Below are 230686 nucleotides of genomic sequence, written 5' to 3' on the forward strand. Positions count from 1 at the left end.
CGCCCAATCTTGATAGTGCCAAAGAAAGTTGCATTAAAGAATTAGAACGGTATATTCAATCACGGGGAGCAATTCATGAGGGTAAGTTTAGCCCATCCTTTACAACAAAAATATTTAGAGACGCAGAATTAACAGGGTATAAAGTCGCAGCAACGCAAACATTGATTGAAAATATCAGAAATGCCAGTTCATTAGAAAGCATACGTGAAATAGTAGAAGACACTTATACTTCCGATCCCAAGCTATCGAAAAAAACGTTTTTTTCCAGTGGATTAGAACGCTGTATGGCGAAGTGCATCTCGATAGCTGATACCGCAATCAATGCAGAGCCTCATTCAGAATTAAATGCCCAAATGCAGTAAATGATCGAATGCGTGATGTCGATGTAATCGGTATCATGCTTTTTATCAGCCATTATCGCAGTAGTGGTGTATACATCACCAGAACCTAGTGTTCTGCCATATTAATATGGCTGCCTCCATCGATAAACAGAATATCGCCAGTAATATAGTCAGCATCTGCCAGATATAAAACGGCTTTGGCTACATCCTCTGGTGTTCCCCATCTTTTTAGTAACGTTCGTTCAGCACATTTGATTTTCCGTTCAACGGAGTAGTGTTCGGGAGGCAAAACAGGGCCTGGAGCGATGGCGTTGACTCTTATGGTTGGACTAAGCTCTACAGCTAGATAATGGGTTAGGCTAGCGAGAGCTGCTTTTGATATTCCATGAAACATCATATTTTTTCGAGGGTAAAAGGCAAATAAATCAATAATATTGATAATGACGCCACCACCTTGCTGCAGCATAATTTTTGCAGCTTCATTCGCACAGTAAATACTGCCATAAACGGCCACGCCGAATGAGTCGTGTAAAGGTTGGAAATTATCACAGGGAAAAGGCTGCTTGTTGTAAAGAGAGGCGTTGTTGACCAGCAAGTCAAGTTTGCCAAATTGCTCTTTAATGAGGATGAACATGTCTTGTACTGCTTGAGGTGATTGAATATCTGCTTTAGCAATCAAACAGCGACGACCAAATTGTTCTACAATAAGCTTAACTTCTTGGGCCTCAGCATCAGAAGAATGATGGTTAATTACGAGGTCATAGCCATTTTGAGCTAGTTTTTCGACTATACTTCGCCCTACACGTTTTGCTCCGCCAGTGACTAAGGCTATTTTGTTATCTGTTTGCATCGTTATTTCCCTATCTTGTTGATGTGGGATTTTTCTATTCGCTAATCCGTTCCGTGTTTCCGATAAAGAAAATAAACAGAACATATAGCGTACTCAATAATGCGGTAATCCCAAACATAATCATAGCTAATGGTAAAGGGGAGCTGTGTTCAAAATAAGTGACAAAATGACTGGCTGCTCCTACTATTATTAGCTGACAGCTAGTGAGTAAGGAAGATGATAAACCAAAATCATGCTTTAAATTATTCATAGCCAAACCTAAAGCATTGGGAAAAATGAGCCCTTGGCTAAAAATAATTAAAAAGGCAGGACCTACTACCGAGATGATGGTAAAAACATCCAGTGTTGCTAATAAAACCATTAATGTTACCGCGGCCAGCGAACATAGCAAGCCCGCCTGCATAATGCGTTCGGCAGAGAAATAAGTTAATAAGCGGCTGTTAGTCATGACGCTAATTAGATATCCACCGGCAACAAAAAACATCGCCCATCCAAATTGGACTTCGTTTAAACCTAGATCCTTTTGCAGTAAAAAAGGAGCTGCTGTGCAAAAAGCAATAGTCAATGAAAAGCTAAGCCCTGTGGTTAGGACATAAAACGTAAATTTTGTATTGCGAAATAGCTGTGCGAAGCGATAAACAATACTGCGGAACGTATAGTTTTCCAGACGGTGATTGGTTTCAGGAAGATAATGAAAAATAAAGTAAAAAATAGGCAAGCCCCACAATAAAATAAAATAAAAATTGCCTTGCCAGCCCAGATAGGTATGGATATAACCGCCAATTACTGGAGCCACAATAGGGATAATGGCCCATATAAGCGACATATACGAAGATAATATAAGCAATGATTTATCGCTCGTAATGTCTCGTGCCATTGCGGAGGTGGATACCTGCAAACCCCCCGCAGCTATTCCGGCTAAAGAACGGAAAATAAGCATCGAGTATATTGAACTGCTAATGGCACTACCAAAAATAGCTAAGTTATAAAGAGCCAAACTGAAGAATAAAACTTTTTTTCGACCGTATTTATCCGAACAGGGGCCCCACAAGATAGGTGAAATACCAAAACCAAGTAGATACATCGTTAAAGTATCTTGGATCATTGGTGGTGCTACAGAAAAATAATCTGCCATGCTGGGAAAAGACGGCAAATAAATATCCACGGGAATTTGTTGAAGCACAATGAGCAAGAAGATACTGATAATTACTTTTCGTTGATCCTGCATATTAAAATCGCCCGCTTTTAATTTTTTGCGACATTATTGGTTCGCTAAACGCGTTCCTTCACTCTTTCTTAGCCGCTAGATTATTGTGCTCTCTAGATACCCTCATTGTAAGTCTAGAATACGAAGAGCCAATTCGCTGCACGGAACATGTTATTTATTTTACAATTTGGTCATTTATGGCAAAGTTTCCTATACTTTATATGCTTTGCATGGGTTTAGCAAAAATTTACGTGAGGAGTTAAAACCTTATCTAATTAAGGTAACTGCAGTTATGCCGGGGGCGGTCATAACGGACTCATGGGGAGAGTACGATAATAGTCAACAACGTATCATGGAAACAAGTGATGTCGCTAAAATGATTTATGCAGCCTCCGAATTATCGCCTGCTGCCTGTGTCGAAGATATTGTTTTGCGCCCTGATTTCGGGGATTTATAACTAAAAAGGCAATTCATTTCTGCAGGGGATGTGGCCAATTTATAATATAATTTTCGCGGGATGATAATATGAATTATATGTTATTAGTGTGTGTTGATGCTGCTTGGGGGTATGCAAGAAAAAATCAATTACCCTGGCATATTCCCGAAGAGTTGGCTCATTATCATCGCACAATTAGCAAACAAGCAGGGAAAAAACGAGCGTTCATCATAGGGAAAAACTCTTGGTTGTCTGCCTCCGATGCAGACAAAAAAATCATGACCGACGCTTTTTGTTGTGTCATATCAAAAACTTACCGTCCTATTGCCGATGAAAAAGTTTTGCAATTTGCCACACTTGCTGAGGCCAAACAATTTTTAGAAGACCCGATACATTTAATTGACACGGTTTATATTTTGGGTGGTAAGGATATCTATCTTGAAAGTTTACAAAGCAATATGGTGACTTCGATCGTTATTTCCAGGTTAAAGGTACTTTTTGATTGCGATCGCTTTTTAGTAGAAATGAATAATATTCTAACGGAACGCTTTTTCTGCGCTTCGCAAACTTATTGTACCTACCCAGACTCGGTTGATTTTATTATCGAAGAATGGGTAGCCAGCCCCCCCAAATCGAGCTCCTTAAGTCATTTGGCTCAAGGCTTAGAGTTTTCTTTACTACTTCACCATGAGGTTTTTCAACAGAAACTTCCTTATGAATCATGGGCAATCGTTTTAAAATTTATCATTGGTTCTATTCACCAATACTGTAATCCCTATTTGCCTCAACATACTGTGTTTCAGATTATTGCAGCGAATATATTAAAATTATTTAAATATTTTTATACCGCAGAACACATTTATTCCGTGCAGGTTAAATTGAACGAGCACATGGTTCATGAGCATTCTTCAAACACAATTATTGAACGTCAGGAATTTAAGCCTTGGGGCTGGGTTGATGTTTTATATGAAAATAATTGGTTAAATACCGCTGTTTTATGCGTGGAGGAGCAGAAATCCATCCAGAAACATTACCATGACTCCATGTTAGAGTATAAGCTGGTTATGTCAGGAGTTGTTAATACATACTATGAACAGGGCCCATTAGTCAGTGTGTCTTCTTTAGTGGAGTTTAATCGTCCATTTAATATGGAGCACGGATATTTTAATCCGGTGCAGTACCCAGCCAAAGTTATTTCTTTGAATGATCGCATTTTTGATATGAAATATGAGGTCCTGATTCAAGATGAACATTTGCCTAAGAGCTTGGAAGCCCATAAGTTAAATTGCCTTATGGTTGGAACAACGGAGGGGATTGGTAGTGTCTTATATGAGGCGATAAAAGAAAACTATAACCTGATTTGTTTAGATAAAAACAAGGTTGATGATGGTCGTTTTTATATTCCCTTAGACTTTAATGACTTAGAAAGTGTTTTTCAAATCAGAAATGCTTTGGTGCAGTTGAAAATAGATGTAATCATTATCACCAGCAATGTTTATAGCTGCGAGGTGAGAAGGGAGCAGCAAAGCCATATATTTGAAGAAACGATGCAACTTAATTATTTAGGGCCAATCTTCCTATTATTGGAATTAATGAATCATCATTTATTGGATCGTAAGACGAAAATTATGGTTCTTTCCTCATCTCAGCATGCTTCTGATTGCCTCTGTCGTTTAACCAATTGGTCGCCTGGTGTGGATCCTGAGGACTTGTTTAAAGAACCGGAGCACTATCATCCTGACCGGCAGTATTCTTTATCCAGGTTTGCTTTAATCTCTGCCATCCATCATTTATCTCAACAAGGTTATAATATACTTAAGGTAAACCCTGGATATTTTCCATTAGTGAGTAATCAGTCAGAAATGACTGAAGTGAGGGACAGTAAGCTGAATGAGGCTGTTGAGCAAATCTTATCCCTGTTAAAACAAGAAACCTTTGCGACCTTTTATGAAGATTTTCAAGCTCATGAGCCTATATCTGAGGCAGTGTTGAAGTACGATTCAGCGAAGTTGTGGGATTATAGCCGTGCGCTTTATTTTAAGTTTGCTCATTTTCCACAGAAAATGCGCATCACTCTTTTTCGTCCCGTCACCTTTTGGACCTGGAATATTCTGGGCATCAAAACAAATAGTCATACGCTAAATATAAATAAGCGGATGAATTATTTAGTGCAAAAAATCTATTATGAGCAACCGGATATCATTTGCTTACAAGAGATAACGGAAGCGATTTGGATTAAATATTTAAAGCCATTTAGTGATAAATACGGCTACCGCTTATCAGCGATGCCTAGTGATATCGCGGATGTTCCTGACAAAGTATTTGTGGCGACTTTATCCAGGTTTTATTACAGTCATGAAGAGCTTATTGAGCTTGAGAAAGATGAGAGTGGAAAGGATTACTATTGCTTATATCAGCGGTATGAGCAGTTTGAACTTATCAACCTTCACCTCATTTCTGGGGCCAGTAAGCAGGCCCAAAGAATGGCGCAGATGCAACAAATTCTTAGGAGCATTGATACTCATGATAACTGCATCATTATGGGTGATTTTAATTCTGACTTAAATCAAACAGACCTTTCTTTATCTGAGCATGCTTTTTTGGATACCTGGAATTCTATTCACCCACAGCAGAACGGTGATACAGAGGATTTTGAACACAATTTGCTGCGTAAACAGGTAAAAATTAACGATCCGAGTACCCACTCCAGACGTGTGGATGGCATTTTTGTGCGTCAAGAGCTCATTCAAGACGTTTTAAGTGTTGAACGTTTAGGGCTTGAAGAAGTATTAAGCGAGCAATTTATATCGGATCATTACGGTTTAACCTGCACGTTTAAATTTAAGTAGCTTTAGTGCGTTTATAGTTGACCAGGTCCTTGACTTAAATAATCAAGGCATCGAGCCGTTTTATGGCTCAATGTTGGGCAATGAGCTTAAGCGATACATTATTGTAAAATTAATGGTTCTGTAGGTGTGAACGTGCTGGAAATAGGAAAAACCTCATACATAACGGTGTTTCAAGTTATGTATGAGGCATAAAACACAAGATAGCATTATTATCTTCTTATCAAAATTTGCTCATTAAATTCTTTTCTACGGGTTAAGTCTGACTCTAAAACTCCCATAAAATGTGACGTTACCATGTAAGGATTTTGTTTATTAACACCGCGTGCCACCATACATAAATGCTGCGATTCAATAATAACCCCAACACCTTTAGGATTTAGATGGTTATATATTGCTTCAGCAATTTGTACAGTTAACTGTTCTTGAATCTGCAATCGTCGAGAAAAACATTCCACTATGCGTGCTAATTTAGACAAACCTACAACTTTAGTATCAGGAATATAGCCTATATGTACTCGGCCAAAAAAAGGCAGCATATGATGTTCACACATAGAAAACATTTCTATATCACGAAGTAATACTAATTGATTGTAATTTTTTTCATTTGTAAAGCATGTACCCAATACCTTCTCAGGATCAATAGAGTACCCCTCATATAATTCTGTCCAGCTCTCAACTACTCTTCTTGGCGTATCAAGTAAACCCTCTCTTTCAGTGTTTTCACCAATTAAACCCAACACTTGCTTAATCGCTTCAATAGCTTTCTTTTTTTCGGATTCTTGCTTTTTTTTGGATAAGTCAATTAGATATTTCTCAGCTTGCATTACTAGAACTCCTTAAATGGTATTCCTTTTAAGTGTAGTTGATAAAATAGAAATGCATGGATTTTGAACACTATATTGTTAATTTATTATCTGTGCCTGCTTTTAAGTCAGAAAGATTTTCTTGGGAATATGTGTTTTGCTATGACTACCTATAATGGATAAAACAGAATATTTGCAACCTTTTATAAATATGGATTTTTTTGTTTTATTATACTGCAATAAAAATGAGCTTAGCTAAAAAGCAAAGCTCATTTTTATCCTAAATAGAAAAGTAATGACTTATTTTTTCTTCATAAAAGGCAGCATTTTTCTCAATACATCGTCTTTTACAATAAAGTGATGGTGTAATGCTGCCGCAACATGTAAACCAATTAATACAGCAAAAACAAAGCCTAAGGTGGAATGGGTTTGAAAATAAAAATCTGCCATTTGCTGGTTTGCAGAGATTAAATTGGGTAAGTCAAATAAGCCAAAAAAGCTAACTACTCGTCCATCTGCAGCAGACATTAAATAGCCCAATATAGGCATAGCTAATAGCAAGATAAACAAAGAGTAATGAACGATTTTTGCCAGTATGTGTTTCCAATAAGGCTGAGAGGGGTCGAGCGGTCGAATAGTTACCATTCGCCACAGAATAAATAATACGGAGAGAACCAAAATGGTTACCCCAAATGATTTATGTAATAGTACGTATTGCGTTTTTATTGCATCACTTATTGAAATAAAATTAGGTGACCAAACCCAATAAAATTGAGCACAAACCAATAAAGCGATAACCCAGTGGAAGAACTTAGAGATACTGCCAAATGCATTCAGTGTATTCCTTAGCATAATAATTCCCTAAACTAATTCATATTAGTACGGTTGATAAAAAATAGTTTTTCTTAGTTTAGCAAAAAAACGTGCCTTGCTAAGCGCACATTGGCTCGTGATCATTACAACAAAATCACTAGGTAGGAGACGTAGCCCGTATTAACGTGGTGTAATACGGGAGCACAGCTTGGTTTGCGCACAGCGCTCAATGTTGTTGCGCGTAATATTCTGAAGCTAAATAATTAAAACCTTAGTTCCTGGATTAGCTTTTACCCACTTAGCTACATACTCAATGTAGTTATTTTTACCAACAGCAATACAACCACGTGTTGAACCAGGCAAGTTGCTTAACCAACCCAATACATTACCTGACTGAGTAGGCCCATGAATCCCTACATCTCTACCTGTGTATCCAGCAGCTACTTGCTTTGAGGTTGGATAGAGAATTGGAATAAAGACTTTAAATTGCTTGGACTTTCTTGGATAAGCTAGTCTATATAAGCCAATCGGTGTTTTATTATCGCCGGCTTTCTTTTTACCCACACCTTTGTTTCCGAGAGCGACTCGAAATGACTTAACTACAGTACCCTGTTTACATATATTTAAAGTTCGTTTTTTAGTGTGAACATTGATTCCACTTTCTAAAGGACAGGTTCCATTAGCAAATAAAGCGATAGGAAAAAAAAGAGAAATCATTAATAAAATTGCTTTAATTTTCATATAAGTATATTAATGTTGTCTAGGTTGGGCAATAATTATCCCATAATATTCATTTTATTCATAGGTCTCTCTGGCTAAATCTTCCTTTACTAGCTATCAGAAGAAACCCGATTTAATTAACATATTGATTTTAAATGGTATTTAATTTTTTTATCCAATGATTGAGTTTGATTCTTGATGATTTTAAGTCAATTTGTGTTAAAGTTGGCTCAAAATGGTGTTTCTAGGAACTTTAGTATGCCTTTAATTAATAAAATCTCCTTAAAAATACGGTGTCTTATAATTGTATTGAGGCTTTAAATGTAAGAAGTGATGCCATTAAGTTAAGAGGCATGGGCTATAATCTTACATGTACTCTTAGTTTAAGAAGAACGGATAAGAAGTACAGGGGTAGAAGCAATGCGCATAATATGTTCTGCCACACTGCCTAAAAGAAAACGGCTAAATCCTTTTCGGCCATGAGTGCCTAAAACCAATAAATCTGCAGGCCATTCTTTTGTCGCTTCAACAATTAGATCTGCAATTCTCCCTTGAAATTGCCCTAACTCCAGAAGGGCTGTCTCTACTTTAATAGATGTCTGCTCTCCGATTAATTGTGTCGCTTTGTTTAAAATATCCTGTCCTTCTTTTCTTAGCACTTCTATATATGCCGAATAATCAAAGCCTGGACCACTGTAATAAACTAAGGACTCATCAACGACATGGACAATTTTTAATTGAACATCTTGGTTTTTTATTAATTTAATGACTTCTTCTATTGCTGAATTGGATGTGTCGCTACCATCAATGGCTAACATTATCTTTTTATAAAACATAATAGCTCCTTCTTATTAATCCAACTCTTTAATTTATTTATTATAGCACCGGGATTAGCTTAAGAAAAAACAGAAGAATTGGCTAAACTCATAGCTTCTCGGATTTCGCAGTGCTGCATTAGGCTACCTTTCGATATAAGTGTATGAGTGTGGTGCATTTCTTCTTGTGGCATGATCATTTAATTCCTGAAGGTGACCATGCTTGTTATTGCTATAAAACAATTGAGTTAATAATCCGTTGTCAGAATTTATAAATGTATTTAGAACACTTAGAACTACTACTATTTTTGCTCCATAAGCCCAAAATAGTGATTTTTTGTATTTAGTTGCGCTTTTCCATATGACTATCCAAATAAACAATAAGTAAGTTAAGCAAAAAGCGAGAAATAGATATAGAAGATACATCCCGGATGGGGTAGGGGAATGTGTAACCGATTGATAAGCATGATCAAATAAGAAACGAAGCGCACTTGAAACGATTATCCCTAAGATCCAAAAATTAAACCATAATGGATAATCACCGTTCCATAGTTTTCTTAACATACCCATCCTTATTCGAACGCTATTTTAAGTCTGTTATAAGTATAGTTCAGTAAAAAAGCTTATTTAGTGTTGCAAAAGGTGGGGAGGGAGCTTCACGGCTCCTATTTGGTGGCAGGAGTAACGAGCCATCAAAAAAAACTAATCTTTGCTATGCTTAAAGCACAGGCGCGTAAATTAAAAGATTATACTCAAAATTAAGAGGTTTATTCTTAGCGAGGGGCAGGAATGATGAAGAAAACCGTATTTTATTTATTAGTCTTAATTGGCGGTTTGTTTTTATTATTTGTCTCTTATCATTGGTTATTCAGCGTCACAGGGGCAACAATGTATGGTGGCGGGGTTACCGCCATCCCTGGCTCGGCACCAGCTCCTATAGCAACATACGCTCGATTAGATAATGCTGCGATGACCTCTGTGCCCCAAACCACCCCCGTATCACCATCAGCAGAAAATGTAATAAGGCGAATGATCATTCGTAATGCCAATATTACATTGCAGGTAACTGATATTAATCATGCTTTGGATGCCATCATGAATCTGGCTAATACTTCAGGAGGATATGTTGTAAGCTCTAATATCAGTCAGAATGCGGGTAGTACTTCGGGCGAAATCAGCATTCGAGTTCCTGCGCAAGGTTTAAATAATGTATTGAAACAATTAAAATCATTATCCACTCAAGTGACGCAAGAGACTATTAGTGGAGAGGATATTACCCAGCAATACGTCAATTTACAAAGCCAGTTAGAAAATCTACTGAAATCAAAAAGCCAACTCGAAAAAATTATGCTAGGCGCAACTAAGACCGAAGACGTGCTTAAGGTGCATCAACAATTAACTGATACTCAGGGACAAATAGATGTTCTTGAAGGGCAAATAAAATATTATAAGGAATCAGTCGCCTTATCTTTAATAAGTATCTCATTGACCATGAGTCCTGCCATACAAAATGAATATCAATCGCAATGGCGATTAGCCGAAGCATTTAAGAGTTCTTATGTGGATTTGGTTAATGGATTACGTAATTTCACTTATAGCTTGATTCAAATTAGTGTTTATTATCTACCATTAGCGTTGTTATGGGGATGTTTGTGCCTTGTTATTTACTGGATAGGAAAAAAAATCTATAACTCATTATAGTTCACTAAATTGATAAGCAGAATATGAGACAGCCCCTATTTGGGGCTATCTTCATGTTTTTAACTGCTAGGGTTGTTTTACACCTTCTTCTATCCGCGCTCCAATTTCCTGGTCAATATTTTTCCAGTATTGAATCGCTCTTTCTAGTATTGGTTTAGTAACCCCATCTTTTAGATGGCCAACAACGTTACTTACAAGCCTGCTTCGCTCTTCATCATTCATGACCTTACGCACTAATGTATTCGCCTGTCCGAAGTCATCATCATCTTTACGCAAAGTATATGCTTCACGTACCAAGTCCCCATGGGCGTTCCATGTTGCAACTTCTGGATTGAGTGAGCTATCGGCTATTGGGCCACCTTTGGTGTTCGGTGTATAAACAGGATCTGCAACATTTTCAATACGCATTGCGCCATCTTTACTGTAGCTATGGACAGGGCATTGTGGTTTATTGACAGGTATTTGTTTATAGTTAACACCTAATCGTGCTCGATGTGCATCAGCGTATGAAAAAACTCGCGCAAGAAGCATCTTATCCGGACTAATACCCGTGCCTGGGACCATATTATTTATTTCAAAGGCAACTTGTTCCATTTCTGTGTGATTATCGGTTGGATTACGATTCAGAGTAAGTTTTCCAACTTTAATAAGAGGATAATCTGCATGTGGCCAGACTTTGGTGAGATCAAATGGATTATAGCGATAAGTTTCTGCCTCATGAAATGGCATAATTTGCATGTGCAGAGTCCAACTTGGATGATCGCCACGTTTGATTGCCTCGAATAGATCACGAGTATGATAGTCCCCATCTTTTCCGGCAAGATAATCTGCCTCATCCTGGGTTAGGCATTCAATGCCTTGATCGGTTTTAAAGTGATATTTTACCCAGAATTTCTCGCCTTCGGCATTCACCCACATATAGGTATGGCTTGAAAAGCCGTCCATGTGCCGCCAAGTTTTAGGAATACCACGATCCCCCATTAACCACGTCACTTGATGTGCTGATTCGGGAGACAAAGTCCAAAAGTCCCATTGCATGTCATGATCGCGTAAATTATTATCTGCACGTCGTTTTTGAGAGCGAATGAAATGCTGGAATTTCATTGGATCGCGGAGGAAAAAAACGGGAGTATTGTTGCCTACGAGGTCGAAGTTTCCTTCTGTAGTATAAAATTTTACAGCAAATCCACGAGGATCACGCCAGGTATCTGGGCTGCCGCGCTCACCAGCAACGGTTGAAAAACGCATGACTAGATTGGTTTTCGCTCCAGGTTGAAAGACCGCCGCTTTGGTATACTTACTGACATCTTCTGTTACTTCAAAATGCCCGAATGCACCACTTCCTTTCGCATGAGGCTGACGTTCAGGTATTCTTTCACGGTTAAAATTGGCCATTTGCTCAATGAGATAGTGATCATGCAGAACAATAGGGCCATTTGGTCCAACAGTCAGTGAATGTTCCGTACTAGGAACTGGGATTCCTGAATCTGTCGTTGTAAATTTTTGAGTCTTGTCTTTATCCGTCACGTTACTACCTCCCTTAATATGTAATCCTTAAAAAGCCATAGTTGAGCTGCATTGCTTACAAGTCTATTTTATCTGTTTCATCAATACTAGATAAAATTTCTAGGTGTGTCGAAAATCATAGTATATCAAGAGCCTTATGAGCAATGAGTACAAAATGTTGTAAGTCACTTTGGTCATCTTAGGACTGATTTTTATTCTCGCAGTAGAGACAATAATTTCCTTTGATCTTCATTGCTTGCTTATTATTACTAAATATTATGTTAGCATCTCTACACATGTAACCTATTAAAAAGAAATTAATTTAAGGATAAATGATATGCGTTTAGGAGTTTCTGTTCTAGGTATCGCCAGTGCTTACTTGTACTCTTCATGTGCTCTAGCTGGTGAATCAGGTATATCCACTATTAATTGTGCGACTACGAGTTATCGTTCAGTGATTTCTTTTTTTGGTGGTTATGCCAATATTAATGCTGGGGGCAGGGTTTCTTATTTGGGGAGTGATGGTACAGTTTATTCCTACCGAAGTTCAAAAGATGGTCAAAGCGATGGTTTTCTTGGAGGATTTATAGGAATTGAACATCCTATATCTTGGTATAATCTATTGGTGCAAGCTGGCCTGGAGTATAGTTATTTTGGTCCTGTGGGTGTGGAGGGGCTGAATACTGTAAGTATGACTTCTGGGGCATCAACGTTGCATCGTTATCGCTATAATCTCCTAGCACACCAATTTCTTGCTTCAGCAAAATTTTTAACGACTACTCATGGTCGTTATCATCCTTATGTCTCCGCTGGAATAGGGGCAGCAGTTACTAATATGGAGAATTTTCGAGTAACAGCCGTTCAAGAAAGTGGTGTGAATACTACTCCATTTTTCTCAGAGCATAATGCAACCCGATTTAGCTACAGTGTTGGGCTGGGTGTGGACGTAGATGTTAATCAATATACTCGTTTGGGATTAGGCTACCGATTCAGTGGATTAGGCGATGCTGCATTGAAAAGAGGGCAGATGCTTACAAATAATGAACTTGTTCCAGTACCCTTTGCCCTTGGTGTTCATAACACCCATGCGAATCAATTAGTCGCGCAAATCACCTTTGTAGTATAAAGGGATACCACATAAACATTTTATTTTACCACGTCGTTCTTCTCTGTGCCGAAGATGACGTGGCTTAGTCAACACACTTAAATAAGTACTATTTAGCCTGAACGACTATCCACAAATTTTATTTCTTGGATTTCAATATTGATAATCCATTTCATCCTGCAATTACCATGTAACGCAGTAAAAATTCCTAACTAAATGTTCAATAAAAATGAAGTCTTAATATTACGATAATATTCATTATTTATACTCGCTGTTTTTTTCAAACCCAAAACAAGATAACGTGAATAAAAAATATACGTTTTTTTATGAATTAACTGAGTATTAATATGAAAGAAATTAGTAATCGATTATATCTACTTATTCGTGAGCAACTGCAGATATTTAAAAAAGAATTCCAGGTTCAGGAAAAAAATTCATTAGGCAATGGACCTTATTACATCTTGATCTGTCCTGTACCGGCTAAAAATAATATTACTACCGAGTTGGGTGAGCTTATTCCCATTGATACTCATATTTCTATTTATAAAGAAGATAAAAGGGAGCTGGTTCATTCTGCATTTCATTTAACTGTAAACTTAACAAATAAGTCTGGGGTGAAATATTGTGCACACCTCTTCTATGACTTGTGTGGTGATTATCTCTTTTATTCGTTCAAAGATGCAGGGAATAATTCCTACGAATTGGAATCTAAAGAAGAGCTATTAGGTTTTGGCAAAAAAAATATTCAAAGTTTTCTCGCTATTCTTTCGGAATTGCGGCAAAACTATTACAAGCAGTATAGCACCCTCGTTAATAAAGCAAATAATTTCAGTAAGTCACTGGACAATAATGAAGCTCAGGGCTTAAGCAAAAAAACATTATTGCGCTATAAACATAGTTTAAGCGAGTTGATTGCTTTCATTGAAAGCGGAACCGGGTTTAATCAAAAGCACTTAGAGGGTATCAAAATACATCAGAGTTTGCTTCAGGACACAGAACAAAAATTAGAGTTATTGCAGTCGGCTTCTCGCAGTACTGAGCCCGTTATAGTAGAAACAACGGCCTCCGAAGAGCCCAGCTTGCCAGCGGGAAACAAATCAGTGGAAAAAGAATCTCATTCTACGAAAATGGATGAGTTGAACAAAAAAATTAACGCTTTGAGCCGGAAAAAAAACAGAACCCCGAGTTTACTGCTGCAAGAGCATGAATTATATCTAAAAAAATTAGCTCTCCTCAAAAAAAAGGATAGCAATTCGTTGAAAAAAAGCCCCAAAAAAACAAATAACTACAGTACTGATGATGAGTTCATTATTGTCTTGAATAAAGAGCTGCAATTAAAGGAAGAAATTCATTCGTGGATTCTAAATATATTGAGAGATGATAGCCGATATAGCACCGAGCAAAACTCGCTGCTTCTTCTTATCCAAGAGAGCTCCCTTAACACCAACATATTACTCCAAGCTACCGTAGAATATAACCGGTTGCCTATGTTCGAATATTTGGTCGCACAACGTAAAGACCTTGATGTGAATGCTCGTATGTCTATGTCTATGTTGGAAATTGCTTATAAAAAGCGACATATTGATATGTTTAAACTTCTTTTACAACATAAGGCATCCCCAGATGTTATTTGTAGTAATAAAAAATCTCTTCTGTATTGTGCTTGTGAAGAGGGGCGCTTCCAGGAAATGGAACTACTGTTAGAAGCGGGAGCTGATCCCTTAATAAAAACTGCCGATGGACTTAATTCTTTTGGGGCTTTGCTATTACATTTGCAACCTAATTTGGAACAGGTACAGCTTTTTTTAAAATACGCTCCCAGTGTCCTACATCAAATACAAGGTAAAAAAAATCACGAATGTACTCCTCTAGTCTTTGCCTGCCAAAGACGTTGGAATAAGGGGGTCCTATTTTTGTTAGAACAGGGTGCCAATTCGAATATAAAACGTGATGGTGGGTTTACCGCATTAGGAATGTGTGTGGTTAAGAATGACTTGGATTTATTTAAAATAATTTTGAAACACTCAAAGGTTGCTCTAAAAGAAAGTCTGGAAAATGCTTTGGATATTGCTGTATTTCTCAAACAAAGGAAAAATCAGGATCCTAGTCTTTTTATTCAGGAAATCATCTGTTATAACAATAGCCGAAAACTGGAAACACATATTCCTGAATTTAAGGACGCATCTAATCGGCTCGAGAAAGCAATAAGTCTCCATAAAAAAGCGTCTGTCAATCCACAAAATTTTTTCCAAGCCGGCAAGAAATATAATAAAGAACTGGGTGATGAGCCTACACTCTCCCCATCAAAATGATAAAAAGAGTTCTGGGGGTGCAAAGCGCACCTCCACTGTTCAATCATAAAATTTATATTTGAAAGATATCCAATCTAGTTAGAGATATTAGGGAAGGCCGCTTATAATTAGTATAAGGAGTTTCAATTTATTTCAACTGGAGCTTATCATGGATACGAACAATGATTACAAGATGCTTCGGGTTGCCTTAGTTACTTTTGGTTTGATTTTTATCTTCGCAGTATATCCACTAACTCGTTTCTGGCCTTCAGGCTGGGCATGGCATCTAGTTGGCCAAAACGTCTATTTACAAATGATATTAGGACTTTATGCTACATTGGGTGTTTTCTTAATCCTGGCTGCTAAAAATCCAATTCAGCATTTAAGTTTAATTTGGTTTACTGTTTGGTCTAGCATAGTGCATGGTGGAATCATGGCTATCCAAGCACTATATTATCCTCAACATTTTGCTCATTTATATGGCGATGTTCCTGCTTTATTTATTATTGCGATTGTTTTGGCCGTTTTAACACCGCGCCAAAGCACTGTAGCAAGGTAAAGACTGCAGAATTGGTTGGGCATGGCTCAACATTGAGTTCTGATGTGGCTCGATGTCCTGTTAGACCATATACATATCGTTCTCGTATAGCAATAGCAGGGACGATTAAGGATACTGCATTTGTGTGCAAAACCCAGGGACGAGCTTCTCTGTGTCTCAGATGCTAAAAATAAAGTACACATCCCGATTATTTTATTGTATTGTCTTTGGATAAATATTTATTGCTTGGTAGTAATCAATGGCCGTTTATTTTTTGTTTGGTAAAACAGGTTCTGGGAAAAGCTATATAGGAGGGCTACTCGAAAAGTTAAACATCCTCCATATCGATGGTGATAAACATATCACCCAAAAAATGCTGGATTGTTTAATTGAAGATGAACAAATGACCCCAGAAATGATTGATGAATTTGTCAACGTATTAATCGATGTTATCAAAACACAAAAAGAAAATCCTCCGGAGCAGAGTTTTGTTATCTCACAAGCAATGTATCTCGACAAACATCGTCTTAAGTTATTAAATGCGATACCGGATCTTAAATTTGTAATGATTGAGGTTGAAGCAAAGATTCGAGAAAATTTCATCACCAGCCGTTATCAAAATAATAAAAGTAAAGTAAGTTTGCGATATGCCAATGAGATGGATAAATTCTTTGAAAGACCTTCACATGAAATAATTCTGTTTGAAAATAATCACCAAGCAGATGATATTCTTATACAACAAATCCATGAAAAAATGCCCATTCTTTTTAACATAGAAGCAAGTGAAGAGTTAACCTCATGCACCCAACAATTCACTAGATAACTTTTATTTGTTATTGATATATTAAATATTTTTTATTTAGAGGCTAGAACTCTAAACCAATATTCATTGGTATTGTTTAATTATAGTAATACTCTTTTATTTTTTGAGGCACGTAGTCATAGATAATTAATTTGTATATCGAGTGATAACTACGTCGCACTTTGATTAAAAACTTTAAGCTGGTATTTTATTTGTCACTAGATGAGGTGGAGTTGCCCCTATAAAACCGGACCACTTAGCCAGCCAAAGCCCTTTTGATAAATTGTCTTGGTGCCATCATATTTAACCCTTTATGGGGCGCATGTTCATTGTAGTCCTTGAACCAATCGGGTAACTTCCTCATGAGCGTGAGCGCATCAAATGGATCGCTAAATGCGACATAGTCTCTCTTAAACGTTTTGACGAATGCCTCAGCCATTCCATTACTTTCAGGGCTATAAGCTGGCGTGGTTCTCACATCAAAGCCAAGTTTCCTAGCAAATGCTACTGTTTCGCGAGCTGTATAACAAGGCCCATTGTCACTAAGCCACTGTATCGGCTTTGCTAATACGTCGATTTTGCCAAAACGATACTCCATACTTTCAAGTAGCAAGTCTCTAATAGTTCTACCATCTATGCCGATAGTTGATGAAACGTAACTAATAACCTCTCGGTCACAGGTATCCATAGCAAAAGCAACATGCACTCGATCTCCGTTAGCACACTGAATGGTAAAGCAATCAGAGCACCAACGCGTATTACTTTTTAAAGTAATCACCTTACCGTCGTGAGAACGTGTTGGTTTTTTCTTAGGAGCCAGAAGCAATAAATTATTGAGCTTCATAATGCGATATACACGTTTGTGGTTCACTTTTAATCTGCCTTCAGACTGCAGTCGATGGTTGAGTAAAACAGTGACTCTTCGATAGCCATAGCTACAGCGTTTGTCCGTGATTTCGCGAATATAAGGGAGCAGTTCGTTATCCTCTGTTTTAACGTAATGGTTCTTTTGTGGTTTCATTTTTTTAAGCCTTTCTGTTAGATTTGAACGGGATACTTCTAGAGCACTGGCTATCCCTCTTATTCGAAATCGCTTATTCCGAGCAAGGGTTGCCGCGAGATCAGTTTTTTTTCCCGGCCTAGCTTTACCGCTTCACGTAGTATTTCGTTCTCTAACGTTTTTTGGCCTAACACTTGTTCTAGTTGCTTAATTCGCCTTTTGAGTTCATTCGCTTCACTTTGGGGGACCACAGACTCTTCAGCCTTTACTCCAGTCAATGCACTGCTCTCCATTAATTTACGCCAATAAAATAATTGGCTGGGCGGTATTCCATGTTTTCGCGCAACGTAAGATACCGTTGTTCCTGAATGATAGGTTTCATGGACTATTTGTTGTTTCTCTAACGGCGTCCAACGACGTCGATTGCTGCTTGAGTGGATTATTTCATTACATTCTAATGATGTCGATACAGTCATATTACTAGTCCTATTCCTAGTCGTTAATTATTGGCTAGGTGGACCGGTTTAAATGGGGGGCACTACATGAGGCAAGTAAAACAAAATTATTTTTCTAATGTCCTGATAGTCACTGATATAGTTAAAAAGCACATGTAGGAGGCATTTGTGTTACAACTTGGTATTTGCCGCATAAAATAAGTTGAAATATCGATAAAAATTCTTTTTCGGTGGTTGTTTTTAGGTCGGTTAAATCGCAGGCTTGCCTAAAGGCATTACTTATTTCTTCAATGGTTATAGATACTTTATTACCTCCTATCATTGAATATAAGCGACATCGTGCAATATATTGAGGATCTTCTAAAGTCCAAAAACGGTTGTAATTGCTGTCAAAGTAAACTTCGTATAATCGAGCTGATGCAAACTCATGAATGTTAATCCATTCTTGCTCAACATTAGCATTGTGTTGTTGTAAGGTACGACGTATTTTTAGGATATGTTCGTTGAACATTATTGTTCCTTTTAATTGTGTTATAGGGTAAGTAAATAGTTCGCATGTGCTAAGGCATCCATAAAATGGATTACTACACTTCCATAGAGTTGGATGAACTTTATTAAGTGTGGATTATTTTAAGGCAATTGGTGATTTATTAAAATATCAACCTGTGCTTTTTTGAAAAAAACATTTAATTGAGTAGTGAAACTATAGAGCAATCTTTATGGTCAAATTTATTTTTTCCCATAGATTTTACCGGCGCCAAAATCGAGTACAACACAAGGTTCATTACCTATAACCCATGCATCATGGCCGGGGGGGATAACAGCAACATCTCCTTGGCTCATTTCTTTTTGCACGCCATCGTCCATTACGACTGCCATTTTCCCAGAAACTACATAATTGATATGCGCAACTTCACAGCTTTTAGTCTCCACTGTGGGTTTGACACATTCAGACCATTTCCATCCTGGTTGGAAAATAGCACGCATAATTGTAGTATCTCCAAAATTGAGGACTTCAATTTTTGTTTTGGGCAACTCTCTGGTTTCATCTGCTAAAGTAAAATTTTTTAATTCCATTGTAGTCATGATCTAATATCCTCTTTAATGCTGAATGTTCTCATGCCTTATCACAGGTTGTGCAGGAGCCTTCTGAATGTTCTCATGCCTTATCACAGGTTGTGCAGGAGCCTTCTGAATGTTCTCATGCCTTATCACAGGTTGTGCAGGAGCCTTCTGAATGTTCTCATGCCTTATCACAGGTTGTGCAGGAGCCTTCTGAATGTTCTCATGCCTTATCACAGGTTGTGCAGGAGCTTTCTGAATGTTCTCATGTTTTATCACTGGGTGTGCAGGAATTTCTTGTTGTTTCAATGGCTTTAATTTCTCCTGTTGAGGAACTGGCATAGGCGTTGGATGCTGAGCAGGACCTTGAATTTGCTGATTTTCTTTGACCGGTGTATTTAAAGGTTGTAGATTCCGCGTTGTTGGTATGGGAGTAACTGATTTTTGATTATTTAATGGTATGCCAGGGTTGTTTGTTAACTCACCTTTTACTTTGGTAAAAGAGGCTGGTGGAGTAGAAGGCTGATTTTTAATAATGGTGTGCTGAGTTATTACTTTTTCTGGAGGTTTCACCCCTTTGGTGAGCGTTCCCCCCAATATGCTTTGATTTATAGGCGCTATTGGCGCATGAGTAAGTGATGGGGCTTTAAGTAATTCTGGTTGGGTAAGTTTAATAGCAGCTTTATTAACCGGTTGCGCATTGATAAAAGCATTTTTGTTAACACTAGTAATCGCATTCTCAATGTGTTTATTTTTATAGTCAAATTGAGCGTTATTTTTTTGATACCAGTTATTAACATCTATGTTGTGAAAATAAGTATTACTGACATTTAATTGATTAAAATAAGCACCACTTACTGCATATGCAGGGGTGTATATTTCACCAGGGCCCAAAGGAAACCAGGAAATATTGTCATTGCCTGTTTCGATAAATACTACCAAAGCTGGCGCATAAAGAGCTTCAACATCTACCGGACCAGGAACCCACGCCCAGCGATCATCGATAAAAGCCCAGCGACCATAATGGAATGGTGCAAATCCCCATGGTTGATTATCTACCCACGTCCATCCCCACTGATTTAACCATATCCATTGACCATCTCTATAAGGAGCCCAATCTGAGCCAACGTTTTCTGGTATCCAGATATTTCCATAGTTATCATCAATTTGCCAGCTGCCAGACGATTCAAGATCCTGATAGCCTAAAACACTGGGAGAAACATAATTAGATGAGTTTTTCGCCTCTAAGCGGTGTTTTTCTTGCTGTAATACCAAATTATCAAATTCATCTAAAGATTTTAATTGGGTACATTCAGGGTTTTGAAGGTCTATACCGGTGTAACGACAAGTAGTTCCTTCTTTTATTTGCTGGGGAGCAGGTGTATTTTGGCCATATACTTCGGCTAAACCTATTTTTATACTGACTACAGTAGACGAGGTGTTTTCGTCGTTTGTGACATCAACTCGGTAATATCCTGGTTTATTTATAATTAATGCAATATTGGGGGTATCTACTTCGTAAGTTTTTCCAGATTTTATTTCGTTGGCAATTAAAACTAGGCTTCCTTCTGCCAGCTGAAATTGTCCTAGATCCTCTGTAAGATTTACTATTTTTAAACTGGTCGAGCTATTAAGCCAAATCGCCGTTTTGCTACTAAATTCTAGGGCTGCTTTTGCAGACGTGTCTGTCCACAGACTATCACCTACAACTAAAGGTCTATTAAGTGATGCATCAACCCATTGATCTTCTCCTGCAGGTAGTAAACTGACACTACCAGTGACTAAATTTAATCTGGCTATATCTGTTAAAGGATCTGCGAATGCCGTATTAAATAAAATAACAGAAGCAAATAAATAAAATACTATCACTATGCGGATTTTCTTAAGCATGTCCATGATAAGTTCCTTCATCTTTTACTTCCCTATACTAAATTATAGTAAAAGGTGTCTAATAATAGATCACATTTATTTGTGTGAGGCAAAAATAATCGAGTAATAAACCAGGCAGAATGAGCCACGTTTTAAGACGCGAATAGATGATTAATTTTAAAAATCAATTAGCTTAAAATGGCCTGGATTAATGAAGATTAAGGTGAGTTATTAATGACCTTGACAAAGTAACATCAGGGTGAATAACATGAGGCCATTTTGTTTAATCTGGAATACTTGATTGTCATACTGCAAAGAAACCCAATGGTTTCTTTTAAAGAACCAACGTATTTTTTGCTCTTCAGCTACAGGAATTAGTATTTTTTGGCTGCAAATCACTATTTCCAGAAAGTTTTTCTAATCCGTGGCTAATGGTTTGAACCATTTGAGCATTTTTGTTTTTAGTATCAGTTGATGGAGATAAGACTACACATGACTCATTTTGATAGGATGAAAATATATTAGTACCTCCGGCATTAATGTGTTTTTTTGCCAACTAGATGAGGTTATTTATCCAAAATTTTTATTACATCGTTAGGAGTATATCTCGATTCAAATGACATAAAAACTCCTAAAGAAATAAAAATAATTTTAACAGAAAAACATTAATGTTTTGTTAACTAGACTATTTGTTGTTAGTTTCAGCAGACTCCGTTATGTATTCGTCTAGCGTTGGGCTATCGAGATTGATAATGGGGGCTCGCCTATACGCAGCAGAACCCCCAAGTAGAAAGAAGGCGATATGCTGCAAATAATGAGCTTCCATACTTAATATTCAAAAACTTCCATTAGCATCGATGAATAAAATGAGGGGCATTTAAATTTTGAATTAAATAGTCTAAAAATGAGTTCTGGTTAAAATACAATGAGGAGCTGAGGGGGGCTTTCAGACAAGGCTATGCAGCGTGTTTTCACCAGGCATATCGGCATCCCAAGCGTATATTTTCTCTCCAGCCAGCGTTTACAGAGCATGTGCAGGCGTAATGGGGAAAGACCCTAATTATCCTAATATATATAATTTCCCCTGCGCTTTATGGTATTTTTGGAAGGATGTATACCATTGTTAATCAGAGAATCTTAATATGATATATTTTAAGAAAATATTTTTATCAATTACTTTGCTTGTTTTTGTTGGCCATGCGTTTGCTATGGTAGATAAGGAGAAACAACAAATTACTTCACGTCATTTTACCATTGCCCCTCCATTTTCAATTAAATCTGTTGAAGCATATACCAATATTCCCAACTTCTCAGTTGTAAAGACATCAGATTATACATTTGACGTGTTCTTTGACTATATTTATCCTGCACCTCGTTCATATGCTTCTGTTAAACTGTGGGTTATGAGTGAAAATGATAAAAGCTATGCTGAGTTTGTTAGTAATGAAATAGGTATTCAGTTTATTCAATGTATTCGCTGTCCCCATATTAATAAAATTGACTCTAATAATTATCAATTTATATTTGAATAAATTGATTCAGCGGAGGGCTTATGGATTTCGAAACATTGAAAATTATAGAGTGCGTATTAAGGTGCTCTGCGGCTGATTAAGGTGTCCCGGGAATTGGGAAAGACCCATTATATGGCGTGCTCGGAGGGGCTCGAACCCCCGACACCTTGGCTCGAAGCCAATTTGATCAATATTAAATATTAATAAAATCAGCTGCTTGCGATGTGGTGATTTCGTCAATTACTGCGCAGAACTGCCTACACCAGCGGTAGATATACTATACTTTGTTACAAATCTGCTACAGTAAATTCTTGTAGTTTCCTGCTCAATAAAGTTGATTAATTCTTTTTCTGTTGGTAATACAGTTTTATATTTAGAAGCAAAAATTTGCTTGTTTTCTTTTAGTACCGAATATTTAACCATAGTTTCGTCTTTGTCAGCGCAAAGGATAATGCCTATTGTTGTGTTATCGTCTTTTCCTCGCTTTAATTCATCAAACATTCGTACGTACATATCCATTTGACCAATATCTTGGTGTGTAAGTTTTCAGTTTTTAAATCAATAACAACAAAGCATTTTAAAAGATAATTGTAGAAAGCCAGGTCAACATAGAAATGAGATGTCTCTGTACTTACACGTATCCGTGCAATGAAAACCCCTTGTCAATTCTAAAAGAAATTTTTGTAAGTGCGCTATAATATTTGACTCTAAAATGCTTTATTTTCCTGTCAAATCATCAGGAACATTTAAAAACTCTAAGATATAAGGGTCTTTAATAAACTCAGATCAATTGTGTCTGTGAGCAGACACTATTTAGAGGAAGAAAGTGGATAGAGCGTGCTCTAATATAAATGAAGAGCAGTTGTATTCTGATATAAGTCAATTGATAGAAATTACTCAGCAAAGAAGTGGTTCTAATATGGGGAAAGGTCAGCATTTTCTGACGCAACTCTTCGTTACCAATATTGTCATCAGTGATTGAAATGAAAATACTTTATCAAAGCCAACTAGATAAAGGCTGCATAGTATCTTCAGAATCATCATAAACATAAGTTTTAAGGTCTTCATAGATAACATTATCAACAATACTCTTTGCTTCATGAGTACTTCTTAACTGTTCGATGCCTTGTTGTAGCTCTGTCGATGTTAAGTTATCATCTATGTTAAGTAATATATTATCCAGATTGGCCAGTATGATGGCTCGCATTGCAGGATGTTCAATTTTTATAAGTATTAAGTTCAAAGAGGTTACTATTATTCTGAAATCATTATGATCAAAATGGGTAATATGTCGATTTAAAAAAGAAAAATAAGCATGAGCCGCATCGTTCTGAACATTTTCATCTGTTGGCCATATTTGATGAGCAAGGTGTATAATTTGTTTTTGAAATCCATGATGTTCCTTACCTGAGCAAAGTAAATCCATAAAGATATTAAAACAATAAGCATTTACTTCAGGTGTCTTAATCATTTTTTTTATTTTTTGTATTAATGAATGTGCGTGTTGTTTTGAGGTTGGTGCAAGTGCTTTGTCTACGAGCATTTCCCGGCATATTTCAAGTAGGGGCAATGCTATAATAGACAGGATTTTTGTATTTGGTAGAAGGTCTAAATCTCTAATAGGCGAAGCTAAAAAATTTAACTTCCAAGGCTTTGCTAACACAGTCTGGTAGACATCTAACATTTCGGGCGGGGGAAGTATGTATAGGCATACCCTGGCTAAGGGTGGGGTACCAGAGACTGTTAAGCCCGAAAATAAATCGAAACGTTGCTGAGGTGAAAGTAGACTGTCTAAAGTATTGTAAAGGAGCGGGCTAAAATTAGAGGGGTATTCTTCAAAGCAGAATTTTTGGATGTGTTTTAGAAGCGCTTCTTCAAATACAGAAGGAAGTAATTTTTTTTCTAATGCATTACAGAATATAGATAATATAGCGAGTCTATCTAGTTTACTGGTTTTAAGAAGCAAGAGTTGTTCAAGTTGATTGCATTGTTCATGAGTCAATGGTAGTGGATGCATGACACGAATAAGCAAATCACCTGCTGTGTTAGGATCTCTGCTGTCTGTTTCTATTAAACTTATAAGTTTATTTCCTAATAAGAGTTTTTTATCCCGATTATCTGCTATTTCAGGATCGAGTAAGAGAGCAATATTGACCAAATCCAGTAAATCAGTTATTTGCTTCTGACTATAAAATAGATTTAAGGCCTCATTAAGTACGCTTTTGGGAGTAGACATTGCCTTTTTGCAAATAAGTAACACTTTTAGTATAGTCCGTATGTCTGGGTTATTGCGTATTTTCTCCAGAACAAACTCCCATGTCTCGTCTGATAGTGGTGATCGTAAGGTAATCTCTGTGCTGTATCGACCGGATACAAAAAACTCTGACACTAATACGTCACTTACTTTATCTTGCATTTCTGATGGTATATCAATTTGCTGAAGGGCCTTGAATGCCATATATTTAGCACTCTCATCCACATCCGGGGTAGACAAAATAGTCAGAATTTTTCTAATTATCGCAATCTTGGTTTCATCATTATACTTTATATTAAGTAGATATAGTGGATAGTCCAGCTCCTTCATATATAAACCCATTCCAAGCTTCATTACTTCAACTTCATTACTAAAAATGTTTATTAGGAGGGAGCCCATTTCATATTTGGTTTTGTCATGTACAATCATTCGTGAAAGCGCTCTCCAATTACGGCATGCCTTAGCTTGTGCCTCATATTGGTACTCAATTTCGCAGGTATATCTCCGTAATGTTAAGAGTACTTTTCTACTCAAATGGGTGGCTTGATGAAGAGTTTCTTTGCTTGTATTGATAAAAGTAAATTGCTGCACACCTTCAACTCGAGCTCGAGGATAACTGGTTTCAAAATAATAAAAATAGGCTACCAAGGGATATATCATGCAATTAGATCTAACCTTTGTAGTATCACAAAAAAATTGATCTAGGACGGGAATAACGTCTTCAGGTCTAAACTGAGCATTTGACATTCGTTGAATTAAATTCTTACTTTCCGCACTTAGACTTGATTTAAAGAAGCCAAGTGACTCATCATGCTCATTAATATAATTAAGAAATTTTACAAGAAGTTCAGAGGGAGTTAGAGAATGATTTTTAATAATAAGTTCTTGAATTATTTTCTTGTAAAAGTTAATTAATGTATTCATAAGTATATTCAACTAATTAGGTTATATCTCTTTGAAAGAATTTGTTATATATCCTTTAAACGATCATATTACCTAATTACCGATGGCCTCTTTGTTATTTATTTGCTCAATTAGAGCATATTATAACACAAGACAATTGAGGTTTGTTAAGAATGTGAATACTCGATGGGTAGAATTATAATTTCTGTTGATGTCATGATACATTCTTATGATTTTCATATTATTTATATTCCCTTTCTATTAGTAGTAGCTAATGAGGGCTTTTTTCCAGTTTGATCGAGTATAAATATTAATAAAATCAGTTGCTTGCGATATAAGAAATGGCGCGCTCGGAGGGACTCGAACCCCCGACACCTTGGTTCGAAGCCTGATGCTCTAGTTTTAAATTCGTTATAAATCAATATCTTGTGAAGCGTCAAATTCACAAACTACTGCCTAAAACTGCCTATTACAGCGTAGTACGGTCACAGTTGAGACACGTTTTGGTGACAGAAGAAAATTAATCACTTTGTTTTAATACCAAACACGAACAAACATATAGTAATCAATACGCAAAATCCACACGTCAATTTTTGATGATTTTGTTGGGTTCTGTATTTTGTATTATATCGATTTCTCGTTTGATCTCTTTTTTAAGTTCTTCTTCTGAAGGTAAATGTAATTGATATCTGCTCGCAAAGATTTGTTTTGCTTTTTCGCCAAGTAAATATTTAGCCATTGTTTCACTTTTTTGGGTACAGAGAACTAAACCAATAGTGGGATTGTCATCCTCCTGTTTTATCTCTGCATCAAAATAATTTACATAAAGTTGCATTTGACCGAGATCGGCATGAGTTAACTTTCTGGTTTTTAAATCAATAATGACATAACACTTTAATATGACATGATAGAACACTAAGTCGGCGTAGTAGTGATCCCCATCAAAAGTTAGTCGCTTTTGTCTTCCAATGTATGAAAAGCCAGTGCCTAATTCTAACAAAAACTTCTGCAGATTATTGATTAAAGCCTCTTCTAACTTTGACTCTACCAAACGGTGTGATTCAGGTAAACCTAAAAACTCAAGAATCAAAGGCTCTTTGATGGCATCCTCTGGTTTATTGATTTCTTGCCCATCTCGAGACAAAGCTAATAATCCTTCTTTATCTTTACTTTTAGCTAGGCGATCTATTGATTTGCCGTTCTAACTCTCGACCACTCCATGCATTTTTTTCTGCTTCTACTGTATAAAATTGCCTTGCTTCCGGGCGATCTATTCGCATTAATGAGCGGTAGTGGATCCAGCCTAAATTTGGGCTTAATGATAATTCATTAGAAGATTTACCACGCACTGCGTGGTGAATTGTAATGTCGGGATACACAAGATAGAACTGTCTGATATCTCGGAGTGTACTGACACTAAAACCTTTACCATACTTTTTTGTTAATCGATTTATTTTATAACCATGAAGATGGTCTTGAATGAATTCTTGCAGCCGTCGCCTTGCCCCTTCTTCTCCTGGTGTCCAAAACTGAGGGAATTGTGAGGCCCAATCGAGAGATGGTACCAGCCCCCAATCGTTAATTGCATCACTTTTCAAAGCTAGGGAGCCTGGATGGTGCGTTATTAATTGTTCTGATGGAGGGCTAAGCACTTGTCGACAGGTCTTCCAATAAGGGGTAAAAACTTTAAAAAAATCACCGCTTTTAGTGCTAATCGTCCAGGGTTCATTAAATAAGCTGCCATTAAAACTAAAGACATCGATTCCAGAGCCTGGAAGCGTTGCTTTGATTTTTTTATCGCGCTCGATACTTTTGGGTTCATAACACCGATTCCAATAAATCGCATCAATTTCTGTAACTTTTACTAGGTCTAAAAGTATCTCTAATGCGGCTCTTTTGCGAAGAATAAGCGTTAAGTTAAGCTTTGTGGTTAATGAGTGATTAAGTGCATTAAGGCTGTGATGAAGCCACCAGGCTTGCGCGTCACCAAGAACACTATTCTCATCCAAGATATAGATTGGAATTACGGTGTCGTGATTTATGCATGCCTCAAAAAATGCAGGATTATCAGCCAATCGCAAATCCTGTCTAAACCAAACTAATGCGCTACTCATGCCATCCTTATTTATTGTGTTGTGAAGAGCAGTTTGCTCTGTTGGTTGAGGCGAAATAACGAGCCTTAGCTTTTAATTCTTCTAGTTGAACCTGGGCATGCAAAGTGTTGAGTTGTACTTGCGTGGTCATTTGCTCGCGTTGATTCACTAGAAATAAAGTGCTGTCACCCTGATAAAATTTTTTTGTTTCCCCTTGTTGCACCTTTTGCGCCAAAGTTAATTCTTTTTTTAGAAGGCTGACTTGTTGTCTACTTCTGTTGATGCCAATGAGCATGTTGGCAAATTCATTGCTCAGTTGCTCGTACAAAAATCTCTTTTCAACGCGAACTTGGCGCAATTCGCTTTCTGCTTGGATTAGGTTGCCTTTGGCTTGCCTTTGTAATAAAGGAAACTTAAACGAAACACCAACCATGGCTGCTTGTGGAATCATTAAAGGATAGCCACCTGTTCCATTTTGTTTAAAGGTATAGGCAGTCGCATCTAACTGAGGTAATAGTTCGTTGCGGGCCTGATTGCGTTTGAGCCTCATTATCGTGGCGTAATGGTTTAGTTTTTTTATTCCTGGGTGTTCTGTTAGTGAAGCGTCTATGGGGTATGACGTGCTAGTCAAATCAGGTAGAGAGCCTATTTCAGGAACTCGCGGATTTCCCTTTGGATCACGAAAATAAAGAGATAAGTTAACCCCTGCTTGTTCAAATATCATTTGGCCTTGATTGAGTAATTGTTCTCGTTGAACAATTTGTTGTAAGTTTTCACTGATCGCAAGTTTTGGCAAATCTCCAAGGCTTGCTTGTTGTTCAATGGCGTGTTGTCGTTTTTGCGCTAAGTGCAGGAGTTGTCTAAATGTGTTTAATTGAAGGCCCGCCTCTACCCATTGCCAATAGGCTTTAATGGCTTCTTGATAAATTTTTATTTTGATTGCCTCGGCATCTTGTTCCTTCATCAGCATCAATTGAGCAGAAGACAATAGCCCGGTTCGTTCCTTATCAATGAGCCGGTCACGAAGTAGCGGTAGTGATAGTCCTGCGCGGTATTCTCCACCGGAGTTGGTTAAATAATTTTGATAGTATATAGGCCAATTACCTTCACCATTGCGATAGCCTGCAAATAGTTTTACTCCGTTATAAAGAGTCGGTATGGTCAGTTGCGTATCACCGTAATTATTTATATAGCCGCCTGCGGGTTGCGAGCGAGTACTGGCTTCCAATGAGGGGTCAAACTGCCCCTTTGCATTAACAAAAGCACCACTGGCTTTAATGACTTCAAGGCGTGCTATTTTTACTTGGGGGTAATGAGTATCGATGCTTTCTAGTACCTTCATTAAGCTTAGTTTTTGTGTTTCCTGATGGGCATAAGATTCTGAATGCACGTACAAAGCGCTCAGTCCCATAAGCATAATGACCAATTTAGGTAAGTTAGAAGTCATCATGCTGCTGCCTTTTCTGCTGAACTTTCAGGGGGAAAGCCATTAAACTGACGCCATAACTCATACCACAAAGGTACCTCGCCTAATTGCACCCAACCATGTACACGCACGCCTTGCCTCAAAAAAGCAGGCGCAGGCCAAGGCTCATCAGGCACAATCACGACGCGAAATACCCCCATACCATTATCAGTGGGGTCAATAAAAGCTACTTTCCCACCAAAAGTACCTACGGCGATTTGTGGCCAACCTCTAAATTGAATGGCTGGCCATCCCTCAAACTGAAGACGTGCTTTTTGATTTAAATGAACGAATGGAATGTCATTGCCATCAATCCAGAGCGCTACGGCTCTAGATTCGGTTTCAGGTATAATCTCTGCCACTATTTCCCCTTCTTTAACGACAACGCTTTGTTGTCCGGCCAAGCGCTTAAAGATTATTCCAGGGACATGTGCTTTGATAAGTTGGGTTTGTTGTCTTGCGATGCGAACATCAATACCGACCTTATCAATATTGGCTTGTGCTAATTCATTTTGGTATTTCGCGTATTCAATTTGAGCCAATTCGTATTGGCGTTTTGAGTTAATGCCTTGTTGGTATAAGTTCTTTTGGCGATCCACATTCGCTTTTCCGGCGCTTAATGATTGCTCTGCCGCTTTGATGCGAAGCATAATAGCTTTCTTTTCCAGCTCCAATCGTTTGAGTAGCTCGGGATCATTGTCTGTAATCTCTACTATAGGATCGCCTGCTTTGACAATCACCCCTTCATCAACATACCACTTTTTAATTCTGCCATAAATGGGCGAATTGACAGTATGCAATCGCTCAGAGGGTGAAAACGCAATCACTTTTCCACTGCCTAAGGCAAATTGTTGCCAAGGAGTAAAACTCAAAAATAAAATTAACATCAAAAGTACTAAAAAAATAATCTTAGCTATTTTGCGAGGATTGGGTAATTTGCCAATCATTTGATAGGCGTGTAGCTTCATGAGAGCACCAAGCGGTTAGACAATGGAATAAGATTTGGATATTGAGTAATTATAATCAAAAGAGTTTCGTTGAGTGTTGCTAAATAGCCGATGAGCAATTCAATGTCTTTTGTAGTCAGCCTATCAAAAAGCCCATCGATGATAATCAGCTGGGGTTTAGCAACCAAGGCACGAATCACCATGAGTTGAATGAGTTCGCGTTCAGTAAAAACAAGTTCCCAATCATAAATGATACTTTTTAAGCCCCGAGGTTGGCTCATGATTTTATCCATCAACCCAAAGGATTTTAAAAGTTCTTTTAATTGCTGTATCGAAAAAGACGGTTGATTAAGCTGTAAATTGTCATAAATGCTGCCAGCAAACCATTCTTTATCTCTAAGTAATAAGGTGTTGTCACGTAGACAGCGCCTGTATTCTTGATGACAGAGGATTTCATTTATATATACTGTGAGGTTAGTATTATTTTTAAAACCCAAAATAAAATCGGTAAATGATTCTTGTTTATGTGTTTGATTCACGCAAATAACAAGGGGATTTTCAGGAGTGCTCGAGGCTTTTTCTTGATTTTCAGTGACTAGCGTGATGATTTTTATGGGAATAACAAGTTCGCTTAACTCGTTGTTAATCGCTTCGGTTGGGAGATTTAATACCACGTCAATTTTATGCTCGGAAGCCACTAAATCGTAATAATTTTCCAAAAGAACACCAAAACGTTTAAAAGCATAGATTAATGCACCCAGCACAATCTCTGCTGCAACGAGTTGACCTAAACTTAATTGGTTGTTAATCACGAGATAACCACCTAAGCCGAGTAAAAGACTGCTGGCGATTGCCGAGAGGAGATAAAAACCAATCTGATGTTTAATGAGTTGCTTAAAATGCATATTGCGTGCTTTTAAGAAACCAACTAATCGCTTATCGGTTTGTTGGGTCGCATAGTGATGATATCGATTAAATCGAAATAAAAAGCGATTGGCCAGTAACTCCTCTAACCATGCACCTATCTGGTGTTTTTCAGCGCATTCTTTTTCGGCGCTCGCTAATCCTTTTCGATAAGGCAGATAAACAATCAAAATAATACTTAGTATAATAAATCCATCAAATACCAGAAAGAGTGGATGATAAAAAAGAAGCAAGAGTAAACCAAAAAAGAGCTGCAAACTTAAGTTCACGCCGTAGAGTAGCAGACTTGATAGCGCTTTATTGATAGTCACCACCTCAAAAAAACGATTAACGAGCTCAGGACCATGATGTGAGGAGAAATTATCGAGTGACAAATGAGTAAATTGACGAGTTAGGTTAAGACTTATTTTAACCATGAGTTTTTGTTGAATGACTTCGATGATAATAGCTTGCCAGACATTTAAAGCGCCTAGAGCAATCATAAGGACAAGCACCATCACACTTAGAGTCAGCACAGGTTGAAGCAATTTACCAAAGGCAATCAGATTGACTAAGGTTTGTGCCGCAATCGGGATACTTAATGTCAGAAGGCTTACGATAACGCTTATCATGGCTATTGATGCAATGGTCGCCTTATCTAGAGTCTCAACAATAGAGTTCATTTCTTTTTTCATCAAACGCCCCATATCCTTTGCTTAATGTTTTAATTTATCCATGATAAAAAATTCGAGCGATTCAATAGCTTTATTTTCATCTTTCTTTTTAATTAAAGATACATGAATGTCTCTTAAAGAGGGGAGAAAATAATCATCGAGTCTATCTAGATAATTAGGAATCATACTGCGCTGTATGGCGGTAATCCCAAGGCCTGCGCGAACGGCTGCCATTTTACCTGCATAACTAGGGCTGCTAAATGCCAAGCGCCATTTCAGGTGATGTTCATTGAGTGACTCGATGACGTTTCCGCGATAGACGCAAGGTGTGGGTGAAAGAATGAGTGGAATCATTGCTTTATCATGAAGTGCTGGCAGTAGTTCTTTTTTGCCTACCCATTCCACAGGCTCATTCCATACATTCACCCCTTCCGAAATTTGATTTTTTTCATTTGTTTTTATCAAAATCAAATCAAATTCATCCTGATGAAAGCGCTCGATTAAATTTAGGGTTAAATCACACTCCACATTCAGCATGACTCTGGGATGGAGTCTTGAAAATTCAACTAAGACATCCGAGAGCATCATCGCTGCAAAATCTTCGGGAAGACCAAAACGAAGTTCTCCTTGGAGCTCCGGTGTTTTAAATCGATCGAGCGATTCGCGATGCAATTCATAAATTCGCTTGGCGTAGCTTAAAAAAAGCTCTCCATCTGGCGTTAAGGCTAAATCCCGTCCACGAGTAATTAATTGTTTTTCAACTAAATTCTCCAGTTTAGCAATTTGCTGACTGATGGCAGATTGAGTTCGACCGACACGCGAGGCGGCTTTGGTGAAGCTTTGCGTTTCAGCGACTGCTAAAAAGCACTGTAAGGTTACTGTATCTAGTGACATTAGAATTCCTAATAGAAAATATAAATATTTTTAATTTCACTTATATCAGTATATCTAATATATTTTCATTGTAGCAAAACAATTTCTAATGGGGAATGATGTGAATATAATAGTTCTAATTTTTTTATGTCTCATGTTGGCCTGTCCAGTGACTGCGCTTGTCTTTAATTGTCTTTTAACTTTTCGACCAATTATTGCGGCGCGCTGGGCGGGTTACAGTGTCGGATTAGGGTTCTTGATTGGGGTGGGGTTACTTTCTTATTTGTCCTTATCACAAAATTCAACAATCTACTGGTTAATGAATCTCAATACACTGAGCCTGTTGTTATGCAGCTTGGTGTTATTGGTCAGCTTTGTCGTGCATCGCTTTTCATTAAGGTATATGCATGGAGACAGACTCTACAAGCGCTTTTTTCTTCTTTTATCAATCCTAACCCTAACAGCCATGCTTATGGTTTTTGCCGATAATTTATTTTTATTCTGGGGGGCTTGGTCTTTTTCTAATTTATTTCTCGTGTTGTTAATGGTGCATAAGAAAGAATGGTTGGCTGCAAAAAATTCGGGGCTCTTGGCCTTTTATACTCTGTCGATAGGAAGTATCTGTTTATTAATTGCTTTTATTACCTTAAGTCTCACTTATTCAACAAACTCTATTTCGACCTTGACTAACCTGTCTAACCCCGACCACTTATCATTAGTTTCAATGGGCCTTGTCTTAATTGGCGCACTAGCTCAATCTGGATTGTTTCCTTTCCATCGATGGCTTATCAGCTCATTGAACTCACCAACTCCAGTCTCTGCATTGATGCATGCGGGCCTTGTTAATGGCGGAGGAATTTTAATCGTTAAATTTGCACCAATGCTGATGCTTTATCCAGGATTGTTGACTCTGTTGTTCATAGCCGGCTCTATCTCGGCCTTACTAGGTACTGTTTGGAAGTTGATGCAGCACGATATTAAAAAAATGTTGGCTTGTTCCACCATGGCTCAAATGGGCTTCATGATGATGCAATGTGGGGTGGGCTTATTTGCTGCAGCTATAGCACATCTGTGTTGGCATGGATTATTCAAAGCCTATCTGTTTTTAAGTTCAGGCTCTGCAGTGAAACAAAAAAAATCAGAGACTACTTCTTCTAAAGTATCTTCCACCATGCTTCTCACTTCTCTTATCGGTGGTGTTGTGGCAATGACTTCCTTTGCTGTTGTAACGAATAAGTCCATCTCTATGCATGAGGCCAGTGGCTTTGTTTTGTTCTTTGCCTTCATCGCGGGCGCACAACTCATGCTCACCTGGATTCGCGCTCACCAAGTGGTGTTAAGTTTAGTTTCAGGCCTTGTTCTTGCCCTATTTTCAGGACTTATGTATGGCGCAAGCATTCAACTGATTCAGTGGCTAATCCCTAGTATAGCAACACTAGAAGCACCTCAATTATCGCTAATTCATTGGACCATAATGGCCTTATTTGGTGCTTTGTGGGTGGTATTTAATCTGGAGGTGCATAAAAAAACAGGTCAATCAAAACTCGGGTGTTGGCTTTATGTGACTTTGTTTAATTCAAGCCAGCCTTCTAGAAAAACCGTCACTGCTTTACGAAACGAGTACAACTACTAAACCTATTAAGGAGTATTTATGACTAGCGCAAAACTGTTAGCGAAACACCACACGATACAGTCAGAGGATAAAAAAGAAGGTAAGAGCTATCAGCCTGGAACAGGTAAAAACCTAGAGATACAGGTTTTAGTACACAACGCCGCAAAATGCATTACCCCTGTTTGGCCTCTTGAAACGTTTATTGCCTGTAATCCATTACAAGGCTTTGAAGGCCAAACGTTTGAAGAAGCATTAGCTCAGGGTGGGTTTAGGCGCCAAAGAGCAGAGCGCAATGTGCAACTTGAAGCAGTTAATCTGCAAATGATTAAATGGTGCGGCGCCTTTTTTGATGCAGGGCAAGGCAGTATTGATATGCCCTATCGTGAGCAGGGCTTTTATTATGGGTTCTTAAAATTAGCCTCTTTTGATAGACAAGTGCACCACAATAAAAAAGAAGCAAAGACGTTTCTACAGCAATTGCCCGAATCAGCAGAGGAGGCAATTAAAATCTGTCTGCAAAGACTTCATGTTGCCAAAGGGCAAGAAGAAGCCTTTCTTGCAAAGACAGTTTCTTACTTGCCCGGATGGGCAGGGTTCGTGAAATGGAAAACAGATTGGCAGAATTCAAATAAAGCAGAAAAAGCAAAAGTAACGCTCACTGATTTTCTGGCAGTGCGCTTGGTGCTCACCTGCATTCTCTGGCCTGAAGCGCTCAAAGAAAAAAAAAGCAGCGACGATGGTTCTTTGGTTAAAAAAGTGTTGGCGCAATTAAAAAGTAATGAGGATTCGTATCGAAAAAAACTATTAGCTTTGCTTTTGCCAGAGGTAAAAAAGGAGGCCGCTCAGGCTCCTCGAAGAAATGCTCAGTTGATTTTTTGCATTGATGTTCGTTCTGAGCCATTTCGTCGCGCGATCGAGTCTTTAGGTCATTATGAAACCTTTGGTTTTGCCGGATTTTTTGGTCTTCCGGTGCGTATCGAGGAATTTGATACCAATAAAAGTAAAGAGTGCTGTCCCGTCTTGTTAAAGCCTAAGTATGCGATTAAAGAAATATCAGCTGCAAATAAAGACGATTATGAGCGTTATCAACGAGGAAAATCATTGATTAATGGTTGTAAAAACCTTTATACGCAACTCAAACACAATGTGTCGACACCTTTTGCTCTAGTCGAATCATTAGGACTTTGGTGTGGGTTGAATATGACTTTAAAATCTTTATCGCCAGAGGTGAGTAACAATTCATTATCAGCTATCAAGGGTTGGTTGAAGCCTGCTATGCCAACCAAGGTGGCTTATGAGCTAAGTGAAAACGATGCAGAACAAGGTTTGTCCTTGCAAGAGCAGGTTAGTTATGCTGAGACGGTATTACGTCTTATGGGACTCACCTCCGGTTTTGCTAAACTCATTATTTTTTGTGGGCATGGAAGTAGTACTGAAAATAATCCTTATGCATCGGCTTTGGATTGTGGTGCTTGTGGCGGGAATCATGGGGGAATAAACGCGCGACTATTGGCATCCATTCTTAATAAACGTGAAGTTCGTCAAGGTTTAGAAGAGTGTGGCATGCACATTCCCTTAGATACGGTATTTTACGGAGCACTGCATAATACCACGACGGACTGCGTTGAGGTGTATACGCAAGGCGAAGCAAAACCTATTTATCCCGAACTTTTAAATCAACTCAAAAACGATTTAAAAGAGGCGCAGCTTATAACCAATCAAGAGCGAGGAATTAAATTACAGAGTGGCACGCCTCATAAATACATCCTACGACGAAGCCTAGATTGGTCTGAGACACGACCCGAATGGGGCTTAGCTCGAAATGCTGCCTTTATTGTTGCACCTAGGCATCTAACAAAAAATATTCCTCTTGATGGTCGTTGTTTCTTGCATTCGTATCGTTTTGAGCAAGACCATGATGGGGCACTGCTCGAGACGATTTTGACAGCACCCATGGTCGTGGCTGAATGGATCAATACCCAATATTTATTTTCTACCTTAGATAATGTGACCTTTGGCAGTGGGAGCAAAGTCACTCACAATGTGGTTGGAACGATTGGAGTGATGCAGGGCAATGGAAGCGATTTGATGCATGGACTTCCCCTACAATCAGTCATGAGCTCTGATGAGCATGCCTATCATGAACCACAGCGTTTGCTAACAGTTGTTTATGCACACAGAGATAGGGTCTCTCAAGTGATTGAAAAACACTCCATCTTAAAAACCCTATTTTTTAATCAATGGGTACACTTGGTCGTTATCGATCCCATCAATCAACTTTCTTATCAATTAAGCCAATCTGGCGAGTGGAATTTAGTAAAACAATAAATAGCGAGGAGAAAAAAATGAATGTGGTTAAAGTTCAAGAGCGAAAAGATGTTGGAATTAATTTACATCCAATGAAAAAAATTGAGGTTATTGTTGCAGGAGAACATGAGCACTTGATTACATCCATGATGGATGAAGCATCAGTGACAGGATATACACTGATACGAAACGTTTCTGGAAAAGGACATCATGGCTTTCATGAAGGGAAAATGATGTTTAATGATAAATCCTCATTAGTCTTATTTATTGCAGTGGCGCCGGAGGAGGTGATTGTAACCTTAGCCTTGGGGATGAAAACGCTGTTTCAAAATGAGTCAGGGGTCATGTTTGTTTCCGATGTTTCGGTGGCAAGGCTTGATTATTTTCACATTATGAATACTTAATCATGTACTATAAAAATCAAAATGTTTTATTAGCCTCCAAACATGAAAAGGAGCAAGTGATTGCTCCGCCTTTTATGACTAAGTTATCGTGCACCTTGCGAGTGCTCGAATTTGATACCGATCAGTTTGGTACGTTTACTGGAGAGGTTGCCCGAACGCTGAGCCCTTATGAAACCTGTCTTCTAAAGGCTAAAACAGCAGCAAAACGCTATAACTATGCCCTTGCTGTCGCCTCTGAGGGAAGCTTTGGGCCTCATCCTGCGTTTCCTTTTGTACCAAGTGCGCATGAGCTGATGGTGTTTGTTGACAGAACGCGGGATTGGATTATTGCAGAGCAATTAGTAAGCCAAAAAACAAATTACGCGATGATAACGATTAACAAAAATACAGAACTTGATGCTTTTCTTAAACGAGTTCAATTCCCATCTCATGCACTCATTCTGCAAGTGCCCTCCAATAACCAGGTGTTGGCGAAAGGTGTTAATGATTTAGAGTCGTTGACCCATCACCTAGATCTTGGTTTTAAAACCGAAAAAGAGCTTCTTTTAGCAACCGACATGCGGGCTATGATGAATCCTACTCGAATGGCGGTGATTGGTGAGTTGGCGGATAAATTAACGCAACGAATTGCTAGTCTTTGTGCTCGATGTGAACGCCCAGGCTTTGGATTCAAAGCAACTAAAGGCGCATTACCTTGCGGGCTGTGTGGTTCTCCTACCTCGATTTATGAGGAAGAAGTTTGGGGTTGTATTGGCTGTGAACACCAAGAATTCAAAAGGCGGCGAGATGGTTTACTAAAAGCCGACCCTACCTATTGTGATTATTGCAACCCTTAGGGGCTAACTTTGTTTAAGGCTCCGCTATTAAGCGTATTGATGATACGTTATGATGCCACTTTTTTAAAAGAGCCATTTATGAAAAAAGGATTGTTATTAATTAATTTAGGCACACCAAATTCTACGAATAGGCGAGATATTAAGCGATATTTGCGCGAGTTTTTGACTGATAAACGAGTCATTGATTTACCTGCGCTGGTTCGTTACTTTCTGGTCTATGGATTAATCGTGCCTTTTAGATCAAAAAATACGGCTCATGCCTATCAATCGATATGGACTTCTCGGGGCTCACCCTTAATGGTGTACAGTCAGGACTTGGCCATGTCTATCCAACAACGCTTGGAAGAACACTATCAAGTAGCATTAGGCATGCGTTACGGTGCGCCTTCCATAGAACAAGCGCTTGATGAATTAAAAACATGCGATGAGATTACCATTCTTCCTTTATATCCTCAGTACTCTTCTGCTGCAACGGGCTCATCGATTGAAGAAGTAATGCGCATTTTATCCCAAAGGGAGGTGATTCCTTCGCTCCGTGTACTTCGTGATTTCTATCATCATACAGCCTACATCGCTTCACAAAGTGAAGTCATTCAAAGCCATTTAAAAAAGGAATCTCATTTGCTATTTAGTTATCACGGAATTCCTGAGCGCCACATTATCAAGACAGGATGTGATACGGTATGCTTGAAAGACTGTCCTTTCGTAAGCTTGAAAAATCAAGCCTGCTATAGGGCGCAGTGTTTTGAAACGAGTCGTTTGCTTGCAAAAGAATTAAAATTACAGGCACATCAATATACTACGGCATTTCAATCAAGATTGGGAAAAACACCCTGGATAAAACCCTATACCGATGAAGTATTATCTGAGTTGATTGAACGGGGAACGCAACGTCTTGCAGTGGTTTGCCCCTCTTTTACTGTTGACTGTCTGGAAACATTAGAAGAGATAGGCATGCGCCTTAAAGAGCGGTGGATTGATTTAGGAGGAAAGGAATTTACTCTAATTCCTTGTTTAAATACCCGCGAATCTTGGGTAGAGGCGGTTGCTCAATTAATTAAGTCTTAACTCAGCTTTTATTGTATATGAGCAGGAAGGCCTCATAACGAGGCCTTTTCGTATTAGTCCTCAACGCTGATTTCAATTTTTTTCTCAGTCGCAGCTTCTCTTTTGGGAATCCTGATTTCCAGAACACCATGAGCATAGCGCGCTGTGATTTTTGCATCATCCGCGGTTTGAGGAAGACTAAAGCGACGATAGAATTGCCCTTGCGTGCGCTCTCTTCGTGTATAGCCTTGATGATGCTCGGTTTGTTCGAACTGTCGCTGACCTTTAAGAGTAAGAACGTGATTTTCTAGGGAAATATCAATGTCTTCCTTGTTTACCCCAGGAACATCGGCAATCACTAAAAAGCAGTCTTTTTCTTCTTTAATATCCACCAAAGGTGACCAACTACTGGTTTCAATATAGGATGAATCATCCTGTTTTTGAATGTTAAAAAAATCATTTAACAGAAGACCCATATCACGGTACATGGGCATAGTTTTAATTAAAGTGTTCATGCTGTCTCCTTAAAATATGATTTTGGTTAATTTCTTAAGTAAGGGTTATTGAAAGAAATTCAAGTGCCCCATTTTAAAAAAAATGGTAATGAATCACACTTAATACATTGCCCTAAGCCTTGCAATTCGTTCTGAAGTCAACGGGTGAGTTGCAAAAAGGTTCGCGAGCTTTTCTCCATTGATGGGGTTGACGATAAAGAGGTGAGCTGTTGCAGGGTGGGCTTCTGCCTTCGTAAAATAGTGTTGATGACTTGCCTGCTCTAATTTAATCAGAGCATTGGCAAGCCAAAGAGGATTACCGCAAATTCTTGCCCCGCCTGCATCTGCTTCAAATTCCCTAGAGCGGGAAATCGCCATTTGAATGAGTCCCGCTGCGATGGGTGCAAGAATCATCATCATTATCCCTGCAATTGGATGGGCACTGTGTTCTTCCCCATCGCTCGATTGAGAGGAGAGTGGCATCCACATTAACAGGTTTACAAGTCCACTAATTGCCCCGGCAATAGTTGCACTCACGGCGCTAATCAATGTGTCTCGATGGACAACGTGGGCAAGCTCATGAGCTAAAACGCCAGTAAGCTCTTCCTTAGTTAATCGCTCCAATAAGCCGGTGGTTACGGCAATGCTTGCATGGTGAGGATTTCGTCCTGTAGCAAAGGCGTTTGGTGTCGCGTTATTAATTAGGTATACCTTAGGTATGGGGGTACCTGCACGATGAGCAAGGTCCTCAACTATTCTATAAACAAAAAAAGTACTGGATACTAATTGAGCTTGGTACAGATTCAAGACAATAGTATCTGAGTACCAATACGCTGAAAAATTCATTATTCCTGCAAAAAGTAGCGCAATAAGTATGCCTGTGTGGCCACCTAAAGCGCCACCTATAAATACCAATAGTGCCGTTAAGGCGCCTAGAAAAAGGAGTGTTTTCAAGTTGTTTTCCATTTTATCACCTGACTATTAAATACGTTACAGCAACTAAATGGGGATAAGCGTGACAACTTCAACTAAAAGGTCATTGACCGAGTATTTTGGTCACAAACTAGAGCTAAGTGCTTGATTTTAAATGGCGCGCTCGGAGGGACTCGAACCCCCGACACCTTGGTTCGAAGCCAAGTACTCTATCCAGCTGAGCTACGAGCGCATTAGGGTGTGAATTTGAGTGTTGAATACATCTTAGTCGGTTGATTGAGCTTGTGACCAAGAATGGTGGGCCGTATAGGATTCGAACCTATGACACAGAGGTTAAAAGCCTCCTGCTCTACCAACTGAGCTAACGGCCCTAAAGGGCTAACTTTTAAAACTACTACACTGTACTACAAAATCTGGTGGGCCGTATAGGATTCGAACCTATGACACAGAGGTTAAAAGCCTCCTGCTCTACCAACTGAGCTAACGGCCCTAAAGAGGCTGAAATAATACCGTATTGGCGCAGAAATTCAAGTGTTTTTTGCAAACTTTATCATTTTTTTTGTAATTTTATCGCTCAAGGCCTCATATATTTTGGCATGAAGGATATTATTGGTACCAAAATGAATAAGTTGGGTTTTTTTTGTATATCAATGATATTGCTGAGATTTCTAAGTATTTTTTTGTTTTGGAGTTTTTAGCCAATGTAGTTGGCTGAATAATATGTAATTGCCATTAAGATTAGATTGGATTAAACATGTGACAAACTTTGTTTGGAGAACTCCTCATATTATCTTTGAGTGTAACCCGAAATCTGAGTAATAATTTAAATTCCTGTGTAGTAATGAACAGGACTATGATGACTAGAGCCTTAATCACGTTATTCTGTGATTAAGGCTGGTGATTTTATGTAGAGGGTGACGGCTTTGGCTCTGAATTTTCTGAAGGTGTTGCCGTTTCTTGTGTTGGAGCAAAGCTATTTGGCTTAAAGAAGCCTTGCGCCGAAGACCTGGTTATGGCGTGCTTTGTATTGAGTTCCAGTATGCTCGCCAATTCCTTCAACCCTAATATTTGTGCCAGTTCGATGACGCGGGTTGGGGGTATGATGTCATCCAATCGTTGCCAATCATTTTGTATTGGAGTACTTGACATGTCTCCCATGAGGGTTCTGATAAAACCTGGGGTTGCACAGGTTTCATGAGAACATTGGTGTTTGGCTAATAAGATCATCAGTAAATTAAATTGTGTGTTTAGATCTTGTGCCGCGATGAGTGTTGGATTGCTTAAGAGTTCGCTAAACTCAGGAATAAGCTCAATGCGTTGTTGGTTAAGTAATTGAGCATGGTAGTGCGGACATACTTTTGTACGTAACTCAGACAAGTAAAGCTCATTGGCCACTGGGTTGGTGTCTGCATCGATTAGGCTACCATCAGGGTGTCGTTCTGCGGTCCATTTCGAGCCCATGACTTGCATTGTTAGTTTTACTGATGGACAGCCAATCCGAATAAGAGGGTGGATATCGGCTCCTACCGGTAGTAGGAGGTCGGGAATTGGCGGAAAGAAGCTGTTGTTGACTACAAAATAAACGTGTCGGCCGCTAATGCCCACGATTACGGTTGAGCCCGAGTGCATCGGTATCGCATAGGGATATTCTTTTTGCTCTTTGGTGATGGGGTCGCGATAATAAATGGTTCCGGTTGCTGCATCCAAGGCAATTGAGGTTGTGGTGGTTCCTGGAATGGTCTGTTCACCATCTTGTTGTTTGTCCCAGCTGAGGCCGAATAATACACTTCGGTTCATCCCTGCATCAACGAGTTTTGCATGCCATGCTCCTTGCGTTCCATTTTGAGTGTCGACTACGGTGCACACGCGGTGGGTGGTACTTAGGGTTGTGGGAGTAAAACTCATATTATTTTGTTGTAGCTCCGCTACAGATAGGCTACGAATGCGAGAGGGCTCTCCTTGAGGATTGGAACTAGAAGCAAAGCAGCCATTCTCCGGTAGGCTGAACTTGAAATGATTAATATCTAAAGGTGCGCCAGCTTGCGCAGGTTTTGGCATATAGCGTGTGTCTTGGGCTTGTATGTACAAGGGATTGATTGTTGATAGTTGATTGAGACTAGGTGGCATTTTCTTTTGTTGGCGCAGACTGGATGTTTCCATCGGCTGGTTATTTAGTAGAGTAAATAGTTCATCTAGGCTATGAGTACGCACCTGTGGTTTATTCATACTATTTTGCCTGGCTTTAGTGAACAGAGTTTGTTGGGGAGCTGCAAATACTTGGGCAATAAAATGACTGCTGTAGCGGGATTGAAATGAGGCATTTCGTTCTTGTAGCTGTCCATTCCAGGCAAAGTGCCTCAGGTATTGCAATGCCGTATGTAATTGTTTTTCTTCATGAGTACTTAATTTTTCCTGTGCGGATTTTTGCATTAGTTCGGTACTAAGCTGTGCTAGTTTTTGGGTAACCCGTTCGAGGGTTGCGAATGATAATGAAGGGGGACAACAGGGAATCGCGTAATCGAGTAGGGTTTGTAGATCGATGGTGTCCCAACTGGCTTGTAATCGGGCATCGATGCTACACGCTTTTCGTCGTTGCTTAACCTAAACAATGATTTATTCGCAATTGATACGGTTTCATAATACCAAGGTTTGGGAACTTGTAGCGCTGTCAATGCGGCATCGATACTTGGCGGTGTTATAGTCTGGGGCTTGGGTTTTACCGCTCTTAACGGTTTAAAATGAAACTGGGTTCTTAATGCCAAGGGTACTAGTTGCTCACTGACCGTGCTCCTTGTTGTGTCGAAGGATCCTGGCCTTAAAAAGGATTTGTGCTTAATCCATTGGGACTGAAAATTGCCCAAGGGTTGGATTTCGTCGTCAGTAAATTTTCCGCCGGTTGGGATAAATTGCGCATGCGCTTTGCGAGGCATTGCCTCAAGACGTTCTCTGATGGATGGGAACGGAGAAATGGCATGGATGAGAAAAGAAAAACTTTCACACAGCTCATTTAAGTAATCGATGTGTCGCATTTGCTGAAAATAATCAAGCATTTGATGGCATTCTTCTTCTTCGGCCTTGATTTCTTCCTCACCGAGGTTCTCCGTCTCCCAGGTTAGACAGTCGGTGTTTTCGCGCAGGAGCAAAGCACAGCAAAGTGTGGCCCAAGGGCGGTCTGATTGCTCATCAAAAGGCGTGATTTCATCGAATTGGTCTAGGTGCTCTTCAATGGTTTTGATTAATTGTTGGCGCTGTGCCTTAGTAAATGCACTGAGGAGTTGTTTTGTTTGTAGCGGAATTGGAAATAAAGTATTTTGTTTTGCATCCTCTTTGACGGTTTTAATCAATTGCAGTACGTTCAGTAATTGATTCAGTTTATCATTTCCAGTGGTAATGCTGACATGGTAAGGGAAAACCGCAATGAATGCCGTTAACTTGTTAAAGTCTTTTAAATGGAGCGAATTTCCTTCTAAGTTAAGATGAGTGACCGTTTTGGGCATTGCTTGAAATATTTGAATGAGTTCTTCATTGGTCTTGGACGTGGAGTAATTCCAGCTTAGATTGAGGTGGCTGATGTGCTCGGGGATTGCGGCAAAAAGTAGCAGTAATTCTTCTTGCGAGAGCTGATAAAGGTCCGATTCAGTAAGATCTAATAGCTGTTCATTTGCGGTAAGGGAGGTAATACGGTCGAAGATTGGATTCATTGAGGTTCCTAAAAAAAGTTGGCCAATTTTAATTCGTGCTCATTGTTTGTGTCAAGTGATTAATATTGGAACATATTTCTGGGTGTTTTCAGTTTATAGGGGTATTTTTTTAGACAGTTAAGTCGTGCGTGAGGCAATAAAAAATCAAAGATCTATTTGTATTGCATGTTGAAAAATCCTACGGTGTTTAGGAAGATTTCTCAGCATTTCGTTCTATCAATTCTTACTTATCGCTAATAGTGGTAGGTTAAAATTTAATAAATTTTCAGTTGCTAAAAGGGAGCGATTTTCTTGTTGCAGTTTTTTATTGAATGTGGGGGCTGCACTTCTAGATGTTAAGATCAATATAATATCAGCGCCTAAAGCGCCACAGCCTTTAATTGCAAGCACTTCGGGATGATCTTTTAATTGATTAATCAATTGCAGGCTATGCTCTGCCACCAGGCCTAATTCAGCTAATTTTGCATGGTAGTGGTTGATGCATGTAACTAATTGCTGAGAATCATGTTGTTCAAACGCATTTTTAGCCATATCAACCAGGTTTGATAAATAATCAATTTGGTCGGGTAGGGCGGTATCTTGTAAATGATGATGCGTTGCCAGTTTGACTCCGGTATGAATGAGGAAAAAAGATAAATCTTGGAAAGGCCAACTATAGCACTGAACGAGGTTGTTCTGTCTATTAATATAGACACATCCCTGTTGAGATTGGGCAATAACATCGTAGCCGCTTGGTCTTAAGCCTTTGCCTGTCCATGAGGACTGATAGTAAGCTTCAAGCATACTGCTCATATCTGCCTGCTTTTTTTGAAGCATGCAGTTGGCAAGGTAGCTTGCCAGAAATTGTGCGCTGGATGCACCTAAGCCGCCACAACCTGCGTAGGGGTCATGCCAGAATAGGCCTGTTTTTAAATTGTTTTGTTGCTGCCACCATAAGCCCGCCGGCGATTGAGGATGAATTCCTACTAAAGTGGGTTCAGTACTTTGAGTTAGCTCAAAGCAGGGGGTGGTTGTTAGCACAATCGCAGAACCCTCTGCGACTGCAGCATATTCGCCTAATAAAAATGTTTTAGCAGGAATTAACCATTTCATACAGCAATCGGTGCTTGTCTGATTTCTGCGAGTAAATCATGGGCGTTATTAAGACTGATTCGCTTATGCATATGGAGCCAGTTTTGTAGACGCTCTTTTAATTCTGGCATTTCATTTTCATTGGCTCCCGCGGCTAAGAGCAGGTTATCAATGTGTAGCTTCATATGGCCTTGAATAATCCCTTCCGTACATAGAGCTTTTAGTGCACCTAAGTTTTGTACTAATCCAACCGCGGCAATTACTTGAGACAGTTCATTCGCTGAGTTGATATTCATCATGCGCAAGCACATTTTTGCCGTAGGGTGGAGAGCGGTTACCCCACCGATTGTACCTACTATAATTGGTGCTGTTAATTGTCCAGTCAACACACCATCTTGGTAACGCCAGCGTGTAATTGCTTGATATTGACCTTCTCGGGCCGCGTAGGCATGCACACCTGCTTCTACTGCACGCCAATCATTTCCTGTCGCAATTAGTACCGGGTCAATACCATTCATCACCCCTTTATTGTGGGTAGCTGCGCGGTAAGAGTCCATCTCTGCAAAAAGAGAGGCTTCTTGGAGTTTTTGTCCGAGTATTGGATCAATCGCGCTAATCGTTACTTGTGCTGTTGTCAGCTTTTGGTCGTTAAGATTGGACAAAATGCACATGGTGACTTCCTCACCAGTTAAGTCTTCAATAGGGCCTTTTAAGTATTCTAAAACCTGATTGATGATGTTAGCGCCCATGGCATCACAGCTATTCATCATTAAATGAATTACCGCCATGTCTTTGCCATCCGCTCTTTGTAAATGGCGTAAGCTTAAATCAACAACCCCACCACCACGTTTTACCATATTGGCGGCAACATCTTTATTCGCTTTCTCAATCAGGTATTGTCTGTTTTCCGCAAAAATACTAGAGAACTTTTGGAAATCGTGAACTTGAGCTAATTGGATTTGTCCAAGAATGCATTCGCCATGAACCCATGCTTTGATTTCGCCACTTTGTCTAATCCATTTAGCTGATTTAGATAAGGCTGCAATAATTGAGGTTTCTTCAACTGCCATGGGGATAACATAGTCCTGGCCATTAATATTAAAGTTGGTTGCTACGCCTAAAGGAAGCTGGAAATAGCCAATAACATTTTCGATTAATTTATCTGCTAGATTTAAATCTTTTACTCCGCCATTTTTGAGGAACGTAATATCTTCAGGAGTAACTGCACCCAAAGCAAGTAGTCTTTTAAAGCGTTCTTCACGGGAAAGTTTTGAAAAGCCAGAAAATAATTCGTCAGTATTGGGCGCTAAAGGCATGCTTTCTCCTCTGTTTAGCCGGCGTTACGCAAGTTTAATAAGGCAGCGTTCGCGTGAGTCAAATTGACTTGTGTTGCCTTGCATACCAGGTTTTCGTTTGAAAAAATGAAGTGAATTGTATCATAAAATAGCAATATAAACTACCTGAAATAGGATCCTAATAAATGATTTTTCAAAAAAAGCAAAGAATGTGTGGATAGTGGGTCCGTGTTTTCATCCCTAAAATCATAGGTTTTCTGTGCTGTTGCCAATTTTATGGAAATTAATTTGTCCATTTGACTAGCATTTTCCTTTGTTTTGGTTTATTTTATGCGCAACTTGTGAAATTAATATGAGGTGTCTAATGGGAAAAAATACTCAAAAGAAAGCAGCTGCATTTAATAATGTTGTAGAAAATAGAGAAAACCTTATTACTAAAATTAATAAGTGCAAGACTTTATCAGGCCTTGCAACTCTGGAAAAAGAATATGCGACTCAAAGTAGATATTCTCTTGCTGCGAGCTATTACAAAGGTCTGTCTATGGAAAAGCAGCAGATTCTTGCGAATTCAGATACTAGGATTAAAGAAGCACTAATGCAACAAAAAAGTAAGCTTATGGCAATACCTGAAGATGAGGCCGTTGATAGTTTAGTAAATGAATCTATTGTTCAAGAATCTATTAGCTCCCAGTTCCAAAGTCTAAGAAAATTAAACATTTCGCATATTGAAAATGAATTAGTTAACATTGATAAAAAATGTATGAGAATGTCTAAAATGGGTCCTTCTTATGAAGCGGCAACTCAGGCTACATTTCGTATTTGTAGTGCAATAAAAAAGTTAACCGAAAAATACGTTCAGGATGGTGATTTACAGCATTTCCAAGATGAAACTCGTGCGATTTTTGATGAAACTACTGAAGATATGAAAACTATCAATACGCATCGTGGTTGGGCTAAAAACTTTTTTGGTAACCTTGGATATTTCATTCTTGGTTTAGGAGTGGGCTACGCCGCTGTTTGTGCTTACAGAGGCAAGTTCTTTGAATTCAATACTGATACAGCAAATGTTGTTGGTGCTGTGAATGAAAAGATTGCTGCACTTAGCATGAGCTGATTTAAATTATTGCCTTACACATTTGTATCCCATATTAGGCAGAATCCTAATATGAGATACAACTCAAATTAAATTATTAGTTTTTGCGCTTAGGCAATATTCGTATTATTCTTGTGATAATTTTTAATTTAAATAAAGCCTTATGGTACATAATAGCCCGCAAATAACATTTGATGAGCAACTCGAACAGTTTAACTGTACAGGTGCTTGGTCTGTTATGGATGTGGGTAATGTAGTCAATCAATTTACAGCAACAACATTACCTAAATCACAAAAAGTTCAGATAAATGGTAAGGATATCAGTCATTTTGATAGTGCTGGTGCTCTAACCTTAATTCAATGTATTGATAAATTAAAACAACAGGATAACCAAGTTGAGCTCGTCAATTTTTCTGAAAGACGGCGCCAACTTATTGATTTAATTATTGAAAAACATGATGCCATAACCTATAAAATTCCTGCTCCAGAGAGGGAGAATTTTTTCTATAAATTAGGTAAAGAAGCAGAGAAAAAACTGCGCCAGGTCGATGGACTAGTTGTTTTAATTGGTGATCTGGCTACCCGTGTTTTTGAAGCTTTTGGCAATTGGCGCCGTTTCCAGTTTCCCAGTATTATGTCAAATCTTGATTCGACAGGCGTTAAAGCATTACCCATTCTCGCTTTACTCTCATTCTTAATCGGTGTCGTTTTGGCATATCAAATGGGCCTGCAGTTAACTACCTATGGTGCTAACTCGTTTATTGCTTATCTATCTGGAATGGCGATTTTCCGTGAGTTTGCTCCTTTAATCACAGCGATTATTGTGGCAGGAAGAACCAGCTCTGCGTTTACCGCGCAGTTAGGTAGTATGAAGATTAATGAAGAAATAGATGCACTGTTAACTATGGGCTTATCGCCAACGGAGCATTTGGTATTACCAAAAGTGATTGGACTATTAATAACCTTTCCTTTATTAATTTTCTGGTCAGATATTTTTAGTGTTCTAGGGTCCATGTTCATGGCCAAAAATATGTTAGGGATTAGTTTTATTGATTTTTTAGAGCGATTAAGGGATTCTGTAGGTATTTCTCAGTTTCGGCTTGGTCTTTATAAGGCCCCGGCATTTGCCTTAATCATCGCTTTAGTAGGTTGTTTTCAAGGATTTCGAGTTGAAGCGGGCAGTGAAAATAATATTGGAAGCCAGACCACCAAAAGTGTGGTGCAGTCTTTATTTTTAATTATTATTGCCGATGCAATTTACTCAATTATTTACAGTTGGATGAAGTTATAGATGAGTGACCCGGTTATTGAAATCAAAGGAATGAAGAATTTTCTTGGTGGTCAATGGGTGCATAGAGACATTAATTTGACCGTAAACCAAGGTGAAATTCTGGCTATTATTGGCGGCTCGGGTAGTGGTAAGACCACCATTTTACGTAGCTTACTGATGTTATTGAAACCAACCGCGGGCGATATTAAAATATTCGGCCAGGATATTAGTAGTCTTGATGCGCATCAGTCATTTATGTTGAGACGTCGCTGGGGCATGTTGTTTCAGCATAGTGCTTTATTTGCATCAATGAATGTTTTAGAAAATGTGATGTTCCCTATGCACGAGTTTGCGGAGCTGGATCCGGAGTTCATGCAGGAATTGGCCTTATTAAAAATTGCCTTAGTTGGCTTGCCCAAAGAGGCCGCCGGTAAACTACCTTCAGAACTTAGTGGGGGGATGCAAAGAAGGGCGGCTGCGGCACGTGCAATTGCCATGGATCCTGAGTTATTATTCCTTGATGAGCCTACTACGGGTTTAGATCCACGTAGTGCACGGCTTTTTGACGATTTAGTTGTTTTTTTACGAGACTCATTAAATCTTACAATTGTTATGGTCAGCCATGACATTGAGTCTTTAAAACGTACCACCGATCGCGTGGCCTTTGTTGGCGATGGGCAAATTTTGAGTGTAGAGCCCATTAATGAGTTAATGAAAAATAAAAACGAATTAATCGCTGATTATTTCAGTAAGGTATAGAGTCCTTAATCCAGCGATTAATGTTTCGGAGATAAATTTTTTGGAATCAAAAACCAACTACACCTTAATTGGTGTTTTTATCATAGTTCTATCCGTCGGGCTTTTGTCTGCCATGCTTTGGCTATCTGTTGGTTTTAATCAAAAATCATATAGTAACTTTACTGTGTATTTGCACGAGGCTGCTTCGGGTTTAAGTAAAGATGCTCCGGTTAAGTTTAATGGGGTGCAAGTAGGTTATGTTAATGAAATAAAGTTAAACAAGAATGATCCAAGACAAGTGGAAATCATTTTAGCAATTGAAGACGGCACCCCAATTACTAAGAGCACAGCCGCAACTTTAATTTCTCAAGGAATTACAGGGGTTACTTATATTGGTTTAAGTGCGAGTACTTCTGATTTAACCCCTATAGTGAGGCTTCCTGGAGAACCCTACCCAGTGATTCCAGCAAAACCTTCATTGTTTAACCAGCTAGATACCCTTCTAAAAGAGGTTTCTGAGAGCATTAATAACGTCAGTACGCAAGCGAAGCATATTTTTAACCAGAAAAATGCCAGACATGTGTCTCGTATTTTACATAATGTAGAAAAGCTAACGCATGTGGTTGCAGCAAACAGCGGACATATTGATGACAGCATAAAAAATGCGGATGTCTTTTTAACTAATATTGCCAAATCCAGTAAAGAGTTTCCTCAATTACTTAGAGAGTTGCAAACTGGGGTTTCTAAATTTAAAACAATGGCGGATAGTTTAAGCCAGGCGGGAACTAGCGTATCAAGTACGATGGGTTCAGGAAGAAACACGTTAGAAAAACTATCCCAAGAAACTTTGGCGCCTGCATCTACGTTATTACGTCGATTGAATGCTATTTCGATAAACCTTGAAAAGGTTAGTAATGAAATGCGTCAAAACCCTTCAGTAGTGATTCGTGGGAGTTCAGCTCCAAAACCAGGGCCTGGAGAATAAGCAATGAGAAGATTAAATAATTTAGGGCTGTGTTTGATTGGTTTGCTGCTCGCGGCTTGTTCACCAGTTAAAATCCCTGCGACGAATCAATATCAATTAACTGCTTACAGCAGTAAGCAATTAACAAGACATCCTCAACGTGTAGCGCTTTGGGTGACACAACCTGATGCTGCTGCAGGCTATCAATCAGAACAAATGCTTTATGTGAATAAGCCTTTTCAGCTTGAGTCATTTGTGAAAAACTCATGGAGCAATCCACCAGCAGATATGCTCTATCCGTTAATGGTGCAGAGTTTACAAAAAACGGGTGTTTTCCATGCGGTGCTATCAAGCTCATACAGTCAGGGTGCCGATTATCGTTTAGATACTCAATTACTTTCTTTAGAGCAAAGTTTCCTTAGGAAACCTAGCGTACTTCAGTTTTCAGCGAAGGTGGTATTAACTCGAGTTTCAGATAATAAAGTGATGGGATCTAAAATTATAAGCCTGCAAATCCCCTGTCCAGTAGATAATCCTTATGGTGGTGTAGTAGCTGCTAATCAGGCAACGCGACAATTTACATCGATGATGTCTGAGTTTGTGGTATCGCATTTATAAAGACAATGGTCCTTAATTTGCTGTAGAGAAACTGCAGTATGTCGGGGAATTTGTACATTTTAAGAATCTGCAAAGGTATATCTTTTTCGATGTTCCATGATCAATCAAAGCGCAATGAAGGCAAATAAAAGGCACGCTTTTGTTTTTTATTAACTCAAAATGATATAGTATCGCCTTCTTTTTCCAAAGATTAATTAAAATGCCAACATTTTTCCATAATAGTAAATACAGTAGTGAGCCTAATCTACGCTTAAGACAGGCTGCCGCTGTTGGCGATCTGAAGGAAGTACAAGAATTATTAAAGAGCGCTAACTTAAAAATTGATGATGCACAAACAGGAACTAATCCAAAGACAAACCAACCCTTTTCAGGCTCCACTGCCTTACATCAGGCAGTAAAAAACAATCATTTACAAATTGCTTTCAAACTCATCGCTGCAGGCTGGGAACCTCGTAAGTTAAATGTTGCGAAAGAATCTGCTTATTCGTTAGCTAAAGATGATGGTTTTAGGGCACAAATGCTTATGCTACAAAGAATAACCTATCTTTACAAGGCTTTGAATCTTCATGGCAGATTTGAAAATAATAATGAACCTTTGCGTGTGTTGAGTTTAGCTTGTGGGCTTAGTTATGAAGCCTTGGCTCTTGAAGCTATATTCAAGGATAAAGAAGTTACTTTCACGGGGATTGATGTTGATGAGTCAATGTGTACTGCATCGCACGGATTATGCCAAAATATTCCGGGTGCTGACATAATTCAACAAGATGCTACGGATTTGGAAAAACTTAAGAGCAATACAGAGAATCAACGATTTGATTTAGTAATTTTAAGACAGCCTGATATTTTTAATAGAAGGGCGGTATTTGAGAAAATTCTTGTAAACATTATACCGGAGATGATTAAGTCAGATGGTATATTGATGGTTAGTACGTACCATAAGGAAGAGTTAAGTGAAGTAAATACTCTTTTACTGAAAAATTTTGATAATGTGAAGAAAAGTTATGCATTCCTAGATTCAAAAGATGTGTTTATTGTAGAGAATGTTGCTTTAACACCTGATAAATACAGCTTATTATTCACATGCAACAAAGAGTTGAAACTTACAATCGAATCGTCGCTAAATAAGGTAGCTAGGTTTATGACATAGGCTGATTGTACATTTTGATGTGTCTCAAGCCCAGAGACATCGCCCTTAAGTTAAAAAAATTTTGCAATGACCTGTAAGGGGGGCATGGATCAACATTGAGTTCAGGTGTGGCTTGATGTTCTTGTTGGGCCATGACCCCAGCCTACAACTTATAAATATAATCCTTAACTTAACTTATAAGATACAGTTGCAAGCACCTAGCTTACATCATATTTTATGACCATGTGGTGGGAATTTAGTACAGGGGATAACTGATCTATTTCTTACCGCTCTTGTAGAAAAAAAAAAAAAAGAACTGTACAATGTCGCCCCAAGAGCCCATATTTGGGATTTCGTAAATTTTTACTAATAAGAAGAATAAAGGAGATTGAGGATGAAAGCCGGATCAATTTGTAAATTAGGTCTGCTTGCAGCGAGTGTTTTATTGGTGGCAGCTTGTTCTAAGGCACCAGGAATGGCTGGAGCTGGTGTGAGTGATGCTGGTGCTAGTGCTCAAGGTCTAGGTCAATTTACTCGTTTTGCAGGTCAAGAGCCAGGTGAGTCTTATACTACTCAAGCACCTCATAACCAATTATATTTATTCTCTTATGATGACAGTGCTTTAAATCCTAAGTACCTGCCATCTGTAAATGCTCAGGCTGAATACTTGAAGTCACATTCTGGTGCACGTGTTTTAATCGCAGGTCATACTGACGAGCGTGGTAGCCGTGAATATAACGTTGCTTTAGGTGAGCGCCGTGCAAACACTGTAGCAGACATTTTACGTATGGCTGGTGTAAGCAGACATCAAATGCGTGTAGTGAGCTATGGTAAAGAGCGTCCAATTAACTTAGGACATGATGCTGCGTCGCATGAACAAAACCGACGTGTAGAATTTACTTATGAGGCAACAAGATGATTAATTGCAAAAGACACATTATCGCTGCTGGTTTTTCGTTAATTCTTCCTTTGACCTGCTGGTCAGAGGCGCCTGTGGTTGATGATAGTGATAATTTTGCAATGATGGATGGGCGACAGGCGCGTGATGCGGCTGTTGCCGATTCTCGATATTACGATGATCCTCCAATGGAAGTGGCTCAAAATGATTATCCCTCTGATACGTATCAAGGGGATGATGGTCCAGCTCTTGCCAAAGATGATCAAATGAGTGGTCCCAGCAGTTCGAATGTCGCAGACAGTGCTTCATTAATTGAAAAAATCCAAACCTTACAAAAAGAAGTGCAAGAGCTTCGAGGACAGTTAGAAATCCAAGCTCATGATTTAAAATTATTACAGCAACAGCAAGTTGCCTTTTATAAAGATTTAGATTCTCGTTTAAGTGGTGGTGCCGCTGTTTCAGCAAAAGCAACTACAGATAAACCGGCAATGGATCTTTCTGTAGGTTCTAAAGAGCCTGCGCCAACAAATCATGTAGCAAAAACAGCGTCTACGCCAGAACCAGTAGTTACCCCAGTTTCTAGAGCCAACCCAGCTGATGAGCAAATCAGCTATTTAGCAGCTTATGAATTAATTAAGAACAAGCGTTACGATGATGCTATCGGTTCAATGAGTACATTCGTACAAAAATATCCTCGTGGTGGTTACACTTCCAATGCACAATATTGGTTAGGAGAGTTGTACTTAGTTAAAAAAGATTATGCAAAAGCAATAGAGCATTTTGATATCGTATTAAAACAGTTTCCTACTTCAAGTAAATCTGCTGCAAGCATGTTGAAAGTAGGGTATGCCTACGCTGAAATGGGCAATAAGCCTGAGGCGCAAAAATATCTGCAACAAGTAGTAAGAGCTTATCCTAATACGCCTACTGCGCAATTGGCTAATTCAAAATTACAAACAATATGAAGTCTTTTGTAAATCAAATATCAGATTTAGAGTTAGTTCCTTCATTGCTAAGACACCCCATGATTTGCTTCACAGGGTGTTTTTCTCATTTATTCTTATACAACAGCTTTAACTGGAGTTAATTCCAAGGAGATCCATTATGCATTGGCTAGCTCATGCTCCTGCTAATATTGCGTTAATTAAATATATGGGGAAGAAAGATGAGAGTTCCAATAACCCAGATAACTCCTCACTGTCTTACACCTTAAATAATCTATTAAGTACTGTAAAACTGGAAAAAATTGATTCTGCGCATGATGTATGGGAGCCTTTAGTTGTGCCAGGGCAGGCTAAATTCGCATTATCTGAATTAGGTGAAAAGAAGTTTTTAAACCATTTAGCACGGATAAAAAAGCACTTTGGTTATGATGGTAGTTTTTTAGTACAGTCGTGTAACAACTTTCCTCATAGTAGCGGAATGGCAAGTTCTGCTTCAAGTTTTGCAGCACTTACTCGATGTGCTGTATATGCTCTCGCTGAATTAACTCAACAAGAACTACTCGTAGTGGAGGAGCAGGCCTCATTAAGCCGCTTGGGATCGGGTTCATCTTGCCGTTCGTTCCATACCCCTTGGGTTTTATGGCAGAATGATAATGTGGTAAAACCAATAGAGTTGCCTTATCCTGAATTAATACATCAGGTTGTAGTTATTAGTGCTGAGCAAAAAGCGGTATCGTCGAGTGAAGCACATAAGCTGGTTAAAAGCAGTGAGCTTTATGCAACTCGTTCTGAGAGGGCAGAGGAGAATTTAAAGTTATTACTTAACGCATTTATGGCAAACGACTGGGAAAGCGCTTACCGGATTTGCTGGCGTGAGTTTCAAGATATGCATCAATTGTTTAATACCTGTGCACAACCTTTTTCTTATATATCATCAAATAGCTTGGGTGTACTGAATGATTTGCAGCAATTGTGGGATAACAAAGGCGATGGGCCTATCGTAACCATGGATGCTGGACCAAATATCCATTTATTGTATCGACCTGATCAAATGGAAATGGCACGTGAATTCAAGCGTGATTATCTGGTAGGTAATTATGAAGTTCTATGATTTTGAGACAACAACTTATGGTAAATGGATTTTAGTAGGCGAACATGCCGTTGTTCGTGGGCATGCAGCCTTGGTTTTCCCGATTAAAGCAAGAAAGTTAATTTTTACCTACTCTGCTAATGCACCATCATTAAGTGCGGATTATCTGGGCAGTAGTGGCTCTGATATGCACCTACTGTTTTGGAGTGTATTAGAACATGGATTAAAGCTGTTAGGACATTCTTTAAATGAGCTTGGTGGCCATTTCCTGTTAAATAGCACTATTCCAGTAGGTGGGGGAATGGGAGCTTCTGCTGCACTTTGTGTGGCAATGAGTCGCTGGTTTTGCGCCCAGCAAATGCTTGCTCCTGCGGAATGTAATGCCTTTGCTAAGGAGTTGGAACATTTATTTCATGGTAAAAGTAGTGGTTTAGACGTTGCAGGTGTCGCTGCAGAAGGAGGGGTTTATTTTAAAGCCGGAGAAGTGTTTCCTTTGCAGCAAACAGCCCAACCACAGTTTTTTTTATCGTCATGCAATCAAATTGGTATTACTTCTCATTGCATTCAGCAGGTGCAGCATTTGTGGACGAATGAGCCTCTATTGGCAAAACAGCTAGATTTACAAATGGCTGAATCCGTTGAGGATGCTAAAGTTGCGTTGGAGCAGGGTGGTTCGGAAGTAACTAGTAGTTTAGCTAAGGCAATTAATAAAGCAGCCGATTGTTTTATGCAGTGGGGTTTGGTTAGTGAGAGCTTGCAACAGCATATGAATTGGTTGACTTCCATGGGGGCTTTGGCAGTGAAGCCTACAGGCTCTGGTGGAGGTGGTTTTGTTTTGAGTCTGTGGGATAGACAACCTCCAGAACACTTGGAGTTATTAGCAGTGTAAATTAGGCCCATGGCCCAACATTCAGTTCCAATGTGGAACGATGCCTCGCATTGGGCTATGGGCACAAGCTACGCTGTTAAAAGGACGACGTACAACGACTAATCAACAAACTGATAATACACTTCGTTTTGTTTAATCATACCTAATTCATGACGAGCTTGTTCTTCTAAAGCTTGGTCACCACTTTTGAGTTCTTTAATATCTGCTTCCAGAGCTCGATTCCGTGCAACTAATTTATCGTTTTCCTGCTCATGATCGGCTAATTTTTTTTGCAAAGCGACCCATTGGATTAAGTTGCCATCTCCGAGCCAAAGTTTATGTTGGAGCACGACTAAGGCAATAATTAAAATGATAAATACTGGGCGCATAAAGTTAGCTTGTTAGTTAAGGTCTTCGTAAATTTTATTGTATTACTTTATTTCAATAAGGAGCAATATCTTAGGGAATAATTTTAGAAGTTAATTAAAGGTTTGGTTGCTTGCCACTAATGGCACTTACTTTAGGAATTTGCCTCGCTCATGGTTTACCTGATTTCGCTACGCTGTATCGTAGTGAAATCAGGCGAATTATGGGCATAGCGCATTCATCTTTTTTTTCTTAAGTAAGTGCCATTAGTGGCAAGCAACCAGGTTATATCTAAGATAAAGATGCTAAAAATGCCTGCGCATTATATCCAATTCGTCATTTAATTTTTCTATTTTCTCTAAAAGCTCAATAGCGAGCACCACTCCAGGTAAATTAATACCTAAATCACAATGCAAGCGAAAAGCGGATTCAATTTTATGTAATTCTTTTTGGTTGAGTTTCAGCTGCTCAAGCTCTGTAGAAGCGTTGGAGAATAATCCATGCTCCATCATTTCACTTAATAATTGCTTCGGTATGTTGTACTTATGGCATACTTCGGTATAAGTAAATGTTTTAGTTTCTTCAATAATTACACCGACTAAAATATCATTTTTGTCCATGTTTAAGCCCCCATCTTGTCACGAGGATTATAAGGCATTACTTCAGCCATTTTTTTATAAAGCTCTGTTGCTGCTTCACTAGTTGCTGGTGGAGTAATAATCTTTAATAGTACGTATTGGTTGCCTGGTGTGCTACCGGGAAGCCCACGATTTTTTAATCTTAATTTTTGCCCTCCTTGTGAACTGGGAGGAATTTTTAAGTCAATTTTTCCTGCTAAAGTCGGTACAGTTACCGTTGCACCTAAGGCTGCTTCCCAAGGCGTAATGGGAAGGGTAAGGTAAATATCATTATCCATTAGATCAAAAATAGGATGTTTGTCGATTTCAATTGTTAGGTAAATGTCTCCAGGTGGACCACCCTGAACTCCGGGCGCACCTTGTCCAGCGACTCGAATCTGTTGGCCGGATTTAACTCCTTGAGGAATTTTTACTTTCAAGGTCTGGCTTGCTTTAGTACCTTCTGGGGTGGGAACTTCGATGGTTCGTGTGGTTCCATTAAAGGCCTCCTCCAGACTAACATTAATTTTTCCTTGATAATCTCGCCCAGCCATTGGTTGTTGCTGATATCGTGAATGACCAAATAAGGACTCAAAGAAATCGTCATTAAATTGTGTACCATGACTTTGATAGGGGCCAGAGTGTTCGTTATGCCAGCCTGATTGTTGTTGGGCATGAGCGTGAAATTCGCGGTTTTTTAGGTAATTATCGTATTCGGCACGTTTCACCGGATCTTTAAGTACCTCATAAGCCTCGCCCATTTCTTTAAAGCGTTCTTCTGCATCCTTCTCTTTGCTGAGATCTGGATGATATTTACGGGCCAGTCTACGATAGGCTAGCTTAATGTCTTTTTCAGTTGCATCGTGGCTTAGTCCCATTATTTTATAATAGTCATTATCCATTTTTAGACCTCAATTGCGTTTTTATTTTTGTAATACATAGACACCCGGAGCATCCGGTAATTTTTTATCCAGGCTTGGTGCTTTGATCTTAGAACGACTTGATTGTTTAACAAGCCATTCATGCCAGGCTATCCACCAAGAGCCCGATTTTTTTTCTGCTTCTTCTCGCCACATGGTTGGGCCAATATAAGAGGCATCTTTTTTCTGTTCATGAATTAAGTAACTGCGATCTCCATGACCGGGCTCACTGACAATACCTGCATTATGTCCACCACTGGTGAGCACAAAAGTAATATCCCCATGAATCATTAAATGTGTTTTATAAACTGATTTCCAAGGGGCAACGTGATCGTTTTCCGTACTGACTATAAATGCAGGAGTGTGAATATTTTCAGCAACTATGTATTTTCCCCCAATAGTGAACCGTCCTTCAGCAAAATCGTTATTGAGGAATAATTTTTCTAAATATTCACTATGCATTTTATAAGGCATACGTGTGGCATCTGCGTTCCATGCTAACAATGCGATCATACCTCTTTGGGTGCCATGCATATAGTCTTGAACCATTTTCGACCAAATAAGATCATAGGAACGTAACATCTGGAATGTACCTGACATCTGTTTGGTATCTAAATATCCCTGATCCCACATCATACTTTTTAAGAAAGATACTTCACTACGCGTGATGAATAACAATAATTCGCCTGCTTCAGTAAAATCACCTTGTGCTGCGAGTAAGGACAATGATTTTAGACGGAAGTCATTATTTTTAGCCATCGCGGCAGCAGTAATCATGGCCAAGGTACCACCAAGACAATAACCCATTAAATGAATTTTAGTATTCGGTATAATGTTAGACACTGCATCAATGGCGGCCATTGCTCCTAGACTGTAATAATCTTCAAGGCCAATATCACGGTCTTTAGAATCTGGATTTTTCCAAGAAACAATAAAAACAGTATGCCCTTGCTGGGTAAGCCATTTAACTAAAGAGTTCTTGGGCAATAAATCCAGAATATAGTATTTCATAATCCATGCGGGAAGCATCAATACAGGTTCTTTATAAACATGGCTAGTTGACGCTTCATACTGGATTAACTCAATTAAGTGGTTTTGGAATACTACTTTGCCTTTGGTAATCGCTACTTGCTTGCCTGGAATAAAATTTTCCACACCAGCAGGAGGAGAGCCGGTCAATTTTTCTATGAGATCTTGTACTGCTAATTCAGTTCCACGAATTAGGTTTTTGCCATTTGAGCGTAGAGTTTCTTGAAATAAGTCTGGATTACTTAATACAAAATTTGAGGGAGATACCGCGTCAAGGATTTGTCGAGTAATGAAGGAAATAGTCCTTTTTACTGGCACAGGGAGCCCAGGGATTTCTGTAGCTGCCTTTAACCCCCATTCCTCAATTTGCAAAAATTGCTCAGCCCACAGACGCCAGGGATAGTAACTCCAATTATCTGTATGAAAACGTACGTCATGACCATCAGCAGGTTTCTCTTTATTTAATAGATTGTTTATATGATCGGAAAAATTTATTGCTGGATAGAACCCTAGTTTTATCATGGTGCCTGGTGATTGCATGAGTTGCGAAATCCAGGAGAAATAGGAAACACCAATAGATGCGGGACTAATTCCTGCAGTAATTTTGGCTAAATTAGCTTGGTAGGTTTTATTGATAAAATCAAAAATATCATCTGTTTCTGGTGGATCACAGTCTTTACACTCTTCGGCACTTAGTGTAGCTTGTTGCTCTTCAGTTGCAGGTGGCTGTTGTTTTTTTTTAGCAGGAACAGCCTTTGCCTTTTTTTTCATGGTGTCTGTCTCAATGCAATTAGTTTTAATAAAAAAAGTATAGCAGTTTCTTATGCTTATACCTAAGAGACAATACATGCTGGTTTTTAGCAGTGCACTTAATTTTATTGGAGATTTTTTATGCGAAACTGTATGTTTAAAGTTTTAGTTGCTGGAGTTTTTGGGTTGCTGGTAGGTTGTCAGTCTAATCCAGGTAAACCAGCATCTTTATTTGGTGCACCATTTGCTAATCCTTCATTTGCTCCTTCTTCCCAAGGGAATTTGACTCAATCAGTACAAGAGGCATTAATGCGTAATGATGAACTAGCTGTAGCGCCTATTCGCGTTGAAACGCGACAAAATGTGGTGATTTTATCAGGATATGTTAAAAAGATTCGTCAAAGTGATACGGCAGAATTAATTGCACGTCAAGTCCCTGGCGTTCAATCTGTGGAAAACCGTATTATCGTTCGTCCATAAACTTAAGACATTTGATTCAGCCTGGCCTAACCAGGATTTTCCTACCTAAGGAAAACCTTGGTTAGGCCTTCCCATACCAAAATGACGAATAAAAATCAGCTATAGTAAAGATCTCAAAAAGACTTCATTGTACTATATTTATACAATAGAGATGTTTTATATCTTATGGAGAAAAAAATGGCTGACTTAATTCACAGTGTCTTGCCTATGCCTCGTCGCGCAATTACTTACATCCGTCCTGATGAATCAATAAGGAAATGTGTTGATTTGATGAATGCACTGGATATTGGTGCTTTAGTGGTGGTGGATGATGAGAAAAAGCTAATTGGCATAGTAAGTGAACGTGATATTGTTCGCTCCTGTTTACATAAATGCGTTAATATGGATACCGGGAAGGTTGCAGATGTTGTTTATAAAAATGTGACTATTCTGAGTTCTAATGATGAAGTGGAAAAGGCAATGCAAGCCATGACCACTACAAAACGAAGGCACATTCTAATTCGTGATGATGAGCAACAGGACTTTATAGCTATTGTATCGATTGGTGACTTGCTTTATCACATACTGGAAGATAAATCGCGAATTATAGAGCACTTAGAAAATTACATTCATACCTATTAACGAGATAACGATGAGTGCTATAGTATTGTTTTCAATATAAGTTTGTATCTTATGAAAACAGCATTCAGATTATTTTTGGTATTCTTTTTATTGAGCTTTAATTTATGGGCAGGGGATGGCGCGGCATCCTGGTACACCCAAGATGCGAATAAGAAGGTAACTCTTAATGTAGAGCTATTTCTTTCTTCCACCTGCCCGCATTGCCATAAGGCGGATGAGTTTTTTAGCTCGCTCACCAAAACCACTCCTTACGTGCATGTTCAACGTAATATAATTAATGAAGATAAAAATGCGTTAATTCGCTTTAATCAATTATTAAGTGAGCAGCATATGGATGATTTTGCTGTTCCTTCGATCTATTTTTGTAGTTCCCGTTGGCTAGGTTTTGCTTCAGCTGAAACAACAGGCAAAGATCTGTTGCATGCTCTTAATTATTGTAAGCAGCAAATTGAAAAGAACGGAGCTTTAACTCCTGCGACAATAGATACTTTGCGGCATTGGGCTAATGCCAATAAATTTGATTCAGGAATGGTTGAACATCCTTCAACATTTAGTTACATCGTAACTATTGCGATTACCGATGCTTTTTCACCGTGTGCTTTTTTCTGTTTTGCTGGTTTTTTAGCGTTTTTGTTTTTAGGCGAGAATCATAAAACACGCATTACTGCCAGTTTATTATTTATTTTTGCAGTGGGGATTACACATTACTGGCAACAAGCGCATACCAGTACTTTTTATGAGTTACTTCCATGGTTACGAGGTCCCGCAATTCTCTTAGGTGCTGTAGCGGTGTACTTTGTAGTTCAGTTTTATAAAAAACAATCGAGTCGTTGTTGGTTGTTCTCCTTGGCATTTTTATTCGGATTTATGGTTACTGCCTATCAACAAACCTGTGTGATGAATTGGTCTTACATCTTTGAACAATGGTTAAATAATCAACATGTATCGCCTATACAAGCAGGATTTTATCAATTGTTGTATCAGACCTTATACATATTGCCTTTAGTGATTATACTGATTTTTTATTTAACACTATTTAAAGTGAAGCGATTTGCCGCAATTCAGCCACGCTTGGTTCCTATAGGGTTGCTATTTATTTTAGCTATTGCTGCGTGCTTGATCGCATATCCTCTTCTTTTAGCTAATTTAACTGTGTCGATATTTACAGTGCTTGTACTGGCTGTTTGTGGGCGTTTTATAAATTTGACTTGATCTTGAACTAATGATTTGGGATCATCATTATTCTTTGTTTTTCAGGTGGTAGCATGAGTAAGCTCATTGATATTCCCGTAGTTGTTGAAAGCGGACATAAATACAAAACCTCTAATGGCATTACAGCAATTAAAGATGGTGTAAAATCAACAGGGCATGTTCATGAGCGCATGCCTAAGCCCAAATGGTTGCGTATCGTTAATCAGACCACTCCTGCATATAATCAGGTAAAAGAACAGGTACAAAAGCATCGTTTGGCCACGGTTTGTGAAGAGGCTAAATGCCCTAATATTTCTGAATGCTGGTCGCATGGTACGGCAACCATTATGTTAATGGGCGCTGTATGCACACGTGCTTGCCGTTTTTGCTCGGTTGATACTGGGAACCCTCATGGTTGGCTTGATGCTGACGAGCCAGAAAATACAGCCGATACCGTCGTGTTAATGGACTTGGATTATGTAGTTTTAACCTCAGTAAACCGAGATGATTTAGCAGATGGTGGCGCAAATCATTATGCAAAAACAATACAAGCGATTAAGCGTCGTTCTCCCAAAACGAAAGTAGAGGCTTTAACTCCTGATTTTCAAGGTGTTGAGCGTGACGTTGCCGTATTGTTGGATAGTGGGGTTGATGTATTTGCGCAAAACGTAGAAACGGTAGAGCGTTTAACTCATCCCGTGCGTGACAATCGTGCAGGCTATCTGCAAACATTAAATGTGCTGTCTTTTGCAAAACGCTATCGCCCTGATGTTTTAACTAAAACCAGTTTGATGTTGGGATTAGGTGAGACTGATGAAGAGATTATCCAAACGATGGATGATTTACGGGCTCATAATGTAGATATTTTGACATTAGGACAATATTTACAGCCAACGAAAAATCACCTGCCAATCGAACGTTATGTAACACCAGAAACTTTTGCTGAGTTAAGACTAATTGGCTTGCAAAAGGGGTTTTTTGAGGTCGCTTCAGGCCCATTAGTTCGCTCCAGCTATCGCGCGGATAGAGTGTTTAAACGAGATAATTTAGGGTTGGAATTATAAGAGTTGCGCACAGCGCTCGTGTTTTACTGCTAATAAAGAATAAGACATAATTTAATAACTTAGTTAGTGGATATTGCAGTCAAGCCGCAGTAACTCCAAGGATTATGCCACCACCGCTTTTAGCCTTTTCCTGGAAATAGCGATGGTGGGGTTTTATTATTACTTCAGGGGACCATTGGCCCGAGTTCCTATCACTAAAGGTGATTAGGCAAAAACCAGGGCTGGTGGTTCATCAATCTCTACATTCTCGACTGCGTATTCCTTTAAATTACTTGCCGTTGAGGTTTTTAATTTAATACCAAAAAAGGAATAACGTGTTTGAGTTGTATGGGGGTTAAACTCCTCTTTATCTGATCGGTGCATTTCTGCAACGTCCATAAAACTCTTTTGGCAGGTATTGAGATTAGTAGTCAAAGTATATTGGCGATTGAGTGCCATTTCGAACGTTAGCGTTCCTTGGGATTTTTCAACATCTTGTTGAATTTTTTTCCATAAAGACTCTAGTACAGAAGCTTTTAAATTAGCACTCACCGAATCACTTTCTAACAAACGTGAAATACTATTTTCTACTTTAATTTTTAATAAGTCCTCTCCAATAGCTGGGCTCTCCGTATTAAAACAGCTAGCCAGGGTACGAGTAACCCAAGGTATAGTCATTGCAAAAAAGTGTCTTGGCCATTCTACCATTAAGTTCAAAAAATAACCCACTGTTTGAATAGAAGATATGATGAGATAGAGACTTGCAAACAACCAATGGTTTAATGCAGTCGAAGTCAGTGTATTAATTTCAGCAAATGACCATTGTGTACCAAAGATAGAGCTGGAAGCGGCGATCGCAAGAGCCAATAAGTAACAACCGATATAAACCATCTCCAGTGTAAGCATCCAAGTGGTAAAAAGAGTGGGTATCGCAAGTGCTGTAATAAATAATACAATGTTGACAAACGCATTGATCGAATTATCTAACCAATTGTTAATCATCACTGATCCGACGTAAAGCTGCAACATCGAAAGCAAGAACAGCCCTCCCGTATATGCAGCCGCACAGTTGATTATTAATGCTATGTAAGGAGCGAAATAGAAATCAATTAACGGAGGTAAGAGAGTAACCGCATAGTTTAGTCCCAGTGTACCTAAAACAATTAGTGTTTCACCAATAGATTTCAAAAATGAGAAAGCAATACGTCTGGTTAATTTTAATTGCTCCCACACCTCTTCTAGTCCTGAAAATGGCTTATAATATACAGGGATCTGTTTTTGAAATGCAAAAAATGCACTCAGCCATTGATTGGAGTCTGCAACACATCTCTTTGCTAGAGCTTTCTTGTATGTTTGGTTGAAGGAAAAGTCCTGATTTAAATGCTGGCTATGTTGAGGAGTTCTACGTTTAAAACCCAGGTAATTAGGTTCCCACCCGTTTTCTGTTAGTTCCAGGGCTTCAATAAATTGATTTAACCCCTCTTCAGTCAATTCAGGTAAGTTGGCGAACCCTTTTTGTCGACGTGCTTCCATTATCCATAACAATTCTCTGGGGGATAGAGGTTGGGCAAGTTGCGTGAGTGTTGATAGGGACAAAAATTCTGTGTCAAGTAAGCTTAAAACACTTTCGGATTTATCCATTCTCTCAAGCAGACTATTATTCTCCCAATTTTGGTAAAATGGTACCTCAAAATTTATTAATTTATTTGTATCACTATTTAATTGTAATTGTCTGTTGTCTGGAAAATACTTACTCACTCCTGGATTTTGTAGTAATGCGTAATCCATTATCTCCTGACTTTCTTGAAGGTCTGGGCTTAAATATTTATAAAAAAGTCCATTTTTAGTCACTAGTCTTAGTGCTATTTCCCTGTTATTTAAAAAGGAGGAAGAAGAATATCCGCTTAATAAATCCCCCGTCGGTTTACTCATCATTAGCAATAATTCAATCAGAGAGTCCACTTGCTCAATAGTGCCTTTTTGAATCATTTCTTCAATAGCAAAGTTAATTTTGCCTATTAGGGAATCTAAAAAGTCACTATTATTCCTTAATGTTCTGGGTAAATAACGCCATAACTTAGGGTTCGCTAATACGGCGATCGCAATTAAACATGGATATTTTTCAATTAGCTTTTTGTTGTCTGTTAAGATCTCTCGTATCTTTTGGGGATTATTTTGGGCGTTTTGTAGCATTTCGTTTAAAGTGCAAAGTACTTCTACACTAATACCTGTAGGTAGACGTAATCCATAACCCTCGGCATTCTCTTTATTTAAGTCGTTAAAATTAACAAGGAAGTTCTCCCGTTTTAATTTTTCTTCAACAAGGCTTTTTAACTGAGCTAAAACATCACTCTTTTTAAATATGGAAAGTGTTTCGTCATACTCTACAATAGATTGCCGGTCATCTTCGGCAAAATAAAGACCAAAAAACTCACCAAGTTTTGGGTAAAGACTAAGCGTCTCTGACTCCGTTAATACCAGCGCGTTGTTGTTGTCCCATTCAGTAAGATCGAGTTCGGCTAAAGGGTCCATTCGCATGCTTAATAAGGCATATTCAGCCAGATTGTTTATAACGTTGGCCTCATACTGCGAAAAATATTCTTCGTATACTGATTCAAAGTATGCAGTCATTGATTGAGTTTTACTTAAATAAGTGTATGCATCTTGGATCTCTTTTTCATTACCGACGCCAAGTGACTTATTTTTGGCCAAATTAAACATATGCATGACCGTATGTATGGAAAGAGACTCACCTACGTTATTTATGGTATTGTATTCATCTGCGATGCGTTGAATAATGTTACAGCGTTGCTCATGAAGCTCAACTAAAATCCAATTGGTATCTGAGCGGTATTTTCTCAAGTGCGTATTCAATTCTGTGGCAATACCTGGTTCGCATACACCGGGACTCATTGCCCTTTTTAATTCCTCAAGAAATTTAGCTTGGGTTGATTTGGAAATACAAAAATCAGGCTTATCGCCGTTATACAAAAAATAAAAATTTTCAAAAAGCGCCAAGGCATCTTTAAGCGATAAATTAAATCGGTTGTTATTTGCAACCTGCTTGCGTCTTTGTTGGAACGATTCAAACAATTGCTTATATTCTGCTGGAACCTGTGTTTTAAACGCTTCCATTAATTTGTCCCATTTTTCCGTAATGGGCGTCTGCTCATTCAAATATTCTTCACCGAATTGTGATTGAAGATAAGTCTTCATGGCTTCATCATGTTTCGTAAAATCAGGCTTTTGATAAAGCATTTCCGTGGACAAATAAAAAACCGGGTTATTCATAATGAGGACTCTCAGTCGGTTTGGTGGGCATAGTGTATCATAAATAGTCTTTAATATTCATCATTGATCTTTAGTTAGATAGTACGGAGAAGTGGTTATTTTGTAATTTTTCTGCTTCATGGCCTGATATCGGTGAACAAGCTTTAGCATACTTCATTTTTGCAAAAATGTATGTTTATTAGGGCAAGTAAAAGGCTCCAGTAATAGAAAGAGTCATTCGCTCGAATGCCTAGAGCAGACAATGCCAGGTTATACTATAACAATACCTCGTTTGTTCATTAGCTTTTGCAAATAATAAGCTGCGAGATACATAAAGCCACCTAATACGATAGCACTTAGCCCTAAAGCCAAATAATAATCCTTATAGTAGGGCAAGCTTTCTACCGGTGAATTAATCGTTACCGGGATGGCTACCCAGCCTGCAAGTCGACCAGAGATGGCATGAGCAAGAGAGCTTGCCAAATACCAAACTCCCATAGCAAATGCTATGGATTTTTGATCGCAATATAAACCAATCATGCTTAAACCAATGGCACTTACCCATAATTCGGCAATGGTAATTAAAATGTAAGTTAGGGCGATATAATTGCCATTTATTATTCCATCTATGGCTCTATGCGCCGCAAATGTCATGACCAGTAAGGCAAGCCCTGAAAGAAAAACCCCCGCTGCAAATTGATAGGGAATCGTAAATCGTGGAACCATCTTATAAAAACGGGGAAGCTGGCTACCGATTGCCAAAATTAAAAGAGGATTTAATATTTGATAATGAGCGGGTGAAACCGTGATACCCCATAAATTATGATCCGAGTTATTTTGAGCAAAAAGAATGAGAGTACTATTCATTTGATTATAAATAACAAAAAAAACAATAGCCTCAACAACCAGTAAAATAGCAATCATCTGTTTGTCTCGAGTAGGCCCATTAAGACTGATGGTTTTTTTCAAAAACCACAATATACCCATGCTACTGCCCACCGCAATGAAAGTGCTTGCAATATAGACATGGGAAAACGCATAAAGCGTGAGTAAGTAGATAACTACAATGTAGGCGATGAGACGAAATACTCCTGAGCGCGAGAATTTACATAAATCTTTCCCCCAAATCACATTGTCATAAATAAAATAGCGGTTGGCGAAGTTTAATGCCGCAATGGATTTTCCTATAAAGGCGATAGTCAGAATGGAAAGGGGGCCAAAACGACTTTCTAGTAAAGCAGGAGCGATTAATGTAGCCAGGAGAGCTCCTACGTTAATGGCAATGTAATAGTAGGTCATTGCTGATTTTGCTTTGATGGCATCAGCAGCATAAATATGGGAAACCATGCTGGAAGAAGTACCCATTAATAATGAGTTTGTTGCAGGAATAAAAGCATAAGCAGCAATAAATAATTGATCACCCAATGTGTTTACCGTATAGCCACTGAGCATCATGAGCAAGTAAGCACAGGCCAGCATAACGCTACCCAGAAGTATCGAGCGCCTTACCCCAACGATCGTATCTGCCATATATCCGCCTAACATGGGCATTAAATAACCTGCGGCATGTGCTACACCAATAAAGGCATAGGCTTTGGCTTGGCTATAACCTAGTCCTTTAGCCAGTAGAGGGCGTGTTAAAAAGAGAATTAAGATGGTATTCAATGCATAAACAGAGAATTGGCTCCAAAAGGTGATGAATACGATATTATTAGTTTGCTTTTGTCGAAGATCTAATTCAGGTAAGCAGTCTTTAACTTCTTGAGAAATCATTTTCCCACCTCATCATTTGATATTTAATCATGAACAGCAAAATAAGGTTACGTCATCCTTTACTATTTTCGTAGGTACACTCGAGTGCCGTCATTGCAAACGCAGTGAAACAATCCAGAACGGAGCTCTAACGAACATCCATTAGGGAGCGTCACCAAGGTTTGCAATGACGTACATCCCGGCGAACACATACTTAATCCAGATTATCACTTCTTTGCGAGAACTACATCTATTATGTGGGTATCATGATAGGGAAAGGTGAATATTTTACTAAAAAGACGCTTAAGTCGCTGAAGTAGGAAGTTTTTAGGCAACATACGAATGGATAAACTATTTAAAAACCAGGTCCCTTCAATACCGAAAAGAGCCAGTTCATCAATGTTATTCAGCGTAATAGGAATTTCCAGGCGTCGATGGTCAATGACTTCAAATTGATGTTCTTTAAAGGCTTGCATTAATTCATCATTGTTGGCTGCAACCGTGGTATTTTTTACGATCGATTTATAATAGTGACCAACGACACTACTTAAAATTGAATCTTGTGAGATAAACTCTGCTAATTGTTGCTGTGCTACAGGAAACGAATCGTAGGTTGTGGTGATCATTGAAAAGTGGCCATTAGCTCGAGTGAGCATTTTAGCTTCATTAAACAAAATATTAATGGGAATATAAGCATTAATAAAATGAGCTAAAATTAAGTCCTGGCTGTGCGCGGGCAAGAATTTACTTGCATGCGCAGCACTGCATTCAATGGTAACTAAAGGCAGTATTTCTTTTGCACGTCGCAACATCTCTGAAGAAACGTCAATGCCAGTAAACTCAGCCAAGGGCATTGCGTGTTGTAGTTTTTTTAAAAATGCACCATCACCAACCCCTAGATCAAGAACTTTATAATGAGGCTTCATCCCCAGATAAAACTTCTGCATCTGCTCTATGGCTACTTGATGACTCTGACTAATTGCTCCGAAGCGATTAGCAGTGGCATAATTCTCAGCGATTTCGTTATACATGGCCTTCAAGGACATGCAAAATTCCAAATTTAAAAATGATTTCGGTAAGTATATCCCTAAATTAGGGAGTTTTGCGACTGCTGTGTGATGAAAAAATTATTGTTATTTTTCTTGTAATTATTTATGAGAGTGGTATAGAGTGTGCGGTTGCTATTGAGTCCATTAATTCATGGTTAGGGTAAATTATGTCCAAGATATTAGTTACTGGTGCCACAGGCTTTGTGGGCAAACGTTTAGTACCAGCGCTTATTTCTGCTGGCCATGAGGTGCGTTGTGCCGTATCCAAAAAAGTGGATTGGTTGAATGCCGAACAGGTTGTTGTTAATAAATTAGAAGATGATCCCGATTGGAGTGATGCACTTGTCGATGTCGACGTAGTAATTCATCTTGCGGCTCGAGTGCATGTAATGAATGAAACCTCTGCATCAGCAATGGATGACTATTGTAAAATTAACAGCATTGCGACAAGAAACCTTGCAAATCAGGCTGCTCAACATAATGTGAAACGTTTTGTTTTTTTGAGCTCCATTAAAGTAAATGGTGAATTCACTTTAAAAAATACTCCATTCACTGAGGAGAGTATTGCTCAACCTGAAGACCCATATGGCCAAAGCAAACTGTATGCAGAACAATATTTACAAGCCATTAGCCAAAATACAGGCTTGGAAGTTGTTATTATTAGACCGCCACTAATTTATGGTCCTGAAGTAAAGGCCAATTTTTTAAAAATGTTACACTTGATACGCAAAGGGCTGCCATTGCCTTTTGGTCGGGTGAAAAACAGTCGCAGTTTGGTTTATATAGAAAATTTGATTTCTGCATTATGTACTGTAGCCACCCATCCTAATGCTGTGAACCAAACTTATTTAGTAGCAGATGATGATTCGTTATCTTTAACCCAAATGATGGGCACTATCGGTAAAGCAATGGGCAAGAGGTCAAGATTAATACCTGTTCCTGTGAGTTTAATGTCGTTTTCATTTGCATTGCTTGGTAAGAAAAATATTAACACGCGTTTATTTGGCTGCTTAGAAGTAAATAACAATAAAATAAAATCGCAATTGAATTGGGTTCCTCCAGTGACTGCTACTGAGGGGTTAAAAGAAACTGTAAAATGGTATCAATGTGAATTCGGCTCTTAGTCTCTTTTTTTTAGCGTGTTCAATAATTTTAACGCGAGTATTTTGTCATGTAGCTCAGGGTACTCGTCTAATGGACAAGCCTAATAATCGCTCCATGCATTCTAAACCTACAGTTAGAGGAGGGGGGATAATCTTTATTGGGTTGTCACTCATATCAATCCCTGTTCTTTGTTATTTGACCCAAACCCCATTTCATGAAGAATTGATTTTTATGCTGAGCATTCTAATGGTTGCTGCGGTGAGTTTTGGCGATGATTTATTTAATTTGTCAGTAAAGCCGCGCTTTTTGGTTCAATGCATTGCTGCATGCCTTGTGGCATGGTTTATGAAACCGGAACAATTGGATTTTGGCTTTTTTACAATTTCCTATTCGTTCCTTATAATTCCCTTGATTTTCGTACTAGTCCTTTGGTCAATTAATCATTTTAATTTTATGGACGGTCTTGATGGCTTTTGTGCCTCTCAAGCTTTATTTTTATGTGTTTCTTATGCCGTTTTGTTTGCACTGCATGGAGCCTCATTTTATCAGGGATTCTGCTTAATTCTAGCTGCAGGATTGGTTGGCTTTTTGATGTTTAACTTCCCACCAGCTAAGTTATTTATGGGCGATGTTGGTAGCGCTACTTTAGGGTTAATCAGTTTCTGTATTGCACTTATTGGACAGCAAAAATTTCAAATTCCAATTTTGTTTTGGTTTATGCTAAATAGCATCTTTCTTTTTGATGCCACATTGACGCTGATCCGTCGCATGATTCGCAAAGAAAAATGGTCAATGCCGCATAGAAAACATGCCTATCAACGATTACGGCAATCAGGTATTACTGTCCCCGTTATCTTATTAGGGCAGTTAGTTTTAAATAGTTCTTTTTTTATTTTAGTTATTCTACTTACTATGGACATCTTTATACCCTTTTATGTTATATTACTCCAGATAGGCCTTGTTGTACTTGTTTATTGTTTAATTGAAAAAATTTTTCCTATGTTTTGTTCTGAGTTTAGCTCTTGAATTTATTGAAAAATTCCAATTTTCTATTTATAAAGTAAGATGGATTAAAGCTTTCCTTAATACTTTGTTAATAATAAAGGTGTACAATAATACCCGTGAATTAAATATTGCTTTGTTTTTAGTTATCTTGTAGTTGCAAAGAACAACCATGGATGTACTATGGAGAAGCGAGCGACTACTTTGTTAGGGAGATTTTGTTATGTTAATTTTGACTCGTCGCATTGGCGAAACACTTATTATCGGTGATGACGTTAATATTACTGTTTTAGGCGTAAAAGGTAACCAAGTTCGTTTGGGTATCAATGCGCCAAAAGATGTATCTGTACACCGCGAAGAAATTTATTTACGTATACAACAAGAAAAACAATCAGACGATTCTGAAACAACAGTATAAATCGATTTCCTCGCAGTCATCCAGTTCCGAGCGCCTAAAAACGCTCGGGACGAACCTTAATTTGTTTCTTCATTCCTTTCTTTGTAGCGTAGTATCTCCTGATGAAAGCAGATGCCTTACACCAAATTCGTCCTCTAATATGAGTTGTCCCATAGAATTAATTCCACAAGCTTTACCGCTCAAAACCCCCTGTGCTTGGGTAATATGAATGTATTTATCAGCCAGGTAATCGAATCGGTTCCATTCATCCATAAAGGCATTTAAGTCGGTTTGGATAAATTTGTTTAGATAGTGCTCTAGATTCTTAATGAGTCCGGCAATTAATAGGTTGCGGTCAAAATAACGCTGGGTCATTTCATAGAGAGAACACCAGGGTTTATCAGGAAGAGGGTGTTTTTCTGTATCGGTATTAACGTTCAAGCCAATGCCAATAATAACTTGGGCATTTCCATTCGATTCAGCCAAAATTTCAATTAAACTACCACATAGTTTTTTATCAGCCCAATAAATATCATTCGGCCATTTAATTTTTACATCGTTTGCTAAGTTAAACTCATTTAAAGTGTTTAGTACCGCAAGGCTGGTGACTAGGCTTAAACCTGAGAGTTTGCTTAGGTCATAGTTCAGATTCCAACGACTAGAGCAATAAATATTTTCGCCAAAAGGAGAGTGCCATTGTCTTCCAAAACGGCCTCTACCTTGGCTTTGAATTTCTGCACAACATAGTTCAAGTTGATCGCTTGGCGCTAAGTCTTTTAAAAAGCGATTCGTGGAGTCAATGGATGTAAATAAATGCATCTTAAACGGATTAGCAAGTTGTTGTGCTTGTAGATGCTCACTAATGAGTTGTTCGTTTAGCAAAATAAGTCGATTCGGAAGCTGATAGCCTTGTTGCGGTATACTCTTGATGGGAATACCGAAGTCAATAAGTTGATTAATTTGCTTCCAAATAGCTGAGCGGGTAACACCTAAGGCTTGCCCTAGGGCTGAACCACTGTGACACGCGCCGTCGCCTAAAATAGACAACAAGGTGTTTTGTGTCGAATTAAACTGCATCATACAACTAAAATCTCAGGGTGGTAGTATCGGGTTGTATCTGAATTATTCCGTGCCTGATTTCTCTAACTGTGGGGTGATAGCATAGGGCAGCACTATAACCTATCTCAGGCATGAATGAACGTAATTGCCAAGTCATATTATTTAAGGGGTCATCTACCAGTTGCTGAGTGGGGATGGAAGTGGGCACGTTAAAATCTTTGGTTGGGTATGCAAGCCCTAATCCACAGGCTTTAATAAATGCTTCCTTTTGCGACCAGATATGAAAGAATACAGCCGGTTTTAGTGAGCGGGGCACTTTACTAAATTCGGCTAGTTCTTGAGCAGAAAATGCATTTTTCGCAATTCCCTCATAGGGGCGAGCAGAATATTTTTCAACATCAATGCCCATGGGGAAGCCTTTTCCCACTGCAAGTAGTGCTAAATCTGCAGTATGACTAAGATTAAATTGCAAGCGCGCAGAGTTGACCACCTTGGGTTTACCATGAAAGTTATATGAGAACTCTAAGCGCTCAGGGCTCGTGTTCAAGTAACGGGCTAAAATAATTCTTAATGTTACTCGGCCAGTAGAGAAACGTCTTTGGTGCTTGCTGAAATAAAAGCGCGCAGCTCGTGCTTGCTCTTCTTCATTTAATATTTGTGCTGCATTAGGTAAGTCCTCGGCTAATGAAAACTGCCAAAGGTCAATTCGGTTTTCATGTAAAATGCAATTATCCGTATCTAAGTCAGCAAACCCTGTAGTAATCATATTTTTGTCGAATCTGGCATCAATTAGTAATTATAGGTTATCATATACCATGACATTTTAATTTACCAAAGAGTATTGAATGAGCCGACAATTTTTGGACTTTGAACAACCAATTGAAGAGTTGAATCAGAAAATTGAAGCACTACGGATGGTAGGTAACGACAATGAGGTTAACTTAAGCGAAGAAATAGCTCGTCTTGAAGTTAAATGTTCTGAATTAACCGCACAAGTTTTTTCTAACTTAGAGCCTTGGCAAATTGCTCAAATGGCTCGCCATCCTTTGCGTCCTCAAACAACAGATTACATTGAGCGTATATTTACTGATTTCCAAGAGTTGCATGGTGATCGTAGCCACTCTGCAGCCCCCGCGATTATTGGTGGTTTAGCGCGTTTAAATGGTGAGCCTGTGATGGTACTCGGACATCAAAAAGGAAAGCGTACTAAAGAAAAAGTATATCGTAACTTTGGTATGGCACGTCCTGAAGAGTACAGAAAAGCATTGCGTTTGATGTATATGGCGGAAAAATTTCAATTACCGGTGATTACTTTCATCGATACCGCAGGTGCTTATCCTGGAATTGGGGCGGAAGAGCGTAATCAGTCTGAAGCAATCGCGCGCAATTTATTTGTAATGTCACGATTAAAGACACCAATTATCTGTATCGTTACTGGTGAAGCAGGTTCGGGCGGTGCTTTAGCTATTGGAGTCGGTGATAAGGTCCTTATGCTGCAATTTGGTATCTACTCGGTTATTTCTCCAGAAGGCTGTGCATCCATTCTTTGGAAAGATGCGGCAAAAGCCCCTGATGCTGCTCGGGCAATGCGCATTACTGCAGATAAAATCAATGAAAATCTATTGGTTGATGGAGTTGTTCCTGAGCCATTAGGTGGCGCTCATCGCAATGTAGATGAAATGTCCGCAAGCCTAAAAGAAATCTTGGTAACTGAGTTACAAGCATTAAAGAAAATGCCTATAGATAAACTTATTGAAAAAAGGTATCAAAAATTTATGGCTATGGGAGCTGTGAGTTAAAAGAATATTGACCTTTAAAGCTCTTCTTGTCATTGCGAGCGCAGCAATTCATAATTGATGCCTCGTTAGTACTTAGTACTGGATTGCTGCGCTCGCAATGGCAAACATACGAACCTCATACGCTATAGACCAATCTAATATTATTTAACGGTAGTTCAATGAATCGTCCCCTAACTCAATTATTAAATGCTGATTGGCTTGTTCGTCTTGAGCAATTTGACAAATTAGTTATAGGCTTCAGTGGCGGGCTTGATTCAACTGTACTGTTACACGCACTTGCTACACATTCTTTTCTACACGCGAAATTACTTGCGGTACACATTAATCATGGAATAAGCCCTAATGCCATATCTTGGCAACAGCACTGTGAACAATTCTGTCGCTATTTAGGTATTAATTTTGTTACTGAGGCAGTTCAATTTGATCGTAGCGCAAATATTGAGGAAGGAGCACGAGTAGCTCGATATGCGGTATTTTCTGCGTTATTAACAGAAAAGGATTGCTTGGTTTTAGGCCATCATCAAGATGATCAAGCGGAAACAGTGCTTTTGCAATTACTCCGTGGTGCAGGAGTTGACGGTTTGGCTGCAATGACTGAATTAGGCACTTTGGGACGTGGAGCAATAGCCAGACCCTGCTTAAATACTTCCCGAGCTCAATTGGAGCAGTATGCCAGGTCGCAACAATTGTCTTGGATTGACGATGAAAGCAATCAGGACATTAGTTATTCGCGTAATTATTTACGCCAACAAATTCTGCCCGTACTCGCAGAAAAATGGCCGGGAGCTGTGGGCACTATTGCACGCACCGCTTTGCATTGTCAGCAGGCTAAAAGTAACTTAGATGCATTGGCCTTACAGGATTGCCCTGAACTTTCTGTTGCAAGTAACTCCTTATGCATCACACCACTTATCCAATTAGATTTTGCACGTATTGCTAATGTTCTCAGAACATGGCTAAAGAAAAGACAAATACAAGCACCCTCGACTGTTTTATTGCATCGAATGATTGATGAGCTTATTTTTGCGCGAATTGATGCGGTACCGCAAGTTACTTGGGATGAGGTGGTGGTGCGCCGTTATCAGCAGCATCTCTATCTTGATAAAAAAAATACAAGAATTTTGCCAAATTACAGCGAGTGGGTGGGGTTTCCCTCTCCATTAATGTTAGGAGTAGGGGGGCTTTGTGTGAGCGCAGAGCCAGCCAAACAAGGCTTAGTGGTACCTCCGAAAGCTAAAATAGCAATTCGTTTTCGACAAGGAGGGGAAACATTCTTTTTACATGGCCAAACCAAGCAATTAAAAAAACTATTTCAGGAGTGGCAAATACCGCCGTGGCAACGTGGGCGTATTCCTTTACTTTATATCAATGATGAGCTCGCCGCTATAGTTAATTATGCCATCAGTGATGTCTTTTTTAATCATAATGCCTCTCTTGCTTGGTCTTTAAAAATACAGCAGACTGAAGATGACCATTATGATTGACCCTTATACATCTGAGTGATATATTTTTTATTACGCTTAGAGTAGGTGAGGCCGTAGCGCTGTAACGGGCCGAGCCAATCCGCAGTTTACTCAAGAGCTCGAATGTCAATGGACCTGGTATTTATAATCTCTGAGGCTTAATAAAATGAATGATTCATTGATTACAGCAATTTTGTTACAAGCAGAAAATCCCTGGGCAAAACCTGAAGACTTTCCAGACCTCAACGCCAGTTTAAAAAGTAATTGTTATAACAGGTATTTTGCTTACATCATTTATTTCAGTGGGACATTAAATGGGGGCTTGGAAGACGATTATAAAAATATTAGCCGCTTTATTACCTTAAACGCTCAAGAAGTAATTACCCATTTTGATACCGATGCCTTATTGAAACATGCTCAGGTCTTACTGGCTGAAGCGAATAGTAACGTAGATAAAAAGTTAGCCTATAAAGTGGGCATTTGCTTGGCCTTAGTCGCTGTATACGCTGATGATGTATCAATAAAAAAAGCAGCTTATGAGCAATTAACACTGTTATTTAATGAAAAGGGTTTATTAGCTGATCCTCTGTCATTTGAACATTGTAATAGATTTTTAACCCCTCCTGCAGTAGATAAAAAATTTAACTCAACCCGAGTAATTATTTGGGCTTGGGAAGTTAGTGGGAAAAATATGGCTGCTACTTTCGAGTCGGAGCGGCAACAGTTAATACAGACAGAATTTGCGAACCAGCCGATAAAGAAAGCCTTATTTTTGCTTGGATTGTCTGATTTTGACTTATTGAATAAAGATAAAATACAGGCCGCATACGATGGATGTAATAAAAGATTACAAGAACTTTGTGATGTATCTTTTGAAGAGGTAGCGACTCACCCTTTATTAAAGTCCTTTAATGATGCGCAAAATCTGCTTCTCTATTATCAGCGTTTTATTGGTTTTAATTATAAGAATAGATTGAAGTCATTAGAAAACTTATTACATCAGGTTAGCAATTCAGAGATAACACAGGAGGGCATTTTTACAAGTTTATATGAAGCAATCAATGAGTTTGACACTGAGCTCAACGAAATGCTGCCTATCGTGAAGATAGAACCACCATATATTACAGAAGAAACGATCGCAGTGCATCTGGGTGGATATGTGGGAGACAGCAAACAATATAAAGCCCAAGAAAAATTACATACAGTGATTGGAAAATTTTGGGAAGATATTTGTGTAAAAGTGGTCCCTTTGCTTATTGCGGCAAATGAGTTGTTAGCGAACCATGAAAATATATCGGTACGCATCGGTCCGCTAATCGAATTCGCTACGAAGGCAGAAAAGATTAATGGGCTCATTACCCAAATTAAAGAGCTACAACTTAAGCGATTTAAAGGCATCTCTATAGCGAATAATGCAGCTCAACAGTGGGAAGAGCTTGGCAGTGCTATGAGACAAGTCAAGGAGCAAATTGATTATTATAAAGCATGGGTACGAATAAATATTCGTGACCTTATTCATCTTAATGAATGCTTAGTTCTAAATGAGATGGCGCGGACTAAGGATACAGATGCACTTCATCTAATCAGTGAGCAGAGCTCATTAAATAAGCATATTGGCGGTAAATTAGAGTGGTTGCGGCAATTAAATGGTATTGCCAAAATCATTGTGGAGAGTGAATTAAAAAATCAAACATTTGGAGCTACTAACTACGAGTCTATAGAGAGTATGCGACGAAATCTTGAAGCCCACCGAACCAAATTAGTGCTTTTTAAACAACAAGGATCTGGAAAATTAAATGAGCTGCTTCAACAGGAGATCTGTATTCTTTTACAGCAATACAAGGAGGCTGGCAAACGATTAGAGCAGTGTTCTCAAGAGAGAAATAGCACGAGTTTTTCTTGGGAAAAAAAATGGAGTGATTTTTTAAAGCAGCAGAAAACACTGGATAATGTTTTTACTATACTGAATAAAAAAATTCCTCCAGACTATGATACAGCGGAGTACATTACTCAAAGTACAGCCAAGTGTATTTTAAAGTTAAGACAACAAAAAACAGGTTTTGAGCAAAAAATCGCTGAAGTTAAAAAGAAAATTGAGGAAAGTGCTATTGATACGTTCCATTATTTGCTATTAAAAGAACGCATTGAGCAAGAAGCCAAATCATTTGTAACAAGAGATAATGAGGCTTTAACTCAATTTTTGCAAAAAATAGACCAAATTAGCAGTGATGATAGTGGGCAGCGCTATGCTTCATTAGTGCAGCTTATTAAAACAGAGCAGAATTATTTAGGACAGTCGCGTGAGTTTAACTGTCTTGGATTGTATTGTTCTTCACGTTCACATGCTCCATTTACACCCATTTTGCATGAGTTTGAAAAGTTGGTATCAGTTATTGGCAAAAAGGATTGGACTGATAGCTCATTAAGCTTAGATGCCATGAAATACACGCTTTTAAAAAATCAGATTGAAAAAGAAAGTGCTAGCTATTTAGAGCAGGGAACACATCATCAGGATCGCAAAGAGTCAATTACACGTCTCCAACAGCAGATTGCACAATTAAATCAGCAAGAAGGATCTAAAGGAGAACGTTTCCAGGCTTTATACGAGTGTTTAAAAAGTGAAATGGTGGCAACGACGAACTCTCATTTACGAATAGGATTTTTCCCTAGCTGGCATTTGTGTCGTTTGCAAAAGGTGTATGGTGCTATTTTACAAAATGCAGAAAACATCAGGCACTTAGGTTCTGACGCAGTGGAGGCACCCATATTCATTGCTCAAATGCAGGGGATAGATGCACTGTAGCTCGAGTGTTCGCAACTACTGTAGTGAGGCTTTACACGTTGATATTTCGTCCACTTGTATGTTGGGCCATGAGGGCCAACATACAACCTATAAATATAATTCTTGACGGTGGAGTGTCCGCAGAAATATGTATAAGATACTGCTAGCAATCAGGTCGGTAAAAATCAAGTAGCGCCGCAGTCGGCTTTGACCTCAACATTCCGGTAAATTAACAGCCAAACCACCCATAGATGTTTCTTTATAGATGCTTTGCATATCCATTCCAGTTTGCTTCATCGTTTTTATTACTTTATCTAGAGAGATATGATGTTGCCCATCTCCAATCAAAGCCATACGTGTGGCATTAACCGCTTTTACTGAACCCATAGCATTACGCTCAATACAAGGTATTTGCACTAGTCCTAAAACTGGATCACAGGTCATGCCCAAATGATGTTCCATGGCAATTTCCGCCGCATTTTCAACTTGAGCTACGGTTCCACCTAGCACAGCAGTAAGTCCTGCAGCTGCCATCGAAGAGGCAACTCCTACTTCACCCTGGCAACCAACTTCTGCACCCGAAATTGAAGCGCCTTTCTTATACAATATGCCAATGGCTGCTGCGGTAAGGAAATAAGTATAGACATCTTCATTACTCATGCGATCATGTGCTTGTTGGCAATACTTTAATACAGCAGGAATAATGCCGGCCGCACCATTAGTTGGGGCGGTAACAATACGTCCACCGGCGGCATTTTCTTCATTAACTGCCATTGCATATAAATTAAGCTGGTTCATGATATCCGAATTTTCGAATACACTCTTAACTCCTTGTTGCTCCATTAATTTTTTATAAAGCCCTGGAGCGCGTCTTTTTAAGTTGAGGCCACCGGGTAGAATGCCATCATGCTGACACCCATTTGCAATACACTCATCCATTACCTTGGCAATAGCTAAAATTCCTCGGTGAATTTCGTCAGTACTACGCCAAGTTAGTTCATTTTGGAGCATGAGTTCAGCAATGCTTAACTTATTGTCATTACATAAGTTTAATAATTCAGTGGCCGTAGAAAAAGGGTAGGGAGGTGGATTTGCATCTTCTGTTGCTTTATGAAAATCTTCCTCAGTAGTAATAAACCCGCCACCAATTGAATAATAAACTTGAGCAATTGATAAATTATTTTGAGCATCAAAAGCAGAAAAACGTAAACCATTGGTATGCAGGGGTAAAAGTTCTTTTTGCAGAAATAGAAAATCAGTTTGCTCATTAAATGGAATTTTTTTCTTGTCTGCCAGATTCAGTGTATGAGTGCTAAGAATTTCATGCATACGTGGCACCATGGACTCAGGTACTACGGTTTCTGGAGCTTTATTTTCTAAACCATTTAAAATGGCTTTATCGGTGCCATGTCCTTTTCCAGTTAAGGCAAGCGAGCCATAGAGCTCGATTTTAACTCTTTGAATAGTATTGATTAATTCCTTTTCTTCCAGTAAAGCTAAAAACGCATTCGCAGCAAGCATAGGACCTACCGTATGCGAACTTGAGGGGCCAATGCCAATAGAAAATAAATCAAATACACTAATGTTCATGAGTTTTCTACTCTTGTTTTAATTAGAGGCAAGTGTAGAAGGATCTTATCTCTTTGTCTATTTCTAATTAAATTATATATTACTGGTAATTTAATGTGTTTTTAGGCAGAATAAACGAGGATTTTTTCAAGGTTTTATATCTTTTCAATTAGTGGAAAAGATATGTACTATAAGCAAAAGACTACAAGGGGATTCTTTATGAAGATGAGATTGGTCACTGCAGCCGTTTTAGGGCTTGCAATGTCTACTGCAATGGCTGCTGATGCATTAGTTACAGACAAAGACAAATTGTCTTACAGTATTGGTGCAGATTTAGGGAAAAATTTTAAAGGTCAAGGCATCGATATCAATACTGAAGCATTAGCCAAAGGAATGCAAGATGGAATGTCTGGCGCTCAATTGATTTTAACTGAACAACAAATGAAAGATGTTTTAAACAAATTTCAAAAAGATTTAATGGCTAAGCGTAGCGCAGAATTTAATAAAAAAGCTGAAGAAAACAAATCTAAAGGCGAAGCGTTTTTAAGTTCTAATAAAGCAAAAACTGGTGTAGTAGTATTACCAAGCGGCTTGCAATATAAAATTCTTGAAGCCGGTACTGGTGCTAAGCCAGGAAAAGCAGATACTGTAACTGTTGATTACACTGGTACTTTGATCGACGGTACTGTATTTGATAGCACTCAAAAGACTGGTAAACCAGCTACATTCCAAGTATCACAAGTTATTCCAGGCTGGACTGAAGCATTACAATTAATGCCTGCTGGTTCTACTTGGGAAGTTTTTGTTCCTGCTGATCTAGCTTACGGTCCACGTAGTGTTGGTGGTCCTATTGGTCCTAATGAGACTTTGATTTTCAAAATTCATTTGATCTCTGTTAAAAAAGCAGAAGCTTAATATCCTTGTCTACCCTGGACTTTCTGCCCAGGGTGAGCCCTCTCTTCTTATTTATGCTTCAAGTGATTTGAATAATGAACATGCGCCTGTTGATCATTTTCATTCTAGGTTTTTCTTCTGGTTTGCCCATGGCATTAATCAGCAGTACTTTGCAAGCCTGGTATGCATCCGATGGGATGTCGGTGTTTGTCACTGGAACATTAAGCTTAATTAGTTTGCCCTACGCATATCGCATTTTTTGGGGCCCGATTTTAGATCGGTATTCTCTATTTTCCATAGGAAAAAGAAGAAGCTGGATCCTAACCATGCAATGTTTCTTGCTGGTGGGATTTAATCTAATGGCTTGGTTTACTCCAGAGCAGTACCCAAAGCTTTTAGCTGTTTTAGCGTTTATTCTCGCGTGTTTTTCGGCAACACAAGACGTTGCAATTGATGCCCATAGAGCTGAATATTTGCCCGTGTCCGAACATGCCTTAGGGGCATCTTTAGCGGTGTTTGGTTATCGGCTAGCCTTATTAATTTCTGGTGGTTTGGCCTTGGTTATGGCGCAAAAATTAGGGTGGGCTTTCACGTACCGCTTTATGGGATTATTGATGAGCATTGGTATGTTGGCTGTATTATTCAGTAAGGAGCCCAGTACTACACCGAAAGAGAAAATTCCTTTTACACAATCGTTTATTGCCCCCGTTAAAGAATTACTAACTCGTCCCGGCATCATTTATCTTTTATGTTTCGTTTTTTGTTACAAGTTGGGTGAAGCGTTTACCACAACGACTAGTGGTATTGTTATGCCGTTTTTGATTCAGGGCTTAGGGTTTTCTTTAGATACTATTGGTTATATTAATAAGATGTTAGGGGTTGGTTCCATTTTATTAGGTGGCTTACTTGCAGGCCTTATATTAACCCGCTGCTCTTTGTATCGTTCTTTATTTGTTTTTGGTTTATTACAAGCTTTGACCAATGTTTTGTTTGTAGTTTTAGCGATGGTTGGTAAAAACGTAGTGCTATTATCAGTAGCGGTCTTTTTTGATAATTTTGCTGCAGGCATGGGATCTACTGCATTAGTTGCTTTATTTATGCGATTAGTGAATAAGCAATATACGGGAACACAATTTTCTATATTGGTAGCTTTATCAACAATTCCCCGTATTATTTCAGGCCCAGTGGCTGCATCGATTCAAATGGCCATTGGCTGGATAGGGCTTTATCAGCTTTCTATTGCTTTCGCTTTAGCATTCATTCCATTTCTCGTGTTGATTAAAGGTCAAACCGAAGAACAACAAAAGCAAGAGGATGGCCTCTTCGAATTAAATCCAACGCGTTAGTTCGAGACGTAGTCTGGTTGCAAGCAACCAGGTTACTTCTAAAGTAGGTTGGCGCTGAGCATCGCGAAGACCAACATGGGTGAGATTCCAACCCCTATCATCGAGCTTTGCGATGCTCAGTACCATCTACAATCATATAAAAGTCCTTGCGATTAAACGGTCTTAAACCATCCATCATATGAAACCGAGTTTTTTAATTCATTAATACGAATTTTAGTTTTTTCAAGAACGCATGCTTTAAAAACCAGACGTGCGCGCACTGCATCTTGTGCAGCGCGAGACATATAACGGCAATCAGTTTCTTTAAATTTAATCCATAGTAATTCTGATTGCTCAAGGCCCTTATTATCACCAAAACTTAATACAAGCCATTTAGCTTTCCGTCATAAAAAGCCAACTGTTTATCAAGACATTGTTCAAAAAGACCTAGATGATGGAAACTCGGCAATTACTTTTATACATGTACTCACCGTCATGTAGCTGAACGTTAAATGCAATGAAACCAATTAAGAGACTGTGTTTGAAGAATTTCATATATGTTCCTTTTTTCCATTAAGTGTTAGTTTGCTCCACCAGCAAATAAAATGCTGATAGTTCCATGATTCCCAATTCCATAGTTGGGAAGGGGCATAGGCTATCAATACGTTTAAAAAAATCAATAGACCTTCAGTGTATTTTGAAAGGAAAGGAATCAATGTAGTAAATATTTAACATTGTGTTCTTATTTTGCATATAACATCTTAATAATACAGCACTTTATAAAAAAAATATCCGCCTAGTTCCTTGCATACTCATAATTCGTAAACCATATTAAATCCAAGTGTTATTCATTTTAGATCATTTTATAAAACCTGGGTTCGCCGCAAATCTGGATGCAGTTGGTCACTATAAGCGTTTTGCACCTTATTCAGTGAGCTCGTATTCCCTATAATTAAGGACGACAATTATGAAGCAGAAAAAGATTTCGCATATCGTAATGATGGGAGACAGTTTAAGCGACCGGGGAACAGCAGACAAAGCGGAGATATTAGGTTGTATTCCTATGGCATGGTTTGCTGGTTTGAGAGGAACATCTCCCAAGGGACGGTTTACCAATGGTTACGTTTGGGCAGATGTAATTAGTGCATTTTTTGCTAATGATTTTTTAATTAAAGATCTTAAAGAAAAGTATGGTTATAGCAATGATGATCTTTCTGATGCAATTATTGCCAAAGAAAAGGGTGTAATCGATAGCCTTCGTTATGATTACAATCTGGATAATGATCTTTATGTAACATTTGAAGGGCGTGATTTTATTCGTTCATATGATGAGGGAGGTCTAAGCGCCTATAACTATGCTTGGCAACCAAGCAGCAGTATTACCCGTTTTTTCAGCCGTATCATTTTATCCACTTTAGAGAAAAAGCGTGAAAAGCTTTTAGCCTATGATGAAGAACATCAGGTAACTGAACAGCAAAAAGAACAAACTTTAATTATTGAGTGGTCTGGAGCGAATGACTTAATCACCGTGAATGCGGAGCCTTCAATTGCGGAAGTAGATAGGGCAATTAAAGAGCGCGTCAAAAATGTTGAAGTCCTTTTGCAAAAGGGATATCGCAACTTTGTATTATTTAACTTACCGGATCTCTCATTAACACCCCGTTTTCAAAATAAGACAGGTAGCTCAGGCGAAAAGGCCCGTGATAATGCACATCAATGTGTTGATTATTTCAATCAGGAACTTGTTAAAGCCTGTGAAAAACTTAAGACCATGTTCCCTCATTGTTATTTTGATGTTTTTGATATCAATAGCGTTTTTGTTAAGGCCTATAATAATCCGGAAGAATATGGCATAGACCCTACCAAGTTAAAACAGCCCTTTACAACTTCGCCAGATTTTAGGATTTTACCTAATAAAACAGCCCCAGCTAAAGGGTATGCATTTTGGGATGACATTCACCCAACCGCGGATGTGCATGCATTATTAGGCAATGAATTTTATAAAAAATATAATCCACAATTTGCCTTTAGCGAACCAGAGAGTAAGAGAGTTAACGAGCCCATGGATATTTCTTCTTCTCAATTACAAAAAGCCTTTTGTACCCGTTATGCAGATAAATTAGCAAAATCGCACTCAGGTTTTTTTGGGCATAAAAAAGCAAGCTTCTCATATCAAAGTGCAACACTTGATGAGATTTTGCAGCAAGCCTTTACTAAGGGAGGAAGCGATGTTCGCGAAGTGCTTTCTGAATTGCGGTGGATTAATAAGGAAGGGAACTTGAGTTTAAAGATTCCAGCCCTGGAAAAAGCGATGGCCAAACTGCAGGATCCAGAATTTGATGCAATTTTGGTAAACATCTAAGAAAAGCGTGGCCCGTATTAAGACTTTGTCTAATACGGGCTACAAGTCTGGGACTCCACTTCAACTTACATTCAGTGTATAATGGCGCCAATTTATTTTCAGGTTGCACCATGAATAAGCAGGACTTCTACTTTGATTTACCACCAGAGCTTATTGCTCAATATCCCTTAGCTAATCGCAGTGATTCTCGGCTATTAACATATAGCCGTCAAAGTGGTGAGTACGGTCATCACCAATTTAAAGCGATTGCTGATTTTCTTAAGCCTGGTGATCTTTTAGTAATGAATAACTCCAAAGTTATTCCGGCACGTCTTTATGGGCAGAAAGCGACGGGCGGTAAAGTTGAGTTACTGGTCGAACGGATTACTGGTGAATTTACCTTTCTTGCTCATATTAAAGCCAGTAAAGCCCTAAAGCCTGGCGCTGTAATTTATTTGGACCAAGAACGTCAGCTTGAAGTAATCGATCGAAATGATGATTTATTTGTTTGTAAAGCCAATATGGATGTATTGGCGTTATTACACGGAGTAGGACATATTCCTCTACCCCCGTACATTACGCGCAGCGATGAGGTCTTAGACGAGGATCGCTATCAAACTATATACGCCCAGTTTGAGGGGTCCGTTGCAGCACCTACAGCAGGATTGCATTTTGATGAGGCAGTCATAAGTAGTTTGCAGGCTCGTGGTGTGCAGGTCGCTTATGTTACCTTGCATGTTGGGGCGGGCACTTTTAGGCCTGTGCGTTGTGATGATATTAAAGAACATAAAATGCATAGCGAGCATTTTACAATTACTCCCGAACTTTGTGCGGCAGTGGAGGCGACTAAAGCTGCAGGCAATCGTGTGATTGCAGTTGGCACCACGGCATTGCGTAGTTTAGAAAGTGCGGCACAACATGGGACACTTGCTCCGTGCAGTAGAGATACCGATATTTTCATTTATCCAGGATATGAGTTTAAGGTGTGCGATGGTTTAATGACCAATTTTCACTTACCTGAATCTACTTTATTAATGTTAGTTTCTGCATTTATCGGTCATAAAGAAGCAATGGCCCTTTATCAAGAGGCAATTGCAAATGGTTATCGATTTTTTAGTTATGGTGATACCAGTTTATTGCTCTAAAGGGAGATAGTGAATGTTGGCAGCAACACAAAATTACATACCAGTTGGCACTTCAGAGGCAGGTTTATGTTTAACTGCTGAGAATTGGCAGGAAACAAAAGTAAATACTTTATCGTTCTCTTTAGAGTTTTTACTCTATAAACCAGGTATTGCATTGCTAAAAAATATCCCCTCTTTGTCCAAATATTTAGGTTGGTCTGGTGCGATTATCTTAAATGCCAGTTCACTAAAAGCAAATCGGGAAGGAGCTTATCTTCTTAAATCACCTTTTGATGGTTCTAAAACCAAAGTAACGGCAGTGGAGTTAGTGGAGCTCATTCAGCATTTAAATCCCAACGCCGTAATTCTTCCTAAAAAAATTCTTCAAGATTGCCCGCAAATTTGGACGATTTTGAATGAATCTATTATGCCCTTTTTCAATGAGGAGGAGTTGAATCAATACCAGCCAACTCAAGAACATGGTATCTATTTCAATGAGGCTAATGAGTCTTTATTAACAAAATGGGCACATTTGCCGCGTTACGTAATGGGTAATTTTAATGCGGAATCAATACACCATCTGCGCGCCCAAGGTGTTGAGTTCATTGAAACGGATGAGCCAGTAAACGCAGCCTTTCATGGCAGGGTTTACAGCCAAGAGGGTGAGATTGATTTAACTAGCAAAGCTACAGAGATGCAATTTGAGATAATTGACTCGGCCTGTACTTGCCCTGTTTGTAATCAACAATTTACCAAGGCTTATTTTCATCATTTGATAGAGCACACTCCTTTACTCTGTCAGCGATTTTTAATCCAGCATAATGTATTTTGGATGGCGAATTAGCAAAAACCAATTAAGCTTATAGATGTGTAAACAATAAAGGATTATTCATGATAAACGTGAACATCTTAGGCTTTAAGGATTTAACGCTTACTGACGTTATCTTTGATTATAACGGGACCTTGGCTATTGATGGTATTTTAATCAAAGGTGTCGCAGAGCAGCTTATAGCATTATCTGAAAAAATTAATATTCATGTTGTGACGGGTGACAGTTTAGGCACAGCGAAAAATGAGTTAAAAGGAATACCTTGTTCGGTGTTCATCACACCACAATTAGAGCAGGGTTTGGCGAAGCAGGATTACTTACAAAAGTTAAACCTGAAAACCACTATTTCTATAGGCAATGGCAGAAATGATCAGCAAATAGTGGAAGAATCGGCGATAGGGATCATTATATTGGGACCAGAAGGAGCTGCAAAAGAGGCTATGGTAGCTGCTGATATTGTGGTAACGAATATTTTCGATGCGATTGACTTACTACTTCATCCCGGACGTTTGTTGTCCACATTAAGATCTTGAAGAGGCTCAGCGTAGAAAAAATTTCCACGCTGAGAAATTGAGGAATTACTATTTTAATCCAGGAGATTCTGGTTGTTGCTCCAGTTCTTGCACTGTCGCATCGTGTTGAGACTGACGTAAAGGATTAGTACCTACCACTGGCATACTATCAAGACGCGAATCATCTCGAGGTTCAGATGGTTTTACATCGAGCCCTAATGACATTTTGCTGTAAGATGGGAGGATCTCTTGGCTTTTGCTTAGTGGCAAACGGAAGTCCGTAGTTGGTACTACTGATTCTCCTGAATGTGTCTTGTGAGCGTCTTTCTTCGTTTCTTCATCAGAATGGGGTAGAGGAGATTGAGGAGATTCAAAAGTTTCCTCTTCATCTGAACTATGCTCATGCTGACTAGAGTGAGTTGAAGCTAATAAATCACTTTCTTCATCTGACTCTTCATCATCTAAAGAAGCTGTATCCGAACTAGAATCGGTACCTTTGGTAGAAGGTTTAGAACTAAATGTATTAGCTACGGCCTTAGCTGTTGCTCCAGCAACTCCACCAACAAATAAGAATGGTGACCAAAGAATTGCACCAATAGTACTAACTAAGCCATTGTTAGTAATACGTGATTTTAAAAGATCTAATGGACCCTGATCGCTGTTGTAACATTCTCTTGCTCCAGAGAACATATAGGCAACACCAATGGAACCATAAACGATTAGACCACTAAGGCTTAAAGTTGATAGCCCTAAGAATGTTGTAGTGCTTGCAGCGACAAGCATTGGAGCCGTCATATATTCAAAATACCCAAGTATGAAAAGAAATGGTGAGCCAAGCAAAAGACCCGCAAACATTAGAAAGGCACCTGTGTCTGCTTGACGACTACGATAATGGCCTTGCTAGCCATGATGATGATGGTGGTGATGCTCACGTCGGCTGAACATGTTTTCTCCTTATATATTTATGAATTATTTTTAATCGGGTGCCATTATATTCATTACCTAATCATTTTTCATTATAATTGTAAATTTTTTTTTCAGATTGATAGTATTGTATGGTTTTTAGACTTAGGAGGCATAATGAAAACCGTTGGGGTTACTACAGGATGCATTGCTGATGCGCAAACAATAGAAGGGTTAGGCCTTGCTCTTACTGAGATTAATACACAACCTGATGCGATTAAAATAGGGGGGGCAACATCGGCCGATGAAGCTGCTTTGCTCACTCGTTTTTTACAGCAATATTCTGGTTTTTTAGTTGTAGATTGTCCTTTACCCATACATAGTATTCAAGAGATTGCCCCTAAGATTGATCTTTGGATTCTCAATGTTCACGAAGCAGAGCTCATTTTAAATGATACAATAAATTCACAGAGTGCGTGTGAAAAGGCAGCTGCGCAATTAATTGCACTGGGAGTGAACAGCGTGCTTATTAAAGCGGAGCAACAACATGAACCATTATGGATTCATGATTATTGGAGTAACGGTGCTCGTTCATTTTGGCTTACTCAACGTCGCTATACAGAGGCTAATTATTCTGATGCTGGCAGTACTTTTTCCGCAGCGATTACCTCAGCATTAGTGCTTGGTTATGCTATAGAGGATGCCTTGATTATTGCTAAGATGTACGTCAATCAGGCGATACGTTTGGCTAAGGCTGGGCTTTACTATGGAGGTTTTCCTGAAGCAGAACTAGATCTTCCGTATGTCACCTCAGCACCAATATATTCTAACCCAAAGCCATTTAAACCATCTCCTTATTTAGGACTTTATCCTGTTGTTGACAGTGCTGATTGGGTAGAGACTTTATTAAAAACGGGAGTAAAAACCATCCAGTTACGTATTAAAGAGCGAACTAATCGTCTTGAAGAGGAGATGAAACGTAGCATTGCTTTAGCTAGGGAATATCAGGCAATATTATTTATCAATGATCATTGGGATCTGGCATTAAAGCTGGATGCACAGGCAATTCATTTAGGCCAAGATGATTTGGAGAGTGCAGATTTAGAGGCCATTCAAGCCAAGGGACTTTTATTAGGTGTAAGCACTTATTGCTATTATGAGGTTGCCCGCGCACATGCAATTAATCCTTCTTACATTGCAATTGGCCCCGTTTATCCAACTCAAAGTAAGGCTTTGGATTATGCTGCCCAAGGTATTGAAAACTTACATCGTTGGAGGCGCACATTAAACTATCCTTTAGTCGCAATTGGCGGGATAAACCATGAACGAATAGTTGATGTTGCGGCTACTGGGATGAGTGGAATTGCTCTTATTTCCGCCATTACGCAAGCTGCGGATCCACAAATTGCAACAAAACGGCTTTTAGAACTCATTGCGCTGAGATAAAACTAAAAATCTGCAAAATTAGCAGGGGAATTCCGCATCGATTCATTTACCTTCTAATCAATTCCCTATATGATGTCACGCGATTAAATTAATAGCAGTTTTAAGGAGATATTATGAGTTTTTTTATTAGCGATGCTATGGCCGCTGCAGGCACAACTCCATCTGCTCAAGCTGATGGAACCTTTTCACTCATTATGATCGCCGCTATCTTTGTGTTGTTCTATTTCATGTTGATTAGACCACAGAATAAAAGAGCCAAAGAACATCGTGATTTGATAAGTCGCCTAAAGAAAGGGGATGAGATTGTTACTTCCGGCGGTATGTTGGCCCGCGTAGTAAACCTGGATGAGCAATACATTAAAGTGAGTCTTGCTGAAGGGTTAGAAATCAATTTACAAAAAGGTGCTGTTGTAGCTGTATTGCCAAAGGGCACTATTAAATCGCTTTAAGCCAGTCATAGGGACACGGAAATATGCAAAATAAATATCCTCTATGGAAAAACCTGATGCTGATAATTATTGCAGTCGTCGGGTTTATCTACGCGTTGCCTAATTTGTATTCAGAACATCCTGTAGTACAAATTTCAGCTGAAACACCTGTAGATTATGATGTACTAAAAGGTCAGATTGAAGGAGTTCTTCAAAAAGATAAGCTAGCATTTAGTTCGATTAATGCGACTGATGATGGCATACAAGTTGTCTTTTCATCTACTGACTCTCAGCTATTAGCGCGTGATGCCATTAAGAATGCTTTAGGCAATCAATACACGGTTGCTTTAAATTTAGCGTCATCAACTCCAGCTTGGCTGCATGCTATTCGTGCTGAACCCATGAAACAAGGTTTGGACTTACGTGGTGGAGTGCACTTTCTATTAGAAGTTGATGTTGATAGTGTGATTAGCCGTCGTTATGAAGGCATCATGAAAAATATTGGTCAAGCCTTACGTGAAATTGGCGTACGTTACTCTGGTATTCGTTATGTAGCTGATAAAGGAGTTAACTTACGTTTCCGTGATCAAGAATCCATGGAAAAAGCCCTTACTGCGCTAAGAGACAAAATGCCTGATGTGCTTTTTGTAAAAAGTAAGGCAGAAGGTGAATTGGTTGCTTCTATTCCTCCAGCTGAACTCAACACCATGCGTCAAAATACGATTGAACAAACTATGAGTATTTTGCGTAATCGTGTGAATGAACTCGGGGTGGGAGAGGCGGTTGTTCAGCAGCAAGGTGCTACTCGCGTTGCGGTTGACTTACCTGGAATTCAGGATGCTGCTCGTGCGAAGCAAATCCTTGGTGGTACTGCGACCTTGCAATTCTATTTGGTTGATCAGGAAAATGATCCGCAAATTGCCAAGCAAACGGGTTCTGTGCCTGTAAGCGATAAGTTGTACATGATGGATGGACATCCTATTCTTTTAAAAAGACAGGTTGTTTTAAGTGGGGATTCTATTACTTCCGCGGTATCCAGCTTTGATCAACAAACAGCTACTCCAGCAGTACAGATTCAATTAGGCGGTGGCGGTGAAAGCTTATTCACTAAAGTAACTCGTGAAAACATTGGTAAACGTATGGCAATTGTCTACGTAGAAACCAAGAATGACATGCAAACAATTAATGGTACTGAGACCCGCGTAACTCATAAAGAAGAGCGTGTAATCAGCGCACCAGTAATTCAAAATGCTTTAGGTAATAATTTCCAGATCACTGGATTAACCGATTCGAAAGAAGCAAGTAACCTGGCGTTATTATTAAGAGCAGGGGCACTTCCAGCAGCAATTTATCCTATTGAAGAACGTACTGTAGGTCCTACTTTAGGGAAAGAAAATATTCATCGTGGTATGGTTTCTTTAGCAGTAGGTATGGGATTAATTTTAGTCCTGATGTTAGTCTACTATCGATTCTTTGGATTGATCGCGAACATAGCGTTAGTACTTAACCTGATTTTATTAGGCGCCTTGCTATCAATAATTGATGCAACCTTAACCCTCCCTGGGATCGCAGGGATAGTACTTACCGTAGGTATGGCGGTTGATGCTAACGTATTGATTTACGAACGTATTCGCGAAGAGTTGCGTCATGGATTATCACCTCAAGCAGCAATTTATGCAGGTTATGAGCGTGCTTTTTCAACCATTCTCGATGCGAACGTGACTACCTTAATTGTAGCCATCATTCTGTTTGCAGTAGGTACCGGCCCTGTACGTGGATTTGCAGTAACCCTTTCGTTAGGGCTATTAACCTCCATGCTAACAGGTATTACATTCACTCGTGCTATTGTCAACTGGTATTATGGTGGTCGTACAGTGAAAAAATTATCCATAGGTATTTAAGGCGAGGCTCAGATGGAATTTTTTAATCCAAATTCAAAAGTGGACTTTATGGGCGCTCGTCGTTGGACAGCGCTGTTCTCTATATTAATTTTTGTTGTTTCAATAGGTGCTTTGTTAATTCATGGCTTAAAATGGGGGCTTGATTTTACTGGTGGAACCCAGATTGAAATATCATATCCTCAGGCAGCAGATTTAACTCAAATTAGAGAAAGCTTAAGCCATGCCGGCTTTAAAGAAGCTCAGGTAGTGAGTTACGGTACTTCTAGAGATGTTCTAATTAGTATTGCTCCGCGAGAAGATATTGATCAAACTCATATGGTTAATCAGGTAATGAGTGCTTTGCCTGGGGCTGTGAAACAACGAGTTGATTTTGTTGGACCTCAAGTAGGTCAGGAATTAGCAACCAAAGGTGCTTTGGCGGTTATCGTTTCTTTATTGGCAACCATGATTTATATTGCCATGCGTTTCGAATATCGTCTGGCAGTAAGTTCTGCCGTTGCTCTGGTTCATGACCCTGTATTAATTTTAGGAATCTTTGCCTTTTTTGGTATCGAGTTCGATTTGAAAGCATTAGCCGGTTTATTAGCGGTTATTGGTTATTCGTTAAATGATACCATCGTAGTATTTGACCGGGTTCGTGAGAATTTTGTTAAAATTCGCCGTGGTACTCCGATAGAAATCATGAACATATCGATTAACCAAACTTTGTCTAGAACAATTATGACCTCATTATTGACTCTTTTTGTGGTAGTTGCTCTATTTGTTTATGGTGGGGAAGCAATTCATGGATTCTCGTTGGCATTAATTATTGGTATTCTCATTGGAACATATTCATCTATTTATGTAGCTGGAGCATTAGCTGTAGCAATGGGATTAGATAGAAAAGATTTCATGCCAAGCCAGCGTAAAGAACTAGATGACCGTCCTTAAAAAAACGAAACCTGGTTGCTTGCAGCCAGGTTTTCCTCCTGCAAATATTCCAGTCACTTTAAGTCAGTAAAAAACTCCATCATCGCAAACGAAATGAAATAATTCAGGTTTTTTGCTTCGAATCCCTAACGTGTTTTGTCACTCCGTTCCTTGCAATGATCAAGAATACAATAAAGAAAGAAACCTGATTGCAAGCAACCAGGATAGAGCGATTTTAAAGTGTGAGCAAAGACGAGCCTTCTGGAGCTATTTCATCAACTTCTTCTATTGTGAGGCTATTCGTCTTGGGTTTTAGTTTCTCGTTGAGCTCTTTGATAACCAACGACATTTGGTCATCAAGGCTTGGATCATCAACTGGTTTACCATCAACAGTGATTTCACCCTTTTCAGTTATTTGCAATCTCGGATTAGGCACAAACTCTTGAGGAACGACATTAAATTGCATTGGATGACCATGAACAGCAAGGACCCCCTTAGCAATACAAATGCCGTCTAACGGAGCAAGACTTGGTGGTTGAGACGAATAGCTAACTAATAATGAGCCCGTGGCTTTAAGCAGATTATAAGCAATATCAAAAGGTAAGCCGGCCACTTGGCCTGTGTATTGACCAACAAATCGCCCAACTTTTCCGGACACACTTGAAAAGCTAAAATTACAAAATGTAGAGATGAGCCTGGACGCAATTGTAGGTGCTAACAAAGCAACACCGGCAATGTTAGTTGGACCTATGAATAATAGGGCACTACTAACCCAAGAGGTAACCTCAAGACGGGGCGTTATCGCGGCAGATGAACTGCTCACCGCCCCTGCAACTACCCAGCCAATAGTCATACCAACATAATAGAATGTTTCTCCAAAAACTGGCGCAAATGTGTTGCCGATGGGAAGATAACTTGGTGGTGGTATGGGCGTTGTTCTCTTTTTTTCTTGTCCAGCCAGGAAGTCAGAAAATAATTTCCATTCTGATTCAGTAAACTCTGTCTGTTTTAACTGTTTCAGCTCTTGATTCAGATGGGTTAGGGCATCTTGTGTCTTAATTAATTTGTAAGCGGTTTCATAGCAACTTTGTTTATCTTCCTCATCTAGGAAGTTTTCTGTGGTAACACCTAAATATTCATTAATTAATTGATAAAGAGCAGATTTTTCCTCGCATTTGCCAATTTGATGCTGTATGTACGTGTTTCTAATTTCTTCTTGTACACAGAGGCAGGCGGCAATAATAATTCGTGAGGCCATTAAATTTGCCTGAAATTCATGCTGGGTTGTAAATTGCTCTTCTTTATGAAGAAAATGCTCTAAAACCGAGAAGGTTTTTTCCAGAAATGAAATTTGTCTATTTCTGGTTTGAACATCTGTTGCACCAAAAAAGGTGAACCATGATGAGGGGGCTTTATCTAAATTAATTTGCCGTCTTTCTTCATAATCTTTACGCAAATACTTAAATTTTTCTATGCTTCCAGCTACTAGAATGAATTGCATGATTTCTCCCGTCCTTAGGTTTTTCGACTTAAGTTTGCAAAATGCAAACAGCGCTTATCCTGTTGTATATTTTATCTTACTTTGTGATTGTCTAAATGCAATGTTATTTGATTATTTTTTATTGAAATAGTGTAGACTACTTTTTATTTAGTAATTAACTTCTTGAAATGATGATTTTTTTCTAGATTATGATACTTTTAGTATCATTTGTATTACTGACCCATTGTGGTAGTACTAGTTTTATTGAGTTTGGCCTAAAGAAAGGTGATTGAATTGATGAATGACACGATAAAGGTAAGTTTCACAGAACGACTTAAACATTTCTTCTTGCTGCTTCGTGTATCCCATTGGTCTAAAGCAGTTTTTGTAATGCTAGGGTTTTGTTATACACCCATCCCTGGATATTTTGTGCCTGCGCTCTTAGCTTCTTTGGCTTTTTGTTTAATTTCCAGTGCAGTTTATATTTATAATGACATTGAAGATCGTACCGAAGACAGCTTACATCCTCATAAGCGTCATCGGCCCTTAGCCAGTGAAAAAGTTTCAGTGACAGAGGCGATTTTTACCCTGTTTTTATTACTGATTACCGGGCTTGCTTTAGGTTGGTTGATTTCAAAAAAATTAGCATTGATCCTTTGTTTTTATTTAGTAATTAATCTTGCCTATAATTTTATATTTAAGCTTATTCCTATCTGTGATGTATTGTGCATCGCTGCCGGATTTATGTTACGTGTTTTAGCGGGAACTATTGGTATAGGCCTTTCTATTTCAACCTGGCTTGTTATTGCAGCCACTTTGCTCAGTCTTTTTATTGCCTTAAATAAGCGCCGTCTCGAGATGCGTTTAGGATTAAAGCATTCAACACGGTCGGTGTTAAAAAAATACAATGCAACGATGCTCCATATTTTGATTATTGTTACAGGGATTGCAACGTTTTGCACCTACATCCTTTATATCATTTATGCAAAAGATGAGTCATTTTACTTTTTGTTAACGGTACCTTTTGCCGCGATTGCTTTGTGGCGTTTTGGCTGGCTTGCCACTTTGGATATTGAAAATGATGATCCGATAATTGTGTTTATAAATGACCGATTATCACGTATAAATCTGTGGTGTTTTGTTGTATTGACCTTTATGGCTCTAACTCAATGAAATATCGTTTTCGCTGGTACGACAGTATCCTTGCGTTACTAGCGATCTATTTGTTTGTATTTCAGATTCAAGCAATTTGGCCTTTTACTATTGATGACATGTACATTTCTTTGCGCTATGCCAAAAACTGGGCAGCAGGGAATAGATTATTATGGAATGTGCACGCACCGCCTGTAGAAGGTTATTCGAATTTTAGTTTTGTCGTCATCGCGGCCTTGGCTTTATTATTAAAGGCAGATCCTGTTATTATTTTAAAAGCTGCTGGTGTTTTCGGACTTCTTTTCACTTGTTTTTTCCTTTATTTAATAACACGTTTTTGGTTTGAGCAACGGAGCGCACTGTTACCCTGTTTTGCTTTACTATTTTATAAAGGCCAGATTATTTGGACCGCAAGTGGCTTAGAAACAGCCGTTTATCAAGCATTGATTTGTGCTTCTGTCTATTTTTGTTTCCGTGGGATGGGGTATCAGCATTATCCAAAAATACGAGGTGAACCTCAAAATTATGCCTTTATTTTGGCAGGAGTATTTCTTACTTTAGCCGGATTAACACGTCCTGAAGCGCCAGCCTTAATGGCTTTGTTCTTTATTCTTTTGTGCTGGGATAGACCTCAGGATGGAACTAAACTTTATTGGCGCGGTATTTTTCTATTTAGCCTTACTCTCGCTCTTCTTTTTATACCCTATTTTAGTTGGCGTTTTTTCTATTTTGGCTATTTGTTTCCTAATTCGGTGTATTGCAAAGGGGTGACAAAAGCCTTTAGTCTTTCTCTAGATTTCAATTACCTAAAATTGATTTGGCCTTTTGCGCTATTGGCTTTGCTGGCTTGTGTCAAAATGCCTGATAAACGGCATTATTTTTTATGGCTACCTAGCCTTGCTTATTTGTTAATGTTAACCGATGCAGATCCGATTGTAGCTTTTGATAATCGACTTTTTTTACCTGCATTTACTTTGCTACTTCCGCTGGCATTGCAAGGTGTTAGTTGGCTTGTTTCACGATATGTGCAGGATAGCTCATTAGCCTTATATGTTTTATTTTTGGGATTGGTTTTTATGTTTATTCCAAAGATGTCTTTATCGGATTACCGCTATTTCTCTCAAAACCCACTAAAAGGAGAGCGATTACGAGAAGAGGTGGTACATTGGTTAAACGCAAATACAAAGCCTGGTACGGATGTTGTTTTAGCGGATAGTGGGATGATTCCTTATTACAGTGATTTGAATTTCATTGATTCCTATTGTTTGAACAACTTGGCTATGGGGCATTATTCCACGAAACAAAGATATCAGCAGTTTTGTCGAGAAGTGATGCAGAAAAAACCCGAGGTAATTATTTTAACTTCGCTAGTGGAGCAGGGAAGGGTAATTTATACCCCGAGCGATTTGTGTTTAAAATCGGTTCTTAAAAACCAGAGTGATTATACGCTACGCCAATCGTTTAGTACTGATGAGCCTAATTCTACTTATCGTTATGAATTATTTTCTCATTCAATCTCAAAATCATAAATAGAGATTTTTGCGGTGGGCGGAAATAATTTATCTAAATTTCATACAATTTGCTAACAACATAGTGTACTATCTCTATCTCGAAATGGATTGAGTGCTTTATAGCTTATGATGCAAAAACTAACATTCTTTATGAGAAAATTCTTATTCAAATTACCTGTCATCTCTTTTGATATTTTAGCAATTCCTGTGGCGTGGTATGCAGCTTATTGGCTCCGTTATAACATGCAGCCATTCCCCAAAATGTTAACATCTACTCATTCATATATGGCTCTGGTTTTATTAACAGGGATTCAGACTGCGTGTTATTTTTATTTCAAAACTTATCGAGGTTTATGGCGCTTTTCCTCATTAAATGATGTGATGCGGATAATAAAAGCCGCTATGATTACAGTCATTTTAGTCATCCCCGTTTTTTATCTCAGTTCAATAGTACATCATTTGCCCCGCTCTATTTTGCCACTGTATTTTATGATTTTGACTACACTCCTTTGTGCTGGTCGGTTAGTCATTCGTCTGTATTGGGATAAAAAGGCAAGAGGTCATCGGTTAACTGATATTAAACGTGTCCTAATCGTAGGTGCTGGTTTGGCAGGTGAGGGCTTGGCGCGTGATTTAAAACGCAGTCAAAATTATCAGCCTGTAGGTTTTGTTGATGACAATGCTGGAAAACGTGGTTTGGAAGTGCATGGTGTTCCAGTTATAGGCACTATTAGTCAGCTTGCTGAGCGTGTCAAAGAATATTCAATTGATTTAGTTTTTATTGCGATCCCTTCGGCACGCTCTGCAGCGATGCGTCGTATTGTCACGCATTGTGAAAACTGTAACGTTCCTTTTAGAACCTTACCCAGTATTACCGCCTTAGCCTCAGGGATCGTGGAAGTTAATGCATTACGTCCAGTGAACATTGAGGATTTATTAGGACGCGATGAAGTTTATTTGGAGTGGGATAAAGTAACCGCAGGCATTGCAGAGAAGAGGGTATTGGTGACTGGTGGTGGTGGTTCCATTGGTTCGGAGCTTTGCCGACAAATTATGGCGCTTAAACCTGCGAGCATCGCCATCGTGGAAAATAGCGAATTTAATTTGTATCAAATTGAGCAGGAATTAAAAGGTAAATTCCCAAACATTCCGTTGAAGCTTTATTTGGTGAGTATTACTGATGAAGTGGCCATTAAAAACGTATTTGCAGAATTTAATCCAGAACTTGTTTTCCATGCGGCGGCTTATAAACATGTACCTTTGCTGGAAGATCAAATTCGTGTTGCCGTGTTGAATAATGTGCTGGGTACCCAAATTGTTGCTAAAACAAGTGTTGCCAGTGGCGTAGAAAAATTTATTTTGATTTCTTCGGATAAGGCAGTTAATCCAACCAATCTTATGGGTACAACCAAGCGTGTCGCTGAAATTTATTGTCAGAATATGAATCGTCGAGTACAGACTCAATTTATCACAGTACGTTTTGGTAATGTTTTGGGCTCGGCTGGTAGTGTGGTGCCTTTATTCCAAAAACAATTAAAAGCCGGTGGTCCTATAACGGTAACACATCCGGATATGCAACGTTATTTTATGACTATTCCTGAAGCTTGCCAGTTAATTTTACAAGCGATGGTCAATGGTTCCGGTGGCGAGATTTTTGTTTTGGATATGGGGGAGCCGGTTAAAATTAGTTACCTGGCTGAACAAATGATTCGCTTAGCAGGAAAAGAGCCAGGCAAAGACATTCAAATTGAATACACAGGCCTACGTCCAGGTGAAAAGCTTTTTGAAGAACTATTTCATGAATCAGAGCAGCTCGTGTCAACGGAGCATGAGAAGCTTTTTAAAGCTCAATATCGAGAGTTGAATTGGGATGAACTGTCGCAAACAATGTCTCTATTGAACCAGGCTTGCGCGGAATATCATACCGAAGAGTTATACGTTTTACTAAAGAGCTTAGTACCCGAACTTCACTCGACTGATTTGTCCGTATCGATTGCATAAAAAGAGACTTGTAACATGATAATAACTTATGATGATTTTGCAAAAGTAGATCTACGCTCCGGCACGATTGTTAAAGTAGAAGAATTCCCCCGTGCCAGAAAACCAGCTTATAAAGTATGGGTTGATTTTGGCAATGATATTGGAATATTACAGACTTCTGCACAAGTTACAGCACATTATACTCCTGAAATGCTGATAGGGCGCTCTGTAGTTGGTTGTGTCAATTTAGGCGAGAAAAATATAGCAGGATTTGTGTCGCAATTTCTTCTAGTAGGCTTCTCAGACGCCAACGGCGCCATTTGCCTAATAACCACCGACCCCAAAGTACCCAATGGCGAAAAACTACATTAATCCCTTAAAAATGGCGTAGCCTGGTTGCGAACAACCCGGCTTTCCAAAAACAGCAATCAAATTAGATAGTAACAGACAAGGCGAAAATCTAAAGAGCCCTAGCCTTATTAGTGCAGCGTAATATGAGGATCGTTACACTAGAAGAAAACCCAGTTCCAATCAACCAGCAATCAAATCAGATAGTAAATAAAAGACAAAGCGTAAATTCAAAGAACCGTAGCCCCTACTAGCGCAGCGTAATACGGGATCGCACCATCCCGAATTACCCTAAAAGACAACCCGGTTGCAAGCAACCAGGCTACACCAAATGTAAAGATAATTCCGTGACCAATCACACTGGCGGGAATAAATCCTGAAACTTAACGCGAGTCTTAAGATGCAAAGCTTTACGTCTTTTCTTAGACAAGTCAAACAGCTTATAAATAATAATAGGAATAATAAAGCTTATCATCCCAATATAAAATGCTAATTTATAAGCAGGGTCCTTATTAAGTACTAAGAAAAATAAAGCAATACACATCAAGGCGATTGCACAAATCCCAGTATAAGGAGAATAAGGAGTCACATAACGAAGATTCGCAGTAGTATATCCTGCCTGATACAATCGGCTTCTGAATCTAATTTGCGCAAGACACAAAGAAATCCACGCCAAAGTGCCAGTAAAGCCAGAGACTAAAAGCAAGGAAATATAAAGTTTTGTTTGCCCAAAGAAGAAACCAACACCCAACAATACCCACACCATAACTAAAGTAGCGATTACCGCATTTTGTGGAACTGAATTCTGATTGAACTTAGCAAAAGTATGAGGTGCCATGCCATCACGAGCAAGCGCATTTAAGGCTCGAACCGTACCATAAAAGCCGGAATTAGCACAGGATAGGGTCGCACTAAGGGTAACAAAACTGGTGACTGTTCCTGCCCATTTTAAGTCATACAAGTTAAGTGCATCAGAAAATACTGAATTAGCTAAACCTGCCTTTTGCCAAGGGAAAATTAACACCAGACAAAATATAGGAATAATGTAGATAAACAGGATTCTAAAGGTCACATTACGAATCGCATGAGGAATCATCCGCGCAGGATTTTCAGACTCACCCGCAGCAAGACCAATAATTTCAGAGCCCTGATAATTAACGAGCAAGAGCACCATCGCGGTCAATAAAGGCATCACCCCATTAGGGAGCATCCCGCCTTCACCTAAAATGTATCGAGTACCTATAACACCAGCAGGCTCACTACCGTGAATAAGGCCAAAAAATATTAAAATAGCTAAGATAACAAAGCCCAGCAAAGCCAAAATTTTAATCAAAGCCAACCAAAATTCGATTTCTCCAAAGGTATCGACTTTAGCAAGATTAATGTAAGTAATTAAAAGGCCAAAACAAATAGCCCAAACATAGCCATTGACGCCGGTAAACATCTCCATGATGATACCCCCCGCGACACACTCCGCAGGAATATAGGCCACCCAACTAATCCAATACGACCACCCCACGCCACAGGCAACAGAAGGGGATATAAAGTCAGCAGTGTAGGTTACAAAAGAACCTGAAATGGGAATAGCAACAGCAAGCTCACCCATACAAAGCATAGTTAGAAAAATAATTAAACCACCAAGTACATAGGCTATAAAAACCGCAGGACCAACTAAATTAATCACCTCGCCTGTACCTAAGAAGTAACCGGAACCAATAATTCCCCCAAGGGCAATTAATTGAACATGTCGATCTTTCAATCCACGGCTGTAACCACTATCTTTAATAGGCTTAGTTACTTTTGAAATACTATTATCCACGGGCTGTTTATTTCTCACACTATATTTTAGGTTAACGCTGATGAACTAATGGTATATTCATCCCCACAAATTTAAAACAATTCTCTCTTAAAAGAAGTAAAATAGTTTACAGCAAATACCAAAATCGCACCAAAGCAAACGAAAGCGCAGCTTAATGTAGTATTTTTGAGCATTTTTAACTATTTTTGACAAAAACGCAAGGGATTATAGGAAAAAATGAGCAATTACACAACAACGAAATGAGCTATTAAATTTGATCAATTCTACGTTATACTTTTAGAATTACCGCTGGAGCTTAGTGGGGTGAGTTGTTGATTCGTAATCAGAAGGTCTGCGGTTCGATTCCGCACAGCGGCATTGTAGAATCAATGAGTTACGTGAATATCTGAAAATTTCAATTTGTTGTGTCGAACATGTGTCGAAGAATAAAAACAGTCATTATCCGAACCAAAATAAATATAAAATGTAGCCTTGATGGAGTCGACAGACGCAATCAAGGTTTCCACATGTCAGAATATTGAGGTATCAAAAGTCGGTCGCAAGATTAGCTCACATAGACCTACATTCAGAGATTCGCAGTAGGTTCCATTTTGGAACCTACTGCGAAGCAAAGAGCTGAAATATGACAAAGGAATTAGCAAGACCAAGTAAAGGGGCTGTAGGTTTGTCATTTTGAACCAAACTACTTACTTAGTCTAAATTGTTAACGAAATATTATATTGAGATATTTCTATTTCAAGTTTACCAATTAAATTTTTAAGGCTATCCAATTTCTTTCTACGATTACTACGTGAGATCACCGCTTTGTTAGAGAAGTAGCGTTGATTTAATTCCGTATGTTCGTTTATAAAACGATTAAATTCATTCATAGCGTCGTCATCATAAAAAGGCATGGGTTGTTTAATTCCATCTAAATATGCGATGCATTTTAAGGGACATAAATCAATTATTTGAATAAACTTTTTATCAAAAGTTAATAATGACGAAAAGAAGTAACGTGCTTCGTTAAACTTAATTGATGAGTTCTCTTCTAACTGTCGAATATGAAAAAAGTCCCATGACATATTGCGGATATCTTGGATGATATTTTGATTATTATTTTGTATTTTTCCAAAGAATTTTAGTTTTGTATCATGCTTAAAAAACTCGTAAGCAATAATCAGTTCGCGTACACACATTGTTGTTAATTCGGTATTCATAAAATCCAGTAGCTTTTCCATTTTTTGGGCAACTGTTAGTTTTGGACGATAGAAATGAATTATTGCTATTTTAAGAAGGATGCAATAATAAAAATCAACTCTTAGATTTAAATGCTCTTTAACAGGATCATCAATACCATACATTATTTTTGCCAGATTTTTTTGGGTCTGTATATTGAGGTGCTCATGAGATAATTTAGATCTAATTTGTTTGTTAGTATGCAAATGCTCGAGGTCGAGTGATCTTAAAATTTCGTAGGCTCTGTATTTCGAGAATATTTTGTCAAAATCAACCTCAGATGCTTCCTTAAATAAATTTTCATATAAATAAGGCATTGGATCAACATTAACATCGATACGAGCTAAAAACTCAAACACCTCTGTAAAATCAGCAGGCACTCTGTTGCTTGTGTCATTAATATACGGTTCAAGATAACTTAATGCTTGAGTATCTAAAGAAATTGAATAATCAATTGGAAAAGTAGTGCTTCCTTGGGCATACATCTCTTTTAGTGTAGTTCTATCTAAAAGCCAAACCTTATCTGTTTTAAAAAGACTACGAATTACGCCTGTAGCAGAAAAGTTATGATTAATAGACAAACCCGGCATAGCCCCATTGGGAAATGAAAATATAAATCGACAATTATGAAGTAATATTTGATATTCTGTGAATATTTTATAGCATCTTCTTGGGTTTTTGCTGTACATACCAATGTTGCTGCCTGTAGCATGGTTTCTTCCTTTAAATTCAATTTGTTCTCCTGATGGTAATCTATAAATTTAATTAATTTATAAAAAACAATATATTAATTGTGCTTATTGATATTAATAATGTCGTATTTTTTTTTGATAAAATGTCGTATTTTTGCTATAGTAAATATAAGTTCAATAATTTTATAAACCGTATGAAACACCTAACCCTTAAAAGCAGAATTACTTTAAAAATTCGCCGCTCAAACAAGCAAGTCTTTGTGCGTTCTGATTTTAGAAAATTAGGTGATTATGATCAAGTTGGTAGAGCTCTTCGCAATTTAGAAACTGAAGGTGAGATAATCAAAATTGGTTATGGCCTTTATGCAAAGGCGCGTATTAATCGACTAACAGGTAAGAAAATGTTAGCAGCTGAGGGTGGTTTCGATGAGGTTGCTCTTGAAGCTTTAAAACGGTTACAAGTGAATTGGGAACCCGCTGAAGCGGTCAAGGCATATCAAAGCGGTTCTACACAAATACCAGTGAATACTCAAGTGGTTGTTTTGGATAGATTCAGCCGTAAAATAGGTACTGATAAATTTAAACTTGAGTTGTTAAAACATGCTAACTGATCCATCTTTGTTTGCTGATGTTGCCGATGCGCTAGGGATTAAAAATCCAGTTATAGTTGAAAAGGATTATTACGCAGTCCAACTGATTAAAACTTTAAGCTCAATTTCCTTTGAAGGTTATTCTTTAGTATTTTCAGGCGGGACATGTTTAGCCAAGGCACATAGAAACACCTACCGCATGTCGGAGGATATTGATTTTAAATTAGTACCATCTGTTTCTAATACGGGTTCACAAAATCAGCAACGAAAGAAACGAAGAACGATTCACGAGCAGATCAACTCGGCCTTAGAATCTTCCAATTTATTTAAAATAATAGAGTTTCATAAGTTAAGTGAAGGGAAATACCAAACATTTCTTATCGAGTATCCAATCCATCATCCCAAAATCGATGCTTTACGCCCACACTTAAAATTGGAATTTACAGAGTCAGCTTTACTTGAACCTGCTATAGTAAAACCGATAGCTTCACTCTATGCTGAAGTGGCTAAAGAAAATCCTGAGATTAATAACTTCCCATGTGCAACTATTTCATCAATTGCCAGCGAGAAGTTTGTTGCTTTATTAAGGAGAACAGCCGCTTTTGATAGAGATAATACGAAAGACGATGATGAGACTTTAGTACGTCATGTTTATGATCTTCATCTTATTCGAGATTTAATTGATGATGAGATACTTAGAAGTCTGGTGAGCCAAGTGATTCAAATTGACATTGAACAATTTGGTAATCAAAGTCCGCAATTTAAAAATAATCCGATGGCAGAATTACAGCATGGTTTGAGACTATTAGTTAACGATCCAATACATCAAGAAAGATATAAACGATTTATTGGCCCGTTAGTATATAACCCGGAAACTGCTGATTGGCAGGAAGCAATCAACACCATTATACAATTTGCAAAAGAGTGGTTATCTCAAAAATAATATCATTCGATATCAATCATAAAATCCCAAACCATACCCCTTGACACCCATTTTAAATCAAGCTAATAATCTCCACAGACTTTGAGAAAGCTTTAGTTACATCGAAAATGCTTTCAGGAGATTTAAAGTCACCCAGTATTCAGAATTTGCTGTAGGGTTGGAAGTAGGACAACTTTTAAGTTCTGAGTAGTTATCTATCCTAAATAGATGAACTATAGATATGGAATCGACTGGTTTTCAACAGCACGGATGCTGCTGGCCGGCACTTGAGCCGATTGAAACATCAATTGAAGAGGTATTTCTATATCCATCAACACACCATCTCGATTACACCTTTTAAACGAATTTGAGTCTGCACCAAATTCGGCTCTGTTTAATCAAAATACTGTTGCCGCTGTTTTAAGCTGTTCGACACAATTACTTGAACGTAATCGTTGGTCTGGCATTGGTGTTCCCTATATTAAAATGGGTAGAAAGGTTTTATATCGTAAAAGCGAAGTATTGGATTTTCTCCAACGACAAATAACCTATTGTACAAGCAGCGATCAAGATCAATCACTGGCTTTAGTAAACAACTGATAGGCATATAACCGTTCAAGGAAGGTTATATCTCTATCTATGGGGTAATAGACCTTCCATGAACTCTCGTTGGAGAGCGTCATGTATCAAAATAAACAATTAACTTTGAACCAAACTCAAACCATACAGCCTGTGTCTTGTGAATATGCTGGCGGCAATTTTAAATTAACCGCTAAAGGTATTTATTTTATTGGCAATGATAAAGAAGGCAAATCCTTACCACCCCGTTGGATCTGCTCGCCCCTGCATGTTGTGGCAAAAACGCGCGATGCAAAAAGTGGCGAATGGGGTCGATTACTGGAATGGCAAGATGATGATAAAGTCACCCATCAATGGGCAATGCCCTTGGCATTACTGCAAGGCGACAGCATCGATGTGAGACGGGAATTAGCTCGATTGGGGTTAAGCATTTCACCCAGTAAGTCAGCCCGTGATTTATTGGCATCCTATTTACAAATTGTAGCAGTGGAAAACAGAGCCAGATGTGTGGATAGATTAGGCTGGCATCAGGATGTTTATGTTACTGCCTCAATGTCTATTGGCCAAAGCAGTGAAAAAGTTGTGTTTCAAAATACTAATAGACAAATGAATCACGCAGGGACTATCTTGTCTTTAACGAGTCCATGTTTACTATTTTATTATTATTTTTTGACAGCAGAGTGTGGGCAAGGAACTACATGATGAGCTATTATTGCTCATTCGAGGGAATCATACGAATCGGGCAAATTTTTGTCAATAAAAAAGCATTAATTACTATATTTGATGCTTGATGCTTGAGGATTAAGTGAATTTCATGGTTCATGAATTATAATGATACATATCGAATAAATTGTTAACAAATCTTGATTTGTATATTATTTCTAGATATCCATTAAATAGTTGTGGTCCGTTGAATTTGAAGATAACTGTGTCAAAAAAATAGGGACACTTGGGACAACCTTATAAACACTATATTTTAGGTGTCCCAATGGAAAAAGTTCGTTTGGGACAAATGGGACAAATCTTGCCAGATAATTTTTTTATTAACAAATAATAGCATTTAATAACAATCAGATCACCAGCCTTTAAAAGGCTTGACGGCCTTTTAAATTCCAAGCAATACTTATCGCGAGCAGTAAACTTTTGCGGATCCACCGTTCTGTAAAAGTAACGGAAAATGAAATATCACGACTATTATCCGGCCGGACAGTCAACTGATATTCATCGAGCAGGACGCAGACCGTCGGCATTAAGCTGAATGAATAATCATTTGATGAGGTTCCATATGAATAAAAAACCATCTCGTTTACAACTGTTAAACGAATTTGAATCTGCACCAACTTCTGCGTTGTTTAATCAACATACTTTGGCTGCTGTTTTAGATTGCTCCACCCAACTTTTGGAGCGCAATCGCTGGGAAGGAAAGGGCGTTCCCTATCTTAAAATAGGCCATAAGGTTTTGTATTGCAAAATCGATGTGCTGTCTTTTCTTCAGCAACAGAAAATCTATCGCTCTACTAGTGACGTAGGAGAATCCCTTTCTCTGGTCAACGAATAAACTCCATAGAAAAAATAGATTGTTCTAGGATCGATAGAGTTTCTATCTGCCATGAACGTTGCCGAAGTAACAGTGATGCTGCAAAATCAAATTATTACGCTAAAAAACAAAAACGGTCATAGTCCTATAACTTGTGAATACGCTGGAGGTCATTTTAAATTAAATGAGCAGGGCGTGTCTTTTCTTGGAAAAGATAAAGACGGTAATTTAATGGCGCCAAAGTGGATTTGATCTCCTTTGTATGTGGTGGCTAAAACTCGTGATGCTAAAAGTGGGGAGTGGGGTCGATTACTCGAATGGCAAGATGATGATGGAGTCATTCATCAATGGGCAATGCCATTAGCTTTGTTACAAGGTGATGCATCTGAAGTAAGGCGAGAATTGGCCAGCCTTGGTTTAACCATTTCACCTCATAGAATTCTGGCTACTTATTTGCAGGTGTTCCCTGTTGAAGATCGGGCACGTTGTGTCGAGAAATTGGGATGGCATGAAAACCTTTTTATCACTCCTTCACAAATTTTTGGACACTCCTCTGAAAAAATTGTTTTTCAAAATAGTCATGCGATTGAATCTGCTATGTCTGTTTCCGGTAATGTAGATGATTGGCGAGAATCAATAGGCCGTCTTGCCTCTGGCAATTCTCGGTTAGTTTTTGCCATATCCGCTGCTTTTGCTCCTGCTTTAGCAAAGATTGCTGGTGGATTTCATTTCAGTGGTGCTTCTTCTAGTGGTAAAAGCACCACTTTAAAAGTAGCGGCTTCGGTTTGGGGTAATCCACAGGCTTATTGTCGATTATGGCGCAGTACCACCAATGGACTTGAAGGATTAGCTGCTTTGCATAACGATGGCTTATTAATTCTGGATGAATTAAGGCGTCAGGACGAATGGTCTTTTAGGACTTGATGTTGGAGGGGGAGCGATGTCAAATATGTCTGCGTCACTGCTGGGAAATTTGCAGTGACGCAGAACAAACAGTCATTTTAGTTTATAATTTAAACCACAGATGACACTCTGGGTTATACGCTATAGCTCTAAAACTTAAGATAAAGATGGTTCATGGTACTGGTAGATTAATTGGATGATACGGTTAGAAATTACTGTAAACAGAATAATCTATAATCCTGCCCGATTTTCCGCTTAAAAAAATTACCAAAGATTTATTTTGTTATAAAACTGCGCCTGTTTTCAGCAAGCGTTTAACAGAATCGATTCTATTGTATAATTGATTAAAAAAAGACCTTCTGATAACATTTTGACTAGTCGTTTAATTAATCTATATTTTAGATAGGCGGAAATTAAAAATGGGTAAAAGTTAATGAGTGAGATGAATCATACTGGTACCCTTGAGGCAAATGAAAATCGTGCGAAATTGATCCCTGATCGTATTAATATATTACGACCAAAACTACTTAAAGAGTGATCTTGCCTCGAAATACCGGACACCAACTTTATGCAGCTAACTCAAACTGATCTGGTGTCTGATACCCCAGAGTGGAGTGTAGTCGCTGACGATTATAAAACACTTCAATGTAATCGAATATAAGCAATTGAGTTTCCGCTCTGGTTTTATATTTCTCACCATAGAGTAGTTCAATTTTCAACGTGTGGTAGAAGCTTTCCATCACTGCATTATCATAGCAATTGCCCTTACCACTCATTGACCAGATAAAACCATGTTGTTTCAAAAGCCTTTGATAAGTATCGCTACAGTACTGTGAACCCCTATCCGAATGATGAATCACTCCTTGTGGTGGTTTGCAGCGTCTAATGGCCATAGCTAGAGCATCCTCAATGAGTTGAGTAACCAGCCGTGTTGCCATACTCCAACCAACAATCTTTCTATTATATAAGTCGATTACAGTCGCTAAATAAAGCCATCCTTCATTTGTATGGATATACGTGATATCCGATGCCCAAGCCTTATTTAAACAGTGAGTTCTAAACTGTCGGCCTAAAATATTCTCGGCTACAGGCTTATTATGTTTACTGTTGGTAGTTATTTTAAAACGCCTTGCTGCCTTTGGTTGAAGTCCTTCTTGTTTCATAATACGACTTATCCGTGCCTTACCATGAAACTTGCCTGTTTTACGTAATGCCTGTTGGATTCGTGGAACACCATAAGTCTGGCGTGACTTCACAAACTGCTCCTTTATGATCTGACTTAAGTCGTCATTTTCTTGTGTACGTTGACTAGGCATTTTCTTAGCCCAAGCGTAATAGGCACTACTTGAAACACCTAAAATGAGGCAAAGCCTTTTAGTGGTATGGAAAACCGACTGATCATTAATCATTGCGTAGAGCGCTGGTTTTCCTTGGCGAAAAACGCGGCTTTTTTTAGTATTTCGCGCTCCTCTTCAAGCTCAGCAACACGAGCTTTGAGACGTCTCAACTCTAATTCTTTCTCATCATGTTGGGGTTGATTAGGCAACGCTTTTTCTTGTTTCTTATGTAACTGTTTACGCCAGTTGTATAGGTTGTTTTCAGCAACCCCAAGTTCCTTGGCAACTTGCCTTACTGACTTATTCCCTTGCTCAAGGATCTCTACTGCTTTTATTTTAAATTCTTTTGTGTAGCTGTTGTTGCTCATCATAACTCCTCGTTACTGGGATTATACCCATTAAACAAGGTGTCCTATAAATCGAGGGAGGTTCAGAGATTGCTGCCTTAAGTAAACGTGGATCTGGTAATTTGAGTCGTACACTTAGCACAATGGCTCGCTACGGAATTATTGAAATGAAGAAAATTGGGAAAAATTCTAAACCAATTGCTAAGGCCTTAGATTTTAATATTCAATATAGTGCTGCTGGATAATATTATATTCTTTAATTTTGAACTCTCCGGAAATCCCTAGAGTTCACTTTGAAAATCTAAGCAGTGAGTTCCAAAATGAAACATGCTGATGCTTGGAATTTTCAATTTGGCAGAAAGTGTCTGCCAAATCCTAGATGATTAAAATTTATCCACAGTCTCTTTATAAAGTATTAACTTAGTAAACCTCGCTGGTCTAAGTAAATAATCTAATGTCAAAACAGTATTCGCTCTTAACCATTTTCATCAATCATAACTAAAAACCCCGTATAATATCAGCAGATCTAATAACGCCCATACACTTTAAAAAATAATCGTTAATCAATTGCATTGGTTTTCTCAACCGTTCGACATCTGTAATGATATATCCAGCGGTCACATCATTACTCATTTTATGAGTCATTAGACGTTTAAGCGCATAAGCAGAAATATCCAAGCTTTCAGCAATAGTGATAAAGGTACGTCTTAAATCATGAACGGTAAAGCGGACACCAGATGCTTTGGTTATATTAGTCATTTGTTTACGTGGCTCAATAATATGACCAGCAGCACCAGTTCCTGGAATACATATCATTAATTTTCTTCTGATGACGAGTGCTCATTAAATCGTAGAGTAAATCACAAAGGGGCAGGGTATGTGATTCATTGTTTTTCGTTTTAACCACTATAAAGGTTTTTGCTGCTAGATCGACATTCTCCCATTATAAGGTTGCAACTTTTTCTCTTCGTAAACCTGTGAGTAAAACCAACTCTACTTGGAAGTACAACTATTTTAAGGGAGGGTTACACAGTCATCAAATAACTGCCTGGCAAAATCAACCTCTGAATTATAATAACCTTGGTAATGATCATCCAACATGGTTTGTGCATCATCCACTGAATAATCACAGAGAAGGGCTAAGCCTAGTTCTCCGTGTTCTTGAATAAATGAGGCATACTCCATAATATTGCCTATTCCTTCGTACTCAAGAATTTTTATGCTACCGAATCCTTCATAATCATGTATGGCGTATTCCTCAGCATTGGGTTTTGGTCTGTTATCCGCCATTTCCCAGATTTCTTTCATGATGTCATCTTCACTTTGAGTAGCATCTATCCAAACACTAAGCAGGATGGTGTTATTGTACGATGCTAAACAGGCGACATAGATTGAAGGGGTATCCATGGGATTATCTCCTTATATAAATGGAGCAATCCCACCCGGGAGCTTGCTCCCGTGTTAGGGTATGATTAAAAAGGAATTTCTTCTGAATCCGGTTGCAACATTTCACGCATTTGAGCCATGTGCTCTTCTGCGGTTTTGTTACTGGATTCATTAGCTGATTTTGATGAACTGAGAAGCTGAATGTGGCTAACAACAATGCTTAAGGCTTGACGTGCTTCTCTTCATTGTCAGCCCATTGATTGGAACGCAATTTACCCTTCGATATAGACTTGCGAACCTTTCTTTAAATATTCAGCGACTTTAGTCAGACTAATGGTGGGGCTTAGATAACCAATAAGGCGGCCCAGTTGAATGAACATCCTCTCATGTTGAGCCCACTCTCCAGAGCGCTAGGCCTTTCCGGGAGTTATCTGAGGAGAACCTCCATCCTTTAACCCTTTCTCTTCTGCGGCTTGATAAAATGTGGGGGCTAATGGTAACGATGTAAATACTTTTGCTTGATTCTCAGTCGTTTGCTTTGCTATTTTCTCACTATAGATGTGGTTCAGTATTTCTAGAATGGTTTCCGCGCCATTATAATACCGGCCAATTCGCTCATGAGCTGATTTATAGGATAGTGTAATCAGACTTAATTCACTTGTTTTTTTCTTGATGTCCTCAGTTACCTCACCTTCTTTTGATAAAGTCTCTATTTCCTGTTGTAGCGTTTTAATATTATGCCCCATCTCCATTAACTCCTCTCCCATAGACGTGCATTTAGTAGAAAGTTTACTAAATAAAGCCTGAAGATATTTAGTAATGGGAACTTCTATCGATTTTAGATTAGGTAGTTCATCAGGAGTTACTACCCCTAATAGACGATAAATAGTTCTGGCTTCGGAATCTATCTCAACAAGGAATTCACGGGCTTCCCCCTCTAAGGAAAGTACAGTAAATCCCTCTTCAGATTGATGATTCAATTGAGCTTTTATCCCTATAGTTTCAAGAGCTATCTCTAAAAAATCGCTAGCATACAGCCCTATTTTTTTCTCTACAATAGGAGCTATATGATGGCCATAGAGTTCAGCCGAGCCCACTTCAAGAGAAAGATACTTAGTAAAATAATAAGCTAATTGAGTAGTTATGGTTTCACTACCATTGCAACCCGCTATACGCAGCATTATTTGATTGGAATCCATTTCCAATACAGGAAATAAACAGATAGTATCTATTTTAAAAGCCTCTTGCAAAGGATAAGCTAAACGTAAAATTGACCCAGTAGAACGATACCCTCGATAAAATTCACTTTCATTCATCAAAATTCTATCAAGATCATTTGGACTAATAAAAAACTCATATTTAATTAGGTCAGTAGCACCTGGAGGCACTCTTTTCCTAATATATTCATTATGGTTGGACAACAATGGGATCCCATACTGTGCACATAACTCAGGAAAAATCTTCATCATTTGGTCAAATTCTTCATTTGCTTCTTTACCAGCTTCCACAGTGATACAGAAATAACCTCCGGGCTCTTGAATACTCGCACTAGGGTAGTCACTGTTTTCATTCATTCCATTTGAAATAGCATCTAAAAAATTAGATCCTAAAATTTTATTAAGCTTTTTCATAATATGACCTTTTATTATCTCTGTTTAACAATTGCGCTGAATGAATTAAATATAACATAATCTGGGGCCGTCGTCGGGTTTCACAGCTCATAAAACTAACGGGATTAGGCTCGATTGGTTATAGAACGAGTCTAATCCCGTTATTCACTGAGAAATTCGCTGCGCTCATGGCAGCAATAATTCATAGAACAGGTGTTAAGGTATCCTCAGTTTCTTTATCTGCATAAGAGTCTGCAGTTGATGGTTTAAAAAAGCTAAAAGCGGTAACAGTACCAGCAACTACTAGCCCGGCTGCTATAAGCGCAGGCGCAACTACTGTAGCGGTACTCGCAGAAATAATACCTGCACTCACCAAGGCGGGGACAATAACAGGCCAAGCCAGTACAGCTACGGCAAGACCTCCTAAACCCGCTGCAAAGAGGGAACCATACACTAGAAAATCGAAAGCAGCACTGTCTTTAGAATCTGTGTTGGAGTTTTCTGCATCAACTTTGATGGGGGTGACAGGTGAGGGGATACTTCTTGCTTTATTTTGAGGCTTCTCACTTGGTGTGGTAACAATTACTTCCTCTTTTTTTACTATCGGGGAGGAGATTGGCTTAGGTTGTACCGAAGGCAATTGTTTTTTTACAGTGTTAGGTAATTGCAACCATGGATCATCCTCTTTCATTTGCAGTCCATCTAAATAGGCCTCAAAGAAAGGATTGGTGCTGTCTGCTTGTGCTGCTTTAAGGCGCTCTTCCTCAGACAATTTTATGAACACTGCTAATTTATCCAATTCTTGGATGTAGTGGGTGGCTAGGGGCTTATTGGGTGTTTTGAGATTTTGTCCCCAAAAACTGGGTTCCAGGAGGTCTTTCGTATCTGCCAAACCGGAATCAAAATAAGTGGTGTCGTCATGTGATCTGACTGGCAATAGCAAGTGATAGCCTGCACCCACTGCACGATATAAATCAGCTAGAGCATCTTTTACAGTTTGTTGTTGTTTTGAATCCGAAGACCATTTCTCCATACTTGTGGTAGGTAGGCTAAGAACGGGGTAACCTAAACGTCCTAAGTTCTGTGCGGGAATAGCCAGACCTCCGCCACCTTTGATTGTGTAAAGATTTGTGCCTTTAACATGATGACCAGAGTTCCCAGGAAATAAGAAAACTACTTTTTTGGGATCTAAATTTTGCTCTTTGGCTTTTTTTTGAAATGTGGGTAAATCAATAAACCCTTCAACGTAAATAAACATAGTTTGTGTGTAGTTTGATAGTTTAGTTAGTTAATTGTACAGTATAACTTATGCTTGATTCTAGGCTTTGTGGTAAATATAGTGATTTTTGAGTAAATTGGCCTTGTTTAAAACACCGAACAAGGACTTACTGGTTGATTCGCTACTGAATGATGACAGTACTATTTGTTTTAGAGTTTTATCAAAAGTTACATTGCTCATCTGCTCACACCTCGCAAACCCTGGCTTTCGGCTGTTGTTAGTCAACTCCATTAATTTGAACTAAAATTAATAAAATAGGATTCTAAAAAATAAAAAAATTGGCTGCACATGAACGTTTAAGGAACTACATCCGTATAATCATAATTTTTATCATCGTTCACGATCAGTAGAATCAAGTTCACATTCGTTAAAATACGGAAGGAGAACGAAAATGAAAATAGTGATGGTGTTAACTTCTCATGACCAATTGGGTAATACAGGGCGCAAGACAGGTTTTTGGCTTGAAGAGTTTGCTGCACCGTATTTTGTTTTTTCTGATGCTGGTGTTGAATTAACTTTAGCCTCCCCTAAAGGCGGTCAGCCTCCAGTTGACCCGAAGAGCGATTTACCTGAAAACCAAACGCCTGCGATGGCGCGTTTTAAAAAGGATGAGCGGGCGCAAAAAGCACTTTCTCAAACAGTTAAACTTGCCGATATCAATGCTAATGATTTTGACACAATATTTTATGTGGGTGGTCATGGGCCTTTGTGGGATCTTGCTGAAAGTCTTGTTTCAATCAGGTTAATTGAGTCTTTTTACAATTCTGAAAAGCCTGTTGCCTTAGTATGCCATTCACCTGGTGTATTGCATCGAGTAACCTACAAAGGTGCACCTCTGGTAAAAGGTAAGCGTGTGACTGGTTTTAGTAATAGTGAAGAGGCTGCGGTAGGGCTTACTAATGAGGTGCCATTCTTGGTTGAAGATGAGCTGAAGCGGCTTGGTGGGCTGTTTGAAAAAGCCCCTGATTGGCAAAGTTTTGTAATTGTTGATGGTCGTCTTATTACTGGACAGAATCCTGCATCATCTACTGCAGCAGCTCAGGCACTATTAAAGTTAATTGCGCACAATAAGAGGGCGGCTTAGAGATAAAAGAAGCCTCTTTCTGCTATTAACTTAAAGATGCTATTTATAGGTCGGGGTCTTGGCCTGAGGTATCGACTAGTTTTATTTGAACAATTTAGTATGTAAAATATTTTCAAAAAAATTATCATCCTTTGGGAAGCAAGAAACCAGTCATGCATGGCTTCCGCCTTCATGGTAACCATAATAAAAACGAGTCGATACCTCAGGCCCACGGTCCAATAAGGTATCAAGTCAGATCAGAACTTTATGTTGGACTAAGTGCCATTAGAAGATGGACCTAAGCAACATGAAGGGGGAGGAATTCATTTGCTATACTGTTCATTTTTGCCTAAATTGTAATTAAAAAGTGATGTTCAACTAAAGGAATAAATTACATGTTAGCAGGAGCATTTATTTTTTTTGCTGTGGCGCTTTTTCTGGCAATCTACTTATATAAAGGGACAAATCCTACGCTTATCCTTCTTGCAAAAGTTCTCCTTTATTTTTCTTTAGTGTTGTTGTTTATTTTATTAATAGTGAATTTTTTTAATCATGTACCTCCGATTCCGGATGATAAGAAAAATCTTCCTTTATAGGCAGCCACAAGCCTCGCTCCAAGCTACGCTCTTTTATGGATTTCCACTAATTATACTGTCTCAATTCGGGATTGTTATCGAATGTAGCCAGAATTAAAATTATTAACATCAAAGAGTATCACCGTTTTTTTCATCTCCAGAGGGAATGGGTCTTATGAAAAAAAGTAATCAGAATCATGCTAATAATCAGAATAAAGAAGAAAAACAAGCTCATGAAGAATATATCCATATCCAGCCTCATACGTATAGCTTTGATATACATGGGTATCTTAATCCCTCTGAATCATCTAATGATGTAGCAAAAGAGTTTGGTATTAATAACTTACCTCCAGCTTATGACATTGCAAAATCAATTCGCAATGATCTTAAGCCTACGAAGGTGGCTAGCCGTCTCTCTCAGGCAGCTAAAAATTTTTCTGGAAGAAGGGTGGGTATTCTAATTGAAGATGGCGCAAACGCATTAATTTTAAAACAATTACTTGCAGAAATCGAAAATGAAAAAGCCTCTTATACTCTCATTGGATGCCATGGGGGAGAGATAATGTTGAATAATCATGAAACAGTGGCTCTTCATACCCAAATACTGGGTTCTCCTTCCGCTCTATTTGACTCCATAGCTATTTTTCTTAGTGATTCTGAATTGCTTCATCCTAAAATGTATGAGTTTATCTGGGATGCTTATTTTCACTGTAAATACATAGGCTATGTACCTTCATTTGCTACGGGTTTTAAACGGATGTTTCATATTATTAAACCGGACGCAGGATTTATTGAATTAGATAGACAAGAAACGGTTACTCAATTCATTTTGATGTGTAGGGATTTGCGCTTTTGGCAGCGTATGATGTCTATGTAGTTTATCCTCGTAGTACATGCTATGGAAAACCACAATTGTTAAAAGAATGTTTGAAATCTAAAGTTGTTCACTCTTGGTTGGTGTGTGTTGACAACTAGTCTCCCAGTTAACGCACTCAATCAAGGCTTATACCAACATATTATTCATGAGGTGACAAATTATTATATAGTGCTTACTGCTATTTTTTTGTTTTATAAATAAGTATCCTAAGCAAATTGGATATTATTTATCTTTGTGTTAGATTTGCATTCATGGAGTGTCATCAAGAGTTTTATCTTGTGCATGCTAAGAAATTTTACTTAACGCATATTAAGGATAACCAGAATAAACTACATAAATTCAATAAATTAACATATAAAAAATGGCTCAAAATATAGGTATATGTATTGATATTATTTATATTAAGTAAACGTTTTAATGGGCTTTTTCATAGGAAATTTTAGGATATAGCAATTAGATGAATGGATTAATGCAAAAGAATTTACATTCCCAACTTCTATTGAAGTTTATTCATGAGTTAAATCAGCCATTAACAGTAATTAAAGCTTATCTAGGTGGGTGTGAAATTAAGTTACAAAGAAATGAGCTTAGCCCCAGTCAAATGAATAGTGCATTACAAAAAATTAATGAGCATACGGAGTTATTTAAGAATAAAATTAATTCGATGCAACAATTAATCGTTCAAGAAGAGGGTATTAATATTTCTAGTATTATTACCGAGATTAGCTCTTTATTTTTCTTCGAAATAAAACATCATCACATCAGATTAACTTTAGACTTCCACGAATGTTCTCCTGACTTTAATATCAATAAATCTCAGCTTAAAGGTGTCTTATTTCGGTTATTGAAACAATGCATTGGTACTGTAGAAAAAAATGCTATAGAGCAAAGTGAGTTAGTCATTCAAACGAAACCCCATCAAAACAATGCATTGAGCATGACCATAACCAGCAATTTTCCAATAAAAGAAGAGAGCGTAGAGGACGAGCTTACTTATTGTCGTACTCTTTTTACCACCGATTGTGGCAGTTTATCCGCTGAGTTAGTACCTAATGGTATCTGCTTTAAACTGATCATGTTTTATAAGGATTCTCGATATGCCAAATAAGCCAATGGTTATTATTGTTGATGATGATCCTGAAATATGTGCGTCGTTTCGTTGGTTATTTGAGTCAGTTAATCTTAGAGTACAAACTTATGAGAATGCCAAAGATTTTCTTGATAATTATGATGCTACCCAACACGGTTGCCTGATTATTGATGTGAGAATGCCTATAATAAGTGGCCTTGAATTATTGGAATATCTTAATACAACCAAAAATCGACTCTCCGTAATTATCATCACGGGATATGGTGATATTCCTATGGCAGTAAGAGCGATGAAAGCGGGGGCTGCTGATTTTATTCTTAAACCAGTAAATCATCAGGATTTATTAGAGATCACGCAAAGTTGCCTGAAAAAAAATCAAAATAATAGCTTCCAATTACATTCAGATTTTTGTCAGCGGATAAAAAGCTTAACTAAACGAGAAAAGCAGATTATGGATTTAGTTATTGAGGGTAAATTAAATAAGCAGATTGCATATGATTTGAATATATCCATCTCTACAGTAGAAGCTCATCGGGCTAAGGTTATGAAAAAGATGGAAATTAGAACTTTGGCTGAGCTAATACGAGCCAATTTGCTGCATACGAACAATGTGGTTTCTTTTGAATATTCCGGTTGATGTCTCTTAAGGACGTTAAATTGTTGGGCTCATGGCCCAACCTGAGCTCTAAACCGGAGTGTTACCTTTTTCCGGAGTCTCTTGCTCAGTACCTTGGGGTACGTGTGCTGAGCTAAAAAAAGAAGGTTTAGGCATTTCTTTTTTGTTTTTAGAGGTGATTGCGGCTTTTTCTTCGGTGGCCACCTCGCAGGCAAGCAAATCAATTGCTAATTCTATAACTTCACTTTCTTTGTTGTTGTCAGCCTGGGATTGTTGAAGGAGATGATGAATATCTTGCTGATATGTAGCCCATTCAAAAGTGCCTGGCATCTTATAATATTTTTGGATTTGACTCTCTGCCAATCCAAAAGATATAGCAGCATTGACCATGTAATTAAAATCCTCTAGGTTATCATCCAGTATATAAATAGAGGAGATAGTATCTGTCTGCATGGATAAAAATCCTTTAACAGCCATGTCTTTTCGTACAGAATCGAAAATGCCTAATTTGGTGAGTTCTTCTTCGCTAAATCCTTGGTAGGTCAGTAGGGCTTTAATGTAATCTTGGCGGTTTTTAGTAATGATTTGTACGGATACGTCATCATTGCTTAACATCGTATGAAGAAATTTAACTGCTTCAGGGCTTAGCAGATGGTCAGCTCCATCTTGCTCATAATTAAACTTTTCATTATATGGCCCAAATTTTTCTTCGAATAAGCTTTGCACGGTATCCTTGTCTTTTAATAGTGCTTGTCTATAGTTTAAGATTTTTCCAGGAGCATAGCCATTTAGTAGTGATTGATAAAATGGTTCAAATACGGTTTTACCGCCTTCTCTTCCGCTTAAAGTACCATCAAAATCAGTAAAGATAATAATTTTAGGCATTGTTTTCCTTTGAGTGTTTTAACAGGGGGTAATTTTAATATAATTATATTAAAGAAATATTAGCTGAGCTTTTCTTTGCTGTTTTTTTAGAGTTTAAGCAAGGTATTTTTAAGAACTGTAGCCTGGATGGAGGGGCGGATTTCGCACCTCCATCCAGGCTACGGTTAAATAACGCTTAGTAATTCAGTTTTCATGGTCTCAAACTCAGATGCGAATTGTTTCGTACGCATTACTGAATCTGTTTCATAAGATTTAAAGAATGTTCCAACATATCCTTTTGACGTTGTTGCATGAACAGTTATTGCTGGAATTAAGGTTACTGTTGCAATAATCCCGACAATTGCTCTCATCCATAGAGGGAATCCATGCCATCCTCGATGAATACTCAGTACTTGATCTGCTGTGTTAAGTGCTTCTGTACATGCGGAGTCAAATTGTTGCACTGTGTCTGAAGATGCATGAGTCTTAAAGAATTTTTCCCCTGCAACCTTGAGCTCATTGCTGAGTGTGCTCAGGGCAACATAGGGACTACCCTTTTGATTTGAATATGGGAAAGTATCACGTTTTTCATGTAATTCTTGTATCAATTGTTCATAACGACTGTATAGTCTTTCCTGCATTTGTTGCTGTTTTACATGCTGTAAGTCAATTTCACTAAGCTCGTTTCTTAAATCAGGCTTTCGATTCAATAAATAGGTAGTAAGCCTTAAATCCCGTGCATCAATCGCATCAATAATATGGCCTGCATTAAATTTGCTAACTGGAATATTGTGTAAGTAATGACTATAAGTACTTACTATGCTTCGGGCTGCTTGTGAACTCAGATCCTGCACTCTACGTAGCGTATAACCTGAATAACTTGCTGCAGTAGGTTGAAATGCAGTAATTTCTCCGGCATGAATATTAGCACCCTGCATCATTAAATATCTTGCTATTGCTAGATTATTAATTTCACAGGCATAAAAAAACGGTGTTTTATTGTTTTGATTTTTATATTCTAATAATTCAGGTTTATGTTTTAAAATGTATTCCACTGCCTCAAGCGAGTCAAAATTTATGGCATTAAATATATCTTCATGTGTTATCTCGTTGATGAATTCGGGATGTGCTTGAAGAATGCAATCTGCTAGACCGAAGTCATTTCGCATGATTGCTAATCTATAGTTCTCACTAGTGAATATAGCCTGGTATTGTTCAGAGTCAGGGGACAGTCTCTGATAATAAGGTATAAATAAATCACGGATCTCTGTTGTTAATGCTGCATCACGAGGTAATGTTCCTTGGGAATCCGCTTTAAAAATGTCTGCGCCAACTCCCATTAAATGCTGCGCAATAGGTGTACTCTTTAATTGGCAGGCATAAAATAATGGAGTTTTTCCATATTCATGGACCTCATTTAATAACTCAGGTTTTATGGCTAATATTGCCTGGACCGTTGGCAGTGAGTTATTCCGTATGGCTTCAATTAAAACTTGAATAGTAATTGCATTTTTCAGTTCAGGGAAAAATTCTAATAATACAGCCACTAATTGCTGCTTCCCCCGTTTTAGTGCCGTTAAGAAATATTCAGGGGTGGATAGGAATGGAAAATTATTTCCAGCATTAAGTTGCTCTCTTACTCGTAAGTGATAATCAGTCAATAATCTATTGATTGCGCTCTGGTTCTGTGAATGCTCTGCAAGTTTTTCGGCCGTTGTTTGGGTGGTCGAAGTCGCAAGAACATTAGCTCCTATTGACATGAAATAGTCTACTAATCTGGTTTTACCTTCATCACAAGCATATAAGAGTGGGGTACATCCTGATGGAAGTTGGGTTTCTAATAAGTTGGGAGCTAGCGTTAAAATAATTTTAACGAAGTCTAAGTTATTTTCACGAATGGCCGTAGCTAAGTGTCTTGCAGTTGCATAATTCATCATGTAACTGTTATGAACACGAGCAAAACAGTTAATTAGCTGCATATTCGCGGGGCTTTGTTTAAAGGCTAATTCGAATAGAGTGTCGTTATGCACTCCTTGTGCCACCAAAAATTCAGCACATAGGTATTTTTTCTTTATAATAGCGGTTTCCAAAAGTTGTAACTTTTGAGAGTAAGAAAAATGCTCTGCGTTATATTCTAGTGACTGTAAAGCGATTTCTTCATATTCCGCTCCGTCTTTTAACCATTCATTGAGTGAACGGAGGTGTTCGCGGCGATCAAGATATGCTTCTGCGTGTTCGAAGAATTGTTCGAAATTTGTTTTAAATCGCTCTTTTTTCTGTTCTTCACTATTTATGTTTCCATTTTCGGTGATTTCAACTGTACTCCAGCAGAGTCTGCCACCTAAGACTATATAATGTGCCTTTTCCAATTCTTCTGATAAACATGCTACTTTTAGTTCATCAAAATGAGGAACCTCGACATGGTCAGTAATTATTTCAAATGTTGCATCAACAATTGCCTCATATTCCGGAGTAGAAATGCCATACTGTGTTTCTAGCATATGCATGAATTCAGATTCATTCTTACATAATTGCGCAATCAATTTTTCCGCTGAGCTGGCTTTTTGTAGTTCTGAAAGAAATGTTTTGGCATCATCTGTGTTTTTAAGGCGTAGTTGTAATGCACACACATAAAGAAAAGTTTGCAGTGTAAATAACTTAAAAGTCTTTATTTTTGTGGTGTTGCTAGCTCCATTTAGCGAGGAAAACTCTTGGATTGCCGGATGATAGATGGTGGAAAAACGTTTGCTTTCTTCTTTTTCTTCGCGGGGGATAAATAATCCAGTTTGTCTCAAGATGAGAACCGTTGCCTCTATAAGCTCATTTTCGGTGTATGTGCTGTAATCTTCCGTGTCTCCATAAACCATCTTTAAATTATTTGCTAAGCCATCAAAAAATTCATCGGATTGATCGGGTGCCTCTTTAAAAGAACTATTTTTTAGCGAACTATAAACCGTTTGAAATAATTGGGCTGGATTCTGAGTTAATCCTTTTTGATAAGTTTTGATGCCTTTGCTTCTTATCGCTATGCGGATATTTGCATCTAAGGGGTCTTCTTTTTTTTCAACCTTGCCTTTCTTGGGAATATAAGCCAGATTAGTGAAAATATTATCCTGATCCAAACCTGAAGGAAGAAATTTATGCCTGTCTGCCCCATTTATGGTTAAATTTAATATGTTTGGCAGGTTTAGGTGTCTAACATTATCCGGTGAGCCACTAACAATAAATTCCCCTTTAACAGTAAAACCTTGAGTACCATGGCAAAAATCATTCTGCATGAGGGCTGTGTCGGGATTAGTGTCTTTAAGTTTAATAGCTTCCTTTTTTTGCTCATTTAATGTGTCTATGATGGACTGAATTACAGCTCCATCCTTCTCAATTTGTTGTGTCCTCTTTAGACCCTCTAACTCTCTAATAAGAGAAGAAAATAAGCTGGTAAAACTCGAGTAATGCGATTCACTGCCGTTTGGTTTAAAGAATTTTTGTCTTTCAATGTCTGATTGACAGGTATTATCCCCGAAAAGATAAAGCGAGGTTGTTTTTCCTGTGCCTGCTGTGAAGTCAGCGGTAACGGTTCTTGCTCCAGTTAATGGAACAAGCATTGTTAGTTCTCCAACTGTATCAATATGAATGAAAGGGTACTTGCTTAATATTGAGTATAATTGATCTTTCATGGGCATGGGAATGTCCTTCTGCTAGAGGTTAACGACAATTGACAATCAGAATCTGCTTTAAGGGATAAAGGTAGATAATTATGCTTAGGGTCTTGTTGTGAGATCGATTTTGTCGGACTGTGTCTTTGCATAATTCAAACATCTAAATCTTAATGTGCCTGCAGTGTAACTTATTAAGATTAAGAGAGCCTTAAGTTGCACTTTTTTTTATTAACGAGCGAATTGTGTGAATTTTACTCCATTTGTTCAGTTTCAACAAGTTAATTATGCTAAATTTATAGTAACTTTGATGGAATAAAGAGCTTGTTATGAGCAGATATAAGCTAACTACATTGATTTTATGTTTTTTCTTAGCATTTACAGCAAACGCATCTCAACTAGAGGCACAAGAGTTATGTGTCAAAAAAACAGTTTCTCGTTGTATGGCTCAGTGCCAAAAAACAAAAACTATCAATTGTGCTACTGCTTGTCCCGAAATGGCTCATAATCAATGTCGTCAGGCAGGGGTATAAATAAAAGAACTTTGTTTTGTTTTTTAATAATTCATTTGGATGAAATATAGTTCAAACTGTTTGCTTGGTTATGGTTTTTTTATGGTATGATCCGTTTTGCTTTATCCATGATTGAAATTAAGGAGCTAAAATGGGTTATAAACGTTGCCTGACACTCGCATTACTACTCAGTATCCCCTCATTGTTATTTGCAGCAGATACACTTATTTTTGCCGTGGACATTATTCGTCATGGAGACAGAACACCAATTGTCTCTATTCCTGGATTAAATTATGAATGGACCTCAGGTTTAGGGCAGTTAACTGCAGAAGGGATGCAACAAGAGCATAATATGGGGGTGGAGTTTCGTAAAAAATACGTGGAGCAGACCCATCTATTGCCAGAACGCTATGAAGCAGGGACTATGTATGTTCGCTCAACCGATTATGATCGCACGCTCATGAGTGCTCAATCCTTACTGATGGGTTTGTATCCTCCTGGAACAGGACCTAATACTTCAGAAACAGCTATGCCTGCGTTACCTCATTCGTTTCAACCCATACCTGTCTTTAGTGCACCGTATAAATTTGATGATGTCATTGTACAGCCTGTAAGCACTCAGGTGCGGGAAAAGCTAATGCAGCAGTATGTTTATCCAACTAAAGAGTGGCAACAAAAAAATAATGAACTGAAAGATAGATACCCCCGTTGGAGCTCTTTAACGGGGATGCAAATTAATAAGTTGCAAGATTTGGGATTACTTGGTGATACCTTATACATTCATCAAATACACCGCGCCCCATTGCCTGAGGGATTAAGTTCACAAGATGTTAATGACATTATTAATGCCTGTAATTGGGCTTTTATGGCACAAGAACGTCCTCAACAGGTTGCTCGTGTTTATAGCAGTAAGATAATGACTAATATTGCTAATTATCTTAATAAGGGTAGTCAAAATAAGTCCAAGCTGAAATATGTTTTATTATCGGCTCATGATACGACTATTGCGAGTTCCTTAAGCTTTTTAGGAGCACCCTTGGAGCAGGCTCCACCGTATGCATCGAATCTTAATTTTTCACTTTATGAAAGTGATGCGGGTTCCCACACAGTTAAAGTGACTTATAATGGTAAGCCAGTTAGTATCCCTGCTTGTGGTGGTACAGTTTGCGACTTGCACCAGTTTATTCAATTGACGAAGGGGGCGTAGCTGCGTGCTCTTCTGCTTGGGGGGCCCCTGGGCTACCCCAATCTATATCTAAGTAAATTCCAAAGTATGTTGGCAGGGTGGATAGCCTTGATCTGCTGTTTTACGCAAAACTAAATCGCAACAGCGAATAAATTCCTGATAAGCCTGTTCTGTTTCTCCTTCTCTCTCGTCACTAAGTAATAAGGCTGCCTTTCGAAAAAGCGTGATACTGGAAACTAATTTATACGTATCAATGCTTCCTCCCATTAAGGTTCTAAGGGGTATTACTTGTAATTGCTTTAAAACCAGATGGAGAATTTCATTATAGTGTTCAAAAAGTGTAGTATTTTGTAAGTAATCACAGGCTTCTTGTAAATCTGCAATGCCAAAGTGCTTTGCTGTTGAACTGTGTCCTAGTGACTGTAGCTGGGGAAATATATACCATATCCAATGACTGGTTTTGCGACCCTGGGCAATTTCTTTATATGCCTCTGTATAGGTAGGGAAAAAGTCTTGTCCTTGCTGGGCCTGGATAAATCGTTCGATACTCATTTGGTATCCTCACTTATTTAATCGGCACCTGTTTTAAATTATTATAGTGTAAGTTAACGTTCCAAGGAAAATAGTAATCATGGCTTCTTCTTTTTCAACCGGACTAGTTATGGGTTGCATGATTGGTGCTATAGGCCAATATTGCGTGCAATTATTTTTAGGCGGGAGTAGTACAAGCTCGATAAAGAAAAATGAGAAACAAACGGCATTAAATGAGCTGTTTCAGACTCATTCTCATTTTATGGAGCAACTTAAAAAAGATATTAATGAGCCTGTTAATGCACAGATTCGGGAATTCTTTGTAGTGGACAAAATGGCAATCATGAATTCTTCTGTTCCTCGTTTACGCTATGATTTATCTGAAGAAATTATTTCTCTTCTAAATCAACTGGAAGAGCTTGGTTATATTCAAATGCTGCCTAATGATTCCTTGCTTTATCAGATCAATGAACACTTTATCCGGGATTTGAATAGGATGAATACTTCTCACGAGTTACTTTTGGTTAGTGAGGTAATTAATGAATCTTGAACAACATTCGATTTACCTAAATACTTCTGGGAGAGGTACTACCGATGTTACGGGGGAGGTCGCAGCTATTGTAGCGACTACAGCGATTCAGCAAGGCATATGTCAGTTGTTTCTTCAGCATACCAGTGCTTCATTAATGATTTGTGAAAATTATGATCAACAAGTTCGCCAGGACCTGGAAAATTTTTTAGTGCGGTTGGTTCCTGATGGCGATCCATTGTTTAAGCATGTGATTGAAGGTAAGGACGATATGCCAGCGCATGTTCGTACGGTTCTAACCCAAACCTGCCTTACTATTCCAGTGCATGATGGAAAGTTAGCATTAGGCACATGGCAAGGTATCTATCTTTACGAACATCGATATCAGCCACACAAACGTCATTTATTGCTTACGATTTTAGGACAAACACGTGCTTAAAAATTATCTTGTATGCCTATCTGATTCAGCCTATAACTATAATGATAAGAAACCTATTTTATGTGGTGCAAAATGGTTGGTAAGGACGTGAGCAGCATTAAGGTTCTGCATTTTTTATTACAAGACATTCGATGCTGCTTGGATTTGCAGTATGTGGAAAAAATATTTCCTTTGCCTCTATTGGAAGCCATTCCTGGAAGCCCGATTTATGTTGCAGGATTAATGAACTTACATGGAAAGTGTATTCCCGTTGTTGATTTGCGGATTTGTGCTGGATTGACTCGCGATGAGACTTACCCGTTGAGTATACCTATTCTTCTGTGTTCTGATGGAACACATCGTCTTGGTCTGATTGTTGATAGAATGATTGGGCTTGGTGAGATTGATAAAAACAAAATTGAGATACATGAAGAATTTACTCGTAGTCATTCACCATTTTACGGCGCGGTAACGATTAATAATGGTGTTTCATTGCTGATGGATGTTGCATCGCTCTTTGCATTGAAATTAACGGAAGAAATGGGGCAGGTTTCTGCAGATCATGACTAACTTGCTAGATAGTATAAAGATTCTAGAGCCTGCCTTTATCAAGCTAATTCATGAACGATTTGGTTTAGTGACTCATATTAATCAAGCAAGAGAATTAACGAATATTATTGCTGAGACATGTACTAAGTTTAATTTTCAGCCCAATGAATATCTGGATAAGTTAAAACATTGCTCAAGTAGTTCCGCATTATTAGCGGATTTAGTTGCAGCAATTACCGTTGGGGAAAGTTATTTTTTCCGTGATAAAACGCAAATGCAGTTATTAGAAAAAGAGCTTTTACCTCGTCTTATTCAACAAAAAAAAGAGACTCGCGCCTTAAAAATTTGGAGTGCAGGATGCTCATCAGGTGAGGAAATATATACGATTGCTATGCTTCTTTTGAAGTTAATCCCTGATATTGAGCGTTGGGATTTGCAATTATTAGGCACTGATATTAATTTGGCAGCACTCGAAAAAGCAATGGCCGGTATTTATGGGCAATGGTCAATGCGCTCTATTCCTGACGTATATTTACAAAACTATTTTACCAAAGAAAAGCGTACTTACGTTCTTTCTCCTAAGGTTCGCGATATGGTACGTCTTAAGTACCTGAATTTAAGTGATAATAGTTATCCTTCTATTATTAATGGCACTTATCAGGTTGATTTAATATTATGTCGGAATGTGCTAATTTATTTTGAGAATGATTTGGTTGTTAAAATCATGAAAAAATTAAGTCAGTGTCTGGCTGAAAGCGCTTATCTTTTATTGGGGGCCTCAGATCCAATTATCATAGCCGACACCAATCTAGTGTTTCACCATGATGGCGCAATTTATTTTACTTTAAATAGCGATAATAAATAAAAAAGGATTTGGGCAGTGGTGACTAAATTACAAAAACATGCTTCTGAACTTATGCCTCAAAGTGCTGAGGCTTTGCGTATTTTGATTGCGCGTGCCGAATTGCTTGCCAAGCCAGAAGTCAGCGCAATAGATGTACGCGGTATTGACTACGTACGGTTTCAGCTAAGTCCCAATGAACATTATGGAATTTCCTACCAGCATGTTTGTGAAATCCTCCACCATGTGACCGTTTCAAAACCTCCGTGTATTCCGACTTTTGTTGTAGGGGTAATTAACTGGCGCGGTTCATTAATTACGGTTGTTGATTTGATGAAATTTTTTCATCCAGAATATTCTGGAGCCGCAGGGGAATTTATTATTATTGTGAGCATTAATGACATGACGCTAGGGATACTTGCTTATTCTATTGAGGGGAGTTTAATGTATCAACCCAGCCAGTTAAATACACCATTGTCTTCTACAAAAGTCGCAAATCCTGAATACATCTTAGGCCTGCATCAATCAGTGACGGCAATTCTTAATATCGATGGGTTGATACCTGGTCTATACCAGGCAATTAAAGAGAGTGTATATAGGATAGGAGATGTTCATGGAAGCAAATAAGCCGGTTTTTTTTATTTCACTACGTGCCCGTTTAATTATCGGGTTTTTAACGCTGAGTTTACCGTTGCTGCTATTAATCATGCTGTTACTACCCAAAGTGAATGCGGTAGTGTTTTACAGCAAAGAAATTTATGAAGAGAATTTATCTCAAGTTTTGGATACTGGGATTTTTCAATCACAAAATTTAGTTATTGATTGGATTATAACTGGAGATCCGAAATATAGATTTCAGTTTGAGCACGTTTGGACTGAAATAAATGAAATAAAACAACGTTGGGACGAGGGGCTTTCTCGTTTGGGGAATGAGAAAATACTAGACGAATGGCGGAAACTCAGAGACTTATATGAACCCTTATATCAAGCTCAGTCGTCAGTAATTAACGCGCCTAGAGATTTAGATATTGTTGGAACTTTAAAAAAGAACATGGAGCTAACTCGACCTCTTGAAAATCAAATGATTGATATAATTGATGGGGTTTTCTCTGAGGAATCAGGTACGCGTGTTGGTGGCTTAACCGACAGCCTAGTGACTCAAATTAATAAAAATACTTCGCATATTAATCGTAATTTACATTCCTTGACTCGCTCTGCCTATGGTTTATTAATTTTAGGAATTGTTTTAACCATTATTGTTCCGCTTGGCACGCTAGGTTATTTGGCAAGTCCAATTGATCGGGTGATTGAAATTGCCCAAAGGATTGCTGCCGGTGAACGTGATATAGAAATTGAGATTCCTGCCTTGGATAGATTAGGTCGTATGTTACTTTCTATTAAAACTATGCAACAGGCAATTAAGGAAAATGAAGATAAGCTCCGTGAGCAGGAGGAAGAGTCGCGGCAATTGTTTGAGCAATTAGTCAATACATCGAAAAAATTTAGTGAGTACAGTAGCAAGGTAGCCGCGGGTGATCTTAGAGAGCGACTAAATGTAGATAAGAACGATATTTTATATGAATTAGGCAACGATTTAGATTTAATGACGGATGGTTTGGCATCAATTACTAAAAAAATTACCCAGGTCAGTAGTGATATTGTTGCTATGGCGGATAAGGTACTTACCTCTGCAAATGAGCAAACTGAAAGTATTAATTCGCAAGCATCTGCAATTAATGAAATCAGTGCCTCTTTAGAGGAAATCGATAAAAGCTCTAAACAAACCATGAATAAAGCCCAGGCTTTACGTGAAGTGGCAAAAAATACATATGAGCAAGGAAAGTGGGGTAGTGATTCAGTTGCTCAAAGTATTGAGGGAATTAAAGTTTCTGAAGAGAAAATGCAATTAATTGCTCAGACGATACTTGATTTAAGCATGCACACCCAACAAATTGGTGAGATTACTGCGGTCGTCAATACACTGGCTCAGCAATCTAAAATGTTGGCTTTAAATGCGGCAATTGAAGCATCAAAGGCAGGAGAGGCTGGAAAGGGGTTTGCTGCTGTAGCAACAGAGGTAAGAAATCTGGCTGAGCAGTCTGAGCAATCAACCGTACAGGTGCAAAAAATTCTTGAGGATATACGTCGGACCACTGAAAAAGCAGTTGAGGTAACTGAGGAAGGGGCTAAATCTTTAGGATCTGGAATGCAGTTAATTGAAAAAGCAGGGGACGTTATTCAAACTTTAAGTAAGATGATTAATGATGCATCTATTTCAAGCCAACATATTGAAGTGGCCATACGTCAGGAAGCGGTTGGGATTGAGCAAATTGTTGAAAGTATGAATGAAATCAATCGAACGACCTCGACTTTTTCTGGAGGGCTAACGGAAATGATGGATTTCATTCACAAGTTAAATGAAATTGCCAAACATCTTAAAGATGATGTAAATATCTATAAAGTTTAGGAACTATTATGACTCCAGACGATTCATTACTAAAACAACTTATAGAAACCTTTAGTGCAGAACTTGAGTCATTGATTTCAGTAATTATTGATAATTTGCAAAAAATTCAAAAAGATACCTCAGAGGCAGAGTTAAACCAAATCGAAGCAGAAATTTCACGTTCAGGGCGTAATATTAAAGCCTCAGCGCTTTCCATAGGTATTAATGACTTAGGGGGCATTGCTGAATGCATTGAAAAGCTTTTTTTGCCTACAGAATATATTTCTCTTGAACGGGTGAGCTTGACATACAATGCCGTGGAGGGGATGCGTGAGTCCTTGCGAGATTTTATTGCAAAAAGACAACCCTCGATTAAGCTGCGTGAGTTAGTACATCAACTTCGACAAGAAGCACGTATTTCCGATGGAGAGGAAGGGGAAGCTGAGGAAAATGCAGCATCAATTGAACCTATTGTGTCTAAAACCATCACGCCTGAAAGCGCCTCAGAACGCGAGTTTCTCAAGAAAATCGTTGAAACCTTTAAAAGTGAACTTCAAGAAAATTTAATGACGATTACTGAGGGCTTATTACAACTTGAAAAAAGAGATCACGGTGGGGACGCTCTTCAGCATTTATTCACGGTGATCTTTCGAGCAGCACATAACATTAAGGGCTCAGCACGCAGTATTGGCGCAATTGATGTGGGGGAAATTGCTCATCAGATAGAAACCTTATTTGCAGGAATCCAGCAGCAACATATTGAAATTTCCCATGAAATTATTAATCTCTGCCTACAGTCTATTGATTTCATGAATGAAGCAATGCGTTGTTACAGTGAAGAAATACCTTCAACTTTCGACTTGCAAGCTCATTTGAATCAACTTAAATACTATACAGAACATCCTCAATCGGAATTGCAACATCCAGATATTGAAAAAAACCAAGAAATGCTGGCAGCGAATACACAGGCGTTAGAGGCACGCCCTAGAACTGGTGAGTTTGAATCCATTCGGGTTTCGTTACAAAATCTGGATCGTATTTCTGCCGACATGGAGGAGCTTCAGGCAATTAAGATTATTATTGAAGAGTATTATTCTGATTTAATCAAAATAAATTATAAAATAGATTATTTTGTACACGCGTGGAAAAAGAATTTAGTGAATTTAAAAACGCTATTTAATAAGGAAGACGAGCGTTTTAATGCTTTATTTTCTACACCAGTCGCGGAATTAACTGAAATCAATAATTCCATGCATATGATGCAACGAGCATTACGCATGCCGATGAATGAGTTATCCACCTTACTTAGTTCTCTACAGGATGAGGTGCGTCGAATTCGTTTGATTCCGGTGGACGCACAATTACGTTACTTGCCGCGAGTGGTGCGTGATTTAGCTCATGGATTAAAAAAACAAGTTAATTTTGACATTATCAACAATGATGTCAAAATTGATAAAATGATTCTTGATGGTTTAAAAGATCCTATAGTGCATTTGTTGCGTAATGCCATTGATCACGGGATTGAACGCTCTGAGGTGCGCCAAGCCGCAGGCAAATCAGTGCAGGGAAACATTCTCATTGAGGTGCGACAGGAAGATCACCAAATTATTTTTGAAATCTCAGATGATGGTGCTGGGATTAATCCGGAAGTGCTCATTCAATCTGCATTGAAAAAAAATATTATTACTGCGGCTGAGCTTGAGGGGATGAGCCAAGAGGATGTTCTTGATTTAATCTTTCGACCTGGCTTCTCTACACGAGATGTTGCTACCGATATTTCAGGGCGTGGGGTGGGCTTAGATGTAGTTCGTTCTAATTTAGTGCAATTAAAAGGACAAGTCAGTGTGGTAAGCCAATTTGGCAAAGGAACTCATTTTATTCTACAAGTACCAATTACTTTGGCCACTGAGCGTGGATTGATTATTTCCTGTAGTGATCAATTATTTGTTCTTATCACTCGTGCGGTGGACAGCGTATTTTTGTTAAAACGACAAGATATTATTGAGGTGGAAGGGAGCCCAACGGTGCTTGTCAATCAGCAACCGATTTTGCTATGCTCATTATCTAAGGTATTGCATCTTAATGAAAAAATACAAGAAAAAGAACATTTGTCTGTGGTTGTGATCCATAAGGAGCAGGAACGCATTGCTTTACTTGTTGATGAAATTATTGGGGAACGAGAAATTGTCTTGAAGCCACTTCAAGAACCTTTAACCAATATACCTTGTGTGACTGGCGCTACTTTATCCGGAAGCAACCAAATTAATTTTGTCTTAAACTCAGCGGAACTCATTAAAAAAGCACTGTTTTAATTTTACTAGTGAACTATTGCCTATGATAAGAGTTTTAATTGTCGATGACTCACCGACGGAAGTTGCCTTAATCCAGCATATTATTGAGTCTACACACGATATGGTTGTGGTTGGCGTTGCCAAGAATGGCAAAGAGGCAATAGAATTAACTGCCAAATTAAAGCCAGATCTGATTACCATGGACATTCAAATGCCGGTTATCGATGGGCTTGAGGCTACGCGTATCATTATGGCACATCATCCAACTCCTATTGTTGTGATTAGCTCAACAGTAAGCGATGAGTCGATTAATGCTACCTTTCATATCCTTGAAGCTGGGGCATTAACTGCGTTAGCAAAGCCAGTGAATATATTTTCTCCTTCGTTTAAAGAACGTAGTGTTTATATTATTGATACATTACGTAGCCTTTCAGAAATACGCGTTACTAAAAAACCATTGAAAGCATCGTTAACTGATGAAAAAAGAAAAATAACCGCGCACGAGCATAAAGCTAAAACCGGACAGTATGAAATAATCGCTATTGGTGCTTCGGTGGGTGGCCCTATGGCATTAAAGAATATTTTATCTCATCTCACTCCTGATTTTCCTTTACCCATTGTTGTTGTTCAACATATGAGTAATGGATTTATCCGCGGCTTTGTCCAATGGCTAGAACAAAATGTAAGTATTAAAGTGAAGGTTCCAACAAACGGCGAATTATTAGAGAGAGGAACTGTTTACATTGCACCAGATAAAAAAAATTTACAAATCGAACGAGAGTATGACCGATTGACCAGTAAGCTTGTTGATGGTGATTCTAGTGATGCTTTTTGTCCCTCAATTACTGCTTTATTGCAATCGGTGGCCAAAGTTTCAGGTAAAAAAGCGATTGGAATACTTTTAACTGGCATGAGTGATGATGGGGCTGAAGGCTTATTGGCATTAAAACAAGCTCATGGCCATACTTTAATTCAGGATTCAGGAAGTGCTGTAGTTTTTGGAATGGGTGCTGTTGCTCAGTCAATAGATGCTGTGGATCAGGTCATTGAATTAGACAGCATTGCAAGTTATTTAACTACGATTTGTATCTAAGGCTGTGTGACGTTATGGACAAAGAAAATGTGTTGGTTTTAATTGTAGACGATAGCGCTACGATGCGTTTGCTTACTAGTAATGCATTAACTAAAACAGGGTTTACTGTTGTGCAGGCGGAAAATGGTGAGCAAGCCTTGTCCATCCTAAATACAACAAAACCGGATGCGATTTTATTAGATGTGGAAATGCCGGGCCTAAATGGTTTTGAAGTATGTGCGCAAATACGCAAGCTAGAAGATCATCAGTACACACCAATTATGATGGTCACAGGATTGGAGGATTATGAATCCATTAATAAAGCATTTGAGGCGGGTGCAACAGATTTCACTACGAAACCGTTGAATGCAAACTTAATTGGTTATCGTGTACGTTATATGGTCCGTACCAGTTTGTATTTTCAGGAACTGCAGATTGCTGAGAAAAAAGTGCATGCTCTTAATGATGAACTCATCAGTAAGCTCATGGAAATTCAACAAAATGCAACTGCTGTGGCTCGTTTTGTTCCCCAGAATTTCTTGAAAATGCTCAATCGAAAAAATATAGCAGACATAAGAGTAGGTGATTGTGTAGAAAAGGTTATGACTGTTTTATTTATGGATATTAAATCGTTTACGACCCTCTCTGAACAGTTAACCGCAGTTGAAATTTTTAATCTGGTCAATACGTTAATGAGTTACATGGATCCCGTTATTGTTAAGCATTCAGGTTTCATTGATAAATACATTGGCGATGCCATTATGGCTTTATTTGATGACGCGGATGATGCCTTACATGCTGCATTGGATATGTTGAATGCATTAAATACCTTTAATATTCAGCGGAGCAGGAATAACTTGCCTCCTGTTAATGTGGGAATAGGGCTGAATACGGGTCCATTAATCGTAGGAACCGTTGGTTTTGAAGCACGGATGGATTGCAGTGTGATTAGCGATGCAGTCAATATTGCTTCACGCGTTGAGTCTTTAACTCGAGATTTTAATATTGAACTATTAATTAGTGGACAAACCTACCAACAACTTAAGTTTCGCCAGAATTACCATTTACGTTCATTAGGATTAACTTCAGTTAAAGGTAAGAGCTTACCCATAGCTATTTATGAAGTATTTAATAACAATAGCCCTGCAGAAATAAAGCTGAAAGAGGATGGTGCTTCTATTTTTGCTAGTGCTTTAAAATACTATGAGGAAAAGCAGTATCAAAATGCAGCAAATTTTTTCGAGCAGATACTCGCAAGAAATTCCAATGATTCTTCTGCACATTATTTTTTACATCAGTGCCAATTGAAGTTGCAGTAACCACTACTAACGGGAATCTTTTTTTCTCTTGAGCCGATTTGAGGCATGTTATTTATTAAACATTTATCTTATAATTATTGTACAGATTGATTTGTTTTGTGTCTCAGGTCTTTGAGAGGTTGCATCATGAGTTATTTAGGCCAAGATTTATTAATAGAAAATTTAAATCGAGAATTTAAGAAATTACGCTTTCCTGCTCAATTTCATTTTAATGAGGGAGGTGTGTGTAACGGTTTAGCTATGGTGTATGCTCAATATGTTTTGCAAGGACCTGAAAAAGAAGCCGAATTTTTTAAGGTACTTCAAATAATTGCTGATGGAGAACTGAATGAAGAAGAAAAGTATGGATTGCAACCGGGCTCTATTTTATTGTTTGCAAGCCAAGTATTACTAGCCTATCAACCTGGCCAGTACAACCTAAGCCAAACTCAATCCACAGGCATGCAAATGTTAAACATTGATGGGAAGCCTCTGGTATCCTCATTTGATTTTGCTTTGGCAGCTTCGGATAAGGAATGGGGCAGCGTTATTGCTAAAATAGGACTCCAAAATGATGAGGTAATGATAGTACAAAGCATTAACCATGCTATTTCAGTACGTAAGGTCGACGATAAATATCGTGTTTATGACCCTAATTACGCTACAGGATTTAAAGAATTTGCATCAGAAGAGGCTTTAGTCAGGGAGTTACATAAAAAGGTTTTTGGCTATGGTAAGGGAAATTTGGGTATGGAGGTGCATGTGGTTCGCAATCCAGAAGCAGCTTCTAGACAAGTTCCTTTTCCTGATATTCAAGAGCTTTATAAGCAGCATTTACCACTACCACCTAAAAATACAACTGCGAAGTTGGGTTCTAAAACATTTGATACGTTGGCTGTTGGCGCTGCTGTTGTTACCGATCCACAAGTTATAAAGCACTTAATTATTGAGACTAATGCTGATTCGGAGACGATTTTTACCGCTGCAAAGCAAGCGGTTTCCCATAATAATGTCGCTGCTCTAGGCCCCTTATTGGATAGCATTAATGCGGAATCAGAATCAACTGAAAAATTAAAATCATTAATTGAAATTGCAATTGGATCTGGCCGCTTAGAGGCTTATGATCAAGTAGAAAAATATTTCTCTGAGTGCTATGCCAAAGAGAATGTCAGTTATCTTTTGATTCTCGCGGCAAAGGGTGGAAATCCGAAAGTATTAGAGCGATTTTTAGTTACGATGCAACCTGTTCAGGAGGCATATATTGATGAACTTGTGACTGAAAATATGGACAATGGAGTATTAACTACGGAAGGAATGGAGCGGGAGCAAGCAAAAGAGATTTATTTACAAATTTTTATGACCAAAAAAATGGTAGAGGGAATCCAGGCATCACTGGGGCCTGCCATAGAGAAAGGTAATACCGAATGTATTAAAGTATTGTTAAATCAATTAAATAATTATAAGCAGCCGCTTGATGAAAAACAGCTCCTTGATTATTTTTTGAAAGCAATAGAGCATAATCAACCTTATGCATTAGAGAAATTAATTGATGCACATCCTGAAATGTCTAAAAGTGTATTAAAACTGGTGTCTATGTCTCCTTTGTCTGTGCAACGAACGGACTTAGATGTATTGAGATTATTGCAGCACCATGGAATGCCTTTTTCTGCTCAAGCGGAAGAAATTATTCAAAGTAAAGAGAAAGATCAGTATCGCTCATTCACTACTACAATAAATCTGCTCATTAACCACATCCAAAATTTCTTTGGCAAAAAGCAATTAAAATACGATGATAAGCAGTTGTTGGCGATGAAAAAAGATGAATGTAGGGAGACAATTAAAGAATTAGAGAAAGAATTAGCTGACTTGAAAGAGACAGATAAAGCCCAATATGATGCCTATGCCAGAGTAATTGAGGCTGAAAAGAAAAAACTTGATGGTGAGCAGAATTTTTCCAGTGTTGCACGAATTGGTAATAAGCTGCAAGGCATACTCGATAAGTTAAAAGTACCTAACATTCCTTGTTTCACTTTAGACGATTTTAACTTTGATGATCTGGATAGTGAGGAAGAAGAGCAATATGATTTGGAGGATGTTGCTGGGCTTTTTGATGAGCATAGTAGTGAAGAAGAAGTGATTTCTGAGGCCGCTCAAGAGCAAGCATATAATCCAGTTGAAAGACAAAGTTGTGTAACGGGTAAATTCAAAGGGCAGATGAGTGATCTAAGGAGCGATACCTCGGAGACAGATGAAAGCAAAACAGCCATTCGAACCATTCCATAAGGCTGAAACCTAAATAATGGACTCCTGGTTGCTTGCAACCAGGATTTCCTTTTGAATTTCATTGTTATTGAGGGAACAGAGAGGCAATTCATGGCTCAGTGCCCTGTACTCCTGGGTTGCTTCGTCACTCCGTTTCTCGCAAGTGCGAATGAAGTGAGGCAATCCAGGGTGCTGTGCTTCGATGTTTTAAGTTACTGCTCTACCTACATAAAATTAGCAAGATCTGCCAATTGTTTTGCTCGCTCATTAGTGAGGAAAGTCTTCCAGTTCGTGGTGTTGGCATTAGGACATTTAAGTTGCGCGAAAGCGACCCAGGCATCTCTGTAATTGATCCAGGCACGTTCTGTCTTTTGTATTCCCGCACTAGTAATAGATACATCTGTTGGAAAGGAGGTGTCTTGAGTCTTTTTATAAGCGCGATTAAGTTGAGCATCCGCGACTTGATATTGCTTCTCGCTAAAAGTAGGTAGTTTGCATGCTAAGGTATTTTTAATCATTTGGAGCATGGTTCGGTTCAATGTCATGCGCTCTGAAATGGCAAAAGCAGCCGCTCCGGTTCCGCGATCATCCAGTTCATTATCAACACGTGCTTTAAAATAAATCACGCTTGTATTCAGAAGTTTTTGAAAAGTTACTTGCTCAGTTGGATTTAGCTTTTGTTTTACTTCAGCTAAGTATTTTTGTTGCTGAGGTTTTGCTTGCGATTCATCAATGCTTGCGCATATACCCATCATGTAGCCGCTGGTAATATCATCACAGATATCAAAAGTAGAGGTGTCATTCCCAGCTTTTATCTGTGCTAAATGGCTCACTCGACCTTCGGTTTCTGCCGGGGCTGCTTCCATCAGACAGGCATAATGAATGGCTAGAGTAAGATCAGGTTTTACGCCTTTTCCATTGGCATAAATCATGGTCAGTACACCATAATCATTTTGAATGAACGCACATCTTCTTGCCTGAACATAATCAGGCACATTCTCAAAGCCATAATAAAAGGTGTTTGCATCACATTGAGTTAATAATTTTTTCTGCGCATCATCGGGTTGATCTTGAGTGGGGGCAGAAATACTTTGAGCCGATAAGCAAAGAGTTTTTGTCTCCTCAGCTAATGAATCCCAGTTATTCGCATAGCCAATATGAAAAACTGTAATTAAGGTAAAAAAAACGATGGACTGCTGAGTTATAAAAATAGCCACGATTTAGGATCCTTCACTGATGTAACTTTCCATTTTTGCACTTTGTTTTTCGATTAGGACTAAGACAATAACTAGTATCCATACTAAGCTTAAGGTTTCTGCAAAACTGAGTAAAGGATTAACCCCTAAATAGCCCATCACAATTACCCAGAGTGTTGCAAAACTCATATTAATGAAGCTCATCATTCCTGCTGCACTTGCTTTGTCGGTCAGGGCATTTGAGGCAATAAACGAACCACTGGAAAATAATAGACCATTAAATAAATAAAAGCTGGCAGCGATTAGGAAAAACCATAAGGCTGAGTGACTGTTCATTGTCCACATAAAAAATAAATTCATAATGCCTAGGGCAATGCCAAGAAAACCAACCGCAATAACTTGAATTGCGGAGAAGCGTGCTAAAAGCTGTTTCACAATGAGGCCACCGGCCAGCATGCCAATGATATTTATTCCATTCCAGTATCCATACTCTGCAGGAGATAATGCTAGTAAATCTTTCGCTATCTGTGGGCCGGCTGCAGAAAAACAATAAGATATTGCCGTAGAACTACCTACCACCAGAGAAAAAACAACGAGTTTAGGAGAAGATAGTGCGGCTGTATAATCTTTAATAATCGTTAGAACGTGAATTGGCTTAGAGACAAAGGGGGCTTCTTTGAATACATAAGTTCCACACAATACTGCGATCGCATGAATTAATAAAAACCAAAAACACCCTTGCCATTGCCAAAAGTCAGTAATCATCCCACCTAAGACTACGGCAATTCCCAGACCTAGGGCAAAGGAAAGAACAGAGTATGCCATGGCTGTTTTGCGTTGCTGCTCAGGTAACCATGCATTGATCAGCATGAATGTGCAGGCTAATCCACTGGCAGCACCTAAAGCGGTAATTAGACGTCCAATGACTAACAACCAATAATTATTGATTGAAAGAGCAACGAGGCAAACAAGTGTCCCGAATAAATTGATTATTAGTCCGAAACGTAACGCTTTTAAACTACCATAACGATTAGCAAGTGGGGCATAAAGCAGTTGCCCAATTGTATACCCAATTAAAAATGCTGAAACTAACCATTCTACTGCTCCGGGATTCAATGCATAGTATCGCTGGATTAGGGGGAGGGCAGGAGTAATAATCGTTGCTGATACAGAGGCAATAGATATGTAGCTTAATAACCAAATGAGTTTAAATGAGGAGATAGACTGATTCGACATAAGACACTTTTATTTTTATGGGGTTGGATAAACCACAGTTAGTATAGTGGGCATTTTAAGTGCTTATGTTTTTTAGTCAATAGACTTTATTCTATAGCTGATTTACGAAAGGTGCGCAGGACTTTTTTTGTCTGATTATCAATTATTTGTCCATGAATGTTTCCTATATGTGTACTTGCTTGGGTTAGCATCCAGGTATAGAGCACATCAATGTCATTCCCAGCCTGGTTAGCAATCTGTTCTTCGCCACAGTATATAGATGCGGTGTATTGCTCATTCATTTTGGGACCTTTTGGGAAGGCTACTCTCTATTCTAAGTTTAGATTCATTTATGTCAAGTTGTCAATAATTTGAACAATAAATAACATGCTATTGCTCTATAATTTAAGTAAGGAGTTTTTCTGGAGAGTCGTCATGACGATTACCTATTTTTTGGCTTTTGCGCTTGGTTGGTATTTGGTGATTACAGGGTTGCTCCTGCTCTTACGGCGTGATGTTGTAATTGCTGCTACAAGTAATCTTATGGAACAGCCTGGACAATTATTAATTATTGCCTTCATAACCATAATTTTAGGATTACTTATGGTGATTAGTCATAATATTTGGGTCATGCACTGGCCAGTAGTAATTACCATACTAGCCTGGACTATTTATATCTCAGGTCTTATCAGGTTATTTTGTCCTGAATTAGTTCATAAAATGTGGAGCAAAATGGTGGCTAAACCTGGTGTGTTCACTATATCAGGAATAATCGTATTAATTATTGGTTTGTTCTTATTATTTATGGCTTACTTTAAATAGTTATACTCGTCTTAATCACCATCTTAAAGGGATTTAATATGGTGCCATAACGCTTTTTTTGTTAAATTACCTTTTTTAATTCGAATGAGAATCTTATGCCATCTTTTGATATCGTTTCAGAAACGAATGAGGTAGAACTACGCAATGCCGTAGATAACGCAGTGCGTGAAATGGGAACCCGTTTTGATTTTCGTGGGGTGGAATCAAGTATTGAGCTGAAAGAGCTTACTGTCACTTTACGCGCTGAATCGGAGTTCCAGGTACATCAACTGGAAGACTTGTTTCGCAATCATTGCAGCAAGCGTAACCTGGATGCATCAGGTGTAGATATGGAAGATAAACCAGTTCATAGTGGTAAATTCTATTCTTTGAATATGACCTTTAAGCAGGGGATTGATCAACCTACGGCAAAAGAAATTGTGAAGTATTTGAAAGACGCTAAGTTAAAAGTACAAAGTTCTATTCAAGGGGATAAGGTACGTGTTTCGGGTAAGAAACGTGATGATCTTCAAGAAGCAATCGCTATGCTAAAGAAGTCTGAGATTAAGTTACCTATGCAGTATGAGAATTTTAGAGATTAAGTTAGAGCCCTTTTTGTAGGTTGGGCCCATGTGTAAACTACGTCCCTGTACATTCCACCCATGGGCCAACAAAATGTATCAAGCCACATCAGAACTCAAGGTTGTTGGGCCAGAGCTAAGCCCTTCGGGTTAATTAACAATCTCATCAATTTTCGCTGTAATCCTTGCCTGCAAATATTCATCATTCTTCGCAAGACCGCGAGCAACTTTCAATTGTGCTACTGCTGCTCTTTTTTGTCCCTCAAGTAATAAACATTGTGCTTGCGTAAAATACGCATAACCTTTTTGGTTTGACTTGGCTTGGGCTCGAGCTAACTCTCGGCAAAGTGGGAGGTCTTGTTTATACTGGCGACTTCCTTTAAGTAAGATGCTGGTTGCTTTGGCATTTTGGTCCGCTGCCAATAAGGCTTGAGCATGGGCCATGAGCACTGCATAACTGTTAGGATAATTATTTTGCATTTCCACCATACGGGTTACGGCTGCTTGATGCTGAGATAATCCACTTTCCGCCTGACTCATCGCAATTTGGAAGTAGATATTATTCTTTTGTGCTACTAATGGGGTCAGTAACGTTTGTGCTTGTGAAAATTTATTAGTATTTAATAGCGCCAACACTTTCCCGTATTGGCAAGCATCTATTGGGCTTACTTTCGGGCAGTGGTGTGTATAGTATTCAAATAATGTATTTGGATCTGATGCTACCGCATTGCGAATTATTTCTTTAACAAAGGCATAATCGGTAGAACTCGGATAGCTTTTCTTGGCAAATTGAGTAGTGCGACTCTCCGCTTCTGCAATACGGTCTGAATCTAATGGGTGGGTACGCAGAATCGCGGGTACATTGGCGGTATAATAATAACGTGAGTTTTCCTGCATTTTTTTAAAAAAAGCAGCCATGCTGTGTGGGTTATAACCTGCTTTAATCAGCATATCGATACCAATTCGGTCTGCTTCTTTTTCTTTTGAGCGCGTAAAATTAATATTGTCCTGATTAAAGCCTGATAAAGATCCCATCATTGCGCCCATGCCCACGGTAGGATTAATTACACCTAAAGCCACAGAAGCAAGCAAGGAGGCAAGCATAGGGATACGCATTTGTTTTTGATGCTCGATGGCACTATACAGATGATGTAAACGTACGTGTGCAATCTCGTGAGCCATTACTCCGGCTAACTCGCTTTCATTATTGGTGATTAAAATAAGTTGCGAGTTAATCCCTATATGCCCTCCAGGGCCGGCAAAGGCATTAATTTCGTGAGATTTTACAATAAAAAAATCAGGCGTTTTGATACGTCCGTGAGTTGCCAGGTTTTTTCCTACATGATTTACGTATTGAGTGGCTAAAGGATTACGCTCCACGCTATCTGATTGATTAATCTGCTGAACAAATTCTTTTTCTAATTGTTCCAGCTCATTTGTGGAATAGGGGGACAACCCTTGGGCCGCGACAGGTTGAATTAAAGTGCTTACCAGAAGCATTCCAAAAACATAGTTTTTAATTTTCAATCTAATCATTAGGCTACTCAAAAATTGAATAATTTGTTATCATTCGTACAGCGTTTAAAGGTACCGTACATCAATGCATAAAAAATTTTTGCTCGCAGCACTCGAACAAGCCCGACTGGGGCTAGGTTTTTGCGCTCCCAATCCCTGTGTTGGAGCTGTAGCTGTGCAAAATGGAAATATTATAGCACAGGCAAGTCATCGTGGGGCAGGAACTCCACATGCTGAACCATTATTGTTAGCACAGATCCCACCTAAAACGCCAGGAATTAGTCTTTATATTTCTCTTGAGCCTTGTAATCATTGGGGACGAACACCTCCTTGTGTTGATGCAATTATCAAACATGGCGGAGTTGAACATGTGATTTTTGCTTATTCTGATCCCAATCCGATTGTGGCTCAAAATAATTCGTCTGAAAAGTTACGGGCACAAGGAATTAAGGTAACTCATTATCCAGTAGAAGAGATAACTGAGTTTTATAAAAGTTACACCCATTGGGTTGTAACTCGTAGACCACGAGTGACGGTGAAAATGGCCCATACTCTAAATGGTAAAATTGGCCGAGCAATTGGTGAGCGAGTCATACTATCGAACTCACTCTGTGGAGAGTTTACCCATCAAAAACGAGCAGCAGCAGATGTCATTCTGACCAGTGCACGCACAATTCATCTCGATAATCCTAAGTTGAATGTACGTTTAGGGAATGAAGAAAAGGCTAAGCCGATTGCTATTGTTGATAGGCAATTAACACTGAATAAAGAAGCAACCATTTTTTCAACAGCCTCTCATTGCCACATTTATCATTGTGATGAGCGACACACTACTTATCCAAACAGTAGCATGCATTTAATGCCTCTGGTGGATGGGGGGATGGATTTAGCTACGGTAATTCAGCACTTAGGTGAATTGGGTTATCATGATGTTTGGGTCGAAGCCGGTGGTGCTATTTTTAGCGCCTTACATCGTGAAGGATTAGTTCATCGAACTTATTTGTATCTCGTTCCAACCAGTTTGGAGCCCAATGCAATTTCTGCATACCAGCAAGAAGAGATATTTAACCGTCCACATACTGTCTCATGGAAGGCTATGGGGGATAATATGATCGCATGTATCGATTGGCAAGAAGACCAATCTAATCTGCATTAAATGAGGTCGCGTTTATGAAGCATTTACTCGCAACAATAGAACAGGCAGTGGAAACACTAAAGGCCGGTAAGATGATCATCCTAATTGATGATGAAGATAGGGAAAATGAAGGAGATTTAATCATCGCCGCTGAGCATGCTACTCCTGAAGCAATCAACTTCATGTCGCGTTATGGTTGTGGCTTAATTTGTTTGTCGATGGCTGAGGAGCTCGTTGACAAATTACAATTACCTATGATGGCTCAAAAGAATAAATCACCTTATGGCACGGCCTTTACTGTCTCCATTGAAGCATCTGAAGGTGTTTCGACTGGGATTTCAGCCAAAGATAGAGCTCATACAATTCAGGTTGCTATTAATTCTGCAAGCACGGCCGCAGATATTATTTCTCCTGGACATGTTTTTCCTTTACGCGCACGCAAAAAAGGTGTGTTAGAACGACAAGGCCAAACTGAAGGCAGTGTTGATTTAGCGAAGCTTGCGGGTTTAACTCCTGCTGCAGTGATTTGTGAAATTATTAATGAAGATGGCACCATGAGCCGTTTTGATGATTTAGTTCGTTTTTCACAAGAACACGATATTCCTTTAGTTACGATTAAAGACTTAATCGATTACAGAGTACGTCATGAAGTTTTAGTTAGCGAGGCAGCGTCTGCGCGTATCCCCTTACAGGATATGGGGGATTTTAATATGACTGTATTTACTAATGAATTGGATTCAAAAGAGCATTTTGCTTTGGTGAAGCCATCTCAATACGCAAACCGTGTGCCTCTGGTTCGTATTCATTCTGAATGCATTACAGGCGATATTTTCGGTTCGTGTAAATGTGATTGCGGCAAGCAACTTGACCAATCATTAGCACAGATTGCTGAGGAAGGGGGCGTATTAATATATTTGCGCCAGGAAGGGAGAGGCATTGGTTTAGCTAATAAGTTAAAAGCTTATGCGTTGCAGGATCAAGGCTTGGATACGGTGGATGCGAATTGTAAGTTAGGCCTCCCGGTAGATAATCGTGATTACACTATTGCCTATCAAATATTAAAGTATTTTGGAATTGATAACATAAGGTTATTAACCAATAATCCACTGAAAATTGCGGCCATTGAGAATTTTGGTGTTACAGTGACACAGCGTATTCCTTTAGAGGTTGATCCGACGACAGAGAGTCAGGGGTATTTAAAAACTAAAAAGGAAAAGATGGGGCATTTTTTAGGAATTAATTAATACGCGGCTTGAGCTGCGGAACGTTAAAAAAGACTCGTGTTGAGCCTATGGCTCAACATTAAGTATGATGTGGCTCGATGTCTTGTTAGGTGTGGAATTGAAACTCGTTGTATGCTTTTTCTTTATCACCTGAAATCTTAAAATGATTTTCTCCTGGGAGTACAATTTTAGTTCCCGATTGCTTTAAATTGTCTTTAAATAATATTTTTTAGCATGGATATTCTCGCTCAAAACCAATTAATATAATTATAGGAGAAGAAAGTGGTGTCATTTTTATCTGCATTTTGATAGAATTAAATCCCGTTTACATGCGAATGTTATTTTCATGTATTGTAGGGGCACAGGCCCTGGTGAATTAAGCATTTTGAACGGGGTCAATATGACAAACTTTATTTTTATTACTGGCGGTGTGGTTTCTTCTTTAGGGAAGGGTATCGCTGCTGCATCTTTAGCTGCCATCCTTGAGGCACGCGGTCTTAGTGTTACATTAATCAAACTTGACCCATACATTAATGTCGATCCAGGCACAATGAGTCCTTTTCAACATGGAGAGGTTTTTGTAACTAATGATGGTGCTGAAACTGATTTGGACTTAGGACATTATGAGCGTTTTGTAAATACAATCATGACAAAACGGAATAACTTTACTTCGGGAAAAATTTACGAAAACGTAATTAAAAAAGAGCGACGTGGAGATTATTTAGGGGGAACGGTTCAGGTTATTCCTCACATCACTAATGAAATCAAACGATGCATTAAATTAGGTGCTGATGGTTTTGATGTGGCTATGGTTGAAATTGGCGGAACAGTTGGAGATATTGAGTCCTTACCTTTCTTAGAGGCCATTCGTCAATTACGTATCGAATTGGGAGCACAAAGAGCGATTTTCATTCATTTAACTTTAGTTCCTTATATTGCTACTTCAGGTGAAACCAAAACCAAACCTACTCAGCATTCTGTAAAAGAGTTACGTTCTATTGGTATTCAACCAGATATTTTAATTTGTCGTTCCGAAAAAGCCTTATCAATGGCGGATCGCGCTAAAATCGCGTTGTTTACGAACGTGGAAAAAGAAGGTGTGATTCCTTTAGAAGATGCGCCGAGTATTTATCAAATTCCAATGATTTTACATGAGCAAGGCTTGGATGAGATTGTTGTTAAAAAATTGGCTCTGAATGCGAAACCAGCAGATCTAAGTGAATGGCAGCGTGTTGTTGATATGCAAAAGACTCGAACCATGACGGTAAAAGTAGCCATGGTGGGTAAGTATATTGAACTAAATGATGCCTACAAATCTATTAATGAAGCTTTATTGCATGCCGGAATTCATACACAAACCAAAGTAGAAATTGTTTATGTTGATGCAGAGCTCATTGAAAAGCATGGTACCGAGTTACTGGACACTGTAGATGCGGTTCTGGTTCCTGGTGGCTTTGGTGAGCGTGGGGTTGAGGGCAAAATTAAAGCCATCCAATATGCTCGTGAGCATAAAGTACCATTCTTAGGAATTTGTTTAGGAATGCAAACAGCGGTAATTGAGTTTGCGCGACATGTTGTTGGTTTAACTGGGGCAAATTCTACTGAATTCGATAAAAATACCCCATATCCTGTGCTTGGGTTAATTAATGAGTGGATGGATGCTGATGGTTCCAAACAATTACGTGATGAACATACCGATTTAGGTGGTACTATGCGTTTAGGAGCTCAGTTATGCCAATTGGAAGAGGGTACCTTAGCGCGCCAAGTTTATGAAAAGCCACAAATCATCGAGCGTCATCGCCACCGATATGAGGTGAATAATAAATTTGTGGAAAGCTTAGTTGAACATGGCATGATTATTTCAGGCCGGTCAGCAGATAATACCTTAGTGGAAATGGTTGAGCTAGCGGATCATCCTTGGTTTTTAGCATGCCAATTTCATCCAGAATTTACGTCAACTCCACGAGGCAGTCATCCATTGTTTAAACAATTTGTACTTGCTGCGCGGACTAAACATCAAAACAAGGATAACGCATGAAATTATGTGGATTTGAAGTAGGCTTGAATAAACCTTTATTTTTAATCGCAGGCCCCTGTGTTATTGAAAGTGAAGGTTTAGCATTGGAAACGGCAGGCTATTTAAAAGAGTTATGTAGCGAGCTTAATATTCCTTTTATTTATAAATCATCTTTTGATAAAGCAAATCGTTCGTCTTTGTCCAGCTATCGCGGCCCTGGTTTTGAAAAGGGCTTGGCGATTTTGGAAAAGGTTAAGGCTCAAATTGGTGTGCCTGTATTAACCGATGTTCATGAAGATACTCCTTTAGTGGAGGTATCTAGTGTTGTTGATGTCCTACAGACCCCCGCATTTTTATGCCGCCAAACGAATTTTATTCAAAAAGTAGCGGCAATGAATAAGCCTGTAAACATCAAAAAAGGCCAGTTTTTAGCACCTTGGGAAATGCAACATGTTATTGCGAAAGCTAAGGCCGGGGGCAATGAGCAAATTATGGCGTGTGAGCGAGGCGTGAGTTTCGGTTACAACAATTTAGTGTCTGATATGCGTTCTTTAGCTATTATGCGTGAGACGGGCTGTCCAGTAGTTTATGACGCGACCCACTCAGTCCAGCTTCCTGGTGGAAATAATGGAGTTTCAGGGGGGCAACGAGAGTTTGTGCCTGTTCTTGCTCGTGCTGCAGTAGCGGCAGGTATTTCGGGTATTTTTATGGAAACCCACCCTAATCCAGATCAGGCTTTAAGTGATGGTCCTAATAGTTGGCCTTTAGAGAAGATGAAGCCATTATTAGAATCGTTAATGGCTATTGATACGGTATTTAAAAAGACCGGTGAAATTCTGTAGTGAATGTAGCTTGTTACATGACGTATATGGAAAATCGAATTACCGTGGCTTGACCACGGTTTCCAACTCTACCTTGTTTCTCACTCTGAACTTATGGATACCGCGGTTGAGCCGCGGTAATTCGTGAGTATTATTAGCAACTATATTACTATCTTTGAGGTTGTATCGTAGAATCAATCACTGATCCTTGATCTTCATCGGGTTTTTGCTCCTGAACCTGTGGTGCAGCATTTATAGTTAAACCAGCAACATTCTCTTTCAATGTTGATGCTGAGTCATTGAAAAAGGTATAGCGACCAGTGGCTACACGGTTCACACCAGCAGCTACGACGTAACCCACAAGTAATAAGGAAAGAGCCAGGATTATATTTGAAATAATATGTCTAAACCTTTCATGCTTGTCTAATTCGGCTCTGGGCTTTAATAACTCCCTGGTACACTCACTTTTAAAATCAGCAAGCGCTTCTTCCTCATTCTCAGTTGGATTATTGCCATATTGGCTAATAATACCCCTAAGAGCTGAAATTAATTGCCCAGCTTCCTCCTCTGCCTGTGCAGTCTTCGGCCCTTTTTTGGCTAAATCCTTCTTCAGTTTTTCCAGGTCCTCAATATCGCTCAGAATCGGAGCAATTCTCGCCATACGTGCTTGAGCCGTTTGTCCTTGTTTCAGTAGTTGTTCATATCGTTTTCTTGCTTCTTCAATTTCAGCTTGAAGTCTTTGTTGTGTTTCTAAATGTGCGTTAGTGAGCTGTTGTTGCTGTAATTTATAGCTTGCAAACTCTTGTTCAAGTTGAATTCTGTTTTCTTTTTCTTGTGCCAATAATCCTAGTTGCTCATCCATTGCAGCTTGCGAATGCAATTTAGGTGCTTGGCTTAAAATGACACGACATTGTTTAATCTGTTGATCTAATTCTTTAACCTTTTCTGCACTAATCCCTGATACAGGATTGGATACGATTATGCTCACCCCTAAATCAATTTCAGTTACTGACAATGAGTCATCCTGGGGTTGGAGTAATAAAGAGAGTTGCTCTTCTAAATCCAAAAGAAACTTGGAAATTCCTGAGTCTTTATTAATATAATCTGATTCAAAGTATTGTTTGATTGCAACTATTTTTTGCACCAGCTCATTTCGTTCTTCTTGCAACTCTTCAAAGCGTGCTTTTAACATTAATTCTTGATGCGCCGCATTTAGCCCATTATCAAGACTAAGTTGTAATTTAAATAGTTTCTCAATACGCGCAATCGCTTCTTTATATTGCGTAGGTATTGACTCGTTATCTTGAATTTGTTCGATTAGATTTCTAAACTCTTCATAAGAGTCGACATCACCTTTCTGGAGTTTTTTAATAAGTTCTAATAACCCATCTTGTAATATTTGAAATTCTAGTTGCTGTGGTTGGCTTAAACCGCTGTTTTTGATGAATGTACTATAAACACGCTGCAAATAAGCTTTAAAATCAAGTGCAACATAACTTTTGCATTCTTGTTCTTGGGAGCTGGCCGTTGTTGGTTTTTTCAAAAGGTGTTGTAATAGCTCTGCCTCTGATTTTTTCGCTGCTGCTTGTTTGAGCTGATCTAAGAAGCTTTTAATCGCAGGCCAATTTTTATTAGTTAAAGTAACTTGCATTGCACCATATTTTTCAGGTGGGAAGCAACCTTTTTCTAAAACGAGTTTAGCTTGATATACAGGGTCGCTAAAATATAATGATGCAGCTGCAGTATATACGTCAGAGGCTCCTGTTAACGAATGTCCTTGCCCAAATTGGTCATTATTCTGTTGTTCTTCTTCACTGTATGTCGGATGTCCGGTGAATAATTCTAAAATAGATGCCGCAGGTGCACTTTGCTCCAACCCAACCATTAATAAATTATTGGAATCATTTTTGTGAAAATAAACATGGCCACTAAATCCATTGGAAGAAATCGTTTTGCCATAGAAATTCTTCTTGCCCTCACCACCCATTGCTATATTGACCCCAAAATCGCGAGGTGTATTTAACATAGAGGGTAATTGTCCGCGCAAGCCTATAATAAGTCCTTTACCTTCAACAATAGTCTCTTCAGAATTGCGATATACATTATGAGTTGCTGAGCGGGAAAATACAGAATTTGATGAGTCAGGAGCTGGAAAATAGCTTAATAATTCGGCTCTATTAGCTTCAGAAAGATCCTGATAATCTAGAATAATACGGCTGGCATGCGACAAATAATCAGCAATTGTTAATTTATCATTTGGTGCTTGTAATTCATCAGATGAAGAAAAGGCCGAGCGAGTTTTAAAATCACCAGCAGCAACACAGGCACTTAATAATTGCATGATTTGCGTGCCTACATCAGTGGGTTTATTGTGTAAAAACGTATTGGCCCACTGACTAGCGACTGTTTGTTGGTCCTGATCAATAGTTGATGCTACTATGTCTAGTTTTTTATCGGTCATTTTTGTACTTTCTAAAGGCAATAATAATTAATAATAACAAACGGAGCTTAAGAAAATATTATGAAGTGCTTTTTTTATTTTCTTTTTGCTCCTTTTAGGCATAGTGAATAGTAATTATTTTTTACAATGTTTGTCAATTTAATTTAAAATGAAAAAAAAGTGTAAATTAGAGCGCGTGCCCATTTTATTTAATATTTGGTTAATATTTAGTGATCTAAGCTAATGCATATAGGTTTACTAAGTGGTAATTATTATGCAAGAAAAGGGTGATGGTGTTCATAACCGAGTAAATAGAATTATTGCGTATATTGAAAGAAATTTGCCAAGTCCAGATGATGCGGTTAATACACATTCTATTTATATTAAATCTTTATTAAAACAAAGCTTTGCGGGAAGTGGTCGTGATGAAATTAATATTGCTAAGCTTTATGAAGCGATTCATTACATTGAAACCATGAAAATCCGAACTCCACCCTCTTTCTTTTCTAGGCAAAATGAAAAACTTATGACCATGGCTGATAAGATGGTCCAAAAGGGAGAATACATCCTTCCTGTTCATGAGCGAGCACAAAAAGCGATTAGTGTCATTTCTTCAGCCGGTCCTGTTCCCGTTAAAGCTGAAAAACATTTTGGTGCGATACATCATGCCTTGGTTGAATTGGTTTCTGCGCGTTATCAGTTTTTAAAAAATGAAGAGAAGCACGAAAAAGTTAAAAAGGCTTCTTTGAGCTGGAGTTATAATTATCCACTTGATGATGAGTTAGGTGAGGTAATGAATCAAAGCATAGGAGAATGGCAGGCACATCACACGCCAATGAAGGCTGAGCCTACAAAAGCTTATAAAGACTTTAAGCGTGATATATGTATTCGTGGGATTACTGCTGCAACTGATACAGAAGTGGATGACGTATTAGATTATCTGGTTAAGGGCAGTTCATATTCATTAGAAGAGCAAAAAGCTATAAAGCGATGGTTGCAATCTAATGGTGGGCAGGATATGAATCGCTTTTTAGATTTATTATTAATGAGTGGTGAGTTTACTCCAAATCCTTCTTCCTTGGTAAATACAGAAAGTCTGGAGCAGGGGTGGACTATTGAAAAGGGTAAAGTAGTGTTTTCCTATGAGTCTGTCATTTATTCGATTAATATAGATGGTGATGTAATGGTGGATAATGGTAAAGGCCAATTAGTAATTGAAGAAAACCCTGAAACAATAAAAAATAAATCTGGCAATTATTCTGTTCCTCCTTTAATGAGAGTTAAAAGTAAAATTGAATTAAATATCAATGAAGGGGTAGTGACTCCATCAATTACTGCATTAAACGTTCAAAGTTACAATTCTGAATTGTTAAATCCAGAATCAAAAATATTGAACGATACGCAATTTTCAATGTATAATAAGTAATTCATTTATTAAAAATATGAACAAGATATGGATGGTTTACCTGTTGAAATGATTAGGCATATATTGCAGTTCTTAGATGTAAAATCATTATCAACAGTGTGTTATCTTTCTCATTTTTTTAAAACAGTTTCTAGCGAACAATTGCAGTGGCTTAAACGGTGTTTTACCGAACCTCTATGCCATCCCCTACTTCGTGCTGCCATGCTTGAAGAAGAGCTGTTAAACCGAGAACTTGATGCGCAATCTTTATACAAAAGTATTCAAGAAGCAAATGTAACTCAGATAAAAGATTTACTATTTTCCAAACAGTCGGTTAGGGAGTTTGTGCTTTATGCTCCTTTTTATGAACGGTCTATTCCACAACTTTTCCCACGTGCTGTATATCCTGCACGAAAACTATACCTGACTGAGGATGCTGCAAGGATAAATACACCTAATGCAGCAAAGGTAAAACATTGGCTTAGAGTAAAAGTATCCGTTGATAAAGATAGCTTTGAGGCCTTGTATGATTCTCAACAACTACAATCTGCAGAATCCATTAAAGCGATGCCAATCATTGCCCAGCGTGAGCTGAAATGCAGTTTATCTGTAGAAGGGGATGACAGGCCAGCTGTAAGTCTTCAAGGAATATCGTAAGTTTATTAGACTGGTGTAGCCTGGTTGCAAATCACTGTACTTATACATATCCCTCGAAGTCTACTATTAAATTAAGGATTATATTTATAAGCGTAAGTTTAGCCTATGGTCGAACAAGGGCATCAAGCCACATCAGAACTCAATGTTCAGCCATGGGCCCAACCAACAAATCATTTGGCGTTGAATAATAGAGAGTAAATAGAAAACCTGGTTGCAGGCAACCAGGTTATACTGCTCAGATAATTATTTATATGAGCTAAGTAATTTTTAGAACTGATAAATTAAGCTAAATCACTCATCGTTGAAACAGCATGATAACCCGCATCAACATGAACGATCTCGCCAGTAATACCTGATGCTAGGCTTGAACATAAAAATGCAGCAGTATTACCTACTTCTTCAATAGTAACGTTTCTATGCAACGGAGTGATATTTGCATAAGCACTTTGAATCTTACGAAAATCTTTAATTCCTGCTGCAGCTAAGGTCTTAATTGGTCCTGCGGAAATGGCGTTAACACGTAAACCGCGTTGTCCCAAACTTGATGCTAAATAACGTACAGAAGCTTCTAAGCTCGCCTTTGCAATGCCCATCACATTATAATTAGGCACGGCTTTTTCAGCACCATAATAACTAAGAGTAATGATAGAACCTTCTGTTCCTTCCATCATCGGTAGTGCTGCTTGGGCTAAACCAACTAAGCTGTATGCGCTGATATCATGAGCAATTTTAAAACCTTCACGAGTACAGGAGGTCACAAAGTCACCGCTTATTTGGTCTGCAGGTGCATATGCTACAGAATGAACTAGGTTATCTAATTTATCCCAGTGCTGTCCTAAGTTAGCAAACAGAGTTTTAATTTCTTCATCATGAGCAACATCACAGGGGAAGACAAGCTTTGAATTAAACTCTGCAGCCATTGACTCAACACGCTCTTTCAAGCGGTCGTTTTGGTAGGTGAATGCTAATTCAGCGCCTTGCTCATGAAAGGCTTTGGCAATTCCATAAGCAATAGATCGATTGCTCGCTAGACCAATGATCAGTGCTTTTTTACCAGCTAAAAAACCCACAGTTATTCTCCTATTACTATTTGGTATTAGTATGTGAAGCTAATAATTCACGCATTTTTGCTTGAATCATTTCGATAGCAATCCTATTTTCACCGCCACGAGGCACAATAATATCAGCATAACGGCTTGATGGTTCAATAAACTGCAAGTACATAGGACGTACGGTTGTTTCGTATTGGTGAACTACAGATTCAAATGTTCTATGACGCTCCACCACATCTCTTTTTAAACGTCGTGTCAGGCAGACATCAAGGGGAGTAGACATAAAGATTCGAATGTCCATAATGTCACGTAATTCCTTATCACTAAAGAGTAAAATACCTTCCAGAATGATAATAGCATGTTTGCCGATTGTTCTAGTTTCTGGTAAACGAAGATGTTTTGAATGAGAATAAATAGGTATCTCGACCGATTTACCTTCTCTGAGCTGACGCAAATGTTCACATAAGAGTGCATGATCAAATGAATCAGGATGATCATAATTTATTTTTTCTCGATCAGCGAAAGGCAGATGTCCATTATCTTTGTAGTATGCATCTTCAGAGATAACTACTACATGCTCGGATCCTAATTCGTTAACAATAGTATTTGCAAAAAGACTTTTACCAGACGCAGAAGGGCCTGAAATCCCAATAATAATGACTTCTTTGTTCATGATGATATCGCTTAAATTTTGGTCCAAATATTAATGGTTTTTTGTATCAAATTCAATCTTTAATTGTGAAACTGGGCAACGTAGTCCGTATTAGCGTGGTGTAATACGGGGATTTGTGTTCATAACCCCCGTATTACGACTTGTCCTGATAAGGGTTACATGCTTTGGGTGTTCTCATAAAATGCACCCACTACTTCTTCCAACGGTTGTCCAACTGCCGCAGAAGGGGCCTTGATCATCAGTAAGGAAGATAAAGTCGTTGCGATATCCGTTGTATAAACTTTACGGAAAATGTGCTGTGCTTTAAAGCTTGGGTGTACAAACAATAAAGGAACATAACTATCATAATTCCATGGGCTTCCATGGGAGATACGATAAATGCCTTTAGCCCCATTGGATTGGTTTGGAGGTTGTACAATATATACATCTCCGGCGCGATCAGGATAATACATTTTATTTACTTTTGCGCTGAGCCAGTCTTTTTCAATTTGGGTTACAGGAAGGGGATAGGCTTTAAATATCCTGGGTTTCAATGTTAATTGCTGAGCAAGGTAATTACTTACTTTACGAGGACTTAGGTGATGTTTTTTTATTATATGATGGTTCAGATAAACATAAGGTGGCATTACTGACATGAGAGCTTTTTTAGGGAGTTTGTAGTGTTTTTTTAGGGCCTTATGAATAAATTGCTCCATCTCAGCAATTTGGATAGGCTGAATTTCAATTATATTATGTGCCTTAAGATAAGTCGGTCCATCATTAACACCATGATCTGCCGTAAGGACAATTAAAGTATTGTTTAATCCAACCTGCTTATCAAGCACTCCAAGAAGATGAGCTAATGTTTTATCTAACTCTAATAAATTATCTTCAGCTTCAAGACTATTGGGCCCAAACTGATGCCCAATCGCATCAACTCCGGAAAAACTAATGGCTAAATAATCGGTCTTGTTCGCGCTTAATCCAAGTTTCTCTTCAGTTAATAAATGTTCTGCAAAACTGGCGGTCAGCTGATCGGCTCTTGGGGTTTTAGAGAGCGCTTTGAAATAGTCTTGATTTTCTTCATGCCGCACATGATGAGGAAAACTCTGTCCAAAAGCCAGGTCTACTTGTGGGAAGACAGGCGCGTTTGCATTTTGATACTCTGTTTTTGATTTACCTAAATGCCACTCAAAATTGGGTGAGTGGTAATTTTGGTTCCAATTTTTTACCCAGCTTGGGTATTCCTTCGCATAATAGTTGCTGGTTACAAAGCCACCATTGGTTGTATCAAACCAAAAAGCTTTACCCGCATGTCCCGCAAGCGTTATTGCTGAGCGATCTTTAAATGAAACACCAAAGGCTCGTCCTTTTTGGGCTAAGATTACTTCATCACTTAAGGTTGATGCGTATAAATTTCTTGGTGAACGTCCTGGAATATTTGTTTTAGTGTGTTGTGTGGGCAATACTTGTGTTTTTAAATCTTCCATGCAATAGATTGTTTGCTTGGATTTTCTGTTGTACCAGTCATTATTGATAATGCCATGCATAGCAGGGTAACTACCAGTTGAAATTGTGGCATGTCCTGCACAAGTAGTGGTATTCGCATGAGGATGATGTGCATTACTGTAATTGATAGAATGCTTTAATAGGTAATTAAATCCTGAGTCACCGAATTGTTGTTGATGCTTATGAATTAAGTCACCACGTAATTGATCGACTACTATTTGTACAACCAATTTAGGCTGATTGGTTTCAGCATAGGTATTAAAACAACTCAAGGCTAATAGAGCAGAGCAGATATATTTTTTCATAAGACTACACCTCCATTGGGGGGAATGTGTAACTTAACTTAATGTACTAGGATAATGCAACTATAAGAGGAATAAGGAGCGATCAAAATAGATTAGGTTTGCTATAAAAAATAACATTATTTTTTATATCGGACTCACATTAATTAGTTTAGAATTCACTGACAATGGAATTTTTATCTATACCCCTAAGGTATAAATCTTAGTAAAGCCGTTGCTTTTTACTGTCCTGCTAATTGTGCTTTATAGGGGATGTCTGTGTTTAGAAGTTTATGAAGTTTATGGAGGAATGAAATGGCTTTTACATTAGTTAAATATGATTTACTAAAGCAAAATATCATTAGTAGCATTAAGTCCTTAGCAAGGCATTACAAATATTATGACGTAACAGACTTCATTAATGCGTACTTAGTAGACAAGACTGTGGATCCCGAAACATGGGGACACAAATACAGTAAAATTTCCGCAATCAGACGTTCTCAAATAGCCTTTTTATTAACAGTTATTCGCTGTTTGGATGAACAGATTTCAGCTAAGCCCGAAGCATTAGATAGTTGTGAATACATACTTAATGCTGCTACGTGTTATGTCCGCGATATTATTAATCAGTCTTATGATGCAAATGCTTCTTGGAATAATTATTGGGCATCCTTTGTAACCTCTGTGGATAATAGTAAATTCTTTACTCTTTTGGGTACAGCACTAGGTTTTAATCGTAGTAATTTACCTACGAATAACGAAGCATCAACAATGTACACTAGTTTAAAACACTTTATTTTGAAACAGACTTATCAAGATCCTCATAATCCTGAGCATGGATATATCGTTGTTGATATACCGTCAGAGTTTCAGGTCTCGAAAACCCTTACTTCTTCTATGGTATTTTCTATTGAACGAATAGAGGGATTTATTGTCGAAGATTTTGTTGGGGAATTAATTGCTCGTGTTGCGGCACTAGAACAGAAAGTCATGGACTCTGCAAAAAAAGAATGCAAGAGTAAAGCTGAGGTAAGCAAAATAGGGATGTTTCGCTCCGAAGTGGTTTCTGATGAAAGTGGACAAAATGCGATCGTTAATGCGAACCTCAATGATCCTACAAAAGAACACGACTTATTTATTTATTGTGTGCAGTAATTAGATTCTTAAGAATTACGTCATCCCGCTTGGTAGTCGAGATGACGTATGCACAAATTATTGTTCTATAGGATAACCAAACATAGCCCATTCCATGATACCGCCGTCTACGGAATATACTTCTTGGTACCCTAAGTCCATCAAACACTGGGCGGCATATAAAGAACGAACACCTCCTTTGCAATGAAGATAAATAGGGTTATTTTTATCTGCTATGTGTGCTTCAATATTAGCGCTAATGCTGTCTTTAGGAATATGAATTGCACTGGGGATGCGCACGGATTGCCATTCCTCCTGCTCACGAACATCAATTAGACATAAATGAGGATTTTGTTCCATTTTATTTTTTAATTCATGTACATCAATTGTTTTAATATTAGGGTTTGTCATAACGTACTTCTCTTATTGCGGGTCTTGTTAATGTTGAATGGTGTAATAACCAGTAAATAGTCGCTGTTAATACACCTCCGATTAAAGTTGCAAATGCCCAGGTTGATGCGGATACAAGGACTGTTTTTTGCCCTAGACGATTCATACCTCCTGCATCACGAGCAACAGCTCCTGCAAAAACTAAATGCAAAATGCCATTGATTACCATAATCAGATAAAAAAAAGTTTGTATTTGAGTAGTAAACTGTTTTGCTAGTTCCGCGATCACTTGTTGCCTTCCTTCTCTATAAAAATCAAGTGCTAATATGATAACAGAAAATGACACAGATCTTTTATTTCTTTCCTAACCTCGGTAACATGCGGGGAATAAAAATAATAAGAGAGATAACATGAACGCTTCTGAAGTCCCTGTTCCTCATTTAACTACAGCTAATCCTGGCCCCTTGTATCACGTTGAAAAAGTTGTTTTAAATCAAGTTGCTGCGATTGAATCTTGGTTTAGAAAGCAATGGAAGCAAACGCCTCCGTCGTTAACATCCTCAGTCGATTTGCGTCAAGCAGGCTTCAAATTAGCACCGGTCGATACGAATTTATTTCCGGCTGGTTTTAATAATTTAAATCCCGATTTTCTTCCTTTATGCATTCAGGCAGCCCAATCCGTTTTAGCTGATTACGTTCCTTATTGCACTCGGATTTTATTGCTTCCAGAAAGCCATACACGAAATAAATTTTACATGCAAAGCTTGCATGTATTGCGCACGATTTTTAGCAAAGCGGGTTTTGTTGTACGCATTGGTAGTTTGGATCCTGATCTTAAAGAGCCAACTGAAATTACTCTTGAAAGTGGTGACACTTTATTAATTGAACCAATACAAAGACAGGGAGATCGTATTGGTTTATCTGATTTTAATCCCTGCTTTTTAATGTTGAATAATGACCTATCTCAAGGGGTTCCCGAGATTTTACAAGGGTTGCAGCAAAAAATCAGGCCTACAGAAAAATTAGGATGGTCCTCACGATTAAAGTCCAGTCATTTTAGTTTTTTTGATGAAGTAGCGGCGGAGTTTTCTGAATTAGTGGGCATGGATTCTTGGCTTATTAATCCTTATTTTAGTGCCATTGATGGGGTTGATTTTATGGCTCAGGAAGGCATCGAGCAGCTGGCTACTGAAGTAGATAAGCTTCTTAAATCCATACAAGATAAATATGCTACCTATGGAATCAAAGAAAAACCATTCGTCGTGATTAAAGCCGATAATGGCACTTATGGTATGAGTGTGATGATGGTGCATAATGCGGAGCAAGTGCGCCAATTAAATAGAAAGCAACGGACTAAAATGTCAGCCAGTAAAGGCAGCCAAAAGGTAGATCGTGTGATCATTCAAGAAGGGGTGTACACCTTTGAAACCATGCCTAATGGTGCGGTTGCTGAACCGGTTGTGTATATGATCGGACAATTTGTTGTTGGCGGTTTTTATCGAGTGCATCAGGAGCGCGGTATTGATGAAAATCTGAATGCACCTGGGATGCATTTTGAACCATTAGCATTTGCCCAAGCTTGCAATATACCTTCGGATGAGTTGGAAGTTGTTGATTGTCCTAATCGCTTTTATGTGTATGGAGTGATTGCTCGCTTAGCTGCTCTTGCTGCAGCACGAGAAATTGCTGCAATTGGGGGATAATAAATGAGATTAGCAGTATTGATAGATCCCTTAGAGTATTTAAAACCGTACAAAGATACCACTATTGCCATGATCAAAAGGGCCCAGGAGCTGGGGTGGTCTTGCGTTTATTTTACTCAGCAGGATCTATTTTGCCGTGAAGGTCGTGCTTATGCTCATGTTTCTGAGCTCATTATTGGGGATGAGCATAGCCGTGATTGGGCCCAAACCAATGACTTAGGTGAAAAACCTTTAGCTGATTTTGATATTATTTTAATGCGTAAGGATCCTCCTTTTAATACAGAGTATATTTACACAACCTACTTATTGGAGTTGGCTGAGCGTGAAGGGGTTTTGGTTGCAAATAAACCGCAAAGCTTACGTGATGCCAATGAGAAATTTTTTACTTTAAATTTTCCGCAATGTTGCCCAACAACTTTGGTTTCACGTGATATAAAAAAACTACGGTCCTTTTGGAAAACTCACCAACAAGTTATTTTTAAACCTGCGGAAGGAATGGGCGGAAGCTCCGTTTTTCATGTGGACGAGCATGGACGTAATTTATCTGTCATTCTAGAAGTGCTTACTGAAAATCAGACACGAACTATTATTGCGCAGCGTTATATTCCTGAGATTAAGACAGCTGGGGATAAGCGTATTTTAGTAATTAACGGTGAACCCGTACCTTATGCTTTAGCTCGTATCCCTGCTCAAGGCGAGTTACGTGGAAATTTAGCTGCTGGTGCGCGCGGTGAGGTAGTTCCCATTAATGAGCGTGACCGCTGGATTTGCCAACAAATTGGCCCTACATTGAAATCTAAGGGCTTGTATTTTGTGGGTATTGATGTAATTGGTGATTATTTAACTGAAATTAACGTGACTAGCCCCACCTGTTTAAGAGAAATCACTGCGGAAACCGGATTGGATATTGCTGGTGACTTTTTGAAAGGGCTTAAGAGTATTTGTTTAGGGTAGGTTGGGTTCTTAAGTTCAACAAACACCCGAGGCTGGGCTTAACAGCCCAGCCTACACTTATTTATTCATCCACGTAATCACTACCTGCATTGGCTGTAGCTGCTGCGGCGCTCTTATCTGCCTCGACATCATCAACATAAAGTTCACCATTATCTTGCTTAGCACCTGAAATGAGGTAATTACGGTGTTGTAGATAAGCATCACGCATGAATGCATATTTATCCAAAGCTTCATCCATAATGCGATCAGTCGTTAGCAACTGAGCACGTAAATCAACATAACGTAGCGCTAATAAGCTGTAAACCACGGCATCTTCATCAATATAAACATAAGGACTGTACAGAGCAAATTGGAATAGCCATCCAGCACCGTCACGAATGGTGCTTGGGCCTAAGAAGGGGAGAACCAGATAAGGTGAGTTTTTATCGCCCCATTTCGCCAAGGTAAGACCTAAATCATTAGAGTGTGGCTGCAGACCAAATTCTTGAGCTACGTCCAAAATACCACCTACCCCTAGGGTTGAGTTAATTAGGAAACGCCAAGTATCTCTAATGACCCATTTACCTTCGGCTTGTAATAGGTCGTTACCCACGGTAGGGATCAGATCTAAGTTACTGTAAAAATTATTCACGCCTTTGCGAACAAAGGCTGGAAGTACTGCTCGGTAGACTTTGGCTGATGGTTTTAAAACCACTTTATCAAGTGCCGAATTGAACTTATAAACTTTGCGGTTAAATGGCTCATAAGGATCCGCGGGGTTTGTTCCTTTACTTACACAGCCCGCTAATGCAAGGCTTCCTGCCAAACTGATACTTATTAATTTTAATCGCATGATTCTTATAACTTATTAAACCAACTTAGGGATGATGTTACACGAGTTTATCGCTCTTGCAAACGAGTAGATTTAAAATTGCATTAAAAAGGTAACTGGGCCATCGTTGCACAAATGAACTTGCATGTCCGCACCAAAACAACCGCTTTGCGTTCCTGGATAGAGCTGGGCTGCCCGAGTCAATAAGTGATCAAATAATTGGCGGCCAAGTTCAGGTGGGGCCGCACTTGAAAAGCTAGGGCGGAGTCCTTTTTGAGTATCTGCCATTAAGGTGAATTGAGGCACTAGTAATAAGTCACCATTAATCTCTTTCAAGCTTAAGTTCATTTTACCCTGACCATCATTAAATATGCGATAGCTGATGCATTTTTGCAGCATTTTTTCGATGGTTTGTAAGCTATCATTTGGTTCAAAACCACAGAGTACCATCAGTCCCTGGTTTATTTGCCCCACGGTTTCATTATCAATATCAACACGTGCTTCGCTGACTCGTTGAATTACAATTAGCATGCATCAGGCCCTTGTTTGGAAATTTCTTTACTGGCATAAATGAGGGCATCAATAATTCCTGACTCTCGATCTGAATGACCGGCATCCCGTACAACTCTTAAATTAGATGCTGGAATCGCTTGATGTAACTCATAAGCTGCCGCAAGCGGTGATACCAGGTCAAATCGGCCATGCACGATGTAGGTAGGAATGTGTCTTATCTTATGGACATTCTCGAGCACCTGATTTTCTTCAATAAAATAGTTATTCGTGATGTAATGTGTTTCAAGTGTTGCAAGAGCTAAGGCAAAGTGTGGGTCACTGTATTGATCAATGACATACAAATGAGGTTGTAAGCTACTGCAACGCGCCTCCCAAAGTGCCCAGTTTTTTGCTGCACTCATACGGATTAGATCATTAGTACCTTGCAAGCATTGAGCATAATATTGTGGAATTGCATCACGCATGTGTTGTGGAACACAATTAATGAATTCTTGCCAATAATCAGGATAAACCAGACTGGCACCTTCTCGATAGAACCAGTTATCATCTTGTCGACGTCCTAAAAAGATTTGGTGTAACAATAATGTTTTCACTTGCTGAGGAAATTTTTGTGCATAAAGTAGGGCAAGCAACGACCCCCAGCCACCACCAAATAATACAAATTCGGATAAGCCTAAGAAATCTCTAATGGCATCGATATCATCTAATAACAAAGGAGTCGTATTTTCTCTGGTTTCTAAATGGGGAGTAGAACGACCGCACCCGCGTTGATCAAATAAAATAATACGGTAGTGTTGTGGATCAAAAAAACGACGCAGATACCCTTCAGCAGAACAACCACCTGGTCCCTGATGCAAACCAATAACTGGGATCCCTTCAGGATTTCCGGTTTCTTCAATATACAGTGTATGCAAATCGCTGACTTTCAACTCATGTTGTTTATACGGTTTAATGGCGGGGTAGAGAGAATGCATCTTAATCCTTTAAAGAATCAATGGGTTTAATGCCCTTTATTCTGCTCTGGGAATCATCGGAATGCAAGGGCTCGCAGAAAACATAAAATTTTGCACTCACTGTAGGTTAGGTCCATGGCCCAACATTATGCTCTGAGGTGGTACCAATAACCTTTATTGGGGTAGTCACCCAACCGACAAAAGGCAATATTTTTATAGTTTTTATGTACTAAATTGATGATAATACGCCCACAGTTTTTAGTTGGAATAAATGTATGAGCATTGCTGCACTTCTCAATGGCCTAAATGAACGACAACGTGAAGCGGTTTCGGCACCGCTTGGTAATACTTTGGTTTTGGCTGGAGCAGGTAGTGGTAAAACAAAAGTTTTAGTTAGCCGTATTGCTTGGTTGATTGAGAAAGAACAGCTTTCTCCCCATGGTATTCTTGCGGTAACGTTCACAAATAAAGCTGCTGGTGAAATGCGGGCGCGGCTTAACAACATGTTAGCAACCCCAGTCTTGGGTTTATGGGTTGGTACGTTTCATGGACTATGTCATCGCTTATTACGTCGCCACTATAAAGAAGCGAATTTACCTGAGCAATTTCATATTCTGGATTCTGAAGATCAGGCTCGAGTAATTAAACGGGTTATCGCGGCATTAAATCTAGATTCAGAACAATGGCCAGTGAAACAAGCTCAATCCTTTATTAATGGCCGCAAAGATGAAGGCATTCGCCCTCAACATGTACATACCCTAAGTTATGGCCCTGGTAGAACTTTATTGGCGATTTATAGTGCTTATGAACAAGCTTGCCAGACAGCAGGAGTTATTGATTTTGCCGAATTATTACTGCGCACCCATGAATTGCTGCGTGATAATCCAGATATTTTGGCACATTATCGCCAACGTTTTCAGGCCATTTTAGTTGACGAGTTCCAAGACACTAACACCATTCAATATGCCTGGATACGTCTTTTAGCTGGGGAAGACACTGCGGTGCTTGCAGTGGGGGATGATGATCAGTCTATTTATGGTTGGCGTGGTGCAAAAGTTGAAAATATTCAGCAATTTGCTCGTGATTTTAAAGGAACACAAGTTATTCGTCTGGAACAAAATTACCGTTCTACCTCGACTATTCTTGATGCAGCTAATGCCTTAATTACCCATAACAATTCACGGATGGGGAAAGATTTATGGACTGCAGGTGGCGCAGGTGAAAAGATTTTAGTATTCAGTGCATTTAACGAATTGGAAGAGGCTCGTTTTGTTAGTGAGCGCATCATGATGGAAATTAATCAAGGTGCTAGTGCTGATGAAATCGCCATTTTATACCGATCTAACGCTCAGTCGCGGGTAATTGAAGAAGCACTTTTACGTGCGGGAATTGCTTATCGTATCTATGGTGGTTTGCGCTTCTTTGATCGAGCCGAAGTGAAAGACACCTTAGCCTATTTACGTATGCTGGTTAATCCTGGGGATGATACCGCATTTGAACGGGTGGTGAATTTTCCAACGCGCGGCATTGGTGAAAAAACTTTGGATGATGTACGTCTTCACGCGAAAGCAAAAGAATCTTCTTTATGGCATGCGGCTAAAGACTTACTTTATTCTGGAGCGTTACCTCAACGAGCGGGTTCCTCATTAGCTAGATTTATTGATCTCATCGAACAGTTACAACGCAATACTGCTGAGATGGAATTGGATGAACAATTATCCTCAGTCATTCAGATGAGTGGTTTATATGCGCACTTTAGCAAAATCAAAGGGGATAAATCGGAATCTCGTCTGGATAACTTGCAAGAATTGATCAATGCGGCGAAGCAATTTCGCTATGAGCAAGAAGAAGACGAGGAGCTGCCTTTAGTTAATGCCTTTTTGGCTCATGCTTCTTTAGAAGCTGGGGAGATGCAGGCGGATGATCATGAGCGCTCAGTCCATCTAATGACCCTGCATGCTGCTAAAGGTTTGGAATTCCCTACCGTATTTTTAGTTGGTTTGGAAGAAGGGGTCTTTCCAGGAAAACAATCCATGGAAGAGCCAGGACGTTTAGAAGAAGAACGTCGCTTATGTTATGTTGGTATGACTCGGGCAATGAAGAAATTAATTTTGTCTTATGCTGAGGTTCGCCGTCAGTACGGACGTGAAGAATATCACCGCCCATCTCGATTTTTACGTGAGTTGCCACACGAGTTATTGGATGAAGTGCGAGTTAAAGCACGCTTCCAGGCACCGGCTTCTTCAAGTTTTGCTCCTCGAACTAAAGAGCCGATGATTGCGAAAACCCAAGCTCAAGATGCCGGCTTACCTTTAGGACAAAGCGTATCCCATGCAAAATTTGGTCAGGGCGTTGTCTTGGCTGTTGAAGGCAGTGGGGCGCATACTCGCGTGCAGGTTAAATTTAGAGAGCATGGGGTGAAGTGGTTGGTGTTGGCGTATGCAAATTTGGTCGTTGAAGCCTAGGTATGTATTAAGTTTAAAATACCTAACTATTGAATTTTTCCCTAGTGAATGCTAGGGTGCCGGTTGGAAGTATATTACTATTAAATAAGGGGAATTGTGTGAAATTTACAAATCTATTAACAGTTGGAGCACTAACTGCATCTTTAGTATCACCTGCAGTTATGGCAGATGATAATACTGCTCCTGCTATGTCTGATGCACAAAAAAAAGAAGTTGAAAAAGTTGTGCATGATTATTTAGTAGCTAACCCAGAAGTTTTATTGGAAGCATCACAAGCGCTGCAACAAAAACAACAACAAAACATGCAGCAACAAGCTCAATCGGCAATCAAAGAAAATACTGATCAATTATTCATGGGTAAAACGACAATCGTTGGTAACCCAAAAGGTAATGTAACTATTGTTGAGTTTTTTGACTACCAATGTATTCATTGCAAAAAAATGGCTCCAGTTATTAGCAGCCTACTCAAAAAAGACAGTGACTTAAGAGTAATTTACAAAGAATTCCCAATTTTTGGTAAGAGTTCAGAATTAGCTTCAAAAGCGGCTTTAGCTGCGGGCATGCAAGGCAAATACCAACAAATGCACCATGCTTTAATCAGCATTGACAAGCGCTTAAATGATAAAATGGTTATGGATGCTGCTAAGTCTATTGGTTTAGATATGAAGAAATTCAAAGCGGATATGGATGGCAAAGAAGTTGCTCAAGTATTAGAAGCTAACCGTGCCTTAGCTGAAAAATTACACTTGATGGGAACTCCTGCCTTTATCGTAGCTTCTACTCCTGATGGGCAATTTAAAGTAGGTTCTGAGCCTTCATTCATTCCTGGTGCTGCAAGCGAAGAATCATTACAAGAGTTAATTAAGAAAGCAGCTGGCAACTAAGCCTAAATATATAATTCCTTTTGAACTGTATAAACGTAGCCCGGATTAGACGAAGACGTAATCCGGGTTGGTTTCAGTGCCTGTCGTTCCCACCCTAGGTGGGGATACAGTTCATATTTCGTATATTCTGCGTTAAAATAATCACCATTGCTTTTTTTTGAGATTTTCATGACAAAACCAACTACATTTCAGGATATTATTCTCACCCTGCAACAATATTGGGCGGCTCAAGGATGCGTTATATTGCAACCCTTTGATATGGAGGTAGGTGCGGGTACTTTTCATCCGGCAACGTTTTTACGCGCAATAGGGCCGGAACCTTGGTATGCTGCATACGTTCAGCCTTCAAGAAGACCTACAGATGGTCGTTATGGCGATAACCCTAATAGGGTTCAGCATTACTACCAATTTCAGGTTGTCCTAAAGCCATCTCCTTTAGATATCCAGGAAAAATATTTGGATTCGTTGCGCGCATTAGGTGTGGATCCTTTAGCTGATGATATCCGTTTTGTTGAAGACAACTGGGAATCGCCTACTTTAGGAGCCTGGGGTTTAGGTTGGGAAGTCTGGCAAAACGGTATGGAAGTGTCTCAATTTACTTATTTCCAACAAGCCGGTGGTTTACCTTGTAAGCCTGTAACCGGTGAATTGACCTATGGTCTTGAACGGTTGGCAATGTATATTCTTGGCGTGGATAATTTATTTGATTTGCCATGGAGCAACACGGCAAATGGCATAGTGACCTATGGGAATGTATTCCATCAAAACGAAGTAGAAATGTCTGCTTATAATTTTGAACATGCCAATGTGGACGAGTTATTTAAGCAATTCGATTATTATGAAGGTGAGGCGCAAAAGTTGATTGCCTTGCAATTACCCCTTCCGGCATATGAAATGGTGATTAAAGCATCTCACTCATTTAATCTTCTTGATGCACGTAAAGCGATTTCTGTTACTGAACGACAACGTTATATCTTACGTGTACGACAATTATCAAGAGCAGTGGCGCAAGCTTATTATGAAGCACGCGAAGCATTGGGCTTTCCTATGGCAAAAGGTGTGTAATGGTCAACGATTTTATATTTGAATTAGGTTGTGAAGAGCTACCTTCTGGTTCCGTTTGGCCTTTGGCAGACGAGTTTGCAAATCAGTTATTAGCCGCTTTAGATAAAGCGCAATTAAGTTATGGGGAAGTAAAACGTTTTGCTACTCCAAGACGTATCGCTCTAATTATCCATGAGTTACAAGCAGAACAACAAAGCCAACTGGTAGTTCGACGAGGTCCTGCGGTGGCTGCTGCTTATGACAAAGAAGGGAAACCAGCCCCTGCATTACTTGGTTTTGCTAAATCATGTGGTGTTGGGTTAGAGCAACTTTCTCGTATCGCTACGGATAAAGGCGATTGGATTATCTATGAAAGTATGAGCGATGGAAAAAAGACAACAGAATTATTGCCAGGCATAGTAAGCCACGCTTTGGCGGCATTGCCGATTGCAAAACCCATGCGTTGGGGCGATGGGGATGATGAGTTTGCTCGTCCTGTACATTGGGCTGTCATGCTTTATGGTGATGACGTAGTTGAGCATCAACTACTGGGTATTAAGACCGGTCGTCACAGTCGAGGACATCGTTTCCATCATCCAGAACCAATAGAAATTGCCTCAGCACAAAGTTATGAAGCGCAAATGAAAGAGGGATTGGTTCTTGCAGATTTCGCACTTAGAAAACAGGTGATCAAAGAGCAAATTGAAAAATTGGCTGATAGCCGACAAGCTACGGTGGTAATGCCGGAGGATTTACTGGATGAGGTTACCTCCATTGTCGAATGGCCCCAGGCTTTAATGGCAAATTTTGAAGATGAGTTTCTTGAGGTTCCTGCTGAATCATTAATCGCTTCCATGCAATCGCATCAGAAGTGTTTTGCTTTAAAAGACCAGCAAGGAAAATTATTACCTCATTTTATCACCGTTTCTAACATTGCGAGTACAAATCCACAGCAAGTTATTTTAGGTAATGAAAAGGTAATGCGTGCCCGTTTAAGTGATGCTGCGTTTTTCTTTAGACAAGATAAAAAACAGCCATTAAGTAATCACATCGGAGCAACTGAGCAGGTTGTGTTTCAGGCTAAACTGGGTAGTCTGCAAGACAAGGCTTTGCGTGTTAAGTTGATGATGAGTTATTTAAGTCCAGCATTGAATTTGCCCTTAGAGCAGGCTGAGCGTGCCGCTGAGTTAAGTAAGTGTGATTTATTAACAGGAATGGTCGGTGAGTTTCCTGAATTACAAGGATTAATGGGATACTATTATGCGTTGCATGATGGTGAAAATCCAGCAGTAGCCCAAGCACTAAATGAGCAATATATGCCTCGTTTTGCTGCGGATGCTTTGCCTGAGTCTACTTTAGGTATGGCCTTATCACTAGCTGATCGTATTGATACTTTAGTAGGAATTTTTGCTATTGGGCAAAAACCTTCTGGAGCTAAAGACCCATTTAAATTAAGACGCCATGCTTTAGCTGTTGTGCGTTTATTAATTGCAATTCCTGCTCCTTTAAGTTTGAACACCTTACTTGAGCAAGCAGTGGTGCATTACGGGAATGCGATAAGCATTGAGCCGCATTTAATTCTTGAGTTAAAAACATTTATTCTTGAGCGTTTACAATCTTATTATCAAGCCCAGGGCTTAGGTGTTGATTTAGTTCATGCAGTATGTGCTCGCCAAGATGATTGGTTATATGATTTAGACAAACGTTTGCATGCATTGCAAACCTTTATTAGTCTGCCTGAAGCTGCTTCACTTTCAGCTGCATGTAAGCGTGTAAATAACTTATTGAATCATGCGGGAGAAAATACGCTGGTAGCGATTAATGAGTCTTTACTGGAAGAGGGGGCAGAACAGTCTTTGTTTAGCCACATTAATCAGGTTGAAGATGCTGTTGAGCCTTTGTATGTGTCTGCTGAGTACGGTGCGCTGTTGAAGTTGCTGGCAAGCCTGAAAGAGCCTGTCGATGCCTTTTTTGATAAGGTAATGGTGATGGTCGAGGATGAAGCAATTAAGGCGAATCGTTTAGCACTGTTAGCTAGCTTACAAAAGTTACTGCAGGGTGTGGCTGACATTTCTTTATTACAACTCGCATGATTACTGTTTCCGCAGTAGGTTATGCTGATGACAGCTTGCGTGAGCAAGCTTTAGTATTGGCAGAACAGTTACACTTTGATTTGGACAAGGATGCAAATCCTTGTCTTTTCCTTAGTAAAGAAGGAGTTGCCTTAAAAATGCAGCGTTTTTCTTTGCTTTCTCCGGACTTCCACGCGGTTAATTGGATGAAACGGCGACAAGAGGGAAAAAAGCAGGGATTAGTGCGGGCATGTAAGCCAACTCCGGGTTTAAAAATTATCGATGCTACTGCTGGTTGGGGGCGAGATGCTGCTGTTTTAGCAAGTTTTGGTGCAGAAGTACTGATGTTAGAGCGACATCCAGTTATGGCTGCTTTGCTGGCAGATGCCTTATCGCATCAAGAGGAGCAGGATAAGCAGCAATTACAATTGTCGCTGCATGCTTGCGATACGATGTCTTTTTTAAAGCAGTTACCTGCAACAGAATATCCTGATGTTATTTACATTGACCCAATGCACCCTGAACGCAGCAAATCAGCTTTAGTTAAAAAAGACATGCAAGCTCTGCAGCAAATGATAGGTGCTGATGAGGATGCATTAGAGGTAATTGAAATAGCGATTACTCGTGTAAAGCAAAGGGTTGTGGTGAAATGGCCACAAAAAATAAAGCCATTGTTACCCACCAATGCAAGGATTGAAGGTAAAACCGTACGCTTTGATATTTATACCCCTTAACTGCGTAGGGTCAATTCATACATTGCATAAAGACGCGTGTTGCCTAAAGATATACATTTTTTTATTACTGGCGCAGGCATGCCAAGAGTAGGTGCTTGGGCGTTGACAACAAGAAGAAGCTGTTGCTTTAATATAGGAAGCAGGCTCGGATTGTCGTTGGAATCTACATTAGGGCCGGCTGCAATGATTCTATTAAATAAATTTTTAATTTTGCAGAATATTTCAATTGGATTAAGGTTTGATGAGCATTGAGGTAGGGGATAGGAACCTGGGTTAATCTAATCTAGCTAACCCAGGTTTAAAATTAGCCAAAATCTGCCAGCTCTTCTCTTAGGAGTTTTTCTTCCTGTAATTCCTCAATTTTACGTCTGCGTTCTAACTTTGTAGAGGGATTTGCTTCAGTAGCGATTGTAGCGCTGGCGCTATAATCTTCCAGTTCATTTTCTTCTTCTTCAAAACCACGAGCACTCATAGCCATCTCCTTTTAGCCTTAACCCGTTATTTTCGTCTATAAAATAACAGAATTAAGGCCTCAGGAACAGTGGAATTTTTTGAACAGTCGTTTTAGTGACTCAATGTTCGTGTATCATCATGGTCAGAAATAGGAGTAACTCCCACATTAACTTCTGCTGCTTTACGTTTAATCTCTTGTAACTCACCTTTAATTGATGTGAGATCTCCTGGTGGCGAATTATTAAGTTTCTTCTCCACCCCTTCTTTAATTATTTTATCTAAAGCTGCTCGAGTGTCTGCTGCATGTTCGATAACTTTATCATATCTTACTTTGTCAGTTTTATTTTTACTGGTTTCGTCATAATAGAGGCTTGAAATGGCCTTATTCACGGGTTTGCCATCTTTTTCCTCTGGTTTATAGGTATAAAGCTGACCATTAACTTTAATATTAATTTTCTCTGGCGGAAAACCACTTTTTAGGCTGGCTTCAAAGGCTTGACGTGCTCTTTCTTCGGCAACTTTTTCATTTTTAAAAGTAAGAGACATGGTAATAGTTTCAGAGCCAGAAGCACGAATTGCTTGAGCCATTGTCTCCATGTCCTTTTTGTGATGATCATTAAAATAGTAACGAGGATTAGTAAACTTCATCCCCATATCTAATGAATATACTAAATTACCTTCATCATCTTTTTTAGGTGTTATTTTACCACCGCCTAGGCGTTGAATAAACGTCAACTGGTCCAGGTTAACGCAGCTTATATCTGCTCTATCTTCCGAGATATGTACTGAAACATTTGTTGCCCCAGACCGATTCTTCTCAGCAAGTTGTTCAATCATTGCTTGCATTTTAGGATCATTCTTACTTAAATCAGCCATAAATAAGAATGCTTTTAATTGTTGTTCCGCAGCCTTATGCAATTCAACTTTGGCATTATCAACTTCTTTATTAAAATCATCTAATTGCTTGGTATGAGCATTTTCTAAGTCTTTACGCATGCTTTCTTTAACTGCGGCTAGAGCCTCGGTATTTTCTGCTTCATCCTCAGGAAGATCGAGTGCTGCTGTAAGATTAGCCTGGAACGTTTCATCTTCAAAGAGTGCTTCGAGCTGATTAATTTCATCTTTTTGTCGGTCTTCAAGGGTAGTACGCGTGTTATTAGTTATTTCTTCTAATAGCCCATTCAGTTCTTGGACATGAAATTTTTTATCGCCAGCTAATAATTTCTGGAATGCTCCCATCGACTCCTTGTATTCTTTCTGAGCACCTTGTTCAAGGGCCTTGCCGTCTAAAATTTGATTGATCTCATTTTTTACCGCTTTAATCGCATCTTTTTTATCTGGGTCGGTGTCACTTAATTTTTCATGAATTAGGGCACCATCCGGAGTTTTTGCCTCTTTTAGACTTAGGACATCATTAACTCGGTTAGCAACAAATTTGTCAACAGCATCGGTAGCCAGTTTCGCATTTGTTCCGAGACCAATACTGGGTAAATAGCCAAGGTATTCATCGGAAATTTGCTGTAGCGACTGAGGGCTAAATCGTGGATAACCGACTCGATCACCAATAATTTTATTTAATAAACTTCGCTCTTCAGGTTTTACAGGGTTTTGATCTGGGCCACCAATCAAAGGGGATGATGGAGTTAGCTTATCCCGTAGGGCATTTGCAACACGATTGAGAAAACCAGCCATAATCTAATACCTCTATACTTGATATTAAACTAAGTATAACACTTTTTTTATTAAGGTAGGATTAAGATAGTTTAGAAATTAAAATGTTAGATGCAGTTGTTATATAGAAGCTTATGGATGCTCGCAACTACCTAGGTAAAACTACGAATTACCGCGGCAAGCCACGGTAATTCAGTCTTCCAGGCAATCAAGCCAGGTTAATGATTTACCACGCAGGGATGGCAGCATCACCAAATAGAGTTTTTGCTTTTTCTTTTACTTCATCAGAGTTTAAAGCTTTCACAAATAATTCCAGCTGTGCTTTTTTGGGGCTATCGCTGCGAATTACAATGATGTTGGCATAAGGTGAATCTTTATCTTCACTAAAGAGCGCATCATGGGATGGTGTTAAGCCTGCAGGTAGTGCAAAGGTAGTGTTGATAATTGCAGCATCTACATCAGGGAGTACTCTTGGTAATTGTGCCGCATCCATTTCTTTAAATTGAAAGTTATGAGGATTCGTAGCGATGTCTTTTAATCCACTGCTTTCATTATTTTTTAAAGTAATTAAATGGGCTTTCTCTAATAATTGTAATGCACGTAGCTCATTGCTTGGATCATTAGGTACTGCAATCACTGCTTTTTCAGGCAAGTCATTTAGGCTTTTGAACTTTTTAGAATAAATTCCTACGGGATAAACGAAGGTGCGGCCAATTGCTTCTAAATTATAATGGTGCGCCTTAACCGCAGCTTGAAGATAGGGGAGGTGCTGGTAAACATTAACATCAAGACTACCATCTTGTAATGCTTCGTTAGGTAAGTTGTAATCGTTAAACGAAACAATTTTAATATCAATTCCATACTTATTTTTGGCGACTTCTTTTGCTGTTTCGATGAGTTCTGTTTCAGGCCCTGCAATTGCTCCTACGACTAGAGTATTAGGAGAGGGCTTATTGCATGCAACCAGACTAAATAATAAAACAATATAAGTTAAAATCCGCATCAACAACTCCAATAATTAATTATGTACAAAACGTTTTGCTAAATAATCACCAAACATTTGAGTTAACTGCACCATGACAATTAATACAACTACTGTTGCGAGCATGACTCCTGCATCGAAACGTTGATAGCCGTAATTGATAGCCAAAGTGCCAAGCCCTCCAGCGCCTACTGTTCCGGCCATTGCAGAGTAATTTACCAAGGTAATTGCAGTAACAGTAATTGCATGAACTAAGGCTGGTTTTGCTTCGGGAAGTAAGATATGGAAAATAATTTGTTTTGTATTGGCGCCCATCGCATAACCCGTTTCTATCAGTCCATTGGGTAAACTTTGGTAGACATTATCCACAAGTCTAGCAAAGAAGGGGATGGCGCCTAACGTTAAGGGAACGATCGCTGCATTCATACCAATTGAAGTCCCTACAATGAGGCGGGTAAAAGGAATAATTGCCACTAATAAAATAATAAAGGGTATAGAGCGCGCCATATTAATAAAAACAGATAAGGATTTATGTAGTTTTGGCATGTGCTTTATGTGATTAGATGAATACAATAAGGTACCTAACGGTAGTCCAAGCAATACTGCAAATACAGTACTGGTAACGACCATATAGAGCGTTTCAGCAGTTGCAATTAATAAATCATATGCCATCGGGAAGGACATAACCTAAAACCTCCACAGTTAGTTTTGCTTGCTCACAGCGCTCAATGAATGCTTCGAGTAATAATGGGTGGGCGGTTAATTCAACGATTAGCACGCCACATGTTACCGTATCAAAACGATCGATGTTCGCAAGTAATATATTGATATCCAGATTTAATTCACGACTAGTTTGGCTAATGAATGGGACAGTAGCTTCTTCGCCTTGGAAAAATAAACGTAGTAAAGGTTTATCGGTAACGTAGGTAGCGAGCCGGCTTGTTAAGCATTCTGGAAGTTCTGGACTCAATTGAGCATAGAGCATACTGCGGGCTAAACTGTCTTTTTTATTAAACACATTGGCCAGGGAGGTGGTCTCGGTTAAACGGCCATGTTCAATGACAGCAAGCCGTTTGCAAATGCGTTTTACTACATCCATCTCGTGGGTGATAAGAATTATGGTAATTCCATAGAGGCCATTAATTTTTTTTAATAAAGTTAAAATGGAATCGGTAGTTTCAGGATCTAGGGCTGATGTTGCTTCATCACAAAGCAAAATTTTAGGTGAGCAGCTTAAGGCACGTGCAATTGCTACACGTTGTTTTTGACCACCACTTAGTTGGCTTGGATAAGCAAATTTTTTATCGGACAATTCGACTATAGGAAGTAGCTCTTCAATTTTAATGCGAATGGCTTCTTCATCTATACCCTGAATACGCATGGGCAGGGCAATATTGTCATAGACTGTTTTTGAGCTAAGCAAATTAAATTGTTGGAAGATCATCGCCATCTTATGGCGTGCCCGAGCTAAATCTTTGCGTGAAAGACTGGTTAGGTATTGGCCATCAATGATGACATCACCTTGATCAGGTCGTTCTAATAGATTCATACATCTTAATAAAGTAGATTTTCCAGCACCACTTTTGCCAATGATACCAAAAATCTCACCTTCTTGGATGAATAGGTTAATGTCCTGTAAAACAGGTTTACCAGAAAAGGATTTATTTAATCCTACTAATTCAATCATTGTTATAACCTGAGATTATGTATTTTATGCTTGTGGGATGGCTTGGAGGGAATGGTTTACACTACCCGCTTTAGCCGTATTTTCAAAAAAGAAATCTTTTTTGAGCGTCCGCAAGCTGAATTTCAAATCGACGCCGTGCTTAGAATTATACACAAACTACTTGCTGAAACAAAGGATTATTTTGGCAGTTACAAGACAGAGAATTTTAAAAACCACATAGATTATATATAAATCTATTGCCAGAATAGTTCGCTACATTGTATGATTTTTCCTTTTTTCACAAGGATGTACCATGTATTTGCGTAACACAAAGTACAGTACGGCAGTCGTTGCATTATTATCAACTTTAAGTTGTTCAGTATCATTGGCAGGATCAATGGGGGCTGTTAGCTCAGCTTTTAAAGGTCATTTTCTTGCTCAAATCGGCGGTTATTCTGTCATTCAAGGAAAGGAGCAAACGATTCATATTGCTGAAAATTTAATAGGTAATCGCTATACAGTAACAACTCACAATCAAGGTAATGGCCTGGTTGGGTTGGGGTATTTGTTTGATGGCCCAGTCATTCAGGGCAAATTTCCAATTTCCTATGGAATAGATGCCTTTTTCTTAGGTCAGACCACGGTTCGTGGTGATATTATCCAGGAAGACGAATTTACCAATCTTTCTTATCGCTATAAAGTGCAACACATTCCTCTTTATTTTGTTGCTAAAACAGTGCTTGATACCAAAGTAGAAAAACTGAAATTAGCTTTTGACGCTGGTATTGGTCCAAATTTCATGAGCGCAAGCCATTACAAAGAAATGGCATTGGCTTCTTATGTCATTCCTGACAAAGCTTTTTCCGGCCGTAATAACACTACATTTTCTGCAACGGTAGGGGCAAGCCTTCGTTTTATGAGCGCACCTGATAGTATTCCTTTAGAATGTGGCTATCGCTTTTTCTATTTAGGACAAGGAAAGTTTAGTACTAATAATGACCAAATACTTAATACTGTTAAAACGGGTGATAATTACGCGAATGCGTTTGTTTGTACTGTCACTGTTTAACCGCGTTAAAATAGAGTAGGTCGGGCTCATGGCCCGACATTTCCGCTCCTCACGCTATCCAAGTCTTTTGCAAATCCACAATGATGTATTTATTTGATTTTAGTGATTAGATGAGAAACGTCGGGCCATGAGCCCGACCTACAGAGGTAGCTATGAAGTGCTTAACTGATAAGCTCTTTTCGATTTTTGAATTCTTCTAGTGCTTGGGGATTGGCAAGTGATTGCAAGTTATTTACGGGTTGACCATGAACTACTTGTCGAACAGCGACCTCGACTATTTTCCCACTAATAGTGCGTGGTATGTCAGTCACTTGCACTATTTTACTTGGGACATGACGTGGCGAGGCATTTTGGCGAATAGTTGAACGTATTTTATTCATTAACGCTTCATCCAAATCAATTGTTTCACGTAGCTTAACAAATAGAATGACACGGACGTCATCCTCCCAGTCTTGGCCAATGACAATGCTGTCGAGCACTTCATCAATTTTTTCGACTTGGCGATAAATTTCTGCTGTGCCTATGCGGACTCCGCCTGGGTTTAATATTGCATCAGAGCGGCCGTAAATAATTAGACCGTGATGTGATGTTATTTCTGCAAAATCACCATGAGCCCAAACATCTGGAAAATGATTGAAATAGGCGCGATGATATAATTCGCGATGCTTGTCGTTCCAAAAACCTACAGGCATTGACGGGAAGGGCATAGTACATACTAATTCGCCACGTTCTTCTTGAATTGAGTTTCCTTCCTCATCAAAAACTTCCACAGCCATTCCTAAACCTAGACACTGTAATTCACCGCGATAAACTGGCAGCATAGGATTGCCTAAAGCAAAACATGAAATAATATCGGTGCCACCAGAAATAGAGCTAAGTTGGAGATCACTTTTTATTTGTTCGTATACATAGTCATAATTCTTCGGCAGCAAAGGCGAGCCTGTGGATAGAATGCAACGTAACGTGCTTAAATCAAATTCTTCTTTCGGTTTGCACCCAGCTTTTTCAACGCTAGAAATAAATTTAGCACTAGTACCAAAAACAGTAACTTTTTCTTCTTCCAGTAGTCTGAATAGACGATTACTTTCGGGGTAGGTTGGTGACCCTTCATATAAGGTTAGGGTAGCACCTAATGCTAAAGCAGAAACGGTCCAGTTCCACATCATCCAGCCGCAGGTCGTATAAAAGCATAAATTATCTTTCGCTTGTAAATCTGTATGCAATCCTAATTCTTTAATATGTTGAACTAAGGTTCCACCTGCTCCATGGACGATGCATTTAGGTTTTCCAGTAGTACCGGAAGAAAACATAATATAAACAGGGTGTTCGAAGGGGACAGAGGCAAATTCACATTCTTTAGCAGGCTTTTGAAATTCATCCCAGTGGCTGACCTTAGGTAGGTCCGCTAAATCCATTCGTTCATTAATATTAGGGCAGATGACCGTATGTTTTAGTGAGCTAATTGAGGTGCTAAGTTGCTTAATTTTTTCTGCACCACTAAATTTTTTACCGTTATATTGATGACCATCACAAATGAATAGGACTTTAGGATCAACTTGCCCTAATCGATCCATTGCTGCTTGCGTGCCAAAATCCGGCGAACATGAAGACCATATCGCGCCCAGTGACGTTGCTGCTAACATAGCGATAATGGTGTAATGTGTATTCGGCATTAAGGCGACAACCCGATCCCCGGTAATAACTCCGGCAGCTTGTAAGCCTGCAGCACATTGTGCTACTGCGGCATATAATTCCGCATAGCTCATTACATGCCGGTCATTATTCTCATTTCTGCTGATTAATGCAATGTGGTCATCTCGTCGGGATAAGAGTTTTTGCGCAAAATTTAATTTAGCTCCAGAAAACCAACGAGCCTCCATCATTTCGCTGTAATAATTTAAGATTTGATGGGCTGGGGTATCAAACTTTAAGTGAAAGAAATCACATAATGTAGACCAAAATGAGTCAGGATGTTTGATGGACCAGGTATGTAAATCCTGGTAGCTTTCAAATACTTGGCAATGCTTTTCTGCGGCAAAATCCATAAATTGCCACATTCTAGTAGCTTTAGGGTTTTGAGGTTTCCATACGAGCTCACTCATGCTTAATTCTCTATTATTAGAGACTGCTTACATTCCGCTAGCTTGAACCAAAACGACATGATTTTCGAGCATCGAAGTGCAGTATACATAGTATATGAGCAGTGAAGCACAGAAAATCATGTCGTTTTGGCCAAGATAGTAGAAATTCAAACAGCCCCATTTAGTTACAGGGATTTGCCAATAAGGCATTGGCAACTTTTGATTGGTTTTTTCGGCCGAGGATCTTACAAATGAGATCGCCTACAGCAACGATTTTAAATACGTCAACGCCGGTTTCTATTCCCAAGCCATGCATTAAATATAAAACGTCTTCCGTTGCCACATTACCCGTAGCGCCCAAGGCATAAGGGCAACCACCTAGACCGGCAACAGAACTATCAAAACGATGTACTCCATGTTGTAATGAGGCATAAATATTAGCTATCGCTTGCCCATAAGTGTCATGAAAATGCATTGCTAATTGATTTAAAGGTAAGATTTTAAGTATTTGATCTAAAAGTAATTGAGTTTGTTTAGGAGTACCTACGCCAATCGTATCACCTAAAGAGACTTCATCTACACTTAAATCCCAGAGTTTTTTGGCTACATCAACTACCTGGGCCGGGGAGATACTTCCCTCATAAGGACAACCTAAAACACATGAAATATAAGCTCGCACTTTGATGTTTTGTTCTTTAGCTAATGTAATAACAGGTTTAAAACGCTCGATGCTTTCATTAATAGAACAATTAATGTTGCGCTCATTAAACGCTTCACTGGCGGCGGTAAATACAGCGATTTCTTTGACGCCGGCCTCTAAAGCTTTTTGCATTCCCCGTTCGTTGGGTACCAAAGCTGAATAATGTATCGAAGGTGCTTTATTGATCGCACGGAAGACCTCTTCATTATCTGCTAGCTGAGGAATTGCTTTTGCAGAAACAAAACTGGTGACTTCAATGTATTCTAAGCCAGTTTGACTCAATGCATTGATTAACTCTATTTTATGTTTGCTGGACACAAAAGCAGATTCATTTTGTAGTCCATCACGTGGTCCTACTTCTATAATTGTCACGCGCTGCGGATAGTCCATATTTATCTCTTTGTGTTCGCCGTTGTAGTCCTGATCAGGTAGTAGCTCTAATCTAGGAATTAATTAGGGTCGCTTAATGATAATAGTTCTTCACCTTCATTAACTTGTGCACCAACTGCATAAAAAATATCAGCGAGAATCCCATCACTTGGGGCATGAATAGTATGTTCCATTTTCATGGCTTCGAGCACAATCAGGCGATCCCCTGCTTTCACTTGCTCACCTATATTTTTTAGTATAGCTACTACAGTTGCAGGCATTGGTGCGGTTAATTGACCTTTGTGTGTTGATGATTGTGCACCTAGAGTATTCCAATTAAATCGTACAAAAGTAATTTGGCCCTCAGTGGTATATAAGGTCAAAGTATCTTTTGTATTTTCAACTATGGCCGTATATTTTTTCTGATCTAATTCAATAGTCAGTTGCATCTCGTTTAAGGATACGCGAAGACAATGTTCTTGTTCATTAATTTTTACCTTAAATTGGCTGGCATTAATGGGAGTAATCAAGGCATCAATTCGTTTTTCGGCATCCTGATAGCGGTATACCCAATTTCCTAAGCCCTGAGCTTGCCAGGAAAATGCGTCACGTAATAAAGGGTCAGCAATTTCATTGATGGTATTCAAATAATCAAAACTCACCGTCATAAGCAGTGCAATTTCTTTATCAGGAGCTGCTAATTGAATCGATTCTTTAGCTAAAAAGTCTGTGCTTAATTCGGCATGGCTAAATTTGGGATGTTGGCATATTGCTTTAAGAAAGGGAATATTCGTTTTTAAGCCACCAATATAGTAATGACCGAGAGCCTGTTCTAAGCGTTGTAATGCCTCTTCACGATTTGCCCCCCAAGTAATAAGTTTGGCGATCATCGGGTCGTAATACATAGTAATTTGGGAGAGGCGTTCAACGCCAGTATCTATACGGATGCCTTCACCTTTAGGTTCTTTTAGAAAGTGAATCTGACCTATAGAAGGAATGAATTCATGATAGGGGTCTTCAGCATAAATACGGCATTCAATAGAGTGCCCCTGAGCTTTAATTTCTTCTTGAGCAAGTGGCAAAGGCTCGCCGGCAGCAATTTTTAATTGCCAGGAAACCAAATCAAGGCCAGTAATCATTTCCGTAACGGGATGCTCAACCTGTAGTCGAGTATTCATTTCCATAAAGTAGAATTGTTCTTGGGAGTCGACCAAAAACTCTACGGTTCCTGCACCACGGTATTGTATGGAGCGTGCAACTTCACATGCTGCATCTGCTAGCCGTGTACGTAAAGCAGGAGAGAGGTTCGGGGCTGGAGCTTCTTCAATAATTTTTTGATGGCGGCGTTGAATGGAACAATCACGTTCAAAAATATGGACCACATTACCATGGTTATCTGCCATAATTTGTAATTCAACATGGCGTGGATGTAAAACCAGTTTTTCAATGATCATTGTATCATCAGCAAAACTTGCCATCGATTCACGCTTGGCACCAGCTAAAGCGGTACTAAACTCTTCTTCGGAATGAACGGTACGCATGCCTTTACCGCCACCGCCATTCGCTGCCTTAATTAAAACGGGAAAGCCAATTTTTTTTGCTTCGTTCAGCAAATGTGCTTCGGATTGTTCACTACCGTGATAACCTGGAGTCAGTGGGACTTTAGATTTTTCCAGAAGTTGTTTGGCTAATTGTTTGGAAGCCATGGCTTCCATAGCGGCGACTGAGGGACCAATGAAGACGATACCTGCTGCCTCACATGCTTGAGCAAACTCGGGATTTTCAGATAAAAAACCATAGCCTGGATGAATGGCTTGAGCTCCACTTTCTTTTGCAACACGAATAATGGCCGCACTATTTAAGTAGCTTTCTTTAGCTGCTGCTTCACCAACATAATAGGCACTGTCAGCACTACGTACATGCAGGCTGTCTTTATCTACTGAAGAATAAATCGCTACAGTATGAATGCCCATCGAGCGTGCTGTTTTGATGATTCTGCAGGCGATTTCTCCGCGGTTAGCAATAAGAATTTTATTAAACATGCAAGCCTCTAATTCCAGTTAGGTGTTTCTTTATTTAAAAATGCATTAAGACCTTGTTGTCCCTCAGGCGATACTCTCTTTTTAGCAATCAATGATGCGGTATAATAAAGTAATTCTTCGTTAATCGGTTGATTAGCCACGTGAGTTGCCAAGTTTTTAGAGGCTTTCACGGCTTCTGGAGCATTATGACTAATTTGTTGAGCATAATTTAAGGTGAATTCTAATAATTCTTCCTCGGCAACACAGTGTTGTACTAAGCCTAATGCTAGGGCTTTATTGGCATCAAATATCTCAGCACTCATAAATAAAGCTTTCGCACTGCGTTCACCAATGGCTTTCACCACATAAGGGCTAATTACGGCAGGAATTAACCCTAGTTTTACTTCTGAAAAACAAAAGCGCGCAGAAGTTGCTGCGATGGCGATATCACAGGCTGCAGCAAGTCCCGCACCACCACCAAAGGCTGCGCCATGAACCATTGCTAACGTTGGTTTTGGGCTTTGGTTTAAGGTAAACATCAAACGGGCGAGGACCATGGCATCATTGAGATTTTCTTCTTCGCTAAACCGCGCCATATCCTGCATCCAACCGAGATCGGCACCAGCAGAGAAATGTTTGCCATTTGCTTTAACAATAATAACGCGTACTTGGGGATCAGCTATTGCTGCATCAAGTTTAGTTTGCATTTCTGCGAGTACTGCATTGTCAAAGGCGTTATGTTTGCTGACACGATTTAGTGTCAGTAAACAAAGATGCTCTTGAATTTCAAATAATAGGTCGCTCACGTGTTATCCCTTACATGCGAAATACGCCAAAGCGTGTTGGTTCAATGGGTGCATTTAGTGTTGCAGACAAGCCTAAGCCTAATATTTTACGTGTATCTTGGGGGGCAATCACACCATCATCCCACAAGCGCGCACTAGCATAGAAGGGATGACCTTGAGTTTCATATTGAGAGCGCATTTGTTTTTTAAATAGCTCCTCGTCTTCTATGGACCATTCATGGCTTTGTTTCACTAGCTTATCGCGATTGACTTGCGCGAGAACATTTGCTGCTTGCTCACCCCCCATTACGGAAATTCGTGAGTTGGGCCAGGACCAGATAAAGCGCGGTGAATAGGCGCGTCCACACATAGCATAATTCCCTGCACCAAAACTTCCACCAACAATTACGGTAAATTTAGGAACATTCGCATTGGCAACTGCCGTCACCATTTTGGCGCCATGTTTGGCAATACCTGAAGCCTCGTATTTAGAGCCAACCATAAATCCAGTAATATTTTGCAAGAAGATTAATGGGATCTTTCTTTGGCAGCACAGTTCAATAAAATGACTTCCTTTAAGAGCACTTTCACTAAAGAGGATGCCATTATTGGCAATAATTCCTACCGGATAGCCATATAAATGAGCGAAACCACAGACTAAGGTAGTACCAAAAAGCGCTTTGAATTCGTCAAACTCAGAGCCATCAACAATACGTGCAATGATTTCACGTATGTCAAAAGGTTTTCTCGGATCGGAAGGAACAATTCCAGTAAGTTCTTTACAGTCATACAGGGGCTCAATGGTTTCAATTCGTTTTAATGTTATTTCTTTTTTCCGATTTAAATTTGTAACCGCAACTCGGGCTAGATGCAATGCATGTGCATCATCTTCGGCATAATGGTCGGATACGCCTGAGTGTCGGCAGTGTACTTCGGCGCCACCTAATTCTTCTGCACTAATGACTTCTCCAGTAGCAGCTTTTACTAAAGGTGGTCCACCTAGAAAAATCGTGGCTTGTTTTTTTACCATAATGGATTCATCAGCCATTGCTGGCACATAAGCACCTCCCGCAGTACAAGAGCCCATCACTACCGCAATTTGCGGGATGTTTTGCGCGGACATTTGTGCTTGGTTAAAAAAGATGCGACCAAAATGGTCTCTATCGGGAAATACTTCGTCTTGGAGGGGTAAAAAGGCACCACCAGAGTCAACCAAATAAATACAGGGCAGGTTATTCATCTGCGCAATTTCTTGCGCACGTAAATGCTTTTTAACGGTGAGCGGGTAATAGGTACCACCTTTAACCGTTGCATCGTTAACGACGATCACACATTCCACGCCCGAAACCCAGCCAATACCGGTAATGATTCCTGCAGCGGGTACTACATCATCGTACACGCGATAAGCTGCTAGCTGAGAAAGCTCTAAAAAAGGGCTTCCTGGGTCAAGCAATTGTTGCAAGCGTTCCCGGGGTAGCAATTTACCATGCTTTAAATGTCGGGCACGAGCCTTCTCATCACCACCAAGTACAATGTGTTGAATGTGGTGGTGTAGATCATCAACTAATGCTTGCATCGCGGCTTGATTTTCTCTGAACTCTTGACTGCCAGTATTAATTTGACTGATTATTTTTGCCATGCTTTAGTCCTTAGCGCACCAAAATATCGCTTAAAACGATTACCGTCCAAATGGTCCATGTGATTGCAATAAAGTGAGGCATCTCTTTGCCTTTAATTGCTTTGTATAAGAGTGCTGGAATTGCTGTTAGAGTAACAGGCAGTAGCACTAATACGAGGATTTTACGAATGACCAGTCCCCAGCCAGTTTGACTGAAAATAGGCGTTAATTTTACGTTTACATAAGTAAAAAACATATCAACATAAACGACAACAAGATGAGCGTATTTTGCAAATATGACTACCAGGATACTAAGTCCCAGGTAGATAAGACTTTGTCTTAGCATGTACTTCCTTTAAAGGTTATTATTTTTATCAACGATGCAGGGTACGTGGCCCGTATTAGACGAAGTCATAATACGGGTTACTGTGCCACTACATCCCGTATTATGACTTCGTCTAACACGGGTTACTTCTGATGAGCATTGGTAAAGGTGTTTTAAGCAGATGTTATATCAACTCAATCGCCATTGCTGTTCCTTCACCACCACCAATACATAATGCAGCAATACCTCGTTTTTTACCTTGATGCTTCAGAGCATGTAGTAGAGTAACTAAAATACGGGCACCTGATGCACCAATTGGATGGCCTAAAGCACAAGCTCCGCCGTGAATATTAACCTGTTCTGGATTTAATTCAAGTTGTTGAATCGCTGCCATAGCAACTACCGCAAATGCTTCATTAATTTCATACAAGTCTACATCACTTTGCTTCCAATTTGCTTTGTTCATTACTTTGCGAATCGCATCGATTGGCGCTGTAGTAAACCATTGTGGGGCTTGTGCATGAGTTGCATGAGCTACAATGCGAGCTAATGGACGAATACCACGTTTTTCTGCTTGAGCGGCAGTCATTAGAATTAAGCTAGCTGCACCATCAGAAATAGAGCTTGAGTTTGCTGCGGTAACGGTACCGTCTGCTTTAAATGCGGGTTTTAATTGCGCAATTTTAGACAGTTTTGACGCATCAGGGCCTTCATCAGTAGTTACACTGACATCCCCTTTACGGGTATTTATGGTTACGGCTGCAATTTCTTCAGCAAAAGCCCCACTTTCAATGGCTTTTATTGCTTTGCTCATTGATTGAGCTGCATATTCATCTTGTTGCTCGCGGCTGAAGTTGAAATGAGCAGCAGTTTCTTCAGCAAAACATCCCATGAGCTGGCCACGAGTGTAGGCATCTTCAAGCCCATCAAGAAACATATGGTCTTTAACTTCCCCATGTCCTAGACGGTATCCGGCACGTGCTTTAGGTAATAGGTAGGGGGCATTACTCATGCTTTCCATACCACTAGCTAAAACAATATTTGCTGAACCTGCTTTAATTAAGTCATGGGCTAGCATCACTGCTTTCATCCCAGAACCACACATTTTATTGAGGGTAGTAGCACCTGCTGAATCAGGCACGCCCGCTTTGATTGCTGCTTGTCTTGCTGGTGCTTGGCCAATGCCTGCTTGGAGTACGCAACCACTAATTACCTCTTCAATTTCAGCAGGGTTAATACCTGCTTGCTCTAAAGCTGCTTTATGAGCAATTGCATTTAATTCTGGTGCGCTAAGTGCAGAAAGAGTGCCTAATAGACCTCCCATAGGCGTTCTTTTGGCTGCAACAATTACTATATCATTCTGATCCATGTCGATATTCCTTATGCTGTTTCTTTAAAAAGTTCACGTCCAATAAGCATTCTTCTGATTTCAGAAGTGCCAGCCCCAATTTCATACAGCTTAGCATCACGTAATAGACGACCCGTTGGATATTCATTAATGTATCCATTGCCACCTAGAATTTGAATTGCCTGTAAAGCCATTTGTGTTGCTCTTTCTGCAGTATACAAAATCACACTCGCAGCATCTTTGCGGCTGACGTTCCCACTATCACAGGCTTTAGCAATTGCATATAAATAGGCTCTACTTGCATTCAAATCTGTATACATGTCAGCCAATTTGCCTTGGATAAATTGGAATTCACCAATAGGTTGTTCAAACTGTTTGCGTTCATGCACATAAGGTAGAACAACATCCATGCAAGCTTGCATAATGCCTACGGGACCTGCCGCAAGAATAGTACGTTCGTAGTCAAGACCACTCATCAATACTTTAACACCCTGATTTACTTCGCCTAAAACCTGTTCCGCAGGAACTTCACATTGTTCAAAGACTAATTCACAGGTGTTTGAACCACGCATTCCTAGCTTATCTAGTTTTTGAGCGGTTTTAAATCCGGGCATTCCTTTTTCAATTAAAAACGCTGTGATGCCTTTGCTTCCTGCCTGCTTGTCTGTTTTAGCATAAACAACTAAAACATTTGCATCAGGACCATTGGTAATCCACATCTTGGTGCCATTGAGGATGAATTTGTCGCCGGAAGCTTGAGCGTGTAATTGCATACTGACTACATCAGAGCCTGAATTGGATTCACTCATTGCTAGAGCGCCAACATATTCTCCGCTAATAAGTTTAGGCAAATATTTCTCTTTTTGCGTAGTGTTTCCATTTAAATAAATTTGATTGACGCATAAATTTGAGTGAGCACCATAGCTTAGGCCGACAGAAGCGGAGGCGCGAGAAATTTCTTCCATTGCGATGGCATGAGCCAGATAACCCATATTGGCTCCCCCATATTCTTCACTGACGGTTATACCCAATAAGCCCATATCACCTAATTTTCGCCATAAATGATTAGGGAAAGTATTGCTGGCATCGATTTCTGCGGCTAGAGGAGCGATTTCGGTACGCGCAAATTGACGAACGCTGTCTCTTAAAAGATCATAAGTTTCGCCTAATTGGTAGTTTGGCCCGGTATACATAGATGACTTCCTGTAATTTTTGTAAATGCACTAACTATACCCAATCGCATTGAAGTTGCAACCAGAATTTTTTCCTGTTTTTGTTCTTATTTAGTTATTGATTTTCTCTACACAAAATGGTTTTATTTTGTACGCGACACAAAGTGTTTCATTTGGGTTTTTAGTGAATCAGAACGAGAAAAATAAAAACATTTTGGACGATATTCGAGTGTAACTTGCCTAATAATTGCATGAATTTATTGAAGAAAGGTGAAAATTTCTCGAGTTAAGGTTAGCATACGCTACCTTGATTAAAATGGCCACAGACTTCCAGCACGGTAGCATTATTTATGACGAAAATGATAATCGGTTTTTTTTGTGGTACGGATTATATTCTCAAAAATGATAAGCTCTATGAGAACCTTCGTTCTATCCTTAATGTTAGTAAGACAAGCTTACTGGCATATGATGGCTGCCAGAGTCACGGAGGACTATTTGCGAGTGGAATACAAAGTATAGCTGATAAATTTATCAGTGACTTAAAAAAGGAAGTTGAATCGTTAGATAATACAGAAACGTTTCAAATTAATTTCATTGCTCATTCACAGGGCTGTTTTTCTGCTTTATTGGCGATTAAGAAAATTCAAGCGGATCCGGACTTAAGAGCTCGGGTTCGCATTACGGTAGATTTGCATGAGCTGGTCCCTCGTAACTTTCGTTGGTCCACAGCAATTGGCGGCAATTTAATAATCGCGAATATGGTGCATGATCTAAGTGATTGTGATTTGGTTAAACACGCTCATTTGACCCTGCACGAGAAAGGTTTGGGGTCTGCAGGCTGGGACGCGTTCATTCCCAAATTCCATGCTGCCACAATAGTTCAAGTTGAGGCTTTACCGGGTTGGTATGATGTTCAGCATAATGGACAAATTAGGCCTGAGGTAGAGCATCCCGCACTGTTTGAACTTGGGGCGACGAAGATGAGGGCTATTCTTCATGCGGATGGTTATGATGTATATTCTGATGAAGACACTTTACGCCGTCAACAAACTGATGCCTATAATAAGGTGCTTACTTGGGTAAAAAGTAGGACTATTCCCTTTGAAGAGCGAAATATTCATTACGGTGGGCATCTTATTGCAAATAATAAAGAAAAAAATGGCTTGGAGGTAATTAATTGGCGCCATGCTCAATTGATCGCCGCTGTTCCAGAACATGTTCTTTATGGGGTGACTCACGCATATTATAATTATAAGAAAACAGATCTAGAGCACTATTGTAATTTTACTTTGATACTTGATACCTATTTAACAACTCACCCAGAACACGATGTTTTAGTTCAAGAACTCAAAGATTATGCTCAAGCTTATTTTGCAGAGGGACATACTGGTTTAGATAATTTTCATACTGAATGTCAGAAAAGCCTTAATAAGGCAGCAGTACATGGCAAGCAGCTTTACATAGCCATTAATTCTTTGTGCATGAATGCTTATTTCCTGGAGTTGTGCAAAGCTTTAGATAGAACTCCTGCAAACAATGTATTTTATCATAAATTGCAGACGTTAACTTCAATACTAAAGGAAGAATTGAGTTTTGAAATTTGTTTAGGAAAAAATATTAGTCTTATTCAAAATTCAAAAGCATTGATGGTAGCAAGAAATACAGTCGCTTTTTTTAATGCAATTTATGCTCCGAATGCCAGCCCCGATAGCATTCTTGCCGCAGCTTCTGATTATGTTAAAGAAAATATGTGTTGTGGAAGGCACTGGAGTGTAGGGAATAAGGTGCTTGCTAGCGTAGTGCTTGGTCTTGCAGCTGCTGTTGTTGGATGTATGGTGGGGGCAATGATTGGTTTAGGTATTGGACTGGCCGCTGGAGCAATTCCAGGATCAGGCACGTTAATCACCACGCTTGTTAGTGCATTTTTAGGTAGTTTTCAATGGGCAATGGTTACTGCCAGTATTGTTGGTACTACAGCAGGCCTTATGGGGGGGAGTGCGGCATCTTATGGGTTTTTTGCTCTTTCAGCAAGAGAAAAGCATGTTCAAGAGTTGGCTGATGCGGTTATTGCTAATGAGGGAGCGGCTCTAAGTAATTGAGCATATTGATTATTACAGCAAATTGTAGCCCGTATTAGACGTTGTTGTCATGCGGGTTGTGTTTAATTAAGACGTTATTCCTTGCTTTTTTTTCATCCATCTTTGATCTTATTTTTATAAAAAGCTCCTTTACCTGATTTAAAAAATCGCCTAATCTTAAGCCAAAGTTAAAGGGCGTAGGGTAAATAGTAGAGTGCCTAATGCTGTTGTAGCCTGGATGGAACGCTGCGCAATCCGAGAGTTGAGCTCGAGTTTGGTTGCGTTATGCAGGTTACGTTTTAGATTTATATTTATCAGGAGAGTTGCTTATGCGGAAGTTAGTGCTCTGGGGACACAATGTTGATGAATATCGTGATATGTTTGATTTATCTCAAGACGATATGAATTCCCGAATTTTAGAATATGGATGTGGCCCAAGTGCAGTCAATGCGCAACAATTTCACGAAGCGCATGAAGCTGTAAGTTGTGATCCCTTATTTGTTTTAGATAAAGATACCTTGTCCTCTAAAGCCGTGATGATTTTTTCTGAAATGGTGCACGAAGTACAAAAAGAACAGGATAAATTTGATTTTAGTGAATATGGCAGTCTGGAACAATTAATTGAGAAACGCCAAAGAGGAATGAAAGAGTTTTTTGCTGATTATGAGCAGGGCAAAGCAGAAGGTCGCTATTATGGTGCCGCGGATTATCATCTACCTTATCCCGATTTTTCTTTTGATTTTGCCTTGAGTGCTCATTACCTTTTTGCGGATTTGGAAGATCAAACAATAGATTTTCATTTAAATGTCATTCGCGAATTGGCTCGAGTCGCAAAAGAAGTACGTATTTTCCCGCTTATCGATCGTGAAGGGAAAACTTCAGAGCTTTTAGGTCCCGTTTTACTGCAACTTCAACAGGAAAATTATGGTGTTGAAGTTAGGGAAGTGGTTTATCATTTGCATAAAGCAGAAAATGCGATGCTTCGAGTGTGGGCGCAAAAGTGTGATGTCTAATTTGTATTCTATTGTACGCCCTTTATTATTTTGCATGAATGCGGAAAGGGCGCATTCCTTTAGCTTATCTGCCTTGCATTTTATTCCGCAAACCTGTTTTAAAACAGTAAAGTCAAATCAGGTTCTGGCGATGGGAATACAATTCCCTCATGCCGTGGGATTGGCTGCTGGATTAGATAAAAACGGCGCGCATCTAGATGCTTTGGCTAAAGTCGGATTTTCCTTTATTGAATTAGGGACAGTAACACCTCGTCCTCAAGATGGGAGTCCGAAACCGCGCCTATTTCGTATACCTCAAGCGCAAGCCATTATTAATCGCATGGGATTTAATAATCAAGGTGTTGATGCCTTGGTCACTCACGTGGGAAAGGCTCATTATCAAGGCATCTTAGGTATTAATATTGGCAAAAATAAAGATACACCTTTAGAGCGAGCTGCGGAAGATTACCTTTATTGTTTAGATAAGGTGTATGAGCATGCAACATATATAACCATTAATATATCGTCTCCCAATACTCCTGATTTGCGTCAATTACAGCAGAAGGCATATTTTGCTGATTTACTATCCCATTTACAGCAGGCACAAAAGCGTTTGGCTGATAAGTTTCAACGTCATGTTCCTTTGGTTGTTAAAATATCTCCTGATGAAGATATGGAAACGCTGAAACAAATGACGGAAGTGATTTTAAGTCGTGGCATTGAAGGGATTATTGCAACGAATACTACCTGTTCTCGTGATGGGGTAGCTAATTTACCCTATGCTCAAGAAGCCGGTGGATTAAGTGGCCAACCTTTACAAGGACGCTCATTGCAGTGTTTGCGTTTGCTCAAAGAATATGTTGGCAACGCGGTAACCTTAATCGGGGTTGGTGGCATCAATAGCAGTGAGAGTGCTCAAGCTAAACTGGATGCTGGAGCTTCATTAGTGCAGGTATATAGTGGATTGGTTTATCAGGGGCCTGGATTAGTTCACGAATTAGTTGCTGGATTAAAAACGAAATGAGATGTATCACTAAAGATTTAGCAACCCAAATGGAGGGGTGTATTAAACAGACCCATATTGAAGTAACTAAGCAATATGCACAAGGAAAAATATTAGATATTAATGGCGGAGCCGCTTGTTTTTCTGGGGCTGATTCTTATTTATCTCAGGTGGTGGGGTGGGGATTTGCGAGTCAGTCAAAACAATTTAAATCTGAAATAGAAGGCATCGAACAGTTTTATCAGGACCAAGGTCATGGGCGCGTGGATATTGAGTTATGCCCTTACGTAGGTAATGAGCTAACGCTTTTTTTAAGCAAGCGTGGTTATCATGTTACCGAGTTGAATAATGTATCTGCTTTGAATCTAAAGGACTACGAACCAGTTGATTTCTGCTCAGAACCTTTTGAGATTAAGGAAGTATCCTCATCTCAATTGGATGAATGGGCGACACGGGTGGCTTTAGGTTTTGGTTATCCGGAGGCTCGGGATCAGTTTTTTCAGTATGTACAGGCTAATGGTGTTAGGGCTTTTGCTGCATATGATAAAGGGAAGGTTGTCGCAGGTGCTGTAATTGCGATGTATGGTGATTTTTGTGATTTAGGTGTGACCAGTACTTTGCCGATTTATCGAGGCAAAGGATTACAAAAAAAACTATTACATGCCCGGCTTAATTTTGCTAAGGCATTAGGGCTTTCCTGGGCCATTGTAACGACTGAACCAGGCACTGTTTCTGATGCTAATGTACAAAAAATTGGTTTTCAGTGTGCCTATACTCGCGTAAAAATGACTTGCACTGCTTAACTGATGGAGCTGTGACTAGCATTTGGCATGCACACTTGGCCCATTGCTATTAACTTAAGGATTATATTTATAAATTGTAGGTTGAGCCCATGACCTAATGGCACTTACTTAAGAAAAAACAGACGAATTCGCGATGCTCATCACGCCCCGGATTTCGCTGCGCAGCGAAATCCGGGAGACGAAGAGCGAGGCGAATTCCTTAAGTAAGTAGCCATTAAGCCGATTGGCCAACAAGAGCATCAAGCCACCAGAACTCAATGTTGGGCTATGGATGTGGCACAAAGACATAGGCCCAATCTATAAGTCTTTGCAAAATTTCCTTAACTTCATGGCAGCGATACCTGGCGGGACTGATAGCTCAGCCCACATAAAAAGATTAAAACAGACTCAAACATAACTTATTGTTTTAATAATAAAATTTTTAAAAAAAATATATTAATCGTGATTTGAGTGTATTGATCATTAGCACTTCGGGTTAATAAGCGATACAATCTGAGCCATTTACTAACAACCCAAATTCCTGATCGATGAAAAAAAAACTTACGGTTAAAACCAGTGTCCTCTATAAGCGTTTACTTTCCTTTGTCAAACCATTTTGGCCTGTTTTGGCATTAGGTATTGGTGCCAATATTTTTTATTCGCTTATCGATGCGGGTTTTACGTACATGATGCGGCCTTTTTTTGATAAAGGCTTTATTAACATCGATATAGAATTCATTAAAAAAATCCCGTACATCGTTTTAATTGGGATTACCTTAAGAGGCTTGGTGAGCTCTTTGGGAAGTTATTGCATGACCTGGGTTGCTCGCTCTGTAGTTAAAGTACTTCGAGAAAAAGTATTTACTCATGTCTCTCGTTTACCTGCTGATTTTTACGACGAAGCTACTTCAGGCCAATTGCTTTCTAAAATTCTCTATGACGTAGAACAAGTAGCACAGGTCAGTGCTGAGGCATTAACTGACTTTGTACAAAATACCTGTTTGATTCTCGGATTATTGACTGTGATGATGGTCATTTGCTGGCAATTATCGCTGATGTTTTTGCTAACCATTCCCTTTGTTGGATTTATTGTCAGCTACACCAACAAACGTGTGCGACGCATTAGTCACAAAGTACAAAAAACGATGGGCGAAGTAACTGAGATTGCTAGCGAAGCAATTGATGGTTATCGCGTGGTTCGTATTTTTGGTGGCCTTGATTATGAAAACGCAAAGTTTAGCAAGGCAATAGAGCGTTCACGGCAAAATGACATGAAGGTTGCAGTAAGCAAAGCCATTAATGTGTCTGGTGTGCAAATCGTGATAGCGATTGGTATCGCAGCCATCATTGCTGCGGCAATTCAACTTTCCACTGTAGTGATTGTATCTGCCGGTTCCTTTTTGGCGATTATTGCCGCGATGTTGCAATTAATTAAGCCAATGAAAACACTAACTACCTTAAATGCTGTAATTCAAAAAGGATTGGCTGGGGCTGAAAGTGTATTCAATTTATTAGACCAACCAATTGAGAACGAGCAGGGTGTCGTACTGAATCACCGAGCGCGAGGAGAGATTGCGTTTAAGCATGTTTCCTATGCATACCGTCAGGGCCAACATGTATTACATGACGTGAGCTTTACTGCTGAGGCAGGCAAGACCATCGCTTTGGTCGGGCATTCGGGAAGTGGTAAAACAACTATCGCTAGCTTACTGCCACGTTTTTATGAGATATCTCAGGGTGAGATTACCCTTGATGGTATGCCAATTAACCAAATTAACCTGCGTAGTTTACGTGAGCAAATGGCTCTGGTTAGTCAAAGTGTTACTCTTTTTAATGATACTTTAGCGAACAATATTGCTTATGGCCGTTTGGATGTTAGCCGAGAGCAAATTATTAATGCAGCGAAATTAGCTTTTGCCGATGAGTTTATTAGTAAATTACCGGATGGTTATGATACCCGTGTTGGTGAAAATGGTGTGTTGCTCTCTGGTGGACAACGACAACGGATCGCGATTGCACGCGCTATTTTAAAAGATGCTCCTATATTAATTTTGGATGAAGCAACTTCGGCCCTAGATAGTGAATCAGAACGTTATATTCAAATTGCTTTAGAAGGGGTGATGAAAAATCGCACCACGTTAGTAATTGCCCACCGACTTTCTACTATTCAGCACGCAGATAAGATTATTGTGATGCAACATGGGCGAATTGTAGAAGAGGGGGCTCATCACGAGTTATTAGCATTGCACGGACATTATGCACAATTGCATGGGGTGCAACAGACTAATTTACGATATGAGGAAGCGCTAATTTGATGTCCTCATTCATCGATAATTTATGGTATGGAAACCATGCATTGCGATGGGTTCTTAGCCCTTTTTCTTGGGCTTATCAAAGTATTGTTTCCTTTCGGCGTTGGTACTTAGAGCGTTATTGCCAGATTAAATGCCCAGTACCTTTAATTGTCGTGGGTAATATTAGCGTAGGTGGGGTAGGTAAAACCCCTTTAGTTGTTGAGCTAGCTCGCCAATTCCAAGCCAAAGGATTATCGGTAGGCATCGTTAGCCGTGGCTATGGGGCAGCAATTAAAACCTTTCCTTATGAAGTTCGCATACATGATACAGCTAAAGATGTGGGGGATGAGCCCCTATTATTAGCGCAACGAACACAATGCCCTGTGGTGATTGCGCCGAAACGAATGGATGCTGTGCACTATCTTTTAGAAAAGCACCAGTGCCAAATAATCATTAGTGATGATGGGCTGCAGCATTATCGGATGGGACGTGCCATTGAAATTGCAGTAATTGATGGAACTCGAGGCTTGGGAAATGGCTTATGTTTACCGGCTGGTCCATTACGGGAATCGGCTGCTCGTTTACGCCAGGTAGATTTTGTTATTGTCAACCAAGGTAGTTGGAAAAATGCGTATCCGATGCAGCTAAGGCCTGGTAAAATAACGCAACTTAGTACTGGTAAGGAAATAAGCCCTGAGTCAATTAGTGGAAAATGGGAGGCGATTGCAGCTATTGGAAATCCGCAACGTTTTTATTCCACTTTAAGCCGATTAGAGATAGAATTCGATACCTGTTCTTATCCCGATCATTATCAGTTTAAGCCGCAGGATCTAAATTATTTGAGCGGGCCGATTATTATGACCGAAAAGGATGCGGTAAAGTGCCGTTCGTTTAGCTCAGATAATATGTATTATTTGCCCGTAGACGCAGTATTGGATGATGCATTTTGGAACGCATTGTGGTCACATCAACAGTTAAAAGGTTATTACTAATATGTTACCTATTCGACGTTGTGCTTTTTTATTTGGGATCTTATTGTTCATTAGTACTGGCTTGTTTGCTGCTGGAGCAGAAGAAATAAAACCTGAAAATAAACCAATTGATCCGACTGTTGGCAGTTGGACTTTTTCAGGCATGGTTAATAATGAAAGTGGCGATAAATACGGATATTTTTTTGAGATGCAACGTCAAGGCGACAAGTTCCATACTAAAGCCGCACTGATTGATGGTCAAACCAATCAGTTAGTTTTTTTCTATGAAGGCAATGACAAAATTGAACAAGCCTCAACTTCTTCTTTAGATTGGCATGTTGGGCATTCATTTATTCGTTATAACCCAATTAATGACAGCTGGATTTTCGGGGTTAAGGAACAGGATAAAAAAGGATTTAATTTTAAAGTGGATATGCTAAAACAAGAAAATCATAGCAGTGAAACTTTGGTTTTACGCCCTGGAGTTAAATTGCAAGCTTTACAAACCAGCCAGTTGAATGGGCATATCCAAGTTGATGAAAAAGAGCAGTTTGTTACCGGAAATAAAGCGTGGTTTGGTAAGTTGGTCCTAAGTGAAGGCCAAAAAGATGCGCATGACATTAGCACTACTTTTTGTCGTTTAAGTGATGATAATGGTTTTTATTCTGCGAACTTAAAGGAAAAAGACGCAACCAGCGCAGCTGTTGCGGGTTGGCTTGATCCCATGGGTAATCGAGTGAAAATGTCGCAGTTTGTTTCCATCAAATCTTTGGATAAAGATCAATGCATTGTGAATGTAGGATTGCCTAAGTTAACATTAAAATTATTGAATACATTGAAGTCTGATGATTCCTCTCATTCTATTGCTGGTTTCTCCAAAGAAAATAAAGGTGCTTTCTGTTTTGTTACGGAACAATCATTTAAAGAACAGGCAACTGCTTAAAACGATCATTCCTGGTTGCCAGCAACCAAAACCAGGCGTTTCTGTGGTTAGGCATAATGCAGATCTTAAGAAGTAGCTTCGGCGAAGGATTTTTGGGTTAGCAAAAAAAACGTAACCCTACAAGTCCCTAGTGTTCAATATTTTTACCCCACCCTTTTGAAACAGTAGAACTTACTCCATAGTATTTCCAAAGCGAGTACGCTGAGTGCTGATAAAATGCTGAGTTATTTGAATTTTTTTGTTCAAAAAGAATACTTTTTAATAAAAATGTTTTTTTAATAAAAACGAGCTAAAATTAAACAAATACAAATGATCTTAGTAGGCAATACAGATGCCAAAATATACTATTTTTCATGTAGTACGAGGCAAGAATATGCACTTGTATCAGGGAGATGATTCGGCACAAATAGTTCTATCTCGTATTGCTGCACAAATTCATAGCGGAAGCTTTGTTCCTAGAACCGATGTTGATTTTGCAAATGAAGCCGATGTTATTAAGGCCCAATCTGACTGGGCTCTATTTCATACAGGTGCTAGAGTAATCGTAGAATATGAAAGGATTGACAATAATAACATCAGCGTCTTAGGCTTTCGGGATATCACGCCATATAAGAAAATTGATAACTACCAAGATTACTTCTATCGCTATAATCAACCCTTAGTTCTCAATAGGGAACAACCATCCCCAATAGCAGGACTAGTGCCTGAGGGCGTTGCTGAAATTAGGCGGTATGCTACGCCATCTACATCAGTTACAGCAGCTATGCCAGCTAAGGTAGAGCCCAAACCAATTAATAACCTGGTTAAGGAGCATATAATTCAAGCTATTACTGAGCAAAAAAATTCTTATGACCAAAGAATAAATGGGCAATTTTGGGGTTCCATGAGACAGGGGGCAAAGAAAAATATTCTAGTGCAGGCGGCACTCGATGATGCTATACAGCATATAAAAAAAGACGACTTTTCCTCGGCGCGCGCGGTTATTAGTGAATTAAAAGAGAAGCTTGGATCAGAGTTTGGGAAAAACAATGTTTTTGGAAAAAAATCAGAATCTTTCAAGCTTGTTGAATCAATAGAAATGAAATTAACTGATGTAGCCAATCAATCCAATGTCTTTAAAAAACGGCTAGACGAAATTAAAGAAGCGGGACAACAGACATCTGCTCCAAATAATAATTTATTCAAGCCCTCATTTTTCGCTTTTTTCTACCAAGAGGTTTCTCATGTATCGCTGTATTGTATGCCTCTGTTAGGCTTTGGCTTTCCTGGTGAGCATGATAGCCGTTTTTGGGTAATTCAATTCAGAGTACATCGTTGCAAGGAAGGATTATCCTTTTGAATATGCTCTATCTCACTACTGCTTTTTTCGGGCAGGCGTTGCGAAAAAATGCTGGCAATAACTAGAGCGATAGGAACACTCAAAAGCGCAAATTGGTAATCTGCTAAAGTATAATGTCCTGAGTTATTACTTGAGTAATCTAAAAAGTAGCCCACTAATGGTTGCATAAGTGGGGCAGAGAGCATTCCTAACGTATTTGTAAATCCAGTACATGCAGATAAGGATTCAGGTGGTGCAAGTTCATTAGAAATAGTAAAAGCCAGCATATAAGCACCGCAGAGTAACCCAATAAAAAAGAGAAGAATCCCGGTAAGTAGGGGGCTTTGCATTGGTAAATAAAGAACAACCAATAATAATAACGCGGTCGATAAACAAGAGAAATGAATTAGTGGTTTGCGTTTGCTGAGAATAATGGATAACCAGCCATAAATAGGGCAGCTTAAACCGGCACCGAATAAAACCATAGAGGTGAGAATACTCGCTGTTTTAATATCACAATGTAATTTTAGTTGGATAAAGGGAACCGCCCACATTGCTGCAAAAACAGTGATCACTGAAAACTCCAGCCCGACAAATAAACCATTAATCCAAACCAGTTTATCCTTCAGCATGAGTACTAATTGCTTGTTATATTGTTGTTGATTTTGTGGTTCAGGCTTATTGCTAGGAATTATTATACGGCATAGGCCGGCAATAAATATTCCTACCGTTCCTGCAATAGCAATAAAGTATCTCCAGCTAATTTGACTAATTAGAGCTCCCATACCCACCATGCCGGTTACGGTGACTGTAAATCCTAATGTTTCGGATAAACCAATCATAAACGCGTATTGTTTTAAGGGGAAATTTTGCCGTAAGACTCGCGTTAAACCGACAAAAGCAAAAGCAGAGCCAGCACCAATAATTAGACGCCCACAGAATAGTACAGGCAGCGTATGCCCCATAGCAAAGATAAAACAGCCACAGGCACATAACAGGGCATTCACGGATAATAAGGTTCGTGTATTATAGCGATCAAATAGTAAACCTACGGGGATTTGCAGGCTGGTATAGACATAATAAAAGGAACTACTTAAAAGCCCCGCAGTTAATGCAGAGAGCCCTTGCTCGTGCATGATTGCACCGATAACGATTCCAGACGATAATTGTAAAAAAAATTGGAATAATAAAAAGGAAACGCCAACTAACCAGATGATAATACTTTTTGAGCTTTGTGATGGTGGTGTATTCAATACGATCATTCCCCATATTTAACCGTGCACTTAGAATACACATTTTAAATAAAATTCGGAATATATAGGATTGTGCGTGATGTGTAAATTTATTTTAGATATTGGATTTAATTATTCCTATTTTACAAACCAAGATTGAATTATTTCTAACGGAAATTCATGATAGGCACACCATTGATGAATAATTTTTTGATCTGGCTGGGGTGTAATTCCATGTACTCCTGGGGCTAATTGTTCTTGTAAGAAGGATAAGACTGTAGAATTATGAATATAAAATTCAGGATCAATATATTTCATTGGGGTTGGGTCATTAAGCACGAAATTAATGGGCATTTCGTGATTCAATACTTCTTCAGTACTAAATTGTGGTCCAAATTCGTCATATACGCTTAGGTTGGCTAGAATTTTATCTGTAAACCAAGTTTTGGGGTACTTGTTCATAATGGCTTTTTGACCGGTAGAGGTCGCAATCATATTCGCTTCTCGAAAAGCATATTCTAATTCACTACGATTGTGTGGAGCGATGGCGTTAATCCCTAATTTTTGAGCTGCTGCACGTTGTTGTGGATCGAGATCAACAAGTGTCACTGGAACTTTGTTTTGATAACAAAAATAAGCCTACTTCTAAATGTAGGTTGGCGCTGAGCATCGCGAAGCCTAACATAGGCGTATAGTTGGGGCGCCATTGGCTTCGTTTCACTCAGCACAAACCTTTAAGTAGGTGCTATTCGTTGCAAGCAACCAGCCTAGGTTTTTAAGGCATTGATGCCAGCTTGTCTTTATTTTGGCTACTAAACAAATGGGTAAGCCAATGCCAGAAACCGGTTTGAGCAGGCTCTTGAGCCTGGAAAAATGAGAGCCGTTCTAGGGGGCTTGGTGGTTTACATATTTTTTTTAAACTAGCTAATTCTTCTTGGAATAGACTCTCTGTTGGGGCTGAATCATTCGTATTCGCTTTTTTATTAATGCATTCAATAATCTCGTCTAGTTGCGATAAGTATTTTACTAAGCGAGAGTTCTTGATGCTTCTTTTTAGTTGGTCTCTAGCGCTTTGCTCATCATTAAATTGAAGCCCATGAATCATATCTTTTTTAAATTGCTTACTCTGCGAATTAATTAAAATAGCATATTCAATCACATAGAGTTCTTCTTTGGTTTCGGCGGACTTAATAAGATTTTCATAATGTTCCGCACGTGTTTTCCCTCGGGTGTAATCAAAAAGATAGGCAAAGTAACCTAAGCTTTTATCTCGATGACTAAGGTAATTCTCAATAGCTTGGGTGCATTGGAGTTGTTGTGTTATTAACTCGGGAGAAAGCTTACTAAAGGCATGACGATAAATTTGTTTATCTAAATTAAGATTATTTTCAATCATCGCCAATTCAATGCGAGATAGACCCTCTTGGATTTCTTTCTTCCAAGCAGACGCGATTTGTTGAAGTGCATTAGGGCTCTGAGCCAAAAGCAAATTGAATAAACGAGGTCGCATATCTGCTTTATCAAAATGAATCTCTAAATTTGCAATATAAGCTTTTATAATCTGTTCGGCATTATCTTGGATTTGCTTTTGCAGTCCTATATCCACAACATCTAAGAGCGCTTGTTCCAGTAAATTGGCCACAACATCCCATTTTTTCCGGGTTAATGCTTCAGAAAGCAATGAATCTAATGTATATTTTCTGAGGAAAAGCGGTAATATTTTGGCTGTAGTTACTGGATTTTGTAAGAATGTCAGTAGATTTTCATCCACACTAGTAGGTAAATCATTTGCCTCACCAAACATGATATTAAAGCGCTCCTCATTTTCTTCTTTAAGTGCTCGTTTTAATGGTGACAAATAGAGACTGGTTTTTTGAAACTTGAGATCTGTTTCTGGGTATTTAATGGAGGTTAGAAGTTCTTCTCGTGGGTTTTTTAAGCCAGTTTTTAATAAAAGTTGATAGAGCCTGCCATAACTTTGTTGATAAGTGATGTCAAAGTAAGTTGATTGAGGCAGTTCACCAAAAAGATGTTGAATTGCTTGGCTTATTTCTTCTGCTTCTAACTTAGGTTCTTTGGCAAGAATCAAGTTTGCTATTTTTCCTTGCTTTTGAACGCAGCTATAGATAAAAAGCGCTTTATAATCCAAACCTAAATCAATGGGGGATTGGAGCAGGGTTTCAATCACTTCATAATAGCCTCGAGCAATAGCGTGTTCAACTAAGCCCATCAAGGGTTGCTCAAGTGTGGTGATGCGTTCGAGTGTTAAAAATTTCTCTACCAAGTCTTTCTTGTTATTAGCCAGTGCTGCAATCAATAATTCTTCACACTGTTGGGGAGTTAGATCGTGTTCGTCAGGTGCCAAATGAGTAACCACATTAAGCAGATTATTTTGCATTAACAGAGGAATTAATTCCGCTCTTTGTTTTAACAGGGGATATATTTTGATTAGTTGAATTACAGCCTCTTCATTTTTGGCCATAATTAAGTTATCGCATAATTCATTTAATTCTTTTTCGCTCCAGTGAACCGTTTGGGTTAATGCTCCCGCTAGATGGAGTAATTTCTGTTTAAAACAATTCGCAATAAATGTTTTATTGTCGGGATCTTGGCGGTCTACAGTTAGGGTTTCAGGAGGAAGAAAACGAGCAGCCTGATTTAGCTTTTTTAATTTAGCCAGGTTGTCTAATGAATTATTCAATGCAACATTAAAGAATTGGGGGGCGTGCTGTGCATAATGCCTGGCCACAGGCACAAGGTTCATTCGCAAGCTGGCATCTACAATATATTGTTTTACCTTTGGTTGTGAAGCATCAAAGGAGTTAAAAATGATGGCGTAATCGTTATTATCACGGCATAAAGCTAACAGTTTATCGATATTTTTTCCTAGGACATTAAATCCTATGCTCGCCAGGATGTTCAGTATAGTTAAATTTTCATGTTCCAAAGCATCTTCATAAAAATGCTCCAAGGTATCTAGAGCGAAGGTATAGCCGCATTCTAATATTTTTTGATGCAGCCATTGGCTCATTTCGGAATTGCCATCCATGATAGCAATCATTAATGCACTTTGTAGCTGGTCTTCGGAAAAATTAGTGGGTGCTGTCTTTATTAAATTATCTTTATGTAAAAAGACCAAAACACCTAGAAGAGAAACTGTACCGAAGGCGGCTCTCAGATCGAGTTCCTTTGCTTGGCCTTTTGTAGCGTGTTCCCATAAGTCTCGTTGCTTGCTTTGTTCTGCCCATGCATTAGCGATTAAATTAAAAATCGATTTATCTTTTCTATTCATGCAGCGTGGTAGTAATTGAGCATCCTGGATGTCTGGAATAAATCCCTTATCGAGCAGTTTTCTTAAACTGACAACACCAATATATTCAATAACCTGGGAGGTGAACGCTGTCGTTAGGAATTCTGGCGTAATCGGAACATTCAGTAATATATCTAATAATTGTTGTTGATTGGTGATTGCTGCATATTGAATATGTTTTACTAATTGTTCGGGTGATAGGCTGGTTAAAAAGCGCTCGAGTGCTATTGGGTCGTTATGATGAACGAGTGTTAGGAATTGCAAGTGTTCAATATAGGTTGGATGTTCCTGAGTAAGTTCCAATTGCTCGCAAAGATTTATAAATTCACTGAAGTTGGCTATTGTTTTCAGGCATCGTGAATGATTTGTCACTCGATTAATAAGTATTTCTTGAATTTGTTCTTTTAACAGCGCTTGTTCTTCTGTGCTCGTGTAGTGTGTTTGATAATGAGCAATTAGTTTTTGGGCTGTTTCAATATTTCCTACATAAAAATTAAGCCCAATACTTCTGAGTAAGGCTTTTTGCACCGCATCTGATTTTGGCTGTTTTAACAAGAGTTCGATAATTTCTGGGATTAAATGGGCCTTAGTTAAATTCTGCCAATAAGTTGCATCTTTCTGGGTTAAATAATCCATGGTCGTGATATCGCGTGCTACAGCAGCAAATTCACAGGCAGGTTGCTCTGTTGGGCTCATCGGTTTTGGAGTGATAATCTGATGAAGCTCGGTTTGAGTAGGGTAGGTTACTGCGGATGCATTGGGATTTGCAAAAGCACGAATAGTAAGGCCAAACACTTTATCTTTATATTCAAAACAATTTTTTAGTTCTTGAATGACTTCTTTTGCTGAAACAAATTCTTTCATTCTTTGTTGGTAGTTAGGATCGTAAATGAAGTATTTTCCATCTTTAAAGGAAACTGCAATTGCATGATCGTGGCTGCCAATATAATAGGCTCTATCAGGGTAGGTAATTTGTTCTAAGATTCGCGTCCATTCCTGCTCTTCAGCAACTAGGCCAAAGTTAAATTCATTGCGTAGGGCTTTTGTGCCAACATGCAGTATTTGGTCTAAATCACCCTGAATTAGTTGATGTCCACTGTAGTCCTCGGGGTTGTAGACCTTTTCTATTTGAATGATAAAGTCATCAATTAGCGGATCATTTCCAATGCGGTAACTTGGAGGAAGGTTTGCTAAACGCTCGAGAATGGAAAAAAACTGATGGGTTTTGTTTTCTACACTGTATTTTACATACAAACCGGCAAGGCCTGCACAAACCCCTAAACGATTTAAGGCAAATTCAATATTTTCTTTTTGTTGCAGACACAGATTGACTGCATTAATAATTCTAATTTGACTTGGCATACAGGCCTAGATAATTACGACACACTTGTTAAAATTGTAACCAATCTGTGCTTCAAATACAATTTGCTTTGAAAAAATGATGAGTATTTTGCATACAGTTAAGGGAACTTGCAATTTTATTGGCGCTCTCATAGTCTGTATAAGAATTATTACGTAAAAAGGAGTTTTATATGCCAAAAGAAATAAGTACGGAAAAAGTGAAACATACTGCAATCTTAGTGGGTTTACTCAATTTAGCCGCAGTACCAGCTTTTTTGGCCGACACGCGATGGGGAGCAGGTTTATGCTTATTTATAACAGGAGCAGCGTTTTATCAGTTTAATAAAATAGGTGAATCAAGGCGGCCAGGTTCGAATATGGTTAACCGAATGAATAATTTCTTTGCGCCATACACGGGGGATCCAAGCACCGACCTAGATAATACTGTCCGTAATATAGTTAACGGTGGTGATGCTGTATATCAACAGCTTTTTTCTGAAAGCAGGCCTTAGCCCGTATTAGCCGTAGCGTAACACGGGATCAAGGCATGATTCACGCTAAGATTCCGAATTACGCTGGGTTCCATCGAGTAAGCTACGATACTTCATGAATCTTAACGACCATTCCTAAATGATCATTATCTAAATAATAAACCGTATCCCCTTTTAAACGTTGTTTTTGACTTATCTTCAGTGACGCTTGTGGGTTGCTAGGAGGCGATACCTGAATATTCGCATCGAAATTATAATAATTATTTTGCGTGATGCGCAGAGTACCTTGCATTTGCCATCCATTATGTTCTACCAGAGGTAATGCAACAGTACTTTGACTATTTGCAGGTTGCCTCCATGAATAATGCCCCAGAACTGGATGAGGGGATCGGCGGCTTAGCAAATAATATTGATCTTTTAAACTGGAGTAGGAGTTAGAAAGCAAACAATAAGGCTTAGGTGTTTTTTCTGCACTGGATCTTAAGGAAATGGCATCCGTATAGGCCATGGGAATTAAGGGGGAATCTAAGCCAGGTCCTGAATTTTGTGTAGAAGGGTGTTGCGCAAAGACAATGAGGTCAATTTGATAACTTGGTTTTGCGAAACTAAGGCAAGAATACAGTAGGGTTATTGTTATTATAAGTAATCGTTGCATGATTCAAAATTTTTTGGTTTTCCAGCATTATATACTCAAGAAATACCAAAACGCTATTAGGCTTTATGCTTATGTGAATGTGTTCACCAGAAAATGCAGCTGGGCTTAAAAACCCAGACTAGACGTTATTCTACTGAACAAAACAGCATTTGAATTGAAAGAATTAATTATATCCAGTGTTTTATAAATGTTCAGTAGAATTAAAAAAGAAATTTAAGTGGCTTCCTGGTTGCAAGCAACCAGGCTAGTTCTAAAGTAGGGTGTGGAGTCGATGCTCCATTGTTGGTTTCGTTTTTATTCAACTACGACCGGAGGAAACTTATCCGCATAATTAATTGGTTTTTTAGCTAGATCGATTGTCGCACGCATGGCTGTTTTTATAAATGCATCAGTTAAATTGCTACGTGCTTGAGTTGCTGTTGGACGGCCTTCATCGCAATGTTCACGTATGGAGCTATTCAACGGAAGTTGCCCCAACAAGCTGCATTGATGCGCTGCACATAAAGCCTCGGCACCACCCGCACCAAAAATAGCTTCTTGATGACCGCATGCGCTGCAAATATGGGTGGACATATTTTCAACTAAACCGAGTACATCGATTCCAGTTTTAGAAAACATGTTTATCGCCTTTTGGGCATCTAAGGTTGCAACGTTTTGAGGAGTGGTTACTACAATTGCAGCAGTAAGTGGGATTTTTTGCACCAATGTAAGTTGGATATCCCCAGTTCCTGGTGGCAAATCAATAAACAAGTAATCCAATTCATCCCAAAGGGTAATATCGAGCATTTGGATTAATGATTTAGCAAGCATAGGGCCGCGCCAAATTAATGCTTGTTCATCATTCTTGGTCAAATAACCAATGGACATTGCTTGGACTCCATGAGCCTCGACCGGTAAATAGAAATCACCTTTAAGTTGCACTGGCTCTGTTTTTCCCAACATGAGCGGCATACTCGGGCCATAAATATCTGCATCAAGAATACCAACACGTGCGCCTGTACGGGCTAAAGCTGTGGCCAAATTAACGGTTACGGTTGATTTTCCGACCCCTCCTTTACCTGAGGCGACTGCAATTGTGTTTTTAACACCACGTAATCCTTTACCAACTAATTGAGTTCGATGCGGCTTAATCAATTGCTCAATAGTGATTGTAATCTCTTGATTGGGGTATTGGGTTTGTAATGCGGAAAGCAATAGTGGTTTATAATTTGCTTCAAGCAAGAGGGCGGGGAAGCCGGCCAGTAGCTCGATCATCAGTTTATCCGCTGTAGCCTCGACTTTGCACTGTAAATTCATCTCTTTGCCAGTACAATCTAAAAAGGGATCTTTTAGGGTATTTAATAAACTTAGTACCGTGCTTTCAACAGTCATTACGAACCTTTATTGCAAAAGGCGAATGATAGCTCAGGGTGTTGTTCATCACAAGAGCAATAATCAAGGTTAGCTGCCAGAATATCCTGATTACGTTGCGCTGTATCAAGGCTACAGGGTATGAGCTGGTTCGTATTGCCATTTGACCCAGTGATTTGTGGGGAGGTAATAAATTCCACAGTAAATGGGCAGGTGTGTGCGTTCGGATAGATACGCGCCATACTCATTTAACTGTGCCTGATGTTTTACTAAGGTATTTTTATCTTCTTTACCTGTTTTAAAGTCGATAATCCATCGCTTACCGTCCTCCTCAAAGGTTCGGTCAATGATGCGCGTAATGGGGCGATTCTGTGGCGCCACTAGTAATTCATATTCATTTTGTTCTTTATCATGAGGGGCGATAATCCATGAGCCAACTTGATCTTGAACAAGGCGAGTTATTTGCTCTTGTAGCACCTGCAAGGCTTGGTTTTGTATGTTCTCTTCAAACCCCAGTTTTTTGAATTCGTAGTGTGCTAAATTCCAGGGAACATCATCTAATGATTTAGGATGATTATCACAGATCCATTGCAAAAGTTGATGAGTAACAATCCCGGTTAAACGGGGGATGTTTGATACAAGAGTGGAGGGAGCATTCCGCGAAAAGGGCTCATCGCTCTTTGGCGGTTCATAGTAATGATGTAAGGGCAGCTGCGCTAATTTGGGTAACGGGCGCTCTAGTTCTTCCATGCGGCCAGCGGATTCATCATCAGCAAAATTTTGATTTTTTAATAAACTACGAAATGAACTTTTTGACGATTTTTCACTATGGTCCATCAGATATAAACGTGATTTTGCACGTGTTACGGCAACATAAAGGAGACGTTGTGTTTCATAGCTTCCTTTGACCTCATCCAACTGCCCCAGATAATCATAGACTGGACAACGCTCATGATGCGCTGCCTGTATGGGGGACATGAGCAATAAATTACCTTGGTCTTGGGTAGGTAAATTCAGCCAACGTAACATTGGTGAATCACCTCGGTTTGCTTGAGAACCCAAACCCGGTAAAAAAACTGTATCAAACTCTAATCCCTTCGATTTATGAATAGTCATCACTTGCAATGAGGAGGGTGTTACCTGTTGAGAATAAAGTTTATTAAATTCCTGTATGAATTCTTTCATATTTGACAAGCGGCCATCGAGCTCGTAACGATCGAGAAGGGTCCAGAATTGCTCTAAATCATTTAGCTGGGCTTGATTCAGTACTTTATTAACATGCAAGGCATTAAGGGTATTAATCACCCATGTTGATAGCTTGCTCTCGTAGCGATGCGACAATGCTTGTTGCATGATGTGAATAAAAAATTGTGCTCTGACTAATCCATCATCACTTAATCCAGAAACTTTATTTAATTGTAATAAAGTGGCATAAATGGATTTCTTTTTATTAAATTGCGCAATGGTATGTACGTCTGCCAAGGACATACCACAGTAAGGACTACGCAGCATGGATAGCCAAGTAAGACGATTAGCCGGTGATAATAAAGCTTGAGTCAGTGACCAAACATCACGTAAGTGAGGCAGGTTTGCCAATAAGGTGATGTCTGTACCTTGGTAGGGTATTTGGTATTGTCGTAATAAGCGAATAATTTCGGCAAGTTGGCTGCGTGAGCGCACTAAAATGGCTATGCTTTGTTCTGCATTTGTTTGGAATTCCATTTGAATAAGCTGCATCATTTTTTCTGCTTCTTGTTCACGGCTTTGAAATTGCCATGCATGCACAGCACTGTGTTCATCATTTTGAATGACGTTAACGCTGGGATGAAAAGATACCGCACCTGATTCAATATCCACTTGATGAGGAAATATTTTTGCAAACTGCTGATTGACCCAGCTGACAATGGTTTCTGTTGAGCGAAAATTACAACTTAACTCTAGTGAAGTAAGTTGTACAGGACCAATTCCTTGTTCTTTCGCACGGAAAAATAAACCTACCTCTGCCTGTCTGAAGCGATAAATTGATTGCATGGGATCGCCAACCAGAAATAGTGTTTTACCATCTCCAGGCAGCCAACCGTGGACTAATTTATTGAGTAATTCAAATTGCGTGATGGAGGTATCTTGAAACTCATCAACCAATAAATGGTGGATTGAATTATCTAAATATAAGGCTAGGTCGGTAGGATTATCGGAGTCACCCAAGGCGATTAGTGCCTGCTGTGAAATCGCTGTAAAATCGACCTCATTATGTTCACTAAAGAGCAGATACAAATGGCCAACCAGCAGTGGCAGCAATAAAAATAGGGCTTGTAATACTTCCCATTGTTCTAGATCATACTCTGGCTTAGGCAAATTACTGACTTGGATTAATGCTTCAATAAAGTTTGGATAATCACTTAATTGAGTTAATAGCTCTTTGCTGGCATTTTTAAGTTGTTTGTATTCAGCAGCAGGGCAAGAGCTACTCAACAACCCAACATGATGATCAAAACTTTTTCGCAAGTTTAAATCGCCTGTTAATAAGGCTTTGCTTAAGGCCGTTGCCATTTTCTGATTTGTTTGATGAAAGCTCTGCCACTCTTGCAGCACATAGCGAGGAGAATCAGGGTTATTTTCAATACATGCGAGTTCACGTACCCGTTGCACTAACTCATCGGCTAATTGAAAGGGAAGACTTTCTTTAAAGCGAGCTAACTCATGTTCTTCAATTAACCCCAATGCATGTTCAAATATAGATTTATCCTGAGTCCTTGCTTGAAAAAGGGGATAGAGCCATTGATCACGCTGGGCCAGTAGCTCTTTAAATAAATCCAACAAACGTTCTTGGCGATTATCTACATGTAATAAGAGCGTTTGTATCGCATGCTGATATTCTGGATTCGCCAAAGCAAATTGAATACAGGCTCTGCCCGCATTTAAATAATGACTTTCTGCTTTATCAGTAATTTGCGAATAGGCAATTTGTTTTTCTAATAATGGAATAGCCTGATTAATGCTTTGGCATAAAGAGTCAATAGTGACGATTCTTAGGCGGCTAGGTTGATTGAGTAAATCCCATTGATATTGGCTATTGCGCTGTAGTGCACTCTGAGCAAACTCCAGTGTCATTTGTTGATGGGCGCTCTTGGCTTCGATATTTTGCGCCGCTTGCTGTAAGGCTAAGAGAATACGCTCACGCATTTCACTTGCTGCTTTACGGGTAAAGGTGAGGGCGATAATTTGTTCGGGAGCAGTGACTGTACTTAACAAGCGCAGATAGCGTTGCGTTAAGATTTCTGTTTTTCCAGAGCCGGCAGGAGCTTGTACGATGAATGATTGAGTCGGATTAGTCGCTTGACTTCTTTGATGGCTATCAACAAGCATGATGGGTGTAAAACTCCTTACAGTCAATTTGAATAAAAAGTAGCCTGGATGGAGCGTAGCGCAATCCGGGCAATCAAAACTTAAATTAGGCTTCGATCCCCGGATTGCGCTACGCTCCATCCAGGCTACAATTTACGGTACTATTTTTAGTCCAGGACAATTTCCTGCGCTGGTGGGCGTAAATTATAATGTGAACTCATACAACGTCCATAGGCACCCGTATTCGCAATTAATAGGATATCACCTTCTTGGGTGACCGGTAATAATCGGTCATAACCTAGAGTATCTCCTGATTCACAAATAGGGCCAACGATGTGAGAAAAACCAGCCTTTTCTTCATACAAACGGCTTAAGTTGACAATTTCATGATAAGCACCATACAAGGAGGGTCTAATCAACGAATTCATCCCAGTTTCAATACCGACAAATCGAACTTTTCCTTTTTCTTTACACTGGGTAACCTTGGCTAAAATAACACCACTTTCTGCTACAAAAAAACGTCCGGGTTCTAGCCAGAGTTCTAGGTGCGGATAGCGTGATTTCACGGCCATGAGTAAGGCATCCAGATTGGCGAAATCTAGTGGTTGTTGTCCAGGTTTTTCAACGATCCCTAAGCCCCCACCTAGATTAATCACTTTAACCTCGGGGAATTGATTAGTTAATGAGGCTAACATGGATGCAGTTTGCTGCCACAATTCTGGAGTGAGGATACCACTACCTGAATGAGCGTGTAAGCCAATTACATGGATATTATGCTTCTTGGTTAGTGCCACAACATGGGCTAGGTCATTTTGGGTAATACCAAATTTGGATTCATTACCAGCGGTAGAGACATGCTTATGGTGGCCTGCTCCAGTACCTGGGTCAATACGAATAATGACGTCTTTGTTTTTAAATAATGATGCCCAGTTTTCTAATGGATAGAGGCTGTCAATCGTGATATAGCAACCGACTTTTAGGGCATATTCATATTCAGACTTGGGTGCAAAGTTTGGCGTAAATAAAATACGTTTGCGATCAATTCCTGGGAATAATTCTAAGACTCGATCCAACTCTTGGATCGAGACACACTCAAAGCCAACACCTTCTTTTTCGAGTGTTTGTAAAATAGAAGGATAGGGGTTTGCTTTAATTGCGTAAAATATAGTGTCTATAGAGTTTAATGCTAATAATTGTTTCGCCCGTTCTGCTTGCGTTGGACTATGATAGACGTAGCAAGGAGAATGCTGTATCGCAGTAGTCAGCAAACGATCGCGCTCTTTTTCCCACCAAGGTACGAATCGCACTGAGGGTGCTCCAAATTCTTCATGCCAGCTTTTAGAGTAATAGAAAATTTGCGGGTTATTTTCTATTAATAAGTGATGTAGCTTTTGGCACAATAAATTTGCTTGGGACTCATCAACCACAAAGGTTAAGTTTAAGTCATTGGAGGCTAATGACATCAAGTACACTTGCTTGGAATCAAAAACTTCTAAAGCAGGGCCCAGTTGTGGCAAAACAGTCCTAATATGGTGTCCCACTAAGCTAACCGCACTGCATGGCTCAATAAGTTTTGCACGACCAAATTGGTTTAGTTCATCTAACAGTGCATTGATGGCCGCTCGATCGTGTATTTTGGTATTAATATCCAGAGATAAGGTCACGTTAAATTCGGATGAAGACAATAAGTCTACAGAAAAACCGTGATGCTTAAATGCGGAAAATACATCTGATAAGAAACCTACTTGCTGCCACATATGTAAGGTATCTATAGAAATAAGTAGGATGCTGTTTTTAATTTGAATTGATTTAATAAATGGAGCTGACTCATCAATATCTTTAGTGATCAAAGTTCCTGAATGCTCGGGCAATTGAGTGTATTTCACCGACATTGGAATATTTGCTCGACGTACAGGGGGGATGCAATTGGGGTGTAATACTTTTGCTCCCATTGATGCAATCTCTTGAGCTTCATCATAATTCAATTTTTTCAAGAGGCGTGCATGCGGTAACTGATGAGGATTGGCAGTGTAAATACCTGGAACATCAGTCCAGATTTCACAGGCTGCTGCTTGCAGTTTTCCAGCAAGTAAGGCTGCGGAAGTATCGGAGCCCCCGCGACCTAATAATACGGTTTCACCTTCAGGATTTGCGGCAAAGAAACCTTGAGTGATAATTGCCTCAGCGCCACTGGAAAGGAATTTCTCTACTAACTTTGGATCATGTTCGCTTTCACAACGAGCGGAAAGGTAGTTTGCTGATAAGCCATCAGGGAAAGGGGTGCTGATTAATAATTCACGAGCATCATACCATTTGCAATAAATTCCCTGGCGTTCTAAAAATAGATGGCCCAAACGAGTCATCATTAATTCGCCCATACTTAATATTTGCGCATGAGTTTTTGCCGGGGCTTGCTTAAGCAAAGCAATCCCGGTCAGCCATTGTTCTAATTGATGTAAGTCATCGAGGATGACCTCAGGGTTAACTTCTAAGGCCTCAGCAAGGTTAAGATGGCTATTACGAATATCCAGCAAAATACTTTGATGCTCATTGATAAGAGCGGCATCAATTGCTTTTTCAAGTTTATTTGAAATTTGAGTTAACGCAGAACAAACGATGACTGGTTGTACTCCAGTGCTTAAGTGTTTTTTAGTAATTGAGGCGATATTATTCCAGGTACTACGAGTTGAAACACTAGTTCCACCAAATTTTGTTACGATCTGCTGCATGATCTATTTCCGCACTAAATTAGTACACCTTAGCATGGACTGAAGTAGGGATACAAGATTCTTTAGACAATTTATCATTATGCATTAAATAGGGGATTATTTTGAGCATATACCAACCTGAAAATTCTTCTGAGGACAAACTAAAATTGTTCTTCGGTGATGAAATTTCTTAGAGCACTGCTCATTAATTGCCTATCATGAATTCAATTGGCCCACCATGGGTTAATATTTTTTACTTATTGAATGCAAAAAGAAAAAAATGTTTTTAAAGATTTGAAAACAAGGTACACTCTTTTCATCGAACGGATTTTATTCAACTGTTGATGTACTGATTATTAAAGGAGTGTATAGGAGTGATGAATATGCATAAGCCCTTAAGAACGCTGGTTAGTGCAGCTGTTCTTGGTGTTTTAACGACTGGCGCAGCTCATGCAGCTGGTTTTGCTTTATATGGCGAAAGTGCTGGTTACACAACTGGTAACTATGCTGCGGGTGCTGCAGCAGAAGCAGCTGATGCGTCTACTGGTTGGTACAACCCGGCTGGTTTGGCTCTTCTTCATGAAAAAGAAGCAGTCTTTGGTGGAGTAGGTATATTCCCTACTATCCAAATGGATGGCTCGAGTACTTTTAATACAGCAGGATTGCCTCCTTATCGTCAGTACTATCGTGGGTTAGCTGGCGACTATAATGGCTTTGTTCCCTCCTCTCATTTTGCATTACCAGTAGGTGAGCGTACTACACTTGGTTTAAGTGTCACAGCTCCTTATGGTTTGGCTACGGATTGGAAACCTTCTTCTCCAGTACGTTATTCAGCTACTTTTACCGAGTTGTTGACTGCAAACATATCTCCTGAATTTGGTACTCAAGTATCTGAGCATTTTGCTATTGGTGCGGGTATGGATTTCCAATGGTCACGTGTTAAGTTCAACCAAATGGTTGGTGCGCCAGCTTTATTTGATTATCTTGGTGAAGATGCCGCTATTGTTGACTCATCGAGTAAGAATAAAGGCGCTTCATGGGGCTTAGGTTTTCATGCGGGTATTTTGGCAATGTTTAATGACAACCATACTCGTATTGGGGTGAATTATCAATCCAGAGTAAGACATGTATTTAATGGACATAGCTTCTTTAAAGGTCGTTTGGCGAATGATTTTGATCTAGTTCAATCTGAGCTTCCTGCGTCTAACGTTTGGAAAAACTATGATCTATTCAGTAATTCGATTGCATTTCCAGATGTGGTAACAATCAGTGGCTATCAAGATGTTAATGAAAAACTCGCTTTATTAGGTTCTGTTGTTTACACAGCATGGGGCACATTCAAAGACATTAAATTGACTAATATTCCTGCTCCTAACATTAGCGAAGATCCACCATTTCCTGTGAGCCGAGCAAACGCTATTAGCTCAGTGCCAGAAAACTTTTCTGACGCTTGGCGTGTAGCAATCGGTGCAAACTATCGCTTTAATGATCGAGTAATGCTTCGTGTTGGTGGTGGTTATGATCAGAGCCCAACTAACAATAGAGATAGAAACATTCGTTTGCCAGACGTTGATCGCTGGGCTGTTGCGGTAGGTGCTCATTATCAAATGAAACCAAATCTTGGATTTGATCTTGGATATACTCACTTGTTCCCAGGTAGCAGACCAAGTATTCATTCTTACCAACAATTATCTTCAACATCTTCTTATAGTGTTGATTCTGATAATGGTAAGTTCGCTGCTGATCTAGTGGGTGGACAAGTTGTCTGGGTTCTTGATAAAGCAGAAACTGCACCAATGAAATAACTTTTGAGTTTTTTCAAAGGAAAAAAAGCCACGTTTACGTGGCTTTTTTATTGTTTTAAATTTAGTTATTTCGCGAAAAAGCCTGTTTCTGCTTGGATACTACAGCCAAGCCACTCTAATTCAAGTGTTCGCAAGCGAAATAAATTAATTTTTATGAGCAATGAGAGGAAATGATGGGAGTAAGGTATAACGTGCCAAGATTATTCCCGACACGTTATAAGGATAACTTAGTTTTTGTTGATGCTTGCTTCGCCGGGGCCATTTACGGTTAATGTGTAACCATTTGCTATGATTTGTTTTGGACTAATGTCTCCAGTACTAAGTTCCATCTCTACTGTACCAACTACGATTGGGTTTGCAGTATTAGTAGCCATTTTGATTACAGCAGGACATTTGCCATTAGTAGTGTGACCGTGGCACGCTAGCTTTACTAAATTCCAATAAACTTTGCGAGTTGAATTAGGAGCGGTTGGGTAAATTGATGGGGCGCCTGCAACAAATGCATTTGATTCTTCACTTGTATTATTGTGAGTTACTAAATAAGCCGGAGCAGCAAAAGAAGTGATCGCGCTTAAACTCAAAGCTACTGCTGAAAGACTTTTAATTATTAAATTCATTATTTCTCCATTGTAATTATAAGCAATTGGCCCTCGGCCAATTTAATTGTAATTTCATTACTCTATACAACGCGGGCCGATTATACCGTAAAAAAGGTGAGTTTTATATATAATTCACTAGATTCTGCCCAAAAAACGGGCAACATCTTTTGCGAAATAAGTAATAATAAAATCTGCCCCAGAGCGTTTAATCGCAATTAAGCTTTCAATCATTGCTTGTTCTTCATTAATTAATTGGTGTTGGGCTGCAATTTTTATCATGGAATATTCACCGCTTACTTGATAAGCACAAAGAGGAACTTCGGGAAAGTGCTGTTTCATTTTGGCAATCACATCAAGGTAGTATCCAGCTGGTTTTACCATGATCATATCCGCACCTTCATCGAGGTCTAGTGCTGTTTCACGGATTGCCTCATTACTATTAGCAGGATCCATCTGATAGGATTTTCTATCGCCAAATTTAGGCGCTCCTTGGGCCGCTTCTCTGAATGGGCCATAGAGGCAAGAACAATATTTTGCGCTGTAACTTAAAATTGGGATGTTTTGATATCCTGCTGCATCTAGAGCTTCGCGAATGGCACTAACCATACCATCTGTCATGCCACTAGGGGCTACCCAATCAGCACCTGCCTTGGCATGGCTAATTGCTTGTTTAGCAAGAAGTGCTAAGGTTTTATCATTATCAATACGATCCTCCGAAACCACCCCACAATGGCCATGATCGGTGTATTCACAAAAACATAAATCAGAAATAATTAAAATATCTTTATTCACCGTACGGATTGTTTTTATAGCTTGTTGGATAATACCTTCGTCGTTAAATGATTCACTCCCACAAGCATCTTTGTGTTTGGGAATACCGAAAAGTAATACGGCTTGAATCCCTAACGCGCTTAGGGTTTCAATTTCTTGGGGAAGAGAATCAAGACTTAATTGATATTGCCCAGGCATCGCACTGATTTCTTTTGGTGCAGTTAATTCTTCACTGATAAATAAAGGCATAATCAATTGTTGAGTATGCAGTCGCGTTTCTCTAACCAGGGCGCGCGTTGCTGGATTGCTTCTTAAACGTGTTAAGCGTAGAGGAATGTTGTAATCGGTCATAAGTATTATCTCTTTAAGGGGTTGTACTCGATCATTTGGTATTCTTGTGCTTTTTCTTGTGTGAAGTATATAAAAAATCAATAGCACTACTCGTATCACTGGTACTGACTTGGATACTAAAAAACTTATTCAACATGTATTTTAACGTTAACATGTTGGTATCAGTTTGTGATAAGCCGATGTTATAGCTCAAATAAAGCCGTTTGGAAAGGGATTTCCCCACCACAAAAGCGGTTGAATCACTTACTGTATTCGTTAATTGATTATAATTCGTATTGGTTTGTACGTTAAAATCTAAGCCTGAAGTTTGTTTCAATTGTTCTAACAGCTGGCTACTGCTTGTGCCACCAACATTCATCGAGGAAATGGCAGTTAACAGTAATTGTGCACCAGCTTTATTTGCTTGGCTTGCTGGGCGACCGAGTACTAGCATAGAAAGAATATCTGCTTGAGAAAAAATCGCAGGTTCAGAATAAAGTTGGATCTGTGGTTTCATTAATCTACCGGTTACTTCCACACCCAGTGTTATCGTGTCGCCAAAACCAGCATTTTGTAAGTTTGAACTATTCATATCAAAAAGTTGGGATGCATTAGTGTAGGTTGAAGTATTATTAATTTTTTTCGCTGCACGAAGGCTTATTCCAGGGTTATCAATGGGGCCACCGGTAAAGACTAATTCGCCTTGCTTAATGGTTAAGTCTTGCCCGTATGCTTTATAAGTACCATCACGAACAGATAATTCACCATAAGCATTGATTGCACCTTGAGGTTGTTGCTTTAGATTTAAAGCGCCATCCAGATGTCCTTTTAATCCTTTAACATTTAATGCAACATTTTCTCCAAGCTGGACTGAAACATCCATACTGCTACTGGCAATCGGGGAGGGGGATTCGGGCTTTTGCTGCTTATAAACAACCTCATCGGGTAAGGACAGACTATTATTAAACGTTTGAAGATTTATTTGCGCATTAGGAATGATCACGGAACCAGAAATCGCATGTACAGTAGGAGTTACATGGAGTTTAAGCTGAGGGGAGAGCGTAATGTCGAGCTCATTGGTTTTCATCAATGGAAAATCATTACCTTCAAGGCTAAGATCGGCTACATACGCAGTATCAAGAGTGCCCTTACCTTTAAGTAGTAACGAATGTCCTGCAGAGACGATAGAACCCTGTGCATCCCAGACTTTTTTCTTACTGCGAACGTCAAGATCAACCGAATCTAAACTTAACTTTAGTTTGGGGATAAATAGGCTGGTCTTAGTCAGGAGTAATTGACTATCTATCTGTGGTTTTCCAATACTACCTGTTGCCTTGAGTGAGGCGACTAATTGCCCCTTTAGTTTTTCAATCTCGGGACTGATATTTTGTAAAAAGTCTAAGTTGTTAATTTCTAGGCGAAGTTCACTATTAAGTTTTTGTGTCGTGGTAAAGCCATCCTCAAGCGAGAACTTAGGTAGTTGAAATGCTAGTTTTAAATTTTTATTCGGATCAATCATAAAACTGCCTGAACCAGACAGTTTTTGGGGGGAAAGGGCTACATTGAGCTTGCCGCCTTTAAATTCCAATATTGGGATAGTGGTATTATCTGGGACCTGGTAGGTGCCAGGAGAGAGCGTGAATACTAAATTTCCCTTATTCTTCGCAGTAGTCTTCCCATCTAATGATAATTTGGCATGTAAGCCAGTATGTTTCGCTGATGTGCCTGATGAGGGAGACAGATTAGCATTAAAAGTCCATTGCCATGGCAAAGCCCCCAATAGTCTAGCGTTCATTTGCCAATGCTCTTCAGTAGAAGGATTTATTTGGGTATTTAATTCCACGCTTAAATCAGGGAGAGTTGCTGTTGCGGTAAGTTTGCCATGAGGGCTACTGAATTTTTGCTCTGGGTTTATTGCCCCTTTTAAGGTATCCCATTGCACTGCTAACTGATGTTTTTTCAACGAGGGGCCGGGTTGCCATTGTACATGGAGGTGATTTATTTTTATGTTAGTTTCTTGATGCTGATACTCAAGTGATTCCAAGGTAAAATCATTGAGCAAACTCCCTCTAATTTCCTGGATTTTTAGGGTGCCAGGAATATAGGTACGACTCAAATCAATTAAAGTTTCTAGCCCAGGAGTGGTAGAAATTAAAGAAATAACAATTCCTGCCAGTAAAATAAAAAACCACATCAAACAGTATAATGTTTTTACCAGGAAGCGAATCATAAATCGGGCCCCATACTAATAACTAACCGTGGACTGTGGCTGGTGCGTTGCCAATGATTATTAATTTCTTGTGCCAATCCTACTTTGATCGGGCCGATAGGAGATACCCACATTATTCCTCCCCCTACATCTTGCTGGAAGGCTGCTGGAGTTGGATTATACACATCTCCGACATCATAGAAGGCGATTAGGTACCAGTTTTTTTTCGTCTCTTTTTGAATTTCAAAGCCAGCATAAGTTAATATCCTTCCAGGGCCTATGGAATTAAAGCTATATGCTTTTAAATTATCCATGCCTCCTAATAATAGGGCGAGGGAGAGAGGCTGCTGCGTAATATGATTAATGGCAGTAAAACCTTGCATTGCATGCCCATACAAACGTAAACGCCAGGGTTCAATTCTTAAGGCTGCTTTAGCATCTACCGAGAGTTGGGCAAAATTAATGGTTGATAAGGTTGCTGTACTCGCAGCTAAGCCATTAATCGTAATGTTATAACCTGAGGGTGAGAATAAGATATTCTGCGTTTTAATAAAGGATAGAGTGGCTTTGGGATAGAGCAAAAATTGCTTTGTATTTTCTTCTGCATTGTAATGAAATCCTTCATACAGAGCATTTACTGAAAGTACTCGCTTATAGCGCGCTAGATGATGTTGTTGAGCTAAAGACAATAACCAGGCATTACTATAACCCGCACTGTAATTTAAATTAGAGTAATTTCCAGTAATGCTGTATTGATCGGTAACTGGGTTGAGCCCAGGAATAACGTATTGACCTTGCAAAGCACTTTGCACAAAAGAACCTTGTGCCAAGGCATTAAATTTATGCCCATTGTGGTTAACGGGAATGATATGCAGGGCTGCACGACCACGCACTCCAGTGTCTGTTCCATAACCGGCCCCTAAGGTGTATGAATACTTTGGTACGGGCTCAACATGAACTAGCACAGGGACCATAGTGCTGTCGGTAATTTGTGGTTTTACGACTACGGAACTAAAGTATCCGCTATTAGTTAAATCATTATTAAGTTGCAGAATCTTATCACCTGAATAGGCTTGTCCTGGGTGAAAGGGAACAAATCGATGCAGTAGTTTAGGATTAATGTAAGTAGGATCAAATTGGGCTTGGCCAAAATAATATAAGGGGCCTGTATCAAAGCTAAGGGTAATTTCAGCGGTATAGCGTTCTTGATCAATTAAAATTTCATTCGTTTTAAAATTAGCATGCATATAGCCTTGACTTTCTGCAGCGTTAATAAGATTTTGTTTGGTTTGATTATAGACTTCCGTAAGCAAAGGAGTTGCTAAGCGTAATGGCACGTTTTTTAAGGCGTTTTGCACTGCTGGGTTGTGTGCTCCCTCGCCAATAACCTCAATTGTTAAACGAGAAATCAAAATTTGTGGGCCCGCGTGTACGAATACCACAAGTTTTTTCGTATCGAGCTGCTCTATAGATATTTGAGCTTTAAAATATCCAAAAGGCTGTACTGCCTTGATAACTTGTTCACGTAATTCATCTGGAGAAAAAGCAGTTAATGGTTTTAACTGCTGAAGTTCTTGCAAGTGTTTCTCGACATTCGTTTGTACTTTGCCACTGATGCCCACTATTTTAATCGATAGGGCATCATTGCTTTTTGCAAAGGGGGAGGTGCATACAATGAGAAGTATCAGGCAGAGCGCAACCAGGCTACCTCGCATCCACCGTCTCCATTTGTTTTAAGCGGTAAATCAAATCAAGGGCTTCTCTAGCGGTTAATTGATCTGGGTCAATACGCTCTAATTCACGCAGTATGGGTGATTGACTTGCGACTACAGGTTGAAATTGTTCCGTAGAGGGCGCACTATTTTGCATATGGCTTAAATGAGAGTGAGCTATTTTAAGTACGGCTGCAGGGATCCCCGCCAACTCAGCAACCTCCAAACCATAACTGCGATTGGCTGAGCCTGGTTCTACACGGTACAAAAATATAATTCGACCGGTATCTAATGACGCTTGTAGATGCACATTCCGGATGCAAGCAAATTGCTCGGGTAAATTAGTTAACTCAAAATAATGAGTAGAAAACAGCGTATAGGCTTTAATGGACGTGGCAAGATACACACAGCTGGCATAGGCTAAGGCCATACCATCATAGGTACTGGTTCCGCGCCCAATTTCATCGATTAACACCAAGCTTTCCTCGGTTGCTTGCCTTAAAATTTGCGCAGTTTCAGTCATTTCAACCATGAAGGTGGAGCGGCCAGAGGCTAAATCGTCACTTGCGCCAATCCGGGTGAAAATGCGGTCAATCGGTCCTAGGGTCACTGCCTTTGCAGGTACAAAGCTACCAATATGAGCTAAAAGCACAATTAATGCAGTTTGTCGCATATAGGTGGATTTTCCACCCATGTTAGGTCCAGTGATCAATAAAATATTTTGTGAGGGATTTAGCTGTAAGTCATTTGCGATAAATCGCTCTTGCAGTAAATTTTCAATTACAGGGTGACGGCCTTCCTCAATAGATATTTGCGACTGAGCAACTAGTTTTGGGCAACACCAATTTAAACTCTGAGCACGTTCAGCCAGTGTAACTAAGACATCTAATTGTGCTAATGCGCGAGCAAGTTGAGTGAGTTCGCTAATACTGCGTTGGATTTCTTCCAACAGATTATCGTATAACCATTTTTCTCGCGCCAAGGCTTTTACTTGAGCGGAAAGAACTTTTTCTTCAAATACTTTGAGTTCTGGGGTGATGTAGCGTTCAACATTTTTTAATGTTTGTTTTCGATGATAATGGACTGGGGCTTTTTCTGACTGGGCCTTTGACAGTTCAATGTAATAGCCTTGCACATTATTAAAACCAAATTTCAAGCTAGACAGTCCAGTACGCTGTCGCTCATCTTGCTCCAGTTTATCTAATGTTTCATTGGCACGGGTACTTAACATCCTTAATTCATCAAGTTCCTCATCAAAGCCTGGGGCTATGACACCACCATCACGAATTAACACGGGAGGATTATCAATGATTGCAGCGGCAAGCAGCTGTTCTAATTCAGGCAAGGGCTTGGTGTGCTCATTGAGTTCTAGTGCAAGCATGCTTTGCAGAGGCATAAGGGCTGCATTAAGTTCGGGGAGTAGGGTTAATGTATTGCCTAAGGCTTGCAAATCACGTGGACGTGCTGATTTAAGTGCAATACGTGACACAATACGTTCTACATCACAAACCTGACGCAAGAGTTGATGTAATCCCGCATCAGACTGTCGCTGAATCATTTCGTTAATTGTTTGTTGCCGTGCCTGGATTAAATGATGTTGTTTGAGCGGCCTACTTAACCACCGCTTTAATAGGCGACCACCCATGGTGCATGCTGTTCTATCCAGTACGGAAATTAGGCTATTTTCCTGGCTCCCTTGCACATTTTCAAATAACTCTAAGTGTTTTTGCGTGGAGGCATCCAGTTGTAAATAATCCTGGGAATTTTCTAGGGTAATGGCATTTAAATGAGGTAGAGCTTGTTTTTGAGTTGTTTGCAAATAAGATAATAACGCACCTGCAGCAATTAATGCCGTAGGGTAGTCATGCTCCCCGAAGGCTGCTAGGTCGGCTACTTTAAATTGTTCGCGTAAACGATGTTGCGCGCTGTCTATATTAAACTCCCAACCCGGCCTTTGCTTCACAGGGAAGTTCATGCAGTATTCTTCTAAAGGAGATGCTTCTTGCAAGAGTAACTCTGCAGGTTGTAAGCGGGTTAATTCTGCACTGAGCTGGTTACTTTCTACGAGTTCGAGTAAATGGAATCGACCACTGCTTAAATCAACCCAAGCCAGGCCAATTTTTTGCTTTTGCTGATGTAACGCGAGGAGTAAGTTATCTTTTTTAGCATCCAGTAGCGCCTCATCGGTGACTGTACCTGGGGTAATAATACGAGTTACTTGTCGCTCCACTGGTCCTTTACTTGTGGCGGGATCACCTATTTGCTCGCATATGGCGACGGATTCCCCCTTTTTGATAAGCCTTGCCAAGTAGTTTTCTACCGCATGATAAGGTACACCTGCCATGGGGATTGGTTTATCAGCTGATTGGCCTCGGTGTGTCAGTGTTAGATCAAGCAATTGAGCCGCACGCTTTGCATCATCGAAAAATAGCTCATAAAAATCGCCCATACGATAAAGTAAGAGCATATCGGGGTATTCGGATTTGATGCGCAAATATTGTTGCATCATGGGCGTGTGTGCAGCAGTCATAGTCATTGGATAACAATAAAATTGCCCGGATTCTAGCAAAAGTACCACGGGAAGTCAGTATCTCAGGATCCCTCTTAGTAAGATGAAATGGATTTTTCTTTTGAATTATCAGTACCTCATGGTCGAATTTAAATTTCTTTGCTAAACTCTAGATGGAATTATATAAAACTAATAGGGAGAATTAATTATGAATCGTTTGGCTCTAATTGCTGCAACTGGATTTTTGGCATTAGCTTTAACTGCTTGCGGTGAGCACGGTAACAAACAGCCACCAGTAGCTACTGACAATGCTCCGCAGCAACAAGGTGCTCCTGCTCCGCAGCAACAACCTACTGAAGGCCAAGGCCACTAAGATTTTTTAGCGTAGGCTTTTTACATCTCTCCGACGCACCGTGGCAGGTCCGCGGGATGTCGGTGGAGAGGTATTTTAGTGGCTTCAGGCCAAGATCCCACCAACATTCCGGCGCTTTATGAATTCCTTAATCCTCGAAATAGCGGCTCTGTTACAAAAAAAGAATTGGCAATTAGTTACTGCTGAGTCATGTACTGGCGGATTAGTTTCTGGATATCTTACTGAAGTTCCCGGGAGTTCAATTTGGTTTGAACGTGGTTTTGTTACTTACAGCAATCAGGCTAAAGAAGAAATGCTGGCGGTTCCTAAACAATTGCTTCTTGAGTATGGGGCAGTTAGTGAGCCCGTTGCGGCTGCTATGGCAACTGGGGCAGTACGGCACAGCACCGGACAGATTGCAGTATCAGTTACTGGCATTGCAGGCCCCGATGGTGGAAGCGCAGAAAAACCAGTTGGTACGGTATGTTTTGGTTGGTTTGCTCTAGGTATGAGTAGTGCCAAAACCGTGAGAAGACAATTTTCAGGTACTCGTCATGAGATTCGTTTGGCTGCCTGCCAAGAAGCTTTAACCGGTGTTCATTCACTCCTAAAAAATATTCCCATCAATCCTGCTTAATTCAGTTTGCCGGTTGTTCTTATCTGTGTGATAATTTTGTCCTTGCATTAACATCTATCTGGAAAAAATTATGGAAGAGAACAAACAAAAAGCTTTAGCAGCAGCTCTCTCGCAAATTGAACGCCAATTTGGTAAGGGCTCAGTGATGCGTATGGGAGACAGCAATGTATCTCGTGATATCGAAGCAATCTCAACCGGTTCGTTAGGTTTGGATATTGCTTTGGGAATAGGTGGTTTACCCAAAGGTCGTATCGTTGAAATTTATGGTCCTGAATCTTCTGGTAAAACTACTCTTACTCTGCAAGTTATTGCTGAGTGCCAAAAAATGGGCGGTACCGCTGCGTTCGTTGACGCAGAACATGCTTTAGATCCAAGCTATGCACAAAAACTTGGAGTTAATGTCGATGAGTTATTAGTTTCTCAACCAGATACGGGTGAGCAAGCTTTAGAAATTACCGACATGCTCGTGCGTTCTGCTGCCGTTGATGTGATTATCGTTGACTCGGTTGCTGCACTAACACCTAAAGCAGAAATTGAAGGGGAAATGGGTGATTCTCACGTAGGTTTGCAGGCGCGTCTGATGTCTCAAGCATTACGTAAGCTGACTGCGAACATCAAACGTTCGAATACCCTGGTAATTTTCATTAACCAAATTCGTATGAAAATTGGGGTGATGTTTGGTAGTCCTGAAACTACTACAGGCGGTAATGCATTGAAGTTCTATGCTTCTGTACGTTTAGATATTCGCCGTATTGGTTCGATTAAAAAAGGTGAAGAGATCTTAGGTAGTGAGACTCGCGTTAAAGTAGTTAAGAATAAAGTAGCACCACCATTTAAGATGACTGAATTTGATATCCTTTATAATGAAGGTATTTCTCGTGAAAGCGAAATTATTAATTTGGCTGTTCAATTGAATCTTATTGAAAAAGCGGGCGCATGGTACAGCTACAAACAAGAGAAAGTTGGTCAAGGTAAAGAGAATGTTCGTATGTATCTGAAGGACAATCCTCATGTTGCTGCTGAGTTAGAGAAGCAAATTCGCTCTGAATTATTAGAGAAGAAACAACCTCTGCTAGCTTCTACTACAGAAGATGCGTTTGAGGCTATGGATGACTAAAGCATTTGACTGTGCTGTGCGCCTACTAGCTAGGCGCGAGCATGGTGCAATAGAGCTTTATGAGAAAATAAGGCAGAAGGGATTTAGCTCGAGCGAAGCACAAGAAGCAGTAGATACTTGTCAACAGATGGATTTACAAAATGATCATCGTTTTGTTGAGGTATACAGTCGTTCACGTATTCGTCAGGGCTACGGTCCTTTAAAAATCCGCCAGGAATTAAATAATAAAGGGATCGATAAAGACATAATTCAGAATGTTTTGCAGCAAGAAGAAGACAATTGGTTGGCCTATGCTTTAGATGTTTGGCATAAAAAAAGTAAAGGGCAGACAGAGATGTCATTTAGCGAGATGCAGAAACAACAGCGTTTTTTACTTTATCGTGGATTTAGTATGGATATTATTGCTCAGGTAACAAAGGAGTTGGAACTGTAGCAAGAATTAACTCAATTTGGGGCTTGATGCGTATGGATTACCTACGTTTACTCCCCTCTATTTGGTATCGATTTGAATATGAAAAGTTCTGAAATTAGACAAGCATTCACTGATTTTTTTGCACAACGAGGCCATCAGCCGGTAGAGTCTAGCTCATTGATTCCCGCTAATGATCCTACTTTATTGTTTACCAATGCCGGTATGGTGCAATTTAAGGATTTATTTTTAGGGCTTGAATCTCGTTCTTACCAACGAGCGGTCACTGCACAACGTTGTGTTCGTGCCGGAGGCAAACATAATGATTTAGAAAATGTTGGCTATACCGCACGTCATCATACCTTTTTTGAAATGCTGGGTAATTTCAGCTTTGGCGATTATTTTAAGCGTGAAGCCATTAAGTTTGCTTGGGAATTTTTGACCGAAGTTTTACGTTTGCCTGAAGAGCGCTTATGGGTCACTGTATATAAAGATGACCAAGAAGCCGAAGACATTTGGCTTAAAGAAATGAACGTTTCTGCAGAGCGTTTTTCACGTTGTGGGGAAAAAGATAATTTCTGGTCTATGGGAGATACTGGTCCTTGTGGTCCATGTACGGAAATTTTCTACGATCATGGTGCAGACATTGCCGGAGGCCCTCCAGGAAGCCCTGATGAAGATGGCGATCGCTATATCGAGATTTGGAACTTGGTATTCATGCAATTTAACCGCGATAAAGACGGTAACTTGCACCCACTACCCAAACCCTCTGTTGATACCGGTATGGGATTAGAGCGTCTTGCTGCAGTGGTACAAGGCGTGCACAGCAACTACGAAATTGATTCATTCCAATATCTAATTAAATCTATTGCTAAGTTGGGTACTATTTCTGATCTGAACCATACTTCTTTAAAAGTTATTGCTGATCACATCCGTTCCTGTGCGTTTTTAATTGCTGATGGCATTATCCCTGGCAATGAAGGGCGTGGTTATGTATTAAGAAGAATTATTCGCCGTGCCGTACGTCATGGGAATAAATTAGGTTTACCAACCCCATTCTTCTCTAAATTAGTACAGCCTTTAATTGATGTTATGGGAGATGCTTATCCTGAACTAGTTAGCGCTAAAGCACATGTAGAAAAAATCTTAGCTCAAGAAGAAAATCAGTTTGCGCGTACTTTGGATCAAGGATTGCGTTTATTACAAGAGCAAATGCATTCTCTAGGTGGTCAAGAAATTACCGGGCAAATCGCATTCAAACTTTATGATACCTACGGTTTTCCAGTTGACTTAACCGCAGATATTGCAAGAGAACAGGGCTTGTATGTTGATATGGAGGGTTTTAACCAGTTAATGCAACAACAAAGAGAACAGTCTCAAGCTGCCAGCCAGTTCACAACGGATTATCATGCGGTATCTCAACTTGATCACCAATCAAATTTTCATGGCTATGAAAAAGATAGAATGGAAGGACAAGTTGTTGCTTTATTGCAAGAAGGGACAGAGGTTAAGTCGTTAAGCGCTGGCATGAAAGGGGCGGTTGTACTCGATCATACTCCTTTTTATGCTGAAAGTGGTGGTCAGGTAGGGGACCGTGGGGTTCTGCTTGCAAACCAATTGCGCTTCCGTGTTGATGATACGCAAAAGAATGGCCAGGCCATTGTACATTATGGTGAAGTGGTTGAAGGTTCTATTTTTGTGGATCAATTGGTGGATGCACAAATTGATGTGCAACGCCGCGAAGCAATCCGTTTAAATCACACTGCTACGCATTTAGTACATGCTGCGTTAAAAACAATTGTGGGCCCGCAGGTGCAACAAAAGGGCTCTCTAGTTGATGCAGAGCGTGCTCGTTTTGACTTTTCTCATTTTGAAGCAGTAACTGCAGACCAAATACAACAGATTGAAATTTTGGTTAACGAGCAGATTCGCGCAAATAATGAAGTGGTGACTCGGGTAATGGACATTGAAACCGCTAAAAAGAGTGGTGCGGTTGCTCTATTTGGCGAGAAATACACAGATGATGTACGTGTATTGGCTATGGGGGAGTTTTCCAAAGAGCTTTGCGGTGGAACGCACGCACGACGTACCGGCGATATTGGCTTATTTAAGATTGTTGCAGAATATGGTATTGCCAGTGGCGTACGTCGTATTGAGCTTGTGACTGGAAGTCATGCTTTAGCTTGGGTTAATCAGCAACAAGATCTATTGGCGGAACTTGCTTCCTTAGTGAAAACTAATGTAGCTACCTTAGCGGAGAAAGTTTCTCAATTAATTCTTGATGGTAAAGCACTTGAGAAGGAAGTGGCTAAGCTGCAAGGTGAGAAAGCCCAGAAATCAGGTGCTGATCTTGCTAGTGAAGTTGAAGACATCAATGGAGTGCATTTATTGGTGAAACAACTGGAAGGGGCTGATAGCCAGGCTCTGCGCGCTACTTTAGATCAATTAAAATCCCGATTGGATTCAGCGGTTATTGTGCTCTTTGTTATTGATAACGATAAAATGAATGTGATTGCTGGAGTAAGCAAGAATCTTCTAGGCAAAGTGCCTGCAGCTGCAGCCTTAGTGCGCCATCTTTGTGGCAAAGGTGGTGGTCGTGATGACATGGCTCAGGGTGGGGGCGTTGTTCCTGCTGATTTGGGTGCGAAAATTAATGAAATCAAGGAAATGGTTCGTAATTCGCAATAAAATAAAACGTAGCTTGTATTAACGCAGCGTAATCCGGGTTATGCTGCTCTAATACGGCTACGTGGTTAAATCAAAACTCGCTATAAGGAGATAACATGAGTTTTATGAAAGAGTTTAAAGAGTTTGCTGTCAAAGGTAATGCGGTTGACTTAGCAGTTGCTGTGGTCATTGGCGCTGCATTTGGTAAAATAGTAAGCTCCTTAGTGAGTGGAATCATCATGCCTCTAATTGGATTGCTTTTAGGGGGTGTCAATATTGCGGGTAAATCAATCACGGTAGGAGATGCAGTAGTTAAATGGGGTGAGTTTACCCAGACCATTATTGATTTTACTATTATCTCATTTTCAATTTTTCTTGCCGTTAAAGGGATGGCGCTTATAAGAAAAGAGGAGAAAAAAGAGGCGCCTTTGACTCGAGAAGAAGAGTTATTAACCGAAATTCGTGATCTGTTAAAAGGTAAAATGAAAACCTGATAACCAGCTTGAGGAAAAAATAGAAGAATTCGCTATGTTACATCCAGACTACACTAGAAGTAGCCTGGTTGTTTGCAACTGGGAAGTCATGAGCGTAGTTAATTCCTTACATAAATGGTATGAGGTTGTCTGCAATCAGGCTAAACGAGAGCAAGCAAATTATCCACTGCTCGAAGTGTCTTGTTTTTGAACAAAAACTCCGTCTCTATGCTATAATTTTTATACTAGCAATCAAAAAGGACATTTATGAGTGAGCTACTAAACCTAATTGCGGTAATTATTGTCTTTGGGGTGGCCTTGTGGCTTATCAATGCGTTTATCCCAATGCCTGGAGCAATTAAAAGCCTTTTAAATATTTTAGTATTAATTGTTTTAATAATTTATATCTTGCAGTTCTTTGGCATAATTAAAACCATCTTGCCGATGATTCATATCTTAAAATGACGAAGTTCCATAACTTTTGTAGCCCGTACTGGCGTAGCATATACGGGCCACTCAACTGATTATAACGTGGGTTTGGCAGATGGCTCAATCAAATGGAACTCCTGAAGAAGTTCAACTAATGCTGGTTCATTAATCATATCGAATGCCTGCATATCGACAATGTTATTATTTACTTTTAGAGCAACAAATCGTAGACAGGCGGATTCATTCGGGGTGAGTACTACAGATGTTAGAAGTGGGCAATAAACTTGTTTTTTTTCCTCTAAATATTGTAATGAGTTAGCTAGAATCCAACTAAAGCAGTGGTATTCTTTAGGAAGAGTTTTAGGGATTCGTGAACAAGCGGTATCACTTAAGGTTTTTGAGTTACCCGAGAATAAGGGTAATACGTGTAGCTTTACGAAGGCTTCATTGATTGCTTCCATGCTGCATTTTGAGAATAGTTTTCTTAGCGCATGATTCATTCGGAATCGATTCGCTTTATCCTGTAGCAAATAGGTATTCATAATATTAGGCCATTGGCCTTGTAATTCTATTAATGCTTTTTTCACGCTTGTGTCTAAGCTGTAATTAGGATAGCTAATCATTAATTTTGCTAAACGAAACAAACGGATTGGATCCTGTTTGAGTGTCTCAATCGGAGAGTCGAGTACATCTACAATCTTTTTTTCTGCTCTTTTCGCTAAGGCATTGGAATAGCTAAAGATAGGAAATTGATTCTGTTCAGTAAACTCCATGTAGAGTGCATTAAGATTAAAGTCCCGCGCGAGGAAATCGCTCTTTAATAGGTCTTGAGGAGTTTGCGTTGATGCTAAAAATTTTACAGAAAAATCAATAGAGATTTTAGGTGTTAAGGGGCAATATAAAATGGGGTATTTCACACTGCGCTGCTCTGAAGAAATCTTTTTCCTTGTCAGTGCATCTTGAAGCTCAAACAGGGAGATATTTAAAACTAATAGGTCATAGTCATTGGGTTCTATATCTTCCAGTATATTTCCCGGAGCAGCCCCAGTTAAATAAAATGCAGCTTTAGGGAATTCTTTTCGTAATTCATCCATGAGTAGCAGCAGTTCTTGAGGTATTTTTGCTCTTGTTAGAGATACAACAGATTGTTCCACAGTAAAAAATGAATGGGGAGTGAGTTGTGTTTGCTCTAGGGTTTTGAGCGGCGTATTTTCTTCATTTTTTTCGCTAAGTGCCTCGGGTGATTGAGGTAGAATCACTACGGGAATAGGGGTTGTGACTTTATTATTTTTTTTCTTCAGTGAGGTTTTTGCAGGCGCTTTTACTGGATGAGTTTGCTCCGCTACAGGTTTTACAACGGGTTGTTTTGGTTTTGATGAAGGAGCAGAAAGCACTGCTTTTTCTTGCTTATTTTTCTTCGTGTTTTGGGAGGTGATTTTAGGCGGTGTCGTTTTGGGCGGATGAGAGCCAACGGTTTTACTATTCTTAGTCGCAATAGGATTAGGGACTTGGACAACTGATGTGACAGGTACAAGGTCTGGGGCTTTTTCTTGAACACTCACCGCACTGGTTTTGTGAAGCATAGTCGGTTTTTCGGGTAAGGTTGGAACAACAACTGGGGTGGGGCTTAATGTGCTCGGTAGTTCCTTTTGTGCTTCGGATAGTTTCTGAATTTGTTGAGCTGAGATGATTTTATTCTTTGGGGGTTGATGTGTGGTTGCTACATCAGATAGTTCTTTGGCCTTATTTTTTAAAGAAGATGCGAAGAGCTTGCTAATGGTTTTTTGCTGAGCTTCAGATAAATACCTTTTAATAAGGTTATTGTAATAATTCTTACATTCATCTTGGCTTGTTTTATTTTGTGCTTGCGCAAACTGTTGAACTATTTTTTTTGCTAGCCTCAACAATTGCTCATTAGCGAGGGCTCCCATTTTAAAATCAAGTTTTGATTTTTTAAATTTCTCGATATAGGGTTCTTCCATTGAATTAAATTTAAGGGTTGGCGCGCTACCTGATAACCATTGTTCGAGCCGACAGCATACACAATATAAAGCAATTCTGGCGTCGATCATCTCTTTATCTGAATGCGAGACAAACTGGATGACATCATCATGTAGCATGTATGCTTCCGTATATTTTCCTACTGCAAAGAGTTTTTGCACTAGTAAGCAACTACTATCTTTTGTTTTCTTGTAAAACTCGAGGGTTTTCATAGAGAAAAAGCGAATCACTTGGGATAAACCAACGAGCTGCTCTTCTTGCTCCAGTTGTTTGATATTATTTAGCGAATCGATAATGAAATACTCTAAAAACAATCGGTCCTCTGGTTTTTTAAGCGATTTTTTGATGGATGGGTCTTTTTCTATGTTTTGAAATTCAACGCGAAAAATTTGTTTTAGCTCATTTTGTAAGTCATGAACAAAAGGATGCTTAGTAAATTGAGTGGCAATAATACCTTGCTGAATTAGCGCCACTAAAATTTCCAACTTAGTGCTGTGCTCTGTAAATGGAAGTTCAAGATGTGTGAGTTCGCTAAACGGGCTGTTTGGATTTTGCAGATAATATTGGGCCGAAATCATGAATTTGAGAACAGGAGATACAGGCTGATCACTGAAGGGTAATTGCTCGCATGATAAGGGTGATGCTGAGTTAAATACAAAATCGTAAAACCATTCTAGTTGGGCTAATACGGCTGGAGATGAGGTGTTATATTGACGTATTACCCCTAAGGTAGAATCCCAGTCATTTTTATTATTACTTAATAAAAGAGTAAGTATTAAACAGTTTAAGGCGTGTTCGTCAGTGCATAAAAATTTCTTAGCGCTGTCTTTCAGTGTGTTAATCTCTTTTAGAAACTTGCTAATCAATATACTCGTATTTTCTTTAGAGTTAGTCCCTTTTATGTCAGTACCTACTTTAAAATAACGGGCGATTTGTGAAACCCAGATATAGAGTCGGCGCTCATCATCAAGAGAGCTGTTTTTTTGCAACGAGGCCTCATCAAAATACAAGTCGCCAGCATTGAAGGAATAAATATTGGTATTAGCAAAAAAATCATTATTTATTTTTGCCAGCGCAGTACTAACAGCTGAAGATTTAAAGACAGATTGGAAAAAACTAAGAAACATAAACCGAATAATAAACAATAAAAGTTCGCGTAATATACACTATTCATAAAAAATATCCACAGGGGTGGAGGGGGGCGCTTCGTTAAGCAGTTATAGCTAAGTTCAATAAATAATTCTGCTAAGCTTATTAATAATGTGATTAGGGATGGGGGATATATGGCTTCAATTTCACATGATAGGGTTATCAATGCAAGTTGTGCAACCGTTTATAAAGCCTTAACTACTGTTCAGGGATTGAGCTCATGGTTTACTGTGCAAGTAAAAGGTTCTGGCCAACCTGACACCGATTGGATATTGATGTTTGAGAAGCAACCTTCTTTTGACTGGAAAATCGTGTCAATGAAAGATGAGCAGCATGTAGTCTGGAAGTGTATAGAGGGCCCTGGAAATTCTCCAGGAACAGAGGCTGCTTTTCACTTGAAGGCCACCGCAGATAATCATTGCATGCTTACTATTAGTCATCAAGGCTGGCATAAAGACGATCCTAAGTATGAACGTTGTGTGGAAATTTGGCGAACACTGATGCAACATTTACAGCAATATTGTGAAACAGGTGTTGCAGCTCCCGTGTATCACTAAGGAGTCTCAGGCTATTAGGCTTTATACAGTAATAGGAAAAAACAAATTTCCATTAGATATAAGCAAAGGACAATGAAAAATCCTACATACTCTTGCTTGGGTGAGTTAGGATTTAACCACCATCCCAATAGGAAATGTACACTTGGCATCAGTACCCAAGAAATACTGCAAACAATGACTATCGCGCCTAAAAATCGCGCTAGTACAGGATTGAGGAATGCTAAATGAGGAAAAAGATAAAGATTTTCTAACATGACTGCAGGAAACAAAATCAATAATATGAGCATGGATTGTTTCCAAACAGGCTCGGCAGTCTGGGGAGAGCGGTTCAAAATTTCATCCATGAAGAATCAATATATGTTATTAAGATAGCATATGTGAATTATATAAGTTAGTCTCGGACTTCCCTGTCCTGATATCAAAATAGGAAAAGAAAATGAAAATAATTACGACATCAAATGTGTCAATTAAGGCATGGACGGATGGCGTTTTATTTGATGAAGAGGCGCAGAAACAACTTAAAAATTTAGCTACCTTACCTTTTGTTTACAAGCACTTAGCGGTCATGCCTGATGTTCATGTAGGGAAGGGCTCTACTATTGGTACGGTTATGGCTACGAGAAAAGCAATCATTCCGGCGGCGGTGGGCGTAGATTTGGGCTGTGGGATGATGGCGGTTCGAACTAATTTAATGGCCAAGGATTTACCTGATAACCTAAGTTTACTGCGAAGTAAAATTGAAGCGGCAATTCCTGTTGGCAGCAGTCCCAGACAAAAGATAGGCCAGTGGAACACAATTCCAAATTATGTAATGCAGCAATGGAATCGTTCGTTAGCCGCTCCTTTTGATAAACTCTGTGAAAAATATCCTCGTTTTATCAAAACAAATAATATTAACCATTTAGGTACTTTAGGTGGTGGGAACCATTTTATTGAACTGTGTTTGGATGAATATCAAGCCGTATGGTGTATGTTGCATAGTGGTTCAAGAGGCATTGGCAATGCCATCGGGACTCATTTTATTGAATTAGCCAAAGAAGATATGCAGCGGCATGCAATTCATTTACCGGACAAAGACTTAGCCTATTTTTCCGAAGGAAGTACTTATTTCCATGATTATTGCCATGCTGTTGAGTGGGCACAGAATTTTGCAGCAGAAAATCGTCGTATTATGATGAAGTGTTTTATCGATACGGTGAGCAAATATTTAGGACGCGACATTGCTTGTAATGAGTATTCCGTCAATTGTCATCATAACTATGTACAACAAGAGCAACATTTTGGCAGGGAGGTTTGGGTTACTCGTAAAGGTGCGGTTTCGGCGCAAAAAGGGCAAATGGGCATAATTCCTGGCTCAATGGGAGCGAAGTCATTCATTGTGCGTGGATTAGGCAATC

The 230686-nt window shown here is 39.2% G+C and carries 191 protein-coding genes, 4 tRNA genes and 7 pseudogenes (2 of these 202 cut by a window edge); 109 read left to right on the forward strand and 93 right to left on the reverse strand.

The genetic code is table 11. The annotated features are described in order from the left end of the window. Positions 1-362, forward strand: partial view of a hypothetical protein gene (locus J2N86_RS05875; protein ID WP_252581691.1) — the 3' portion only. The gene continues 334 nt to the left of window position 1, outside the view; 362 of the gene's 696 nt are visible here — the last part of the coding sequence; the start codon falls outside the window, past its left edge; the stop codon is at positions 360-362. Positions 363-447: 85 nt separating this feature from the next. On the opposite strand, the gene J2N86_RS05880 is transcribed toward J2N86_RS05875, so the two are convergent. Both J2N86_RS05880 and J2N86_RS05885 read right to left on the reverse strand, forming a co-directional pair. After that, positions 448-1191, reverse strand: coding sequence for an SDR family NAD(P)-dependent oxidoreductase (locus J2N86_RS05880; RefSeq protein WP_252581694.1), 744 nt, complete (start codon positions 1189-1191; stop codon positions 448-450). A 34-nt stretch (positions 1192-1225) separates the two neighbouring features. Continuing rightward, complete coding sequence (locus J2N86_RS05885) at positions 1226-2419, reverse strand: multidrug effflux MFS transporter (protein WP_252581697.1); 1194 nt, start codon at positions 2417-2419, stop codon at positions 1226-1228. A gap of 166 nt (positions 2420-2585) precedes the next feature. On the opposite strand from J2N86_RS05885, the gene J2N86_RS05890 reads away from it, so the two are divergent. Then, entirely contained in the window at positions 2586-2855 is a 270-nt protein-coding gene (locus J2N86_RS05890; RefSeq protein WP_252581700.1) for an SDR family oxidoreductase, read from the forward strand. Between the two features lie 68 nt (positions 2856-2923). Beyond that, positions 2924-5683 carry a dihydrofolate reductase gene (locus tag J2N86_RS05895; protein ID WP_252581704.1) on the forward strand — a complete coding sequence of 920 codons (2760 nt, stop codon included), beginning with the start codon at positions 2924-2926 and terminating at the stop codon, positions 5681-5683. Positions 5684-5892: 209 nt separating this feature from the next. On the opposite strand, the gene folE is transcribed toward J2N86_RS05895, so the two are convergent. The 4 genes from folE to J2N86_RS05915 all read right to left on the reverse strand — a co-directional run bounded on the left by folE (position 5893) and on the right by J2N86_RS05915 (position 8855). Next, complete coding sequence (folE, locus tag J2N86_RS05900; RefSeq protein WP_252581706.1) at positions 5893-6507, reverse strand: GTP cyclohydrolase I FolE; 615 nt, start codon at positions 6505-6507, stop codon at positions 5893-5895. A 279-nt stretch (positions 6508-6786) separates the two neighbouring features. Further along, entirely contained in the window at positions 6787-7338 is a 552-nt protein-coding gene (locus J2N86_RS05905) for a cytochrome b (RefSeq protein WP_252581709.1), read from the reverse strand. Between the two features lie 216 nt (positions 7339-7554). Beyond that, positions 7555-8040: a L,D-transpeptidase family protein gene (locus J2N86_RS05910; protein ID WP_252581711.1), complete on the reverse strand. Its 486-nt coding sequence runs from the start codon at positions 8038-8040 to the stop codon at positions 7555-7557. A gap of 362 nt (positions 8041-8402) precedes the next feature. Beyond that, positions 8403-8855, reverse strand: coding sequence for a universal stress protein (locus J2N86_RS05915; protein WP_252581713.1), 453 nt, complete (start codon positions 8853-8855; stop codon positions 8403-8405). Positions 8856-9623: 768 nt separating this feature from the next. Here J2N86_RS05915 and J2N86_RS05920 point away from each other — a divergent pair. Further along, positions 9624-10535, forward strand: a complete 912-nt coding sequence (locus J2N86_RS05920; protein ID WP_252581714.1) for a DUF4349 domain-containing protein — start codon at positions 9624-9626, stop codon at positions 10533-10535. A 66-nt stretch (positions 10536-10601) separates the two neighbouring features. Here the strand turns inward: J2N86_RS05920 and J2N86_RS05925 are convergent, their stop codons facing one another. Then, complete coding sequence (locus J2N86_RS05925; RefSeq protein WP_252581717.1) at positions 10602-12062, reverse strand: catalase; 1461 nt, start codon at positions 12060-12062, stop codon at positions 10602-10604. A 316-nt stretch (positions 12063-12378) separates the two neighbouring features. On the opposite strand from J2N86_RS05925, the gene J2N86_RS05930 reads away from it, so the two are divergent. The 4 genes from J2N86_RS05930 to J2N86_RS05945 all read left to right on the forward strand — a co-directional run bounded on the left by J2N86_RS05930 (position 12379) and on the right by J2N86_RS05945 (position 16798). Further along, entirely contained in the window at positions 12379-13167 is a 789-nt protein-coding gene (locus J2N86_RS05930; protein ID WP_252581720.1) for an outer membrane protein, read from the forward strand. A gap of 326 nt (positions 13168-13493) precedes the next feature. After that, complete coding sequence (locus J2N86_RS05935) at positions 13494-15458, forward strand: ankyrin repeat domain-containing protein (protein ID WP_252581722.1); 1965 nt, start codon at positions 13494-13496, stop codon at positions 15456-15458. Between the two features lie 148 nt (positions 15459-15606). Further along, complete coding sequence (locus tag J2N86_RS05940; protein WP_252581724.1) at positions 15607-15996, forward strand: DUF6632 domain-containing protein; 390 nt, start codon at positions 15607-15609, stop codon at positions 15994-15996. Between the two features lie 238 nt (positions 15997-16234). Then, on the forward strand, positions 16235-16798 hold the full coding sequence (locus tag J2N86_RS05945) for a hypothetical protein (RefSeq protein ID WP_252581727.1): 564 nt from the start codon (positions 16235-16237) through the stop codon (positions 16796-16798). A 235-nt stretch (positions 16799-17033) separates the two neighbouring features. Here J2N86_RS05945 and J2N86_RS05950 read toward each other — a convergent pair. The 4 genes from J2N86_RS05950 to J2N86_RS05965 all read right to left on the reverse strand — a co-directional run bounded on the left by J2N86_RS05950 (position 17034) and on the right by J2N86_RS05965 (position 21205). Next, a protein-coding gene (locus J2N86_RS05950) for an IS3 family transposase (protein WP_252581730.1) occupies positions 17034-18253 on the reverse strand; the annotation gives its coding sequence in 2 pieces (ribosomal slippage) (positions 17034-17911 and positions 17911-18253; 1221 coding nt in all). 121 nt (positions 18254-18374) lie between these two features. Then, positions 18375-18743: a hypothetical protein gene (locus J2N86_RS05955; protein WP_252581733.1), complete on the reverse strand. Its 369-nt coding sequence runs from the start codon at positions 18741-18743 to the stop codon at positions 18375-18377. A gap of 218 nt (positions 18744-18961) precedes the next feature. Next, complete coding sequence (locus J2N86_RS05960) at positions 18962-19318, reverse strand: cupin domain-containing protein (RefSeq protein WP_252581736.1); 357 nt, start codon at positions 19316-19318, stop codon at positions 18962-18964. 15 nt (positions 19319-19333) lie between these two features. Continuing rightward, complete coding sequence (locus tag J2N86_RS05965; protein ID WP_252581739.1) at positions 19334-21205, reverse strand: DUF6600 domain-containing protein; 1872 nt, start codon at positions 21203-21205, stop codon at positions 19334-19336. A gap of 1100 nt (positions 21206-22305) precedes the next feature. Here J2N86_RS05965 and J2N86_RS05970 point away from each other — a divergent pair. Further along, positions 22306-22695 (forward strand): hypothetical protein, encoded by a 390-nt coding sequence (locus J2N86_RS05970; RefSeq protein ID WP_252581741.1) that lies wholly within the window; start codon positions 22306-22308, stop codon positions 22693-22695. After that, positions 22694-22771: pseudogene (locus tag J2N86_RS16215) on the forward strand (transposase); the annotation flags it as partial. The gene J2N86_RS05970 and the pseudogene J2N86_RS16215, both read left to right, overlap by 2 nt. A 143-nt stretch (positions 22772-22914) precedes the next feature. Here the strand turns inward: J2N86_RS16215 and J2N86_RS05975 are convergent. From J2N86_RS05975 to J2N86_RS06010, 8 genes and pseudogenes are all read right to left on the reverse strand, one after another. Continuing rightward, positions 22915-23324: pseudogene (locus J2N86_RS05975) on the reverse strand (PDDEXK nuclease domain-containing protein). Between the two features lie 347 nt (positions 23325-23671). After that, positions 23672-25852 (reverse strand): hypothetical protein, encoded by a 2181-nt coding sequence (locus tag J2N86_RS05980; RefSeq protein ID WP_252581745.1) that lies wholly within the window; start codon positions 25850-25852, stop codon positions 23672-23674. A 565-nt stretch (positions 25853-26417) separates the two neighbouring features. After that, the gene (locus J2N86_RS05985; protein ID WP_252581748.1) at positions 26418-26975 is read right to left on the reverse strand and encodes a PDDEXK nuclease domain-containing protein; all 558 of its coding nucleotides are present in this window, start codon (positions 26973-26975) and stop codon (positions 26418-26420) included. 28 nt (positions 26976-27003) lie between these two features. Next, the gene (locus J2N86_RS05990; RefSeq protein WP_252581750.1) at positions 27004-27945 is read right to left on the reverse strand and encodes a deoxyribodipyrimidine photo-lyase; all 942 of its coding nucleotides are present in this window, start codon (positions 27943-27945) and stop codon (positions 27004-27006) included. A gap of 7 nt (positions 27946-27952) precedes the next feature. Beyond that, the gene (locus tag J2N86_RS05995) at positions 27953-29335 is read right to left on the reverse strand and encodes a TolC family protein (RefSeq protein ID WP_407658984.1); all 1383 of its coding nucleotides are present in this window, start codon (positions 29333-29335) and stop codon (positions 27953-27955) included. 35 nt (positions 29336-29370) lie between these two features. Next, a complete protein-coding gene (locus J2N86_RS06000; RefSeq protein WP_252581756.1) occupies positions 29371-30357 on the reverse strand; it encodes an HlyD family secretion protein in 987 nt (328 codons plus the stop codon). After that, positions 30354-31934, reverse strand: a complete 1581-nt coding sequence (locus tag J2N86_RS06005) for an ABC transporter transmembrane domain-containing protein (protein ID WP_252581759.1) — start codon at positions 31932-31934, stop codon at positions 30354-30356. Before J2N86_RS06005 ends, J2N86_RS06000 begins: the two co-directional genes overlap by 4 nt. A gap of 21 nt (positions 31935-31955) precedes the next feature. Next, positions 31956-32807 (reverse strand): LysR substrate-binding domain-containing protein, encoded by an 852-nt coding sequence (locus J2N86_RS06010; protein WP_252581762.1) that lies wholly within the window; start codon positions 32805-32807, stop codon positions 31956-31958. Positions 32808-32907: 100 nt separating this feature from the next. On the opposite strand from J2N86_RS06010, the gene J2N86_RS06015 reads away from it, so the two are divergent. From J2N86_RS06015 to hemH, 5 genes are all read left to right on the forward strand, one after another. Next, entirely contained in the window at positions 32908-34419 is a 1512-nt protein-coding gene (locus tag J2N86_RS06015; RefSeq protein ID WP_252581764.1) for a proton-conducting transporter transmembrane domain-containing protein, read from the forward strand. Between the two features lie 18 nt (positions 34420-34437). Continuing rightward, positions 34438-36726, forward strand: coding sequence for a DUF2309 domain-containing protein (locus tag J2N86_RS06020; protein ID WP_252581767.1), 2289 nt, complete (start codon positions 34438-34440; stop codon positions 36724-36726). Between the two features lie 17 nt (positions 36727-36743). Then, positions 36744-37109 (forward strand): P-II family nitrogen regulator, encoded by a 366-nt coding sequence (locus tag J2N86_RS06025; protein WP_252581770.1) that lies wholly within the window; start codon positions 36744-36746, stop codon positions 37107-37109. A gap of 2 nt (positions 37110-37111) precedes the next feature. Further along, positions 37112-37945 carry a DUF6671 family protein gene (locus J2N86_RS06030; RefSeq protein WP_252581773.1) on the forward strand — a complete coding sequence of 278 codons (834 nt, stop codon included), beginning with the start codon at positions 37112-37114 and terminating at the stop codon, positions 37943-37945. Positions 37946-38023: 78 nt separating this feature from the next. Beyond that, positions 38024-39013 carry a ferrochelatase gene (hemH, locus tag J2N86_RS06035; protein WP_252581776.1) on the forward strand — a complete coding sequence of 330 codons (990 nt, stop codon included), beginning with the start codon at positions 38024-38026 and terminating at the stop codon, positions 39011-39013. A 53-nt stretch (positions 39014-39066) separates the two neighbouring features. On the opposite strand, the gene J2N86_RS06040 is transcribed toward hemH, so the two are convergent. The 9 genes from J2N86_RS06040 to J2N86_RS06080 all read right to left on the reverse strand — a co-directional run bounded on the left by J2N86_RS06040 (position 39067) and on the right by J2N86_RS06080 (position 46507). Beyond that, a complete protein-coding gene (locus J2N86_RS06040) occupies positions 39067-39507 on the reverse strand; it encodes an Hsp20/alpha crystallin family protein (protein ID WP_252581779.1) in 441 nt (146 codons plus the stop codon). A 99-nt stretch (positions 39508-39606) separates the two neighbouring features. Further along, the gene (htpX, locus tag J2N86_RS06045) at positions 39607-40452 is read right to left on the reverse strand and encodes a zinc metalloprotease HtpX (protein ID WP_252581782.1); all 846 of its coding nucleotides are present in this window, start codon (positions 40450-40452) and stop codon (positions 39607-39609) included. A gap of 122 nt (positions 40453-40574) precedes the next feature. Continuing rightward, positions 40575-40651 (reverse strand) — tRNA-Arg (locus tag J2N86_RS06050). Positions 40652-40714: 63 nt separating this feature from the next. Continuing rightward, positions 40715-40790 (reverse strand) — tRNA-Lys (locus J2N86_RS06055). 43 nt (positions 40791-40833) lie between these two features. Continuing rightward, positions 40834-40909, reverse strand: a tRNA-Lys gene (locus J2N86_RS06060). Positions 40910-41322: 413 nt separating this feature from the next. Further along, on the reverse strand, positions 41323-42849 hold the full coding sequence (locus J2N86_RS06065) for a hypothetical protein (RefSeq protein ID WP_252581785.1): 1527 nt from the start codon (positions 42847-42849) through the stop codon (positions 41323-41325). 20 nt (positions 42850-42869) lie between these two features. After that, a complete protein-coding gene (locus tag J2N86_RS06070) occupies positions 42870-44120 on the reverse strand; it encodes a hypothetical protein (protein WP_252581788.1) in 1251 nt (416 codons plus the stop codon). A 216-nt stretch (positions 44121-44336) separates the two neighbouring features. Beyond that, positions 44337-45212: a mevalonate kinase family protein gene (locus J2N86_RS06075; RefSeq protein WP_252581791.1), complete on the reverse strand. Its 876-nt coding sequence runs from the start codon at positions 45210-45212 to the stop codon at positions 44337-44339. Next, positions 45209-46507 carry a hydroxymethylglutaryl-CoA reductase, degradative gene (locus J2N86_RS06080; protein WP_252581793.1) on the reverse strand — a complete coding sequence of 433 codons (1299 nt, stop codon included), beginning with the start codon at positions 46505-46507 and terminating at the stop codon, positions 45209-45211. The genes J2N86_RS06075 and J2N86_RS06080 overlap by 4 nt, the downstream gene beginning before the upstream one ends. A 343-nt stretch (positions 46508-46850) precedes the next feature. Between J2N86_RS06080 and J2N86_RS06085 the strand changes: the two genes are divergently transcribed. The 10 genes from J2N86_RS06085 to J2N86_RS06130 all read left to right on the forward strand — a co-directional run bounded on the left by J2N86_RS06085 (position 46851) and on the right by J2N86_RS06130 (position 56116). Continuing rightward, entirely contained in the window at positions 46851-47600 is a 750-nt protein-coding gene (locus J2N86_RS06085) for a hypothetical protein (RefSeq protein WP_252581795.1), read from the forward strand. Between the two features lie 142 nt (positions 47601-47742). Continuing rightward, the gene (locus tag J2N86_RS06090) at positions 47743-48870 is read left to right on the forward strand and encodes an MlaE family ABC transporter permease (protein ID WP_252581797.1); all 1128 of its coding nucleotides are present in this window, start codon (positions 47743-47745) and stop codon (positions 48868-48870) included. Continuing rightward, positions 48871-49608: an ABC transporter ATP-binding protein gene (locus tag J2N86_RS06095; protein ID WP_252581799.1), complete on the forward strand. Its 738-nt coding sequence runs from the start codon at positions 48871-48873 to the stop codon at positions 49606-49608. 40 nt (positions 49609-49648) lie between these two features. Continuing rightward, complete coding sequence (locus J2N86_RS06100; protein WP_252581802.1) at positions 49649-50572, forward strand: MlaD family protein; 924 nt, start codon at positions 49649-49651, stop codon at positions 50570-50572. 3 nt (positions 50573-50575) lie between these two features. Continuing rightward, entirely contained in the window at positions 50576-51169 is a 594-nt protein-coding gene (locus J2N86_RS06105) for an ABC-type transport auxiliary lipoprotein family protein (RefSeq protein WP_252581804.1), read from the forward strand. A gap of 199 nt (positions 51170-51368) precedes the next feature. After that, complete coding sequence (locus J2N86_RS06110; RefSeq protein ID WP_252581807.1) at positions 51369-52316, forward strand: methyltransferase domain-containing protein; 948 nt, start codon at positions 51369-51371, stop codon at positions 52314-52316. A 373-nt stretch (positions 52317-52689) separates the two neighbouring features. Beyond that, positions 52690-53214 carry a peptidoglycan-associated lipoprotein Pal gene (gene pal, locus J2N86_RS06115; RefSeq protein ID WP_252581810.1) on the forward strand — a complete coding sequence of 175 codons (525 nt, stop codon included), beginning with the start codon at positions 52690-52692 and terminating at the stop codon, positions 53212-53214. Continuing rightward, on the forward strand, positions 53211-54158 hold the full coding sequence (gene ybgF / locus J2N86_RS06120; RefSeq protein WP_252581812.1) for a tol-pal system protein YbgF: 948 nt from the start codon (positions 53211-53213) through the stop codon (positions 54156-54158). Before pal ends, ybgF begins: the two co-directional genes overlap by 4 nt. A gap of 139 nt (positions 54159-54297) precedes the next feature. Next, positions 54298-55248: a diphosphomevalonate/mevalonate 3,5-bisphosphate decarboxylase family protein gene (locus tag J2N86_RS06125; RefSeq protein ID WP_252581814.1), complete on the forward strand. Its 951-nt coding sequence runs from the start codon at positions 54298-54300 to the stop codon at positions 55246-55248. Next, positions 55235-56116 carry a mevalonate kinase family protein gene (locus tag J2N86_RS06130; protein ID WP_252581817.1) on the forward strand — a complete coding sequence of 294 codons (882 nt, stop codon included), beginning with the start codon at positions 55235-55237 and terminating at the stop codon, positions 56114-56116. Before J2N86_RS06125 ends, J2N86_RS06130 begins: the two co-directional genes overlap by 14 nt. A 98-nt stretch (positions 56117-56214) precedes the next feature. Here the strand turns inward: J2N86_RS06130 and ftsB are convergent, their stop codons facing one another. From ftsB to J2N86_RS06150, 4 genes are all read right to left on the reverse strand, one after another. Next, a complete protein-coding gene (ftsB, locus tag J2N86_RS06135) occupies positions 56215-56484 on the reverse strand; it encodes a cell division protein FtsB (RefSeq protein WP_252581820.1) in 270 nt (89 codons plus the stop codon). Positions 56485-56766: 282 nt separating this feature from the next. After that, positions 56767-57081, reverse strand: a complete 315-nt coding sequence (locus J2N86_RS06140) for a chaperone modulator CbpM (RefSeq protein ID WP_252581822.1) — start codon at positions 57079-57081, stop codon at positions 56767-56769. Between the two features lie 2 nt (positions 57082-57083). Further along, complete coding sequence (locus tag J2N86_RS06145; protein ID WP_252581825.1) at positions 57084-57980, reverse strand: DnaJ C-terminal domain-containing protein; 897 nt, start codon at positions 57978-57980, stop codon at positions 57084-57086. Between the two features lie 21 nt (positions 57981-58001). After that, positions 58002-59798, reverse strand: a complete 1797-nt coding sequence (locus tag J2N86_RS06150) for an alpha/beta fold hydrolase (protein WP_252581828.1) — start codon at positions 59796-59798, stop codon at positions 58002-58004. Positions 59799-59918: 120 nt separating this feature from the next. Here J2N86_RS06150 and J2N86_RS06155 point away from each other — a divergent pair, with 120 nt between their 5' ends. The 4 genes from J2N86_RS06155 to lipA all read left to right on the forward strand — a co-directional run bounded on the left by J2N86_RS06155 (position 59919) and on the right by lipA (position 63133). After that, positions 59919-60257, forward strand: coding sequence for a BON domain-containing protein (locus J2N86_RS06155; protein WP_252581831.1), 339 nt, complete (start codon positions 59919-59921; stop codon positions 60255-60257). Positions 60258-60434: 177 nt separating this feature from the next. Further along, on the forward strand, positions 60435-60878 hold the full coding sequence (locus J2N86_RS06160) for a CBS domain-containing protein (protein ID WP_252581833.1): 444 nt from the start codon (positions 60435-60437) through the stop codon (positions 60876-60878). 51 nt (positions 60879-60929) lie between these two features. Next, a complete protein-coding gene (locus J2N86_RS06165; protein WP_252581836.1) occupies positions 60930-62090 on the forward strand; it encodes a hypothetical protein in 1161 nt (386 codons plus the stop codon). A gap of 53 nt (positions 62091-62143) precedes the next feature. Then, positions 62144-63133 carry a lipoyl synthase gene (lipA, locus tag J2N86_RS06170; RefSeq protein WP_252581838.1) on the forward strand — a complete coding sequence of 330 codons (990 nt, stop codon included), beginning with the start codon at positions 62144-62146 and terminating at the stop codon, positions 63131-63133. A gap of 204 nt (positions 63134-63337) precedes the next feature. Here the strand turns inward: lipA and J2N86_RS06175 are convergent, their stop codons facing one another. From J2N86_RS06175 to J2N86_RS06185, 3 genes are all read right to left on the reverse strand, one after another. Then, positions 63338-66403 carry a DUF4116 domain-containing protein gene (locus J2N86_RS06175; RefSeq protein ID WP_252581841.1) on the reverse strand — a complete coding sequence of 1022 codons (3066 nt, stop codon included), beginning with the start codon at positions 66401-66403 and terminating at the stop codon, positions 63338-63340. Between the two features lie 249 nt (positions 66404-66652). Beyond that, the gene (locus J2N86_RS06180; RefSeq protein ID WP_252581844.1) at positions 66653-68155 is read right to left on the reverse strand and encodes a peptide MFS transporter; all 1503 of its coding nucleotides are present in this window, start codon (positions 68153-68155) and stop codon (positions 66653-66655) included. A 206-nt stretch (positions 68156-68361) separates the two neighbouring features. After that, on the reverse strand, positions 68362-69180 hold the full coding sequence (locus tag J2N86_RS06185; RefSeq protein WP_252581847.1) for a class I SAM-dependent methyltransferase: 819 nt from the start codon (positions 69178-69180) through the stop codon (positions 68362-68364). A 170-nt stretch (positions 69181-69350) separates the two neighbouring features. Between J2N86_RS06185 and J2N86_RS06190 the strand changes: the two genes are divergently transcribed. From J2N86_RS06190 to csrA, 3 genes are all read left to right on the forward strand, one after another. Further along, positions 69351-70307: a UDP-glucose 4-epimerase family protein gene (locus J2N86_RS06190; protein WP_252581850.1), complete on the forward strand. Its 957-nt coding sequence runs from the start codon at positions 69351-69353 to the stop codon at positions 70305-70307. Then, positions 70291-71313, forward strand: coding sequence for an MraY family glycosyltransferase (locus tag J2N86_RS06195; RefSeq protein ID WP_252581852.1), 1023 nt, complete (start codon positions 70291-70293; stop codon positions 71311-71313). Before J2N86_RS06190 ends, J2N86_RS06195 begins: the two co-directional genes overlap by 17 nt. Before the next feature lie 199 nt (positions 71314-71512). Then, positions 71513-71707 (forward strand): carbon storage regulator CsrA, encoded by a 195-nt coding sequence (gene csrA, locus J2N86_RS06200; RefSeq protein ID WP_006869248.1) that lies wholly within the window; start codon positions 71513-71515, stop codon positions 71705-71707. A gap of 69 nt (positions 71708-71776) precedes the next feature. Here the strand turns inward: csrA and J2N86_RS06205 are convergent, their stop codons facing one another. Both J2N86_RS06205 and J2N86_RS06210 read right to left on the reverse strand, forming a co-directional pair. Then, on the reverse strand, positions 71777-72766 hold the full coding sequence (locus J2N86_RS06205) for a biotin--[acetyl-CoA-carboxylase] ligase (RefSeq protein ID WP_252581854.1): 990 nt from the start codon (positions 72764-72766) through the stop codon (positions 71777-71779). Between the two features lie 4 nt (positions 72767-72770). Beyond that, positions 72771-73511, reverse strand: coding sequence for a 4'-phosphopantetheinyl transferase family protein (locus J2N86_RS06210; RefSeq protein WP_252581856.1), 741 nt, complete (start codon positions 73509-73511; stop codon positions 72771-72773). 79 nt (positions 73512-73590) lie between these two features. Between J2N86_RS06210 and J2N86_RS06215 the strand changes: the two genes are divergently transcribed. From J2N86_RS06215 to J2N86_RS06225, 3 genes are all read left to right on the forward strand, one after another. Then, on the forward strand, positions 73591-74544 hold the full coding sequence (locus J2N86_RS06215) for an acetyl-CoA carboxylase carboxyltransferase subunit alpha (RefSeq protein WP_252581858.1): 954 nt from the start codon (positions 73591-73593) through the stop codon (positions 74542-74544). Between the two features lie 158 nt (positions 74545-74702). Next, on the forward strand, positions 74703-76028 hold the full coding sequence (tilS, locus tag J2N86_RS06220) for a tRNA lysidine(34) synthetase TilS (RefSeq protein WP_252581860.1): 1326 nt from the start codon (positions 74703-74705) through the stop codon (positions 76026-76028). 145 nt (positions 76029-76173) lie between these two features. Further along, positions 76174-78810 (forward strand): hypothetical protein, encoded by a 2637-nt coding sequence (locus J2N86_RS06225; protein WP_252581862.1) that lies wholly within the window; start codon positions 76174-76176, stop codon positions 78808-78810. A 192-nt stretch (positions 78811-79002) separates the two neighbouring features. Here J2N86_RS06225 and J2N86_RS06230 read toward each other — a convergent pair whose 3' ends face one another. Further along, the gene (locus J2N86_RS06230; RefSeq protein WP_252581864.1) at positions 79003-80379 is read right to left on the reverse strand and encodes an L-serine ammonia-lyase; all 1377 of its coding nucleotides are present in this window, start codon (positions 80377-80379) and stop codon (positions 79003-79005) included. A 198-nt stretch (positions 80380-80577) separates the two neighbouring features. Here J2N86_RS06230 and J2N86_RS06235 point away from each other — a divergent pair, with 198 nt between their 5' ends. Next, positions 80578-81273, forward strand: a complete 696-nt coding sequence (locus tag J2N86_RS06235) for an FKBP-type peptidyl-prolyl cis-trans isomerase N-terminal domain-containing protein (RefSeq protein ID WP_252582383.1) — start codon at positions 80578-80580, stop codon at positions 81271-81273. Between the two features lie 74 nt (positions 81274-81347). Continuing rightward, the gene (locus J2N86_RS06240) at positions 81348-82598 is read left to right on the forward strand and encodes an AmpG family muropeptide MFS transporter (protein WP_252581867.1); all 1251 of its coding nucleotides are present in this window, start codon (positions 81348-81350) and stop codon (positions 82596-82598) included. Positions 82599-82750: 152 nt separating this feature from the next. Here J2N86_RS06240 and J2N86_RS16220 read toward each other — a convergent pair whose 3' ends face one another. Continuing rightward, positions 82751-82912: a hypothetical protein gene (locus tag J2N86_RS16220; protein ID WP_407658985.1), complete on the reverse strand. Its 162-nt coding sequence runs from the start codon at positions 82910-82912 to the stop codon at positions 82751-82753. 632 nt (positions 82913-83544) lie between these two features. Here J2N86_RS16220 and J2N86_RS06245 point away from each other — a divergent pair. The 4 genes from J2N86_RS06245 (at position 83545) to J2N86_RS06260 (ending at position 87404) form a co-directional block, all read left to right on the forward strand. Continuing rightward, complete coding sequence (locus tag J2N86_RS06245) at positions 83545-84939, forward strand: SGNH/GDSL hydrolase family protein (protein WP_252581869.1); 1395 nt, start codon at positions 83545-83547, stop codon at positions 84937-84939. Between the two features lie 110 nt (positions 84940-85049). Beyond that, entirely contained in the window at positions 85050-86063 is a 1014-nt protein-coding gene (gene queA, locus J2N86_RS06250; protein WP_252581872.1) for a tRNA preQ1(34) S-adenosylmethionine ribosyltransferase-isomerase QueA, read from the forward strand. 13 nt (positions 86064-86076) lie between these two features. Further along, complete coding sequence (locus J2N86_RS06255; protein ID WP_252581875.1) at positions 86077-86886, forward strand: tRNA-guanine transglycosylase; 810 nt, start codon at positions 86077-86079, stop codon at positions 86884-86886. A gap of 47 nt (positions 86887-86933) precedes the next feature. Beyond that, a complete protein-coding gene (locus J2N86_RS06260; RefSeq protein WP_252581878.1) occupies positions 86934-87404 on the forward strand; it encodes an HAD family hydrolase in 471 nt (156 codons plus the stop codon). 48 nt (positions 87405-87452) lie between these two features. Here the strand turns inward: J2N86_RS06260 and J2N86_RS06265 are convergent, their stop codons facing one another. Further along, the gene (locus tag J2N86_RS06265) at positions 87453-88238 is read right to left on the reverse strand and encodes a hypothetical protein (RefSeq protein WP_252581880.1); all 786 of its coding nucleotides are present in this window, start codon (positions 88236-88238) and stop codon (positions 87453-87455) included. Between the two features lie 225 nt (positions 88239-88463). Between J2N86_RS06265 and thiE the strand changes: the two genes are divergently transcribed. The 4 genes from thiE to secF all read left to right on the forward strand — a co-directional run bounded on the left by thiE (position 88464) and on the right by secF (position 92991). Next, on the forward strand, positions 88464-89732 hold the full coding sequence (thiE, locus tag J2N86_RS06270; RefSeq protein ID WP_252581883.1) for a thiamine phosphate synthase: 1269 nt from the start codon (positions 88464-88466) through the stop codon (positions 89730-89732). Positions 89733-89845: 113 nt separating this feature from the next. After that, positions 89846-90181 (forward strand): preprotein translocase subunit YajC, encoded by a 336-nt coding sequence (gene yajC, locus J2N86_RS06275; RefSeq protein ID WP_252581886.1) that lies wholly within the window; start codon positions 89846-89848, stop codon positions 90179-90181. Positions 90182-90204: 23 nt separating this feature from the next. Next, positions 90205-92061: a protein translocase subunit SecD gene (secD, locus tag J2N86_RS06280; RefSeq protein WP_252581890.1), complete on the forward strand. Its 1857-nt coding sequence runs from the start codon at positions 90205-90207 to the stop codon at positions 92059-92061. 12 nt (positions 92062-92073) lie between these two features. Further along, the gene (gene secF / locus J2N86_RS06285) at positions 92074-92991 is read left to right on the forward strand and encodes a protein translocase subunit SecF (RefSeq protein WP_252581893.1); all 918 of its coding nucleotides are present in this window, start codon (positions 92074-92076) and stop codon (positions 92989-92991) included. A 214-nt stretch (positions 92992-93205) separates the two neighbouring features. Here secF and J2N86_RS06290 read toward each other — a convergent pair whose 3' ends face one another. Continuing rightward, complete coding sequence (locus J2N86_RS06290) at positions 93206-94471, reverse strand: hypothetical protein (protein WP_252581896.1); 1266 nt, start codon at positions 94469-94471, stop codon at positions 93206-93208. Between the two features lie 264 nt (positions 94472-94735). Between J2N86_RS06290 and J2N86_RS06295 the strand changes: the two genes are divergently transcribed. From J2N86_RS06295 to J2N86_RS06310, 4 genes are all read left to right on the forward strand, one after another. Then, on the forward strand, positions 94736-95623 hold the full coding sequence (locus tag J2N86_RS06295) for a decaprenyl-phosphate phosphoribosyltransferase (protein WP_252581899.1): 888 nt from the start codon (positions 94736-94738) through the stop codon (positions 95621-95623). After that, the gene (locus J2N86_RS06300) at positions 95620-97131 is read left to right on the forward strand and encodes a protein LphB (RefSeq protein ID WP_252581901.1); all 1512 of its coding nucleotides are present in this window, start codon (positions 95620-95622) and stop codon (positions 97129-97131) included. The genes J2N86_RS06295 and J2N86_RS06300 overlap by 4 nt, the downstream gene beginning before the upstream one ends. Before the next feature lie 111 nt (positions 97132-97242). Further along, the gene (locus J2N86_RS06305; protein WP_252582385.1) at positions 97243-99114 is read left to right on the forward strand and encodes a polysaccharide biosynthesis protein; all 1872 of its coding nucleotides are present in this window, start codon (positions 97243-97245) and stop codon (positions 99112-99114) included. Positions 99115-99129: 15 nt separating this feature from the next. Next, positions 99130-99465 carry a tRNA-binding protein gene (locus J2N86_RS06310; RefSeq protein ID WP_252581902.1) on the forward strand — a complete coding sequence of 112 codons (336 nt, stop codon included), beginning with the start codon at positions 99130-99132 and terminating at the stop codon, positions 99463-99465. A gap of 331 nt (positions 99466-99796) precedes the next feature. Here J2N86_RS06310 and J2N86_RS06315 read toward each other — a convergent pair whose 3' ends face one another. After that, entirely contained in the window at positions 99797-101260 is a 1464-nt protein-coding gene (locus J2N86_RS06315) for an amino acid permease (RefSeq protein WP_252581905.1), read from the reverse strand. Positions 101261-101545: 285 nt separating this feature from the next. Here J2N86_RS06315 and J2N86_RS06320 point away from each other — a divergent pair. Then, a tRNA-Thr gene (locus J2N86_RS06320) sits at positions 101546-101617 on the forward strand. A gap of 338 nt (positions 101618-101955) precedes the next feature. Here the strand turns inward: J2N86_RS06320 and J2N86_RS06325 are convergent. Beyond that, the gene (locus J2N86_RS06325) at positions 101956-103167 is read right to left on the reverse strand and encodes a hypothetical protein (RefSeq protein ID WP_252581908.1); all 1212 of its coding nucleotides are present in this window, start codon (positions 103165-103167) and stop codon (positions 101956-101958) included. A gap of 104 nt (positions 103168-103271) precedes the next feature. Here J2N86_RS06325 and J2N86_RS06330 point away from each other — a divergent pair, with 104 nt between their 5' ends. The 6 genes and pseudogenes from J2N86_RS06330 to J2N86_RS06355 form a co-directional block, all read left to right on the forward strand. Continuing rightward, positions 103272-103781, forward strand: coding sequence for a DUF6088 family protein (locus J2N86_RS06330; RefSeq protein WP_252581911.1), 510 nt, complete (start codon positions 103272-103274; stop codon positions 103779-103781). Continuing rightward, positions 103771-104703 carry a nucleotidyl transferase AbiEii/AbiGii toxin family protein gene (locus tag J2N86_RS06335; protein WP_252581914.1) on the forward strand — a complete coding sequence of 311 codons (933 nt, stop codon included), beginning with the start codon at positions 103771-103773 and terminating at the stop codon, positions 104701-104703. The genes J2N86_RS06330 and J2N86_RS06335 overlap by 11 nt, the downstream gene beginning before the upstream one ends. Before the next feature lie 303 nt (positions 104704-105006). After that, on the forward strand, positions 105007-105282 hold the full coding sequence (locus tag J2N86_RS06340) for a helix-turn-helix transcriptional regulator (RefSeq protein ID WP_252582387.1): 276 nt from the start codon (positions 105007-105009) through the stop codon (positions 105280-105282). Positions 105283-105363: 81 nt separating this feature from the next. After that, positions 105364-105861 (forward strand): annotated as a pseudogene (locus J2N86_RS06345) (DUF927 domain-containing protein); the annotation flags it as partial. Between the two features lie 685 nt (positions 105862-106546). Beyond that, entirely contained in the window at positions 106547-106819 is a 273-nt protein-coding gene (locus tag J2N86_RS06350; protein ID WP_252581917.1) for a DNA-binding protein, read from the forward strand. A gap of 75 nt (positions 106820-106894) precedes the next feature. Beyond that, positions 106895-107701 (forward strand): annotated as a pseudogene (locus tag J2N86_RS06355) (DUF927 domain-containing protein); the annotation flags it as partial. A gap of 566 nt (positions 107702-108267) precedes the next feature. Here J2N86_RS06355 and J2N86_RS06360 read toward each other — a convergent pair. From J2N86_RS06360 to J2N86_RS06380, 7 genes and pseudogenes are all read right to left on the reverse strand, one after another. Further along, positions 108268-109110, reverse strand: coding sequence for an IS3 family transposase (locus J2N86_RS06360; RefSeq protein WP_407658973.1), 843 nt, complete (start codon positions 109108-109110; stop codon positions 108268-108270). Next, on the reverse strand, positions 109107-109409 hold the full coding sequence (locus J2N86_RS16225; protein WP_407658974.1) for a transposase: 303 nt from the start codon (positions 109407-109409) through the stop codon (positions 109107-109109). Before J2N86_RS16225 ends, J2N86_RS06360 begins: the two co-directional genes overlap by 4 nt. A gap of 474 nt (positions 109410-109883) precedes the next feature. Continuing rightward, positions 109884-110376, reverse strand: a pseudogene (locus J2N86_RS06365) (tyrosine-type recombinase/integrase); the annotation flags it as partial. A 38-nt stretch (positions 110377-110414) separates the two neighbouring features. After that, positions 110415-110792: pseudogene (locus J2N86_RS06370) on the reverse strand (antirestriction protein ArdA); the annotation flags it as partial. Between the two features lie 65 nt (positions 110793-110857). Continuing rightward, a pseudogene (locus J2N86_RS16165) lies at positions 110858-111100 on the reverse strand (single-stranded DNA-binding protein); the annotation flags it as partial. Positions 111101-111181: 81 nt separating this feature from the next. Then, a complete protein-coding gene (locus J2N86_RS06375) occupies positions 111182-112402 on the reverse strand; it encodes a hypothetical protein (protein ID WP_252581920.1) in 1221 nt (406 codons plus the stop codon). 181 nt (positions 112403-112583) lie between these two features. After that, on the reverse strand, positions 112584-113639 hold the full coding sequence (locus tag J2N86_RS06380) for a hypothetical protein (protein WP_252581923.1): 1056 nt from the start codon (positions 113637-113639) through the stop codon (positions 112584-112586). A 412-nt stretch (positions 113640-114051) separates the two neighbouring features. Here J2N86_RS06380 and J2N86_RS06385 point away from each other — a divergent pair, with 412 nt between their 5' ends. The 5 genes from J2N86_RS06385 (at position 114052) to J2N86_RS06405 (ending at position 117902) form a co-directional block, all read left to right on the forward strand. Next, complete coding sequence (locus J2N86_RS06385) at positions 114052-114744, forward strand: type 1 glutamine amidotransferase domain-containing protein (RefSeq protein WP_252581926.1); 693 nt, start codon at positions 114052-114054, stop codon at positions 114742-114744. A gap of 374 nt (positions 114745-115118) precedes the next feature. Beyond that, positions 115119-115319: a DUF1328 domain-containing protein gene (locus tag J2N86_RS06390; protein ID WP_252581929.1), complete on the forward strand. Its 201-nt coding sequence runs from the start codon at positions 115119-115121 to the stop codon at positions 115317-115319. 154 nt (positions 115320-115473) lie between these two features. After that, positions 115474-116175, forward strand: coding sequence for a type 1 glutamine amidotransferase family protein (locus J2N86_RS06395; protein ID WP_252581932.1), 702 nt, complete (start codon positions 115474-115476; stop codon positions 116173-116175). A gap of 457 nt (positions 116176-116632) precedes the next feature. Then, on the forward strand, positions 116633-117283 hold the full coding sequence (locus J2N86_RS06400; protein WP_252581935.1) for a sensor histidine kinase: 651 nt from the start codon (positions 116633-116635) through the stop codon (positions 117281-117283). Beyond that, positions 117273-117902 (forward strand): response regulator transcription factor, encoded by a 630-nt coding sequence (locus J2N86_RS06405; RefSeq protein ID WP_252581938.1) that lies wholly within the window; start codon positions 117273-117275, stop codon positions 117900-117902. Before J2N86_RS06400 ends, J2N86_RS06405 begins: the two co-directional genes overlap by 11 nt. A 48-nt stretch (positions 117903-117950) precedes the next feature. On the opposite strand, the gene J2N86_RS06410 is transcribed toward J2N86_RS06405, so the two are convergent. Both J2N86_RS06410 and J2N86_RS06415 read right to left on the reverse strand, forming a co-directional pair. Further along, complete coding sequence (locus J2N86_RS06410) at positions 117951-118766, reverse strand: hypothetical protein (protein ID WP_252581941.1); 816 nt, start codon at positions 118764-118766, stop codon at positions 117951-117953. Between the two features lie 164 nt (positions 118767-118930). Beyond that, the gene (locus J2N86_RS06415) at positions 118931-122419 is read right to left on the reverse strand and encodes an ankyrin repeat domain-containing protein (RefSeq protein ID WP_252581944.1); all 3489 of its coding nucleotides are present in this window, start codon (positions 122417-122419) and stop codon (positions 118931-118933) included. A gap of 308 nt (positions 122420-122727) precedes the next feature. Here J2N86_RS06415 and J2N86_RS06420 point away from each other — a divergent pair, with 308 nt between their 5' ends. Together J2N86_RS06420 and J2N86_RS06425 are read left to right on the forward strand one after the other, a co-directional pair. After that, positions 122728-122931: a hypothetical protein gene (locus tag J2N86_RS06420; protein WP_252581947.1), complete on the forward strand. Its 204-nt coding sequence runs from the start codon at positions 122728-122730 to the stop codon at positions 122929-122931. Positions 122932-123061: 130 nt separating this feature from the next. Then, positions 123062-124117 (forward strand): histidine phosphatase family protein, encoded by a 1056-nt coding sequence (locus tag J2N86_RS06425; protein WP_252581950.1) that lies wholly within the window; start codon positions 123062-123064, stop codon positions 124115-124117. A 48-nt stretch (positions 124118-124165) separates the two neighbouring features. On the opposite strand, the gene J2N86_RS06430 is transcribed toward J2N86_RS06425, so the two are convergent. Further along, positions 124166-124648: a DUF1810 family protein gene (locus J2N86_RS06430; RefSeq protein ID WP_252581953.1), complete on the reverse strand. Its 483-nt coding sequence runs from the start codon at positions 124646-124648 to the stop codon at positions 124166-124168. 79 nt (positions 124649-124727) lie between these two features. On the opposite strand from J2N86_RS06430, the gene J2N86_RS06435 reads away from it, so the two are divergent. From J2N86_RS06435 to J2N86_RS06480, 10 genes are all read left to right on the forward strand, one after another. Continuing rightward, positions 124728-125177 carry a hypothetical protein gene (locus J2N86_RS06435; protein WP_252581956.1) on the forward strand — a complete coding sequence of 150 codons (450 nt, stop codon included), beginning with the start codon at positions 124728-124730 and terminating at the stop codon, positions 125175-125177. Continuing rightward, positions 125167-125595 carry a secondary thiamine-phosphate synthase enzyme YjbQ gene (locus J2N86_RS06440; RefSeq protein WP_252581959.1) on the forward strand — a complete coding sequence of 143 codons (429 nt, stop codon included), beginning with the start codon at positions 125167-125169 and terminating at the stop codon, positions 125593-125595. The genes J2N86_RS06435 and J2N86_RS06440 overlap by 11 nt, the downstream gene beginning before the upstream one ends. A 60-nt stretch (positions 125596-125655) precedes the next feature. Continuing rightward, on the forward strand, positions 125656-126144 hold the full coding sequence (locus tag J2N86_RS06445) for a chemotaxis protein CheW (protein WP_252581962.1): 489 nt from the start codon (positions 125656-125658) through the stop codon (positions 126142-126144). After that, the gene (locus J2N86_RS06450) at positions 126137-126988 is read left to right on the forward strand and encodes a CheR family methyltransferase (RefSeq protein ID WP_252581964.1); all 852 of its coding nucleotides are present in this window, start codon (positions 126137-126139) and stop codon (positions 126986-126988) included. The genes J2N86_RS06445 and J2N86_RS06450 overlap by 8 nt, the downstream gene beginning before the upstream one ends. An 18-nt stretch (positions 126989-127006) precedes the next feature. Further along, the gene (locus J2N86_RS06455) at positions 127007-127591 is read left to right on the forward strand and encodes a chemotaxis protein CheW (RefSeq protein ID WP_252581966.1); all 585 of its coding nucleotides are present in this window, start codon (positions 127007-127009) and stop codon (positions 127589-127591) included. Next, the gene (locus J2N86_RS06460) at positions 127572-129431 is read left to right on the forward strand and encodes a methyl-accepting chemotaxis protein (RefSeq protein ID WP_407658975.1); all 1860 of its coding nucleotides are present in this window, start codon (positions 127572-127574) and stop codon (positions 129429-129431) included. Before J2N86_RS06455 ends, J2N86_RS06460 begins: the two co-directional genes overlap by 20 nt. A gap of 8 nt (positions 129432-129439) precedes the next feature. Next, a complete protein-coding gene (locus tag J2N86_RS06465) occupies positions 129440-131722 on the forward strand; it encodes a chemotaxis protein CheA (RefSeq protein ID WP_252581972.1) in 2283 nt (760 codons plus the stop codon). 22 nt (positions 131723-131744) lie between these two features. Further along, the gene (gene cheB, locus J2N86_RS06470) at positions 131745-132794 is read left to right on the forward strand and encodes a chemotaxis-specific protein-glutamate methyltransferase CheB (protein ID WP_252581974.1); all 1050 of its coding nucleotides are present in this window, start codon (positions 131745-131747) and stop codon (positions 132792-132794) included. A 14-nt stretch (positions 132795-132808) separates the two neighbouring features. Beyond that, complete coding sequence (locus tag J2N86_RS06475; RefSeq protein ID WP_252581976.1) at positions 132809-134092, forward strand: response regulator; 1284 nt, start codon at positions 132809-132811, stop codon at positions 134090-134092. A gap of 126 nt (positions 134093-134218) precedes the next feature. Continuing rightward, entirely contained in the window at positions 134219-136354 is a 2136-nt protein-coding gene (locus J2N86_RS06480) for a hypothetical protein (protein ID WP_252581978.1), read from the forward strand. Between the two features lie 203 nt (positions 136355-136557). Here the strand turns inward: J2N86_RS06480 and J2N86_RS06485 are convergent, their stop codons facing one another. The 3 genes from J2N86_RS06485 to J2N86_RS06495 all read right to left on the reverse strand — a co-directional run bounded on the left by J2N86_RS06485 (position 136558) and on the right by J2N86_RS06495 (position 139046). Beyond that, positions 136558-137550 carry a lysozyme inhibitor LprI family protein gene (locus J2N86_RS06485; RefSeq protein ID WP_252581980.1) on the reverse strand — a complete coding sequence of 331 codons (993 nt, stop codon included), beginning with the start codon at positions 137548-137550 and terminating at the stop codon, positions 136558-136560. Between the two features lie 3 nt (positions 137551-137553). After that, entirely contained in the window at positions 137554-138765 is a 1212-nt protein-coding gene (locus J2N86_RS06490) for an MFS transporter (RefSeq protein ID WP_252581982.1), read from the reverse strand. Between the two features lie 86 nt (positions 138766-138851). Further along, positions 138852-139046 (reverse strand): hypothetical protein, encoded by a 195-nt coding sequence (locus J2N86_RS06495; RefSeq protein ID WP_252581984.1) that lies wholly within the window; start codon positions 139044-139046, stop codon positions 138852-138854. A gap of 133 nt (positions 139047-139179) precedes the next feature. Between J2N86_RS06495 and J2N86_RS06500 the strand changes: the two genes are divergently transcribed. Together J2N86_RS06500 and J2N86_RS06505 are read left to right on the forward strand one after the other, a co-directional pair. Continuing rightward, complete coding sequence (locus J2N86_RS06500; protein WP_252581986.1) at positions 139180-139566, forward strand: hypothetical protein; 387 nt, start codon at positions 139180-139182, stop codon at positions 139564-139566. A gap of 95 nt (positions 139567-139661) precedes the next feature. Continuing rightward, a complete protein-coding gene (locus J2N86_RS06505; RefSeq protein ID WP_252581989.1) occupies positions 139662-140147 on the forward strand; it encodes a YajQ family cyclic di-GMP-binding protein in 486 nt (161 codons plus the stop codon). Between the two features lie 129 nt (positions 140148-140276). On the opposite strand, the gene J2N86_RS06510 is transcribed toward J2N86_RS06505, so the two are convergent. Then, entirely contained in the window at positions 140277-141626 is a 1350-nt protein-coding gene (locus tag J2N86_RS06510; RefSeq protein ID WP_252582389.1) for a M48 family metalloprotease, read from the reverse strand. 100 nt (positions 141627-141726) lie between these two features. Here J2N86_RS06510 and ribD point away from each other — a divergent pair, with 100 nt between their 5' ends. From ribD to kdsA, 4 genes are all read left to right on the forward strand, one after another. Continuing rightward, positions 141727-142797, forward strand: coding sequence for a bifunctional diaminohydroxyphosphoribosylaminopyrimidine deaminase/5-amino-6-(5-phosphoribosylamino)uracil reductase RibD (gene ribD / locus J2N86_RS06515; protein WP_252581992.1), 1071 nt, complete (start codon positions 141727-141729; stop codon positions 142795-142797). 14 nt (positions 142798-142811) lie between these two features. Beyond that, positions 142812-144020 carry a 3,4-dihydroxy-2-butanone-4-phosphate synthase gene (gene ribB, locus J2N86_RS06520; protein WP_252581995.1) on the forward strand — a complete coding sequence of 403 codons (1209 nt, stop codon included), beginning with the start codon at positions 142812-142814 and terminating at the stop codon, positions 144018-144020. 379 nt (positions 144021-144399) lie between these two features. Beyond that, a complete protein-coding gene (locus J2N86_RS06525) occupies positions 144400-146037 on the forward strand; it encodes a CTP synthase (protein WP_252581998.1) in 1638 nt (545 codons plus the stop codon). Then, complete coding sequence (gene kdsA, locus J2N86_RS06530; protein ID WP_252582000.1) at positions 146034-146858, forward strand: 3-deoxy-8-phosphooctulonate synthase; 825 nt, start codon at positions 146034-146036, stop codon at positions 146856-146858. Before J2N86_RS06525 ends, kdsA begins: the two co-directional genes overlap by 4 nt. Before the next feature lie 148 nt (positions 146859-147006). Here kdsA and J2N86_RS06535 read toward each other — a convergent pair whose 3' ends face one another. Then, positions 147007-149298 carry a hypothetical protein gene (locus J2N86_RS06535; RefSeq protein WP_252582003.1) on the reverse strand — a complete coding sequence of 764 codons (2292 nt, stop codon included), beginning with the start codon at positions 149296-149298 and terminating at the stop codon, positions 147007-147009. A 253-nt stretch (positions 149299-149551) separates the two neighbouring features. On the opposite strand from J2N86_RS06535, the gene J2N86_RS06540 reads away from it, so the two are divergent. After that, positions 149552-150703 (forward strand): hypothetical protein, encoded by a 1152-nt coding sequence (locus J2N86_RS06540; protein ID WP_252582006.1) that lies wholly within the window; start codon positions 149552-149554, stop codon positions 150701-150703. A gap of 27 nt (positions 150704-150730) precedes the next feature. Then, positions 150731-151339 carry an F-box protein gene (locus J2N86_RS06545; protein WP_252582011.1) on the forward strand — a complete coding sequence of 203 codons (609 nt, stop codon included), beginning with the start codon at positions 150731-150733 and terminating at the stop codon, positions 151337-151339. A gap of 281 nt (positions 151340-151620) precedes the next feature. Here J2N86_RS06545 and J2N86_RS06550 read toward each other — a convergent pair whose 3' ends face one another. The 3 genes from J2N86_RS06550 to J2N86_RS06560 form a co-directional block, all read right to left on the reverse strand. After that, positions 151621-152409 carry an enoyl-ACP reductase FabI gene (locus tag J2N86_RS06550; RefSeq protein WP_252582013.1) on the reverse strand — a complete coding sequence of 263 codons (789 nt, stop codon included), beginning with the start codon at positions 152407-152409 and terminating at the stop codon, positions 151621-151623. Between the two features lie 16 nt (positions 152410-152425). Further along, complete coding sequence (udk, locus tag J2N86_RS06555) at positions 152426-153064, reverse strand: uridine kinase (protein ID WP_252582016.1); 639 nt, start codon at positions 153062-153064, stop codon at positions 152426-152428. A gap of 155 nt (positions 153065-153219) precedes the next feature. After that, positions 153220-154857 (reverse strand): alkaline phosphatase family protein, encoded by a 1638-nt coding sequence (locus J2N86_RS06560; RefSeq protein ID WP_252582018.1) that lies wholly within the window; start codon positions 154855-154857, stop codon positions 153220-153222. 291 nt (positions 154858-155148) lie between these two features. Here J2N86_RS06560 and J2N86_RS06565 point away from each other — a divergent pair, with 291 nt between their 5' ends. Beyond that, on the forward strand, positions 155149-155988 hold the full coding sequence (locus J2N86_RS06565; RefSeq protein ID WP_252582021.1) for a hypothetical protein: 840 nt from the start codon (positions 155149-155151) through the stop codon (positions 155986-155988). Positions 155989-156045: 57 nt separating this feature from the next. Here the strand turns inward: J2N86_RS06565 and J2N86_RS06570 are convergent, their stop codons facing one another. Together J2N86_RS06570 and J2N86_RS06575 are read right to left on the reverse strand one after the other, a co-directional pair. Next, a complete protein-coding gene (locus J2N86_RS06570) occupies positions 156046-156378 on the reverse strand; it encodes a rhodanese-like domain-containing protein (protein ID WP_252582024.1) in 333 nt (110 codons plus the stop codon). Beyond that, entirely contained in the window at positions 156365-156646 is a 282-nt protein-coding gene (locus J2N86_RS06575; RefSeq protein WP_252582391.1) for a hypothetical protein, read from the reverse strand. The genes J2N86_RS06570 and J2N86_RS06575 overlap by 14 nt, the downstream gene beginning before the upstream one ends. Before the next feature lie 121 nt (positions 156647-156767). Between J2N86_RS06575 and gshA the strand changes: the two genes are divergently transcribed. Beyond that, positions 156768-158060 (forward strand): glutamate--cysteine ligase, encoded by a 1293-nt coding sequence (gene gshA, locus J2N86_RS06580; RefSeq protein ID WP_252582026.1) that lies wholly within the window; start codon positions 156768-156770, stop codon positions 158058-158060. A 3-nt stretch (positions 158061-158063) separates the two neighbouring features. Then, positions 158064-159014: a glutathione synthase gene (gene gshB / locus J2N86_RS06585; RefSeq protein WP_252582028.1), complete on the forward strand. Its 951-nt coding sequence runs from the start codon at positions 158064-158066 to the stop codon at positions 159012-159014. 61 nt (positions 159015-159075) lie between these two features. On the opposite strand, the gene J2N86_RS06590 is transcribed toward gshB, so the two are convergent. The 3 genes from J2N86_RS06590 to pip all read right to left on the reverse strand — a co-directional run bounded on the left by J2N86_RS06590 (position 159076) and on the right by pip (position 161312). Then, a complete protein-coding gene (locus J2N86_RS06590) occupies positions 159076-159846 on the reverse strand; it encodes an MlaA family lipoprotein (protein ID WP_252582030.1) in 771 nt (256 codons plus the stop codon). 72 nt (positions 159847-159918) lie between these two features. Next, entirely contained in the window at positions 159919-160356 is a 438-nt protein-coding gene (gene dtd, locus J2N86_RS06595) for a D-aminoacyl-tRNA deacylase (protein ID WP_252582033.1), read from the reverse strand. After that, positions 160350-161312: a prolyl aminopeptidase gene (gene pip, locus J2N86_RS06600; protein ID WP_252582036.1), complete on the reverse strand. Its 963-nt coding sequence runs from the start codon at positions 161310-161312 to the stop codon at positions 160350-160352. The genes dtd and pip overlap by 7 nt, the downstream gene beginning before the upstream one ends. A gap of 254 nt (positions 161313-161566) precedes the next feature. Here pip and uvrD point away from each other — a divergent pair, with 254 nt between their 5' ends. The 5 genes from uvrD (at position 161567) to J2N86_RS06625 (ending at position 168490) form a co-directional block, all read left to right on the forward strand. Then, positions 161567-163756, forward strand: coding sequence for a DNA helicase II (gene uvrD, locus J2N86_RS06605; RefSeq protein ID WP_252582039.1), 2190 nt, complete (start codon positions 161567-161569; stop codon positions 163754-163756). A gap of 98 nt (positions 163757-163854) precedes the next feature. Then, positions 163855-164640 carry a DsbA family protein gene (locus J2N86_RS06610; protein ID WP_252582042.1) on the forward strand — a complete coding sequence of 262 codons (786 nt, stop codon included), beginning with the start codon at positions 163855-163857 and terminating at the stop codon, positions 164638-164640. Between the two features lie 168 nt (positions 164641-164808). Next, positions 164809-165705, forward strand: a complete 897-nt coding sequence (glyQ, locus tag J2N86_RS06615) for a glycine--tRNA ligase subunit alpha (protein ID WP_252582045.1) — start codon at positions 164809-164811, stop codon at positions 165703-165705. Further along, entirely contained in the window at positions 165705-167777 is a 2073-nt protein-coding gene (gene glyS, locus J2N86_RS06620) for a glycine--tRNA ligase subunit beta (protein WP_252582048.1), read from the forward strand. The genes glyQ and glyS overlap by 1 nt, the downstream gene beginning before the upstream one ends. Then, entirely contained in the window at positions 167774-168490 is a 717-nt protein-coding gene (locus J2N86_RS06625; protein WP_252582052.1) for a class I SAM-dependent methyltransferase, read from the forward strand. The genes glyS and J2N86_RS06625 overlap by 4 nt, the downstream gene beginning before the upstream one ends. 304 nt (positions 168491-168794) lie before the next feature. Here the strand turns inward: J2N86_RS06625 and J2N86_RS06630 are convergent, their stop codons facing one another. The 5 genes from J2N86_RS06630 to J2N86_RS06650 all read right to left on the reverse strand — a co-directional run bounded on the left by J2N86_RS06630 (position 168795) and on the right by J2N86_RS06650 (position 173283). Next, positions 168795-168962 (reverse strand): PA3496 family putative envelope integrity protein, encoded by a 168-nt coding sequence (locus tag J2N86_RS06630; protein ID WP_252582054.1) that lies wholly within the window; start codon positions 168960-168962, stop codon positions 168795-168797. A 92-nt stretch (positions 168963-169054) separates the two neighbouring features. Next, positions 169055-170635 (reverse strand): YdgA family protein, encoded by a 1581-nt coding sequence (locus tag J2N86_RS06635; RefSeq protein ID WP_252582057.1) that lies wholly within the window; start codon positions 170633-170635, stop codon positions 169055-169057. A gap of 205 nt (positions 170636-170840) precedes the next feature. Then, positions 170841-171617 (reverse strand): MetQ/NlpA family ABC transporter substrate-binding protein, encoded by a 777-nt coding sequence (locus tag J2N86_RS06640; RefSeq protein WP_252582060.1) that lies wholly within the window; start codon positions 171615-171617, stop codon positions 170841-170843. A gap of 15 nt (positions 171618-171632) precedes the next feature. After that, the gene (locus J2N86_RS06645; RefSeq protein WP_252582063.1) at positions 171633-172280 is read right to left on the reverse strand and encodes a methionine ABC transporter permease; all 648 of its coding nucleotides are present in this window, start codon (positions 172278-172280) and stop codon (positions 171633-171635) included. Then, a complete protein-coding gene (locus J2N86_RS06650) occupies positions 172258-173283 on the reverse strand; it encodes a methionine ABC transporter ATP-binding protein (RefSeq protein WP_252582066.1) in 1026 nt (341 codons plus the stop codon). The genes J2N86_RS06645 and J2N86_RS06650 overlap by 23 nt, the downstream gene beginning before the upstream one ends. A gap of 292 nt (positions 173284-173575) precedes the next feature. Between J2N86_RS06650 and J2N86_RS06655 the strand changes: the two genes are divergently transcribed. Beyond that, positions 173576-174331, forward strand: coding sequence for a hypothetical protein (locus tag J2N86_RS06655; RefSeq protein WP_252582068.1), 756 nt, complete (start codon positions 173576-173578; stop codon positions 174329-174331). Between the two features lie 161 nt (positions 174332-174492). Here J2N86_RS06655 and J2N86_RS06660 read toward each other — a convergent pair whose 3' ends face one another. The 8 genes from J2N86_RS06660 to J2N86_RS06695 all read right to left on the reverse strand — a co-directional run bounded on the left by J2N86_RS06660 (position 174493) and on the right by J2N86_RS06695 (position 184771). After that, positions 174493-176433: an acetoacetate--CoA ligase gene (locus J2N86_RS06660; protein ID WP_252582071.1), complete on the reverse strand. Its 1941-nt coding sequence runs from the start codon at positions 176431-176433 to the stop codon at positions 174493-174495. A gap of 160 nt (positions 176434-176593) precedes the next feature. Further along, the gene (locus J2N86_RS06665; protein ID WP_252582074.1) at positions 176594-177502 is read right to left on the reverse strand and encodes a hydroxymethylglutaryl-CoA lyase; all 909 of its coding nucleotides are present in this window, start codon (positions 177500-177502) and stop codon (positions 176594-176596) included. A gap of 59 nt (positions 177503-177561) precedes the next feature. After that, positions 177562-179523 (reverse strand): acetyl/propionyl/methylcrotonyl-CoA carboxylase subunit alpha, encoded by a 1962-nt coding sequence (locus J2N86_RS06670; protein ID WP_252582077.1) that lies wholly within the window; start codon positions 179521-179523, stop codon positions 177562-177564. A gap of 8 nt (positions 179524-179531) precedes the next feature. Then, positions 179532-180308: an enoyl-CoA hydratase-related protein gene (locus J2N86_RS06675; protein WP_252582079.1), complete on the reverse strand. Its 777-nt coding sequence runs from the start codon at positions 180306-180308 to the stop codon at positions 179532-179534. Between the two features lie 10 nt (positions 180309-180318). Then, complete coding sequence (locus tag J2N86_RS06680; RefSeq protein ID WP_252582081.1) at positions 180319-181926, reverse strand: carboxyl transferase domain-containing protein; 1608 nt, start codon at positions 181924-181926, stop codon at positions 180319-180321. Positions 181927-181936: 10 nt separating this feature from the next. Beyond that, complete coding sequence (locus J2N86_RS06685) at positions 181937-182251, reverse strand: hypothetical protein (RefSeq protein ID WP_133137322.1); 315 nt, start codon at positions 182249-182251, stop codon at positions 181937-181939. Positions 182252-182414: 163 nt separating this feature from the next. Beyond that, positions 182415-183599, reverse strand: a complete 1185-nt coding sequence (locus J2N86_RS06690) for a thiolase family protein (protein ID WP_252582083.1) — start codon at positions 183597-183599, stop codon at positions 182415-182417. 11 nt (positions 183600-183610) lie between these two features. Then, complete coding sequence (locus J2N86_RS06695; RefSeq protein ID WP_252582084.1) at positions 183611-184771, reverse strand: isovaleryl-CoA dehydrogenase; 1161 nt, start codon at positions 184769-184771, stop codon at positions 183611-183613. A gap of 329 nt (positions 184772-185100) precedes the next feature. Here J2N86_RS06695 and J2N86_RS06700 point away from each other — a divergent pair, with 329 nt between their 5' ends. From J2N86_RS06700 to J2N86_RS06735, 8 genes are all read left to right on the forward strand, one after another. Continuing rightward, complete coding sequence (locus J2N86_RS06700; protein ID WP_252582087.1) at positions 185101-186849, forward strand: hypothetical protein; 1749 nt, start codon at positions 185101-185103, stop codon at positions 186847-186849. Between the two features lie 308 nt (positions 186850-187157). Further along, a complete protein-coding gene (locus J2N86_RS06705) occupies positions 187158-187841 on the forward strand; it encodes a class I SAM-dependent methyltransferase (RefSeq protein ID WP_252582090.1) in 684 nt (227 codons plus the stop codon). Position 187842: 1 nt separating this feature from the next. After that, positions 187843-188844, forward strand: coding sequence for a quinone-dependent dihydroorotate dehydrogenase (locus J2N86_RS06710; RefSeq protein ID WP_252582393.1), 1002 nt, complete (start codon positions 187843-187845; stop codon positions 188842-188844). Beyond that, the gene (locus tag J2N86_RS06715; RefSeq protein WP_252582093.1) at positions 188841-189626 is read left to right on the forward strand and encodes a GNAT family N-acetyltransferase; all 786 of its coding nucleotides are present in this window, start codon (positions 188841-188843) and stop codon (positions 189624-189626) included. Before J2N86_RS06710 ends, J2N86_RS06715 begins: the two co-directional genes overlap by 4 nt. A gap of 527 nt (positions 189627-190153) precedes the next feature. Continuing rightward, entirely contained in the window at positions 190154-191920 is a 1767-nt protein-coding gene (gene msbA / locus J2N86_RS06720; RefSeq protein WP_252582096.1) for a lipid A export permease/ATP-binding protein MsbA, read from the forward strand. Next, positions 191920-192891 carry a tetraacyldisaccharide 4'-kinase gene (gene lpxK, locus J2N86_RS06725; protein ID WP_252582099.1) on the forward strand — a complete coding sequence of 324 codons (972 nt, stop codon included), beginning with the start codon at positions 191920-191922 and terminating at the stop codon, positions 192889-192891. The genes msbA and lpxK overlap by 1 nt, the downstream gene beginning before the upstream one ends. A 1-nt stretch (position 192892) precedes the next feature. Further along, complete coding sequence (locus tag J2N86_RS06730; RefSeq protein WP_252582102.1) at positions 192893-193813, forward strand: hypothetical protein; 921 nt, start codon at positions 192893-192895, stop codon at positions 193811-193813. A gap of 331 nt (positions 193814-194144) precedes the next feature. Continuing rightward, entirely contained in the window at positions 194145-195152 is a 1008-nt protein-coding gene (locus J2N86_RS06735; RefSeq protein ID WP_252582105.1) for a hypothetical protein, read from the forward strand. Here the strand turns inward: J2N86_RS06735 and J2N86_RS06740 are convergent. From J2N86_RS06740 to J2N86_RS06750, 3 genes are all read right to left on the reverse strand, one after another. Continuing rightward, positions 195110-196384 (reverse strand): MFS transporter, encoded by a 1275-nt coding sequence (locus J2N86_RS06740; RefSeq protein ID WP_289781848.1) that lies wholly within the window; start codon positions 196382-196384, stop codon positions 195110-195112. The genes J2N86_RS06735 and J2N86_RS06740 overlap by 43 nt on opposite strands. 117 nt (positions 196385-196501) lie before the next feature. Continuing rightward, positions 196502-196972, reverse strand: a complete 471-nt coding sequence (locus J2N86_RS06745; RefSeq protein ID WP_252582108.1) for a hypothetical protein — start codon at positions 196970-196972, stop codon at positions 196502-196504. Positions 196973-197138: 166 nt separating this feature from the next. Then, positions 197139-201035 (reverse strand): hypothetical protein, encoded by a 3897-nt coding sequence (locus J2N86_RS06750; protein ID WP_252582110.1) that lies wholly within the window; start codon positions 201033-201035, stop codon positions 197139-197141. Between the two features lie 170 nt (positions 201036-201205). Here J2N86_RS06750 and J2N86_RS06755 point away from each other — a divergent pair, with 170 nt between their 5' ends. After that, positions 201206-201526, forward strand: a complete 321-nt coding sequence (locus J2N86_RS06755) for a hypothetical protein (protein WP_252582113.1) — start codon at positions 201206-201208, stop codon at positions 201524-201526. Positions 201527-201608: 82 nt separating this feature from the next. Here the strand turns inward: J2N86_RS06755 and J2N86_RS06760 are convergent, their stop codons facing one another. From J2N86_RS06760 to J2N86_RS06775, 4 genes are all read right to left on the reverse strand, one after another. After that, positions 201609-202160: a CsiV family protein gene (locus tag J2N86_RS06760; RefSeq protein ID WP_252582115.1), complete on the reverse strand. Its 552-nt coding sequence runs from the start codon at positions 202158-202160 to the stop codon at positions 201609-201611. 294 nt (positions 202161-202454) lie between these two features. Then, the gene (apbC, locus tag J2N86_RS06765; protein WP_252582117.1) at positions 202455-203531 is read right to left on the reverse strand and encodes an iron-sulfur cluster carrier protein ApbC; all 1077 of its coding nucleotides are present in this window, start codon (positions 203529-203531) and stop codon (positions 202455-202457) included. A gap of 111 nt (positions 203532-203642) precedes the next feature. Beyond that, positions 203643-206876: a UvrD-helicase domain-containing protein gene (locus J2N86_RS06770; protein ID WP_252582120.1), complete on the reverse strand. Its 3234-nt coding sequence runs from the start codon at positions 206874-206876 to the stop codon at positions 203643-203645. A gap of 146 nt (positions 206877-207022) precedes the next feature. After that, positions 207023-209584, reverse strand: coding sequence for a bifunctional aspartate kinase/diaminopimelate decarboxylase (locus J2N86_RS06775; protein WP_252582122.1), 2562 nt, complete (start codon positions 209582-209584; stop codon positions 207023-207025). Between the two features lie 362 nt (positions 209585-209946). Between J2N86_RS06775 and J2N86_RS06780 the strand changes: the two genes are divergently transcribed. Next, entirely contained in the window at positions 209947-211368 is a 1422-nt protein-coding gene (locus J2N86_RS06780; protein WP_407658986.1) for an OmpP1/FadL family transporter, read from the forward strand. Between the two features lie 227 nt (positions 211369-211595). Here J2N86_RS06780 and J2N86_RS06785 read toward each other — a convergent pair whose 3' ends face one another. From J2N86_RS06785 to mutS, 5 genes are all read right to left on the reverse strand, one after another. Next, the gene (locus J2N86_RS06785) at positions 211596-211985 is read right to left on the reverse strand and encodes a hypothetical protein (protein WP_252582127.1); all 390 of its coding nucleotides are present in this window, start codon (positions 211983-211985) and stop codon (positions 211596-211598) included. Between the two features lie 117 nt (positions 211986-212102). After that, positions 212103-213089: a porphobilinogen synthase gene (hemB, locus tag J2N86_RS06790; protein ID WP_252582130.1), complete on the reverse strand. Its 987-nt coding sequence runs from the start codon at positions 213087-213089 to the stop codon at positions 212103-212105. A gap of 31 nt (positions 213090-213120) precedes the next feature. Next, on the reverse strand, positions 213121-215298 hold the full coding sequence (locus J2N86_RS06795) for a translocation/assembly module TamB domain-containing protein (RefSeq protein ID WP_252582132.1): 2178 nt from the start codon (positions 215296-215298) through the stop codon (positions 213121-213123). Beyond that, positions 215295-216992 (reverse strand): autotransporter assembly complex protein TamA, encoded by a 1698-nt coding sequence (locus tag J2N86_RS06800; RefSeq protein WP_252582134.1) that lies wholly within the window; start codon positions 216990-216992, stop codon positions 215295-215297. Before J2N86_RS06800 ends, J2N86_RS06795 begins: the two co-directional genes overlap by 4 nt. Beyond that, the gene (mutS, locus tag J2N86_RS06805; RefSeq protein WP_252582397.1) at positions 216982-219519 is read right to left on the reverse strand and encodes a DNA mismatch repair protein MutS; all 2538 of its coding nucleotides are present in this window, start codon (positions 219517-219519) and stop codon (positions 216982-216984) included. The genes J2N86_RS06800 and mutS overlap by 11 nt, the downstream gene beginning before the upstream one ends. A 187-nt stretch (positions 219520-219706) precedes the next feature. Between mutS and J2N86_RS06810 the strand changes: the two genes are divergently transcribed. From J2N86_RS06810 to J2N86_RS06840, 7 genes are all read left to right on the forward strand, one after another. After that, complete coding sequence (locus J2N86_RS06810) at positions 219707-219871, forward strand: hypothetical protein (protein ID WP_252582136.1); 165 nt, start codon at positions 219707-219709, stop codon at positions 219869-219871. 118 nt (positions 219872-219989) lie between these two features. Continuing rightward, the gene (locus J2N86_RS06815; RefSeq protein ID WP_252582138.1) at positions 219990-220487 is read left to right on the forward strand and encodes a CinA family protein; all 498 of its coding nucleotides are present in this window, start codon (positions 219990-219992) and stop codon (positions 220485-220487) included. Positions 220488-220557: 70 nt separating this feature from the next. After that, on the forward strand, positions 220558-221604 hold the full coding sequence (recA, locus tag J2N86_RS06820; protein ID WP_252582139.1) for a recombinase RecA: 1047 nt from the start codon (positions 220558-220560) through the stop codon (positions 221602-221604). Next, entirely contained in the window at positions 221597-222037 is a 441-nt protein-coding gene (gene recX / locus J2N86_RS06825) for a recombination regulator RecX (protein WP_252582142.1), read from the forward strand. The genes recA and recX overlap by 8 nt, the downstream gene beginning before the upstream one ends. Before the next feature lie 78 nt (positions 222038-222115). After that, positions 222116-224701, forward strand: a complete 2586-nt coding sequence (alaS, locus tag J2N86_RS06830) for an alanine--tRNA ligase (protein ID WP_252582145.1) — start codon at positions 222116-222118, stop codon at positions 224699-224701. Positions 224702-224796: 95 nt separating this feature from the next. Then, a complete protein-coding gene (gene mscL / locus J2N86_RS06835) occupies positions 224797-225174 on the forward strand; it encodes a large-conductance mechanosensitive channel protein MscL (protein ID WP_252582148.1) in 378 nt (125 codons plus the stop codon). Positions 225175-225420: 246 nt separating this feature from the next. Then, positions 225421-225618 carry a Thivi_2564 family membrane protein gene (locus J2N86_RS06840; RefSeq protein ID WP_252582151.1) on the forward strand — a complete coding sequence of 66 codons (198 nt, stop codon included), beginning with the start codon at positions 225421-225423 and terminating at the stop codon, positions 225616-225618. 59 nt (positions 225619-225677) lie between these two features. Here the strand turns inward: J2N86_RS06840 and J2N86_RS06845 are convergent, their stop codons facing one another. Beyond that, on the reverse strand, positions 225678-228710 hold the full coding sequence (locus tag J2N86_RS06845; protein WP_252582154.1) for a hypothetical protein: 3033 nt from the start codon (positions 228708-228710) through the stop codon (positions 225678-225680). Between the two features lie 156 nt (positions 228711-228866). On the opposite strand from J2N86_RS06845, the gene J2N86_RS06850 reads away from it, so the two are divergent. Beyond that, positions 228867-229289: an SRPBCC family protein gene (locus J2N86_RS06850; RefSeq protein ID WP_252582156.1), complete on the forward strand. Its 423-nt coding sequence runs from the start codon at positions 228867-228869 to the stop codon at positions 229287-229289. A 14-nt stretch (positions 229290-229303) separates the two neighbouring features. On the opposite strand, the gene J2N86_RS06855 is transcribed toward J2N86_RS06850, so the two are convergent. Next, a complete protein-coding gene (locus tag J2N86_RS06855; RefSeq protein WP_252582158.1) occupies positions 229304-229633 on the reverse strand; it encodes a hypothetical protein in 330 nt (109 codons plus the stop codon). Positions 229634-229725: 92 nt separating this feature from the next. On the opposite strand from J2N86_RS06855, the gene J2N86_RS06860 reads away from it, so the two are divergent. Continuing rightward, positions 229726-230686: the 5' portion of an RtcB family protein gene (locus tag J2N86_RS06860; protein ID WP_252582161.1), read on the forward strand. It continues 242 nt past the right edge of the window; 961 of the gene's 1203 nt are visible here — the first part of the coding sequence; the start codon lies at positions 229726-229728; the stop codon falls past the right edge of the window.

The sequence above is a fragment of the Legionella lytica genome, assembly GCF_023921225.1.
Lineage (GTDB): Bacteria > Pseudomonadota > Gammaproteobacteria > Legionellales > Legionellaceae > Legionella > Legionella lytica.

Coding starts and splice junctions, on each gene's coding strand:
- J2N86_RS06430 (WP_252581953.1), bottom strand. CDS start 124,648: ATGAGTATCGAACGATTTATCCAGGCCCAGCAAGGACAAGACTTTTTC.
- J2N86_RS06760 (WP_252582115.1), bottom strand. CDS start 202,160: ATGCAACGATTACTTATAATAACAATAACCCTACTGTATTCTTGCCTT.
- J2N86_RS06770 (WP_252582120.1), bottom strand. CDS start 206,876: ATGCTTGTTGATAGCCATCAAAGAAGTCAAGCGACTAATCCGACTCAA.
- J2N86_RS06815 (WP_252582138.1), top strand. CDS start 219,990: ATGAATTCCTTAATCCTCGAAATAGCGGCTCTGTTACAAAAAAAGAAT.
- J2N86_RS06800 (WP_252582134.1), bottom strand. CDS start 216,992: ATGCGAGGTAGCCTGGTTGCGCTCTGCCTGATACTTCTCATTGTATGC.
- J2N86_RS06405 (WP_252581938.1), top strand. CDS start 117,273: ATGCCAAATAAGCCAATGGTTATTATTGTTGATGATGATCCTGAAATA.
- J2N86_RS06560 (WP_252582018.1), bottom strand. CDS start 154,857: ATGAAAAAATATATCTGCTCTGCTCTATTAGCCTTGAGTTGTTTTAAT.
- J2N86_RS06650 (WP_252582066.1), bottom strand. CDS start 173,283: ATGATTGAATTAGTAGGATTAAATAAATCCTTTTCTGGTAAACCTGTT.
- J2N86_RS06495 (WP_252581984.1), bottom strand. CDS start 139,046: ATGAATGAGCAATACACCGCATCTATATACTGTGGCGAAGAACAGATT.
- folE (WP_252581706.1), bottom strand. CDS start 6,507: ATGCAAGCTGAGAAATATCTAATTGACTTATCCAAAAAAAAGCAAGAA.
- ribB (WP_252581995.1), top strand. CDS start 142,812: ATGAAGCATTTACTCGCAACAATAGAACAGGCAGTGGAAACACTAAAG.
- J2N86_RS06390 (WP_252581929.1), top strand. CDS start 115,119: ATGTTAGCAGGAGCATTTATTTTTTTTGCTGTGGCGCTTTTTCTGGCA.
- J2N86_RS06255 (WP_252581875.1), top strand. CDS start 86,077: ATGTTGGCAGCAACACAAAATTACATACCAGTTGGCACTTCAGAGGCA.
- J2N86_RS06500 (WP_252581986.1), top strand. CDS start 139,180: ATGACGATTACCTATTTTTTGGCTTTTGCGCTTGGTTGGTATTTGGTG.
- J2N86_RS06065 (WP_252581785.1), bottom strand. CDS start 42,849: ATGCAAAAATCCGCACAGGAAAAATTAAGTACTCATGAAGAAAAACAA.
- lipA (WP_252581838.1), top strand. CDS start 62,144: ATGAGTAAGCTCATTGATATTCCCGTAGTTGTTGAAAGCGGACATAAA.
- hemH (WP_252581776.1), top strand. CDS start 38,024: ATGAAAAAAGGATTGTTATTAATTAATTTAGGCACACCAAATTCTACG.
- queA (WP_252581872.1), top strand. CDS start 85,050: ATGAATAAGCAGGACTTCTACTTTGATTTACCACCAGAGCTTATTGCT.
- J2N86_RS05880 (WP_252581694.1), bottom strand. CDS start 1,191: ATGCAAACAGATAACAAAATAGCCTTAGTCACTGGCGGAGCAAAACGT.
- J2N86_RS06690 (WP_252582083.1), bottom strand. CDS start 183,599: ATGGATCAGAATGATATAGTAATTGTTGCAGCCAAAAGAACGCCTATG.
- J2N86_RS06325 (WP_252581908.1), bottom strand. CDS start 103,167: ATGTACAGCAAAAACCCAAGAAGATGCTATAAAATATTCACAGAATAT.
- J2N86_RS06175 (WP_252581841.1), bottom strand. CDS start 66,403: ATGAATAACCCGGTTTTTTATTTGTCCACGGAAATGCTTTATCAAAAG.
- J2N86_RS06020 (WP_252581767.1), top strand. CDS start 34,438: ATGACTAGCGCAAAACTGTTAGCGAAACACCACACGATACAGTCAGAG.
- J2N86_RS06030 (WP_252581773.1), top strand. CDS start 37,112: ATGTACTATAAAAATCAAAATGTTTTATTAGCCTCCAAACATGAAAAG.
- J2N86_RS05955 (WP_252581733.1), bottom strand. CDS start 18,743: ATGTTCAACGAACATATCCTAAAAATACGTCGTACCTTACAACAACAC.
- htpX (WP_252581782.1), bottom strand. CDS start 40,452: ATGGAAAACAACTTGAAAACACTCCTTTTTCTAGGCGCCTTAACGGCA.
- J2N86_RS06475 (WP_252581976.1), top strand. CDS start 132,809: ATGGACAAAGAAAATGTGTTGGTTTTAATTGTAGACGATAGCGCTACG.
- J2N86_RS05895 (WP_252581704.1), top strand. CDS start 2,924: ATGAATTATATGTTATTAGTGTGTGTTGATGCTGCTTGGGGGTATGCA.
- J2N86_RS06165 (WP_252581836.1), top strand. CDS start 60,930: ATGAAAACAGCATTCAGATTATTTTTGGTATTCTTTTTATTGAGCTTT.
- J2N86_RS06425 (WP_252581950.1), top strand. CDS start 123,062: ATGGGTTATAAACGTTGCCTGACACTCGCATTACTACTCAGTATCCCC.
- J2N86_RS06420 (WP_252581947.1), top strand. CDS start 122,728: ATGAGCAGATATAAGCTAACTACATTGATTTTATGTTTTTTCTTAGCA.
- J2N86_RS06460 (WP_407658975.1), top strand. CDS start 127,572: ATGTTCATGGAAGCAAATAAGCCGGTTTTTTTTATTTCACTACGTGCC.
- thiE (WP_252581883.1), top strand. CDS start 88,464: ATGAAAACCGTTGGGGTTACTACAGGATGCATTGCTGATGCGCAAACA.
- pal (WP_252581810.1), top strand. CDS start 52,690: ATGAAAGCCGGATCAATTTGTAAATTAGGTCTGCTTGCAGCGAGTGTT.
- J2N86_RS06715 (WP_252582093.1), top strand. CDS start 188,841: ATGAGATGTATCACTAAAGATTTAGCAACCCAAATGGAGGGGTGTATT.
- J2N86_RS05885 (WP_252581697.1), bottom strand. CDS start 2,419: ATGCAGGATCAACGAAAAGTAATTATCAGTATCTTCTTGCTCATTGTG.
- J2N86_RS06505 (WP_252581989.1), top strand. CDS start 139,662: ATGCCATCTTTTGATATCGTTTCAGAAACGAATGAGGTAGAACTACGC.
- J2N86_RS06730 (WP_252582102.1), top strand. CDS start 192,893: ATGTTACCTATTCGACGTTGTGCTTTTTTATTTGGGATCTTATTGTTC.
- J2N86_RS06705 (WP_252582090.1), top strand. CDS start 187,158: ATGCGGAAGTTAGTGCTCTGGGGACACAATGTTGATGAATATCGTGAT.
- J2N86_RS06010 (WP_252581762.1), bottom strand. CDS start 32,807: ATGTCACTAGATACAGTAACCTTACAGTGCTTTTTAGCAGTCGCTGAA.
- J2N86_RS06785 (WP_252582127.1), bottom strand. CDS start 211,985: ATGAATTTAATAATTAAAAGTCTTTCAGCAGTAGCTTTGAGTTTAAGC.
- J2N86_RS06685 (WP_133137322.1), bottom strand. CDS start 182,251: ATGCTAAGACAAAGTCTTATCTACCTGGGACTTAGTATCCTGGTAGTC.
- J2N86_RS06160 (WP_252581833.1), top strand. CDS start 60,435: ATGGCTGACTTAATTCACAGTGTCTTGCCTATGCCTCGTCGCGCAATT.
- J2N86_RS06640 (WP_252582060.1), bottom strand. CDS start 171,617: ATGCGGATTTTAACTTATATTGTTTTATTATTTAGTCTGGTTGCATGC.
- J2N86_RS06130 (WP_252581817.1), top strand. CDS start 55,235: ATGAAGTTCTATGATTTTGAGACAACAACTTATGGTAAATGGATTTTA.
- J2N86_RS06210 (WP_252581856.1), bottom strand. CDS start 73,511: ATGATTACTACAGGGTTTGCTGACTTAGATACGGATAATTGCATTTTA.
- dtd (WP_252582033.1), bottom strand. CDS start 160,356: ATGCTAATTGTAATTCAACGAGTCAGCGAAGCACGTGTTGATATTGAT.
- J2N86_RS06660 (WP_252582071.1), bottom strand. CDS start 176,433: ATGAGTGAGCTCGTATGGAAACCTCAAAACCCTAAAGCTACTAGAATG.
- J2N86_RS06775 (WP_252582122.1), bottom strand. CDS start 209,584: ATGCAGCAGATCGTAACAAAATTTGGTGGAACTAGTGTTTCAACTCGT.
- J2N86_RS06360 (WP_407658973.1), bottom strand. CDS start 109,110: ATGATTAATGATCAGTCGGTTTTCCATACCACTAAAAGGCTTTGCCTC.
- J2N86_RS06630 (WP_252582054.1), bottom strand. CDS start 168,962: ATGAGTGCTCGTGGTTTTGAAGAAGAAGAAAATGAACTGGAAGATTAT.
- J2N86_RS06855 (WP_252582158.1), bottom strand. CDS start 229,633: ATGGATGAAATTTTGAACCGCTCTCCCCAGACTGCCGAGCCTGTTTGG.
- J2N86_RS06670 (WP_252582077.1), bottom strand. CDS start 179,523: ATGTTTAATAAAATTCTTATTGCTAACCGCGGAGAAATCGCCTGCAGA.
- J2N86_RS06230 (WP_252581864.1), bottom strand. CDS start 80,379: ATGAACATTAGTGTATTTGATTTATTTTCTATTGGCATTGGCCCCTCA.
- glyS (WP_252582048.1), top strand. CDS start 165,705: ATGGTCAACGATTTTATATTTGAATTAGGTTGTGAAGAGCTACCTTCT.
- J2N86_RS06310 (WP_252581902.1), top strand. CDS start 99,130: ATGATAATAACTTATGATGATTTTGCAAAAGTAGATCTACGCTCCGGC.
- J2N86_RS06795 (WP_252582132.1), bottom strand. CDS start 215,298: ATGATTCGCTTCCTGGTAAAAACATTATACTGTTTGATGTGGTTTTTT.
- udk (WP_252582016.1), bottom strand. CDS start 153,064: ATGAACAAAGAAGTCATTATTATTGGGATTTCAGGCCCTTCTGCGTCT.
- recA (WP_252582139.1), top strand. CDS start 220,558: ATGGAAGAGAACAAACAAAAAGCTTTAGCAGCAGCTCTCTCGCAAATT.
- J2N86_RS05915 (WP_252581713.1), bottom strand. CDS start 8,855: ATGTTTTATAAAAAGATAATGTTAGCCATTGATGGTAGCGACACATCC.
- J2N86_RS05965 (WP_252581739.1), bottom strand. CDS start 21,205: ATGAAGGAACTTATCATGGACATGCTTAAGAAAATCCGCATAGTGATA.
- msbA (WP_252582096.1), top strand. CDS start 190,154: ATGAAAAAAAAACTTACGGTTAAAACCAGTGTCCTCTATAAGCGTTTA.
- J2N86_RS06265 (WP_252581880.1), bottom strand. CDS start 88,238: ATGTTTGCGGGTCTTTTGCTTGGCTCACCATTTCTTTTCATACTTGGG.
- tilS (WP_252581860.1), top strand. CDS start 74,703: ATGAATCGTCCCCTAACTCAATTATTAAATGCTGATTGGCTTGTTCGT.
- J2N86_RS06490 (WP_252581982.1), bottom strand. CDS start 138,765: ATGTCGAATCAGTCTATCTCCTCATTTAAACTCATTTGGTTATTAAGC.
- J2N86_RS06085 (WP_252581795.1), top strand. CDS start 46,851: ATGGGAAAAAATACTCAAAAGAAAGCAGCTGCATTTAATAATGTTGTA.
- J2N86_RS06440 (WP_252581959.1), top strand. CDS start 125,167: ATGAATCTTGAACAACATTCGATTTACCTAAATACTTCTGGGAGAGGT.
- J2N86_RS06385 (WP_252581926.1), top strand. CDS start 114,052: ATGAAAATAGTGATGGTGTTAACTTCTCATGACCAATTGGGTAATACA.
- J2N86_RS06375 (WP_252581920.1), bottom strand. CDS start 112,402: ATGAAAAAGCTTAATAAAATTTTAGGATCTAATTTTTTAGATGCTATT.
- J2N86_RS06415 (WP_252581944.1), bottom strand. CDS start 122,419: ATGAAAGATCAATTATACTCAATATTAAGCAAGTACCCTTTCATTCAT.
- J2N86_RS06180 (WP_252581844.1), bottom strand. CDS start 68,155: ATGATTTCTCAAGAAGTTAAAGACTGCTTACCTGAATTAGATCTTCGA.
- hemB (WP_252582130.1), bottom strand. CDS start 213,089: ATGACCGATTACAACATTCCTCTACGCTTAACACGTTTAAGAAGCAAT.
- J2N86_RS06435 (WP_252581956.1), top strand. CDS start 124,728: ATGGCTTCTTCTTTTTCAACCGGACTAGTTATGGGTTGCATGATTGGT.
- J2N86_RS06535 (WP_252582003.1), bottom strand. CDS start 149,298: ATGACCGATAAAAAACTAGACATAGTAGCATCAACTATTGATCAGGAC.
- J2N86_RS06350 (WP_252581917.1), top strand. CDS start 106,547: ATGAATAAAAAACCATCTCGTTTACAACTGTTAAACGAATTTGAATCT.
- J2N86_RS06000 (WP_252581756.1), bottom strand. CDS start 30,357: ATGAAGCTACACGCCTATCAAATGATTGGCAAATTACCCAATCCTCGC.
- J2N86_RS05910 (WP_252581711.1), bottom strand. CDS start 8,040: ATGAAAATTAAAGCAATTTTATTAATGATTTCTCTTTTTTTTCCTATC.
- J2N86_RS06845 (WP_252582154.1), bottom strand. CDS start 228,710: ATGTTTCTTAGTTTTTTCCAATCTGTCTTTAAATCTTCAGCTGTTAGT.
- J2N86_RS06215 (WP_252581858.1), top strand. CDS start 73,591: ATGAGCCGACAATTTTTGGACTTTGAACAACCAATTGAAGAGTTGAAT.
- J2N86_RS06680 (WP_252582081.1), bottom strand. CDS start 181,926: ATGGCAAAAATAATCAGTCAAATTAATACTGGCAGTCAAGAGTTCAGA.
- J2N86_RS06070 (WP_252581788.1), bottom strand. CDS start 44,120: ATGAATCCAATCTTCGACCGTATTACCTCCCTTACCGCAAATGAACAG.
- csrA (WP_006869248.1), top strand. CDS start 71,513: ATGTTAATTTTGACTCGTCGCATTGGCGAAACACTTATTATCGGTGAT.
- J2N86_RS06850 (WP_252582156.1), top strand. CDS start 228,867: ATGGCTTCAATTTCACATGATAGGGTTATCAATGCAAGTTGTGCAACC.
- J2N86_RS06590 (WP_252582030.1), bottom strand. CDS start 159,846: ATGCGATTAAAATTAATAAGTATCAGTTTGGCAGGAAGCCTTGCATTA.
- cheB (WP_252581974.1), top strand. CDS start 131,745: ATGATAAGAGTTTTAATTGTCGATGACTCACCGACGGAAGTTGCCTTA.
- J2N86_RS06025 (WP_252581770.1), top strand. CDS start 36,744: ATGAATGTGGTTAAAGTTCAAGAGCGAAAAGATGTTGGAATTAATTTA.
- J2N86_RS06570 (WP_252582024.1), bottom strand. CDS start 156,378: ATGACAAACCCTAATATTAAAACAATTGATGTACATGAATTAAAAAAT.
- recX (WP_252582142.1), top strand. CDS start 221,597: ATGACTAAAGCATTTGACTGTGCTGTGCGCCTACTAGCTAGGCGCGAG.
- secF (WP_252581893.1), top strand. CDS start 92,074: ATGGAATTTTTTAATCCAAATTCAAAAGTGGACTTTATGGGCGCTCGT.
- J2N86_RS05920 (WP_252581714.1), top strand. CDS start 9,624: ATGATGAAGAAAACCGTATTTTATTTATTAGTCTTAATTGGCGGTTTG.
- J2N86_RS06205 (WP_252581854.1), bottom strand. CDS start 72,766: ATGATGCAGTTTAATTCGACACAAAACACCTTGTTGTCTATTTTAGGC.
- J2N86_RS05995 (WP_407658984.1), bottom strand. CDS start 29,335: ATGGGACTGAGCGCTTTGTACGTGCATTCAGAATCTTATGCCCATCAG.
- J2N86_RS06185 (WP_252581847.1), bottom strand. CDS start 69,180: ATGTCCTTGAAGGCCATGTATAACGAAATCGCTGAGAATTATGCCACT.
- J2N86_RS06300 (WP_252581901.1), top strand. CDS start 95,620: ATGAAATATCGTTTTCGCTGGTACGACAGTATCCTTGCGTTACTAGCG.
- J2N86_RS06040 (WP_252581779.1), bottom strand. CDS start 39,507: ATGAACACTTTAATTAAAACTATGCCCATGTACCGTGATATGGGTCTT.
- J2N86_RS06700 (WP_252582087.1), top strand. CDS start 185,101: ATGACGAAAATGATAATCGGTTTTTTTTGTGGTACGGATTATATTCTC.
- alaS (WP_252582145.1), top strand. CDS start 222,116: ATGAAAAGTTCTGAAATTAGACAAGCATTCACTGATTTTTTTGCACAA.
- ybgF (WP_252581812.1), top strand. CDS start 53,211: ATGATTAATTGCAAAAGACACATTATCGCTGCTGGTTTTTCGTTAATT.
- J2N86_RS06840 (WP_252582151.1), top strand. CDS start 225,421: ATGAGTGAGCTACTAAACCTAATTGCGGTAATTATTGTCTTTGGGGTG.
- secD (WP_252581890.1), top strand. CDS start 90,205: ATGCAAAATAAATATCCTCTATGGAAAAACCTGATGCTGATAATTATT.
- J2N86_RS06110 (WP_252581807.1), top strand. CDS start 51,369: ATGCCAACATTTTTCCATAATAGTAAATACAGTAGTGAGCCTAATCTA.
- J2N86_RS06780 (WP_407658986.1), top strand. CDS start 209,947: ATGCATAAGCCCTTAAGAACGCTGGTTAGTGCAGCTGTTCTTGGTGTT.
- J2N86_RS06540 (WP_252582006.1), top strand. CDS start 149,552: ATGCAAGAAAAGGGTGATGGTGTTCATAACCGAGTAAATAGAATTATT.
- J2N86_RS06655 (WP_252582068.1), top strand. CDS start 173,576: ATGTATTTGCGTAACACAAAGTACAGTACGGCAGTCGTTGCATTATTA.
- J2N86_RS06755 (WP_252582113.1), top strand. CDS start 201,206: ATGCCAAAAGAAATAAGTACGGAAAAAGTGAAACATACTGCAATCTTA.
- J2N86_RS06395 (WP_252581932.1), top strand. CDS start 115,474: ATGAAAAAAAGTAATCAGAATCATGCTAATAATCAGAATAAAGAAGAA.
- J2N86_RS06245 (WP_252581869.1), top strand. CDS start 83,545: ATGAAGCAGAAAAAGATTTCGCATATCGTAATGATGGGAGACAGTTTA.
- J2N86_RS06545 (WP_252582011.1), top strand. CDS start 150,731: ATGGATGGTTTACCTGTTGAAATGATTAGGCATATATTGCAGTTCTTA.
- apbC (WP_252582117.1), bottom strand. CDS start 203,531: ATGACTGTTGAAAGCACGGTACTAAGTTTATTAAATACCCTAAAAGAT.
- J2N86_RS06400 (WP_252581935.1), top strand. CDS start 116,633: ATGAATGGATTAATGCAAAAGAATTTACATTCCCAACTTCTATTGAAG.
- J2N86_RS06145 (WP_252581825.1), bottom strand. CDS start 57,980: ATGGATAATGACTATTATAAAATAATGGGACTAAGCCACGATGCAACT.
- J2N86_RS06735 (WP_252582105.1), top strand. CDS start 194,145: ATGCCAAAATATACTATTTTTCATGTAGTACGAGGCAAGAATATGCAC.
- J2N86_RS05940 (WP_252581724.1), top strand. CDS start 15,607: ATGGATACGAACAATGATTACAAGATGCTTCGGGTTGCCTTAGTTACT.
- mscL (WP_252582148.1), top strand. CDS start 224,797: ATGAGTTTTATGAAAGAGTTTAAAGAGTTTGCTGTCAAAGGTAATGCG.
- J2N86_RS06125 (WP_252581814.1), top strand. CDS start 54,298: ATGCATTGGCTAGCTCATGCTCCTGCTAATATTGCGTTAATTAAATAT.
- J2N86_RS16225 (WP_407658974.1), bottom strand. CDS start 109,409: ATGATGAGCAACAACAGCTACACAAAAGAATTTAAAATAAAAGCAGTA.
- mutS (WP_252582397.1), bottom strand. CDS start 219,519: ATGACTGCTGCACACACGCCCATGATGCAACAATATTTGCGCATCAAA.
- J2N86_RS06445 (WP_252581962.1), top strand. CDS start 125,656: ATGTGGTGCAAAATGGTTGGTAAGGACGTGAGCAGCATTAAGGTTCTG.
- J2N86_RS06635 (WP_252582057.1), bottom strand. CDS start 170,635: ATGGCTGGTTTTCTCAATCGTGTTGCAAATGCCCTACGGGATAAGCTA.
- uvrD (WP_252582039.1), top strand. CDS start 161,567: ATGAGCATTGCTGCACTTCTCAATGGCCTAAATGAACGACAACGTGAA.
- gshB (WP_252582028.1), top strand. CDS start 158,064: ATGAGATTAGCAGTATTGATAGATCCCTTAGAGTATTTAAAACCGTAC.
- J2N86_RS06810 (WP_252582136.1), top strand. CDS start 219,707: ATGAATCGTTTGGCTCTAATTGCTGCAACTGGATTTTTGGCATTAGCT.
- J2N86_RS05970 (WP_252581741.1), top strand. CDS start 22,306: ATGATATATTTTAAGAAAATATTTTTATCAATTACTTTGCTTGTTTTT.
- J2N86_RS05945 (WP_252581727.1), top strand. CDS start 16,235: ATGGCCGTTTATTTTTTGTTTGGTAAAACAGGTTCTGGGAAAAGCTAT.
- J2N86_RS06380 (WP_252581923.1), bottom strand. CDS start 113,639: ATGTTTATTTACGTTGAAGGGTTTATTGATTTACCCACATTTCAAAAA.
- J2N86_RS06410 (WP_252581941.1), bottom strand. CDS start 118,766: ATGCCTAAAATTATTATCTTTACTGATTTTGATGGTACTTTAAGCGGA.
- J2N86_RS06190 (WP_252581850.1), top strand. CDS start 69,351: ATGTCCAAGATATTAGTTACTGGTGCCACAGGCTTTGTGGGCAAACGT.
- J2N86_RS06625 (WP_252582052.1), top strand. CDS start 167,774: ATGATTACTGTTTCCGCAGTAGGTTATGCTGATGACAGCTTGCGTGAG.
- glyQ (WP_252582045.1), top strand. CDS start 164,809: ATGACAAAACCAACTACATTTCAGGATATTATTCTCACCCTGCAACAA.
- yajC (WP_252581886.1), top strand. CDS start 89,846: ATGAGTTTTTTTATTAGCGATGCTATGGCCGCTGCAGGCACAACTCCA.
- J2N86_RS06225 (WP_252581862.1), top strand. CDS start 76,174: ATGAATGATTCATTGATTACAGCAATTTTGTTACAAGCAGAAAATCCC.
- J2N86_RS05980 (WP_252581745.1), bottom strand. CDS start 25,852: ATGAATACATTAATTAACTTTTACAAGAAAATAATTCAAGAACTTATT.
- J2N86_RS06290 (WP_252581896.1), bottom strand. CDS start 94,471: ATGCAATTCATTCTAGTAGCTGGAAGCATAGAAAAATTTAAGTATTTG.
- J2N86_RS06090 (WP_252581797.1), top strand. CDS start 47,743: ATGGTACATAATAGCCCGCAAATAACATTTGATGAGCAACTCGAACAG.
- ftsB (WP_252581820.1), bottom strand. CDS start 56,484: ATGCGCCCAGTATTTATCATTTTAATTATTGCCTTAGTCGTGCTCCAA.
- J2N86_RS06645 (WP_252582063.1), bottom strand. CDS start 172,280: ATGTCCTTCCCGATGGCATATGATTTATTAATTGCAACTGCTGAAACG.
- J2N86_RS06235 (WP_252582383.1), top strand. CDS start 80,578: ATGAAGATGAGATTGGTCACTGCAGCCGTTTTAGGGCTTGCAATGTCT.
- J2N86_RS06510 (WP_252582389.1), bottom strand. CDS start 141,626: ATGCTTCTGGTAAGCACTTTAATTCAACCTGTCGCGGCCCAAGGGTTG.
- J2N86_RS06465 (WP_252581972.1), top strand. CDS start 129,440: ATGACTCCAGACGATTCATTACTAAAACAACTTATAGAAACCTTTAGT.
- J2N86_RS05930 (WP_252581720.1), top strand. CDS start 12,379: ATGCGTTTAGGAGTTTCTGTTCTAGGTATCGCCAGTGCTTACTTGTAC.
- J2N86_RS06240 (WP_252581867.1), top strand. CDS start 81,348: ATGAACATGCGCCTGTTGATCATTTTCATTCTAGGTTTTTCTTCTGGT.
- gshA (WP_252582026.1), top strand. CDS start 156,768: ATGAACGCTTCTGAAGTCCCTGTTCCTCATTTAACTACAGCTAATCCT.
- lpxK (WP_252582099.1), top strand. CDS start 191,920: ATGTCCTCATTCATCGATAATTTATGGTATGGAAACCATGCATTGCGA.
- J2N86_RS06150 (WP_252581828.1), bottom strand. CDS start 59,798: ATGAAAAAAAAGGCAAAGGCTGTTCCTGCTAAAAAAAAACAACAGCCA.
- J2N86_RS06335 (WP_252581914.1), top strand. CDS start 103,771: ATGCTAACTGATCCATCTTTGTTTGCTGATGTTGCCGATGCGCTAGGG.
- J2N86_RS05960 (WP_252581736.1), bottom strand. CDS start 19,318: ATGACTACAATGGAATTAAAAAATTTTACTTTAGCAGATGAAACCAGA.
- J2N86_RS06450 (WP_252581964.1), top strand. CDS start 126,137: ATGACTAACTTGCTAGATAGTATAAAGATTCTAGAGCCTGCCTTTATC.
- J2N86_RS06695 (WP_252582084.1), bottom strand. CDS start 184,771: ATGTATACCGGGCCAAACTACCAATTAGGCGAAACTTATGATCTTTTA.
- J2N86_RS06525 (WP_252581998.1), top strand. CDS start 144,400: ATGACAAACTTTATTTTTATTACTGGCGGTGTGGTTTCTTCTTTAGGG.
- ribD (WP_252581992.1), top strand. CDS start 141,727: ATGCATAAAAAATTTTTGCTCGCAGCACTCGAACAAGCCCGACTGGGG.
- J2N86_RS06140 (WP_252581822.1), bottom strand. CDS start 57,081: ATGGACAAAAATGATATTTTAGTCGGTGTAATTATTGAAGAAACTAAA.
- J2N86_RS06750 (WP_252582110.1), bottom strand. CDS start 201,035: ATGCCAAGTCAAATTAGAATTATTAATGCAGTCAATCTGTGTCTGCAA.
- J2N86_RS05905 (WP_252581709.1), bottom strand. CDS start 7,338: ATGCTAAGGAATACACTGAATGCATTTGGCAGTATCTCTAAGTTCTTC.
- J2N86_RS05935 (WP_252581722.1), top strand. CDS start 13,494: ATGAAAGAAATTAGTAATCGATTATATCTACTTATTCGTGAGCAACTG.
- J2N86_RS05990 (WP_252581750.1), bottom strand. CDS start 27,945: ATGAGTAGCGCATTAGTTTGGTTTAGACAGGATTTGCGATTGGCTGAT.
- J2N86_RS06565 (WP_252582021.1), top strand. CDS start 155,149: ATGGCTTTTACATTAGTTAAATATGATTTACTAAAGCAAAATATCATT.
- kdsA (WP_252582000.1), top strand. CDS start 146,034: ATGAAATTATGTGGATTTGAAGTAGGCTTGAATAAACCTTTATTTTTA.
- J2N86_RS06155 (WP_252581831.1), top strand. CDS start 59,919: ATGCGAAACTGTATGTTTAAAGTTTTAGTTGCTGGAGTTTTTGGGTTG.
- J2N86_RS06665 (WP_252582074.1), bottom strand. CDS start 177,502: ATGGACTATCCGCAGCGCGTGACAATTATAGAAGTAGGACCACGTGAT.
- J2N86_RS06075 (WP_252581791.1), bottom strand. CDS start 45,212: ATGAAATGGTTAATTCCTGCTAAAACATTTTTATTAGGCGAATATGCT.
- J2N86_RS06095 (WP_252581799.1), top strand. CDS start 48,871: ATGAGTGACCCGGTTATTGAAATCAAAGGAATGAAGAATTTTCTTGGT.
- J2N86_RS06080 (WP_252581793.1), bottom strand. CDS start 46,507: ATGCCTTTAGCGCCCAATACTGACGAATTATTTTCTGGCTTTTCAAAA.
- J2N86_RS06005 (WP_252581759.1), bottom strand. CDS start 31,934: ATGAAAAAAGAAATGAACTCTATTGTTGAGACTCTAGATAAGGCGACC.
- pip (WP_252582036.1), bottom strand. CDS start 161,312: ATGCATTCTCTCTACCCCGCCATTAAACCGTATAAACAACATGAGTTG.
- J2N86_RS06480 (WP_252581978.1), top strand. CDS start 134,219: ATGAGTTATTTAGGCCAAGATTTATTAATAGAAAATTTAAATCGAGAA.
- J2N86_RS06105 (WP_252581804.1), top strand. CDS start 50,576: ATGAGAAGATTAAATAATTTAGGGCTGTGTTTGATTGGTTTGCTGCTC.
- J2N86_RS06305 (WP_252582385.1), top strand. CDS start 97,243: ATGCAAAAACTAACATTCTTTATGAGAAAATTCTTATTCAAATTACCT.
- J2N86_RS06260 (WP_252581878.1), top strand. CDS start 86,934: ATGATAAACGTGAACATCTTAGGCTTTAAGGATTTAACGCTTACTGAC.